Annotated in this window: 158 protein-coding genes, 4 tRNA genes, 2 pseudogenes and 2 CRISPR repeat arrays; of the genes and pseudogenes, 98 read left to right on the plus strand and 66 right to left on the minus strand. The window is 69.6% G+C overall.

The genetic code is table 11. The features are described 5' to 3' along the window. Positions 1-54: 54 nt before the first annotated feature. From AB0I89_RS25905 to AB0I89_RS25915, 3 genes are all read right to left on the minus strand, one after another. Complete coding sequence (locus AB0I89_RS25905; RefSeq protein ID WP_357131840.1) at positions 55-993, minus strand: replication-relaxation family protein; 939 nt, start codon at positions 991-993, stop codon at positions 55-57. Between the two features lie 627 nt (positions 994-1620). Next, a complete protein-coding gene (locus AB0I89_RS25910; protein WP_357131843.1) occupies positions 1621-2592 on the minus strand; it encodes a replication-relaxation family protein in 972 nt (323 codons plus the stop codon). A gap of 400 nt (positions 2593-2992) precedes the next feature. Next, the gene (locus AB0I89_RS25915) at positions 2993-3859 is read right to left on the minus strand and encodes a hypothetical protein (RefSeq protein WP_357131846.1); all 867 of its coding nucleotides are present in this window, start codon (positions 3857-3859) and stop codon (positions 2993-2995) included. Between the two features lie 1973 nt (positions 3860-5832). Here AB0I89_RS25915 and AB0I89_RS25920 point away from each other — a divergent pair. The 4 genes from AB0I89_RS25920 to AB0I89_RS25935 all read left to right on the plus strand — a co-directional run bounded on the left by AB0I89_RS25920 (position 5833) and on the right by AB0I89_RS25935 (position 9240). After that, complete coding sequence (locus tag AB0I89_RS25920) at positions 5833-6141, plus strand: helix-turn-helix domain-containing protein (protein ID WP_357131849.1); 309 nt, start codon at positions 5833-5835, stop codon at positions 6139-6141. A gap of 88 nt (positions 6142-6229) precedes the next feature. Beyond that, positions 6230-7708: a tyrosine-type recombinase/integrase gene (locus tag AB0I89_RS25925; RefSeq protein WP_357131852.1), complete on the plus strand. Its 1479-nt coding sequence runs from the start codon at positions 6230-6232 to the stop codon at positions 7706-7708. Between the two features lie 174 nt (positions 7709-7882). Then, positions 7883-8248 carry a helix-turn-helix transcriptional regulator gene (locus AB0I89_RS25930; protein WP_357131855.1) on the plus strand — a complete coding sequence of 122 codons (366 nt, stop codon included), beginning with the start codon at positions 7883-7885 and terminating at the stop codon, positions 8246-8248. After that, positions 8245-9240, plus strand: a complete 996-nt coding sequence (locus AB0I89_RS25935; protein ID WP_357131859.1) for a hypothetical protein — start codon at positions 8245-8247, stop codon at positions 9238-9240. The genes AB0I89_RS25930 and AB0I89_RS25935 overlap by 4 nt, the downstream gene beginning before the upstream one ends. Positions 9241-9387: 147 nt before the next feature. Here the strand turns inward: AB0I89_RS25935 and AB0I89_RS25940 are convergent. From AB0I89_RS25940 to AB0I89_RS25965, 6 genes are all read right to left on the minus strand, one after another. Beyond that, positions 9388-9462, minus strand: a tRNA-Lys gene (locus AB0I89_RS25940). 74 nt (positions 9463-9536) lie between these two features. Next, positions 9537-10166 (minus strand): GNAT family N-acetyltransferase, encoded by a 630-nt coding sequence (locus AB0I89_RS25945; protein ID WP_357131862.1) that lies wholly within the window; start codon positions 10164-10166, stop codon positions 9537-9539. A gap of 36 nt (positions 10167-10202) precedes the next feature. Beyond that, the gene (locus AB0I89_RS25950; protein WP_357131865.1) at positions 10203-11171 is read right to left on the minus strand and encodes a hypothetical protein; all 969 of its coding nucleotides are present in this window, start codon (positions 11169-11171) and stop codon (positions 10203-10205) included. Between the two features lie 32 nt (positions 11172-11203). Further along, entirely contained in the window at positions 11204-11881 is a 678-nt protein-coding gene (locus AB0I89_RS25955; RefSeq protein ID WP_357131868.1) for a GPP34 family phosphoprotein, read from the minus strand. 10 nt (positions 11882-11891) lie between these two features. Then, positions 11892-12905, minus strand: coding sequence for an acetamidase/formamidase family protein (locus AB0I89_RS25960; RefSeq protein ID WP_357131871.1), 1014 nt, complete (start codon positions 12903-12905; stop codon positions 11892-11894). Continuing rightward, a complete protein-coding gene (locus AB0I89_RS25965; protein ID WP_357131874.1) occupies positions 12902-14308 on the minus strand; it encodes an APC family permease in 1407 nt (468 codons plus the stop codon). The genes AB0I89_RS25960 and AB0I89_RS25965 overlap by 4 nt, the downstream gene beginning before the upstream one ends. Positions 14309-14587: 279 nt before the next feature. Between AB0I89_RS25965 and AB0I89_RS25970 the strand changes: the two genes are divergently transcribed. From AB0I89_RS25970 to AB0I89_RS26010, 9 genes are all read left to right on the plus strand, one after another. Further along, positions 14588-15820: a helix-turn-helix transcriptional regulator gene (locus tag AB0I89_RS25970; protein WP_357131877.1), complete on the plus strand. Its 1233-nt coding sequence runs from the start codon at positions 14588-14590 to the stop codon at positions 15818-15820. Positions 15821-15823: 3 nt separating this feature from the next. Continuing rightward, on the plus strand, positions 15824-16540 hold the full coding sequence (locus tag AB0I89_RS25975; protein ID WP_357131880.1) for a creatininase family protein: 717 nt from the start codon (positions 15824-15826) through the stop codon (positions 16538-16540). 275 nt (positions 16541-16815) lie between these two features. Continuing rightward, positions 16816-17250: an NUDIX domain-containing protein gene (locus AB0I89_RS25980; protein ID WP_357131883.1), complete on the plus strand. Its 435-nt coding sequence runs from the start codon at positions 16816-16818 to the stop codon at positions 17248-17250. A 280-nt stretch (positions 17251-17530) separates the two neighbouring features. Further along, entirely contained in the window at positions 17531-18694 is a 1164-nt protein-coding gene (locus tag AB0I89_RS25985) for a cytochrome P450 (RefSeq protein ID WP_357131885.1), read from the plus strand. Between the two features lie 91 nt (positions 18695-18785). Next, the gene (locus tag AB0I89_RS25990; RefSeq protein ID WP_357131888.1) at positions 18786-20129 is read left to right on the plus strand and encodes a hypothetical protein; all 1344 of its coding nucleotides are present in this window, start codon (positions 18786-18788) and stop codon (positions 20127-20129) included. A gap of 76 nt (positions 20130-20205) precedes the next feature. Further along, positions 20206-21168: an aspartyl/asparaginyl beta-hydroxylase domain-containing protein gene (locus AB0I89_RS25995; protein WP_357131891.1), complete on the plus strand. Its 963-nt coding sequence runs from the start codon at positions 20206-20208 to the stop codon at positions 21166-21168. A gap of 55 nt (positions 21169-21223) precedes the next feature. After that, positions 21224-22369, plus strand: a complete 1146-nt coding sequence (locus AB0I89_RS26000; protein WP_357131894.1) for a glycine amidinotransferase — start codon at positions 21224-21226, stop codon at positions 22367-22369. Beyond that, the gene (locus AB0I89_RS26005) at positions 22366-23673 is read left to right on the plus strand and encodes an ATP-grasp domain-containing protein (protein ID WP_357131897.1); all 1308 of its coding nucleotides are present in this window, start codon (positions 22366-22368) and stop codon (positions 23671-23673) included. Before AB0I89_RS26000 ends, AB0I89_RS26005 begins: the two co-directional genes overlap by 4 nt. Continuing rightward, complete coding sequence (locus tag AB0I89_RS26010) at positions 23670-24500, plus strand: methyltransferase domain-containing protein (protein ID WP_357131900.1); 831 nt, start codon at positions 23670-23672, stop codon at positions 24498-24500. The genes AB0I89_RS26005 and AB0I89_RS26010 overlap by 4 nt, the downstream gene beginning before the upstream one ends. On the opposite strand, the gene AB0I89_RS26015 is transcribed toward AB0I89_RS26010, so the two are convergent. Then, positions 24493-25482: an aminoglycoside phosphotransferase family protein gene (locus AB0I89_RS26015; protein ID WP_357131903.1), complete on the minus strand. Its 990-nt coding sequence runs from the start codon at positions 25480-25482 to the stop codon at positions 24493-24495. The two genes, AB0I89_RS26010 and AB0I89_RS26015, sit on opposite strands and share 8 nt — an antisense overlap. Positions 25483-25600: 118 nt before the next feature. Between AB0I89_RS26015 and AB0I89_RS26020 the strand changes: the two genes are divergently transcribed. From AB0I89_RS26020 to AB0I89_RS26080, 13 genes are all read left to right on the plus strand, one after another. Beyond that, positions 25601-26431 carry a class I SAM-dependent methyltransferase gene (locus tag AB0I89_RS26020; protein ID WP_357131906.1) on the plus strand — a complete coding sequence of 277 codons (831 nt, stop codon included), beginning with the start codon at positions 25601-25603 and terminating at the stop codon, positions 26429-26431. Between the two features lie 214 nt (positions 26432-26645). Continuing rightward, positions 26646-27173, plus strand: coding sequence for a DUF6244 family protein (locus tag AB0I89_RS26025; protein ID WP_357131909.1), 528 nt, complete (start codon positions 26646-26648; stop codon positions 27171-27173). 194 nt (positions 27174-27367) lie between these two features. Continuing rightward, complete coding sequence (locus AB0I89_RS26030; protein WP_357131912.1) at positions 27368-27766, plus strand: hypothetical protein; 399 nt, start codon at positions 27368-27370, stop codon at positions 27764-27766. A gap of 15 nt (positions 27767-27781) precedes the next feature. Further along, a complete protein-coding gene (locus AB0I89_RS26035) occupies positions 27782-28231 on the plus strand; it encodes a SitI3 family protein (protein WP_357131915.1) in 450 nt (149 codons plus the stop codon). Between the two features lie 144 nt (positions 28232-28375). Beyond that, the gene (locus AB0I89_RS26040) at positions 28376-29617 is read left to right on the plus strand and encodes an NUDIX domain-containing protein (protein WP_357131918.1); all 1242 of its coding nucleotides are present in this window, start codon (positions 28376-28378) and stop codon (positions 29615-29617) included. 29 nt (positions 29618-29646) lie between these two features. After that, positions 29647-30390 carry a serine/threonine protein kinase gene (locus AB0I89_RS26045; RefSeq protein WP_357131921.1) on the plus strand — a complete coding sequence of 248 codons (744 nt, stop codon included), beginning with the start codon at positions 29647-29649 and terminating at the stop codon, positions 30388-30390. A 238-nt stretch (positions 30391-30628) separates the two neighbouring features. Beyond that, entirely contained in the window at positions 30629-32173 is a 1545-nt protein-coding gene (locus AB0I89_RS26050; protein WP_357131924.1) for a hypothetical protein, read from the plus strand. A gap of 299 nt (positions 32174-32472) precedes the next feature. Next, positions 32473-33588, plus strand: a complete 1116-nt coding sequence (locus AB0I89_RS26055) for a hypothetical protein (protein WP_357131927.1) — start codon at positions 32473-32475, stop codon at positions 33586-33588. Between the two features lie 85 nt (positions 33589-33673). Then, positions 33674-34612 carry a hypothetical protein gene (locus tag AB0I89_RS26060; RefSeq protein WP_357131930.1) on the plus strand — a complete coding sequence of 313 codons (939 nt, stop codon included), beginning with the start codon at positions 33674-33676 and terminating at the stop codon, positions 34610-34612. Positions 34613-34896: 284 nt separating this feature from the next. Then, on the plus strand, positions 34897-35508 hold the full coding sequence (locus AB0I89_RS26065; protein WP_357131933.1) for an RNA polymerase sigma factor: 612 nt from the start codon (positions 34897-34899) through the stop codon (positions 35506-35508). Further along, positions 35505-36293 (plus strand): hypothetical protein, encoded by a 789-nt coding sequence (locus tag AB0I89_RS26070; RefSeq protein WP_357131936.1) that lies wholly within the window; start codon positions 35505-35507, stop codon positions 36291-36293. The genes AB0I89_RS26065 and AB0I89_RS26070 overlap by 4 nt, the downstream gene beginning before the upstream one ends. Positions 36294-36682: 389 nt before the next feature. Continuing rightward, a complete protein-coding gene (locus tag AB0I89_RS26075; protein ID WP_357131939.1) occupies positions 36683-39919 on the plus strand; it encodes a DEAD/DEAH box helicase family protein in 3237 nt (1078 codons plus the stop codon). A gap of 606 nt (positions 39920-40525) precedes the next feature. Beyond that, positions 40526-40993: a hypothetical protein gene (locus AB0I89_RS26080; RefSeq protein ID WP_357131942.1), complete on the plus strand. Its 468-nt coding sequence runs from the start codon at positions 40526-40528 to the stop codon at positions 40991-40993. Positions 40994-41180: 187 nt separating this feature from the next. On the opposite strand, the gene AB0I89_RS26085 is transcribed toward AB0I89_RS26080, so the two are convergent. Continuing rightward, positions 41181-41687: a DUF4760 domain-containing protein gene (locus AB0I89_RS26085; RefSeq protein ID WP_357131945.1), complete on the minus strand. Its 507-nt coding sequence runs from the start codon at positions 41685-41687 to the stop codon at positions 41181-41183. 222 nt (positions 41688-41909) lie between these two features. Here AB0I89_RS26085 and AB0I89_RS26090 point away from each other — a divergent pair, with 222 nt between their 5' ends. Further along, positions 41910-42074 carry a hypothetical protein gene (locus AB0I89_RS26090; RefSeq protein WP_357131948.1) on the plus strand — a complete coding sequence of 55 codons (165 nt, stop codon included), beginning with the start codon at positions 41910-41912 and terminating at the stop codon, positions 42072-42074. 39 nt (positions 42075-42113) lie between these two features. Here AB0I89_RS26090 and AB0I89_RS26095 read toward each other — a convergent pair whose 3' ends face one another. From AB0I89_RS26095 to AB0I89_RS26120, 6 genes are read right to left on the minus strand one after another with little or no spacing between them, the layout of a single operon-like run. Next, the gene (locus AB0I89_RS26095) at positions 42114-42683 is read right to left on the minus strand and encodes a hypothetical protein (RefSeq protein ID WP_357131951.1); all 570 of its coding nucleotides are present in this window, start codon (positions 42681-42683) and stop codon (positions 42114-42116) included. Next, positions 42683-44005 carry a hypothetical protein gene (locus AB0I89_RS26100; protein WP_357131954.1) on the minus strand — a complete coding sequence of 441 codons (1323 nt, stop codon included), beginning with the start codon at positions 44003-44005 and terminating at the stop codon, positions 42683-42685. The genes AB0I89_RS26095 and AB0I89_RS26100 overlap by 1 nt, the downstream gene beginning before the upstream one ends. Next, entirely contained in the window at positions 44002-44799 is a 798-nt protein-coding gene (locus tag AB0I89_RS26105) for an ATP-binding cassette domain-containing protein (protein WP_357131957.1), read from the minus strand. The genes AB0I89_RS26100 and AB0I89_RS26105 overlap by 4 nt, the downstream gene beginning before the upstream one ends. 11 nt (positions 44800-44810) lie before the next feature. Then, on the minus strand, positions 44811-45617 hold the full coding sequence (locus AB0I89_RS26110) for a zf-HC2 domain-containing protein (protein WP_357131960.1): 807 nt from the start codon (positions 45615-45617) through the stop codon (positions 44811-44813). Further along, positions 45614-46165, minus strand: a complete 552-nt coding sequence (locus AB0I89_RS26115; RefSeq protein ID WP_357131963.1) for a sigma-70 family RNA polymerase sigma factor — start codon at positions 46163-46165, stop codon at positions 45614-45616. Before AB0I89_RS26115 ends, AB0I89_RS26110 begins: the two co-directional genes overlap by 4 nt. 55 nt (positions 46166-46220) lie before the next feature. Continuing rightward, positions 46221-47045 carry a helix-turn-helix transcriptional regulator gene (locus AB0I89_RS26120; RefSeq protein ID WP_357131966.1) on the minus strand — a complete coding sequence of 275 codons (825 nt, stop codon included), beginning with the start codon at positions 47043-47045 and terminating at the stop codon, positions 46221-46223. Positions 47046-47285: 240 nt separating this feature from the next. Here AB0I89_RS26120 and AB0I89_RS26125 point away from each other — a divergent pair, with 240 nt between their 5' ends. The 5 genes from AB0I89_RS26125 to AB0I89_RS26145 all read left to right on the plus strand — a co-directional run bounded on the left by AB0I89_RS26125 (position 47286) and on the right by AB0I89_RS26145 (position 53187). Further along, positions 47286-48023, plus strand: coding sequence for an SDR family oxidoreductase (locus AB0I89_RS26125; protein ID WP_357131969.1), 738 nt, complete (start codon positions 47286-47288; stop codon positions 48021-48023). Between the two features lie 24 nt (positions 48024-48047). After that, positions 48048-48350 carry a hypothetical protein gene (locus AB0I89_RS26130; RefSeq protein WP_357131972.1) on the plus strand — a complete coding sequence of 101 codons (303 nt, stop codon included), beginning with the start codon at positions 48048-48050 and terminating at the stop codon, positions 48348-48350. 176 nt (positions 48351-48526) lie between these two features. Continuing rightward, complete coding sequence (locus AB0I89_RS26135) at positions 48527-49297, plus strand: IclR family transcriptional regulator (protein ID WP_357131975.1); 771 nt, start codon at positions 48527-48529, stop codon at positions 49295-49297. Positions 49298-49738: 441 nt separating this feature from the next. Continuing rightward, positions 49739-51169 (plus strand): extracellular solute-binding protein, encoded by a 1431-nt coding sequence (locus AB0I89_RS26140; RefSeq protein WP_357131978.1) that lies wholly within the window; start codon positions 49739-49741, stop codon positions 51167-51169. 101 nt (positions 51170-51270) lie between these two features. Further along, a complete protein-coding gene (locus tag AB0I89_RS26145) occupies positions 51271-53187 on the plus strand; it encodes an ABC transporter permease subunit (protein WP_357131981.1) in 1917 nt (638 codons plus the stop codon). A gap of 10 nt (positions 53188-53197) precedes the next feature. On the opposite strand, the gene AB0I89_RS26150 is transcribed toward AB0I89_RS26145, so the two are convergent. Together AB0I89_RS26150 and AB0I89_RS26155 are read right to left on the minus strand one after the other, a co-directional pair. Continuing rightward, positions 53198-54097 (minus strand): CDP-diacylglycerol diphosphatase, encoded by a 900-nt coding sequence (locus AB0I89_RS26150; protein WP_357131984.1) that lies wholly within the window; start codon positions 54095-54097, stop codon positions 53198-53200. A 191-nt stretch (positions 54098-54288) separates the two neighbouring features. Next, positions 54289-55086 (minus strand): SAM-dependent methyltransferase, encoded by a 798-nt coding sequence (locus AB0I89_RS26155; RefSeq protein WP_357131987.1) that lies wholly within the window; start codon positions 55084-55086, stop codon positions 54289-54291. Between the two features lie 143 nt (positions 55087-55229). On the opposite strand from AB0I89_RS26155, the gene AB0I89_RS26160 reads away from it, so the two are divergent. Together AB0I89_RS26160 and AB0I89_RS26165 are read left to right on the plus strand one after the other, a co-directional pair. Further along, positions 55230-55724, plus strand: coding sequence for a hypothetical protein (locus tag AB0I89_RS26160; protein ID WP_357131990.1), 495 nt, complete (start codon positions 55230-55232; stop codon positions 55722-55724). Positions 55725-55825: 101 nt separating this feature from the next. Continuing rightward, positions 55826-56452: a phosphatase PAP2 family protein gene (locus AB0I89_RS26165; protein ID WP_357131993.1), complete on the plus strand. Its 627-nt coding sequence runs from the start codon at positions 55826-55828 to the stop codon at positions 56450-56452. 3 nt (positions 56453-56455) lie between these two features. Here AB0I89_RS26165 and AB0I89_RS26170 read toward each other — a convergent pair whose 3' ends face one another. Further along, positions 56456-57205 (minus strand): A24 family peptidase, encoded by a 750-nt coding sequence (locus tag AB0I89_RS26170; RefSeq protein ID WP_357132249.1) that lies wholly within the window; start codon positions 57203-57205, stop codon positions 56456-56458. A gap of 722 nt (positions 57206-57927) precedes the next feature. Between AB0I89_RS26170 and AB0I89_RS26175 the strand changes: the two genes are divergently transcribed. The 12 genes and pseudogenes from AB0I89_RS26175 to AB0I89_RS26230 form a co-directional block, all read left to right on the plus strand. Continuing rightward, the gene (locus AB0I89_RS26175) at positions 57928-58404 is read left to right on the plus strand and encodes a hypothetical protein (RefSeq protein ID WP_357132252.1); all 477 of its coding nucleotides are present in this window, start codon (positions 57928-57930) and stop codon (positions 58402-58404) included. Positions 58405-58436: 32 nt separating this feature from the next. Continuing rightward, a complete protein-coding gene (locus AB0I89_RS26180) occupies positions 58437-59315 on the plus strand; it encodes a hypothetical protein (RefSeq protein ID WP_357132255.1) in 879 nt (292 codons plus the stop codon). Positions 59316-59361: 46 nt separating this feature from the next. Continuing rightward, positions 59362-60021 (plus strand): SAF domain-containing protein, encoded by a 660-nt coding sequence (locus AB0I89_RS26185; RefSeq protein WP_355048367.1) that lies wholly within the window; start codon positions 59362-59364, stop codon positions 60019-60021. Between the two features lie 2 nt (positions 60022-60023). Then, positions 60024-60824, plus strand: a complete 801-nt coding sequence (locus tag AB0I89_RS26190; protein ID WP_357131996.1) for a ParA family protein — start codon at positions 60024-60026, stop codon at positions 60822-60824. Beyond that, a complete protein-coding gene (locus tag AB0I89_RS26195) occupies positions 60814-62349 on the plus strand; it encodes a CpaF/VirB11 family protein (RefSeq protein ID WP_357131999.1) in 1536 nt (511 codons plus the stop codon). Before AB0I89_RS26190 ends, AB0I89_RS26195 begins: the two co-directional genes overlap by 11 nt. A gap of 4 nt (positions 62350-62353) precedes the next feature. Then, positions 62354-63256, plus strand: a complete 903-nt coding sequence (locus AB0I89_RS26200; RefSeq protein WP_357132002.1) for a type II secretion system F family protein — start codon at positions 62354-62356, stop codon at positions 63254-63256. A gap of 37 nt (positions 63257-63293) precedes the next feature. Next, positions 63294-64163: a type II secretion system F family protein gene (locus tag AB0I89_RS26205; protein WP_357132258.1), complete on the plus strand. Its 870-nt coding sequence runs from the start codon at positions 63294-63296 to the stop codon at positions 64161-64163. A gap of 24 nt (positions 64164-64187) precedes the next feature. Further along, the gene (locus AB0I89_RS26210) at positions 64188-64391 is read left to right on the plus strand and encodes a hypothetical protein (protein WP_357132005.1); all 204 of its coding nucleotides are present in this window, start codon (positions 64188-64190) and stop codon (positions 64389-64391) included. 5 nt (positions 64392-64396) lie between these two features. After that, complete coding sequence (locus tag AB0I89_RS26215) at positions 64397-64843, plus strand: TadE family protein (protein ID WP_357132008.1); 447 nt, start codon at positions 64397-64399, stop codon at positions 64841-64843. Next, a complete protein-coding gene (locus tag AB0I89_RS26220; RefSeq protein WP_357132011.1) occupies positions 64840-65307 on the plus strand; it encodes a TadE/TadG family type IV pilus assembly protein in 468 nt (155 codons plus the stop codon). The genes AB0I89_RS26215 and AB0I89_RS26220 overlap by 4 nt, the downstream gene beginning before the upstream one ends. After that, positions 65304-65750, plus strand: coding sequence for a pilus assembly protein TadG-related protein (locus AB0I89_RS26225; RefSeq protein ID WP_357132014.1), 447 nt, complete (start codon positions 65304-65306; stop codon positions 65748-65750). Before AB0I89_RS26220 ends, AB0I89_RS26225 begins: the two co-directional genes overlap by 4 nt. Positions 65751-65764: 14 nt before the next feature. Continuing rightward, positions 65765-66799, plus strand: a pseudogene (locus tag AB0I89_RS26230) (LysM domain-containing protein); the annotation flags it as partial. Between the two features lie 619 nt (positions 66800-67418). Here AB0I89_RS26230 and AB0I89_RS26235 read toward each other — a convergent pair. After that, entirely contained in the window at positions 67419-68273 is an 855-nt protein-coding gene (locus AB0I89_RS26235; RefSeq protein WP_357132017.1) for a DUF2231 domain-containing protein, read from the minus strand. A 78-nt stretch (positions 68274-68351) separates the two neighbouring features. Here AB0I89_RS26235 and AB0I89_RS26240 point away from each other — a divergent pair, with 78 nt between their 5' ends. Continuing rightward, positions 68352-69152 carry a crotonase/enoyl-CoA hydratase family protein gene (locus AB0I89_RS26240; RefSeq protein ID WP_357132020.1) on the plus strand — a complete coding sequence of 267 codons (801 nt, stop codon included), beginning with the start codon at positions 68352-68354 and terminating at the stop codon, positions 69150-69152. A gap of 1 nt (position 69153) precedes the next feature. On the opposite strand, the gene AB0I89_RS26245 is transcribed toward AB0I89_RS26240, so the two are convergent. The 8 genes from AB0I89_RS26245 to AB0I89_RS26280 form a co-directional block, all read right to left on the minus strand. Then, complete coding sequence (locus tag AB0I89_RS26245) at positions 69154-72858, minus strand: discoidin domain-containing protein (RefSeq protein WP_357132023.1); 3705 nt, start codon at positions 72856-72858, stop codon at positions 69154-69156. A gap of 133 nt (positions 72859-72991) precedes the next feature. Continuing rightward, the gene (locus tag AB0I89_RS26250; RefSeq protein WP_357132026.1) at positions 72992-75898 is read right to left on the minus strand and encodes a discoidin domain-containing protein; all 2907 of its coding nucleotides are present in this window, start codon (positions 75896-75898) and stop codon (positions 72992-72994) included. Positions 75899-76040: 142 nt separating this feature from the next. Continuing rightward, positions 76041-77702, minus strand: a complete 1662-nt coding sequence (locus tag AB0I89_RS26255; RefSeq protein WP_357132029.1) for a glycoside hydrolase family 13 protein — start codon at positions 77700-77702, stop codon at positions 76041-76043. A 98-nt stretch (positions 77703-77800) separates the two neighbouring features. Continuing rightward, positions 77801-78688, minus strand: coding sequence for a carbohydrate ABC transporter permease (locus tag AB0I89_RS26260; protein WP_357132032.1), 888 nt, complete (start codon positions 78686-78688; stop codon positions 77801-77803). A gap of 11 nt (positions 78689-78699) precedes the next feature. Next, a complete protein-coding gene (locus AB0I89_RS26265; protein WP_357132035.1) occupies positions 78700-79659 on the minus strand; it encodes a sugar ABC transporter permease in 960 nt (319 codons plus the stop codon). A gap of 83 nt (positions 79660-79742) precedes the next feature. Beyond that, positions 79743-81122, minus strand: a complete 1380-nt coding sequence (locus AB0I89_RS26270) for an extracellular solute-binding protein (RefSeq protein WP_357132038.1) — start codon at positions 81120-81122, stop codon at positions 79743-79745. 293 nt (positions 81123-81415) lie between these two features. Continuing rightward, a complete protein-coding gene (locus tag AB0I89_RS26275) occupies positions 81416-82420 on the minus strand; it encodes a LacI family DNA-binding transcriptional regulator (protein WP_357132041.1) in 1005 nt (334 codons plus the stop codon). A 101-nt stretch (positions 82421-82521) separates the two neighbouring features. Continuing rightward, positions 82522-83997 carry an FAD-dependent oxidoreductase gene (locus AB0I89_RS26280; protein WP_357132045.1) on the minus strand — a complete coding sequence of 492 codons (1476 nt, stop codon included), beginning with the start codon at positions 83995-83997 and terminating at the stop codon, positions 82522-82524. Between the two features lie 89 nt (positions 83998-84086). Here AB0I89_RS26280 and AB0I89_RS26285 point away from each other — a divergent pair, with 89 nt between their 5' ends. Then, entirely contained in the window at positions 84087-85163 is a 1077-nt protein-coding gene (locus tag AB0I89_RS26285) for a serine hydrolase domain-containing protein (RefSeq protein WP_357132048.1), read from the plus strand. Here AB0I89_RS26285 and AB0I89_RS26290 read toward each other — a convergent pair whose 3' ends face one another. Continuing rightward, positions 85164-86489 carry a deoxyribodipyrimidine photo-lyase gene (locus AB0I89_RS26290; RefSeq protein WP_357132051.1) on the minus strand — a complete coding sequence of 442 codons (1326 nt, stop codon included), beginning with the start codon at positions 86487-86489 and terminating at the stop codon, positions 85164-85166. Then, positions 86486-87409, minus strand: a complete 924-nt coding sequence (locus AB0I89_RS26295; protein ID WP_357132054.1) for a phytoene/squalene synthase family protein — start codon at positions 87407-87409, stop codon at positions 86486-86488. The genes AB0I89_RS26290 and AB0I89_RS26295 overlap by 4 nt, the downstream gene beginning before the upstream one ends. A gap of 64 nt (positions 87410-87473) precedes the next feature. Here AB0I89_RS26295 and AB0I89_RS26300 point away from each other — a divergent pair, with 64 nt between their 5' ends. From AB0I89_RS26300 to AB0I89_RS26340, 9 genes are all read left to right on the plus strand, one after another. Continuing rightward, the gene (locus AB0I89_RS26300) at positions 87474-88616 is read left to right on the plus strand and encodes a polyprenyl synthetase family protein (RefSeq protein ID WP_357132057.1); all 1143 of its coding nucleotides are present in this window, start codon (positions 87474-87476) and stop codon (positions 88614-88616) included. Positions 88617-88644: 28 nt separating this feature from the next. Continuing rightward, the gene (crtI, locus tag AB0I89_RS26305) at positions 88645-90126 is read left to right on the plus strand and encodes a phytoene desaturase family protein (RefSeq protein ID WP_357132060.1); all 1482 of its coding nucleotides are present in this window, start codon (positions 88645-88647) and stop codon (positions 90124-90126) included. After that, positions 90123-90746 carry an isopentenyl-diphosphate Delta-isomerase gene (gene idi / locus AB0I89_RS26310; protein WP_357132063.1) on the plus strand — a complete coding sequence of 208 codons (624 nt, stop codon included), beginning with the start codon at positions 90123-90125 and terminating at the stop codon, positions 90744-90746. Before crtI ends, idi begins: the two co-directional genes overlap by 4 nt. Next, entirely contained in the window at positions 90736-91680 is a 945-nt protein-coding gene (locus tag AB0I89_RS26315; protein ID WP_357132066.1) for a MerR family transcriptional regulator, read from the plus strand. Before idi ends, AB0I89_RS26315 begins: the two co-directional genes overlap by 11 nt. A 76-nt stretch (positions 91681-91756) precedes the next feature. Further along, the gene (locus AB0I89_RS26320; RefSeq protein ID WP_357132069.1) at positions 91757-92557 is read left to right on the plus strand and encodes a polysaccharide deacetylase family protein; all 801 of its coding nucleotides are present in this window, start codon (positions 91757-91759) and stop codon (positions 92555-92557) included. Between the two features lie 143 nt (positions 92558-92700). Then, positions 92701-92773 (plus strand) — tRNA-Glu (locus AB0I89_RS26325). A gap of 31 nt (positions 92774-92804) precedes the next feature. Beyond that, positions 92805-92878, plus strand: a tRNA-Asp gene (locus AB0I89_RS26330). A 99-nt stretch (positions 92879-92977) separates the two neighbouring features. Continuing rightward, positions 92978-93051 (plus strand) — tRNA-Phe (locus tag AB0I89_RS26335). Positions 93052-93326: 275 nt separating this feature from the next. After that, a complete protein-coding gene (locus tag AB0I89_RS26340) occupies positions 93327-93479 on the plus strand; it encodes a hypothetical protein (protein WP_357132072.1) in 153 nt (50 codons plus the stop codon). A gap of 1225 nt (positions 93480-94704) precedes the next feature. Here the strand turns inward: AB0I89_RS26340 and AB0I89_RS26345 are convergent. After that, a complete protein-coding gene (locus tag AB0I89_RS26345) occupies positions 94705-95397 on the minus strand; it encodes a DUF6218 family protein (RefSeq protein ID WP_357132075.1) in 693 nt (230 codons plus the stop codon). Positions 95398-95608: 211 nt separating this feature from the next. Here AB0I89_RS26345 and AB0I89_RS26350 point away from each other — a divergent pair, with 211 nt between their 5' ends. Continuing rightward, positions 95609-96571: an exonuclease domain-containing protein gene (locus AB0I89_RS26350; RefSeq protein ID WP_357132078.1), complete on the plus strand. Its 963-nt coding sequence runs from the start codon at positions 95609-95611 to the stop codon at positions 96569-96571. Between the two features lie 168 nt (positions 96572-96739). After that, a complete protein-coding gene (locus AB0I89_RS26355) occupies positions 96740-97330 on the plus strand; it encodes a GIY-YIG nuclease family protein (RefSeq protein WP_357132081.1) in 591 nt (196 codons plus the stop codon). 97 nt (positions 97331-97427) lie between these two features. On the opposite strand, the gene AB0I89_RS26360 is transcribed toward AB0I89_RS26355, so the two are convergent. After that, positions 97428-98330: a DMT family transporter gene (locus AB0I89_RS26360; protein ID WP_357132084.1), complete on the minus strand. Its 903-nt coding sequence runs from the start codon at positions 98328-98330 to the stop codon at positions 97428-97430. Next, positions 98320-99093 carry a GntR family transcriptional regulator gene (locus AB0I89_RS26365; protein WP_357132087.1) on the minus strand — a complete coding sequence of 258 codons (774 nt, stop codon included), beginning with the start codon at positions 99091-99093 and terminating at the stop codon, positions 98320-98322. The genes AB0I89_RS26360 and AB0I89_RS26365 overlap by 11 nt, the downstream gene beginning before the upstream one ends. Positions 99094-99333: 240 nt before the next feature. Between AB0I89_RS26365 and AB0I89_RS26370 the strand changes: the two genes are divergently transcribed. Both AB0I89_RS26370 and AB0I89_RS26375 read left to right on the plus strand, forming a co-directional pair. Next, on the plus strand, positions 99334-99528 hold the full coding sequence (locus tag AB0I89_RS26370; protein ID WP_357132090.1) for a hypothetical protein: 195 nt from the start codon (positions 99334-99336) through the stop codon (positions 99526-99528). Further along, positions 99528-99839, plus strand: a complete 312-nt coding sequence (locus AB0I89_RS26375; protein ID WP_357132093.1) for a hypothetical protein — start codon at positions 99528-99530, stop codon at positions 99837-99839. Before AB0I89_RS26370 ends, AB0I89_RS26375 begins: the two co-directional genes overlap by 1 nt. 77 nt (positions 99840-99916) lie before the next feature. Here the strand turns inward: AB0I89_RS26375 and AB0I89_RS26380 are convergent, their stop codons facing one another. Beyond that, the gene (locus tag AB0I89_RS26380) at positions 99917-100948 is read right to left on the minus strand and encodes a hypothetical protein (protein ID WP_357132096.1); all 1032 of its coding nucleotides are present in this window, start codon (positions 100946-100948) and stop codon (positions 99917-99919) included. Between the two features lie 166 nt (positions 100949-101114). Between AB0I89_RS26380 and AB0I89_RS26385 the strand changes: the two genes are divergently transcribed. Further along, complete coding sequence (locus tag AB0I89_RS26385; RefSeq protein ID WP_355048395.1) at positions 101115-101639, plus strand: SRPBCC family protein; 525 nt, start codon at positions 101115-101117, stop codon at positions 101637-101639. Positions 101640-101716: 77 nt separating this feature from the next. Here the strand turns inward: AB0I89_RS26385 and AB0I89_RS26390 are convergent, their stop codons facing one another. Next, positions 101717-102421, minus strand: a complete 705-nt coding sequence (locus AB0I89_RS26390; RefSeq protein ID WP_357132100.1) for a DUF2786 domain-containing protein — start codon at positions 102419-102421, stop codon at positions 101717-101719. A gap of 128 nt (positions 102422-102549) precedes the next feature. Here AB0I89_RS26390 and AB0I89_RS26395 point away from each other — a divergent pair, with 128 nt between their 5' ends. Then, the gene (locus tag AB0I89_RS26395) at positions 102550-102999 is read left to right on the plus strand and encodes a hypothetical protein (protein ID WP_357132102.1); all 450 of its coding nucleotides are present in this window, start codon (positions 102550-102552) and stop codon (positions 102997-102999) included. A 40-nt stretch (positions 103000-103039) separates the two neighbouring features. Here the strand turns inward: AB0I89_RS26395 and AB0I89_RS26400 are convergent, their stop codons facing one another. Further along, positions 103040-103429, minus strand: coding sequence for a hypothetical protein (locus tag AB0I89_RS26400; protein WP_357132105.1), 390 nt, complete (start codon positions 103427-103429; stop codon positions 103040-103042). A 155-nt stretch (positions 103430-103584) separates the two neighbouring features. Between AB0I89_RS26400 and AB0I89_RS26405 the strand changes: the two genes are divergently transcribed. Beyond that, a complete protein-coding gene (locus AB0I89_RS26405) occupies positions 103585-104928 on the plus strand; it encodes an ABC transporter substrate-binding protein (protein ID WP_357132108.1) in 1344 nt (447 codons plus the stop codon). A 68-nt stretch (positions 104929-104996) separates the two neighbouring features. On the opposite strand, the gene AB0I89_RS26410 is transcribed toward AB0I89_RS26405, so the two are convergent. After that, positions 104997-105740 carry an enoyl-CoA hydratase/isomerase family protein gene (locus AB0I89_RS26410; RefSeq protein WP_357132111.1) on the minus strand — a complete coding sequence of 248 codons (744 nt, stop codon included), beginning with the start codon at positions 105738-105740 and terminating at the stop codon, positions 104997-104999. Continuing rightward, positions 105737-106594: a 3-hydroxyacyl-CoA dehydrogenase family protein gene (locus tag AB0I89_RS26415; RefSeq protein ID WP_357132261.1), complete on the minus strand. Its 858-nt coding sequence runs from the start codon at positions 106592-106594 to the stop codon at positions 105737-105739. Before AB0I89_RS26415 ends, AB0I89_RS26410 begins: the two co-directional genes overlap by 4 nt. A 178-nt stretch (positions 106595-106772) precedes the next feature. Here AB0I89_RS26415 and AB0I89_RS26420 point away from each other — a divergent pair, with 178 nt between their 5' ends. Then, complete coding sequence (locus tag AB0I89_RS26420; RefSeq protein ID WP_357132114.1) at positions 106773-107063, plus strand: hypothetical protein; 291 nt, start codon at positions 106773-106775, stop codon at positions 107061-107063. A 45-nt stretch (positions 107064-107108) separates the two neighbouring features. Here AB0I89_RS26420 and AB0I89_RS26425 read toward each other — a convergent pair whose 3' ends face one another. Further along, positions 107109-107888 (minus strand): class I SAM-dependent methyltransferase, encoded by a 780-nt coding sequence (locus AB0I89_RS26425; protein WP_357132117.1) that lies wholly within the window; start codon positions 107886-107888, stop codon positions 107109-107111. 53 nt (positions 107889-107941) lie between these two features. Between AB0I89_RS26425 and AB0I89_RS26430 the strand changes: the two genes are divergently transcribed. After that, a complete protein-coding gene (locus AB0I89_RS26430; RefSeq protein WP_357132120.1) occupies positions 107942-108334 on the plus strand; it encodes a PPOX class F420-dependent oxidoreductase in 393 nt (130 codons plus the stop codon). An 82-nt stretch (positions 108335-108416) separates the two neighbouring features. On the opposite strand, the gene AB0I89_RS26435 is transcribed toward AB0I89_RS26430, so the two are convergent. Further along, the gene (locus AB0I89_RS26435; protein WP_007073996.1) at positions 108417-108626 is read right to left on the minus strand and encodes a BldC family transcriptional regulator; all 210 of its coding nucleotides are present in this window, start codon (positions 108624-108626) and stop codon (positions 108417-108419) included. Between the two features lie 251 nt (positions 108627-108877). After that, positions 108878-109717, minus strand: coding sequence for a hypothetical protein (locus AB0I89_RS26440; RefSeq protein ID WP_357132123.1), 840 nt, complete (start codon positions 109715-109717; stop codon positions 108878-108880). A 195-nt stretch (positions 109718-109912) separates the two neighbouring features. Here AB0I89_RS26440 and AB0I89_RS26445 point away from each other — a divergent pair, with 195 nt between their 5' ends. Beyond that, positions 109913-110995, plus strand: coding sequence for a Glu/Leu/Phe/Val dehydrogenase (locus AB0I89_RS26445; RefSeq protein WP_357132126.1), 1083 nt, complete (start codon positions 109913-109915; stop codon positions 110993-110995). A gap of 302 nt (positions 110996-111297) precedes the next feature. Continuing rightward, positions 111298-111513 carry a DUF3073 domain-containing protein gene (locus AB0I89_RS26450; protein ID WP_007454329.1) on the plus strand — a complete coding sequence of 72 codons (216 nt, stop codon included), beginning with the start codon at positions 111298-111300 and terminating at the stop codon, positions 111511-111513. Positions 111514-111655: 142 nt separating this feature from the next. Here AB0I89_RS26450 and amcA read toward each other — a convergent pair whose 3' ends face one another. The 5 genes from amcA to AB0I89_RS26475 form a co-directional block, all read right to left on the minus strand. After that, positions 111656-111892 (minus strand): multiple cyclophane-containing RiPP AmcA, encoded by a 237-nt coding sequence (amcA, locus tag AB0I89_RS26455; protein WP_357132129.1) that lies wholly within the window; start codon positions 111890-111892, stop codon positions 111656-111658. Further along, a complete protein-coding gene (amcB, locus tag AB0I89_RS26460; RefSeq protein WP_357132264.1) occupies positions 111861-112964 on the minus strand; it encodes a cyclophane-forming radical SAM peptide maturase AmcB in 1104 nt (367 codons plus the stop codon). The genes amcA and amcB overlap by 32 nt, the downstream gene beginning before the upstream one ends. Before the next feature lie 126 nt (positions 112965-113090). Then, positions 113091-114245 carry a phosphoribosylformylglycinamidine cyclo-ligase gene (gene purM / locus AB0I89_RS26465; protein ID WP_355048408.1) on the minus strand — a complete coding sequence of 385 codons (1155 nt, stop codon included), beginning with the start codon at positions 114243-114245 and terminating at the stop codon, positions 113091-113093. Between the two features lie 62 nt (positions 114246-114307). After that, complete coding sequence (purF, locus tag AB0I89_RS26470) at positions 114308-115846, minus strand: amidophosphoribosyltransferase (protein WP_355048409.1); 1539 nt, start codon at positions 115844-115846, stop codon at positions 114308-114310. Between the two features lie 168 nt (positions 115847-116014). Beyond that, positions 116015-116368: a sterol carrier family protein gene (locus AB0I89_RS26475; RefSeq protein WP_357132134.1), complete on the minus strand. Its 354-nt coding sequence runs from the start codon at positions 116366-116368 to the stop codon at positions 116015-116017. 160 nt (positions 116369-116528) lie between these two features. On the opposite strand from AB0I89_RS26475, the gene AB0I89_RS26480 reads away from it, so the two are divergent. Further along, a complete protein-coding gene (locus AB0I89_RS26480) occupies positions 116529-118523 on the plus strand; it encodes a carboxypeptidase-like regulatory domain-containing protein (RefSeq protein ID WP_357132137.1) in 1995 nt (664 codons plus the stop codon). Positions 118524-118778: 255 nt separating this feature from the next. Here AB0I89_RS26480 and AB0I89_RS26485 read toward each other — a convergent pair whose 3' ends face one another. From AB0I89_RS26485 to purS, 4 genes are read right to left on the minus strand one after another with little or no spacing between them, the layout of a single operon-like run. Further along, positions 118779-119534 carry a 2-phosphosulfolactate phosphatase gene (locus AB0I89_RS26485; RefSeq protein ID WP_357132267.1) on the minus strand — a complete coding sequence of 252 codons (756 nt, stop codon included), beginning with the start codon at positions 119532-119534 and terminating at the stop codon, positions 118779-118781. A 4-nt stretch (positions 119535-119538) separates the two neighbouring features. After that, the gene (gene purL / locus AB0I89_RS26490; RefSeq protein WP_357132140.1) at positions 119539-122235 is read right to left on the minus strand and encodes a phosphoribosylformylglycinamidine synthase subunit PurL; all 2697 of its coding nucleotides are present in this window, start codon (positions 122233-122235) and stop codon (positions 119539-119541) included. 55 nt (positions 122236-122290) lie between these two features. Beyond that, positions 122291-122974: a phosphoribosylformylglycinamidine synthase subunit PurQ gene (gene purQ / locus AB0I89_RS26495; protein ID WP_355048413.1), complete on the minus strand. Its 684-nt coding sequence runs from the start codon at positions 122972-122974 to the stop codon at positions 122291-122293. Then, on the minus strand, positions 122971-123234 hold the full coding sequence (gene purS, locus AB0I89_RS26500) for a phosphoribosylformylglycinamidine synthase subunit PurS (protein WP_007454310.1): 264 nt from the start codon (positions 123232-123234) through the stop codon (positions 122971-122973). Before purS ends, purQ begins: the two co-directional genes overlap by 4 nt. Positions 123235-123590: 356 nt before the next feature. Between purS and AB0I89_RS26505 the strand changes: the two genes are divergently transcribed. Then, complete coding sequence (locus AB0I89_RS26505) at positions 123591-124274, plus strand: trypsin-like serine protease (protein WP_357132145.1); 684 nt, start codon at positions 123591-123593, stop codon at positions 124272-124274. A gap of 23 nt (positions 124275-124297) precedes the next feature. After that, positions 124298-124861: a YbjQ family protein gene (locus tag AB0I89_RS26510; protein WP_357132148.1), complete on the plus strand. Its 564-nt coding sequence runs from the start codon at positions 124298-124300 to the stop codon at positions 124859-124861. A gap of 158 nt (positions 124862-125019) precedes the next feature. On the opposite strand, the gene purB is transcribed toward AB0I89_RS26510, so the two are convergent. The 4 genes from purB to AB0I89_RS26530 form a co-directional block, all read right to left on the minus strand. After that, positions 125020-126444, minus strand: a complete 1425-nt coding sequence (gene purB / locus AB0I89_RS26515; protein ID WP_357132151.1) for an adenylosuccinate lyase — start codon at positions 126442-126444, stop codon at positions 125020-125022. 60 nt (positions 126445-126504) lie between these two features. After that, positions 126505-128940: a hypothetical protein gene (locus tag AB0I89_RS26520; protein WP_357132154.1), complete on the minus strand. Its 2436-nt coding sequence runs from the start codon at positions 128938-128940 to the stop codon at positions 126505-126507. Continuing rightward, positions 128894-129907: a glycosyltransferase family 2 protein gene (locus tag AB0I89_RS26525; protein WP_357132157.1), complete on the minus strand. Its 1014-nt coding sequence runs from the start codon at positions 129905-129907 to the stop codon at positions 128894-128896. Before AB0I89_RS26525 ends, AB0I89_RS26520 begins: the two co-directional genes overlap by 47 nt. A 158-nt stretch (positions 129908-130065) precedes the next feature. Beyond that, positions 130066-131358 (minus strand): acetyl-CoA C-acetyltransferase, encoded by a 1293-nt coding sequence (locus AB0I89_RS26530; RefSeq protein ID WP_357132160.1) that lies wholly within the window; start codon positions 131356-131358, stop codon positions 130066-130068. Between the two features lie 54 nt (positions 131359-131412). Here AB0I89_RS26530 and AB0I89_RS26535 point away from each other — a divergent pair, with 54 nt between their 5' ends. From AB0I89_RS26535 to AB0I89_RS26565, 7 genes are all read left to right on the plus strand, one after another. Next, positions 131413-132759 carry a 3-oxoacyl-ACP reductase gene (locus tag AB0I89_RS26535; protein ID WP_357132163.1) on the plus strand — a complete coding sequence of 449 codons (1347 nt, stop codon included), beginning with the start codon at positions 131413-131415 and terminating at the stop codon, positions 132757-132759. Further along, entirely contained in the window at positions 132759-133841 is a 1083-nt protein-coding gene (locus tag AB0I89_RS26540; protein ID WP_357132270.1) for a MaoC/PaaZ C-terminal domain-containing protein, read from the plus strand. The genes AB0I89_RS26535 and AB0I89_RS26540 overlap by 1 nt, the downstream gene beginning before the upstream one ends. A 93-nt stretch (positions 133842-133934) precedes the next feature. Next, positions 133935-134690, plus strand: coding sequence for an NUDIX hydrolase (locus tag AB0I89_RS26545; RefSeq protein WP_357132166.1), 756 nt, complete (start codon positions 133935-133937; stop codon positions 134688-134690). After that, on the plus strand, positions 134687-135007 hold the full coding sequence (locus tag AB0I89_RS26550; RefSeq protein ID WP_357132169.1) for a hypothetical protein: 321 nt from the start codon (positions 134687-134689) through the stop codon (positions 135005-135007). The genes AB0I89_RS26545 and AB0I89_RS26550 overlap by 4 nt, the downstream gene beginning before the upstream one ends. Then, positions 135007-135651 (plus strand): serine/threonine protein kinase, encoded by a 645-nt coding sequence (locus AB0I89_RS26555; protein ID WP_357132172.1) that lies wholly within the window; start codon positions 135007-135009, stop codon positions 135649-135651. The genes AB0I89_RS26550 and AB0I89_RS26555 overlap by 1 nt, the downstream gene beginning before the upstream one ends. Positions 135652-135661: 10 nt before the next feature. Beyond that, complete coding sequence (locus tag AB0I89_RS26560) at positions 135662-136621, plus strand: hypothetical protein (protein ID WP_357132175.1); 960 nt, start codon at positions 135662-135664, stop codon at positions 136619-136621. Continuing rightward, positions 136618-137886 (plus strand): adenylosuccinate synthetase, encoded by a 1269-nt coding sequence (locus AB0I89_RS26565; RefSeq protein WP_357132178.1) that lies wholly within the window; start codon positions 136618-136620, stop codon positions 137884-137886. Before AB0I89_RS26560 ends, AB0I89_RS26565 begins: the two co-directional genes overlap by 4 nt. Here the strand turns inward: AB0I89_RS26565 and AB0I89_RS26570 are convergent. Further along, complete coding sequence (locus AB0I89_RS26570) at positions 137878-138372, minus strand: Lrp/AsnC family transcriptional regulator (RefSeq protein ID WP_357132273.1); 495 nt, start codon at positions 138370-138372, stop codon at positions 137878-137880. The genes AB0I89_RS26565 and AB0I89_RS26570 overlap by 9 nt on opposite strands. A gap of 110 nt (positions 138373-138482) precedes the next feature. Between AB0I89_RS26570 and AB0I89_RS26575 the strand changes: the two genes are divergently transcribed. Both AB0I89_RS26575 and AB0I89_RS26580 read left to right on the plus strand, forming a co-directional pair. Continuing rightward, entirely contained in the window at positions 138483-139412 is a 930-nt protein-coding gene (locus AB0I89_RS26575) for an SMP-30/gluconolactonase/LRE family protein (RefSeq protein WP_357132276.1), read from the plus strand. Between the two features lie 122 nt (positions 139413-139534). Next, positions 139535-140155 (plus strand): DedA family protein, encoded by a 621-nt coding sequence (locus tag AB0I89_RS26580; protein ID WP_355048429.1) that lies wholly within the window; start codon positions 139535-139537, stop codon positions 140153-140155. 24 nt (positions 140156-140179) lie between these two features. Here AB0I89_RS26580 and AB0I89_RS26585 read toward each other — a convergent pair whose 3' ends face one another. Both AB0I89_RS26585 and AB0I89_RS26590 read right to left on the minus strand, forming a co-directional pair. Then, positions 140180-140821 (minus strand): response regulator transcription factor, encoded by a 642-nt coding sequence (locus tag AB0I89_RS26585; protein WP_357132182.1) that lies wholly within the window; start codon positions 140819-140821, stop codon positions 140180-140182. Then, the gene (locus AB0I89_RS26590) at positions 140818-141969 is read right to left on the minus strand and encodes a histidine kinase (RefSeq protein ID WP_357132185.1); all 1152 of its coding nucleotides are present in this window, start codon (positions 141967-141969) and stop codon (positions 140818-140820) included. The genes AB0I89_RS26585 and AB0I89_RS26590 overlap by 4 nt, the downstream gene beginning before the upstream one ends. A gap of 167 nt (positions 141970-142136) precedes the next feature. On the opposite strand from AB0I89_RS26590, the gene AB0I89_RS26595 reads away from it, so the two are divergent. After that, positions 142137-142793, plus strand: coding sequence for a VTT domain-containing protein (locus tag AB0I89_RS26595; RefSeq protein ID WP_357132279.1), 657 nt, complete (start codon positions 142137-142139; stop codon positions 142791-142793). Here the strand turns inward: AB0I89_RS26595 and AB0I89_RS26600 are convergent. Beyond that, positions 142768-143406 (minus strand): TetR/AcrR family transcriptional regulator, encoded by a 639-nt coding sequence (locus AB0I89_RS26600; RefSeq protein ID WP_355048432.1) that lies wholly within the window; start codon positions 143404-143406, stop codon positions 142768-142770. The two genes, AB0I89_RS26595 and AB0I89_RS26600, sit on opposite strands and share 26 nt — an antisense overlap. Before the next feature lie 68 nt (positions 143407-143474). Here AB0I89_RS26600 and AB0I89_RS26605 point away from each other — a divergent pair, with 68 nt between their 5' ends. Beyond that, on the plus strand, positions 143475-143927 hold the full coding sequence (locus AB0I89_RS26605; protein ID WP_355048433.1) for an SCP2 sterol-binding domain-containing protein: 453 nt from the start codon (positions 143475-143477) through the stop codon (positions 143925-143927). Between the two features lies 1 nt (position 143928). Then, complete coding sequence (locus AB0I89_RS26610) at positions 143929-145140, plus strand: acyl-CoA dehydrogenase family protein (protein WP_357132190.1); 1212 nt, start codon at positions 143929-143931, stop codon at positions 145138-145140. Positions 145141-145804: 664 nt separating this feature from the next. Then, positions 145805-147836: a CRISPR direct-repeat array (repeat unit 19 nt; unit sequence GGCCGGTCTCCGTTGCAGC). Between the two features lie 381 nt (positions 147837-148217). Next, a CRISPR array of direct repeats spans positions 148218-148820; the repeat unit is 19 nt; unit sequence GGCCGGTCTCCGTTGCAGC. Between the two features lie 649 nt (positions 148821-149469). On the opposite strand, the gene AB0I89_RS26615 is transcribed toward AB0I89_RS26610, so the two are convergent. Both AB0I89_RS26615 and AB0I89_RS26620 read right to left on the minus strand, forming a co-directional pair. Further along, complete coding sequence (locus tag AB0I89_RS26615) at positions 149470-150168, minus strand: DUF3800 domain-containing protein (protein ID WP_357132193.1); 699 nt, start codon at positions 150166-150168, stop codon at positions 149470-149472. Between the two features lie 47 nt (positions 150169-150215). Continuing rightward, positions 150216-150404, minus strand: a complete 189-nt coding sequence (locus AB0I89_RS26620; RefSeq protein WP_357132196.1) for a helix-turn-helix domain-containing protein — start codon at positions 150402-150404, stop codon at positions 150216-150218. A 111-nt stretch (positions 150405-150515) separates the two neighbouring features. Between AB0I89_RS26620 and AB0I89_RS26625 the strand changes: the two genes are divergently transcribed. Together AB0I89_RS26625 and AB0I89_RS26630 are read left to right on the plus strand one after the other, a co-directional pair. Beyond that, the gene (locus AB0I89_RS26625) at positions 150516-151118 is read left to right on the plus strand and encodes a helix-turn-helix transcriptional regulator (protein ID WP_357132199.1); all 603 of its coding nucleotides are present in this window, start codon (positions 150516-150518) and stop codon (positions 151116-151118) included. A 257-nt stretch (positions 151119-151375) separates the two neighbouring features. After that, positions 151376-152632: a site-specific integrase gene (locus AB0I89_RS26630; protein WP_357132202.1), complete on the plus strand. Its 1257-nt coding sequence runs from the start codon at positions 151376-151378 to the stop codon at positions 152630-152632. A gap of 113 nt (positions 152633-152745) precedes the next feature. Here the strand turns inward: AB0I89_RS26630 and AB0I89_RS26635 are convergent, their stop codons facing one another. Further along, positions 152746-153936 carry a hypothetical protein gene (locus AB0I89_RS26635; RefSeq protein WP_357132205.1) on the minus strand — a complete coding sequence of 397 codons (1191 nt, stop codon included), beginning with the start codon at positions 153934-153936 and terminating at the stop codon, positions 152746-152748. 350 nt (positions 153937-154286) lie between these two features. Then, positions 154287-154633: pseudogene (locus AB0I89_RS26640) on the minus strand (transposase family protein); the annotation flags it as partial. Positions 154634-154701: 68 nt separating this feature from the next. Here AB0I89_RS26640 and AB0I89_RS26645 point away from each other — a divergent pair. The 8 genes from AB0I89_RS26645 (at position 154702) to AB0I89_RS26680 (ending at position 165766) form a co-directional block, all read left to right on the plus strand. Then, on the plus strand, positions 154702-156750 hold the full coding sequence (locus AB0I89_RS26645; RefSeq protein ID WP_357132208.1) for a DUF87 domain-containing protein: 2049 nt from the start codon (positions 154702-154704) through the stop codon (positions 156748-156750). After that, the gene (locus tag AB0I89_RS26650; protein WP_357132211.1) at positions 156750-158135 is read left to right on the plus strand and encodes a hypothetical protein; all 1386 of its coding nucleotides are present in this window, start codon (positions 156750-156752) and stop codon (positions 158133-158135) included. Before AB0I89_RS26645 ends, AB0I89_RS26650 begins: the two co-directional genes overlap by 1 nt. Continuing rightward, on the plus strand, positions 158132-159319 hold the full coding sequence (locus AB0I89_RS26655) for a DNA adenine methylase (RefSeq protein WP_357132214.1): 1188 nt from the start codon (positions 158132-158134) through the stop codon (positions 159317-159319). The genes AB0I89_RS26650 and AB0I89_RS26655 overlap by 4 nt, the downstream gene beginning before the upstream one ends. A 761-nt stretch (positions 159320-160080) precedes the next feature. Next, entirely contained in the window at positions 160081-161748 is a 1668-nt protein-coding gene (locus tag AB0I89_RS26660) for a ParB/RepB/Spo0J family partition protein (protein WP_357132217.1), read from the plus strand. A gap of 166 nt (positions 161749-161914) precedes the next feature. Then, positions 161915-162331 (plus strand): hypothetical protein, encoded by a 417-nt coding sequence (locus AB0I89_RS26665; RefSeq protein ID WP_357132220.1) that lies wholly within the window; start codon positions 161915-161917, stop codon positions 162329-162331. Between the two features lie 62 nt (positions 162332-162393). Beyond that, positions 162394-163527, plus strand: a complete 1134-nt coding sequence (locus tag AB0I89_RS26670) for a DUF932 domain-containing protein (protein WP_357132223.1) — start codon at positions 162394-162396, stop codon at positions 163525-163527. A 159-nt stretch (positions 163528-163686) separates the two neighbouring features. After that, positions 163687-164031, plus strand: coding sequence for a hypothetical protein (locus AB0I89_RS26675; protein ID WP_357132226.1), 345 nt, complete (start codon positions 163687-163689; stop codon positions 164029-164031). Between the two features lie 49 nt (positions 164032-164080). Then, on the plus strand, positions 164081-165766 hold the full coding sequence (locus tag AB0I89_RS26680; protein ID WP_357132229.1) for a DUF2637 domain-containing protein: 1686 nt from the start codon (positions 164081-164083) through the stop codon (positions 165764-165766). 39 nt (positions 165767-165805) lie between these two features. Here AB0I89_RS26680 and AB0I89_RS26685 read toward each other — a convergent pair whose 3' ends face one another. Next, the gene (locus AB0I89_RS26685) at positions 165806-166309 is read right to left on the minus strand and encodes a hypothetical protein (RefSeq protein WP_357132232.1); all 504 of its coding nucleotides are present in this window, start codon (positions 166307-166309) and stop codon (positions 165806-165808) included. Positions 166310-166716: 407 nt separating this feature from the next. Between AB0I89_RS26685 and AB0I89_RS26690 the strand changes: the two genes are divergently transcribed. From AB0I89_RS26690 to AB0I89_RS26705, 4 genes are all read left to right on the plus strand, one after another. Continuing rightward, on the plus strand, positions 166717-166857 hold the full coding sequence (locus AB0I89_RS26690) for a hypothetical protein (RefSeq protein ID WP_357132235.1): 141 nt from the start codon (positions 166717-166719) through the stop codon (positions 166855-166857). A 771-nt stretch (positions 166858-167628) separates the two neighbouring features. Then, complete coding sequence (locus tag AB0I89_RS26695; protein ID WP_357103859.1) at positions 167629-168744, plus strand: tyrosine-type recombinase/integrase; 1116 nt, start codon at positions 167629-167631, stop codon at positions 168742-168744. A 5-nt stretch (positions 168745-168749) separates the two neighbouring features. Then, on the plus strand, positions 168750-169061 hold the full coding sequence (locus tag AB0I89_RS26700) for a helix-turn-helix transcriptional regulator (protein WP_357104827.1): 312 nt from the start codon (positions 168750-168752) through the stop codon (positions 169059-169061). Next, entirely contained in the window at positions 169058-171346 is a 2289-nt protein-coding gene (locus AB0I89_RS26705) for a hypothetical protein (protein WP_357132239.1), read from the plus strand. Before AB0I89_RS26700 ends, AB0I89_RS26705 begins: the two co-directional genes overlap by 4 nt. 2 nt (positions 171347-171348) lie before the next feature. Here the strand turns inward: AB0I89_RS26705 and AB0I89_RS26710 are convergent, their stop codons facing one another. Then, positions 171349-171516, minus strand: coding sequence for a hypothetical protein (locus AB0I89_RS26710; protein ID WP_357132242.1), 168 nt, complete (start codon positions 171514-171516; stop codon positions 171349-171351). Continuing rightward, positions 171513-171875: a LacI family DNA-binding transcriptional regulator gene (locus AB0I89_RS26715; RefSeq protein WP_357103867.1), complete on the minus strand. Its 363-nt coding sequence runs from the start codon at positions 171873-171875 to the stop codon at positions 171513-171515. The genes AB0I89_RS26710 and AB0I89_RS26715 overlap by 4 nt, the downstream gene beginning before the upstream one ends. A gap of 156 nt (positions 171876-172031) precedes the next feature. Between AB0I89_RS26715 and AB0I89_RS26720 the strand changes: the two genes are divergently transcribed. Further along, a complete protein-coding gene (locus AB0I89_RS26720; protein WP_357132246.1) occupies positions 172032-173504 on the plus strand; it encodes an arabinofuranosidase catalytic domain-containing protein in 1473 nt (490 codons plus the stop codon). Positions 173505-173708: the final 204 nt, after the last annotated feature.

The raw sequence follows: 173708 nt of genomic DNA on the forward strand, positions 1-173708 counted from the left end.
GCGGCTTGTGGCGGCCTGCAGGCCGCCACATGCCGCCGTGTGTTGCGCTCCCCCTCATTGGGCGGCCGGCTCGTCGGGGGTGGGCTGATGGTGGGTGGGGTATTGGTCGTCGTGGTGGGTGTCGGTGTAGGGCAGGTCGATGAGGCGGTGCCGGCCGCTATGGCCGGGTAGTTGCCAGATCTGGTGGGCGGGGCTGGCTGCGAGGGCGGTGCGTAGTTCGGCGGTGGTGGTGGCGATGGCCGCCTTCGGGTCGGTGCCGGCGAGGCGGTGGTGCAGGTTCGCCTCGCGGCGGGCTGAGGGGAGGTGAAACAGCACCGGCCACGCCCAGGTGCTCAGGAGGTAGAGCCGCTCGTATTTGATGATTTTGTCGATGAGGACCTGCAGGTTCTCACCGCTGGTGTCGTACTCGAGGAAGAACGGCACGGACCGTTCGTGCTCTGTCCATATCCCGGCGCCGTCCGGGCGGGGGAGGCCCGTCGCTCCGGCGAGGATGAGGTGCGGGTTGGCGCCTTTGCGGTAGAGGGTGCCGGGTTCGTGGTAGGCCGACGCGGGCTGCCAGCGGACGAGGTCGCTGTCGGGGTGGGTGCGGGCGTGGGCGGCGAGGTCGATGAAGACCTGGTTGCCGCCGAGCAGGTGTGGCAGGTCCGGCCGGCGGGTGAGGGAGTGTTTGCGGCGGCGGGCTTGGTCCCGGCGGCCTCGTGGGAGTCCGCGTTGGGCGTGGACGTGGTCGTAGCCGAGTTGGTCCAGGACGTAGTGGTAGGGGTGCGAGCCTCCGTCGGCTTTGTTGGGTCGGAACCGGTCGACTGCCCGCAGGGCGGTGAGGCGGCGGAGCCGGCGTTGGGTGAAGTCCAGGGATGGGAACAGGGCGGCGGCGATCTGGTTGGTGGTGAGCACGCCGTGGTCGTAGAGCCAGCCCAGGAGCCGGTCGTCGCGGGCGGTGATGCTGGCCTGCAGGCGCAGCAGTGGGTCCGCGGTCGGTAGGTGTTTACCCATGGGCACAAGCCCTGGGGGAGAGACCCGAGACTGGAGGGTCTGTCTGGAGCGGTCCCGGACTGCTGACAGCGGGGTTGACCTGGGCTGTGAGCGGCCGTGCGGGGTCAGGTTGGGGGTCAGGATCAAGACGGACGGTAGAACGGAGACCAGCACTGACCGCTGAAGCGCCGGGCACAGCGGGTTCGGCGTGACGATGCGTTGAGGGTGGGTGTGAGCCGGGCCGGTGACGCTGGTGAGGTTCGCGTTGCGGGGTGATCATCGTTGTTGCTCCAAGGTCACAGGTGCGAGTGGGTGTGAGGTTGGTGCGCCCCGGGGCTGCAGCGGGCGAAAAGCAACCGGAGGCCCGTAGTCGCTGTCCGCAAGCCTGGTTGGACATGCCAACCTGCCCGGTCTGGCGCGTGTGACGAACGTCCGGTGATACGGGCAGTCAGCCAGCCGTCGATCGAAGTTGGTCACAGCGTCTGTGACCTGCGGTGTGAGAGCCGCACGCGTTGCCGTTCGGGTTCGAAGCGAACAGCAACCTCCGGTAGTCCTCCTGACAGTGACCGGGTGATCGCTTCGTTGGGCCGCCCCGGTCTGCTCCTCGACCGGCCCGGGTGGGCCGGTCGAGGAGCAGTGGTCGGTTGGTCAGGGGCGCGGCGGGTAGCGGTACTCGCCGTTGGCAACGGATTCTTCGTAGGGGCGCTCGGGGTCGTAGATGGGGTGTGGGGCTCGGGGCCGTACCTCCTTGAAGGTCACGGTGTCGGGCGGCCACTGATCGGGGGTGTGGGGAAGGTCGGTCAGGGCGAGGCGGTGTGTCTCGCCGATCGGCTGCCAGACCGCATCGGCCGGGTGGCCGTGCTCGGGGTTGCTGGTGACGACGGTGAGGTTCCGCGTGTTGCGGCGCTCGAGGTAGCGGCGCAGTTCCTGCTCGCGTTGCGGGTCGGCGGCGTGGAACAGAAGGGTCGCCAGGCCGGTTTGTTCGGCCAAGTGCCGGTAGGCGTGGATGCGGTCGGCGAGGTCGGCGGGACGGATCTCGCCAGGGTCGGGCTGGTACCAGAACGCGTGGCGGTCGCGGTGGTGGATGTACTCGCCGTGCCAGGCGGTATGCCGTGCTGCGGTGACGTATCGGCAGGTGCGCGGTGACCACCAGGTGCGTAGGTCACTACCGGGTTCGCTGAGCGCGCGGGTCGCGAGGTTGACGAAGAAGGTGTTGGCCTGCAGCAGGCCGGGCAGCTCCGCATGTTCGCGGAGCCGGTCGCGGGCCCGGTACACCTGCGCCGGGGTGACATCGCGGTCTTCGCCGAGTGGGGTGAGTTGGGCGCCGATCGGGCCGAGGCACCACCACGAGGTGTCGACGGTGGCAGCGGTGCCGGTGTTCCAGAGGCGGTCGATCCAGCCGCGGCGGGCGAGGATCGCCAGACGTCGGGTGGCAGACGCCGTGGTGGTGGCGAAGCCGAGTGCGGTGAGCTGCGCGGTGGTCAGGACGCGGTGCTCGGCGAGCATCTCGACGGCCCACCAGTCGGGCAGGCGCATGCGGCCGCTCTCGGCCAGGAGCAACTCCGCCGGGATCGGTCGGGTGGACGGGACAGTGAACTGGGGATGGTAGGTGGTCGACATGACCGGTACCTCCAAGATGGCGCCACCCCGGCAGGGGTGACAGGGGTGAATGAATGCCTGGGCGACCGCGTCGGTGCGGCGCACCTCGGGCGGATCACGCCACCGCGGTCGTGCGTCGCGGCGGGTGACAGGGCAACGGCTCGCCGGTTTCGTGCCCGGACGGCAGCCCGGGCACGGAGCCGGCTGGTCCGCGCGGCCGGATCACCGGCCGGTCGTGCGGTACGGCGAGAATCCGAGCGCGGCTTGTGGCGCCGTCATTAAGGAACCGCCGTTTGTGTGCTCTGGCGAACGCCTGCCCCACTCACAGCCACTCACAACGAGGGGTCTTCTCAGGTGAGGTGATCCGTCCCAGGAGCTCTCACCGGGGGAAGTGACGGCGCCGCGAGAAGAGGGAGCCGGCCTAGGCGACTGCCGTTGACGTGGAGGCAGTGGTGGCGAGGCGGCGGCGGCTGGCGGCGCGCAGACTGGCCCGGCGTTCGGCTTGCGCCGCCAACGCCTCGGCGGCCTGCGGGGACGCCGCGCCGGTCAGCATGCCGCTGGCCAGGGCGTCGGCGAGGCGGGTGTCGATGCGACCCAACCGCATGCGCAGGGCGTCGGTGCTGATGCCCATCCGGGCCGCGATCGGATCCATGGCCCGCAGTCCCAGTCGCACGTCGATGTAGGGCTGCTCGTCGTCGGCGTCGAGGATCCCCAGGCGCACCGCGCGGCGTACCAGCACGTCCGGATGCCCGTAGGGCACCTGCGGAGTCCGAGGTCCCGTGACGCGCTCCACGTCCTCAACCAGAACGAACTCACTGGCCTGCTGGCGCAGCGCGTGCCCGGCGCGCCACCCGGCCCGGCACAACGACGCGTACGGTGCCCGGCGGGCCACGTCCACGTGGTCCCGCAGCGCCGCCAGGAATCCCGCGAGGATCTCCGCGCTGATGTCGTCGGGGTCACCGCGGTAGCCGTCAGACAAGCGCCTGGCGTAGCGGCGTAGCGCCGGCATCGCCATGCCGACCGCGGCGATGACCCACTGCGGCCCGTCCAGGCGGGCGCGACGGATCAGCTCCCGCCACACCGCGTCGCGAGCGGTGTAGGCGCGCGGGTTGGCCAGTAGCCAGTCCCGCAGCGTCGGCAGCGCCACGACGCCTCTTGGCAGGCCGTCATCCGGACCGAACATGTCGAGGTCGAGGGACAGGGGCGCCGGGTCGCTGGTCAGCGCGGCGAACGCGACGTCGACGGCGTCCAGGGGTGCGGCAGGGAAGATCGTGTCGGACACACTCATGATCAGTACTCCTAGGCCAGTGAGGCCATCGGGCGTCGCCGTCGTGTTCTGGCGACGCTGGAATGCCGATTACGCCACGACTGACTCACAGGCACTCACAGCGCAGGTCAAGCCGGCTTTCGCGCCCAGCGGGCCGCTGCGGCGCCTCGCCCGAAACTCCGGACCCGAGGCCGGCACCAGGCGGGTGATTCGGACGGGCCGCGGTACGGCTGAGCAGGGCTGTGAGCCACCGACGCACGCCAGGCGCCGCACCCCGACGGCTCCGCGACGAGGCCGCGATCGTCGGGGGCGCCCACCGCTCACAGTCACTCACAGCGGCTCACAGACGCTCACACGGCCGTCTGGTCTGGCACTGATGACGTTCGCGCCGGCGGTTGGCGCACAGCGGGAGCCGTTGATGGCGGGCGGCGCGACGGCCGCAACCATGATCAGGGTCAGATTCGGTGGCACGAACCGCGAGCCCACCGGTCACGCCTCAGCACTCGAACCGATCTTCGTGCCATCGAAGGTGAACCGCCCCTTGTGTGCTCTGGCGAACGCCTGCCGAACTCACAACCGCTCACAGCGCCTCGCCACGCCGACCGGACGGCAGCAGTCAGCTCGCTGCCTAGGGGTCCCGACCAGCGCCGTGAGGGGCAAGCACCGCCGGTGTCAGAGGCGCATGACGGCCAATGTCCACGGTCCCTAAACCCTGTCACTCACAGAGACTCACAGCCGCTCACAAGGGCTCACAGCGGCTCACGGGCCGACGCAGGGCAGGTGGCCAACCTCGTCGGCACGGCAGGTCGACGGACGACCGTTGTCACGCGAACAATGTCATCGAAAACAGTCGATGACATTGTCCGCGTGAGGATGGCCACGGCCACGTGACAGGACTGGCGACAGGGCACCGGTCACGTGTCCGGACACGGCCGTGACACCAACGCCAACTCAACGACGACCGGCGTTGCCATCGCGTAGGCAACATGATTCGTAGGTAGTCAGAACTTCTGCCACTACGGCCTGGCCAGCGTCCGAGATGACGCGAACGTCATCGACGTTCATCGTTGACAAAGTGTCCGGCAGGGTCGCTGAGCAGGCCCGGGACAGTTCGTGAACACGTGACACGGGACATCCGCGCGCCAGCGTTGGCCATCCCGGCGCGCCGCCACCACGCCACTCGGACAGGCCCGCAGGCAGCCCGCCATGACCGTCGCGCCCCTGCCGCATATACCCTCCGACAACAGTGTCCATCTATGAACATGAGTGCCGGTTCGCCTGTCGCGATCGCGTTCATGTCATGTCTGCGCCACCGGCACGTGTCACGTTGGCACGGCGTCAGATGTCCGCAAGTCGTCACACCATCTGCCGTGACATCGACAGGACTCACTGCCAGATCGGCCGGTGTGACACGTCGGCACGCGAACGCGGCACGGGCGGACCCAGAAGAGCGGTGGGCCCGCGACGGCGTGAGGTCCTCGACCCACGCCCAGCCCGCCACACCGCGCCAGCGGCTCACGGCACCACACCGGCCCCGACGACGAGCTCGGTCAGGAACTCCTCCGAGTTGACGACGTCGACAGCGGTGACGGAATCTCTGGCAGCGGTCACGAACAGAGAGCAGGGTCAGCTGCGAAAGACCGATGGTCCACGGGTGGCTTTGTGAGTCGTTGTGAGCGGTTGTGAGTTCGGCAGGCGTTCGCCAGAGCACACAAACAGGGGTTTAAGGGTGTCAGAGCCCGACCCGGCCGGCGCAGAGTCGGTTTCGACTTGAGCGAGCTCCACGTCGCACCACCACGACCCCTGCCCGCCTCGTACCGGCTCGGTCCGTTCCCTGACCGGCCACCGGCGTCCGGACGCTACCTGACGCCACCAGCGCCGCAGGCCGATCGTCGCCATCGGATCGACGCCACGTCGCCTGCCGCCTCACCCCCACCCTCCCGAAACCATCCCGGCGACGCCGTCGCCTTCTCCCACTGCGAAGGACCACCGCGATGAGCACCCCTGAACCTCACGTCGAGCACACACAGCCCGTCCGCACCGTCGAGGACCTCCCACCTGGCACATGGACTACCGAGCGGATCCGCGCCCTGGGCATGGTCACCGACCTGAGCACCGCGGCCCGGATCTTCGGGCTGTCCCGTTCCGTCGCCTACGACCTGGCCAAGCGCGGCGAGTTCCCGGTCGCCGTGCTGCGCTTCGGCAGCCGCTACCGGGTGCCGGTCGCCGCCATCCTCCACGCCCTGCACCTACCCGACGGCGACGACAGCCATCAGCCACCTAATCGCCGGGGGACGACTTGATCGTCGGCGGAAGGCACGCGTGGATCACCCCGTACGAAATCCGCAGCCACCGGCTGCCGAACACCCCACCCGAGGGAGACAACTGATCATGGCGGAAGGATCCGTCTTCAAACGCTGCGCGTGCCGCGACGGCAACCGGCGCAAACTCGGCAACCACTGCCCGCAGCTGCGCCGGCCCAGCGGAGCGTGGAACCCCAACCACGGCCGGTGGGCCTACCAACTCGAACTGCCCACCCACCCCGGCCAGCCGCGCCGGCAACTACGCCGCAGCACCTTCGACACCCGCGACGCCGCCACCGGCGACCGCGACCACGCCAAAGCCCTACTCGCCCTCGCCGCTGACGACCCGGCAGTCGTCGCCGAGATCGCCGACATGCTCCTCGCCGTCACCGCCGGCGCACCACTGCCGGACCGCGACACCATCGCCCGACGGGTACGCGCCGGACTGCCCGCCACCGTCACAACCACCGTCGGCGAGTACCTGCAGTCGTGGCTGGCATCCCGCCGCAGCCTCAGCAGCGTCCAACCCAACACCCTGCTGGCCTACGAGTCGCACATCCGCGTCCACCTGGTCCCACACCTCGGCACCATCGCCCTGGTGAAACTACGGGTGGAGCACGTCGAAGCCATGTTCGCCGCCATCGCCGACCGGAGCACCGCCATCGAGATCGCCCGCCAGAGCGACGACCCCGCCATCCGCGCCAGCGTCCGCGGCCTGCGCACCACCAAACCGGCCAGCATGCACCGCATCCGCGCCACTCTGCGCAAGGCACTCAACGACGCCATCCGCCGCGGCAACAACCGGCTCATCGACTTCAACCCCGCCGCCCACATCGAACTGCCCTCCGGGGTACGCCCCAAAGCCCGGGTGTGGACCGCCAAAGCTGTTCAGCGGTGGCGCGACACCGGTGAGCGGCCCAGCCCGGTCATGGTGTGGACCCCGCAGCAGGCCGGCGCGTTCCTCGACCACGCTGAAGAGCACGACGTCGCCCTCTACCCGCTGTTCGCGCTCATCCTGCATCGCGGGTTGCGCCGTGGCGAGGCCGTCGGACTCACCGACGCCGCCGTCGACCTCGACAACTCGATGATCAGCGTCACCCAACAGATCGCCACTCACGGCTACACGCCCGTGATCAAGAAGGTCAAGTCCGAGTCCGGCAACCGGATCATGGCGATGGCCAGCATCACCCGCGTCGTCCTGCGGGCCCACCACGCCCGCCGCACCCAGTGGAAACTTGCCGCCGGCCACGCCTGGCCCGACACCGGGCTGTTCTTCGTTCAACCTGACGGGCAGCCCTGGCACCCCTACGCCGTCACCGACCGCTTCGAGGTCCTGGTCCGCGACGCCGACCAACCCCCGATCCGGCTGCACGACCTGCGGCACTGCGCGGCCACCTACCTCAAAGCCGCCGGCGCCGACCTCAAGGACATCCAGGAACTCCTCGGCCACTCCTCGGCCGCCATGACCGACGTATACACCTCGGTCATCGCCGAACTCGACGTCGAACGCGCCAAAGCCGAAGCCGCCGCTGAACTACTCCCCCGCCGACGCAAGCGCGCAGCGTAGACAGACAGCCCTCGCCAGGCGGGGGCGGCAGCCCTCGGGTTGCCGCCCCCGCCGACGAGTTCGACGCCATCCGTTGCGACGTAGACCTTCGCCGCGAGCAGCAGGACAGAGCTCAACTCAAGACGTTGCGTCGTTTTGCCCTTGCCATACCTTTGTGCCCGATATATTGCGAAGGTGAATGCACCTCTGCGGGAACCGACCTTCTGGATCCTGACCGCACTCGCCGGCCCGCCTATGCATGGTTACGGGATCATCAGAGCTGTGGCGGCCCTGTCCGAGGGCCGGCTCTCCATGCGGCCTGGCACCCTGTACGGCGCGCTTGACCGACTGGTGGACGCCGGCCTCATCGAGGCCGACCGAGAGGAGATCGTTGACGGCCGCCAGCGCCGCTACTACCGCCTCTCCGTAACCGGTAATGCCACCCTCGCCACCGAGACCGAGCGCATGCGGCGCAATGTGGAGGCGGCGAGCGCCCGCCTGGGCACCTTGGCCCCCGCCGCCAGACCCATTGCCCCACGCGCCTTGGGGGGTCTGGCATGAGGGACCTGGAACGCCGTTACCGGCAGCTGCTGCGGTTCTACCCCGCTGGCTACCGCCAGGCACGGGGCGGCGAGATCGTCGGTACCTATCTCGACTTGGCGGACCCCGATCGCCACTGGCCGTCGATGTTCGACGTCACGGATGTGCTGGCTGGAGGTGTCCGTGAGCGCCTACGCGCTGCCGGCGCCGCTGACCTCATACCTGGCGTACGCCTCGCCGCTGTTCTCAGCTTCATCGCCGCGACCGCTCTCGCGGGTTTCTGGGGAGCCGCCGAGGTGGTCACCAGCTCGGCCAGCTGGGGCGCGCCAGCCTTCGGGCCATTCGCTACCACCGGCGTCGTCCTGTGGAGCTTTTGGCTGCTGGCGGCCGTCGTTTATGTCATCGCTCCGGCCCGGTGGGCACGCGTCGCCATCGGACTGGCACTGTTCCTCACCGTCGCGGTGGTGCCCGTTGCCGCCCTGTTTGAGTTGCCCCGCCCGTACTTGTTCGTTCTAGTGCCCCAGGTGACGCTAGGCCTGTTGGCGCTGACAATCCCCTCCGACACGGCGCGACGCCAACAACTCACGCCCTTGGCGGTCGCATCGGTGGCAGCCCTCATCGCAGTTGGGGTCCTGTCCGGGAGGAGCTCATGGTTCTACCGGTTCAGTTTCGGGGCCGCGTTCCTTCCGGAAACCGGCGCGGCTCTCCTACTGACCGCCATGCTGGCCGCGATCGTACTGTCGCTGCGCGGTGATGCCCGAGGGCTTTGGGCTCTTCTTGTCCTGCTCACGCCGATCGGACTGCTGGGTCTGTACCCCCTGACCGAAAACATCGCCCCGGTCGTGGGTGCTAGTTACGCCGACTTCCGCGTCGTCACCGGGACGACTGCTGCCATATTCCTCGTGGGCGGAACCACCCTGGCCGCGGCGCTCGCAATCCGCGCACGGTACAGCGCGATGGCCAACACTCGGGCGCTACCCGTACACGATCGGTGCCCGAACTGCGGCAAATAGCGGGCTACGGACGTGCCAGCACTGGTCGAACTGATTCCCGTGTCGAGCGGTAGTAGACCTTGCAGGAAGACAAGGACTGACCGCGTGGGCCGAACTCTCGATGTGGTCGCCCTGGTCGCCGGCCGGGTCGGCTGAGCAAGCGCTTGATGGTGGGCCGCCTGGGACTCGAACCCAGAACCTAAGGATTAAAAGTCCTCAGCTCTGCCATTGAGCTAACGGCCCTCTGCGCTATCAGGCTACCCGACCACCTGTGCCCGGGTTGATGTCCGCCCCCGGTCCAGACGAGCGATGCTGATCTACGCCCGCCGCGACTCCTGAGCGGTGATGGCCAACAGCCGATCGCCGTCTGACTCGGGGTTGCGGCGCATCGGGTGAAGGGTTGGACCGTCCGGCAGGATGATCGGCGGACGGAGCGTGTAGCCGTGCCGGCGGTAGAGGTCACTGTGCGAGGTGGTGCTGGTCCAGGACGGCAGGCCTACGTGGTCGAGGCGGCTGCGGTGGTGGGCGAGCATGACGGTGCCGTAGCCGGCACCTGTGCTGCTGGGCCGCACCGCGAGAAACGCCAGCTCGTAGTGGGGCTCGGTGGGCCGCGCCTTGGCGAGCAACCGATCGAGAATGTCGAAGCGGCCGGTGTGCGGGCCTGCCGCGTCGGCCAGCCGCATCTGGTAGTGCGCCGGTGGCGGAATGCTGCGGTATCGGTGGAAGCCGACGGTGGCGGCGGCGTCCTCAGTGAGGTGGATGTCGCCGTAGAACATGGCGTGTTCGATCCAGATGCCGAGGACGTCAGTGAGGATCCGGCGGCGTGGTCCTGCGTCGGGGATCAGCCATGTTGCGAGAGGGCTGGGATGCAGTGCGTCGGCGATGAGCGCGGCGACGTGGTCTCTGTCCGCCCAGCGGGCGGCGCGGATGCGCGTTACAGCGTCCATGGCGAGATTTCCCTTCGAGATTGCCGGTTGCGCAGGTCAGGAGTTGCCGCTGCTGCTGGCACGAGCGTGAACGAGGAACAGGTGGTAGTCGTCGACCAGGGGGGCGGTCCGGTCGCTGCCAGGTGGCGGTGTGAGCGCGGCTCTTTCGTAGGCGAGTAGTTCGCCCGTGCTCGGGTTGAGGATCAGCAGGAAGCGGATGTCGTCGGCGGTGGCGCTGACGCCGACGCCGGTTCGGCCCGCCCGGTCGGTCACCGAGCCGTGGTACGCGATGCCGGGGGTGTCGCGCAGGACGGTGAGGACCGCGGTGCGGGCTGCTTGGTTGGGAGTACGCCAGCCGAGCAGGCTGACGAGGCCGCGAATGACCGCGGTGGGTCCGAGGAATCGGGGCTGGGTGGCGTTGATGTGCGCACTGAGCGCCGCCGGGTCGGCAGCGATCGGCCCGATGGGTCCATCCAGCTCACCGGGCTTGTAGGTGCTGTCGTCGGTGGGCCGCTTACCGGTGGGGTAACGGCTACGGATGACGCGTCCGGAGGCATCGTCGGCACGCCAGCGCTGCTCTTCGAACAGCACGATCCGCGTGGTGGTGCTGTTGCCGGCGATCGTGGTGTCCGTGGCCCATTGCAGCAGGTGGACGTAGGCGAACCGGCCCGGGACGGCGTCGCAGCCGGACCACCCAACCGTGACCGCTTCCAAAGCCTGCCGCGCAGGGGCCGACTCCGGCAGATACGTCGGCGATGGGTCGAGTTTCTGCTGTGCGCGTGCCTTGAGCTGCGCCGCGGTCAGGGCGGCGGGTGACGGACAGGGCGACGCGGCCGACCGGACCGGGTCAGTGGTGGAAGGTGAGGGCGGGGATTGGGCTGGCCCGGCGGCACCCGTCCAGTTCGGGATAGCTGTGGCGGTGGCGAGGAGGCCGAGCGCGCAGACGGCGGCAGTGACCTTTACGGCTCGCCGGCCCAGCGGGTGGGGCGTCTCGGTCGCGGGTCGCACATGGGGCAGGTTGTTCACGGTCAGCTTTCTCGAGGTGAGGTGAATTGGGGCTAGCGGTAGGTGGCCGTGGCGAGGTCTCCCACGGCGGCGTCTACAGCGGCGGTGATGTCGCGTACCGGCTCGTAGTGCTGCCCGGCGATGGCCTTCAAGCGAGCCGTCAGGGTGGTGATGTCGTCGTCGAGGTAGAGGTGGCTGGTAAGGCCGAGATCGGCGACGAGGCCGGCGAGAGCGGCGGTGTGGTTGTCGGGTTGTTCGCGGCCAGCCGCGAGGTAGCGCAGTCGGGAACGGGCCACGACGGCCCATTTGCTGTCGGTGGCGAGGTAGGTGTCGGCGCGTATGAGGCCGCCGAGGCGCCGTCGGGTGTGCTGTCGCAGGATCCCGCCGGCGACGAGGCCGGCGCGGGTGCGGTCGTAGAGGTCGTCGGAGTACCCGCGCAGCCACCCCCGCAGCGGTGGGTGGGCGTGGCGGATGGCGGCGGTCACGCCGTCGGCGATCAGGTCCCCGACCGGCCTGTCGATGTGCGGGTGGATCCGTTGGTGGCTGGCCGGGCGGGTGTCGTCGTTCGGGTCGAGGGTCACCCGCCCGGCCAGGTACAGGTCGATCAGGACCGCGCCCGCGAGGCCGAGGGCGAGGGTTTGCCGGTGCACGTGGGGGTGTCCGGTGTCGTCGTCGTGGCCGAGGAGGAACAGCTCGTCGCGCAGCGGCAGGCGCGGGATCGACGCAGTCATTCGAAGGCTCCTACCGCAGCCCAGCGGTTAGCCGCCGCAGCCGCTCGTGCGCCCCGCCATACGCGGGGCCGGGGGCGGGGAGCAGGGTTTTGTCGATGGCGGCGAGGACGGTGTAGTTGGCGTCGCACACATTGCCGATCGGCGCCCGCCCCGCCTGCGACACGAGCTGGTAGGCGTCCAGGGTTTCCAGGCCGGTCAGGGCACTGGCCCAGCCGACGAGGTCGTGCTGGGCGATGCGGTAGGCGTCCTCCAGGGGCCTCGCGCAACCGATCGTCAGGATATCCCGGTCGGTCTCCAACCGCGGCCACTGTGTGCTCACGCCCTTGATGACGTCGATGGCGAGGGTGGTGCTCGTGGCGATCTCCACGCCGACGCCGCAAGCCTCACCCTCGCCCTGGCGGGCGTGCCCGTCGCCGAGGGCCAGCATCGCCCCATGAACGTTCACACCGAGGTAGAGGGTGGTGCCGACGCGCAGGTGCGGAGTGTCGAGGTTCCCGCCGTGGGTGTCGGCCACGAGGGTGGATCGGGCCTCGAACCCGCCGGGGGCGACACCGATCGTGCCGATCATCGGGTCCAGCGGCAGGTCCACGCTGTGATCGCTGCGCGTGGCCTCGAACCGTACGGTCCCGGCCTGCCGGTCGATGCCGTACACCCACACCCGCTCCTCCAACGGAGGCTGCAGGGTTGCAGTGTGGGCGGTCGAGGTCAGCGCGCCGAAGTGCGGGAACGTCGACGACACACCCCAGTCCCGCGTCGGGGTGATGGCGGCGAGGTGAACGGCGAGTGTGTCGCCCGGCTCGGCGTCCTCGACGAAGAACGGCCCGGACACCGGATTGAGGTACGGCATGCGGCACACCTGCGACGGCAGGTCCGCCGGCCCCCTCACGAGACCACCGAAGCAGTCCTCCGTCACGACGGTGAACGCGTCGCCGCCGCGCACGTGCGCCACCGGCATCCGACCGCCAAAGGTGTACGCCAACTCGTCTCGGGCGGGCCGGTAGGTGAACCTGTCCATGCCGGTCACACCCGCTCCACGTGACGTGCCTGCGGCTGCGCGGGCGCCAACCCCGACAGGGCAGGTCGGCGGCCGGACAGGTACAAGCCAGCCAGGACGATGATGCCGAGGGCGAGCCACGCCAAGCCGAGACGCTGCGCGGCGATATTGGCGTTGACCACCACGTAGGCGAGGATCGCGAACCCGATCCCGGGCATGACCAGGTGCGCCCACCAGTTGCCGCTGCGCTGGCGGATGAGGTGGTGCACGACCACGGATACGTGCAGCACGAGGAAGGCGACCATCGCCCCGAAGTTGATCAGCGACGACAGCAGGGTGATCCCATCCGCACGGGTCGCCATGTACAGGCCCAATGCCAAGGACACCGCGCCGGTGAGCAGCGTCGCATTGATCGGCACGTTGCGCCGGATCGACACCTTCGCCAGAAACGCCGGCAACTGCCGGTCCCGAGCCATCGCGTACAGCAACCGAGACGTCGCGACCTGCGCGACCATCGAGTTCGGCAACCCCCACGCAATCGCCGTCGCCACCGCGCACACCGTCGCCAACCACCCCCCGCCGGCGACGGCGGCGGCGTCGTAGAAGGCAGTGCCGTTTGGATCACCCTCCGCAAGAAGGCTGTCGGGGTCGGGGACGAGCATCGCGGCCAGCCACGTCTGCGCGATGAACAGCACCCCGGCCAGGATCAAGACGGCCGCCATCGCGCGGCCGATCTGACGGGAGCCGCCCTTGGTCTCCTCCGCCAGCATGGAGATCCCGTCGAAGCCGAGGAAGGACAGCACCGCGAGCGACACCGCCCCCGCCACCACCGACCAGGTGAACGTGTCGGAGTTGTAGAAGGCGTCCCAGCTGAACCGGCCCCTGCCCGAGGCGAGGGCCCAGCCGGCGACAGCCAAGAAGACCGCCAGGACGATCAACTCGCCGACGAGCATCACCCGGGTGACGGCCGCCGTCATGCGGATCCCCACCGAGTTAACGATCGTGTTCACTGCGACGAACCCGAGCAGCCACAGCCACACCGGCACCGCCGGGACCGTGGCGTGAATCGCCACCGACGCCACCAGATACAACAAGCCTGGTACGAGGACGTAGTCCAGGAGGATCACCCAGCCGGCGAGGAACCCGACCGGCGGGCTGATGCCGCGTCCTGCGTAGTTGTAGACGCTGCCCGACATCGGGAACGCCTTCACCATCTGCGCGTACGAGAACGCCGTGAACACCAACGCCACCACACCGACCGCGTACGCCAGGGCCACCATCCCGCCCGAGCCGGCGTACACACTGCCGAAGATCGCCATCGGCGCGATCGGCACCATGTACACCAAGCCGTAGGCAAGTAGATCCCGGAACCGCAGTTGGCGGCTCAACTCCTGCCGATACCCATATCGGGACAGCTCATTCTGGAGACTCATTAGACTCCTCAAATAGTCGACGCCTGGCTGCTCTCACGACTTTGCAGCTGGCCCGTCAGGAAGGGCATCTGCCCGTCGACCCGAATCGCCGCCAACAATTCGCCTGGCGCCCAGACGGGTATCTCAACAACGAGAATTGCGCACCGGGCCAGACGAGTCGATAGCGGTGATGCGGACATAGGGCGTTGTCCGCATGCAACTGTCCGCGTAACGTTCGATCACGTATGGTCAGGCCCGTCTGACTGCGGCAGCGATGGGCAACGGCATCCAGGAGTACCGGTGGCTCAGGTTCCACGACGGCTGACCCCGCATCGATCAGTGCTGCATGGGTTCGGTGCCGCGCTGCGACGGTGGCGCGAGTGCCGCGGGCTGTCTCAGCGCGCTCTAGGCAGGCTGGTGCACGTCAGTGGGGACCTCGTCGGCAAGGTGGAGAAGGCCGAACGTTGGCCGTCCGCCCGCCTCGTCGAGTCGTGTGAGGCCGCGCTGCAGACGGGTGGCGAGCTGCTCCGCTTCCTGCCGGACCTCGAACGCGAGCGTCGACTGACTGGCCTCGACCACCGCTCGGCCGACGGTGGGGGTGGCCTGCTCGGGGGCGTCATGGATCATCCCGAGGATTTTGACCTGCTCCCACCCTGGCACGAGCAACTCGTCCGCCTTGCCACTGCCGGAAATCGCATCGGTTATGCGGGGATGGCGTCCACCGCCCATGCGCAGATCAGCGCCGCTGCCACCATCGGGCGGCGGAGCAGCGCAACCGACCGTCGAGACGTACTCATCGCCCAGGCACTGTGGGCCGAGTTCCTCAGCTGGATCGACGAGCAGAGCGATGCCGCCGAGGCGGACGCATGGCTGCGACGCGCCCAGCAACACGCCGTCGAGGCCAACGCGCCGGTACTGGCAAGCTACGTCCTGATGAGGCAGAGCCAACGCGCCCTCGAACGATTCGATCCGCGTAGGGCCGCTGTCCTGGCGCGGCAGGCGCTGGACGAGGTCCGGCTACCAGGCCGCATTCGCGCTCTTCTGCTCGTCCGTCAAGCCCAGGCCTATGCGATGGGAGGTGACCAGAGCGCCTGTGTAGCCAGCATCGACAAGGCGCATAGGGTCGCCGGCAGCGCCGACGGGGACTTAGAGCTGCCGGTCGATGTTGGCGCCCACTGCAACCCGGTGTACGTGGCTGCCCACGAGGCGCAGTGCCGTCTGCTGCTCGGCCAGCCGGCGGCGGCAGTCAATCTCTACGAGCAACTCCTTCAGCACTGGCCAACTCAGTGGCGCGTCGACGAGGCTCTGTGGCGATCGGTCCTGTCTACCGCCTACGTCAACAGCGGCGACGTCGAACGCGCTGCGACCGAGGCCACCAAGGCCCTGACCCTGGCCGCTGGTACCTCCTCCGCACGGGCTCTGCGCTGGTTGCACCCCACGGCGGTGGCCCTTCGACAGCAGCCAGCCGTTCCCGAGGCGGCGGCCTTCGTGCTCGCATATCGGCAGGCGACTCTCGAAGCGTGTAACCATTAGCCCGTGGACCTGATCACCACAGCAACGAGCACCGACGAGTCCGTGCGAGCAGCGTCCGTCGCGGTCCTCCCAGTCGGGAGCTTCGAACAGCACGGCGCCCACCTGCCGCTGCTGACGGACACCATCGTGGCATGCGCGATTGCGAAGGCAGTCGCTGAGCGCTACGACCTCTTCCTACTTCCGCCCGTGACGATCTCCTGCTCACACGAGCACGCCTCGTGGCGTGGAACAGTCAGTATCAGCGCCACCACCCTCACCGCCGTGGTCGTTGACATCGCCGCCTCCCTGCATGAATCGGGCATCGATCAGCTCGCCGTGATCAACGGACACGGCGGGAACTACGCGCTTGCCAACGTCGTTCAGGAAGCCAACGTCGCCGGACCTCGGATGACTCTGTTCCCCGCTCGGGCCGACTGGGACGACGCTCGACTGGCCGCCGGCCTGCACAGCACCGCCCACCAGGACATGCACGCTGGCGAACTCGAGGTTTCGCTGCTCCTGCACGTTGCGCCGGAGGTGGTGCGTGATGGCTTCCAGCATGCAGACCACGTAGCGGACGACCGACGTCACCTCCTCACGCGGGGCATGGGTGGATACACCACCAGCGGCGTCATCGGCTTGCCGTCCCACGGCACTGAAGCCAAGGGCAAGGCGGCACTCGAAGACCTTGTCCGCTCTTTCGCCGATCATTACGGCCTCCTGCCGGGGCCCAAGGCATGAGCAGGAATTGATGCTGACGGTTCGGGCACCGCGTTTCCGCATCGACTGACCGGGCGTCGTCTGCCATCGTCGCCTCGGTCGAGGCCGCCCCATGCGGACAAGTGCTGTTGTCCGCATCCGGTCCGCATCGATCATGGCGCTAGTGGATGTCTAATGGTTGACCTGAGGCGCTGACGACAGCTCCATCGTCGTTCGAGCGGGCAGATGATGCCTCGCTTCAGCGCTGTAGGGGCGCGGCCTGGTATCGAGCCCCCGACGTCGAGTGGAGGGTCGCCATGCCCGAAAAGGTCGTCACACACAAGGCGCTCTGCTACATCGTGCGGAACAGGCGGTTGCTCGTTTTCCGGCATACCGACTACAGCTACGAAGAGGTGGGCATCCAGGTGCCGGGTGGCAGCATCCGCCCTGGTGAGACTCCGGAGGATGCGGCGTTGCGCGAAGCCCGCGAGGAGACCGGGCTCACGGACTTCAAGGTCGTCCGCAAGCTGGGTGAGTCCGAGTACGACATCAGCCCTCTGCGGTTTGAGGTCCAGCAGCGACACATCTTCCACCTGGAGCTCACCGAGCCCACTCCACCGCGGTGGTCGAGCCAGGAAAACCACGACGGCACCCAGCAGCCCACCCAGTTTGAATGCTTCTGGGTGCCGTTGGCGGCGGGGCACATCCTGCAATCCGGCCATGGTGCGCTCCTGGACCGACTCTACGACTGACAGATCTGCCTCGGCGCTCGAAGCCGCGCGATCAAGACCTGCGCACTGATCTGCCTCACGAAGTCCGCGGCGCGGCCCCACGCCGAGTGCACCTGATCCCGAGCGAGGCCTCGGCCCAGGTGTCCTGCGGTGAGTCGGTTGTGCCGGCCACCCCAGAAGGCTTGCGAGAGGAGGTCGACCATGTCCTACGACCACTGATCTGGATAGGCGAGGCCGGGGCCGGCCTGCGCCAGCCCCGGCCCGATCTCCAGCCGATCCGGACTGTCAGGAGGGTTGCCCAGTGTCCCTGACCACCTACGACCCGTTGGATCCGTCGACGCTGACCGATCCGTATCCGGTTTTCGCCACTCTGCGACGGTCCACTCCGGTCTTCTGGCACGAGGGCATGCGCTCCTGGGCGCTGACCCGGTACGACGACTGCGTGACCGTGCTGCGCGACCATGAACTCTTCGCCCGCGACCCACGCCGCGCCGGGGGTACCGTGCCGCAGCCAAGCCTGAGCGTGCAGTCCTTGGATCCGCCGGAGCAGTCGCAGGTACGCAGCCTGTTCATGAACGCGCTGCATGCCCAGGACCTGGTCGCTGTCGAGCGGCGAGCCGGACGGGTCATGGCCGCTTGTCTCGACGAGATCAACGGTCGCGTGAAGTTCGACGTGATGACCGAAATCGCTGCACCGATGGCGGTAGCAGTCATCTCGGACCTTCTCGGCGTCGACCAACCCGACGTGCACTCCTTCGCCCAGACGTCGGACGCGATCATGCGGAGCATGGACGCCGACCTGGATCCAACGACTGCCGAACCAGGCAGGATCGCCCGCCAGCAGTTGAGTGCGATGGTCGAGACCTGGTTTGCCGCCTCTGGTCGGCCCGGCGTTCTGTCCCACGTCCGGGGGCATGCTAGTCCATTGTCCGACGCTGATCTCGCTCAATATGTGCGCAACACCGCCCGGGTGATGTTCCAGGGCGGATACAGCACGATGGTCGCCGCTGTCGGCAACGCCGCGCACACCTTGATGCGGTATCCGCAAGTACTGGATCAGATGCGCGATCCGGCCGTCCTACGTACCGGTGTGGACGAGCTAGTCCGCTACGACGGGCCGGTGCAGGGCACGAGCCGAATCACGACCTCGACCACCAAGATCGGCGATGTCACCGTACGCGCGGGCGCAAAAGTCCTGCTCCTCTTCGCCGCCGCCAACCATGACCCGGCGCAGTTTCCGGAGCCGGAACGTCTCCTGCTCGACCGCAGGCAGGGACGACATCTCGGCTACGGATGGGGCGCCCACGCGTGCATCGGCACGGTGCCCGCCCAGATGGCTCTGCGCGTACTGGTCAACGGACTGCTGCAGCACCCGATGCGGCTCCGGCTCGCTGGAGAACCGCTTCGTCGTCGCACCGCGACCATGCGCGTCTTCGAGTCGCTGCCGGCCACCTCCCACCTCTGACGATCCACCCCTGACGGCCCGCACTCGCCGACAACGGCCCACTCGCCGGACGGAGCGACCACCTACAGCGCCGCGCTACCTGGGAGCGAGCATGAGGATTCTCATCGGCAACCACATCGACCCCGCCATCCGAGACCGCAAGGACCTGCGCGCATGGACGCAGCGCGTCCTATGGTTCGCCCGCGACGGCGACCTGATCGTGCTCAGCGACGATCCCGATCCGCAGTTTCTGCACTACGCGACCTCCTTCACTGGTGTGGACCCGCAGGCACTGCGCATCCTGATCCCGCCAGCCGGTAGCCACGCCGGACTGCTACTCGACCCCGAGACCCTGATCAGAGACGACTTCCTCCAGACCGTCCGCGGCGCGCTCGGTGACGACGGCCCAGAGCGTGTCGACGAGATCTTCGCGCTGTGGCCTTCGGCGTCCGTGGCACGCTTCGCCGCCGCCCTGGGCGTCCGCGCCCGCTTCGCTGGCAGCGACTTCTTCGCTCAGGGAGGCGGAGAACTGGTCAACAACAAAGCGACCTTCCGAGCTCTCGCTGCCGGCGCCGGAGTGCCGACTCCCGCGGGCGCGGTCTGTCGTAGCGGCGGCGAAGCGGTCGACGCGACCGTATCCCTGTTGGGTGGGGCGGGCGCCCTCGTGGTGAAACAAGCGCACAACGGCGCTGGTGTCGGCAACCAGCTCCTGCTTTGTGATCCACGACTCGCCTCCGACCACGTCGGTGCCCGTCACCTCTACCACCTTGCCGACGGTGGCAGGGAGACGGTCGAGGCGTACTGGCGTCAACGCTGGGACTGGGCCTCGGCGCGTGAGCGCTTCCCCGTCGTCATTGAGGAGTTCGTCCCGGAGGCCAGGTCCATCTACTCCGAGCACTGCGCCGACAGTGAGGGGACACGGCCCACCGAGTCCGGGGAGCTGCTGTACGTCGGGCGGCGCCTGAGCCACCAGATCGTGCCGCTGCGCGGCGTGGACGACGGCGTCCGTTCACAGCTCTTGCGGGGCGGGGGACGGCTGGCCGACACCTACCGCGCGTTGGGCTACCGCGGCCACCTGAGCGCGGACGCGATCGTCACCGTCGATGGGCGAGTGCTGTTCACCGAGGTCAACGCACAGGTGTCCGGCTCACTGCACATCTATCAGGTCATCGCTCATCGCATCGTCAACACTGCGGCGGCCCCACGGCGGTCGGTGGTGGAATACCACACCGCCCCGACCTGGGCCGTTCCCGACGCCGACACCTTCTTGAAGGCAGTCGACGAGCTCGGGTACGGCTATGACCCTGTCACCCGCACCGGTGTCATCGTCTCGATGCCGATCATCCCGGTCGGGGCCGAGGGTGCCCACTTCCTCTTCTGCGTCGCCTACGGCGAGGAAGCCGAGCACCAAGCGATCTGGGACGGGCTCGATTCCCGCTTTCGCGGACACGCCTGAGGCTAACCGCGGCCGTGACAGCTTCGATGCTTCCCGCCGGTACCTCGCCTGACATTCGAATTCGAGGAGGTCATCAATGCTCCCATCCGAGCGCCCCGCGCTTGCCGATGCTGCGAGGCTCACTCCGTCCTTCGACGCCGACCGGCTCGCCTGTGAACTGGGCGATGTCACCGGCCACCGATGGCAGCACCAACGCATCCACGCGACCGGCGGCGACATCGGCGCGGCCGCCACGATCGATTGGCGAGTCCTGCCGCTCCGAAGCCCCGGTGGCGACGCAGAACGCACCGATCCCGGCGGCCCCGGTCCGGTCGACTTCGCTCCCACCATGTGGCTACGGCGTCTGCCCTATCTACGCGAGATCCTCGCTGCGATCCCAGCCCCACTCAACGCCGTACGGTTGATGGCACTTGGCCCTGGCGCCACTTCGCGGCCACACCGAGATCCGAAGTACGCCCTTCCCCGGGGCCTCGTACGGCTGCACATCCCGCTGGTGACCCACGAGGATGCGGTGCTCGTCCTCGACGGCGTCGAGCACTGCTGGCAGCCCGGGCAGTTCTGGTACGGGGACTTCTCTCGGCAGCACCTGGTGCGCAACACCGGCCCAGTCACCCGGATACATGCAGTGATCGACGCCCTGTTCACCGCCGAGTTGGCCGCACTGTTCCCCACGACCTGGCAGGCCGCCTTCGCCGACACAGACATTCTGTTCAACCGACCGACGCCGCCGCCGGTCCCCTGCCGGGTCACGCTGCCGCACACAGCGCATGTTCCCCGTGGCTTCACTGACTTCGAAAACGACCAGCCGCTGGACGGTCCACCACAGCTCGCACGGGTCGATGAGCTCGACGGACGGCTGACGCTCACCGCCGCCGGTCGCGTCTTCGCCCTGACGCCGGTCGGCCCGGACGAGTACCGCTTCGCCGGTTGGAGCGAACAGCGCAGCCTGCAACTCACCGCCGGCGAGACGGTGCTCTACGCGCGCCGTGGTCGGTCGCGAGAGCAGCACCGCCTGCCCAGGGCAGCCAACCTCCGATGACGGGCACGGCGGCTTCCCGACCAGCGCCCGATCCACGCACACAAGGTGGTTCATCATGAAACTGAACAGCCACGACGACTTCACACCGCTGCGCGAGATCATCGTGGGATCCGCAGCCAACTACCTCAGTCACGACCGCGACGTCACCTTTGAGCTCTTCCACCACGACAATCTGGGGGGTTTCAGATCGGACTGGGCCTATCCCCGCCTGGCCCCGGCTGGCAATGGAGACCCTGGGCACAGGTGGGAGATCAGCCGCCGTTACACCGCGGAACTCCATGAGGACGTCGAGGGCCTGGCCGCTACCCTCGCCGGTCTCGGCGTCACGGTGCACCGGCCGCTATCGCTGCCACCCGACAGTGAACCCATTGCCGGTCTGGGATGGCAGGCCGCGCCCACACCGGCCCTGAACATCCGCGACAACACCCTCATCCTCGGTGACGAGATCATCGAAACGCCACCCGCTATCCGCTCCCGCTACCTGGAGACCCGTCTACTGGCCCCTGTCTTCCGCCACTACTACGAGGCTGGAGCCAGGTGGACGACGATGCCGCGACCCACTCTCACCGATAAGTCCTTCGACCTCTCTTACGCCCGGGACAGCTCCACCACCCTGGGCGGCCCAACCGAACCGATCGCCGACGCCCGACCAAGCCCGTACGACGTGGGGCTCGAGATGATGTTGGACGGCGCCCAGGTTCTACGTCTCGGCCTTGACCTGGTAGTCAACATCGCCCACGACAACCACCGGATCGCAGTCGACTGGCTCGATCGGCACCTCGACGACCGCTACCGGCTTCACCGGGTCTACCGGATGGCCGACAACCACATCGACAGCATGCTCCTGGCTCTGAAGCCCGGTGTGTTCCTCGCCCGCCACGACGGAATCCGTGACCAACTGCCCGCACCACTGAGGTCATGGGAGTTCATCGTTCCACCGCAACCCGACCCCGGCGCATTCCCCGCCTACGACGACGCCGACCTGGTCCTCACCAGCCCCTACATCGATCTCAACGTCCTGTCCGTCGACCCGGACACCGTTCTGGTGAACGAGGACTGCCCTGGCCTGCTCAAGACCCTCGACGCCAACGGCTTCACCGCCATCCCAGTACGGCACCGACACCGACGGCTGTTTGGCGGCGGGTTCCACTGCTTCACCCTCGACACCCACCGCAGCGGTCAGCTCGAGGACTACCTGTGAGCCGCACCCCGCGCATTCTGCTGCTTGAGCCGGGCGGGCCCGAGGCAGGTGCCCTTGCCGATGCTGCGGCCACCCGTGGCTACGAGACTCATGCCGCCGTCATGCCTGATCAGCACGCCGCCTACGGTCCCGCCCTTTGCCGACGCTGGTCCGGCATTCTGCAGACAGACTTCTCCCACGCCGAGCAAGCCCTCAGCGACGTCATCGAATACGCGAGCCGAATTGGCGCGAACGCGGTACTGACGACCAATGAATACCTGACCCCGCTGCTCGCTCAGGCGAGCGCCGCACTCGGTCTGCCCGGCAACGATCCGACCCGAGCCAACGCCGCCCGTAACAAGATCGCGATGAGTCAGGCCTTCGCCCGCCACGGCGTCAGCGCCCCGCACACCCTCGTCGTCGACGACGAGGAGAATCTCCGCCACCGATGCACCACGGGTCAGGTCAACTTCCCCTGCGTCATCAAGCCCAGCGACGCCGCCGGTTCCGCCGGCGTGACGGTCGTCCGCGAGGCGGCTGCTGCCACCGGTGCCTGGCGGGCCGCCCGCACCCTTAGCGGCATGTACGGCATGCCACTCGACCCGCGCGTCCTCGTCCAGGAATACGTCGAGGGCGCCGAGTACAGTGTCGAGTCGCTGACGCAGGCCGGAACGACGACACACCTTTGCGTCACCCGTAAGAACGTCACGGCCGGAGCGCGCCGAGTGGAGGTGGGCCACAGCCTGCCGGCAACCCTTCCACCTGCGGTAAAGCAGGCCGTCTACCAGCAGGTGGAGCGCGCCATCGACGCCGTCGGCATCCGCAACGGCGCCTCGCACACCGAGATGATCCTCGGCTCGGACGGCAGGTGCGCCGTGATCGAAATCGGTGCCCGCGTCGGGGCCGGCCAGATCGGTTTCCTCATCCACCATGCCCTTGGCGTGGATCCGTGGTCGGCGCTGCTGGACGTCGCGCTCGGCCGCCCAGTCGAGCTCACCGCCACCCGTCGCCGCCATGCCGCCGTACGGTTCCTGACCAGTCCGACAGCCGGGCGTCTTCGTTCGGTCGCCGGCCTCCCCGAACCCGGCACCGGGATTCCGGACGTACGGCTGCGCGTCGCGGTCGGCGATGTCGTAGGACCGGCTCAGGCAAATCGTGGACGTCTCGGCTACTTCCTCGTCACGGGCGCAGACCGGAAGAGCGTCGATGATCGCGCGGAGCAAATAGTTGGCGGAATCACCATCACGATCGACCCGGAGGACGCCCACGGCGGGTCACCACATCACCAACTCTCTCGTCACTTGGCGGGTCGGAAGGCGCGATGACCATGCCCAGTGGACCTGCACTCGAGCGGGGGCACTCCGCATCGCCCCTGGCGGATGAGTTCGATGAACTGTTCCGGAGCGAGGCCCGTAACGGCAAGGGCTTCGCCAGAGTGGTACGGATGGTCGACCCGGCACTGCCGTCGGAGATCGAACCGTTCTCCTTCCTCTCCGCCAACCTCCTCCACCACATCCGACAGCAACTCGCGATCGATGAGGGCGCGATCCTCGCCGATCTAGGATGTGGGCGCGGCGGCCCTGGCCTGTGGCTGGCCCGCACCACAGGTGCCACCCTGGTCGGCGTCGACTTCTCCCCGGTCGCGACAACCCTGGCACGGCAACGTGCCACAACCTTCGGAATGCAGGCGAACGCCCACTTCGTGGTGGCCGACCTGAGCGCCACGGGACTTGCCGACCACGCCGTAACCTCGGCGATCTCCGTTGATGCTTTGCAGTATGCCCGCGATCGGGCCGCAGCCGCTGTCGAAGCGCGGCGGATCCTCCGTCCCGAAGGACGTCTCGTCCTCACCGGCTGGCATCCACGGCAATCGGGTGACAGTCGTTTACCCGAGCGGCACCGCTTCAGCGACTGGCCCCGAGTTCTTGCTCACGCCGGATTCGTCGATGTGGAGTGCACCGAACGGCCCGACTGGACCGAGGCCTACCTGCGGATCTACCGAACAGCGCTGGATCTGGGCGACCCGGACGGGGATCGCGCGCTGGCGGGTCTCCAGGCGGAGGCCCGAAGCCGCCTTCCGACCGCTCACTTGCTGTACCGGGTGCTTGTCACAGCAACCGCCGGTTGGCCTCCTCGGGGCACTCTCAGGTGAGCTCGGCCAACACGGCGGCCATGGCTTCGAAGGTGCCTTGGACACCGTCGGCCTTGCCGAGTCGATGACGCTCCAGGCGGATGGCACCGATGTGCCGCGCCTCGTAGATCAGCGAGCGCAACACGGCAGCCGCGGAGCGATCCGGGTGCCCGTAGCTGTCCCAGAACGCGTCACGTTCGGTGCCTGGCTTCGCCGCGGCCATGCGGATCGTCCAGTCCGCAGCCGGGTCACCCCACCATGTGCGGTCCAGGTCAAGCACTCCGGTAATGGTCAGCTCGTCGGCGACGGGGTCGAGCATCACATTGACAGTCCACAGGTCGCCCGCAAGCATTCGCGGCTCGGTAATCTCGTCGAGGACGCCGCAGTGCTGACCTGCCACCGCAGCAACCCTACGCACGTCGGCAGCGTCCAAGCCCACGTCGTCGAGGTCGGCGGCAATGTCGTACAACGAGGCCGCCACTGCCTGGCTCCACGTCGCAAACGCCGGACCTGCGACGGGACCGAAGGATGGTCCCCGCACCCCATGAACTCGGGAAGCGATCGTGCCCAACTGTCGGAAGAAACCAGGCCAGGACGATCGGGGGTAGGCGCCGAGACGATCCGGAGCGGGAACGCCATCAAGGAACGTTTGCACCAGATAGTCTCGGGCGATCACCTCGTGGGACCAGTCCGCGGCGATGACCTGCGGCATCAGCGGCGCGAGCACGGTCAGCCAAGGCACACTGGCGAACTCGTTTCGCATCAGCTGCCGCTCGCTACGGAACTGCTTGTCCGGCTCCGGGGCGACCCGCAGCACTACCGGCCGCTCCCGCCCCGCTACGACGACCCGATAGGTGTTGTTGTACATCCCCGAGCCCAACTCGATGGCCGACACGACGTGCGCGTCGGCACCGAAAACCCGCCGGCAGACCGCCTCGATCTCGTCGGCGGTCACCGACTGCTGAAATGACTCGAAGTCGCGCTCGATCGGTCGGAATTCCATCACGGCATCCTTGCGCTCATGGTGAGCATGGACAGACAGCCATCAGTCTGACAGGCCGAAATCGGGCCCCTCCGGGCCTCTCCGCTCAACACCCACGACCAGCCTCTTAAAGCCCAGCATGCGGACCGACAAGGAGAACGTGCCCATGCCGAAGCAGCCCAACCAACTGTTCATCTCCACTGCCCCGTACTACGCCAAATATCGGCCCGGCTACGACCCCGCCATGTACGAGCAACTTCGCCTGCGCTTCAGCCTCGCCGGTACTCAGCGCGTCTTGGACCTGGGGACCGGCACGGGCACGATCGCGCTGCCGCTCGCGGCGCTTGTCGGCGAGGTCATTGCCGTCGACCCGGAGGCCGGCATGCTGGAGGAGGGCCGTGCACTCGCCGAGGCGCAGCGCATTGATAACGTCACCCGGCTGCTCGGCGACTCCACAACCCTGCCCGCGATGAACATCGGCCCAGTCCTGCTCACCGTCATGGGTGCGTCGTTTCACTGGACCGACCGGCACCAGACCCTGCGCGACCTCGAGAAGATCGTTGAGCCTGCTGGAGCCGTTGTCCTCGCCTCCGGTGGCGCACCGGGTGACATCGAACCGGCCCCCTGGACCGATGTCATCACCGAGGTACGGACCCGCTACCTCGGTCCCGGCCGGCGTGCCGGTAGCGGTACTTACCAGCACCCCACAGAACGCCACCAGGATGTCCTCGCCCGGTCAACGTTCCGGCATCTCGAGATCCACACCTGGGATCGCACCGTTACGCGGACCCTAGACGAGGTCATTGGGCTCCAGTTCTCCTACTCCTACAGCAGCCCAGCCCAACTAGGACCAGACAAGGCGGCATTCGAAGCCGACCTTCGAGACGCCCTCATCAAGTACAGCCCCACCGGCTTGTTCGATGAACTCGTCCGCACCGAGGTCATCATCGGCACCAGGACCCAGGGGTAGCCCGAGGCTACGGAGCGAGGGTCGACCGCTTGTTGCGCCAGAGCCTCGAAGGAGATCCACTTTCACCCGCCAGCTATGTCGAGGTTCCACCGCCGACCCACGTCATGACTGGGGCCGAGTTTCTTCGACTGCCGATGTCTGGTGGGCCTCCCGGATACCCCGGTAGTTTCGGCTGCCGGACACCATCACAGTCTTCGATTGGGGAGTCGGCCACGTGTCGCACATCGAGAAGGTCACCGCTGAACTCCGGGCCCTGGCGGCAGGCACCGAGCGCGCGCAGGGGTTGGCAGCCGCAGCCAACAGCCAGGCACAGGAGGTGGCCCTGCGAGCCGCGGGCGCTGGCTTCGCCGCGGTGGCGGTGGGCGTGACGCGAGTGCGCAGTGCGATCACCGATATTCAAAGCGGCCTGGGCAGCCTCGGCGGTTCAATCGGCGAGGCGACGAAGGCAACCGCGGCCGTTCCGCATGGGGCGACTCCGCAGGAGACGATCGCCGGGCTGACACCCGTCCAGGCGGCGGTGGACAGCGCCCGGGACGCGACGGCAGCGACTATCGCTCAGGTTGGCGAGGCACAGCGGCTCGTCACCATGATCCTTCAGGGCGGGCAGCCCGGACCCCTGCTACAGGCGCTGGAAAGCATCAAGCAGGTCCTGGTACTGGTAGTCCAGCGCACCAGCACCACTCGGCAACTCATCGAAGCCGCGATCACTGAAGCACGGCAGATCGGGTCCTCGGGAAACTGATCGGGGCTGGCAGTCCCAGACCGGCCAGCCCGCCTCCTCTTGCCACCACCAATCCGAACCCGCCGCCTCCCGCCTCCGGCGGCGATGCCTCCGGTGACCGCAACCCCGCGCCGTGGAGCCGGCACCCGACCGGCGTCCTCGGCGGATCACCCACCGGGCCCCGAACCAAAATTCCGCCACGGGCGGATCAGAGGGTGCAGCGGGCGTTGGAGTTGGAGAACGCATGTGCCGACACGGTCGCCGGCAAGGGTTACCGCTTGCACCAGAACCCGACCAGGCAGGAGATCGCCGAGGCGCGGCGGAACACGGGCGACGGCGGGAAGCCGGACAAGGACCCGGACTACCTGATCGAAGGCCATGTCTTCGACTGCTACTCACCGACCCCTGCGAAAGCCGCGCGTGGGGTCTGGACGGAAGTGTCGGGGAAGGTGGCCAGCCAGCAGACCCAACGGATCATGCTCAACCTGCAGGACTGGCGTGGCGACCTCGGCACCCTGCAGAAGCAGTTCGACGACTGGCCCATCCACCACCTCAAAGAACTCGCAGCGCTGACCCGCAGCGGTGAGATCATTCAGATCGTCCGACGAGACTGAGAAGGCAGGCAGCACGTGGGTATCGAGTACCGACTGACGCTGGCGGGTGACATCCCGCTGGAACATGTGGCCGAGATCGCGGCTCCTGGGCACGTCGAGGAGTCAACTCTGCCCGGATACCCCCGACTACTCGGCGCTGACCTCGGTGACGAGTCCGGCTACACCGTCAGCGTCTATGCGGGCAGGAACGGTTATTACGACGCCGAGGACGACGACGGCTCCCAATGGGAATGGGAACCCGACACGTACGTCAACATCGTCTTCCACATGCTCAAGGACGACACGTCCGGCAGGGCGGTCCCCGACATGGTCGCGGCCGTCGACCGGCTGCTCGCCAGCAGGCCGGAGGACGCGGCACTGACACTGAACGGTAACTGGCTGCTACTGACCCGAGTCGCAGGAGCCCTTCGAAGGCACCGACCGTCGTGGTGGAACACCTATGGCCTCGACCATCGTCCCGCCTGAGTAGAAGCCCGCGAGTTGGGATGCCCGCCCCAGGGCGTAATGGGATGCCAGGCACCAATAAACGGTCCTGCCCCGCAGGACCGTTCAGCTCGTCTCCGCGACGCGCTTGAATCCACCCAGGCAGCCACCCGGAGGAACCCGGCCATGATTCGTCGATACGCCTCCGCCGGCGCCGTCGTCACGACGAACGATCTGGGCGCTCCTTCGATCCTGCTTCTGGATCAGGTCCGGGGGAACGGCGAACGACAGACCGTAGCCCCGAAGGGTCGCCTCGAGCCGAGCGAGGCACCCCTGCAGGCAGCCGTGCGGGAGGTGGCCGAAGAGGCCGGTCTGACCGGTACTCAGTACGGCGCGTATCTCGGACAGGAGAAGTACGTCTTCACCGACAACGACGGCTCGCCTGCGGCAAAGACCGTCGACTGGTTCCTCTTCACCACCGCGACCACCACCACAACGCCAGCCCGAGACGAGGGCTTCGTCCAAGCTCGTTGGCTTGACGCCCCCGCCGCCCGACGAGCGGCCACTCACCTTGAGTTCCAGCAGATCCTGGACCGCGCCCTCGCCATCATCGCCTGGCGTTCGGCAGGGCCACTCCCATTCAGCCGAAGCCTCAGCAAACTCGTGACTGCGGTGGCAACGGAGGCTCAGGCCGCCATCGCCGGGCATCCTGAAGCGGGCGTAGGACTATGCGGATCAGCCGCCCGCGGCGACTTCATCGACGGCTGGAGCGACGTCAACTTCGTCGCCTGGAACCTCCCTGCGACCTCACGAACAGCAGTCAAGATCAACGGAATTGTGGTCGAAGCCTCCAAGCTTCACGGCATACGGGCCTCGCTGCATCTCACCGGCGGACACGCTGGCGCCGGCCGCAGCCTCGGTGCTCTGCACGACATGACGATGCGGGTAGCGCTGGACCGCGTTGGCCTCGACACCGCCGTGATCGCAGGCGCGGGCCTGACGCACACCACAACTCCAGCAGCAACCAATCTTGCTGACGACATCGCTGCGCTTCACCACATCGCCGAGAACGGCCTCAGCGTCAGACACGACAGCAGTACCCAGCGCGAGGACGCCGCCCGCCACGTTCTGTCCGTGCTCTCATGCGCAGCTCGGCTTCTAGTCGTTCGGCGGCAGCCGCAGGCGCCCCTGCGGCTGCCCGAGGTGGCGGAAGCTCTACGTCATTGGCCGGGCAAGCAGCTCACGGATCTGCTGTACGACTACGACGCATTCCGCCGGACCGGGACGCGCACCCTCAACCAGGCGGAACAACTCGCTGCACGTGTACCGGCAGCACTCATCGAAGCCGCCACCAACCACCGCGAACCCGCCTGGTCCGCGGGAGCAGACGGGCATCTGCCGGCGGACCGGCACAAGCGAAGGACCTGACGGCCACGTGGGGGCGTAGGTTCGCCAAGATGTCCGACCTGCCGCTCGCGTCCGCGTTCGCGGTCTTCAACGACCAAGACTCGGGATGCCTGTCCTACGGCGTCGAGAATGCCGGGCGCCGCTGGTTTGTCAAGAAGGCCACCACCGCGCCGGCCCGCGTCTCACTGTTCCGGGCCAGGCGATTCCACGCCGCGGTTCAGCACCCAGCGATCGTCCGCCCCGAGCAGATCCTCAACAGCCCTGACGGGCCAGTGCTGGTCTACCCCTGGCACGACGGGTCAGTACTCAACCACGCCACCACACACGGCTCGGACCGAGCCGCACTTACCCGGTTCCAACAGCTGCCCCTCCCCGACGTCAAGGCGGCGATCACCACGATCCTCGACGCGCACGAGGCCGTCGCAGCGGCCAGCCACGTCGCGGTCGACCTGTACGACGGCTGTTTCCTCTACGACTTCAACGCTCGCAAGATGTGGCTGATCGACTTGGACGAGTATCGCCCCGGCCCCTTCGTCCTCGACGCCGACCGCCTGCCCGGATCCCGCCGCTACATGGCCCCAGAAGAGTTCGTCCGCGGCGCCGTCATCGACCAACGGACCACCGTTTACACCCTCGGCCGCACCATCTGGCACCTGCTCGACTCCCCACACGGCTGGAGAGGCACCCCGACCCAAGCCCGACTTGCCACCCACGCCACCCGCGCGGCAGCCGAAGATCGATACCCCGAGGTAGCGCGACTGGTCACCGAGTGGCGAGCCACCCTGGCGGATTGAGAAAGGCCTCTGCCCGCCGACGCCCCGTTAGTTGTCCGTCCTCGTACGCACCGAGGCACCCCTTGCCCACCGCCGATTCACGCAGATCAGCGGGGCACTCACCGAGCCTGCCCTCGACCGGACCGCTGCAGCCCTTTAAGCGCGGCACTTTAGCTAACTCGTACGCGGATGACCAGACATCCTGCCGCCCCTGGTACATATCGTTGCGCTGACTGTCGCCACCAGGCACGGTTGTCTGATGCAGCGCTGGGACCGGCTTAACGAGCGCCAGGTGAACCTCTTGCGTCGGATTGCCGACGGGGATGACCTCAGCACCCCGGAGGGTGCCGCACATCGAACGTCCGCGCGTGCTCTACAGAACCGCCACTTGCTGAACGTCACGCGTAAGGACGGAACGTGGCGGGCGACCGTCACGGAGGCAGGCCGTTTCTACCTTCAGCACGGGTACCACCCCGAGGACCCCGCTCACAATGTCAGCCCGTCAACGACCCGGCGGAAAAGCAAGGCGGCACCCGTCCCCCGACAGCAGCCCGCAGCAGCAAGCACCGATGGCACGACCTCGGCGACCATGGTCCTGGCGCAGCAACTGGTCGACCAACTGGCACACGGTGACGGGGTCGTACGCGTCAATGAGCCGAACGAGCAGACCCGGGCGCGATACCGGCGTGCCATCCACGCAGCGAAGCAGCACAAGCTTGTTCCGGACGGACACGAGCTCCGACACACCGGTCGGAGCCGCGGGGACATCGTCGTCAGGCTCTACGACACGGCCAACGGCGCCAGCACCGGATGGGACGCCTTCCGGATCGCCTCACAACACCAGCTCACGGTCGACGACGAGATCGTCGCCGCCCTGCGGAAGAACCCGGCCGCGCTCGCCGTATCGGCCGACCTGCTGCCTCGGGCGTTGGAGTTCGTACGCCTGTTCACCGCGGCGGCCCGCAGCCGCGGGCACCGGCTGGTCGTCAACACCAAGGGCGCGCGGCCCACCCTGTCGCTGCGGTTGGAGAAGTCCCAGCGCGCGGTGAGGATCAGCGAGGAGTACGACAAGGTGCCGCACGTCCTCACTGATGACGAGCAGCGGCGCAAGAGGCGGCAACCATGGACACCGCTGCCCGAGTTTGATCGTGTTCCCAGCGGCCGTCTTGTCCTTGAGGTCAATCGTTCCGGACACGGCAACTCGGACACCTGGACCGACGACAAGCGCAGCCTGCTTGAGACTCGTGTCCAGAAGATCCTGAAGGACGTGGAGGCCGGGTATCTGGCCGACCAGCGCGAGCACGAGGAGTGGGAGCGTAGTCGCAGGGAAGAGGAGGAGCGTTGGGAGCGGCAGAAGGCCGAAGAACGTGCCCAGTGGGAGCAGACCAAGACAGCTGCCACGGTCCGGGCGACTGAGAAGCTTCGCACGGACCGCTTCCGTGCCGCGTTCGACAACTGGGTAGCTGCGGACGCCATCCGGAGCTTCTGCGCCGCGCTCGAAGCCTCCGCCCCAGAAGGCGCTGGCGGTGGCCAGAATCTCGGTCGCTGGGCGAGTTGGGCGAGGAAGGAAGCTGACCGGCTCGACCCCACGATCAACCCGGCTGCGCTCGCCGAGGTGGACTTCGACATGGAACCGCGTCCCAGAGACCTGGCGCCCTTCATGGGCGAGTGGAGCGCGACCAAGCCGGAGAAGGCGTACCGCTCGGAGGAGACCCGCAACCAGTACGCCGACATCCTCGCCTACGAGAAGACGTGGCACCACGGCATGCGCGGCAATCCACAAGCCTGGCGGTGGCGCGGCTGACCGAACCAGGCACACCGCCAGGTTGATCTCGAAGGACGGCGACACACTCAGAGCGTCGTGAGCCCGAGGCCGCAGGGCCCACGCATGATCCTGCGCACCTGCGGCGCCTCCAGCAGCCGAAATGGGCGCGCGAGCCTCCAACCGAGGCACCACCTGTTCAGCTCTGCCGATTCCGGCTTCTAATCGTGCGGACATTCAGTCCGTCGCGACTGGGCTCGACCCTGATAGCACCGACGTTGGTCGACGTTTCGATAGACAAGCCCACGACTGGCTCGTGACCGATGCCTTGGATGGTGAGCATGACCGACGGCCGGCGTGCCGACTCCGACGCGGTGCAGGTGATAGCTCCCAACGGAGTCACCTGGACCCGCATCGCGGACGGCCGGAGCAGCCCAGCCGATCTGCTCCGTGAACTGGCCCAGCTCACGATGGGCCACGTGGAGCGTGAGTGGGACTGGTGGCAGGAGGGCCGAGCACAGCAGGAGCATGACCGGCGGTGGGCGATCCTCGGCGAATGGGACAACGGTGTGCCGCAGCGGGAGGCGCACCAAGATCCGGAGACCAGCGCGGAGGAGTTCCTCGCTGAGTGCGATCGCCGCCACGAAGCGAAGAAGCAACAGCGGGCTGCGCGTGCAGCCGAGTTGTACAGCAAGGAACGCGAGAACCTCCGCCTTGAGTTGATGCGAACGGAGGCCGATGCCGCCTTCTTCGCTCACATCCTCGCCGCACCAGCCAGCCGCGAGCAGCAAAATGCGGCAGAGCGCCGCGTGGCCGAGCGGCAGACGGCCGCCCGGGACCTGCGCAGCAAGATCGGCGACCCCGAGGACGTCGTTGACCACGCCGGCTACTACCCAGCGGAACGGCGTTCGTCATCTTTGAGCTCCCACACGACCTTCTGGCGACATCCGACGCTGCGCGAACTGCACAAGGCAAGGCAGCGGAAGCGGTTCACAACGCTACTGGCGATGCGGCCACCAGCGCCCGCCAGCATGTGCTCCGAGTGTCAGGCCCCCTCCCAGTGGCACGAATACGCCCTCTCACTGTGCCTCTTCCGGCCCGACCCTCCCGCCGGCTCGACCGCCGAAACGCTCGCGCGGCTGATGCCTGGCTGGTGGCAACGGTGTTCGGCATGCACCGCCTACCAACTGGAGCATCGGTGGGGCGGATCGTTGGCCCTGCCGGACTTCACCGGGGAGCAGTGGCGGGCCATGCTGCCACCGATGCTGAGAGAGATCTTCGCCCCGGACCCACCCAAGGCGAAGAAGGCTGTCACCCGACCCAAGCCACTGGCAGTGGTGCCGGCCGGAAAGATCGATGACGTTCTCGTCCGCCTCAACGAGGCCAAGGCCCGGTTTCCCGATGCCGAGGTGCGCAGCGGCCCACGCGGCACCTGGGAACTGTGGCCCAGCACCTAACACGCGAGGCGGCACGACGTCTGCTGCCGCGACTGACCGATCCGCTACCGCTCGGCACAGTCCGGCCTTCCCGGGAGGACACCAGATGGGCTTCGATGCCTCTCGCTTCGTCGTGGGAGACGAATGGGTCTATCGGACGCGTGATGACGCCGCGTCGCAACGCGTACGAATCTTGACGGTGACGCCCAAGAAGAACAGCGCCCGCCTCGATATTGAGTTCGTTGACGACCCAGCCTCACGCGTCGAGAACGTGACGGGGAATCGGTTGCGGGTCCCGTGGGCCGAGGTCGCCGCCTACGACGAGTTGATGGCCCACTGGCATCGCATTGATGATCGGCAGCTCGATGACACCGAGGAGGCATGCGTCGAGCAGGCCTACCGGTTGTTGATTCCTGAGGATGTCGCGGAGATCGAGTGGTCGCCCGTGTCGTGCGCCACCGCTGTCCATGACGCTGCGAGACTCGCCGAGATCGTTGACTGCCCGATCGACGAGGTTCTCGTCGGCGTGGAGTGGTTCGACCTCGACCTCACGAAGATGGTCTCCCCGGCCGGGACGCTGCTCATCGCTGAACGGGCCTGCCGGGCCAATCCGACGCCGGTCCTGACGACCGTCATCGAGGAGGAGGCCGTCTGTCGGCGCAAATGCAAGCACGGGTCCGACAAGCTCAATGTATTGACGCGTGAGAAGGAGTGGTCGCCGCCCGAGTGGGAGTACGAGAAGTATCGACGCTGGGAGCGACCCCGCCACGAGCTATTGCGTCAGTGGTGCGGACATGGCGCGGTCACCACGCATGAACGGCTCCTGGCGGCAGAGGCGGAGAGCAACCGCCTCGACGTGCTGATCACGGAGGTGATCGCGGCTCTCGACGGTGCTGGCGAGAACGGGCAGGCCACCCGCTTTACCGAAGAACACGAGCGGGATCGGATATCGCCTTGGACCGTCCGGCCGATCGTCGACCGCCCGCTTCACCCCTCAGAGATCCCGGTACGGGAGGTTCCCGCCCGCCGGCGCTGGCCGCGCTGAGGCCCCGCCTCCCCGGGGGTGCCGACAGCTCAGGATCTTCCTCAGCGCTGAATTGCCGCACGATGGCGGCGAGTTCCCGGTCGGGGCTGACGTGGCGCTGGAGAGAGGGCTGCAGGGAGTGGCGACCAGCCGAACCGCGAGATCAACAAGGTTCGGCCGCAGTGGCGCGCCAGGCGCCGGCGAGAAGGCGAACTCGTGATCTTGGTGATGACCGCCTTGTCGGGTATTCCTATGGAACTCGACGGGCGTAGCGGCCATAAGAGGGTGTGAGGGAAAGGGCGGACATGACCCGGGCCGATGACGGCGAGTTGTGGCAGCGCGCACGCCAGGGCGAGCCCGAGTGCTTCGGTGTGCTCTTCGACCGGCACGGGGAAGCCGTTCGGGCTTTCTGTGCCCGCCGAACCGGCTCGAGCGACGCCGCCGATGATGTCGTCTCCATCGTGTTCCTCGAGGCCTGGCGCCGGCGGGGCGAGGTTGAGCTGGTTGATGGCAACGCCTTGCCGTGGCTGTACGGCATCGCACGTCGAACCATGCAGCATCGCTGGCGGACCTCGCTGCGGCATCGGCGGGCGCTGGAGCGGCTGACACCCGCGCCGGCCACTCCCGACCATGCCGACGAGGTCGCCGGCCGGCTCGATGACGAGCGGCACCTGGCCCAGTTGCGGGCGGCCCTCGATCGACTGAGGCCGCCCGACCGGGACGTGCTGTTGCTCTGCGTCTGGCAGGGCCTCTCCTACGCCGAGGCGGCGGTAGCGCTCGGCGTACCAGTCGGCACCGTCCGATCGCGGCTGTCCCGGGCACGGTCCCGGCTCGGGGCCGAGACAGAGGCCCTGAATACACCTCATCCCGCGGCCTGCCCAAGGACCGCGTCAGCACAGCGACGGGAGATGTCATGAGCGATCTGCGAACCCGCCTGGACCCACAGCGCCAGGCCGATATCCGGCGACTGCTAGTTGAGCAGGCATCGCAGACAACTGTGGTGACTCGCAGCCGCCGCATCGCCCTCGCCGGTGCCTTCGCCGCAGTAGTCGTCACTACCGGCGTCGTTGCGTTCGCCGTCTATCCCGACCCGCCGCCGCCGACCTATGCCGCCTGGACAGCCGTTCCACAGGCCGCTCCACCCCTGACCGCTCCGAATGAGGACATCGAGAATTGGGCCTCGAAGTGCAGCGACCTCGGCGTCGGCGGGGTGGGCGTCGGAGGCGTCCCGGCGCGCCCGAAAGCCGCGGCTCGCCGGGAGGTGCTGGTCGATCGGCGCGGCGGTTTCACCTACTGCGTCGATGTTGCGCTGGGCAGCGGCACCTCCTCGGATCCGCTGATCGCCCTGTCCGGTCTAAAAGCCAAGGGATTCAATGGCCTCAACCTCATGCAGGCCACCGTCTCCGACAAACCGTTCGCCAAGCCGCAAGGCAATGCTGTGTTGGTGCTCGGCGGCATCTCGGAGACATCGCCCGGCGGCATCCAAGCCTTCCAGATGTACGGCCTGAGCGGCCCCGCTGTGACCGGCGTCGACGTCGTACTGACGAATGGCCTGCGAGTGACCGCGACGGCGAGGAAAGGTCTCTGGGGTGTGTGGTGGCCCAGCGATCGGGGCGATCCCACCGGCTGCAAGCTGCACGTGCGCACTGCCGCCGGCGTAACGCTCGTCGACCCAGATACCGTCCGGCTACGGATCCAATGAATTAAAGGGGTTCGAGACCCCTGGAGCTTTCTGACGTAACGTCATCTGCCGCCATCTCGCCATCGCCGGTTGACCCATCGAGCTGACCCCCGAACAAGATCGGAAATCCGGATTTGCCGCCGACCGTGCGCGCGGCAGGCTGAGGGGCCGAACTTTCGTCGGTCACTGCCGGGTGGACCTCAGCGTCAGGTCATGCGCACGTCAGCACGCGTTCGCCGCACTCGATGATGGTGGCCTTTCCCACCACGGGCCGGCTCTCGCGCATAGTGATCGTCATACCCGGCTGCAGGTGCTCGCCGTCAGATTGGCGACAGTCTCAGGTCACACAAGGGAAAGGATTACGTATATCGATTAAAGCATGAGCACCCACCCACGGGAGAATCGTGCTCATGAATGGCCCCCATGTTGACGACCGGCACGCGCCCAGCGGGTGGCGTACGCCCAATGTCTGGGCGCGCACGGAGACGTTCGATGGCAACCCGATCAAGCAGCTCCTTGTTCCAGCGAGTGCCTTTCACGCCGTCTCAGGTAGCGACGGGGCACTTGAAGTCGTCAACAACTACGGTGTCTGGCCAGCCGCGAGCGGCGAGACGCCTCTCGATCAGGACATCCTGTGGCTAAGGCTCCCACCCGGAACTGGCCCAGGGGCCTCACTAACCCGAGCGGGTTGGCACCTGCCGAGCATCCTCCTCCGTTCTGCGCCATCTGAGGTTCTCAAGTCTTATCGAGACGCGATCACCTTCAACGAAGGCGCCAAGGAAAGTCGCGGCCTTCGATCGCCGCAACTCGGAGCGATGCATGCCGTGCTCGGCTACTGGACCACCAAGCGGACCACTCCAGCCACGGTGGTCATGCCGACAGGCACTGGCAAGACGGAGACAATGCTCGCGCTTTTGGTGGCCGCCCGCATCAATCGATTGCTGGTGCTGGTCCCCTCCGATGCCCTACGTGAGCAGATCGCGGCGAAATTCGAGACCCTCGGCGTGCTGCAGGAGCTGGGCATCGTCACCGCTTCGGCGATCCGCCCGGCGGTGGGGCGCGTCCAGCAGGGCTTCACCACCGCCGACGCGGCGGAGTCATTCGCGCAAGCGTGCAACGTCATCGTCGCGACGCCCCAGGCGCTGACTGCCTGCCAGCCCGAGGCACTGGAAGCCCTCGCCAGCGCCTGCTCTCATTTGTTCATCGACGAGGCCCACCACGTAGCCGCGCGCACATGGTCTGCCGTACGTGACTTCTTCGTCGAGAAGAACGTGCTCCAGTTCACCGCGACGCCGTTCCGCGAGGATGGCAAGCACCTTCAAGGCCGCATCCTCTACTCCTTCCCGCTACGAGAAGCTCAGGCGCAAGGATTCTTCTCGCAGATCAACTACACCGCAGTGACCGACTTCGAGGACCTGGACCTAGCCGTGGCGGTGCAGAGCGTCGCCAAGCTGCGCGCGGACCTAGAGGCTGGTTTCGACCACGTTCTGATGGCTCGCGTCAGCGGCATCCCCCGAGCGAAAGAACTCAAGCCGCTCTACGACAAGCTGGCCGCCGATCTCCAGCCGGTAATCATCAACAGCCAAATGCCCGCGAGACAACAACGCGAGGCAGTCAAGGAGCTGCGAGAAGGTCGCTCCCGCATCGTCATCTGCGTCAACATGCTCGGAGAAGGCTTCGACCTGCCGTCTCTGAAGGTCGCAGCGGTGCATGATCCGCAGAAGAGCCTCGGCGTCACCCTGCAGTTCATCGGCCGCTTCGCACGGACGTCATCGGAGGGCAGGTACGGCGACGCGTCGGTATTCGTCGCCCGTTCCGAGATCGATGTGGACAGGCGTTTGCGGACGCTGTACGCGGAGGATTCCGACTGGAACCTGATCCTGCGCAACCTCACCGAGACCGCCGTTCAGGGCCAGCAAGATGTCAGCGACTTCGAGGAAGGCTTCACCAGCTTGCCCGAGGACGTCACGTTGCGGAGCCTGTTGCCGAAGCTGAGTACGGTCGTCTACCGAGCGCCTACTGAGCGATGGGAGCCGGAGAACCTGGTCGACTTCTTCGGCGAGGACCGCATGTACACCCAGCCCCTCGGCCTGAACACAGCCGCCGGGATTGCCTGGTGTGTCGTGGAAAACCGTGACAACGTCCGCTGGGCCGACCTCAAGACTCTCGAAGAGGTCAGCTACGAGCTGTACGTCCTCTACTTCGACCGGGACAAGCGCCTGCTGTACATCAACAACTCCGCCAACGATGGGGTCTTCGAGGACCTCGCGACGGCCGTGCTGGGTGCTGGCGTAAGGCGCTTCACGGGCTCGACGGTCTACCGCGTGATGGCCGACATTGACCGGCTAGTGCCAACGAACGTCGGCGTCCTTGATGCCCATGACCAGTTCCGCCGGTTCTCCATGCACGTGGGCTCCGACGTCACGGCCAGCTTTACCCAGGCCGAGGCCGGCACGAAGTCGCAGACGAACATCTCCGGCGGCGGGTACCGCGACGGCGAGCGGGTCAACATCAGCGCCTCCCTCAAAGGCCGCATTTGGTCCGCCGCTACCGCCCGCGATCTCAAACACTGGCGGGACTGGTGCGACTCCGTTGGCGAGAAGTTGGTCGATGACACCATCAGCATCGACAAGGTGATCGGGCAGTTCATCCTGCCCGAACGCCTACAAGGCCGGCCCGCGGGCGTTGTCCTGGCAGTCGAGTGGCCATGGCAGATCCACACGATGCAGGCGGACAACCTGAGGTTGTCATTCCAGGACCTCACATACGAAGCCGTCTACACCGATCTCGTTCCAGACACCGCCGCGACCGAGGGCCCATTCCGCTTCGACGTGCGCACCAAGGGGTGGACGGTCACGTACGAGGCCACCGTCGAGAACAGCCGCCTCTTCTACCGGTGCGCCAGCGATGAAGAGATCAAGATCGTCCGCGCACGCTCCGAGCTCAACCTGAGTGATTGGCTCAACCAGATCGGTCTCACCTTCATCCTTGACGACGACCGGATCATCGAGGGTGACCTGCTCTACAAGCCAACCTGGGACAAGGAGCCGTTCGACCGCGCCAACCTCACGCCCTTCGACTGGACCGGCACCACCATCACCGTCGAATCCCAGACCAAGGACCGGCTGATCCATTCCGTTCAGTACCGTGCCATCGCCGAACTCAAGGCGGAGAGCGATCCGTGGGACGTCATCCTCGACGACGACGGCAGCGGCGAGATCGCCGACCTCGTGGCCATCCGGATCGACAGCGAAGGGCTGCTGATCCGGCTCGTTCATTGCAAGTACTCGCACGGCGAGACCGTCGGCACACGCGTCAACGACCTGTACGAGGTCTGTGGGCAGACCCAAAAGTCGATCATGTGGCGGCGCGGCGATCTACGCCCGTTTTTCCGCACCCTCGACGACCGGGCCCGCAAAAAGCAGCGGCGTGACGGTGTCAGCCCCTTCGAGGTCGGAGATATCAACGCGCTCTACAAGATTCAGGAACAGGCAACCGTCCTGCGGCGGCGCATGGAGATGGTGATCGTCCAGCCGGGTCTCTCCGCAGCGAGGGCGACGACCCAGCAACTTAACCTGCTCGCCTCGACACAGGCGTACCTGAAAACGACGATCAACGCACCGCTCGCGGTGTGGTGCAGTCGATAGAGCCGGCTCGGGATCGGACGTATCAGCTACGGTGCCGCCGCCCTGGCCACCACCAACGGGCCGGGCGCGCCTACTCGCGGGGCGCTCCAGGGGTGCTCGGATGTTCCGGAGCGGGACCGGATTCGCGGCACGATTCCTGGATTCGCGCCTTCGCGGGCAAACAACGCGATGTCACATTATGCGAGCGCGGCGCGGACCACCGCGAACGCGGCCGGACGAGGTTGCCCGGATCGCGGAGAGCGGAAGTCGAGTGAGCACGGACAGTAGTTTGTCCTTGTCTGCGCACTTTTAATCCATAGGTTCAGGGTTCGAGTCCCTGGCGGCCCACTCTCGCGCAGGTCAGCGACACTTAGAGGCCGCTGTTGCCGTGCGTCGGGCCGGTACGGCAGATGCCAACCGTGCCGACTTCGATGGCGGTCCTGGCCGCGAGCTGCCGTGTCGCTTCACCCTTGGTCATGCGGTCCGCCCAACCGCTCTTTCAACGGCCCGATGTGCGCCAGGCCGTCGGGCGCCGAACAGCAGCGACCAGGGACGACCCTTGGCGACGACGTTTGTCGAGGTCACGCTTGATCGACAGCCCACGAGGGTCGGTGCCATGATGGGGCCATGCCGAGCGACGTCTGGGTGTCGTTGACCTCGCTGGGCGGGGTGGCACTGGGCGGGGGCTTGTCGTTCTGGGTCCAACGCATGACTCAACGGTCGGCTGAGCGAGCAGAGGAACGACGGCAGGCCATGGCTCTTGGCGAGAGCCGCCGAACGGAGCGGCTGGCCCAGTTGCAGAGTTTCATCGAGGTCACGGCCGAGGCTGAGCGATGCGCATTCACGCGTCCATTCAGCTGGCAGGACGGCGATGAGTGGCAAGTCCAAACGCAAGCGATCATGAACCGTGTATGGGTGGCTGAGCGGATGATCCGCCTGACGTTTCCACTTCCGGTTCATACCGCGGCTCGGGCCTACTTCCTTGACCTCAACCGGGCTGTATGGGAAGTGCTACCCGACGGGCAAAGCGTAAGGGACTATTTGGAAGATCATCGGCTAGCCTTCCTCGACGCCGCTCGGACGGCCGTGGACTAAGCGGTTAGGCCACGACGAACCTCGGGCTCCTCATCGGGGACGTACCCGGCTGCCGACGCCTCGGGACAGCCATCCACGGAATCGAGCCGCCGCCGACGACGACTGTCGACAGCAAGGGTGACAGCCACATCCGTGGATGACAGGTCCGGCTGGCCGAAATGATGCTCGCTAAAACTCGAAAGGAAGATCAAGCTGCATCGGCGGCGGCCGGCTCACGCGTTGACCGTACTGCCCGCCGGGACTCCCAACGACCTGCCAGCCACACCAGGTTCCCCCAGTAGCTTTCGACCCGGTATCTGTGCCGCAGCTCGGCGATAAGCGGGCTCGCTATCTCGCGGATCTCCAGGATGGACGCTCCCCAGTTGTCGACGATGAAGTTCTCGTCGGCCATATTGGCACGAACGAACATGCCCGCCACATCGAAGCCGTTACAACGGACCATGACTGCCGTCTTCTGCTCCTCGGTCCACTGACTGTAAGGAACTTCGAGGACCGACGGCAGCACCCGGGCGGCGGACCGCATTTCGGGCGAGGTGATCAATTTGACCACTTCCATCGTGCCTTGAACCTCTTGTGAACGGTATGCCGCCTCGACCTGCCGCCCAGCGTGCCGGGCCTGGCGAGCTCCGACCAGCAACGCCAGGGCGACGATCAAAGTGGAGACGACCTGGGAGATGGCGATGACAGTGTTCACGCCGCCGATCATTGCTCATACCCGGCAATAGATCGAGTGCGCTCAACTCGGCATGCAGGCCGCTGAGCCGCCGCCCGAGCCGCCGCCCGAGCCGCCACCCGAGCGCCGAACCCCGTCACGCATAACCTGACGGATCAACGAGCCCGGTTTCTCCGGCGATCCGGCGCGGTGTTGACGCTCGATCAGGACGCCGACTGCCCCTGCTGTGACCCGCGTCAGGCGATGGACACCCTGCACACGATCGCCAGGGCGGTCCCTCCGACCGGCAGGCGCGAGATCCAGGCGATCGTGGATCCCCTTGCTGAGCGGTACCGCGCCCGCACCCTGCACGATCCGAACTGGCCACAAGACGGCCAGTGGTGGTGGCGACGCATCGCCGATCGCTGAGTGACCGCGAGACCACTGCGGCGCGGGTCGGCGCTTCCGTCACTCGCGTCGGGCGGCTCCGCGCAGCGCGTACGCCACCACGCCCGCGACCGCCAGGACGGCCGCGACCACGGCCGCCGGCCGGCTGTCATGGGGTTGACCCGGCCAGGTGGCGAGCGTGCCCCACGTGCCCGGTTGGGGGAACATGGCGGCGGCGATCGCCCAGCCCACGGGGAGGAACCAGGCGCGGGCCGCGCCCGCGACCGTCGCGCAGAGCGCGGTCAGGCCCAGCAGGCCGGCGGAGTCGCGGACCAGCAGCGCGGTGGGGCCGAAACGGGCGCCGGTGGGTTGGGTGGCGAGCAGCACGACGAGTACGAGCGCCAGCGCGGCCAGCAGGTGCACGGCTCGCCGCCACGGCCAGCGCAGTGCGGCGGTGCGTTCCAGGTCCTCGTCGGGGGCGGCCAGGGTGGTCGACAGGGTCGCCACCATCAGCGTGACCGTCAGGACGACGAGCAGGAGGATGACGTCGCGCTCGGTGGACAGCGTCAGCCACAGCGCCCAGATCAGGACGGCGGCGCCGACGGACGCGGCCAGTGCCACGGGTACGCGTCGTGCGCGTAGGTGCAGCATCATCGCGACAGCAGTCCGGTGGGGTCCTGGCAGGCCAGGATGGCGTCGCGTACCGCCGTCACGCGGGAGAGCGCCTCCGGTGCGGGCAGTTTCTGAAGATCCCGCCACAGGGTGACCGCCTCGGCGTTGAGCTGCGGATCCTCCTCGATCATTTCGGGGATGACACCGACGTCGGAGACCGGCTCGCGGCCGAGCAGGTGGTATGCGGCGGCTCGTTCGACCGCGCCGTTGCGCTCGCAGTCCGGGCCGCCGTATCCGGTGCCCAGGCCGAACACCATCTCGGGGACCACGGCGTCGGGATGAGCCAGGCCGCCGTGGTCGTCGATCCGAACGTCGATCGTGACGGTGTCGGCGTCGCGGAGGGGCACGTCCCCGATGAGGTAGGCCCGCGTGTCCTCGTGGGCCTGGGTGGGGGCGTCCGGCATCTTGGCGAGGGCGGCCAGGCCCTGGCGGGCGAGCGGGGTCAGCGTGTCCAGCACGTTGGCGTTGACCCGGGTGACGCAGACCTTCGGGGCGTCGTCGGTGCAGACGAGTTCGCGGGCCACGGGATCGATCGGCGCGACGAGGGTTGCCTCGTCACGGGGGACGAGCGCCGCCGCGACACCGAAGCCGAGCAACACCGGCAGCACGGCGGCCACCGACGTACGGGGACCTTGCGCGACCAGCAGGAGTACGCCGGTCAGCGCCAGCCCGCCCAGGAAGATGGCGAGCACGGCGGTGACCCGAGGGTCGATGGTCTGGAACGGGTAGAACGTGCTGCTGCCGTACGCAGGAGACAGGATCGCGCCCATCCAGTCCGGCCGCATGATCGCGGTGAAGAAGACCAGCAGCACACCGGCCACGGCGAGCACGGGCGCGGTCACCAGGGCGGGTAGCAGCCGCCCGATGCCCAGGCCGAGCCAGGCCGCCGCGACCAGGGAGAACGCGCCGACCAGCGTGATGGCGACGACGTCCGGCGGGAAGTACGCGGCGGTGGACGCGATCCGCATGCCGCCCGCGCCGACCACCAGCAGGAAGGCGAGCCCGAGCGCGGCCCCCATCGCGACGAGGACCGGAAGCATCCGGCGGGCGCGGGATCGGGGTGTGGTGGCGAACAGTTCCCCGACCTTGGCCCGGTGTTCGCGGCGGCCCTGCCACGCTCCGGCGGCGAGGGCGATCGGCCAGAGCAGGAGCAGGTACTCCTTGACGGCGAGCGTGAGGGACATCCACCCCTCCGACCAGCGGCCCGGGGCGAGGTAGAGGGCGGCGACGCCGACCGCCACCACGAGGAGCGCGGCGCCGGCTGCGGCGGAGCGCCGGAGTTCGATCCGCAGGACGCTCATCGGCTGGCCGCCTCGTGGCGACGGAGCAGCGCCGAGTAGCCGCGCTCGGCGGGGCTGTCGCCCGGGTGGCGCTCGTCGCCCTCGGCGGCCAGCCCGGCGGGCGTGCCCTGCCACACCAACCGACCCTCGTTGATCAGCACCACCTCGGTACAGGCGGCGACCACGTCCTCGACGAGGTGGGTGGAGACCAGCACGCAGGCGTCCGTACCCAGGTCGCGCAGCAGCTCGCGCAGGTCGAGGCGCTGCTCGGGGTCGAGGCCGACGGTCGGCTCGTCCAGCAGCAGCACCCGCGGATCGTTGACGATGGCCTGGGCGACGCCGGCCCGGCGGAGCATCCCGCCGGAGAGTGTGCGGAGCCGGGCGTCGGCTTTGGCGCTGAGCCCGACGCGGTCGATCGCGCGCTGCGTGGCCGCTGGGATGTCGGACTTCGGCATCTCCTTCAACCAGGCCAGGTACGACACGAACTCGCGCACCGTGAAGCGCGGGTAGTAGCCGAAGTGCTGCGGCAGGTAACCCAGCGAACGCCGGGCCTGGCGCAGGTCGGCGCGGCCGTCCACCGAACTGCCGAGCAGGGTGAGCCGGCCGCCGGACGGCTTGAGCACGGTGGCCAGGGCACGCATCAACGTCGTCTTGCCCGCGCCGTTGCGCCCCAGCAGGCCGTGGACGCCGGTGCCGAGGCTCAGGTCGAGCCCGTCGACGGCCAGGTGTCGGCCGGCCCGCACCTTCAGCGCCTCGGCGTGGATGGCCCAGGGGTGGATGGTGGTGGCCGTCTCGGCCAGGCTCACCGCTCGCATGGTGGTTCCCTTCAGAACGAGGTGAGGCGCCGGAAGCTGTTGGCGCGCAGGAGGGTCAGGGCGGCCAGCACGACCGTGACGACGGCCCACCCACCGATGGCCGCCGGTTCCAGGAGCACCGGCAACTCGGCGGTGGCGAGGCTGGGTGCGATCACGGCGGCGGCCCAGGCGGCCATCAGCCCGACTGCGGCGCGGCGGACCCCGACGAGGGAGCCGAGCAGCAGCGTGGCGGCGGTGAAGGCGAGGCACGGCAGCAGCATCAGCGCGGGGTTCACCCGGCTGGCCCCGTAGGCGGCGAGCACGGCGAGCACCGGGATGACGAGGACGAGCACCCCGGCGGTACGGCGCAGGAGCATCGTCAGACCGGCCGAGGGGGTGCCGACGACGAGTTCCCAGGCCGGGTCGCCGCGTCTGCTCCAGGCCGCGGCGACCCCGGGCAGCGGCGCGAGGGGCGCGAGCAGCAGCACGATCGACGGCAGCTCGGACAGGAAGTACGTGAGCACGGCCGCGGTGCCGAGCACGCCGGCGGTCATGGCGACCCAGGGCAGCAGCGCCGCCACGAACCAGCGCTGCCGCAGCGGCGTACGGAGGAAGGCCCTTGATCGTGGGGTGGGGCCGGCGGCGATCGCGCGGTCGACGGCTGCCGCGACCTCGGCGACCAGGGCGCGCGACTCGATGGTGGTGCTGCCGGCGAGGCGGGCGCGGCAGTCGGCGCAGCTCTCCAGGTGCACTTCGATCGACCAGACGGTCGCCTCGTCGAGACCGGGATCGCCGTCGGCGTAGCGGTCGATGTCGTTCAGGGTGGGATGCGTGGTCACGACAGGGCCTCCCGCAGGACGATCCGGGCGCGGCGGATCCGGGACTTGACGGTGTTCTCGGGTACGCCCAGCAGCACGGACGTTTCGCGGACGGTGAAGCCGTCCAGGACAGTGGCGCGGAGCACCGCGCGGACCTCGGGCGGCAGCACGGCGAGGGCCTGTTCGAGTTCCTGCCCGACCCGGCCGGCGAGCGCCTCGTCCTCGGCGGCGGGCACGACCGTCTCGACCGGATGCACCTGCGGCACCCGGGCCTGCCGCGAACGACGCCGGAACGCGTCCACCAGGCGGTGCGCGGCGATGGTCCACAGCCAACCGACGGCGCTGCCGCTGACCTGGTCGCCGGCGAAGCTGCCGGCTGACCGCCACACCGTCAGGTAGGTCTCCTGGAGGACGTCGGCGACCACGTCCGGGTCCGCGCACCGGCGGCGCAGGCGCACCTCCAACCAGGGCGCGGTACGCCGGTACAGCTCGTCGAAGGCCCGCCGGTCACCGCGGGCCACGCGACGGACGAGCTCCTGCTCGTCCGTCGTGTCCAGGCTTCGTCTCACGTGAGGTAAGACGACCGTCCCCGCGCGATCGGGTCCCCCACTCCTGTGACCGTCGTCACTCTGCTCGGCTATCTGATGCCGGCAGTGTGGCCAGCGCCTTGGCGCTGCGGCTGCCCGGTTCGGGCGTGCCGACCAGCAGTTGCTGACCGGGAGCGTCCCGGACGTCGAAGGTCTGGTAGGTCAGCTCGATCCGCCCCACCTCGGGGTGTTGGATGACCTTGAACATGCGGGTCAGGCCCTGCGCTGTCTGGTCCGCCCAGAGGGCGCGAAACTCTGGCGAGTCCCGTCGCAGGTCGCTGACGAGCGCCTCGATCCGGGGGTCGCCCGGGAAGAGACCGGCGTTGAGTCGCAGGGCGTGTACGACGTTCTCGGTCAGGGTCGGCCAGTCGGGAAAGACGGTACGGGCCTGCGGATGCCGGAACAGCACCCGGACCATGTTGGTCGGGCCGGTGAACGGGGACAGCAGGGCCGCCGCCACGCCGTTGGTGGCCAGCACGTCGAACGCGGGACTGAGCACGTACGCGGCGGAGATGGGGAAGGCGTCCAACAGCCGCAGTAGGGCGGGGTGGACGGACGCCCGAGCATTTTCCGGGCCGGGGCGCGGATGGAGCCCGGCGAGCCGGAAGAGGTGACCGCGCGCCTCCTGGTCGAGGCGTAGGGCCCGGCCGATCGCGTCGAGCACCTGTGCGGAGGGATTGCGCTCCCGGCCCTGCTCCAGGCGGGCGTAGTAGTCGGCGCTCACCCCGGCCAGGACCGCGATCTCCTCGCGGCGCAGTCCCGGTACCCGGCGGTCGCTACTCCCGAGCAGCCCGACCCCTTTCGGGTCCACTCGGGCGCGGTTGGCCCGAAGGAATTCCCCAAGCCGGTTTGAATCGGACATGTCGACCAGCCTAGAACCCGGCGACACCGGGCCAGCCGCCGGCTTCGCGGGGCCGGTCGCCGCGCCGTACAGCTTCCGGCCGAGGGCGTACGGGACCGAGCGGACCGAAGTTGGACGAGGACGTATGCGCCGCCGAGGTGTCGCGCACCCAGGAAGCCACACCCTTCCGGGGGTCGTGCACGGGCCGCATCGTTGAGCAGCGGCGCTCGGCCGCAGGTCCGAAGCACGACGGGGGAAGCAATGGCAGACAGCACCGACTCGAAGATCATCCTCATCACCGGGGCCAGCAGCGGCATCGGCGCGGCGACGGCTCGCCGACTGGCCGCCGACGGCCATCACGTCGTGCTGGGCGCCCGGCGGGTGGACCGGCTCGCCGCGCTCGTCGACGAGCTGCGCGCTGCCGGTGGCGCAGCCGACCACCACGAGCTGGACGTGACGAGCCGGGACAGCATGCTCTCCTTCGTCAAGGCCGCTCACGATCGGCACGGCCGCGTCGACGTACTGATCAACAACGCCGGCGTGATGGCCCTCTCCACCCTCGACGCGCTGCGGGTGCACGAGTGGGAGCAGATGGTCGAGGTGAACCTGCTCGGCACCCTCTACGGCATCGCCGCCGCGTTGCCACTGATGCGGGCGCGCGGTACGGGACACATCATCAACATCGGTTCGACAGCGGCGTACCGCGTCGACGCGACGGCGGCCGTCTACTGCGCCACCAAGTACGCGGTCCGGGCCCTCACCGAGGGGCTACGCCAGGAGAGCCGGGACGTCCGGGTGACGCTGGTGAGCCCCGGCTACACCCACTCGGAGCTCACCGAGCACGGCGGCTCCCCCGAGGTGCGCGCCGCCGTCCACGCGGCGGCCCAGGAACTGGGGATGCCGGCCTCGGCGGTCGCCGACGCCATCGCCTACGCGATCGCCCAGCCGGACAGCGTCGACGTCAACGACATCACCATGCGATCCACCGTGCAGGGCTGAGCGCACACCACGAGGAGGGCACCCATGAGCGAAGCGCTCGAGATGACCACGTTCCGGCTCGTCGCCGGCCTCACCGGCGCCGACTTCGTCGACGCCAACGAGGACATCAACGAGTACCTGCGACGGCAGCCCGGCTTCCGGTGGCGTCGGATCATGCAGGCCGACGACGGCACCATCACCGACATCGTCGCGTGGGACTCGGCCGCCGACGGCCGGCGCAGCGCCTCGGGGATCATGACCGAGATGGCCGGCTCCCCGGTGCACGCCACCATCGACCAGGCCACGGTCGACTTCCGGATCGTCCCGGTGCTGCAACACACCAGCTGACATCGACACCTGACGCCACCTTCCGGAAGTGCGCCGCGGCGCGCCCGGAAGGTGGCGCCTGCCGTCCCCGCCTGGTCCGGAGCCTGGCGCGGACGGCTCACGTGGCTATCCTCTTCAGGTGCTGGTCCGTGTGGAGATCGTTGACGCGGGTCCGGCATTTCGAAGGGACTAGCGACATGGCCCGTGTGGTACCGGCAGTTATCCGCGCACTCGACGTCCTCGAACTGTTCCTGGACTGCCCCCAACTGTCGGCCCGCCAGGTGATGGAGCGGCTCGACCTGCCGCGCACGACCGTCCACGAGCTGCTCGTGACGCTCGAGGCTCGCTCGTACCTGATCTCCGTGCCGGGTCAACCGGTGCAGTATCGGCTCGGGATGCCGCTGTTCCAGCTGGGCGCGGCGTTCGCGGGTCGGCTCGATCTGGTACGCGAGGCGCAGGGTGTCGCGCGGGACGTGGCCGCCGCCTGTGACGAGGCGGTTCACGTGGCGGTGCTGGACGGCGCGGATGTCGTCTACCTCGTCAAGTTCGACAGCATCCACCCCGTTCGGATGGTGTCCGGAGTCGGGTTGCGGCTGCCCGCCCACTGCACGGCGGTCGGCAAGGTGCTGCTGTCGGCCCTCGATCCGGAGGACTTGGACGCGGTCCTGTTGAAGGATCCCCTGCCGGGCATGACGTCGGACAGCATCACCGACCCGGACCTCCTGCGGGCGCATCTCGACCAGGTCCGGGCGGAGGGCGTCGCGGTCGACGTCGGCGAGTCGGACAGCGCGATGCGCTGCGTCGCGGCGGCGATCCGGGATCACTCCGGGGCCGTCATCGCCGCGATGAGCCTGTCCGCGCCGATCATCCGGTGGACGCCGCAGGTGCAGGTGGAGTGGACCGGGTTGGTTCGCGAGGGCGCGGCAGCGCTGTCGACGCGCATGGGCTATCGGGCCCAGTCCCGGTAGCAAACCTCCCGCTTTCGGTTCGAAACAGCATCGAAACATTGACATCGGTGACCGGGCTGCTCTAGCGTCGCACCACTCGATGCGGTATATCGAACCTAGTTCGAAATCTCGAACGGCGGTGGTCTCGTGACACGACCGAACCGGAACGTCAGCGCCCCTGTCTCGACCCTGTCGCCGACCGCCTCGACCACGTCGCGCCATCCGAGGTGCGGCACCCGACAGATCTCGGGTGGCTCGGACGGAGCACGCGTGAGCGGACGTCCCGCGGCGGCCGGCTGGCCCGCTCGCCGTGACGGCGACCGACGAGCGAACTGATCTCGACAGGCGACCCTCCGTGGTCGCCACCACAGAAGCCCAACTGGAAACACGACGATCGCGGCGTTCGCCGGGTACGCCTTCGGCGTGCGGCCGTGCGCGGCGAGATGAAGGAGGCGGGTGTCCATGGAGGACAAATCGGGTTGGTCTCGACGCGGCGTGCTGGGGATGGGGGTGGGAGTGCTCGGCGCGGCGGGTCTGGCCGCGTGTGGGGGCACCTCCGAATCGCCGACCAAGGTGCAGGCCGAGGTTCCGCAGGAGCTGATCGACGCCGCCGCGTCGATGAAGGGCTCCGCGATGGGGATGTTGTCGCAGAAGCTGTACTCGACGGCGGCGAACGACGCCCTCGACAGCTCGATCAAGAAGTTCGCCGACACCACCGGCACCAAGATCGAGAACAGCCTTGTGCAGGCCGACGCGGGCGACGTGGTCGCCAAGATCGATGCCGAGGTCAAGGGCGGGGTGGCTCGTGACCTGGCGTTCATGACCGACTCCCGGTTCGTCGCGCAGTTCCAGGCGCTGGGCGACCTGGAGGACGTCACGGACGTCGTCCAGGCGCTGACCGCCAAGTACGGCGAGCCGTGCGCGGAGGCCAAGAACTACTGCGTCTTCGACGGCAAGTGGTTCGCGATCCCGTACCACTTCATTGGGATCGGGTCGTTCCTGCGCAAGGACTGGATGCAGGACAAGGGCATCACGCCCAAGGACATCTACAGCTGGGAGGAGCTGCGGGACGTCTGCCTGGAGATCTCCGATCCCGGCAAGCGCCGGTTCGGCTGGGGCATGACGATCAACCGGTCCGGCGACGCCAACGGCATGATCGAGGCGCTGATCAACGCGTACGGCGGGTCGATCGCCTCCAACGACGGCCGCAAGGTCACATTCGAGTCGCCGGAGACGGTGCAGGCGGTGACCTTCCTCGGCGACATCTACACGAACTCCAAGTACAAGCCGATGCTGCCGCCGGGAATCGCGAGCTGGACCGACACCAGCAACAACGAGAACTGGCTCGCCGGCATCCTCGGCTACACCCGCAACCAGTTCAGCGTCTACGCGGACTCGCGGACCAAGAAGAACCCGGTGCACGCCAACACCCACGTGTTCTCCGACTGCATCGGACCGGCCACCAACAACCCCCTGCTGCTCGGCCAGTCACAGGGCTTCGTCATCTTCAAGGGCGCCAAGAACCCCGCGCTCGCCAAGCTCCTGGCGCAGTACCTGGTCAGCGCGCCCGCGCTGCTCGGAGTGGCGAAGGAGGCACCCGGTCTGGTGATGCCCGCCTGGGAGAAGGTCTGGGACGCGGACCCGTTCTTCACCAGCGGCGACCCGGCGTTCCCCATGCTGCGCAAGATCACCCAGTTGCAGCTGCCGTTGAACACGAAGAACGGCCTGACCTTCCCGCAGAAGGCCAGCGCCGGCCAGCAGGCCGTCGGCTCGGCCTACGTCCTCACCGACATGATGCAGCAGGTCGTGCAGGGCACCGCGCCCGCGCAGGCCGTCAAGGCGGCCCACACGAAGATGGTGCAGATCTTCAACCAGCAGGGGCTGCCGCAGTGAGGACGCTCCGTCCCGCGCGGGTCCCGGCGGCGAGGGCTTCCTCGCCGCCGGGATCCGGCTCCCTCACGCCGACCCAGCGCCGGCTGGGTCGTGACTGGCGAATGGCGGCGCTATTCCTGACGCCGATGGCCGTGCTGGTCGGCGGCCTTGTGCTCGTACCGATCGCCCGATCGATCGTCACCAGCACCACCGAACGGCACGGGCAGGAGTCCGTGTTCGTCGGCCTGGACAACTATCTGCACCTCGTCGGCGACGACCAGTTCCACACGGGCGTGGTGAACTCGTTCGTCTTCACCGCGTACGCCGAGATCTTCAAGGTCGTGCTCGGGCTGGCCGCGGCCCTGCTGCTGCACCACCGACGCCGCGGGCGGGCGGTGCTGGCGGGGTTGCTCCTGGTGCCGTGGGTGGTGCCGACCGTGGTGACCGCGTTCAGCTGGCGCGCGCTGCTCGACCCGATCTTCGGCAGCGTCAACAACCTGCTCACCGCCACCGGAATCGGGCCGCTGCTGGTCGACCTGCACCTGGTGGACAGCTGGCCGGCGGGCTGGCTGTCCGACCCGTCGCTGGCGATGCCGTCGGTCATCATGGTGAACGTCTGGAAGGGGGTGCCCTTCTTCACCGTGTGCTTCCTCGCCGGCCTGAAGGCCATCCCGGCCGACCTGTACGAGGCGGCGACCATCGACGGCGCGTCGGCGTGGCAGCGGTTCGCCAACGTGACGCTGCCCGGCCTGCGCCACGTGATCACCGTGACGGTGACCCTGTCGTCGATCTGGACGTTCAACAACTTCGACCTGGTCTGGCTGCTCACCCAAGGTGGTCCGGGTGACGTGACCGCGCCGTACGTGCTCGTCGCGTACTCGAAGGCGATCCTGCAGTTGCAGTACGGCGCGGGCGCGGCGGTCACGCTCGTCATGCTGCCGGTCATCGGCGGGCTGGTGTTCTTCCTGGTCCGGCTGCTGCGCCAGGATTCGGGGGCGAAACTGCCCCGGGCACGACGCGCGACGCTGCGGGTCGGTACGCGGGCGCGGAAGGCCCTGCCGTGGGTGATCACCGCGGTGGTCACCGGGCTGCTGATCTGGGCGTCGCCGGAGATCTTCTGGAAGGCGGCGGTGATCCTCGGGGTGATCCTGCTGATCGCGGCGGCGGTGGGCCGGGTGGTGTCGACCCTCCAGTCGCGCGGCGGTCGCCGGGCATCCTCGGCGGTGTCGGGCTTCGGCTCCTGGGTCGCGCTCGCCGGGCTGCTCTTCTTCGTGCTCGGTCCGCTGTACTGGATCGGCGTCACGGCCTTCAAGTCCGAGGGCCAGGTCGTCATGCGTACGGACGACCTGTGGCCGACGCCGTGGACCACGGAGCAGTTCACCGGGCTCTTCGCCAACCAGCCGTTCGGTCGCTGGTACCTCAACACCCTGCTGGTGTCCGCGGCGTCCACGGCGGTGGCGCTGGTCTGCGCCGCTCTCGCGGGTTACGCGCTGGCCCGGCTGCGGTTCCGTGGCGCGCAGGGGTTCACCGTCACCGTGCTGCTCACCTACGTGATGCCGGGCGCGCTGCTGTTCATCCCGCTCTACCAGATGCTCATCGGCGTGCGACTCACCGACTCGTTGTGGTCGCTGGTCGTGACGTACCCGACGTTCACACTTCCGTTCGCCACGTGGCTGCTGGTCGGCTACTTCTCCTCGATCCCCGTGGAGCTGGAGGAGGCCGCGCTCGTCGACGGCTGCACCCGCCTACAGGCGTTCGGCCGGGTGGTGTTGCCGCTGGCCAAGCCCGGACTGCTGGCGGTCGCCCTCTTCACCCTGACCAACGCCTGGAACGAGTTCCTCTTCGCCTTCGTGTTCATCACGAAGGACGAGTACAAGACGTTGCCGGTGGGGATGCAGTCGATGATCGCTGGAGATGTCGTACCGCAGGGACAGCTCGCCGCGGCCTCGCTGCTCGTCAGCATCCCCGTGGTGATCATGTACGCGCTCGGGCAGCGCTTCCTGACCGAAGGGCTCACCGCCGGGGCGGTGAAGGGCTGACCGGCGGAAATCAGGTGTACGCGAGCAGGAAGTCGACGGTGCCCGTACCGCCGGGCTGGCCCTGCGGGGTCTGGAGTGCGGGCTCGCTGTTGATGACGTAGAACCCGCCGTTGCCGACCAGGCGAGGGGTGACCGCCATCGCCTGGTTGGCCATGTTCGCCCCGGTCGGGCGTACGACGAAGTCGCGCAGCAGCGTGAACAGGTTGTCGTTCAGATTCGACACGTGCAGCACGCGGTAGGAGCGGGGGGCCGGGGCGCCCCCGCTCGTCAGGCCCCAGATCGGGACGATCTGGTTCCGCCAGTTCGCCGGGTTGTTGCTGATCACGTTGTCGTACGAGTTGAGCTGAGTTTGAATTCCACTGTGGATGCCGGCCAGGTGGATGTGCAGTTGGTCCTGCTGGCGGGCGTCGGCCGAGTTGATCCCGAGCCCGATGTGCGGGTACACCACGTGCGAGGGCTGCCCGGGCTGCGCGTTGATCCAGGCGTCCAACCAGTAGTTCGGCGCGGCGGCGGTGGCGATGAACGGGCACTCGATGCCCTTCACCCGGCAGGTCGGCACGAGCAGATAGTTGTGGGTGTTCGGCGGCGCGCCGTTGAGCACCACGTAGGTGGACGTGGTGCGCAGGCAGTTGGTCGGCGGTGAGGTCCGTGTACCCAGGCAGACCTGGACCCGGTCCCAGAGGTCGAACCGGCCGCCGGTGTCGGTGGGATAGCCGCACAGCGCCGACGGCGTCGGGCAGGCCGTGCCACCCGGGTTCGGCGGTGGCGGGGGTTGGGGTGAGCCGTCACCACCGTCGGCCATTCCGCCGTCCGCCCCGGCCAGGGTGAGAAGCCCGCCCGCGCTGGCGGCCCCGGACAACTTGACGAACTGCCGTCGGGCCATCTGATCGATCCGTCTGCTGCCGCTCATCGCCACTCTCCACCCAGGCCGGTCCGAGGACGCTGCCCGACCCGAAGTCCCTGGTCAGGGTTCGGACGAGAAGGTCGGAACGTGCCGAGATTAGGACAAACATTCACACCTCAGAGGGTCGCCGACGGCGGAGTCCCCTGATCGTGTCCTGACCACTCCCCCCGGGGCCGGCCGCCGAAGGCGAGAGCGGGTCAGCGGCGGACGCCGACCCCGGCGTACCCGTGCGATTCCACGACCTCGGACTCCCCGTCCGGCCGCCATCGGGTGGTCTCCACCAGACCGGGCTCCACCAGGTCGTACCCGGCGAAGAAGCGCAGCGTCTCGGCGTGCGTGCGGGGCACCAGCGGCGCGCTGCTGTTGCGGTAAACGGCCTGACCGCGCTCGGCCAACTCTGCCGGGATGCCGTCCAGCGTCAGGTGCGACAACGCCAGGTGGCTGCCGGGCACGGTCGCGTCGCGCAGCCGGGCGACGGCCCCCCACGGGTCGTCCCCGTCCGGAACGAAGTGCAGCACCGCGAGCAGCAGCACGGCCACCGGGCGGTCCAGGTCGAGCGTGCCCCGCACGCCCGGGTCGGCCAGCAGGTCGTCGGGCCGTCGCAGGTCACCCTGCACGACGGCGGTGCCGGGCACGTCCGTCAACAACCGCCTGGCGTACGCGACGGCCACCTCGTCGTAGTCCACGTAGACCACCCGGGCGTCCGGCGTCACCGCACGCACCACCTCGTGCACCGTGCCCTGGGTGGGGAGCCCCGCGCCGATGTCCAGGAACTGGTGTACGCCCTGCCCGACGGCGTACCGGACGGCCCGGCGCAGGAACTGCCTGTTCATCTGGGCGGCCGCCGCGGTGTCCGGGAAGATCTCCAGCACCCGCTGGGCGGCGGCCCGATCGGCGGCGAAGTTGTTGCTGCCACCCAGGAAGTAGTCGTACATCCGGGCGACGTTGGGGCGGGCGGTGACGTCGGTGGTGTCGGGTGTCGGCTGCTCGGTCACGAGGGATCCCTTCGACGCACGGTCGGATCTCGATGTGTAGCAGTTGAGCCGACGACCCGCCGCCCCCTCGTGTCGTTGATCCGGCTGCACCCCTGGTCAGCGCCGACCACGGTGGGGGCACCCACTCACGAGGAGGGACGCCGATGACCAGTCAACGGGAGACCGTACGGGTCGAGAAAGACCTGTTCCGCGCCGTGTACGACTCGCCCGCGTCACTGCCCGGCCGACACCGGTGGACCACGCCGGAGTCGGATGTCCGGCGTCTGGAGAAGCTGCTGGGTATGCCGACGCGCACCATCGGCGCCCCGCTCTGGGTCAGCGGCGACGAGCCGGACTGCCCGAAGTGCGGCCGGCGGATCACCTGGTACGACATCGTCTCCTCGGCGGTCACCGGACTGCACGACAAGGGCATGATCGCCGAGGTCATCCTCGGCGACCACAAGTACGTCAACACCGAGGTCCCGGACGCCATCGCGGGGGTGCACTGCGCCGACTGCCACACCGCCATTGAGGGCCTGCGCAGCTTCAAGTGCCACAACTGGGCGTACGCCTTCGAGGCGCTGGAGGCCGTCCGGGAGCGCATGGCCGGCGGCCCCGGCCCGACCCAGCGCGTGGCCGAGGGACCCGCGTCGACCTGAGCCCCGGTCAGCCGATCGAGCGCTGGACCCACCTGCCCCACGTTCGCGTTTCCAAGATGTCTCCAAGGTGAACGCGGTATGAACGTGTGGAGAGGTGATTCATGGCCGACAACGGCAGTACGGACGTCCCAGAGATCAGCGCCGAGTGGTACCGCGACATCGTCGATGCCGCCGCCGGCACCCCGCACCCGGTGCAGTGGTTCGTCGGGCACGCCACCGAGGGGGTGATCCTGCTCCTCGGCGCGCTCCTGGTGGTGGCCGCGCTGCGCCGCCTGGCCGGTGGCCCGCACGACCGGGCACTCGCCCTCGTCGCGCCGCTGCCGACTCTCCTGGCGTACGCGGGCAGCGAATTGCTCAAGACCGTGGTGGACGAGGACCGGCCGTGCCGGACGGTGGGCCGGGCCATCATCGCCGGCACCTGCCCACCGCCGGGTGACTACTCGTTCCCGAGCAACCACGCCACCCTCGCCGGCGCGCTGGCGGTCACCACGCTGCTGCTCTCCCGGCGGCTCGGGCTGCTCGCCCTGCCACTGGCCCTGCTGGCCGCGTTCTCCCGGGTCTTCGTGGGCGTGCACTACCCGCACGACGTGGCCGCGGGCCTGCTGCTCGGCGCCCTGGTCGCCCTCGTCGCGACCCCGCTGCTGGCCCGCCCGGCCGCCGAGGCGCTACGTCGCCGCACCGACGCCCGCCGTCGAATACCCGACCTGGCCGGCCGACCCCGCCCGTAACCCTCAGGTCGCCAGGAGGGCGCCCGCCGTGCCGAGGAGCAGGAACGGGCCGAACGGCAGGTGGGTGGTCCAGCGGACCCGTCGGGCCACCAGCAGCCCCAGGCTCACCAGCGCGGACAGCCCGAACGTGAGCAGCAGCCCGAGCACGAGGACGGGCCACCCGTACCAGCCGAGCAGCGCGCCCACGCCGAGCGCCAACTTGGCGTCGCCCAGCCCGAAGCCGCGGCGACCGAGCAGCAACGTGCTGGCGGCGAAGAACAGGGCCAGACCCGTACCGGCGGCGACGGCCCGCACCCACGGACCCGCCCCGGCGTCGGCCAGCGCCGCCACGCCGAGCAGCAGCCAGGTTCCGCCAGCGGCGGGCAGGGTGAGCCGGTCGGGTAGCCGGTGCACGGCCAGGTCGACGAAGACCGCCGGTAGCGTCCAGCCCAGCCACCAGGCCACGGCCGGCAACGCGCCCAGCGGCGGGCCGACGAGCACGAGCAGCGCCACGGCGGCCAGGGCCGCCACCTCGATCGTGCCGGGCGGCGGCCCGACCCGGGCGCGGCACCGACCACACCGGGCCGCCGGACCGAGCGCGGGCCACGGCCCGGTCAGGCTGATCGCGGCCCCGCAGGCGTCGCACCCGGTCCGGCTGGCGGCGTCCGAGGGTACGGCGTGACGCACGACGGCCAACCGCGCCAGCGGGGTGACGAGCAGGGCTGCCAGCACGGGTGCGAGCCGGAGACGACGGGTACCCGGCACCGGCCCCACCTCGGTGACCGTAGGACCGCCGGAGGCGGACGGTTGGTCGGTCGGTTCGGCCGTCAGCGCCACGTCGACCCCGCCGAACGTCGCGCGACCGCCCCGAAAGGTGAACACGGATCGTGACTGAACGTTCGCTCGGGTGTAGCGGATGGCGCGGAAAGCGACGTCCCCCACCGACTCCGTCCGCCCCGGATCGGCCCGCACGATGTGCGGTCGCCGCCGAGCCGCGACGCTGGCCACATGCCGGCTTCCGGTTGCGATGTCCCATTCTCGTAAGGGGCGTAGGGGTCAGGACGGATCGGCCCGCGCCAACGAGGCCGGGCCATTGGCGACCCCTCGACCGACAGCCATCCGAAGCGCCGCACGGACACCTGCCACCACCACCCATCATCACTCAGAGTGTTCGCATGAATTGCCTCTGTTGCATCGGCGAGCGTGAGCTTATGCTCGCCCCTTGAGTGTGACGCAAGCCTCACATCGATGATCGGACAACACAGGACCTCGCATTTGTAGAAGATCCGCAACGGTGAATGCAGAAGCGCCAATGAACGGCCGGATGAAGTGATCCGGGCGCGCTTTCGCATGCTCGACACCGGCGCTTCGTCGCCACGTCGGGCTGTCACGAGGAGGGTTCGGCGGTGGTCGGACGGCAGTTCAGGCGAGCAACAACCTGCCTGCTGGCGATCGTGGCGACGGTGGCGGCCACCGCCTGCGGCAGCGGGCCGGAGGTGGTCGACCGCCCGACGTCGGAGCGTGCCGACGGGGTACGGGCAGATTCGGATGTCGAACGCGGGGCCGCCGAAAAGGCGGCGCTCGAGGCGTACTCCGGATATCTCGCGGCCTCGCGCACGGCGAGTGGGCGCGGCGATCCGCACGCGCCGGAACTGTCCAGATTTCTCGCTGATCCACTGCTGACCCGGGTGCAATTGTCCATTCGCGACGCTAAGGAGCACGGCGCGATGCGTACCGGGACCTTGCGATCCGATCCCACCGTGATCGCCGTCGACCTCGACTCGGACCCGGCCACCGTGGAGATCCAGGACTGCCTGGACGCGACCGGCTACCGGCTCGTCTACACGAAGGACCAACGGGTGGTGCCGGGCAGCGGCGGCGGCAAGCACCTGGCGACCGCCACCGCCACCCGCTATCCGGACGGCCGCTGGCTGATCAGCTCCGGCGTCGCGCACCAGGACCAGCCGTGCTGAGCCGCCGGCTCCTCGCCGGGGTCGGTGTGGCGATGCTGCTGGTGGTCGGCACGACCCTGCCGGCCTCCGCCGCCCGCCGTGCGGGCCCGGGGGTGGAGTGCCCGCCCGGCCAACCGGACTGCAACGTCTGGGACGACGAGCCGGGCCACCCCGGCGACCCGGGGGGCGGCGGGGACAACGGCGGCGGAGACTCCGGCGGCGGCGGGGGTGGCGGCGTCTGCCAGTGGGGCGGCCGGACGATCCCCTGCTACGACGACCTGCTGGGTTGGTTCAACAACGGCGACGGCTGCTACTACAAGCTCGCCGTGCCGCAACCGTCGGCACCCGAGGGCCAGCAGTGGTACGTCCAGACCTGCAACGGCGGCGACCTCGGCGCGCAGCGAACCTTGCCGCTCGACGGGCCGCCGGCCGGCTTCGGCGCTCCGCCGGACCCGGAGGAGCTGGCCCGCCGGGCGCTCGCGTCGATCAAGCTGCTGCCGGCGCGGCTCAAGGTCGCCCCCCGCAAGGACATCGGCCCCGGCCTGGTCGGCCTGCCGGTCTGGATGTGGGCCACCCCGAGCGCCAGCTACTTCGGGCCGCTGAACGCCTCCGCGACCGACCGTGGGCTGACCGTCTCGATCGAGGCGAAGGTCAACCGGATCGTCTGGAACATGGGCAACGGCGACACGGTCACCTGCACCAAGCCGGGCACCCCGTACGACCCGAAGGGCAAGCGCGCCGGCCGCACCTCGCCGGACTGCGGCTACGACCACGGCTACCCGAAGGCGGGCACCTACCGGGTGGGTGCCACCACGTACTGGACGGTCCGCTGGTGGACCGACAACGGCGTGGAGGGCGACCCGATCGCGCAGACCCGGACCAGCGGCACCGTGCCGGTACAGATCAGGGAGCTCCAGGTGGTGACCAGGTGAGTGACCCGGTTCTGCGAGCACCCCAGCCACGAATGGAGATCGAACGGTGAGTGTGGCGACGCGTAACGCGACCGGACCGGTGGACGCGCCGGTCAGCCCGCCCAAGGTGGTCCGGCAGCGCCGCGTCCGTCCAGGCTTGCTGGGTCTCGCCGTACTCCTGATCGCCCTCGGTGGGCTGGGGGCCGCGTTCGCGGTCACCTCGGTCCGGGCCACCGGCAGCTACCTCGCGGTGGCCCGACCGGTGGAGGTGGGCCGGGAGGTCACCGCCGCCGACCTGATCACCGTGCAGGTCGCCGGCGGCCAGGGGCTACGCCCCGTGCCGGCGGGCCGGCTGGACGAGGTGGTCGGCAAGCGGGCCGCCGTGGCGCTGGTGCCGGGCACCCTGCTCACCCTCGGGCAGGTGACCGACGACCCGCTGCTCGGCCCGGGGCAGCAGCAGATCGCGCTCGGCCTGAAGACCGCCCAGGTGCCCGCCCGCGCGCTGCACCCCGGCGACAAGGTGCTGCTGGTCAGCACCCCGGACGACGACGCCACCGGGGCGGCCGCCACGGCGGGCACCCGGTTCACGGCCACCGTCATCGACATGGTCAGCCCGACGGACGACGAGAAGGTGCTGTACCTGGCGCTCCTCATCCGGGACGTACCCGCCGTGGTGGCGCTCGCCGCCCAGGAGCGGGTCGCCGTCGTGCTGATCGAGGCGGCCTGACCATGGCGATCATCGCGTTGGTGTCCGCGAAGGGTTCGCCCGGCGTGACCACCTCGGCGTTGGCCTGCGCCCTGACCTGGCACCGCCGGCTGGTCCTCGCCGAGTGCGACCCGGCGGGCGGGTCGATCCTCGCCGGCTATCTGGGCGGCCAGTTGGACGGTCCGCGCGGCATCGGGGAGCTGGCCGTCGGCGAGCTGCGCGACGGCAACCTGGAGACCGCGTTCTGGTCCCAGTTGGTCGACCTGGACGCGCCGCGCCGGGAACGGCTGCTGCTGCCCGGTCTGGTCGACCCGACGCAGGCCGGCAGCGTCACCCCGCTCTGGCAGCGCTTCGCCGACTACTTCAACGCCCTGGACCGGGGCACACCCGGCTACGACGTGCTCGTCGACTGCGGCCGACTGCACGTGAACGGCCCACCGTGGCCACTGCTGCGGGCCGCCTCGGTGGTGCTGCTGGTGACCCGGGCGAACCTGCCCGACCTGTCCGGGACGCGGGCGGTGGTCACCACGATCGAGCGGGACTTCGCCGAGCACCGGGTACCGCCGGGCACCCTGCGGCTGCTGCTGGTCGGCGACGGGCACGGGCGCGCCGAGATCAGTCGCGGGCTGAGGCTGCCGGTGATCGCCCGGCTGCCGCACGACCCGCGTACCGCGGGGGTGCTCGGCCTCGGTGGGACCGTGCGGGCCGGACGGCCGCTGCTGCGCGCGGCGACCGCGCTGGAGGTGCCGGTCGGGGCGTTGCTGGAACGGCGACGCGCCCGGCTGGCCTGGCCGGTACAGCAGGGGGTGCCGGATGCGGTTTGAACCCGTCTCGGCCGACCCCCGCCAGCAGCCGCCGGGCGCGACGTCCACCGCGCCACCGCTGACCCCCGCGAACGGCCGGCACCACCACGTGCCGCCGATGCCGCAGCCGACGCCCACGCCGCCGCCCGAGACGGCCCCTCGACCCCGGATGGACTTCCAGGTGGTCCGGGAGTTGCGCCGGGAACTCACCGAACGACTCACCCTGTGGCAGCGCGGGCGGGAGTTCACCGTCGACGAGGAGGACACCGAGCGGGCGCGGCTGGCCGTCCAGGTGGTCGCCGAGTACGCCGACGCGGTCCGCCGGGCCGGCACGCCGATGGCCGCCGGCGAGGAGCGTCTGCTGCTCGACCAGGTGACCGCCGAGCTGGTCGGACTCGGCCGGCTACAGACCCTGCTGGTCGACGACACCATCGAGGAGGTGCACATCCTCGGCTGCGACCAGGTGCGCATCACCCGACACGGCGGCGGGGTGGACTGGGGCGAGCCGATCGCCGACAGCGACGCCGAACTGGTCGAGATCCTCCAGGCGGCGGCGCGGCGGGCCGGCGCGACCGAGCGGTCCCTGTCCACCGTGAAGCCCACCCTCGACCTGCAACTGCCCGACGGCAGCCGGTTGGCGGCGGTGTTCCTGGTCAGCCACCGCCCGTACGCGGTGATCCGCAAGCACAACACCCTGGACGTGAGCCTCGACGACGTCGCCGGTAGCCGGGGCGACCTGGACGAGATGATCGACCCGCTGCTGCGTGACTTCCTGCGCGCGGCGATGCGCGCCGGGTTGAACATCATGGTCGCCGGGCTGGCCGGCGCCGGAAAGACCACAATCATCCGGGCCTTGATGAACGAGATCCCGCCCGACGAGCCGTACGTGCTGCTGGAGGAGAGCCGGGAACTGCTGCCGGCGCGCCGCCGCGAACGGCACCGGGCGGTGATGAGCTTCGAGGCGCGGGAAGGGCACGGCGAGCGCGGCTTCGACGGCCGTCCGGCGGGCGAGGTGACGATCGCCGACCTGATCCCGCTGTCGCTGCGGATGGGCGTCCTGCGGATCATCGTGGGCGAGGTGCGGTCCCGCGAGATCGTGCCGATGCTCCAGGCGATGACCACCAGCCGGGGCTCGATGTGCACGATCCACGCCCGTACGGCCGCCGGTGTCGGCGAGCGGATCGTCGAGTTGGCGTTGGCGCACGGCCGCGAGATGACCGTCGACCAGGCACGTCGGATGGCCGGCAACGCCCTCGACCTGATCGTCTACGTCACCGTCGAGGACGAGAGCGCGATCGGCGGACGTAAGCACCGGTTCGTCTCGCACGTGGAAGAGGTGATCGGGGCCGGCGAGGCCGGACGGATCACCACCACCACCGTCTTCGGTCCCGGTCCGGACGGCCGCGCGGTCCCCCGGCACCTGCCGGAACGCGTCCGCGACCAGTTGCTCCGCGTGGGGTACGACTCCCGACTGCTGACCCGGTGGATCGAGGCCGGTACGGGCGCGTGGCGGCGGCCCCGACAGACCCGACTGGCCCGGCGGTGACCTGATGGGGAACAGCCTGGAGTTGATCGCGGTGGTCTCCGGGGCCGCCTGCGTGGCGGGGCTCCTGCTGGCGGTGGTCGCGCTGGTCGGCACCCGTCGACCCCCGGGCCCCGGCCCGGGAGCGGGGCCCGGCCTGAGTCGCCTCTGGCGGGGCTCCGGCGCCACGCCCGCCGAGCGGCGGTCCTACCAGGCGCTGTTGCTCGCCGCGGTGGTCGCCGGGGCGTTGGCGTTCCTGCTGACCGGGCTACCGGTGGTGGGGCTGCTCGTGGCGGTGGCGGTACCCGGTACGCCGTGGCTGTTCGCGGTGGGCAAGGCCGAGCAGCGGGCGATCGCCCGGATCGAGGCCGTCGGCGAGTGGACCCGCCGGCTCAAGGACGTCTCCGGTACGGGCCAGGGCCTCCAACAGGCGATCATCAGCACGATCGGCAGCGTGCCACCCGGCATCGAGGACGAGGTACGACTGCTCGCCGCCCGGTTGCAGGCCGGCTGGCTGGCCCGCTCCGCGCTGCTGGCGTTCGCCGACGAGATCGGCGACCCGGTCTGCGACCAGGTGGTGGCGGCCCTGATCCTGCACCTCACCGACCGGGGCGAGCGGTTGGGCGACGTACTCGGCTCGATCGCCGGCGCGGCGTCCGCCGAGGTGGCGACCCGCCGGGAGATCGAGGCCAAGCGCACCCAGCCCCGGTTCGCGGTCCGGTTCCTGACCGGGATGACGCTGGCGACGCTGGCGTACGGGCTGATCAACACCGAGTACATCGAGCCGTACGGCACCCCGACCGGTCAGGTGGTGATGGCCGCGCTCGGCATCGCCTTCATCGGCCTGCTGGCCTGGGTCCGCTCGATGAGTCAGCCGCAGCGACCGGCCCGGTTCCTGCCGGCGCCCGACCCACAGGAGGTCGTCGCGTGAGCGCGAGCGCCACGGTGCCGGCAAGAGGCTCGCGATGATCGTCAACTGGCTCCTCGGCGTCGCCGTCACCGGCGGGGCGGCGATCGGGTTGGGCCTGTTCCTGGTGATCCGCGAGCTGGTGCCGGCCACTCCCGCGCTCGGCCCGGCGCTGCGCCGCCTGCACCAGCCGCCGGGTACCGGCCGGGTGGCCACTCCCGCCTCCCGGCGGTTGGACTGGCTCAGCGGGCTGTCCCGCTGGCTACGACCGCCGCACCGGCAGCTCGCCCTGATCGGCCAGACCCCCGAGCAGTACGCGCTGTCGGTGCTGCTGTCCGCGCTGATCGGACTGGCCACGCCGACCCTGCTCGGGGTGGCGCTGTTCGTCCTCGGCATCTCGCTGCCGCTGGTCGTACCGGTGCTCGGGGGCCTCGGCATGGCGTTCGTCGCCGGTCTGCTGGCGCACCGGTCGGTCCTGACCAAGGCGGACGCCGCCCGCGACGAGTTCCGCCAGGCCGTCTGCACGTACCTGGATCTGGTGGCGTTGCAGCTCTCCGCCGCGCACGGGCCCGTGCAGTCGTTGGAGCGGGCCGCGGCGGTCTGCGACGGCTGGGTGTTCGACCGCCTTCAGGAGGCGCTGCGGATCGCCCAGATGCAGATGCACGCCCCCTGGGACGAGCTGCGCGACCTCGCCGACAAGATCGGTATCCCGGAGTTGGGCGACGTCGGCGCGATCATGCGCTCCTCCGGCAGCGAGGGCGCGCAGGTGCACGAGACCCTGCGCAGCCGGGCCGACTCGCTACGCGACCAGATCCGCACCGACAACCTGGCCCGCGCCGAGGGCGTGACCAGCAAGCTCGACATTCCGGGCGCGCTCCTCGTCTTCGTGCTGCTCGGTTTCGTCGTCTACCCGTTCATCGCCCGTGTCTGATCCGACCCCGAGAAGGAGTACGCCATGTCCATCCTCACCTACCTGCACGTCGTGGTGACGACGCGCTTCGCCGAGCTACGCCGGGACGGCGAGCGGGGCGACAGCCCGGTACCGACCGCGGTGATCATCTTCGGCCTGGTCTTCGTGGCCACCATCGTCACCGGCCTGGCCCTCGGCAAGGCCAACGACTGGATGAAGGCCATCCCGGGCCACACGAACCCGAAGTAGCCGGCATGCGCCGAGTCACGTACCCGAGGTGGCGCCGGGCGGTTTCCGCTGCCCGGCGTCGTCTCGTGACCGGCGACCGGGAGGGGGGCGCGAATCCGGTGGAGCTGGCCGTGGTGATGCCGCTGATCCTGGTGCTGCTGTTCGCGTCGCTCCAGGTGGCGGCCGTCTTCCTGGCTCGTGCCACGGCGTTGAACGCCGCCCAGAGCGGGGTCAACGCCGAACGGCGGTACAACGCGTCCGACGGCGCCGGAGTAGCCAGCGCCAAGCAGTTCCTGTCCACCAGCGGCAGCTGGCTGCTGGGCTGGGACAAGGCCGGCGGCCCGAGCTGTGTGACCAGCGAGGTCGACGTGACCTGCACGGTGACCGGCCGGTCCCTGTCGGTCGTACCCGGCGTGGACTTCGAGATCGGGCAGACCGCGCACGGGCCGGTGGAGCGGGTGACAGCGCCGTGAGCCGGACCACCGAGCGCGGCTCGGTCTCCATCGAGGTCGCGGTGCTCGCGCCCGCGTTCATCGCGCTGATGGTGCTGGCGGGCGTTGCCGGACGCAGCGCGGTGGCGGCAGAGGCCCTCGACGCCGCCGCGCACGACGCGGCCCGCGCCGCGTCGATCTCCCGCGACCCGACCGACGCCAAGGAACAGGCCCGCAAGGCAGCCCAGGAGCAGTTGGACTGGCACGGGCTGGACTGCGGAGCCGCTCCGACCCTGACGTTCGGCGGCAGGGTCGGCAACAGCGACACCGGATTCGACGACGCCTACCGCAGCGCGCTCGGCCAGAACGCGACGGTCACCGTCACGGTCGAGTGCCGGGTGTCGTTCCGCGACCTACGGCTCAACGCCCTACCGGGCATGCCCACCGAGAACAAGATCGAGGCCAGTTTCACCTCGCCCCTGGACCGCTACCGGAGCCGACGATGAACCTCCGTACGCTCTCCGGCGACCACGGCCGGGTCAGCATCTTCCTGGCCGTGGCGATGATCGGCGTACTGGCCATCGTGGGGCTCTCGTTCGACGGCGCGGGCCAGCTCCGCACGCTGCAACGCGCCGACAACCTGGCCGCTGAGGCGGCCCGCGCGGGCGGGCAGGCCATCGACCGGGCCACCGCGATCGAGGGTGGGCCGACGCGGATCGACCAGCCGCAGGCCCGCGTGGCGGTCGCCGAATACCTCACCGCCGTCGGCTCCACCACCAGCCACACCGTGAGCTTCCCGCAGATCGCCGGGGAGGTCGTCGTCCGGGTACGCCTCACGATCACCTACCGCCGCTCGATGCTCGGCCTGTTCGGCTTCGCTGACCAGGTCACCATCACCGGCGAGGCGACCGCACGGGCCATCACCACAGCCCCACCCCCGGTCCCATAGGAAGGAAGGCAGCCATGTCCGCATCGGGTCGGTCCGTCGTACGGCGGACGGGACGCGTCCTCACCGGCCTCGGCGCGCTCGTCGTGCTCTGCGCCCTGGTGGCGGGCGCGCCGGTCGCGCTGCTCGCTTTCGCCGGCAATCCCCTGCCCGACCATCTGCCCACCCTCGCCGAGGTGGGCACCACCCTGACCAGCCGGGACGACGGGCAACTCTTCCTTCGGGCCCTGGCATTGGCCGGTTGGTTCGGCTGGGCCACGTTCACCTTCTCCGTCCTCGTCGAGTTGGGCGCGCAGACCCTGCGCCGGCCGGCGCCGAAGCTGCCCGGAATGAGCCGCCAGCAGAAGGCCGCCGCCGCGCTGGTCGGTTCGGTCGCCCTGATCCTCGCGGCCAGCCCGGCCGCCGCCAGCGCCGCCGCGGTCTACGCCGGTCCGGCGTACGCCCAGCCGAGCGCGTCGGCCACCACCACGCGGCTCACCGAGAGCACCCCGCTGGGCCTGGCCGCGAGCGGGCCCCGCGACGCCCTGGGGAGCGGGCCGCTCGGACTTGTCGCGCCGGGCGGGCCGAGCCCCGGCGACCAGGCTGCGCCGGTGTACCGCGTTGCCCGGGGCGACTACCTCGGCGAGGTGGCCGAGCGGTACCTCGACGAGTTCGACGACTACCGGCAACTCGCCAAGCTGAACCGGCTGGACGACCCGGACCGGATTCGTCCCGGGCAACTGCTCCGGCTCCCGGCGGAGGCCACCGACCAGGGCGCACGCTCGCACGCGACCGGCAAACTCGTCGGTCGACCCGCCGCGCCCACACCGCCCGCGCGACCGGCCCCGGAGCGGTCGGCGCCGGAGCGGTCGGCGCCGGAGCGCACACAGCAGGCACCACCCAGCGGTACGGAGTCGACGGGTGAGGCACCCACGATGACCGTCGGCGCGGCCCGGGCCGGAACCACCGACCGGGTGAACCGACCGCTGGCCGTCTCCGCCGTCCTGGCCGTGGCGAGCATCGTCGGCGCCCAGATCGGCGCGGTCCTCGGTCTCCGCCGTCGGCCGGCCACGGCCGGCGCCGCACCCCGGCTGACTGCGGCCGCCCGTACCCCGCGACGCCGGTCAACCCGGGTCGGCGGCAGCTCCACCACCGAGAGCCGCGCCTCCCGGAGCGGCAGCACTGGTCGGAGCGGCAACCCCGGTCGGAGCGGCAGCACTGCTCGGAGCGGTGACGCGGGTCGGAGCGGCAGCCCTGGTCGGAGCGGCGAGGCGGGTTGGAGCGGTGACGCGGGTCGAGCGGGCAGTGGCGCCGCCTGGGCCGCCCGTCGTGCGGCGGCGGCCACCGAGACGCCCGCCCCGCCCACTGGCCCTCCGACCGGCAGGCCGCTGGCCCTGCCCGGTCGTAGCGCCGGAGCGGTCGGCGAATGGGACGACGACGGCGTCCAGGGCGGTCGGCACCGGCGGGGTTGAGCCGGCACCCGCACGCGTAGGTCGCAGCCCCGCTCGCCGAGTTCCGCTCGAACGACGCCCGGGAGCTGCGGCCCACGCGCGGCCAACGCCCGAGCGCCGTGCCCCACACGCGCCCGGGAGCGGACACCCCGGACAGACTGATGCCACATAGTCATCAAGATGACTATGTGGCATCAGTGCGTCGAGGGCGGCCGGTCATCGTCGACCCCGCAGCACGCTGTCAGGGGAGACGGGTCTGGAGCACGCCGTCCTGGATGCGGGTGGGCAGGATCTGCTGGTCATTGCCGGAGGGACCTTGCATGACCTCGCCGCCGTTGAGACGGAACGCGCTGCCGTGCCACGGGCAGACCACGCACGCGTGGCCGTCGATCTCCTGGACCTCGCCCTCGCCCAGCGGCCCGCTCTGGTGCGGGCACCGCTCCAGCATCACCGTGACCTCGTCACCGTGGCGGTAGAGGATCACCGAGATGTCGTCGTCTACCTCTCGGGTGATCAGCGTGCGCTGCGGCAGGGTGGCCATGTCGGCCAGCGAGTGCCAGCCGTCGCTCATCCGGTGCAGCTCGGACACGCTCTGGTTGACCTGGGCGCCCTGCTTGTACGCCAGATGCCCGCCGATGTACGCGCCGAGGCTGACGGCGGAGAGGCCGAGGAACCCGAGCGCCCTGCCGACGCCGCTCCGCCCGGAGAGCCGCGCCGCCAGTGAGCCGGCGTAGAGGCCGACACCGACGGTGTTCGCGGCCGCGTGCACGAGGCCGACCCGGCGCTGGTCCCGGGAGAGCGCCGCCCAGTCGTTCAACCCGGCGACCGCCGCCGGCAGGGCGCTGACCGTCCCCAAGCCGACCAGCACGGTCGCCGGTCGGCGCTGCCCTGGCATCAGGTCCAGCACGGCGGCACTGATCCACGCCCCGACCGGCACCTGCACCATGGCCGGGTGCAGCGGGTGCCCCAGCGTCACGCCGTGCAGCAGGTCCCGCAGTCGCCGCGGTCGCAGCGTCCCCAGGACAGCCTTCTGCAACCGGTCACCCGCGCGGTCCAGCCGGGAGTCCTGCTCAACTTTCGTCAATAGCGCTCGCACGAGTACCGACTTCCCGGCGATCCCCCTCCCAAACCGGTCGCTGACGACAAACCTGCCGGGGGCGGGCATGCTGGCGGGATGGGTGTGCGGGTGGAGCGCAACGGGGCTGTCACTACGGTGATTCTGGATCGGCCGGAGGCGCGGAACGCTGTCGACGGGGCTACCGCTCGGGCGTTGGCGGATGCCTTCCGCGCCTTCGAGGCTGATCCGGACGCGGCGGTCGCCGTGCTGTGGGGGGCGGGCGGCACGTTCTGCGCCGGAGCCGACCTGAAGGCCATCGGCACGCCGAGAGGCAACCGGGTGGAGCCGGAGGGGGACGGCCCGATGGGTCCCACCCGGATGGTGCTCAGCAAGCCGGTGATCGCGGCCATCTCGGGGTACGCGGTGGCCGGCGGTCTGGAACTGGCGCTCTGGTGTGACCTGCGGGTCGCCGAATCCGACGCCACGCTCGGAGTGTTCTGCCGCCGCTGGGGCGTACCGCTGATCGACGGCGGCACGGTCCGGCTGCCTCGACTGGTCGGGGAGAGCCGCGCGATGGACCTGATCCTCACCGGGCGGGCGGTGCCGGCCGACGAGGCGTACGCCATGGGGTTGGCCAACCGGGTGGTGCCGACGGGCCAGGCGCGGGCGGCGGCCGAGGAACTGGCGACGGCGATCGCGCGGCACCCGCAGACCTGCCTGCGCAACGACCGGGCGGCCCTGCTGGCCGGCGTCGGACGGCCCGAGGCGGAGGCGCTGGCGACCGAACTGGCGTACGGGATGGATTCGCTGGACACCGACGCGCTGGCCGGCGCGGCCCGGTTCGCCGCGGGCGAGGGCCGGCACGGCACAACGCCGCCGGGAGGGTGGGACCTCCCGGCGGCGTCGGCTACCGGGTGAATCAGTTGCGGTTGATGGTGAAGGTCGTCGTGGGGTTCTGGATGTCCACCGCGTTGTTGCTCAGCCGCAGGTTGGTGAAGGTGACCGACCCGACGGCGGGACCCTGCCCGGACTCCGGCATGGGGTTGGCCCAGATGCCGAAGCCGGACTTGGCGTCGTAGGCGTCACCGCTCTTGCGGGCGCCGCTGATGGAGATGTTGGTGAAGACCGTGTCGGTGATCGGGTTCTGCGGCTGCCCACCGACGTAGTTGGTCTGGAACATGATGCCGCTGTAGGTCGGATCGACGATGTCCACGTCGCTGACGCGGATGCCCTGGAACACCTTCGAGGCGGAGAACACCCAGATCGCCGGGAAGGTCTGCCCGCCCCAGAAGTGCCCACCGGCTCGCACGATCGAGATGTTCTCGAACTTCGTCGGCGGGCTCGCGCCGAAGCCGTTCATCGGGTAGCCGAAGTCGAGCGAGCTGATGGTGATGCCGGAGTAGACGAGCGTGTCCGCGATGTAGATGTTGCGGAACGTGTTGCCGTAGCCGCCGTAGACGGCCACGCCGGCGGCCCGCCAGGTCAGCGTCGACGTCAGGTTCTCGTAGACGTTGTCCTTCATGTCGGCGCCGCCCGCGTCGATCGCCGAGAACAGCGCGAAGCTGTCGTCGCCGGTGGCCCGTGCGTCGTTGTTGCTGACCAGGTTGTTGGTGCTGCCGTTGGTCATGTTGACGCCGTCGGCGAACAGGTTGCGGATCCGTGAGTTCCGGATCGTCATGTAGTCGGTGTTGGCGCCCCAGTAGAGGCAGACCTGGTGCTCGGCCCAGATGTTGTCGATCACGATGTTCGACACGTTGGAGAAGTCGAACACCTTGCCCGGACCGTCGATGCGAGAGGTGTAGTTGCCGAAGTACGCGAAGTTCTTGAACGACGAGCCGGCCGCCGAGTTCTCGGCCCGGAAGCCGATGTCGGTGTTCTCCTGGCCGGACGGCGCGTTGAACCGGGTGTACCAGGGGCCCGCGCCGGTCACCTGGACCGCCTTGCCGTACACCTGGAACTTGGACGAGGTGGAGTAGTTGCCGGCGGGCAGGTACACCCCGATCAGGTTGCCGGTGGTGTCCATCCGGACCCGGTCCAGGGCGTTCTGCACGTCCTGGTGGGTGAAGCCGGTCGGCGTGGCGTACCGCGCCGAGTCCGGGTTGGCGATCGGCGACACCTGCTCGGTGTTGATGAAGTCGATCGCGTACGTGGTGGTGTTGGCCGCGTCCTTCTGCAGGCGGATCTTGCTGCCGGCCGGCACGGTCGAGTTGAGCATGACGTTGGCTTCGTCGTAGATGTGGCGCGGTCCGCCCGCGCTCGGAGTGTTCCCCGGGCTGGTCTCGTTGCCGTACAGCCAGGCGTAGCGGGACGTCAGGTCGATGGCCTTGTGGAACGTGCCGTTGACGTAGACGTTGAGCGTCGAGTTGATGCCCCCGCCGCCCGCCGCGTCCGGGATGGAGAAGCGGGTGACAAGCGTGTTGGTGCTGGCCCGGGTGGTGAACTCGACGTAGGCGCCGGTCGAGTTCAGGGTCACCGCACGCCGGCCGGACGCCTCACCGGCGACGTCGCCGACGGTCCGGTTCGGGCCCACGACGTTCGCGCCGCCGCCGACCACGCCGTCCTCGGCCTCGTACATGTCGTACGGCATGTTGGCGCCACGCCCGACGAAGAGCGGCTGGTCGGAGGTGTTGTTGGTCTGCTTGACCGGCAGCTCGTTGGCGTCGGCGGCGAGCACGACCCGGACGGTGTACTTGCCGTTCGCCGCCGTCCAGGTGCCCAGGTTGACCGGGCCGACGGTGGCCCCGGCGTTGATCACACCGGAGTACGAGCCGGTCAGGGTACGGACCACGGTGCCGGAGTCGTTGAGGACGGTGAGCGTGATGCCGTGCGAACCGGACGCCGACGCCACACTGCCGGCGTTGCGGATCGACACCGAGAACGTGACGGTGTTGCCGGCCGACGGGTTCCCCGGCGACCAGGCGACCGAGGAGGCGACCAGGTCACTGGTGGCGACCGGGCTGACGACCAGCGGGCTGGGGTTGGAGTAGCTGTTGTTGGTGTCGTCCTGCTCGACGACGGTGTTCGACTCGTCGACCTTCGCGCTGAGCGGGTAGCTGCCCGCGTCGCGGGTGCCGATGCTGGCGCTGACCGTGGTCGACGCGCCGGCCGCGAGGGCACCGACCGACGCGGTGCCGACCCGGGTGGAGCCCAGGTAGAAGTTGACGTTGGTCGCGGCGGAGGCCGCCGATCCGGCGTTCCGCACGGTCGCCGAGAGCGTGACGGTGCTGGTCTCGACGGGTGCGGACGGGCTAAACAACATGCCGGTGACGGTGAGGTCCGGGTTCGGCGCGGGGGTGCCGAAGACCTGGAACTCGGCCACCTGACCGGCCGGGGCGCCGGTGTTCGAGGCGATCGAGAGGCGTACGTCGGCCGCCGCGCCGGAGACCGGGATGGTCACCGTGTTGCCGCTGCCCGGGTTGAACGTGTAGTTCGTCGCGCCGACCAGCGTGGTGAAGCTCGACGAGCCCTGGTCCCGGCCGAGCACGGTGATGTTCTGGGTACGCGTACCCCACGCCGAGTCCGGGTTGAGCTTCAGCACGATCTGGCTGAGGCTGGCGTTCGCGCCGAGCTGCACGGTCAGCGTGCTCGGGTTGCCGTTGCCCTCCCAGTAGGTGGCCACGTTGTTGTCGTTGGCGTTGGTCGCCACGAACGTGTGCACGTACCCGGAGGCGGTGATCGGCTTACCGACCGCCAGGTTGCTCCCGGTGGGCGGGTTGCCGGTGCCGGTACGGGTCACCGTGTTGCTGTTCGATGACTGGTTGCCGGCCGCGTCCCTGGCCCGCACGTAGTACGAGACCGTGGCGCTGTCCGCCTGGCTGTCGGTGTACGTCAGCGTCGAGCCGCTGACGCTGCCGCGCAGCGCGCCGTTGGCGTAGACGTCGTACCCGGTCACCCCGACGTTGTCGCTCGACGCCGACCAGGTGAGCCGGATCTGCCCGCTGGCCGGTTGGGTGTACGCCAGGTTGCCGGGGGCGCTGGGGGCCTGGGTGTCGGTGCTGCCGCTGGATCCGTACACCTCCACCTCGGAGAGCTGCGCGGCCGGCCAGCCGGTGTTGCCGGTGACCTGCACCCGGACGTAGCGGGTGCTGGCGGCGGTGAAGCTGACGGTCGCGGTGTTGCCGCTGCTCGGGTTGAAGGTGTAGTCGGCCGACGACTTCAGGGTGCTGAAGGTCGAGCCGTTGGTGGAGCCGAGCACCGACAGGGTCTGGGTACGCGTCTGCCAGTCCGACGACGGCGGCAGCTTCAGCACCACCCGGTCCACGCCGACCGTGGCGCCCAGGTCGGCCTGGATCCACTGGGGGAACGCGTTGTTGGCGCTCTCCCAGTAGGTCGAGGCGTTGCCGTCGTTCGCGTTGCTCGCCACGTAGTTCTGGTTGTAGCTGCTGGCGCTCATGGTGGCCGAGAGCCCGGCGAGCAGGGCCGCGCGGGCGGAACCCGCGGGTGCGGAGGCGGGCGTCGCCGCCGGTGCCGCGGTCGCGGGGGTGACGGCGGGAGCGGCGGCGAGGAGCAGTCCGGCGAGCGTGCCGGCGAGCAGTCGGCGGCGGGCCGGCGATCGGTCGGCTCGGACGGTCGAACCGGGCGAGCCGGTTCGCGGGGTGCCTCGGGTGGGGCCGTTTCTGGACATCGGTCGCTACACCTCTTTCGGGGGTGGTGTGGGGTGCGTTGCCCGGTGACGGGCGCAGGGGTACGCCCGTCGTGCCGCGACAGGTGGGGGACGGTGCGGTGGCCCCCGCCCTGGTCGGGCGGGGGCCGTCGGCCTAGCTGGAGTAGACCTCGAACTCGCTGAGCTGACCGGCGGGCCAGCCCGTGTTGCCGGTGACGGTCAGGCGCAGGTACCGCTGGCTGGTCGCCGTGAAGGTCACGGTGACCGTGTTGCCGCTGGACGGGTTGAAGGTGTAGCCGGCGGATGTCTTGAGGGTGTTGAACGACGAGCCGTCGGTGGAGCCGAGCACCGCCAGGTTCTGCGTGCGCGTCTGCCAGGCCGACGACGGCGGCAGCTTCAGTACGACCCGGGACACCGTTCGGGCCGCGCCCAGGTCGACGGTCAGCGACTGCGGGAAGGCGTTGTTGGCGCTCTCCCAGTAGGTGTTCGCGTTGCCGTCCACCGCGTTGGGCGCGGCGTAGACGTCGGAGTGGCTGGTCTCGGTGATCGACCGCCCCGCCGCCAGGTTGCCGGTGGGGGCCGGCGTGGTCGGGGGCGGGGTGGTCGTCGGGGGCGCGGTGGTGGGCGGGGCCGTGGTCTGCGTGCCGCCGTACACCTCGACCTCGCTGAGCTGCGCGGCCGGCCAGCCGGTGTTGCCGGTCACGGTGACCCGGATGTAGCGGCGGTCACCGGAGGGCAGCCCGATCGACACGGTGTTGCCCGAGCCGGGTGCGAAGACCCGACCGGCGGACGACGCCAGCGTGCCGTACGACGAGCCGTCCGTGGAGCCGAGCACCGACAGTGTCTCGGTGCGCTGCTCCCAGCCGGCGGGCAGCTTGAGCACCACCCGGTCGACCGAGCGGACCGCGCCCAGGTCGACGGTGACCGACTGCGGGAAGGCGTTGTTGGCGCTCTCCCAGTAGGTCGAGGCGTTGCCGTCCACCACGTTGCCCGCCGTGTAGCTCTGGTTGGTGCTGGTCGCGACCGTCGACCGGTTCAGCGCCAGGTTCCCACCGGTGGGCGGCGGGGTCGTCGGGGGCGCGGTGGTCGGCGGCGCGGTGGTCGGCGGCGCGGTCGTGGGCGGCGCGGTGGTCGGGCCGGTGGTCGGCGGGGTGCTGGGCCCACCACCCCACTGCGGTTCCGGCCACGGGCCGCAGTACGGGGTCGAGGTGTACCAGCCCGAGTTGCCCGAGCCCTGGGTGATCTGGAAGCCGCCACCCACGCAGTTGTGCATCGGGTTGCTCTGGGCGATGTTGGTGGCCCGCACGTTGGTGAACGACACCTGGCTGGGTGCCTGCACCTGGAGCGCGTACGTGCCGGCGCCGTCGATCCGGACGTTGGTGAGGTTGATGCCGCTGGTCTGACCCTCGATCCAGTGCAGCGCCGCGTACGAGCTGTCCAGGATGTCGGTGTCGGTGATGTTGATGGTGGCCTGCTGGAACGCCTCGTTCAGGGCGGAGAACCAGATCGCCCCGACGCCGAAGTTCCAGTTGTAGTCCGAGTTGCCGTTGCGGATCAGCGTGTTCCGGGCGATCGTCCAGGTGCCCCGGACGGCGGTGTCGCCCTGCACACCCGGGTAGCGGTTGGCGACGTGGATGCCGCCGCCGTTGGTCAGCGAGTCGGCCGTCACGTTGTCAGTGATCTTGATGTCCCGGCCGCCGTAGCTGACCAGGTGGTTCGCCAGCAGCGTCACACCGATGGTGTTGTGCGTGAACGAGTTGTTGACGTTCGGCACGCTCTGCGCCCACATGGCGAGCGCGTCGTCGCCGGTGTTGCGGACGAACGTGTTGGTCACCGTCGAGTTGGTGACGCCGGTGTGGAAGTTCACCCCGTCCGCGGTCTGGTCGAGGATCCGGCTGTTGCGGATGGTGAAGTTGTCCATCGGCCCGTCCATCCACGCGCCGACCTTGGTGTTCTCCAACCAGAGGTTGTCCACCACCGAGTTGGTCATCGCCCCGCCCAGCGCGTTGACCTGGTCGTCGTCCACCCGCTCGCGGATGTCGCCGATGATGGCGAAGTCCCGCAGGGTGACGTTGCGGCTCGGCCCGTTCGCCTCGTGCGACCGGATCTCACCGGTGTAGCCGCCGCCGGGGACGTACTTGCCGTAGATGCCGGCAGCCCGCTTGCGGTCGGTGGGGTGCCGGCCGCCGAGCACCGAGTACCAGGGGCCGGCGCCGCGCAGGGTCACCCCGTCGACCACCACGTGGTCCCAGAGGGTGAACGTGCCGGTCGGGATCCAGACCGCCCGGCCCTGGGCCTTGCCGGCGTCGACCGCCGCCTGGAACTTAGCGGTCGAGTCGGTCGCGCCGGTCGGGTCCGCGCCGAAGTCGGTGACCACATCGATGACACCGGAGGGCTTCGCGATCGGCGCGACCACCTCGAAGTCGGCCAGGTCGATCGTGAAGGTGGGTGACTGGGCGGTCGAGGAGACCTGCAACCGGATCTTCGTGCCGGCCGGCTGGGTGCTGCCGAACAACGCCCGGGTCTCGTCGTAGAAGTGGTGCGGGTTGGTGTCGCCCGGGTTGTTGTTGAACGGGTAGCCGCCGTAGTACCAGCCGTACTTCGACGTGACCGGGACCGACTTCAGCAGGTTGCCGTTGGCCCGCAGGTCGATGGTGGCGTCCCGGCCCGTGCCCGAGGAGTTGTCCGGCAGGCTGTACCGGAAGGTGACCGCGTTGGCCGGAGCGGTGAGCGTGAACTCGACGTACTCACCGACGGCGTCGAGGGTGACCGCCTCCCGGCCGGACGCCTCCGACGGCAGCGTGCCGTAGCGCCGGTCCGGGCCGATCTTCGTGCCGTTGTGCGCGGCCTTCTCCGCCTCCTGCTCAAGAAAGGGGACGGTGGCGCCCCGGCCGGAGATGTCGAAGGGGGACAACCCGGCCGCCGAGGCCGGGGTGGCACTGCCGGTGACCGCGAGGGTGGTCAGGGTGGTGGCCGCGAGCAGGGTGGCGGCGATGGCGGCCAACCCTGCCCGGGCCGGGTGTCGAAGGTGGGGCGGAGTGCCGGTGGTGTGGTTGGCCATGAGCTGCGCTCTCCCTTTCGTCAGGCAGGCCAGGTCCCCCGTGTCGGTGCGGTGTGGCGGTCCCTCGTACTCCCTTCGTGGGCGCGGTGGGCGGGTGGTGTGGTGCCGGCGGTCGGGACGGGACCGCCGGCACCACGTCGGGTCAGGTCAGGGCGGCGGCGTCCGCGCGCGGTCCGTCGGCCTCGTCGGGGGTACGCAGCCAGACGGCGGTGTCCGACGGCAGCAGCCCGTCGTCGAGGGGGCCGCTGGCCAGCAGCACCTCCCCGTCGACGGGCATCGGCACCGCCGCGTCGGTGAGGTTGACGAGGCAGTGGAAGCCGCCGCCGCGGCTGAAGGCCAGCACGCCGTCCGGGGCGGGCAGCCAGGTCAACTCGCCGTCGCCGAGCGCCGCCTCGGCGCGCCGGACGTGGATGGCCTCCCGGTACAGCTCCAACATCGAGGCCGCGTCGCCGGTCTGCGCCAGCGCCGTCCGGTCCTTCCAGTCGGCCGGCTGGGGCAACCAGGGCGCCGCCGAGCCTTCGGGGCTGAACTCGAAGGGCGGCTCGTCACCGGCCCAGGGCAGCGGCACCCGGCAGCCGTCCCGCCCGGGGTCGACCCGTCCGGAGCGTTCCCACATCGGGTCCTGCCGCATCGCGTACGGGATGTCCTCGACCTCCCAGAGCCCCAGCTCCTCGCCCTGGTAGACGTAGGCGGCGCCGGGCAGCGACAGTGACAGCAGCGCGGCGGCCCGCGCCCGCCGGGTGCCCAGCTCCAGGTCGGTGGGGATCCCCTCGCGCTTCGCGGCGAAGCTGAACGTGGTGTCCGCCCGGCCGTAGCGGGTGACGTGCCGGGTCACGTCGTGGTTGGAGAGCACCCAGGTGGCGGGCGCGCCGACCGGCGCGTGCGCGCTCAGCGTGCCGTCGATGCTCTCCCGCAGCGCGGAGGCGTCCCAGGCGCAGCCGAGGAAGTCGAAGTTGAACGCGGCGTGCAGTTCGTCGGGGCGCAGGTAGTTGGCGAACCGTTGCCGGTCCGGCAACCACACCTCACCGATCAGCGCGCGGTCGGCGTACGAGTCGGCGACCCGCCGCCAGCCCCGGTAGATGTCGTGCACCCCGTCGAGGTCGTGGAACGGGTGCGGCCGGTCCGGCTCGACCTCGGGCAGCGTCCCGTCCTTCACGAGCAGGCCGGCGGAGTCGATCCGGATGCCGTCGACGCCCCGGTCGAACCAGAACCGCAGGATGTCCTCGAACTCGGCCCGTACCCGGGGGTGGTCCCAGTTGAAGTCCGGCTGCTGGGGGGCGAAGAGGTGCAGGTACCAGTCGCCGGGCGTGCCGTCCGGGTTGGTGGTGCGGGTCCACGTCTCGCCGCCGAACTCACCCACCCAGTCGGTGGGCCGCTGGTCGCCGTTCGGGCCCCGCCCGGGGCGGAACCAGAACAGGTCCCGCTCGGGCGCCCCCGGACCGCCGGCCAGCGCGGCCTGGAACCACGGGTGCGCGTCGGAGCAGTGGTTGGGCACCACGTCGACGATCGTCCGGATGCCCAGCTCGTGCGCCTCCGCGATCAGCGCCTCGACCTCGGCGAGCGTGCCGAAGACCGGATCGATGTCGCGGTAGTCGGACACGTCGTACCCGGCGTCGGCCATCGGCGACGGATACCAGGGACTGAACCAGATCGCGTCGATGCCAAGCGCGGACAGGTGGTTCAGGCGGGAGCGGATACCTGCGATGTCACCGATGCCGTCACCATTGCCGTCGGCGAAGCTGCGTGGGTACACCTGATAGATAACGGCTCCACGCCACCACGGACTGCTGTCTGCTGTGGACACGAGCACCTGCTTTCTGCGTCAGTACGTCGCCGGGTACGCCGGTGGCGATTGTGTGTCGGACGAACGGCCGTTGTTCGCTCCGCTGTCTTCGGTGGTGGCTATCCCTTGATGCTGCCGGCGGTCAGGCCAGACATGATGTTCCGCTGGAAGATCAGGAAGACGATAACGGTCGGGATGGCGGCGATGACCGACGCGGCGATCACGATGTTCATGGGCGTACCGCCCGCGAAGGAGTAGATGCCGACACTGACCGTCCGGGTCTCCGGTGAGGGCATGACCAGCTTCGGCCAGAGGAAGTCCTTCCAGACCGCCGTCATGGCCAGGATCGCGACGACGCCGAGGATCGGGCGGGACATCGGCAGGATGATCGACCAGAGCGTCCGCAGCGACGTCGCCCCGTCGACCAGGGCCGCCGCCATCAATTCTTCGGGAATCGAATCGAAGAATCGCTTCAGCAGAAAGATGTTGAATGCGTTCGCCACCAGCGGCAGCCAGATGGCGAACGGCGAGTCGAGCAGGTTGATGTGCAGGATCGGCAGGTCGATCACGGTCACGTACTGGGGGACGATGAGCACCATTGCCGGAATCATCAGCGTGGCGAGCATCAGCCCGAGAATCACGTTGCCGAAGATCGGTCGCAGTTTCGACAACGAGTACGCGGCGGCCGCGTCGAGGACAAGCTGGAACAGCACCGCGCCGATCGCGTAGTAGAACGTGTTGAACAGCAGCTTGGCGAGTTCCAGGTTGTTCCAGGCGTCGATGTAGTTCTGCGGCTGCGGGTCCTTCGGGAACAGCGTGGGTGGGGTCTGCGCGATCTCCTGGCCGGACTTGAGCGCGCCGGTGACCATCCAGTAGAGCGGCCCGATAAAGACGAGCGTGAACGCCGTCACGACGACGACCAGCAGCGTCCAGTAGATGACCCGCCCGCGCCCTCGGCTGATCTGGGCATGCGAGATGAGGGTCCGGGTTCCGGAGTCCTGTGCCATTGCGCGCCGTCCTAGTCCTGTTTCGCAGTCAGCCGCACGTACACGGCGGAGAAGCCGGCCAGCACCACGAGCATGAGCACGCCGAGTGCGGCCGCGCCGTTGAGGTCGTTCTGGAAGAACCCGTGCTGGTAGATGAGGTACGCCACGGTGGTCGCGGAATCCTCCGCGCCCGCGCCGTTGGCGAGGATCAGTGGCTCGATGAAGAGCTGCATCGTGGCGACGATCTGGATCATCGCCAGGAGCGCGAGGATGAGCCGGGTCTGCGGGATCGTCACGTGGCGGATCCGCTTGAAGATCCCGGCCCCGTCGAGCTCGGCGGCCTCGTACAGCTCGCCGGGGATGTTCTGCAGTGACGCCAGGTAGATCAGCACAGCGCCGCCCATGTTCATCCAGGTGGACGCGATCACCATGGCCGGCATTGTCATCTCCGGCGACTGCATCCACTGCGACGTCGGCAGGTGCAGCGCCTTGAGGATCGCGTTGAACAGCCCGGCCTCGCTGGGGTCGTACGCGTAGAACTTGAAGAGGTACAGGGCCGAGGCCGGCGGCAGCATCACCGGCAGGTAGACCAGGATCCGCAGGTAGCCCTTGGCGTGCCGGAACTCGTTGAGCAGGATCGCCACGAAGAACGGCACCGCGTACCCGAGCACGAGCGCGAGCAGCGTGAAGTAGAAGGTGTTCTTCCATGCCGGCCAGAAGCTGGGGTCGGCGAGGAGGCGGGTGTAGTTGTCCCAGCCCACCCAGGTCGTCTCGCCGCGCCTGGTCCGCTGGAAGCTCATGACGACGCCACGGACCATCGGGTACCAGGAGAAGACCAGGAAGCAGAGCACGGCGCCGATCAGGAAGGCGTGCCCGGTGAGGTTGTCCCGTACCTTGCGGCCGAGGCTCGTACGCTGCTTCGGCCCTGCCGCGTACGACGGCATCGGGCGGCCCGGTTTCCCGGGGGCCTGGGGGGCGGCGGTGATCGCCACGGCACACTCCTGCGGAGATCGGTGGGGCGGACGGTTCGGCGCCGGGGTGTGGGGGCCGGTGCGACGGCCCCCACACCTGCGGATCAGCTCTCCGCGGCGAGGAGCTGGTTGACCTTTTCTTCGGCCGTCTTGAGCAGCGCGTCGATGTTCGCGTTCGGGTTCGTCAGCACCCCGGACATCGCGGCGTCGAGCACCGCGTAGATCGCCTGGGCGTTACGCGGCTCGCCCTTGATCGGCACCGGGGTCGCCTCGAAGAGGGCGAAGTTCGTGGTGTCGACGTTGGCGTTGGCCTTGCGCAGCTCGAGTTCCTGCTTCTGCACCTCACTGCCGTTGGCGAACAGCAGCGGCTGCGGCAGACCCACCGGGTAGTTCTGCGGCTTGGCGCGCACGTAGTCGAACTGGCCCTTACCGGGGGTCAGCTTCTGGTACGCGATCCACTTCAGACCGGCCTTGACCTGCTCGGGAGAGAGGTCCTTCTTGAAGAAGTAGCCCTCGCCGCCACCGAGCGTGCCCTTCGCCGGACCGTCCTGGCCGGGCAGCGGGCTCATCGCCCAGTCCTGGAACTTGCCCTGGAACTGGCTGACGATCGCCTGGGTGGCGTCCGGCGCGCCGATGAACATGCCGACCTTGCCCGCGCCGGCGTTGGTGAGCAGGTCACCCCACTGGAGCAGCTGACGGGAGCCCATGCTGTTGTCGCCGTACCGCATGTCCTTGATGTTCTGCAGGACCTGCTTACCCATCGGGTTGTTGAAGTCGGCCTTCTTGCCGTCGGCCGTGAGCACCTGGCCGCCCTGCGAGTAGAGCAGCGAGGTGAAGTGCCAGCCGCCGGTGTTGCCGGCGCTGTACTCCGAATAGCCGGCGATGCCGTTGCCGAGCGCCGAGATCTTCTTGGCGGCGGCCCGGACCTCGCCCCACGTCTTGGGCGGGTTGTTGACGTCCAACCCGGCCTGCTGGAACAGGACCTTGTTGTAGACCAGGCCCATCGAGTAGTTCTTCACCGGTACGGCGTAGAGCTTGCCGCCGTCGGTGAAGACCTCCTTGAGCGCCGGGTCGACGCTGTCCCAGGTGGAGATCGTGTCCTTGTTGACGTACTGGGAGATGTCCATCGCCTGACCGGAGTCGAGCACCTGCTGAAGATCCGTCATGTACCCGTAGAACACGTCGGTCACGGTGCCGCCGGCCAGGCGGGCGGTGAAGTCCGGCGGGTTGTTGCACTGCTCGCCGACGCTCACGCTCTTGATGACGATGTCCGGGTTCTGCTTCTGGAACTCGGCAACGTCGTCGTTCCAGTTCTTCAACAGCTCTTTCTGCGCGCCGACCGGCTGGCAGTCGACGGTGATGGTGACCTTGCCGCCGGCGGTCGAGTCCTTGTCGTCACTCTTCGTGGAGCATGCCGTGAGGCTGAACCCCAGGCCGGCCACGAGCGCCAGCGTCGCAGCCCTTCGGTATTGCGGTACGGACATCTGTCCATCCCTTCGGGAACGGGTGTCTCCATGAGATGCGCTGATCTGCGGTGATACGACCTGACGCCCTGTAGCTGCGCCGAAGCCAGGTGTGAGTGGAGTCACTGTAACGAGCACGACTCATTTCAGCAAGGTGTCGACGAGGTTTTGAAAGGACTCGACATCGGGCCGACAGACGACGACAGGATGCGGGATTGCACCCGTTATGCGGCTACTTGCGCACCAAAAAGGCCGTCGACCGCGAGAGCGGTCGACGGCCTTCGGGAAGGTCGGTCAGTGGGCCAGGAGCGCGATCACCGGCGGGGTGCGGGCGCGGTCGAGCCGCGGACCACCAGCTCCGGCTCGAACAGCAGCTCGTCCTGCAGGACGCCGACACCCTCGATCTGGGTCACCAGCAGGTCCACCGCCGCCTGTCCCATCGTCTCGATCGGCTGCCGGACAGTGGTCAGCGGCGGATCGGTGCAGGTCATGAACGCGGAGTCGTCGAAGCCCACCACCGAGATGTCCGTCGGCACCGCACGACCCAGCCGCCGGGCGGCCCGGATCGTGCCCAGAGCCAGGACGTCGCTGGCGCAGATGATGCCGGTCACGCCCCGCTCGACCAGCTTCGTCGCGGCGACCCGCGCGCCCTCCATCGAGAAGCTGGAACGCTCGACGCACTCCCGTTCGGCGTCACTCCAGTCGGCGGCCTGCACCATCGCGTCCAGCTTGCGGCGGGACGGCACGTGCCCCTCCGGGCCGAGCACCATCCCGATCCGCTCGTGGCCGAGCGAGCGCAGATGCCCGTACGCCTGCTCCACCGCCACCGCGTCGTCGGTCGAGACCCGGGGAAAGCCCAGCTCGTCCACACCGGCGTTGACCAGCACCACCGGGAGGCCCCGGTCGGTCAGCCGTCGGTAGTGGTCGTGCCGGGCGTCGGCGAGCGCGTACGAGCCGCCGGCGAAGATCACGCCGGACACCTGGTGGTCGAGGAGCATCTCGACGTAGTCCATCTCGGACACGCCGCCGATGGTGCGGGCGCACAGGGCCGGCGTGTAGCCGCGCTGGGCGAGCGTCCCCGTCACCACCTCGGCGAGTGCCGGGAAGATCGGGTTCTGCAACTCGGGCAGCACCAGCCCGACCAGCCGGGCACGCTCACCGCGCAGCTTGGTCGGCCGCTCGTAGCCGAGCACGTCGAGCGCGGTCAGCACCGCCGTCCGGGTCGCCTCCGAGACACCGTCCCGACCGTTGAGCACCCGGCTGACGGTGGCCTCGCTGACGCCCGCCTTCTTGGCAACTTCAGTCAACCGCTTGGTCACGGCCGCAATCGTACGTCACAGAAATGAAAGAATTGAACCGTGAAACGGTCAGATTTTGCGGTGCAACTGTCGCAGCTTGCCAGGCTTCAACCGGTTCGTCGTCAGGACAGATCGCGCAGCGCGTCCTCGATGGCCCGGTGGAACGTGGGGTACGCGTAGATCATGTGCCGTAGTTGGCTCAGCGGCACGGCCGCGTGCACCGCCACCACGAGCGCCGACAGCACCTCGCCACCGGCCGGGCCGACCGACGTCGCGCCGATCAGCACGCCCTGGTCGGCGTCCGCGACGAGCTTGATGAAGCCCTCGTCGCCGACCCGGTGGATCCAGCCCCGGGTCGAGCTGCTGAGCTTGGTGAACCCGACCTGCACGTTGATCCCGCGTTCGCGGGCCTGCCGCTCGGTCAGCCCCACGGCGCCGACCTCGGGATCGGTGAAGGTCACCCGGGGCAGCGCGCGGTAGTCGGCGCGCGGGACGGTACCGGCCGAGCCGCTCGATCCGCTGGCGGCCAGCGAACTGGAGGAACCCATCGCACCGCCGACCACGCTGGCCGTCCCGCTCGCGTCCGGGCCGGCGGTCGCCTGCCGGTAGTGGGCGAGGACGTCGGACACCACGATGGCCGCCTGGTACATGGCGATGTGCGTGAACGCCCCCTCGCCGGTCAGGTCCCCCACCGCCCAGATGCCCTCGGTGACGTGCATCCGGTCGTCCACCGGCAGGTAACGCTGCTCGGCGTCGACGCCGACGGTGTCCAGCCCCAACTCCTCCAGGTGCGCCCGACGCCCGGTGACGACGAGCAGGCGCTCGGCGGTGAACTCCGCCCCACCACCGCCGTGCAGCGTGAAACGGTCACCGTCATGGTCGACCCGTTCGGCGCGTACCCCGGTGTGGATCTCGACGCCGTCGGCGCGCAGCGCGGCGGCGGCAACGTCGGAAGCCTCCGGCTCCTCCACGGCCAGCACCCGGTCCAACGCCTCCACCACGGTGACGCGGACGCCGAAGCGCGCGAAGACCTGGGCCAGTTCCAGCCCGATCGCGCCACCACCGAGCACCAGCAGCGACTCCGGCAGCTCCTCGACCTCGATCGCCTGGTGGTTGGTCCAGTACGGCGTGTCGGCCAGGCCGTCGATCGGCGGCACCGAGGGCCGGGTGCCGGTGCCCAGGACGATGCCGTGCCGGGCCTGGAACACCTGGTCGCCGACGCGGACGCGCCCCGGGCCGTCGAGCCGGCCACTACCCCGGACGAACCGGCCACCCTTGCCGGTGAACCGGTCGACCGCGACCTTGTCGTCCCAGGTGTCGGTGGCCTCCTCGCGGATCCGCTTCGCCACCGGCGCCCAGTCCGGCTGGACCTGCGCCGTGCCCGCCAGCCCGTCGACCCGACGCGCCTCGGCGAGCGCGTTGGCGGCCCTGATCATCATCTTGCTCGGGATGCAGCCCCAGTACGGGCACTCGCCGCCGACGAGGTCCCGCTCGACACCGACGACGCTCAGGCCGGCCTCGGCGAGTCGCTCGGCCACCTCCTCGCCGCCCACCCCGAGGCCCACCACGACAACATCCACCAGCTCCGGCTCCGCCACCGGAACAGCATCCCCCAACGGCACCGTCCCGACCACCGGGGTCCGGAAAGTCGGCGGGCGTACCGCTCCGGAGCGCCTACGGTGATCCGATGCACGCACGCTTCGCCCCCGTCCGGGACTGCTTCCACGACCTGCTGACCGCCGGCCGGGAGACCGGTGCCAGCCTCACCATCTGGTACGACGGCCAGCCGGTGGTCGACCTGGTGGGCGGGTTCCGCGCCGGTGACGGGCCGTCCGGCCAACCGTGGCGACCGGACACGCTGGTCAACGTCTACTCGGTCGGTAAGCCGGTGGCCGCGCTGTGCCTGCTGCTACTCGTCGACCGGGGCCGGGTCGACCTGGACTCGCCCGTGCAGCGGTACTGGCCGGAGTTCCGTACCCCGGCCACCGTGCGGCACGTGTTGTCGCACACCGCCGGGCTGCCGGCGTTCCCGGTGCCCCGGCCGGCCAGCGCGGTCGCGGACTGGGCGCTGCTCGCCGGCGACCTGGCCGCCGCCGACCCCGAATGGCCGCCCGGAACGCTGGCCGGCGAGCACGCCTGGACGTACGGCCACCTGGTGGGCGAGCTGGTCCGCCGGGTGGACGGCCGCAGCGTGGGCCGCTTCCTCGCCGACGAGATCGCCGGCCCGTGGCAGCTCGACCTCGGGTTCGGGCTGGCCGAGACGGACCAACGGCGCTGCGCGGACCTGCGCTACGGCGACCCGGAGTGGCCGATCCGCAAGCTGGGCGAGCCGGAGACCCTGCGGGCGAGGGCGTTGGGCAACCCGTCCGGTGGGCTGGACCTCGCCGTGCTGAACAGTCCGCTGTGGCGGGGTGCCGAGATGCCGGCGGTCAACCTGCACGCCACCTCCGTCGGCCTGGGCCGGCTCTACGCGGGTCTGCTGGCCGGCGGCGTCCTGGACGGCGTACGGCTGTTCAGCCCCGCCCTTCTCGACGAGGCGACCCGGGTCCAGTACGACGGCCCGGACGTGGTGCTGGACCGCCGGGTCCGGTGGACGCTGGGCATGCAGTGGGAACCCGACCTCAGTTGGGGCATGGGCGGGCTCGGCGGCAGCAGCGCCTGGGCCGACCCGGTACGCGGCTACACGCTCGCGTACGTCACGGCACAGCTCGCCGAACACGACCGGGTCGACGAGCTGGCCGAGGTGCTGCACTCCTGCCTCTGATCAGCGCAGCCAGACCGGATCGGTGCCGGGCACGGTGAGCGGCGGCGGATAGTCAAGCGTGCGGCGAAGGTCGTCGGGCAGCTTCCACGGCTGGTGGATGGCCTTGCCCGACACCTGCGCCAACTCCGGCACCCACCGGCGTACGTAGTCGCCGGCCGGGTCGTACCGCTCGGCCTGCCGGACCGGGTTGAACCCCCGGTACGGCTTGGTGTCGTTACCGGTGCCGGCGACCCACTGCCAGTTGCCGGAGTTGTTGGCCACGTCGCCGTCGAGGAGCCAGCGGAAGAAGACCTGTACGCCGGCCCGCCAGTCCTGCCCCAGGTGCTTGGTGAGGTAACCGGCGGTGATCAGCCGGGCCCGGTTGTGCTGCCAACCCTGGGCCCGCATCTGCCGCATCCCGGCGTCCACGATCGGCATGCCCGTCCGGCCCTCGGCCCAGGCCGTGCGGGCGTCATCGTCGTAGCGCCACTCTTCGGTGGCGCCCCGCCGGTACGCGGCCGTCGAGATCTGCGGGAACGCGGCGGTGACCTGGTAGTAGAAGTCGCGCCAGCAGATCTGCCGCACGAACGGACCGGACCGGTCGCCGGCCCGGTTGGCCACCGACATCGGCGACACGCAACCGAAGCGCAGGTACGGGCTGAGGCGGGAGGTGTCGTCGCCGGCCATGTCGTCGTGCTGGTCGTCGTACCGGCCCAGCTCGGGCAGCCAGTCGGCGAGCCGCTGCCGGGCGACGCGTTCGCCGCCGACGGCCGCGTCCGGTGACTCCCCCGCCGGCAGCGCCGGCAACCCGCCCACGCTCACCCCGTCGGGCAGCACGATGCGGCGCGGCGCGGCCAACTCCTCGCGCCACCGGGCGGCGGCCCACGCCCGGTGGTAGGGGCTGAACACCCGGTAGTGGTCGCCTCCGCCGCCGGGCCGCAGGGCGCCCGGCTCGACGACCGTCAGCCCCGGAAAGAGCCGCAGGTGCAGCCGGTGCCGCTCGCACTCGGCCCGCAGTCGGCGCTCCCGCCGGCGGGCGTAGTGGCTGACGTCGGCGGAGAGCGCCACGGCGGTGGCACCGACCTTGCCGGCCAGCCCGATCGTCTCGGCCACCGGGTCGCCGCGCCGCACCACCAGGTCGCCGCCGCGCTCGCGCAGCGCGTCCCGCAGGTCGGCGAGCGCCTGGTGCAGGAACCGGGTGCGGTTGGCCGACAACCCGGCCAGGGTCGGGTCGAGCACGTACAACGGCACCACCCGGTCGAACGCCGCGCAGGTCGTCGCCAGCGCCGGGTGGTCGTGTACCCGCAGGTCGCGGGTGAAGAGCACGACCGCGGTGCCCCCGCTCACGGGGCCGCCGGCTGGACCGTCGGGCCCGGGATCGTGACCGGGGTACCCGTCGACGTCAGCAGAGCACGCGCGGCCACCGCCATCCGTCGCCGCTGCGGCACCAGGGCGCGACGGGCGAACACGTCGTAGTCCTGCGCGGCCACCTCGTCGAGGATGCCGCCGTAGAGCGCGTACGCCGTGCGCATGCACGCCTGCGAGGCGGGAGCGAGCATGGTGATGCCGGGCGCGGCGGCGGCGTAGTGCGCCTGGGCCCGGGTCACCTCGTACTCGATCAACTCGCGGGTGCGGGGCGTGCCCTGCCCTCGGTCGCGGGCCTCGATCAGCTCCTCGCGGGTGACGCCGAACTTCGCCAGGTCCTCGTCGGGGAGGTAGGTGCGGCCCCGGTCGAGGTCCTCGGCGACGTCCCGGATGAAGTTGGTGAGCTGGAAGGCGAAGCCGAGCTGCCGGGCCGGCTCGCGGGCCGCCGCCGGGTCGGAGCTGCCCAGGATCGGCAACATCATCGTGCCGATCACCGCCGCCGAACCCTCCATGTAGTCGAGCAGGTGGTCGTATGTCGGGTACGAGGTGACCGTCAGGTCCATCGCCATGCTCTTGAGAAACGACGCGAAGTCGTCCCGGTCCAGATCGAAGATGGCGATCGTGTGCAGCACGGCCGGCAGCAGCGGGTCGTCAACCGACGCGCCGTGCAGGCCAGCCACGAACCGGCTGGCCCAGTCGTCGAGCAGGGCGGCCCGCTCGGCAGGTGGGAGGGCCTCGGTGCTGTCGACGATCTCGTCGGCGTACCGCGTGAATCCGTAGAGAGCGTGCACGTGTCGCCGTTTCCACGCGGGGAGCAGCCGGGTGGCGAGATAGTAGGTGCGGCCGTGACGTTTGTGCAGCTCACGGCACCGGTCATAGGCAGCGGTGAGATCGGTGTCCACGGGCCCTCCTCAAATATCGACGCACCAATCGACGCAACTCGTACCCTAGGGTACGCTCGTCCACATGGCCAACGACGCAGTTGCGGGCAACGCGGTACGTGTGGCGCCGACGGAGCCAGGCGAGCGGGACGACCCGGTCCGCGCTGTCCTGGCCGCTTACACCCAGGACCTGATCACCGCGGTCGACGAGACCCTCTCCACCTTCCTCACCGCCGAGGTCGACACACTCACCGAGATCGACGCAGCCATGGGCGGATTCGCGTCCGCCGCACGCGCGGCCGTGCTATCGGGCGGAAAGCGGATCCGGTCCACGTTCGGCTACTGGGGCTGGCGCGGGGCCGTCGGTGGCGACGAACCGCTCCCCGCAGTCCTGCCCGCGCTGGCCGCGCTCGAACTGCTGCACACCTTCGCGCTGGTCCACGACGACGTGATGGACGCCTCCACCACCCGTCGCGGCCGGCCCACGGCACACGTCGCGCTCGCCGCCCAGCACGTCGCCGCCGGTCACCGGGGCGACCCGGACCGGTTCGGCGAGGCCGCCGCCGTGCTGATCGGCGACCTCTGCATGGTCTGGGCCGACAAGCTGCTCGCCCGCACCGCCATCACCCCGGCGAGGCTGTTCGAGGTCCGCCGCTGCTACGACCAGATGCGGGTCGAGACGGTCGCGGGGCAGTACCTGGACGTGCTCGGCGAGAACGACCCGGAAAGCTGGTCGGTCGATCGGGCGCTGCGCGTAGCGCGCTACAAGACCGCCAGCTACACCGTGCAGCGACCGCTGCTGTTCGGCGCCCGCCTGGCCGGGGTGACGGTCGACGACGCGCTGGTCACCGCGTACACCCGCTACGGCCTGGCCGTCGGCGAGGCGTTCCAGCTCCGCGACGACCTGCTCGGCGTCTACGGCGACCCGGAGTCGACAGGTAAACCGGCCGGCGACGACCTGCGCGTCGGCAAGCCCACCACGCTGCTCATGCTGGCCCGCCAACTGGCCACGCCGAGCCAGCTCCGGGCGCTGGAGCAGACCGACGGCGAACCCGTCGAACGGCTCGCCGACGTGGTCGCCGCGACCGGTGCGGTGGCCCGGGTGGAGCGGATGATCGCCGAGCGGGTCGGCGATGCCCTGGCCGCGCTCGACAGCGCGCCCGTGGACCGGACGGCGCGTACCGCGCTGACCGGGTTGGCCACCGCTGCCACCAGTCGGCGGGCCTGATGACCGAGGATCTCGAGGAGGTGGTCACGTGCGGACGGTGACGGGACGGACGGACCGGGTGGTGGTCGTGGGCGCCGGGCTGGGTGGGCTCGCCTGTGCGCTGCACCTCGCCGGCAGCGGCCGGCAGGTGACGGTGCTGGAGCGCGAGCCGGTCCCCGGCGGGCGCGCGGGCCGACTCTCCGTGGACGGGTACGAGTTCGACACCGGCCCGACCGTGCTCACCATGCCCGACCTCATCGCCGAGGCGCTCGGGGCCGTCGGCGAGGAGCTGCGCGACTGGCTCGACCTGACCCCGCTGGACCCGGCGTACCGGGCGTACTACCCGGACGGGTCGACCCTCGACGTACGCACCGACACCACCCGGATGGCCGCCGAGATCTCCCGGGTCTGCGGTCCCCGGGAGGCCGACGGCTACCTGCGCTTCGTCGACTACTCGCGCGAGCTGTGGCGGCTGGAGCGGGCCGACTTCATCGAGCGCAACCTGGACGCGCCGACCGACCTGCTCACCGGCAACCTGCTCAAGCTGCTCACCGGTGGGGCCTTCCGCCGCCTCCAGACCAAGATCAACCAGTTCTTCCGGGACCCGCGCACCCAGCGGATCTTCTCCTTCCAGGCGATGTACGCCGGGCTCGCCCCACACGACGCGCTGGCCATCTACGCGGTCATCGCGTACCTCGACTCGGTTGCCGGGGTCTACTTCCCCCGGGGCGGCATCCACGCGGTCTCCCGCGCGATGGCCGGCGCGGCCGAGAAGCACGGCGTGCAGATCCGGTACGACACCACGGTGACCCGGGTGGAGACCGCGAACGGCCGGGCCACCGGCGTACTGACCGCCGACGGCGAGCTGGTGCCGGCGGACGTGGTGGTGCTCAACCCGGACCTGCCGGTCGCCTACCGGGACCTGCTGCCCGCCGCGCCCGCGCGACGCCTCACCTACTCGCCGTCCTGCGTCGTCCTGCACGTCGGCTCGCGGCAGGGCTATGCGAAGATCGCCCACCACAACATCCACTTCGGACGCGCGTGGAAGGGCACCTTCGATGAGGTCATCCGCAGGGGTGAGCTGATGACCGATCCGTCGCTGCTCGTCACCAATCCCAGCCGGACCGACCCGTCGGTGGCACCAGCGGATCGGCACACCTACTACGTGCTCGCGCCCGTGCCGAACCTCGATCGGGCGCCCTTCGAGTGGCGTGGCGACCTGACCCAGCGGTACGGCGACCAGCTCATCGCGACGCTGGAGGAGCGCGGCTACGTCGGGTTCGGCGACGGCGTCGAGGTGCTGCGGGCGATCACCCCCGCCGAGTGGGCCGAGCAGGGCATGGCCGCCGGCACACCGTTCGCCGCCGCGCACACCCTCTTCCAGACCGGGCCGTTCCGCCCGTCGAACCTGCACCGACACCTGTCGAACGTCGTCTTCGTCGGCTCCGGCACCCAACCCGGCGTGGGCGTACCGATGGTGTTGATCTCTGGCAAGCTGGCCGCCGGCCGGATCACGGGGGAGGGACGATGAGCAGTCGCGAGGACCACCTCGTCGAGCTGGTCGACGACAACGGGCGAGCCCACGGCGACACCACCGTCGCCGCCGCACACCAACCACCGGGGCAACTGCACCGGGCATTCTCGGTGATGCTCGTCGACCCGGACGGCCAGGTGCTGTTGCAACGACGGGCCGCGGTCAAGACCCGCTTTCCGCTGCGGTGGGCGAACTCCTGCTGCGGCCACCCCCGGCCGGGCGAGTCGCTCACCGAGGCGGCCAACCGGCGGCTGCGTGAGGAGTTGGGCACCGGTCCGGTCGAGCTGACCCAGGTGGGCGTCTACGTCTACTACGCCGAGGACCCCACCACCGGTCGGGTCGAGTTCGAGTACGACCACGTGCTGCGCGGCGAGTTCCGGCCCGTCGCACCACTGCGCCCCGACCCGGACGAGGTGGCCGAGCTGCGCTGGGCCGACCCGGCCGCCCTGGAAGCCGACCTCGACCGGGACCCTCGTTCGTACGCGCCCTGGCTGGGCGGGGTGGTGAACCGTCTGTTGCGCCCCTCGGGGTCCTCGTCGGACACCCCCGGCTCCACCACCACGACCCCGCCCGGATCGCCGGCGGACGACGCGGTGGAGCGGTCGGGTGGCCGATGAGGCGTTGAGCGCGGGCGCCGTGGCGCGCCGGCTGGGGGTCGCGGTCACCACGCTGCGTACCTGGCACCAGCGCTACGGGCTCGGGCCCAGCGAGCACGTGCCCGGCCATCACCGCCGGTACACGCCGGCCGACCTGGCCCGCCTCGAAACCATGCGGCGGCTGACCGCCGAGGGCGTCAGCCCGGCCGAGGCGGCTCAATGGGCCCGGCAGGGACCGGACCGCACGCACCTGGACACCGTCCCCCGGGGTCGGATCCGTCCGGCGAGCCGCGACGGCGGCGGCGCCGTCGGGGTGGGCCGCGCCGGCCCGGCGGCCCGGGGCCTGGCCCGCGCTGCCATGCGCCTGGACGCGGCGGTGATCAACGAGACGATCGCGCACACGATCGCCGCCAGCGGGGTCGTCGCCACCTGGGAGACCCTGCTGCGGCCGGTGCTCGCCGGCATCGGCGAACGGCATGTCGCCACCTCCGGCCTCATCGAGGTGGAGCACCTGGTCTCCCGGTGCGTGTCGGAGGCGTTCGCCGCGGCCAGCCGGGCCAACCCGCCCGCCGGGCCCGCCCGGATCCTGCTCTCCTGCGCCGACGAGGAGCAGCACACCCTGCCCCTGGAGGCACTGGCCGCCGCGCTCGCCGAGGCCGGGGTGGGCTACCGGATGCTGGGCGCCCGGGTGCCGGTGGCCGCCCTCGTCGAGGCGGTCAACCGGACCGGACCGGCCGCCGTGGTCCTCTGGTCACACACCCGGGCCACCGCCGACCCGGACCAACTCAGCGCGCTGCTCGCCGCACCCCGCCGCCCGCTGCTGATCCTCGCCGCCGGGCCGGGCTGGCGGGCCGATGGCCTGCCCGCCGGAGTGGTCCGGCCGGTCGACCTGGCCGAGGCGGTCTCACTGGCGGTGGCGGTCCGCGATTCGCTGGACCAGTCGCGAGAGGCCTGACCGACCTGTCGGCTCCCCGGCCGCTTCCACTACCGTCGGAGTGGTCCGCCCACCCCGACCCTCCGGGAGCGAACAGATGCAAGCCCGCGCCGCCCTGGCGTCCGTCCTCGCCGTGGTGCTGGTCTTGTCCGGTTGCGCCCAGCCAGACACTGCCATCCACGTCGCCGGGCCGCCGCTGCCCGTCGAGTCGACCACCAGCCCCACGCCGACGCCCACCCCGAGCGCCACCCGCACCAAGCCGCCGAAACCGCCGCTGCGACCGCTGCCGGCGAAGCTCCCGGCCGGGCTCCGGCGCAACACCGGCGTACGGCCCGTGGCGCTGACCTTCGACGACGGGCCCAGCCCCGCCTGGACGCCCAAGGTGCTCGACCAACTGAAGGCGGCCCACGTGACGGCCACCTTCTGCGTCGTGGGCCTCGAGGCCCAGCGGCACCCCGAGCTGATCCGGCGGATCGTCCGGGAGGGCCACCAACTGTGCAACCACAGCTGGCGGCACGACCTCGACCTCGCCCGTCGACCGGTCGCCGACATCAAGGCCGACCTGGCCCGCACCAACAAGGCCATCCAGAAGGCCGCCCCGGGCACGCCGGTGCCCTTCTACCGCCAACCCGGTGGCCGGTGGACGCCAGAGGTCCTCGCGGTGGCCAAGGAGCTCGGCATGCACCCCCTGCACTGGGCCGTCGACCCACAGGACTGGGACAAGCCGACCGCCACCACGATCGCCAACCGGGTCCACAACTCGGCACGTCCCGGCTCCATCGTGCTGCTGCACGACGGGGGCGGAAACCGGGCCGCGACGCTCGCCGCCTGCCCGCACCTGATCGCCGACCTGAAGCACCGCTACGGCATCACCCGGCTCAAGGCAGATGGACCCTGACCTGCGGTTATGCGCTCCCCGACGGCCCCGGCCATACCGGTTTTGTCGACCGGCCAGGCATCACGTATGCTTTCCAAGCCTCCGGCGGGGCCGGATGGGAGCAAGTCCGCTTGAAGTTGCGAATGTGCAATGATGGCGGGGCCGCCCTCATCGTCTAGCGGCCCAGGACGCCGCCCTTTCAAGGCGGTAGCACGGGTTCGAATCCCGTTGGGGGCACGACCGGCGCAAGCCGGAGCAACACAAGCTAGGTCCTGTGGAGCAGTTGGAGTGCTCGCCGCCCTGTCAAGGCGGAGGTCGCGGGTTCAAGTCCCGTCAGGACCGCAGCGCTGACGCCGCGCCTCGCGCGGCGTTCTGCGTATCGGAGCGTGTGATCCTGTCAGCAGCTCGATCTGCTGGCGGGTAGCATGAGCCGAGCAACACGGCCAGGTAGCTCAGTTGGTACGAGCGTCCGACTGAAAATCGGAAGGTCGGCGGTTCGACCCCGCCCCTGGCCACATAGCCTTTCGCCGGGCTACAGAGATCCCCACCAGCGGATTCGCAGGTGGGGATCTTGCTATGGGTAGTCCTACCGCACCCATGACCGTGGCCCGCGGTTGACCGCTCCTCACCGGTGATCGCCACCACAAGTTGCACACTCGCCGCACGCCGCCGGCTCGGCTGGGAGGCTGTTGGGACCGGGTACGATGCCCCTGAAGAGCTGCCTTGTACTCGATTCCCGAGCCCTCTGGGGCGGCTGGTGCCTGCCGGTCGCGGGAAGCTCACTAAGATCATGAAGGCCACGCTGCCCGCCGTCTTTTTTGTGCTGCTGCTGATGGTCTCGGCTCTTGTGGGAGGGGTGGATGTGATGGTCTGCAACCTGCTGGTCAACGTCGCTTCGACTCTCGTGACCGGGAGTCGGGTAGAGGGCAGCTCTTCGCTGTAACGCTAGCCACGGGTCGGCCCGCTCGTCGTGCCCGCGAGGCTCCGCAGGACGCCTTCTAATCCGTAGCTCCGGGCGGTTCAGTCCGCTCCGGCTGCCCTCGAGATCGGCTGGCTCGTGGGGGCCGCGTGGTAGCGGTTGCAGCTCGATCGGTTGCTGTACTTCCCTGCTGTATCTCCGCTGCCTCGGCAGGCACGTTCAGCCGCCACTGGACTGGGCACGGACCGCAGAGCGGGCCCGCATCGGCCACGGCGCTTTCCAGAGAACCTTGCGGCGTCCTTGCCTGGCTTCGGCCTGCAAGTTCACGTGCCCCCCGGCGCAGCTCTGGCCTCTCGTTGGGGTCGGGCCGGGGTCAGCTCCCAGAACGAGCAGAAGCCTGCGCTGGGATCTCCTGCTTCGGAAGTGGAGTAACGAGGACCTCGGCAGGGACTGTCCATGGCTCGAAACCGTCGCGGGTGCACCGCAGAAGTAGGCGGACGGACTTGCCGGCGTAGTCGCGCCGCCAGGAAGCTTCCGTGCCACTTGTGTTCCAGAGGGGCGGGAGCTGCCGATCCATGGCGAAGTCGGTGCCCTCGCCAAGCGGGAGGCTGAACGGCGCGACATCGCGGCCGTTCTCCGACCCTCCGTCGATGCCGTGCCTGAATCGGTACGGCCCCCAGACATGGTTCGCAACCTGATCCGCGCTAGGGCCACCTGCGATTTGTGACGCCCCACGAGCGTGGTAGTCATCTCGGACCGAGAGCTGGATCTGGTCGAGGCGGTCGAGGCTGGGAGGGCCTACCAGCTCAACATGAAGCATGGCGTACGTGTCCGACTGAGCCTCGGCCGTGATCTTGAATTGCGGAAGTGTCTCGGCCCAGATGCGTCTCGCCTCAATCCTTGTCAGCGCCGCAGTTGAGCTAGCGGCAGTTTGCGTTGTCCTATAGGCCAGGTAGGCAACGACGAGAGCGGCGAGTGCCGCGAGGGCGCTGGTGACGGTACCAACGGCGCTCCAAAGCGTGGCTGTGTCCACGCTCGCGGTCGGTACAGCCTCAAGCCCCTGGTTCAGTCTCATGGCGACCTCTTGGTGTGATGTAGATCTTGATTCGCGTTGAGCTCCAACGGATGCGTCTGATGCCGTTGTATGCCCTGCCTACCACTGTCGGATCTTGCTTGGCATTGGGTCTCGCTGAACGGTTGCTGACTTACGGCTGACGCAGTGCCGCCAGCGCCAGCGCTCCTAGTCTGCTTATTCAGACGTGCCAGCAGCTGCCTGCAATATCGACAGCCAACGAGGCGGAAGCAGCCGCGGCTCGCTCAAGGATCGGAGATATCGCCGGCGACAGCGCACCTGCTCGGTGTCCTGCCACAGCTGCGCGACCCGGGCCAAGCCGGCGCTAAGGGCAAGCGCACTAGCCGCCACCGGCGATGCTGCCGCCCGCCGGGCCCCGGCAGTGAGCTCCCTCAGTTCCGCCACACTTGGAACCTCGCTGGGCCAGACCAGCGGCGCTACCTTCGACTTCGCAGTTCGCCGGTAGTCGTCCGCCACCAAGACGATGGCCGCACGTTGCTCGGTCACCTCCTGTAGCAGGTCCGGTATGGCCACAACGTTCCGCTTGAGGGCGGCAGACAGCTGTGCCGGCACGTTGGCAGCGAGGCGATCGATCACGCTAACTGGAGTACCGGTGTCCCAGTCGACCAAGCATCTATCCCGCAGCAGGCCCATCAACCGCTGAAAGTACTCGTTATCCTGCTGCAGCTGCTTCAACGGCAGAACCCAGGCACCCACAGCACGACCGGTCGCGCCAAGTCGCCACACCGCCAGCGACTCCGAACCAGCTTCGTCGTGTCCGATCGCCAGAACGGCGTGACCGCGTGCACCTGGCACGTAGTCCAACGGTATGGAGAGCTCGTTCTCGGGGGCATCGACGGCAGAAGTCATATCGGGAGTCCTTGATCATTGACGACGGGGTGACCACCGTAGCGACAACCTCCGACGACTCCAGTCAGCTGGACGGTCGATTAACCAGCGACAGCCGCTCAGACGATCGCGGCCTCGCACGACCGCCTGACTATGGAGCAGGTGGATGAACCCGAGGTCAGACCGAAAGGTGGAACGAGCAGCACTTCGAGCGACACTATGGTCGTTGATCATGACATCATGGGTGGCGATCGATTTTGAGACGGCAAACGAGTACCGCGGCAGCCCATGCGCCGTTGCCATGGTTGCAGTGCAAGACGGCATGCTTGGCGAGCGGTACACCACATACATCCAGCCTCCGCCCTCGGCCGCCTACTTCTCCCCCTTCAACATGGCGCTGCATGGCATCACCCCACGGCATGTCCAGAACGCACCCAACTGGCCTCAAGCGCTCAAGGAGATCATTGACTTTGTCGATGACCGGCCAGTAGTGGCTCACAATGCCGCCTTCGACTTGGGCGTCATCAGGAACGCATGCGATCTGACGGACTCGCCCTGGCCTAACTTGACCTACGCCTGCACCCTCGTGGTCGCCCGTCGAACCTGGCAGCTCATCTCGTACTCGCTCCCCTGGGTCGCCGAAGCCGCTGGCCATCAGTTTCTCGACCACCACGATCCCGCGGCCGACGCACAGGCGGCGGCAACTATCGCCCTCGCAGCGCAGCGCGCCCACGGCGTGGACACGCTGCCGGAGCTTCTACAAGCTACGAGGACTAGGTTCGGCGCTCTTTTCGGCGGCGAGTGGAAGGGCTGCCGCTACCAACCTCCATCGACCTCTAGGGCCCGATCTGCTCTCCCTGGCGCCAACCCAGATGCCGACCCAGATGGTCCCTTCTACGGGCTTACGGTCTGCTTCACAGGCACGCTGCTCACCATGAGCCGCGATGAGGCACGGCACCTGGTAGCCGAGGTGGGAGGCCAGCCGGTTGCTGGAGTCTCGAAAAAGACGAACGTGCTGGTGATCGGCGAACAGGACCCCAGCCGCCTGAGGCCAGGTGCCGAGACCAGCAGCAAGCACCAAAAGGCTGCCACGCTCCTTGAGGCCGGCCACTCGATCGAGGTCATCTCAGAACTTGACTTCCTGCAGCGCCTCGCATCGACCGAAGGTGTCTCACTACGGCTTAACGGAACGTGACACCGTGACCGACTGTCGCTCCTGTGCCCTAGAGTGCCGCATGGCCGACCGCACCTACGGTGACATCCCTGGTTTTCCTGTGGGCACTGAGTTGTCAACCGGACAGCCCTAGCGGCACGCCTTCAGCCTGCCAACCCGCGTCCGCGCATCCCGTGCCGAGGAGTATTAGTGGTCCCGGAGGAGGCATTACTCCGTCCCTCCCGTCTTTACCGGGCTGAGGATGTCCAGGGACGAAACTGTCCGATACCGGCGGCACCTGGCGTCTACGCCTGGTATTTCGCATCGCCGCCACCCCTGGTCCCGGTCCCTGGCTGCCATCAGCGGGACGGGGCAACGCTGCTTTACGTGGGCATCTCACCGAAGGCACCGCCGAGCAATGGCCGCCCCCCGAGCAGGCAGACCATCCGCAGTCGCATCCGCTATCACTACAGAGGCAACGCTGCCGGGTCGACGCTACGCCTGACCCTCGGCTCGCTCCTCGCCGACGAGCTTGAGATCGGGCTACGCCGAGTCGGTAGCGGCAACCGGCTGACCTTTGGCCGAGACGGCGAGAAACGGCTCACCGACTGGATGGCCGAGCACGCCCAGGTCGTGTGGAGCGCCACGGATCAGCCGTGGAAGCTTGAGGAGGAACTCATTCAGTCGTGCGTGCTTCCGCTCAACCTCGACCAGAATCGCCACAGTTCGTTCCACAGCCAACTCTCCGCCCTCCGCGCCGCGCAGAGGACGCACGCTCGCGCGCTACCGGTGGAGGCATGACTGCCGCGCCGAGGATGACCTGGACGCCATGGCCTTCATGCTCGACTCCCAACAGGCATTGTCGATGTGGTGAGACTAGACATCCACAGGCAGGCTGCTACCGCTTCTCGGCTGACCGCTTCCGGGTGAGGGTGACCCCAGCGAGGACCAGGGCGATGCCGGCCACGATCGCGACGGTGACGGCTTCGTGCAGGAAGATCCCACCGAGGATCACGGCGACAATGGGCAAGAGGTAGGTGACCACCGATGCGGCGGTCGGGCCTTCGTCATCGATGATGCGGTAGTTCAGGACGTACGCGGCTCCGGTCCCGAGTGCGCCGAGGACGAGCAGGCTTGCGACGGCGTCGAGTCGCCATGTCGGTGTGTCCAATCCTGCGAACGGGAAGGCTAGGGCGAGCAGGACGGTGGCTGCGCCGAGCTGGGCCGCCGACAGCATGAGCGGAGGGATTCCGCGGCCGGCCAGGAACCTGCCCATGTAGACGTAGCCGAGTCCGTAGCTGGCGGCGGCGGCGAGGCAGGCAAGGCCCCCCCAACTGGCGATCTCACCCGCGGACTCCCACGGCGAGAAGATGACCACTACGCCAAGGAACCCGAGGGCAAACCCCGCGGTCTTCCTCACGGTGACGGCGCGGTCGACGCCGACGAGGAAGGCTAGGAGCAGCGTCCACAGCGGCGTGGTCGCGTTCAGCACGCCTGCCACGTTCGATCCGACCGTCTCCTCCCCGCTACCGAACAGCACATACGGCACGGCGTTGGAGATCAGGGCCGCGACGAACAGGTGCCCCCAGACACGTCGCTCGCTCGGGAAGCGCAACCCCCGGGACAGGACGATGGGCACCAGGATCACGAAACCGAGAAAGAGCCGGGCGAACACGATCTGCACCGGGTTGAAGCCCCGCAGTGCGAGCTTGATCCATAGGAAGCTGGAACCCCACAGCAGCGCCAGAGCAGCCACCCGAGCGATGCCCGTCCGGGTGACGCCTTGGTGGTCAGTCTTCAACGGGCATCTCGTAGTCCAATCCGTTCACGTCGGCTCGCATGACGAACCGCGTCACCTCGAACGCTCGTCCCTCGCCGTCGGTGCTGGTGTGCAGAACCTCGATCACGGGCACGCCCGGCGGCATCGCCAGGCCCTTCACTTCTTCGGGCGTCGGCATGCGGGAGCTCACCTCTTCGCGAATACGCACGATCGGGTAGCCGAGATCCTCGAACCGCTGGTAGATGCTGCCTCGACCGAGCTTCTTCTCACTCGCCAGCGGCGACCCCTCGACCACCGCCGTGGGGATGTAGGTGATCGCGACTTGCACCGGTTCGTCGTCAGCGAAGTACCAGTTCTCGCGCCGGACGACCTCTTGACCGGCGTCCAGTCCGAGTCGCTCGGCAACCTCAGGCGGTGGCTGCACGGTCGTGACTGACCGGCACTCCGTGTGCGGGACTCGCCCTTGTCGCTCGACCTCGATTCGGAACGGCGAAAGGCCGGTCTCGTTCCGTGCTCGTCGGGAGTACCGGTCCCGGCCCATCCGCACCAGCGGCCGTCGCTGACGTACGAAGACGCCTCGGCCGTGCTGAGCCTGCGCAAGCCCTTCGGCTTGCAGGATGCCCAACGCCTCGCGCGCCGTGTTGCGGGCAGTGGCGTACCTGGACGCCAATTCGCGCTCGGAAGGAAGCTGGTCGCCGTCTACGAGATCGCCGCGAATGATCGCGGCCCGTAGCTCCTCGGCGATGCGGCGGCTCGGCGGCTGCCGTTCTTCCTGATTACTCATCGGATCACCCGTTCCTCGAGGTGATCCCAGGCTACCGCTACTGGCTCAAGCCAGCTATTGACAGATGCTCGCCTCTTCACCAAGCTGGCTTAAGCCACTACTGGCTCAAGCCAGTTAGTCGACGGGCACGTCGCCCGCCAACGCCGGGAAGCCGGCGCGACCAAGGAAGGACGGGGGCGGCCGCGCCGAGAGAGGCCGGCCGGCCACCTCAGTCCTGATGAGGAGAGAGGGCAACCCGCGATGAGGATCCGCAATCCGTTCCGCCGGCACGGACGCCGGCTCGCGCAGCTCGACCAGACCGGCCCGGCCACCTGCTACCCGCACGGCTTCGGCGCGTACCCCGCTCCGCCCACGTGGGCCGGCCCCACCCTCATGACGACCGCGTCCCCGCTGCTCACCCCTGGACAGCTTCACCGTGCCGGCGGCATCTGGTGATGGGCGAGGAGCCGACCACCGTACGCGCGGTCCGTATCGAGCTCGGCCAGCGTTCGGTCCGGGCGCTCGCGAACCACCTGCAAGATGAGCACCTGCCGCGGCGGCCGGACTGGGACTGCCTGACGTGTGACCCTTCCACGCCCTGGCCGTGCGACTCGGCGCGGATGCGCCTCGCCGAGACGTACGAGGAGCACGACAACCGGATCGGCCTGTCGATGTACATGGGTTCGCTGCTGCACGCCGCGCTCGAGGAGATGCCGGACACCCCGGCGAACGAGTTGCACGAGAGGTTCGTCGCCTGGACGCGATGAGCGCCACATCGCCCGCAGTCGAGTCGATCAACTCTCGCCCGAGGCCCCGTCGGACGGGCCGGCGCACGGCAGCCCGGTCACTGGTCGTCGCGGCCCTGTTGGCGGTGCTGGGCGATCCCACCCTGGATCGCCTCCCACACGCTGCGGCCCGCCTGCCGGAGGCTCTCGCCGGCCTGCTCGGCGAGCTGCGCCGCGCTCTGGGCCGCCGCCTGCGCCCCACCCGCGACACCACCGCCAGCCTGCCCGCCGCCTCCGCCGCCCTGCTGCCCACCGGCTTGCCGTCCGCCGCCGTACTGGCCGGCACCCTGCTGTCCACCGCCGTGCTGGCCACCACCACCACCTTGCTGGCCGCCGCCCTGGGCACCACCACCGGTCGGCCCGCCACCAGAGGGTCCGCCGCCGGCTTGGCCGCCCCCAGCCCGACCACCCTGGCCGCTTTCGCCGCGCCCCGCCGGGCCGCCACCAGCCCGACCAGCCCCAGCCGGACCGCCGCCGGACGGTCCACCACCGCTCGGAGCGCCCTCGGGCTGCTCCCGGTCACCTCGGCCACCGGTAGGAGCGCCGGACGGGCCCGGAGCGGGGGTCGAGACGGGCGGACCGGCCGACGGACTCACCGGGCGGGCGGGTCGTACTCGTGGCTGGTCGCCGCCGGACGCATCCGTTCGTCGGGCCAGATCGTCGCGTACGCGGGCGTGCTGTGCCAGTGCGCTGACCTCGGTGGCGCCGGCAGCGACCTGCTGGGCGCTCCGGTTGACGTCGTCGAGCGCACCGCCGCCCGCCTGGGCGAGGGATTCGATGACCTGCGGGTTGTTGTCGATGGTGTCGAGCGCGCGGCCGAGGAGTGTCACCAACTGCTCCAGTCGTACCCGTAGCTGCGCCTCGGCGTGTACCCCGTCGATGTCCAGTTCGACGCCGTGCAGGTGGACCCGTACGCCCGCGTCGAGTTGGAGCAGGTTGGCCAGCCGGGCACGCAGCGAGATGTCGGCGTCCAGCCCGTCCACGGCCAGCCGGATCGAGTCGACCGAGACCTTCGGGATGTCGAGGAGGACGTCCGGCTCTCCGGCGTCGGCGTCCCGCTCCGGCCGTCGCTGCTGCGCGTTCTCGCTCATGCTCTCCCGCTCCGCCCGTGCGCCGAACCCGGTGGTCCGGGCCGTCCGGCGCGGTTACCCGCTTTCCGGCGGGCCATCCCGTGCGTGACGACTCGGCAACCCACTGTCTGGAAAAGGGCACTGCGGAAGCTGCACACCCGGGCATCAGCCGGTATGGTCCGGGCCTATGGGACAGGGGATGGCTGATCCGGCCGACATTCGGCAGGACCTGGAGCGCTTCTCCTTACGGTGCAGTCTCCTCGTCCCCGGGTCCGCCGAGCGGGCGTTCGCCGTGTTCACCGACGAGCTGACCGAGTGGTGGGTCACCGAGTACACCTGGTCCGGTCCGGAAGCTCTCGCCGAGCTGGGCATGGAGCCCCGGGCCGGCGGAATGCTCTACGAGATCGGCCCGTACGGCTTCCGGGCCGACTGGGGTCGGGTGCTCACGTGGGATCCGCCTCGACGGCTGGTCTTCGCCTGGCAGCTCGGGCCGGACCGGGTGCCGGTGCCGGATCCGGCGAAGGCGAGCGAGGTCGAGGTGCTGTTCCTGCCGGACGGCCCCGAACGGACCCGGGTCGAGCTGGAGCACCGGCACTTCGACCGGCACGGCGAGGCGGCCGAGGGCTATCGCAAGGCGCTCACGGCGGGCTGGCACGAGTTGCTGACCCGCTATCTCGCCACGGTGTCGCGCGGCGGCCCGCACACCGCCTGAGCCGCGCCGGGCCGGGCTGATCCAGGCCGGGCCGCGCCGGGCCCGGCCGCGCCAAGCCGCGCTGCGCCGGGCCGGGGTCAGTGGCCGAGTTGTCGACCGACCCGGCTGGTGTCGAGATTATGGCCGCCCAGGTGAGCGCGGCTGCCCGCCTCGGCGCCGGAGCCGAAGCCCGTGCCGCCGAGGCGACGAGCCGGGGCGGTACGCAGTCGCGGGTACTCCTCGGTGAGCCGTCGCTGCACCCGGTCGGAGCGGTCGGCGAGCACCAACGCCATCGACGGGGCGCCTGACTCGCTGGCCGCCGCGGACTCGGCCGCCCAGAGCCGCCCCCCGATCACCTCCGCGAAGCCCGCGAGCCAGGAGCGCCGGAAGGCGGCCGGATGGTCGTCCGCCGGCACCGCCGTGGCCGCCAGGCCGTGTGCGGCCTGTACGAGCAGCGACGTGAAGAGCAGGTCCACGCGTTCGAGGTCGCTGGCGAAGCCGAACAGGTGGGCGACGAAGCCGTTGCCCTGCTTACGCCGGACGCAGCGGCAGCGCAGCGGTTCGGCGACCGCCGCGAGCAGGCCGACCTTGTCCCGCGCGTACGGGGCGACGATGTCGAGCACGCGGTCGCCGACCGGGTCGCTGGTCGGGTCGCGGACCGCGAGCAGCGCCCTGTCGACGCCGTAGCGGGCGATCAGCTCGGTCGCCTTGGCGGTGAACGCCGCCGACTCGGCGGGAGTGCAGGCCGGATCCTCGGCCTGGGCGAGCAGCTTGCGCACCTTGCTGAGCATGGCCTCGGACATGCCCCAGAGCTATCACACCCGACCGACGATCCCGGACCACGCCGCGATTAATCGATCAGTATCATCGTCACGGTCAGCTCGTCCGTCCAATACGGACAGTCAGTTAACTGTTTTCGGAGGCCGCCTGCATGTCATCCCCGACCGCTCGCCTGCTCGCCGTCGCCACGGCCGCCGCGCTGCTCGCCACCGGCGCACCCGCCCAGGCCGCCACGGCCACCCCGAGCGCCGACGCCACCGATTTCACCTCGGGGCCGAACCTCTTCGCGCCGCTCGCCACCTGCTACGGCGGCGCGGTCCGCTCGTTCTTCCAGACCGGCGGCTACGGCGGCCAGGCCGGCCCGTACCGCACCACAACCCGCTGCCGCGACATCAACGTCCGCAACACCAGCGCGTACGCCACCGAAGCCTGCGTGATCTTCATCGACAAGACCAGCAACTGCAACTACTGGACCTACCTGCCGGCCAACTCCGGCTGGACCGTCGTCGCGACGAACGTCCGGGACGGGGTCAACTTCCGGGTCCGCTTCGACAACCTGCGCTACGAGTACGAGCCGCTGGTCGCGTACCACGCTTTCTGAACGGCCCGCGCGGACGCGGCACCCGAAGCGGGTGCCGCGTTCACTCGGCGCGGCTGCGCAGGGTGGCGATCGTCGAGCCGGCGAGCGTGAGCAGGCAGTCGGAGAGCAGCCCGTCGGCCGCCGCCGCGCCGAACAGGGCCTCGCCGGTCGATACGTCCCGGTTGGCGTAGGCGCTCACGAAGCGGGCCACCCAGCGGGTGTCGTAGTCCGCCTGCTCGATGCCCGGGAACTCCAGCGCGCATCCGGTGCTCGTCGGCGCGTCACCGACCATCGTCGCGGCCAGGCACCAGGCGACCCCGTACGCCCCGGACAGGCCGGCCCGGTCGACGACGGCGTCGAACGTACCCGTCACGGCGTCCCCGTCCCCGGCCAGCGCCGATCGGAGCACGGCGGTCGCGTCGTCGAACGTCTGCTGTGGTAGGTCCGTCACGCAGCGCACAGTAGGACGGGGGGTCAAGCCACGGCACTTCCGTCACTGTGTGTATTCACAGTGAGCTACCTACGCATTGCGCCGCCTCCACGGTCCCGCGACCGGCCCGGGCACGCTAATGTGCGCAGCGGACCTTCGCCGGAGGAAGGACGACCATGCTCGTATCACGCCGCTCGCGGGTGGCCACACTGGCTGCCTGCGCGACGATCCTGCTCGCCACAAGCGCTTGCGGGGATGACAAGGCCCAGGAGGGGAGCGCCCAACAGGTGCGCCTCTACGGCACGGACGGCAACATGCTCAACTCCTACCCAGCGGAGTTGAAGGAACGCGCCGACCTCGTCGACGGAATGAAGGGGACCACGCCACTCACCCCACTGCCCGAAGACTTCAAGGGCCGGCTACGGTCCGTCAATCCGGCGCTGACGGACTACCTCTACTCCGCCGAGACGTACGACGCGGTGGTCATCGGTGTGCTCGCCGCCCAACTGGCCGGCAGCACCGACCCGGCGGCCATCGCCAAGCAGATCGTCGGCGTGACCAACAACGGACAGCGCTGCGAGACCCCGGCCGCCTGCCTCACGCTGGCCCGGGCCGGGCAGGACATCGAGTACCGCAGCGTCTCGCTGACCCGCGCCGGCTTCACCGACAAGGGTGAGCCGGCCACCGCGAGCTACGCCACGCTGACCTTCGACGGCCAGCAGCTCAACGACGGCAAGACCGAGTTCGTCGGCGCGGGCTCCGAGTCGGCGGCGAGCACCAAGACGCCGCCGAAGGGCAAGAAGCCGCGCCCCGGTGACGCCGACGACCAGAAGCCGCTGATCGTGGGCGGTCTGCTGCCGAAGACCGGCGACCTGGCGATCGCGTACCCGCCGATGGCGGCCGGCGCGGCGCTGGCCATCCGGGAGATCAACGCCGCGGGCGGCGCGCTGGGCAAGCCGGTGACGTGGAAGGACGGCGACGACGGCACCAACCCGGCGGTAGCCAAGGCGACCGTCGCCAAACACGTGGCGGACGGGGTCAGCATCATCATCGGCGCGGGCGCGTCGGGCATCTCCCGCGAGGTGCTGCCGGACGTGGTCAAGGCCGGGAAGATCCTCTTCTCGTCGTCGAACACCGACGCCGGCCTGACCGACGTCGAGGACAAGGGCCTCTACTTCCGTACCGCCCCACCGGACAGCCTCCAGGGCCGGGCGCTGGCCGACGTGGTCCTCCGCGACGGGTCGCAGAAGATCGTCATCGTCGCCCGTAAGGACTCCTACGGTGAGGGCCTGCAGGCCACCGTCCGTGACGAGTTGGAGAAGGCCGGCATTCCCGGTGACCGACTCAAGCTGCTCACGTACGACCCGCCGGCAGACGCCAAGGCCGCGCCGGTGGACTTCTCCGGCGGCGCGAAGGAGATCAAGCAGTTCGGTGCGGACGCCGTCCTGATCATCGGCTTCGGTGAGTCGGCCCAGGTGATCCGGGCGCTCGCCGACAGCGGGGTGCAGATCCGGCACTGAGCAGTACCTGCGGACCGCGTACGGCCGCACCGGCTCGACAGCCGGTGCGGCCGTTCCCGTTTGCCGCGTCAGCGGGCCCGGCGGCGTTCCAGGAACTCGGTCATGCGGCGGTGCTTCTCCTCGTCCTCGAAGAGCACCGCCTGACTCACCAGGTCGAGCTGCGGGTGCGCGGCGGCGGGCGCGTCGACGGCCAGTTTCGTGAGCCGCAACGCCAGGGGCGAGGCCTGGGCCATCTCGTCCAGCAGCCCGTGCGCCGTCGTCAGCAGCTCGCCGGGTTCGTCCACCACCCGGTTCACCAGACCGATCCGCAGGGCCTCCGCCGCGTCCACCCGACGGCCGGTGAACAGCAGTTCCTTGGCCCGACCTTCGCCGATGAGGGCGGGCAGTCGGTGGGTCGCGCCAGCGCCGGCCAGGATGCCCAACCGCACCTCCGGCTGGCCGAACACCGCCCGGGCCGTACACACCCGAAGATCGCAGGCGTACGCCAGTTCCGCGCCGCCGCCCAGCGCCGGCCCGTCCACGGCGGCCACGCTCGGCATGGGTAGTGCCCTGATCCGCGCGAAGGCCGCCGAGTTGATCGCGGCCAGGGCGTCCGTGCGGCCCCGCTCGCGGAGCTGGCCGATGTCGGCGCCACCGGCGAAGATGCCCTCCGCGCCGCCGGTCAGGAGCAGCAGCCGGGGACGGGCCTCCAACTCGGCGCAGACCTCGTGCAGCTCGGCGATCAGGTCGGCGTCGATGGCGTTGCGCTTCTCCGGTCGGGCCAGCGTCACCACGAGCCGGTCCGACCGCTCCTCGATCCGCAGACCACTCATTGCTTGACGCCACCTTCCCAGCGGTAGAAGCCGTGCCCGGACTTCTTGCCCAGCCGTCCGGCGGCCACCATCTCCACCAGCAGCTCCGGTGGCGCGAAGCGGTCCCCGTACGCGGCCTGGAGGGTACGGGCGATGTCGAGGCGCACGTCCAGGCCGACGAGGTCGGTGAGTTCCAGCGGCCCGATCGGGTGCCGGTAGCCGAGCACCATCGCCTTGTCGATGTCGGCGGGGCTGGCCACCTGGTCGGCGACCATCCGGATCGCCTCCAGCCCGAGGGTGACCCCGAGGCGGGAGGTCGCGAAGCCGGGCATGTCGCGTACCACGACGGGGTCCTTGCCCAGCCGGCCGGCGAGCGCGACGGCCGCGGTGGTGGTCTCCTCGGCGGTGGCCGGGCCGACCACGATCTCCAGCAGCGCCATCGCCCAGACGGGGTTGAAGAAGTGCAGGCCGAGGAAGCGCTCGGGCGCGTCCAGAGCCGCGGCCAGCTCGCCGATGGCGATGCTGGACGTGTTGCTGCCGAGCAGGGCCGGGTTCAGGGCGGCGGCGTCGCGCAGCACCGCCCGCTTCAGCTCCAGCCGCTCCGGGACCGCCTCCACGACCACTCCCGGGGCGGGGGCGACGTCGGCGAGGCTCGGCCGCAGGATCACCCGCTGCCGGTACGCGGCGGCCTCGTCGGCGGTCAGCCTGCCGCGCTGCACCGCGCGCTCCCACAGGTCGGCGAGCCGGGTCAGCGCGGTCGCGCCCCGGTCCGCGTCCACCTCGACCAGCTCGACGGCGTGACCGGCGCCGGCCGCCACGTACGCGATGCCGAGCCCCATCGTGCCCGCACCGACGACCACGAAACGATCGTTCATCACGCCTCCCTGTCCGTCCCGGTGGGCGCGCGGGGTCTCCGCCACGCCGGCCCGGGTGCTCGGCCCGCTGCGCTCGCTCATGGTGCGACCCTAGACAGCCCGGTACCCCGCCGATGCGTGGGGGAGCGCGGGATCGGGTACGTACGGCCCGTCAACTCAAGGGAAGGACCGCATCGAGATGAGCCAGGCACCGGAGAGCGTCACGACCGACTCCGAAACCGTGGAGACCCGGGGCGACGAACGGGTCGACCTGCTGCGCGCCGACACCAACAACGACGGCAAGACCGACGTGTGGGTGGTGGACACCGACGGCGACGGCAAGGCCGACCTGTTCCAGTTCGACACCGACGGTGACGGCAAGGTGGACATCACCATGGTCGACCTCGACGAGGACGGCACCCCCGACGAGGTCGTCGACGGCGACGGCGGCCTCCCGCCCGAGCCGCTGCCCCCGACCGTTCAGGTCTGAGTCGTACGACGGCTCCCGCGTCCGTCGCGGCGCGGGAGCCGTCGCTCAGCCTGCGAGGCGCAGGGTGGCCAGGTAGTAGGGGGCGTCGCGGTCGTCCACATCGATCAACCGCCAGCCGCTGCCGTGCACCAGCTCGGCGAACTCGTCCGGCGAGCAGACCAGGTAGTCGAACCATTCGGTGCCGAGTTCCCGGTAGCGCAGCCGGAGCCGGAGCTGGCCGCCGAGCCGCCCCCGGCGTCGGTTGCGCTCGTGGTAGCCGGTGTGCACGGGGTCGCGGGTGCCGTACGGGTTGGTGCCGTGCGCGATGATCTGTGCTCCCGGTCGGGCGAGCGCGGCGAGCGCGGCGAGGAACGCCGGGGCCCGCTCGCGCCCCTCGAACAGCCCGAGGTTGTTGCCGAGCAGCAGGAACGTGTCGTAGCGCCGGCCGTCGGCGACGTGCGTGTCCACCGTTGCGTGCACCAGCCGCCGTACGCCACGCCGTCGGCTCACGTCGAGGGCGCCCGCCGACGTGTCGAGGCCGGTGACGGGTACGCCGCGCTCCTGGAGCAGCAGCGCGATCCGGCCGGCCCCGGTGCCGACGTCAAGCGTCTCGCCCCGGGCCCGGTCGACGGCCCGGTGGTCGTACGGCTGCCAGTCGGCCGGCCCGTCGAGGTAGTGCGCCGCCGGAGCGCCGTTGATCAGGCCGTCGTCCCGCTCGATGATCTCGATGACCGGCCGGGGCAGCCGACCGCCGACCATCGGCCGGGGCCCGACCCCGGTCGCCACGGCGAGCGTGTCCCGCAGCAGTTCACCGACCACGTCACCAATTCCAGGCTCCCCCGTCACGCCGTTCACGCTATCTGGCCGCTCAGTGGCCCGCAGCGGCCTATCCTGGCGGCGTGACCACCCTGGACCGACTGTCGGCCGAGAAGTACATCCTGCTCACGACCTTCCGCAAGGACGGCCGGGCGGTGCCGACCCCGGTCTGGGCGGTCCGCGACGGCGACGCGTTGGCGGTGTGGACCCGCGCCGACTCGGGGAAGGTCAAGCGGATCCGCCACAACGGCGAGGTGACTGTTGCGCCGTGCGACGTGCGGGGCCGGCCGCACGGCGCGGAGGTGCCCGCCCACGCGAGCCTCTACGGTGGCCGCGACACGGGCCGGGTTCGCGACCTGCTCAAGCACAAGTACCGCCTGATCGGTCGGCTGAGCCTGCTGGGCAGCCGGTTCCGTCGCGGTGAGGGCGGCACGGTCGGCATCCGGGTGACGTTGACCGGCCCCGACACGGACTGACGCGCCACCGTCGGAGCCGAGCGGACATGAAAAGGGGCGGTGGATCGAAATCCACCGCCCCTTTCCGGAAACCTCTATCGGGTCAGTCGCCCTGCCGCTGCTGCGGGATCTGGCCCTGTAGCAGCGCCCTGACCTCCGACTCGCGGTATCGACGGTGGCCACCCAGGGTGCGGATGGCGCTGAGCTTGCCCGCCTTCGCCCACCGGGTCACCGTCTTCGGGTCGACACGGAACATCGACGCCACCTCGGCCGGTGTGAGCAGCGGCTCTGGTTCGTGCGTTCGCGATGCCATCGGTCACTCCTCCACATGTATAGACATCGGCCGGGGTCCCGCCGGCCGACGCGTCTCCCATGGTCCGGCTAGTCCCCGATGTCCGACATGGGCCGAACGGATGAAGGTCCCTAGACGGACGGATGAACCATGCCCGATTTTTACGACTTTTACACGGCAGAAAGTACCTTATTCGGACTCATGATCACGGTTCGTGATGCGTCAACTACGAGACACCCTCGCTTTGGGAGCGCTCCTAGGGGCGATTTGCCCTAGTTGCACCGCTCCAGGAGCTGCACCGCGCGCCAGCGGGCCACCAACTTGTCGTACGCGGCCGACGCCTCGTCCGCCTCCCCCCGCGACAGGCCCGCGAGGCCACCGGCGACCAGCTCCGGCGAGTCGTCGGCGGCGAGAGTCTCATCGGAGAGCAGGTCGACGAGGCCGCCGTAGTCCAGCTCCACCACCGAGCCCGGGTGGAACTCCTCGAGCCAGCGCGCCGCCTCCTGGACCGCCTCGGTGATCGGCGCCTCGCCCACCGACTTACGCAGCACCGACAACGCCCGGGACGAACGACGACGAGCCTTGGAGATCTCCGTCCGGTAGCGCAGCGCCCGCCGGCCCGGCTGGGTGACGAGGTCCCGCTCCGTCGGGTCGAAGAGCACGAACCACCGCAGGGGTACGCCCCAGGTGGCGATCTGCTCGTGCACCCGGGGCACCCCGTGCTCCAGAACCCGGGCGCCGCTGCGCCAGTCGTCGACGACCGCTCGGGCCTGCCCGGCGAGCACCGGCGGCACGAAGGCGTCGGCAAGCACCGGGGGCACCCCGTCCCGGGCGTTGAGCGCCGCCTCAGCGACCCGGATGCGCAGGTTCCAGGGGCAGACCAGCAGGCTGTCGTCCGTCTCCAGGACGTACGCCTCCTCGGGCAGGTCGGGTAGGCGGGTCCAGCCCGCGCCCAGCGCCTCGATCACCGCCGTCCGCTGCCGGCCGGGTCCCTCGACCGGGGCGATCGCCCGTCCCTCCGAGACATAGCGACGCCAGTAACTCTGCCGGTCCCGGTCGAAGGCGGTCAGCGGCTCGTACACGCGCAGGTAAGAAGCGAAGAGCGACGGCACCGCGCGATCCTCCCATGAACCGCACCCCGGCGCGGCCAGCGGTGCGGACCGCGCGCCCCGCACCGTGGGACGGCGGCGGCACGTCGGGCGGTCGCACGGCGGCCGATACTAGGCTCGATCACACCGGCAGCATCCCCGCCGGGGTCCACCAGGTCCGCGTCCCACAAGGAACGCACACCATCGTAGGAGCCAGTCATGGGCGTATTCGCGAGCACCGACGACCCGGTATCGACCGGTCACGAACAGGTCGTCTTCTGCCAGGACAAGCAGAGCGGCCTCAAGGCGATCATCGGGATCTACTCCACCGCGCTGGGGCCCGCGCTCGGCGGCACCCGCTTCTACCCGTACGCCAGCGAGGACGACGCCCTCGCCGACGTGCTCGACCTGTCCCGTGGGATGGCGTACAAGAACGCGCTCGCCGGCCTGGACCTGGGCGGCGGCAAGGCCGTCATCTGGGGCGACCCGGAGCAGATCAAGAGCGAGGCGCTGCTGCGCGCGTACGGCCGCTTCGTGGAGTCGCTGGCGGGCCGCTACTACACCGCCTGCGACGTCGGCACCTACGTGCCCGACATGGACATCATCGCCCGCGAGACCCGCTACGTGACCGGCCGCAGCGTGGAGCACGGTGGCGCCGGCGACTCGTCGATCCTCACCGCCTGGGGCGTGTTCCAGGGGATGCGGGCGGCCGCCGAGCACGTCTGGGGCACGCCGAGCCTGAACGGTCGCCGGGTCGGCGTGGCGGGCCTGGGCAAGGTCGGTAAATACCTGACCGGGCACCTGCTGGACGACGGCGCCGAGGTGGTCGCCACGGACGTCAACCCGAAGGCCCTGGCCTGGGTACGCGCCAACCACCCGCAGGTCACCCTGGTGGACGACGCCAGCGCGCTGGTCGCCGCGGACATCGATGTGTACGCCCCCTGCGCGCTGGGCGGCGCGCTGAACGACGACACCGTTGCGGCGCTGCGCGCCAAGGTGGTGACCGGCGCGGCGAACAACCAGCTCGCGCACCCGGGGATCGAGAAGCTGCTGGCCGACCGCGGCATCCTCTACACGCCGGACTACGTGGTCAACGCCGGCGGCGTGATCCAGGTGGCCGACGAGATCGAGGGCTTCAACTTCGACCGGGCGAAGCTGCGGGCCACCCGGATCTACGACACCACCCGGGAGATCCTGCGCCTGGCGGACGACGAGGGCGTGCCGCCCGCGGTCGCCGCGGACCGGCTGGCCGAGCGGCGGATGGCCGAGGTCGGTCGGCTGCGCACGATCCACCTGCGTTGAGGCATCCCGGAGGCGGATCGACCGGGATCCGCCTCCGGGCCTCCTGTACCGGCCCGACTCGGTAGGCTGAGGCCCGGGTCAAGTTTGGCGTGTTTTGCCCGGTGTCACGGGTGCTCTCCGTTCCGCTCCTTACCAGGTACACTGGGTGACGGCCGGATCGCCGCGACGCGCAGAGCCGGCTGACGGTAACCCGAGGTGCCGAACGATGGCATCCCCATGTACCGTAAGAGCCACGAGAGATGCCTGACGTCATCGGGGCCCGCCTTCGGGCTGCCCCGCATTCTGTGCGAGGGGGTCGAGCCATGGGGCGCGGCCGTGCTAAGGCCAAGCAGACGAAGGTGGCCCGGGAGTTGAAGTACCACTCCCCGAACACCGACCTCACCGCCTTGCAGCGCGAACTGGCGGGTGCTGGTAAGTCTGAGCACCACTTCGACGACGACTCAAAAGAGTTCGTCGACGACGATGATGAGAATCACGCGGACGACGACCCCGATCCCTGGGTCCGTCCGACCCGCTGACCTCTCGACGTAGTTGAGCACGCGGTAACCCCCGCGTGCTCACGCATGTGTCCTTCGGGAGCGAGATCGGTGCCGATCATCAGGGGCCTGCCCTGGCCGGGGACTACCCCGTCTGGCCGACAGGCCCCTGATCACGGCCGCCCTAGCGCGGCCGGTTGTTCCAGTTGTAGAACGTCGGGATGTTCTCGAAGTGGTTCCACGCGCAGACCGCGCTGACGCCGTCTCCGCCCGCCACCTCGGCCCGTAGCCGCCGTGCGTCCGCGGCCTCCTGCAACAGCGCGACAAGCCCGGGGGCGGCCTCCCGCACGCGCTCGGTGACGTCGTCCGGGGCATCGTCCGCTTCGCGTTCAGGCCGCCGGTGACTGGTGATCTCGGGCATGCTCCAACACTCCCTCCAATAGGCGGATCTTGCTGTTGCGGCAGTGCTCGGTCTCCGTACCGTCAAAACGCCCCAGCTCGAAGTAACGGTTGGCAGCGTGACCGCCACCACAGAAGCCGAAATACGGGCACGACACCCGACACGCTTCCACCCCCGTCAGGAACTCGCCGACCCACGAGGTCGACGCGGCACCGGCCAGGATCCGGGCCAGCGGAGTGGTCAGCACGTTCCCACTGCTGAAGTCGCCGTAGCGCGGGTCGGTGAAGCCGGCCAACTCCGGGGAGAGCACCGTCACCGAGCCGTCGTGCCCGATGGTGGGTATCGGATCCAGCCGGCGGGGCAGCACACCGTCCGCCGTGCCGTCGAGGACCGCCGCCGCGTACCGCAGCGACCACTCGACCTCGCGCAGGTGGATCCGGGGCGCCCGCCGCCAGGCCGCCACCAGTTCGGCCCAGAACGTGGTCACCGCCGCCGGGTCGTGGCTGTTGTCGCGGGTGTTGACCCCTTCGGTCTCCTCGATGTTGATGCCCAGCACGTCGCAGCCCAGATCGAGGAAGTAGTCGTACAGCTCCGCGGCGAGGCCCGGCGACGGCCGGGACACCACGGCCAGCGCCGAGAAGGGCAGGTCGTGCCGGCGCAGCGCGGCCACACCACGCAGGATCCGGTCGTACGCCGGCTGACCGCCACGGTTGACCCGGTCGCCGTTGCGCTCACGCGGCCCGTCCACGCTCACGCTGACCCGCATCTCGTGCCGGGCGAAGAACTCGCACCACTCGTCGTCGATCAACGTGGCGTTCGTCTGCACGTGGTGTTCGACCTCGGGCCCGAAGGGCGCGATCAGGGCGGCCAGGTGCTCCCGACCGGCGGCCAGCGGCTCGCCGCCGTGCCACACGACGGAGAAGCGCCCGGAGGCCGCCCACGGGTTGACCGCCGCCGCCACCGCCTCGGCCACCGGCACCGACATCCGCCGGTCGGCGGACCGGAACGGCAGGTAGCAGTACGCGCAGTCGAGGTTGCACAGCGTGGTGGGCTGCATGACGACGTACGACGGGACGGCGGCCAGCCCGCGCATCCCGCTGAACGTCGGTTCCCCAGCAGCCATCACCCTCCTCCGCCCAGCCCGAGCCTTTCAGGCTAGGCGGCGCCGGCCACTCGGGTGAAGCCCTGATCAGGTGCCCGTACGGTCACCGGAGCGTGATCAGCCGCGGGTGTGCTGACCCACCATCTGCACGTTGCCGGTGCCCTCGATGATCTCGCCCGCCTGCCAGGCCTCGACCCCACGACCGGTCAGCGTGGCCAGGGCGCGATCGGCGTCCTCGGCCGAGACAATCGCGAACATGCCGACGCCCATGTTGAACGTCGACTCCATGTCCTGGTCGTCGATCCGGCCCTTCGACTGGATCAGGTCGAAGATGGGCTGCGGCTTCCAGGTGGACCGGTTGACCACCGCGTCGACGTGCTCGGGAAGCACCCGCACCAGGTTGCCCGGGATGCCACCGCCGGTGATGTGCGACAGCGCCCGCACCTCGGCCTCCTCGATCAGCTTGAGGCAGTCCTTGGCGTAGATCTTGGTGGGGGTCAGCAGCTCCTCACCGAGGGTCCGCTGCCGGCCGAAGTCGTCGATCACGATGTCCAGTCGCATCCGGGCGGCGCCGAGCAGCACGTGCCGGACCAGCGAGTAGCCGTTGGAGTGCAGGCCGGAGGAGCGCATGGCGATGACGACGTCACCCACCTCGACGCGCTCCGGGCTGAGGATGTCGGCCTCCTCGACCACACCGACGCCGGTCGCGGAGATGTCGTACTCGTCCGGGCGCAGCACACCGGGGTGCTCGGCGGTCTCGCCGCCCAGCAGCGCGCAGCCCGCGTACCGGCAGCCGTCGGCGATGCCCGCGCCGATCTCGGCCACCTTGTCCGGAACGACCTCGCCGGTGGCGATGTAGTCGAGCAGGAACAGCGGCTCCGCGCCGCAGGCCACCAGGTCGTCGACGACCATCGCGACCAGGTCGATGCCGACCGTGTCGTGGATGTCCATCTGCTGGGCGATGACCAGCTTGGTGCCCACACCGTCGGTCGAGGACGCCAGGATGGGGTTCTTGTACTTCTTCGTGTCCAGGCGGAACAGGCCGGCGAAGCCGCCGAGGTCACCCAGCACCTCGGGGCGCCGGGTCTCGCGCACCTTCGACTTCAGCAGCTCGACCGCGCGGTCGCCCGCGTCGATGGAGACCCCGGCGTCGGCGTACGAGACGGAACGCTTGCCCCGCTGGCGGCCGGCACCGCCCGTCCACGGCTGGTGGTCGCTGCCAGCGCCGTTCGGGCTGCTTCCTGCGCCGCTGCGCTCGGACACGTGCGTCACGGTTCTCCCCTTTTGTGGTTCTCGGTGCCGCGCCGGCGGTGGCCGGGCCGCGCCGGTTGGTGCTACGGGCGGTTTGCGGTCACGCCACCCGGAGTGGCGACGAGCGAGCCGAAGCTCTCCGGGGCCTCCGGCGTCGCGTTGGCGACCCGGCGGCCCATCCCTTCGAGCACATGCTTGCCGATCAGGTTGCCGGCCGGCAGCTCGATCGGGTACTCCCCATCGAAACACGCCCGACACAGCCGGGTCTTCGGCTGCTCGGTCGCGGCGATCAGGCCGGGAAGCGATACGTAACCCAGCGTGTCGGCGCCGATGGAACGCCGGATGCCGTCGTTGTCCAACCCGTTGGCCAACAGCTCCGCCCGGGTGGCGAAGTCGATGCCGTAGAAACACGGCCAACTCACCGGCGGGGAGGAGATCCGGACGTGCACCTCGAGCGCCCCCGCCTCGCGCAACATCCGGACGATGGCCCGCTGCGTGTTGCCGCGCACGATCGAGTCGTCCACGACCACCAGCCGCTTGCCACGCACGTTCTGCCGCAGGGGGTTGAGCTTGAGTCGGATGCCGAGCTGACGCAGGGTCTGCGACGGCTGGATGAAGGTCCGCCCCACGTACGGGTTCTTCATGAGGCCCGCGCCGTAGGTGATACCGGACGCCTCCGCGTACCCGATCGCGGCCGGGGTGCCGGACTCGGGCACCGGGATGACCAGGTCGGCCTCGACCGGATGCTCCTTGGCCAACTGGCGGCCGATCTGCACCCGCGCCGCGTGCACGTTCCGCCCGGCAATGGTCGCGTCGGGGCGGGCGATGTAGACGTACTCGAAGAGACAGCCCTTCGGCTCGGGCGCGGCGAAGCGGGTGGACCGCAGCCCCTCCTCGTCGATCGCGATCAGTTCGCCGGGCTCGATCTCGCGCACCACGCTCGCGCCGACGATGTCCAGCGCGGCGGTCTCGCTCGCGACCACCCAGCCACGCTCCAGCCGGCCGAGCACCAGCGGGCGTACGCCGTGCGGGTCGCGGGCCGCGTACAGCGTCGACTCGTCCATGAAGACGAAGCTGAACGCCCCGCGTAGCTGCGGCAGCACCTCGAGCGCGGCGGCCTCGACCGACAGGTCGGGGCGGCTGGCCAGCAGCATGGTCACCAGCGAGGTGTCGTTGGTCGAGCCGTCCGCGACCAGGCCGCGCTCGGCGACCTCCTTCTCCAACTCGGCGGTGTTGACCAGGTTGCCGTTGTGGGCCAGCGCGATGGTCGTGCCGGAATCGGTCGACCGGATGGTCGGCTGGGCGTTCTCCCAGTTGGACGCGCCGGTCGTGGAGTATCGGGCGTGCCCGATCGCCAGGTGGCCGCGCAGGCTGGCCAGGGTGGGCTCGTCGAAGACCTGGGCCACCAGGCCGAGATCCTTGTAGACCACCACGCCCGAGCCGTCGCTGACCGCGATGCCCGCTGCCTCCTGGCCGCGGTGCTGCAGGGCGTAGAGGCCGAAGTAGGTCAGATTCGCGACCTCTTCGCCGGGGGCCCACACGCCGAAGACGCCGCAGGCATCCTGGGGGCCAGGTCGTTGGGGGTCAAGGTCGTGGCTCAGCCGGCCGTCGCCTCGGGGCACTACCGCTCCCTCATGCTGGTCTGGACCGGCCTGGCGGGGATCACGGGTCGGATCCACACTTCTCGGCCGGGACCACTCTCGTCGCCTGACAGTGTACGCGAGTCAGCGTCAATACAGATAGTCACGATTTCCCTGCCGAGAGTCACGATCACTCGGACATCGGCGCAGCTAGAGGGGCAGATAGGCCGAGATGTCCGCCCGAATGCCGCTCACCTGAACACGTCCATCGGTGACCGCGTCGGCCCACCCGAGCCGACCGGTGGCGAGCTCCAACCAGGTCTGCGGCGACATCTCGACCACGTTCGGCGGGTTTCCTCTGGTGTGTCGAGGACCGGGGACGCACTGGATCGCACCGTATGGTGGAACGCGCACCTCCACCGATCGGCCGGGGGCGCGCTCCGTGAGGACGGCCAACAAGGACCGGACCGCCTCCCGGAGTACCGGCCGTTCGGGCGTACGCCCCTCGTCAAGCGCCGACAGAGCCGCCACGACGGCGGCGGACTTACTGTGCGGAGAGGACACGACGGGACGATACGACCCACAGGTGGAGCACCTGACGTTGGCCCTGGGTCGCGCCGATCCAGTGAGACAAGGCATAGTGGCCGACGGCGTATTCGTACCGTGATGATCCCCGGCCCGGCGCCCCGCCGGTCGAGGGACGTCAGCCCGGAAGGCGGTGGACGTGTCAACACACCGACGTGCCTGGAAGCAGCGGGCCGGTGTGGTCGCAGCGCTGGTTGCCGGCGCTCTGCTCGCCGTCCCCGCCACACCAGCAATGGCCGCAGACGTTGAGGTCTCCCCCGGCTCGGTCACCGTGAACGCCGGCAGCGACGCCACGATCACCGTGCGCATCACTGGCGGTGACAATGACGAATCCGCGAAGGTCAGCCTCTCCGGGCTGCCCTCCGGCGTCAGCTGCGCCAGTGGTTGTGGCGACGTCAAACTCTCCGGCGGCGGCCTGGGCGGCCCGAAGGGGTCGGTGCTGGTCCGGATCGCGGCCAACGACAACGCCGGCGATGCGACCACGAACATCACGGTCGCGGTGGAGGCCGCATCGGGCCCGGACACCGCCAACGTCTCCCTGACCGTTAAGGGCAAGGCCGCATCGCCGCCCCCGCCGCAGCAGAACCAGACGGTGAAGTCGGTCTCCGGCAAGGTGGTCAAGAAGGCCGACGGCGAGCCGGTGCCGAACGCGTTCGTCCTCCTCCAGGACACCGCCGGTCACCGCTACGACGCCGTCGCCGATGGCAGTGGCAACTTCAAGTTCACGGGCAGCAGTCAGAGCCCGATCACTCCCGGTCGGATCGACCTGGGTGCGTCCTCCGAAAACATCAAGGCGTTCAAGAGCTTCACCGCGAACGCCGGGCAGACCATCACCGGCCAGCGGATCACCTTGGAGATCAAGGTCGAGGTGACGCCGAGCGCCACCCCGTCGCCCACCGCCGACGCCACCCCCACCGACGAGGCGACCGAGGAGGGTGCCGAGGACCAACCCTCCGAGGAGGCCAGCCCGGGCGCCCCGGCGAACGCCAGCAAGGAGGACGACGGCGGCGGCTTCGGCTCGTACCTGATCATCCTGCTCGGCGGCCTGCTCGTCGCGGCCGGCGTCGGCACGATCGTCCTGCTGTGGATGAAGCGCCGCGAGAGCGGCGACGACGATGACGAGCCGGCGGCGGCCGGCGCTGCCGGTGCCGGCGGCGCGGTGCCGGCGGCCCGTGGGGCCTTCCGCGGGGCCGACGACCAGACCCGGGTGGTCAACCGCCCCGGTGGCGCGCCCGACCCGACCATGGTCGGCGGCGCGGCGCTGAGCGAGGCGCCGACCATGATGCACCGCCCGGTCGTCGACGACGTCCCGCCAGACCCGTACGGCGCGCCAGCGCAGCCCTACGGCGCGGCGGGCCAGCAGGGCTGGGGCGGGACCGGCTACGACGACGAGCCCGGCCAGGGCGGCTACGGCGGCTACGGCAACGCCCCCGCCTCGGGTGGCGGCTACGGCACCGGGGCAACGCCGGACGGCGGCTACGGCGGTGGCGCGGACGGCTACGGCGCCGCACCCGGCTCCGGCGCGGGCTACGGCGGCGCTACGGCCCCGGATGGTGGCTACGGCGGCGCGCCCTCCTCGGGTAGCGGCTACGGCAGCCGTGACTACACCGCGCCGGCCGGCGCGGGCGGCTACCCGCCGGCTCCCGCCGGTGGGGCAGCCGGCGGCTACGGCGAGCGCTTCGACGAGCCGACCGGCCGGTACACCGGCGACAGCACCCAGTACCCGGCGCCGGCCGACCCGTACGCCACCGGCGTGTACCAGCCGGAGCAGGGCCAGGGCTACGGCCAGCCCGACCCGACCGCCCCGTACGGCGGCGGTCGTGGGGCGGAGCCGACGGGCGGCTACGGCCAGCAGACCAACGCGTACGACCAGGGCGGCTACGGCCAGGAGCCCCCGCAGCAACGCGGCGGCTACGACGACCGGGGCTACGACCAGGGCGGCTACGGCCAGACTGGCGGCGGGTACGACCAGGGCGGCTACGGCCAGGAGCCCCCGCAGCAACGCGGCAGCTACGACGACCGGGGCTACGACCAGGGCGGCTACGGCCAGCAGCAGCAGGGTGGCCGGGCCCGTCCGGACAGTCCCCCGCCCACCGAGCGCGGCGGCCGCCGGCTCGACTGGCTGGACGACTAACACCAGCACTACCCACAGCGCACCGCGAACGGCCGCCCGGAAGACCGGGCGGCCGTTCGCCGTAACCCCCACCCACCCCCACCCGGTCCCACCTCGTCGATCACGAAGTTATTGCCCACGCGCACGGCGTGTCGGGGCAATAACTTCATGATCATCGCCGTGGGCGCCACCGGGGCGGGCGCCGCCGGGATGGGTGCCACCGGGGCGGGCGTCCGGGGACGGGAGCTGCGGGGGGCGGGTGCTGTGCGGGGTGGGTCAGGCGGCGGAGAAGACGCCCTGGCGGAGGACCGGCACGACCTCGGACACGCCGACCTGGACGGCGACGTCGACGTCGGCTTCGAAGCCGCCCTCGGTCAACTCCCGGCCGGAGACGCTGCCGCGTACCGCGGCGGGTACGTCCGGAGTGCTGGCCAGCGCGGCGAGCGCCATGGCCGCCTCCACGGAGAGACCGCCCGGCACCCCGGACAGAGCGTCCAGCACGCTCGCCGCACCGAGTTGGTCTTCGACGCAGGGGCGCAGCGACCCGTCCGGCCAGCGCTCCCCGGAGGCGATGACGCCGATCGGGGCGTCCGTCGTGCCGTACCCCTGGCGGCGCAGCCAACGCCCGACGGCGCGCGCGTTACGCAGGCACGCCGCGACCACCGGTAGCCCGGTGGCGCTGGCGGCGGCGCTGATGGCCGAGCCGTTCGGCGAGGGCAGCACCAGGTCCGCGACGGTCGGCGCGGCGCTCAGCGCGGCGGGTGAGAGTGACCACGGGTGGTCGGCTGTCACCCGGCGACGGCCGACCGCCGCCACCGCGCCGACCCGCAGCGCGTACTCGGCGGCCTGCTCACCCCACGGGAAGGGGTGCACCCGCGTACCCCGGGCGACCGCCACCTCCACGGCGGTGGTGAACGAGAGCACGTCCACCACCACCAGCGCCGCGCAGACCCGGCCGAGTTCGGCCGCCCCGGTCAGGCCCCAGTCGAACCTGGCGCCTGACCCGGGCTGGCCGTAGACGGCCGCCGTCAACGCCTCAGCGCTCGTCAGGCGACGGCTCGGTGGCACCGGAACCAGACTCGGACGGCTGCTGCGACCCGATCGGGTCGACAGCCCCGGTCTGTGGCGACGGGCCGGCCGAGGCGATCGGCTCGGAGAGCACCTCCGACGCGTCCACCGGCTCGGCCGGGGCGGCCGGCAGCGGCACGGCCTCGACCGCGCCCGCCACGCCGGCGGCCGGGGCGGGCACCTCGGCGACGGCGGGCTCGGTGACAGCCGACGGCACAGCCTCGACGGCGGCGGTGCCACCGAAGAGGCGCGGGAGCGTCTCGGTGTGCGCGGCGCGCAGCTCGTCCAGGCCGATCCGGAACTGCCCGTGCACCTCGAGCGCCCCGCCGGACGGGTCGGTGACACCGATCAGCTCGAACGGCACGCCCCGCTCGGCGCAGAGCGCCGCGAACGCCTTGTCGTGGCCACGCGGCACCGACACCAGCGCCCGCGTCGCGGACTCGCTGAACAGGTAGACGAAGGGCATCGAGCCCTCGGCGAACTGCTCCGGCACGGCGATCCGGGCGCCGACGCCACGCCGCAGGCAGGACTCGACCAGGCTCTGGGCGAGACCACCGTCGGACAGGTCGTGCGCCGAGCTGAGGTGGCCCACCCGGGCGGCCTCGGCCAGCAGGTCGGCCAGCGCCTTCTCGCGGAGCAGGTCGACCTGCGGCGGGATGCCGCCGAGGTGCTCGTGCGTCACCCAGGCCCACTCCGAGCCGGACAGCTCCACGTTCGTCTCACCGAGCAGGTAGAGCTGGTCGTGGTCGCCGCTGGGACGCGGGACGAAGCCCATCGGCACCCGGTCGGCCACGTTGTCCAGCACGCCCAGCACACCGACCACCGGGGTCGGGTGGATGGCCGCGGCGCCGGTCTGGTTGTAGAAGCTGACGTTGCCGCCGGTGACCGGGATGCCCAGCTCCAGGCAGCCGTCCGCCAGGCCGCGCACGGCCTCGGCGAACTGCCACATCACGCCCGGGTCCTCCGGCGAGCCGAAGTTGAGGCAGTTGGTGACGGCGATCGGCTTCGCGCCGGTCACCGCCACGTTCCGGTACGCCTCGGCGAGGGCCAGCTTGGTGCCCTGGTACGGGTCGAGCCGGGCGTACCGGCCGTTGCCGTCCACCGACAGCGCCACGCCGAGCCCGGTCTGCTCGTCGATCCGGATCACGCCGCCGTCCTCCGGCTGGGCGAGCACGGTGTTGCCCAGCACGTAACGGTCGTACTGCTCGGTGACCCAGGTCTTGTCGGCCAGGTTCGGCGACGCGATCATGCGCAGCACGGTCTCCCGCAGCGCGTCCGGGTCGGCCGGGCGGGGCAGCGTCTCGGCACGGTCTGCCTGGAGCAGGATCAGGTCGGCCGGTTCACGCATCGGACGGGCGTACACCGGACCGTCGTCCACCAGCGAACCCGGCGGCACGTCGACGACCAGGTGGTCCCGCCAGGTGATCAGCAGGCGACCGGGGCGGCCGTCCGGCTCCGGGGCGGTGACCTCACCGATCGCGGTGCCGAGGACGCCCCACTTCTCGCAGGTCTTGAGCACCGCGTCGAGCTTGTCCGGCTCGACGACCAGCAGCATCCGCTCCTGGGACTCGCTGGCCAGGATCTCGTGCGGGTCCATCGAGGGCTCCCGCAGCGGCACCCGCTCCAGCCAGACCCGCATGCCGGTGCCGGCTGCGGCGGCGGTCTCGGTGAGCGCGCAGGTCAGGCCGGCACCACCAAGGTCCTGGATGCCGACGACCAGCTGGCCGTCGTACAGCTCCAGGCACGCCTCGATCAACAGCTTCTCGGTGAAGGGGTCGCCGACCTGCACGGCCGGGCGACGGGCCTCGCTGCCCTCGTCGAAGGTGGCGCTGGCCAGCACCGAGACGCCGCCGATGCCGTCCCGGCCGGTCTTCGCGCCCATCAGCACGACCACGTTGCCGGGGCCGGCGGCGGCCTTGTTCTGCAGCCGGTCGACCGGCAGCACGCCCAGGCAGAGCGCGTTGAGCAGCGGGTTGCCCTGGTAGGACGGGTCGAAGACCAGCTCGCCGCCGATGTTGGGCAGGCCGAGACAGTTGCCGTAGCCGCCGACACCGGCGACCACACCGGTGAGCACCCGGGCGGTGTCCGGGTGGTCCGCCGCGCCGAAGCGCAGCGGGTCCATGACCGCGATCGGGCGGGCGCCCATGGCGAGGATGTCCCGGACGATGCCGCCGACACCCGTCGCCGCGCCCTGGTACGGCTCGACGAAGCTCGGGTGGTTGTGCGACTCGACCTTGAAGGTCACCGCCAGCTTGTCGGAGACCTGCACGACACCGGCGTTCTCGCCGATACCGGCGAGCAGGCGATCGCTCTGCGGGGCCTTCTCACCGAACTGACGCAGGTGCACCTTGCTCGACTTGTAGGAGCAGTGCTCGCTCCACATGATCGAGTACATGGCCAGCTCGGACTGGGTGGGCCGGCGGCCGAGGATCTGCCGGATCCGGTCGTACTCGTCGTCGCGCAGGCCCAGCTCGGTGTACGGCTGAAGCTCGCCCGGGGTGCCACCGGCACGGGGCACGGTGTCCACGCCGTCGGTCCAGTCGGCGCTCGCCGGCTGCGCGGGAGCGACCGCCGGGGCGGTGGGCTGCGCCGGCGGCTCGGTCGGCTGCGCCGGGGCGGAGTACGCCTCCGGAGTGTCCCGTACCGGGTCCGGATGGGTGGTCATGACCTCTCCTCGCTGCGCTCGTGCCCGCCAGAGCGGCGGTTGAGCTGACCGATGCTCACGCTGGGGTCCCCACCAGGTGCTTGAGGACCGAGGTGAAGAACCCGAGACCGTCCAGCGAGGGGCCGGTGAGCGCCTCCACCGCGTGCTCCGGGTGCGGCATGATGCCGACCACGTTGCCGGCGGCGTTGGTGATCGCGGCGATGTCGCGCTGCGACCCGTTCGGGTTACCGCCGACGTAGCGGGCGACGACCCGGCCCTCGGCTTCGAGCTGGTCCAGCGTCGCGGTGTCGGCGACGTAGCAGCCCTCGCCGTTCTTGACCGGGATCAGCACCTCCTGGCCGGCCTGGAACGCGTTGGTCCACGCGGTGCCGGCCGACTCGATGCGCAGCACCTGGTCCCGGTTGCGGAAGTGCAGGTGCTGGTTGCGGGTGAGCGCGCCCGGCAGCAGGTGCGCCTCGCAGAGGATCTGGAAGCCGTTGCAGATGCCGAGCACCGGCAGACCGCCCTGGGCGGCGTCGACGATCGTCTCCATCACCGGGGCGAACCGGGCGATGGCCCCGCAGCGCAGGTAGTCGCCGTAGGAGAACCCGCCGGGCAGGACGACGGCGTCCACCCCGTGCAGGTTCTCGTCGCCGTGCCAGAGCCGGACCGGCTCGGCGCCGGCGATCCGGACGGCGCGGGCCGCGTCCCCGTCATCGAGCGAGCCGGGGAACGTGACCACACCGACCCGGGCGGTCACGAGCGGGCGTCCGCGGTCTCGTCGGTCTCGACCAGGCGGACGGTGAAGTCCTCGATGACCGGGTTGGCGAGCAGCTTGTCGGCGATTTCCCGGGCCCGGTCCAGGTCCGGTTCACCGGTGAAGTCGATCTCGATCCGCCTGCCGATCCGGACTGAGGCGACGTCGCTGACGCCGAGCCGGGGCAGCGCGTTTGCGACGGCCTGGCCCTGCGGATCGAGGATCTCGGGCTTGAGCATGACGTCGACGACGACGCGAGGCACTGGGCACTCCTGACTGTGTACGCAGTTGGGTGCCTACCCACAACGGGCGAGCGCAGCCAGCGTACCTGGCAGATTCCGTCGCGGACGCACCGGCCGGGCGCAGTTCAGGCAGTGATCCACATAACCGGCGGCGAGCGCGCGCGGCAACCCGGCACAGGCCGCCTCAGCAGGGCATATACGGCGCAGCGGGTAGCCGAATCGTTACATTGACTGAACTCGATCAGCTTCTTGAAAACGATGTCCGCCAGCCCTACAGTGCATCGACATGGCTCGATGCCAGCGGCGATGGGGACCTCCCGTCGTCGCCCCCGGGCACCCGGCGACCCCGGGCCCCACCCGCCCCAAGGAGTCCACCGATGCGCGTTCGTCCCCTGCTCGCCCTGATCAGCACGGCGCTGGTCGGCGCCCTCGCCGCCGCGTCCGGCGCGTCCGCTGCCCCGGCCGGCCCCCAGCCCATCATCGGCGGCGGCACCGTCTCGTCCGCCCTCTGGGCCGCCGCCGTGCTGAGCAACGGCTCGTTCACCTGCTCGGGCAGCGTGATCGCCGCGCAGTGGGTGCTCACCGCCCGGCACTGCATCAGCGGCACGATGTCCGTCCGGGTCGGCAGCGTCTACCGCGCCTCCGGTGGGGTCACCCGCACCGTCAGCGCCACCTACACCCGTAACGACCTGGCCCTCATGCGCCTGTCCAGCACCGTCAGCACCTCGACGGTCTCCCTGGCGAGCAGCAACCCGCCGGTCGGCTCGACCAACTCGATCTACGGGTGGGGCATGACCTGCTACAGCGGCTGCTCCGCGTCCAGCCAGCTCAAGACCGCCACCGTCCAGGTGACCAGCACCAACGTCACCGACGCGTACGGCGGCCAGGCCATCCGCAGCACCCGGATCAACGGCAACGCCTGGCGGGGCGACTCGGGCGGCCCGCAGTTCTACAACGGCCAGCAGGTCGGCGTGGCCTCCACGGCCGACGGCTACAACATCCAGAACTACGGCAGCGTCGCGTACAACCGGGCCTGGATCACCTCGGTGGCCGGTGTCTGACGGTTAGCGCCCGTGCGGCGCGGATGGTCGGCCCCGCGCCGGCCGTCCGCGCCGCGCCGTTTTGCAGCATCCGATCAGGTGAACACGGCACCCGATCGGGTCGCGCAACTCCTGACAGCATCGGAAACGTGCTGGTCGTGACGACAGAGCAACTGCCCGGCTACGAGATCCGCCAGATTCTCGGTGAGGTGGTGTCATCGATGGCCAGGACGCGCAACCCGTACCGCGAGGGGGTCAAGAACCTGCGCGGTGGCGCGTACGACCCGATGGCGCCCGACAACCTGACCCGGTGGCGCACCGACTCGGTGACCCGCCTCGGCGAGGAGGCCCTGCGGCTCGGCGCGAACGCCGTGATCGGTATGCGCTTCGACAGCCGGGACTGCGGCGAGATGTGGATGGAGATCTGCGCGTACGGCACGGCGGTCGTCGCCGTACCGACGATGCCCGCGGTCATGCCGCCCGACCAGCCGGCGGTGGCAGCGGACACCGCCACCGACCCCGCCTTCGCCGAGTCCCTGGGCGGCATCGCCGAACCAGCAAGCGCCCCCACCCTACGAACAGCCGCCGAAACCCCCACCGGCGACTGACCGCCCAAACCCCACCCCTCCCTTCCACCCCCACTCCACCTCGGGTGATCAAGAGGTTTGCGTCACCAGGGAGATCAAAGTTGACGCGAACCTCTTGATCACCGGGCCAGAAGGGGGCGCGGGGCGCAAGAGGGGGGCCGGGGGGGACCGGGGGGGGGTTAGAGGATGGGGGGTGGGGTGTAGGTGGCGGCGTTGGGGTGGGTTTCCACGACCTTGGTGATTCTGCGGGTTACCTGCTCCACCTGGGACTTGGCCGCTCCTACGAAGGCTGTGCGGTCGGCTACCAGGGTGTCGATGTCGGCGCGGGACAGGCCGAGGCGGCCGTCGGCGGCCAGGCGGTCGAAGAGGTCGTTCTCCGGGGCGCCCTTCTCGCGCATGGCCAGCGCCACCGCGACCGCGTGCTCCTTGATCACCTCGTGGGCGACCTCCCGGCCGACGCCCCGCCGGACCGCCGCCACCAGGATCTTGGTGGTGGCCAGGAAGGGCAGGAAGCGCTCCAACTCCCGGTTGATCACCGCCGGGTACGCGCCGAACTCGTCGAGCACGGTGAGGAACGTCTGGAACAGCCCGTCGGCGGCGAAGAACGCGTCCGGCAGAGCGACCCGACGGACCACCGAGCAGGAGACGTCCCCCTCGTTCCACTGGTCGCCGGCCAGTTCGCCGACCATCGACAGGTAACCCCGGATGATGACCGCGAAGCCGTTCACCCGCTCGGACGAACGGGTGTTCATCTTGTGCGGCATCGCGCTGGAACCGACCTGACCCGGCTTGAATCCCTCGGTGACCAGCTCCTGGCCGACCATCAGCCGGATCGTGGTGGCCAGCGACGACGGCGCGGCGGCGGTCTGCGCCAACGCGGCCAGCACGTCGAAGTCCAGCGAGCGCGGGTAGACCTGCCCGACGCTGTCCAGCACCCGCGAGAAGCCCAGGTGCTCGGCGACCCGTCGCTCCAGCTCGGCCACCTTGTCGGCGTCGCCGTCGAAGAGGTCGAGCTGGTCGGCGGCCGTGCCCACCGGGCCCTTGATGCCGCGCAGCGGGTAGCGGGCGATCAGCTCCTCCAGCCGGTCGTACGCGATGAGCAGCTCCTCGGCCGCCGACGCGAAGCGCTTGCCCAGCGTGGTGGCCTGCGCGGCGACGTTGTGCGAGCGGCCGGTCATGACCAGCTCGGAGTGCTCGTACGCGAGCCACGCCAACCGGGCCAGGGTCGCCACCACCCGGTCCCGGATCAGCTCCAGCGAGGCACGCACCTGAAGCTGCTCGACGTTCTCGGTGAGGTCCCGCGAGGTCATCCCCTTGTGCACGTGCTCGTGCCCGGCCAGCGCGCTGAACTCCTCGATGCGGGCCTTCACGTCGTGCCGGGTGACCCGCTCCCGCTCGGCGATCGACGCGAGGTCGACCTGGTCGAGCACCCGCTCGTACGCCTCGACCACGCCGTCCGGGACCGCCACGCCCAGGTCACGCTGTGCGCGGAGCACGGCGAGCCACAGCCGCCGTTCCATCCGGACCTTCTCCTCGGGCGACCAGAGGGCGACCAACTCGGGCGAGGCGTAGCGGTTGGCGAGCACGTTCGGGATCGTCGTCACGTACCTCATTGTCCCGCACCCGCTGACCGGCGCCTGGACCGGGCCGGACCCCGGAGGCGGTCAGGATCGGGTGAGCTCGTAGACGGTCACCGGGCCGGCGACCAGCCGGATCTGGGCCAGTCGGGCCAGCTCCGGCGACACCGCACCGGCCCTGCTGTCGGCGAAGAGCCAACGGACCCCGTACTCCGTCCGGAGCCGATCCAGGTCGGCCAGGGTCGGCGCACTGAACACCCCGTCGTTGAGCGCGAGCAACTCCTGATCGGGAAAGTTCTGCCGGGCGTACCCCAGGTTGTCGACGCCGTGCGCGGCCACCACCGCGTCGGTGTAGCCCCAGCTCTCCACCACCGTGCGGTGCCCGCCCAGCCCGGTCACCCAGAACGCCCGGGCGTCGCAGTGCGGGGTGGTCCGCACCGGCCGGCAGTGGACGTTGGTGGCGACCACGTCATCGTCGGCGGCGTTGTCGTCAAGCCACAGCGCCGCGCGCATCTCGGCGGCGGTCAGCGCGTACGGCTGCGGTCCGGTGGCCGGCGGCCCCGGCTCGGTCAGCACCGAGCGAACCGTCCCGCCCAGCACGACGGCGGCGCTGGCACCGAGCAGCGCCGCGGTGACCCCGGCCACGGCGATCGTCACCGTTCGCCGACGACCTGCTCCCGCATTTGCCGGCGCCGAAACGTGACGCCCCCACAGGGCCGACACTGCGACGGCGAGCGCGGCGGCAACCGCCACGAACAGCACGTACCGTGCGGCCGAGAGACCCAGGACCCGCAGCCACCCCTCGATCGTCGAGGTGGTGGGGGTGCCGGGCCGGCTGATCCTCGGCACGGCGAAACCCACCACCGTGCCGGCGGTGGCGAGCCCCGCCAACGCGCCGGCCACGGCGGGCACCACCAGCACCGGCCAGGGCGCCCGAGCCGCAGCGAGAGACCAGGTGGTCAGCACGACGCCGATCGGGATGACGCCCATCCAGAAGTAGATCTGACTGATCGACGGGTGCTGGAACACCCAGGTGGTGGCGGCCCCGGCGAGGACCGTGCCGGCGAGCAGCCAGACCGCCGGATCGGCCCGGTGCCCACGCTCGCGGAGCAGGCCCATGCCCACCCACCGTGGCGACTGACCCAGCACCCACCAGCCCACCACCGCGAACGCCAGCAGCCATCCGAGGACACCACCGTCGTTGATGCCCGGTGGCAGCGGTGCGCTCGGCCAGATCCCGTCACCCGGCCCGAGCGTCTCGGCGTACGGGGCGACGAAGTGCAGCAACGCCAACGCCTGCACGCGCAGGGTGGAGGCCCCGCCACCGGCGAACAGCCGGAAACCGAGCGCCATCGCCGCCACCAGGCAGGCCAACGCCACCAGGGCGGGTCGGGGGATCTGCCGCTTGCGCCACCAGAACACCACGGCGGTGAGACCCAGGCCGGCGATCAGCGGCGGCAACGCGCTGGACTTCGCCCCCGCACAGACCAGCCCGAGCGCCGGGACCAGCGGCCAGGCCGGGCCGAGGGAACGCCCCCTGGCCGCGTCGACAACGAGCCCGGCCAGCAGCAACAACGGCACCAGCACGTACGTCTGGGAGGGGCTGGCGTAGGAGAGCGGCATCTCGCCGGACGCACCCACGGGCGAGCCGAGCGTGACCGCCGCACCGGTGAAAGCGGTGAGGGCGGCCACCGGACCGGCCCAGACCGCTCCACTCAGGTCGCGGGCGAGCCCGGCCGCGAGCACCACCGCCACGCCGACCACCGGTACCAACCAGAGTCGCAGCAGCACCGTCGTCGGCGCGATGCCAGTGATCATGCTGCCGCTGGCGATGTGGGCGTCGGAGAGGTAGTGGTAGCGCAGCGCCTCCCCCGCGACGTGCGGCAACTCGAACGGCATCGCCCGGGTCAACTCCTGCACCAGACCCAGGTGGTAGAGCACGTCCTGGTAGTAGCCGCCGGACACCGGAGGCAGCGGGACCATCCGCCACTGGACGTACCCCCAGGCCAGCACCACCAGCAGCGCCGCGCCCATGCCGTAGTGCCAACCGACCGGCAGCGGACGGCGTTCGCCGACCCGCCAGTGCCGGCGCAGCCCGGGCACGGCGGCGAACGCGACGAGTACGGGTAGCGGCCACCACCGCAGCAGGGTCTGTTGACCGGCCGCCGCTGCCAACGCCCAGGCGACGATCTCCAACAGCAGGCCGGTGGCCGCGCCGAAGCCGAGGTCCTCGGGGAGGTTGCCGCGACCGCCGCGCAGCGCGCGGTGCACCAGGGTCCCGGGCAGCACCAGCGCGAACGCCCAGTACGCGGAGAACCCCGCGAGGTCCGGCACCGGCACGCTGCCCCGTGACCACACCACGAGCAGCGCGCCGATCACGAGCACCCACGGAAGCGTGCTGAGAATCGGCACGAGAGCGTTCCGGTGCGGGGCCGAGGCTGGGGCCGGAGTGTCGACCCGCTCGGCCAGCAGGGCGTCAGCCACGGAGGCGGACAACGTCGTCACCGACACGACCACGTGCATCTGCCTCCGCGCCCGGAACCCCGTCCCGGGAGTCGAACCCGACGTGGAAGGCGGGCCGGTTCTGCACTGTCGCGTAGATCCGGCCGACGTACTCGCCGAGCAGGCCGAGACAGACCAACTGCACCCCACTGAGCAACAGCACCGCGACGAACATCGAGGTCCAGCCGGGGATGGTGGCACCGGAGACGTGCACGACCATGCCGAAGACGATCAGGGCCAGGCAGAGCAGGAAGCTCGACATCCCCATCCAGGTGGCCAGGCGCAAGGGCGCGGCCGAGAAGTTCGCCGTGCTCTCCCAGGCCAGCGCGACCATCCGACGCAGCGGGTACTTGGTCTCCCCGGCGGCCCGCGCCGCGCGGGTGTAGCGCACCTCGGCGCTGGGGAAGCCGAGCGACGGCACCAGCAGCCGGTAGACCGGCGCGCGTTCCGGCAGCCGCCGCAGCACCTCGACGACGTCCCGGCTGAGCAGCCGGAAGTCACCCGCCTGGGCGGGCAGGTCGGCGCCCACGATCCGCCGCATCACCCAGTAGTAGGCGCGGGCGGTGTTGCGCTTGAAGATGGTGTCGGTGCTGCGGTCCGCCCGGACGCCGTAGACCACGTCCACGGCGTCCGTCCGGGCCACCCGCAGCATCTCGGCGATGGCCTCGGGCGGGTCCTGCAGGTCGGCGTCGAGACTGACGATCCACCGGCCGACGGCCCGGTGCAGGCCCGCCGTCAACGCAGCCTGGTGACCGCTGTTGCGCCGGAGCCGGAGCACCCGCAACTGCGGCCAGTTCCGGCCGTGGTCGAAGAGCACCGACACGGTGTTGTCGGTGCTGCCGTCGTCGACGGCGACCACCTCGTAGTCGACGCCGAGCGCGTCGAGCACCGGCCGCAGTCGGGCCACCAGGGCCGGGATGACAGCGGTCTCGTTGAACATCGGGATGACCACCGACAGGGTGGTCGTCCCGGGGACGACGGACTCCATGGAGATACGGCCCCGTTCCGCACGCAGGAGTGATCAGCGCTGCGTCGAAGACGCGGCGCTGATCACCGTCGCGTGGTAAACCCACCGCCTGCGGACGGCCCGCTGAACAGTCCGTTAACGCCTGCTGGCGGTCACCCCGGTAAGGGACGATCGAGCGCTCAACGCTCCAAAATGGCGGTCACGCCTTGGCCGCCGGCCGCGCAGATGGAGATCAGCCCGCGTCCGCTGCCCTTCTCGGCGAGCAGTTTGGCCAGCGTGGCGACGATCCGCCCACCCGTCGCGGCGAACGGGTGCCCGGCGGCCAGCGACGAACCGTTGACGTTGAGCCGGTCGCTGTCGATCGCGCCCAGCGGGGCGTCCAGGCCGAGCCGGTCCTTGCAGAACTCCGGCGACTCCCAGGCGGCGAGGGTCGCCAGCACCTGCGAGGCGAACGCCTCGTGGATCTCGTAGTAGTCGAAGTCCTGCAACGTGAGCCCGGCGCGGGCCAGCATCCGGGGCACCGCGTACGCGGGGGCCATCAGCAGCCCTTCGTCGCCGTGTACGAAGTCGACGGCCGCCGTCTCCGACCAGCTGAACCAGGCCAGCACCGGCAGGTTGTGCGCGGCAGCCCACTCCTCGCTGGCCAGCAGCACGGTGGACGCGCCGTCGGTGAGCGGCGAGGAGTTGCCGGCGGTCATGGTGGCCTGCTCGGCGTCCGGGCCGCGGGTGCCGAAGACCGGCTTGAGGGCGCCGAGCTTCTCCACGCTCGTGTCCGGGCGGAGATTCTGGTCGCGGGTCAGGCCCAGGTACGGCGTCATCAGGTCGTCGAAGAAGCCCTTGTCGTACGCGGCGGCGAGCCGCTGGTGCGAGCGCAGTGCCAGCTCGTCCTGGGAGCGCCGGTCGATCTGCCAGCGCAGCGCGGTCTGGGCGGCGTGGTCACCCATGGACAGGCCGGTGCGCGGTTCGGCGTTGCGGGGGATGTCCGGCTTGAACGGCTGGAGCGGGCGCAGCTTCGCGGCGATCTTCAGCCGCTGGCCGACCGTGCGGGCGGAGTTGAGTTTGAGCAGCGTACGACGCATGTCCTCGTTGACCGCGAGCGGCGCGTCGGAGGTGGTGTCGACACCGCCGGCGATGCCCACGTCGAGCTGACCGAGGGCGATCTTGTTGGCGACGAGGATCGCGGCCTCCAGGCCGGTGCCGCAGGCCTGCTGGATGTCGTACGCCGGGGTGTGCGGGTCGAGCCGGGATCCGAGGACGACCTCGCGGGTGAGGTTGAAGTCGCGGGAGTGCTTGAGCACCGCCCCGGTGACCACCTCGCCGACCCGCTGCCCGGCCAGCCCGTACCGGGCGATCAGACCGTCGAGCGCCGCGCCGAGCAGGTCGGCGTTGGACGCGTCGGCGTAGCGGGAGTTGGAACGGGCGAAGGGGATGCGGTTGCCCCCGATGACCGCGACCCTCCGGATGCTCTGCACGATCCGCCTCCTCGCGAGTGTTGCTCGAACCTTACTCGCCAGTAGGCTACGCCCATGACCGACAGGTACGCGAGCTTCGTCCAATCGGCCGCCGGCCGCACGCTGGTGAAGCGTCTCGGGCTGCCCGATCCGCCGCGACTGCGCCGGCACCAGCCCGGCGACCCGCTGCTGCCCGGCCCGGCGCTGCTCGGCGCGGCCGACGGCGGCCGACTCGCCGAGCCGGTCCGGACGATCCTGACCGCCGCCGGGGTCGAGCTGCGCGACGGCGGCACGGCCGAGGGGCAGGACCGCTTCGGCGCTCTCGGGTACGACGCGACCGGCATCACCGACTCGACGCAACTGCGCCAGCTCTACGACTTCTTCCACCCGCACGCCCGCACCCTGCTGCCCAGCGGCCGGGTGATCGTGCTCGGCACCCCGCCCGGTGAGTGCCCGACCCCGCGCGAGGCGACCGCCCAGCGGGCCCTGGAAGGGCTGGTCCGCAGCATCGGCAAGGAGTTCGGCCGGGGCACCACGGCCCAGCTCGTCCAGGTGGCTCGGGACGGTGATGCCACCAGCCTCGAAGCGACCCTCCGGTTCCTGCTGTCCGGCCGGTCCGCGTACGTCTCGGGGCAGGTCGTCCGGGTCGGCACCGGCACGGCGACCGCCCCGGACGACTGGAACCGTCCGCTGGACGGGCAGGTCGTGCTGGTCACCGGGGCCGCCCGGGGAATCGGCGCGGCCCTGGCCGGGGTCCTCGCCCGCGACGGCGCCCAGGTGGTCGCGCTGGACATCCCGGCGGCCGGGGACGCCCTCGCGGCGGTCGCGAACGACATCGGCGGTACGGCGGTCCAGCTCGACCTGACCGCCCCGGACGCGCCGACCCGGCTCGCCGACCACCTGGCCACCCGGCACGGGCGCGTCGACGCGGTGGTGCACAACGCGGGCATCACCCGCGACAAGACGCTCGGTCGGATGAACGCCGACCGGTGGGACCAGGTCATCGACGTCAACCTGTCCAGTCAGGAGCGCATCAACGACGTACTGCTGGAACGGGAGTTGATCCCGGCGGGCGGGCGGATCATCGGGGTGTCCTCGATCGCCGGGATCGCCGGCAACCGGGGGCAGACCAACTACGCCACCAGCAAGGCTGGCGTGATCGGGCTGGTCGACTCGCTCGCGCCGACCCTGCGCGACCGGGGGATCAGCGTCAACGCGGTGGCGCCCGGCTTCATCGAGACCCGGCTGACCGCCCGCATCCCGCTGGTCGTCCGCGAGGCGGGCCGACGGATGAACAGCCTGGCCCAGGGCGGGCTGCCGGTCGACGTGGCCGAGACGATCGGTTGGTTGGCCTGGCCGGCGAGCGGCGCGATCAGCGGCAACGTGGTCCGAGTCTGCGGCCAGAGTCTGCTGGGGGCGTGATGGGCCGCAAGAGGGAGCCGGATGACCTGTCGGTCCACGAGCTGATCGAGGGCCCGACCGAGATCCTGTCGCGGGAGACCCTGAACGCGATCCGCCGGCCGGAGTCCGCCGATGCCGACCCGAGCGTCGAGCGGACGCACGACCTGAGCGCGTCGGCGGCAGAGGTGACCAGCGACCTGAGCGCGTCAGCGGCCGAGGTGACAAGCGATCTCAGCGCTGACCGGTCGACCGGCACGGGTGGCCGCGAGCGCGTCGAGCTGGCCCGGATGCCCGCGCCCGGCGCGCTGTACCGGCGGGCCGCGCTCTGCGCGCTGCCGGGCCTGGGCCGGGGGCGGAAAAGCAACGACCTGCCGGCGGTCGAGCTCGCCGTACGCGGCGTGCGGGTCGACCGGGCCCACCTGGCCGACTACGACCGGGTGTGCGGGTTCCGGCTCACCGACCGGCTGCCCGGGACGTACCCGCACATCCTGGGCTTTCCGCTGGCCCTGCGGCTGATGACCATGCCCGGCTTTCCCATCGCGCTGACCGGCGTGGTGCACGTCGGCAACCGGATCACCATCCACCGCCCGATCACCGCCGACGAGACGCTCGACTTCACCACGTACGCCCAGGACCTGCGCCCGCACGACCGGGGGCGGCAGGTGGACGTCGTGCTGGTCGGCTCGGTCGACGGGGAGGAGGTCTGGCGCGGCGTCTCGACGTACCTGGGTCGCGAGCGCACACCCGGCGGCCGCGAGCGGGGCGAACGTCCGACACCGCCCGCGGCCACCGCCCGGTGGCGGGTCGGGCGCCGGGTGGGCACCGAGTACGCACGCGTCTCCGGGGACCACAACCCGATCCACACCTCCCGGCTCGGCGCGCGACTGTTCGGCTTCCGCCAACCGATCGCGCACGGCATGTGGAGCAAGGCGCGGTGTCTCGCCGCGCTCGAGACGCGGCTGCCGGACGAATACACCGTCGAGGTGACCTTCAAGCTGCCCGTACCGCTGCCGAGCACGGTGAACTTCGCCCTCCTGCCGGACGACGGCTTCGCCCTGCACGATTCGGGCGGCCGGCCGCACCTGGTGGGTCTCGTGCGCTGACGCGCCCCTGCCGATCCGATCCAAGGGGTTGGCAGGGGCGCACGTCTACGCTAGGTTGTTCTCACAGCGAGATGTTCTCAGATTGAGAGAGACATGGTTGACGAGCAGCAATTCCTGGCCGCGTACGACCCGCGGGACTACCCGGCGGTCGCCGTGACCGTCGACGTGGTGGCGCTGACCATCCGGGACGGCCAACTGCACCTGCTGCTCATCCGGCGTGGCCAGGCACCCTTCGCGGGGCACTGGGCGCTGCCCGGCGGCTTCGTCCGCCCCGAGGAGGACCTGACCGCCGGCGCGCGACGGGAGCTGGCCGAGGAGACCGGGCTCGGCGGTGAAGGGCTCCGGCGCGTACACCTGGAGCAGTTGGGCAGTTACGGCGCTCCCGACCGTGACCCGCGGATGCGCGTCGTCTCGATCGCGCACCTCGCGTTCGCTCCCGACCTGCCGGACGCCGCCGCCGGCTCGGACGCCGACGAGGCGAGCTGGCTGCCGGTCACGGCGCTGACCAGCCGGCAGCTCGCCTTCGACCACGGCCGGATCATCGACGACGCGCTGGAGCGGGCCCGGTCCAAGCTGGAGTACACCTCGCTGGCCACGCGTTTTCTCGCCGCCGAGTTCACCATCAGCGAGCTGCGGGCCGTCTACGAGACGGTCTGGGGTCACCCGCTGCACGCCGGCAACTTCCACCGCAAGGTGCTCTCGGTGCCGGGCTTCGTGGAGAGCACCGGCGCGAGCACCGAGCGCGGCGGCACCCGAGGCGGCCCCCGCGCCCGGCTCTACCGGGCCGGTGACGCCCGGCTGCTGCACCCGGCGCTGCTACGACCGGCCCGCGAGGAGACGGTGCGATGAGGACCGCCGAGGCCATCGACCTGGTCACGGCCGCCCGCACCGACGCCGAGCTGTTCGGCGCCGACCAGCCGGCCCGCCGCTACCGCGAGCTGGTCGCGGCCCTGCACCCCGACCGGCTGCCGACAGACCCGGGGTACGCGCCCACGCCCTCGACGCGTTCGTCCACGTCACGACCCGGTGGCAGGCCCGGCGGACCACCGTCCTCGGCGACTACCGGCTCGGCACGCCGGCGCACTCGGGCGACCTGGCCGACCTGTACGACGTCGGCGACGACCGGCTGCTCAAGCTCCCCCGACGCCCCACCGACAACGACCTGATGGCGCGGGAGGCACACGCGCTGCACACCATCGCCGAGCGCGGCGACCCGCGCTACCTGCCGTACGTACCCCGGCTCGTCGACGAATTCGCGCACCGCGACCCCGCGACCGGCGCGGAACGGCGGATCACCGTGCTCGCCACCGCGCCCGGCCTGCACGACCTCGACGCGGTGCGGCGCGCGTACCCCGACGGGTTGGACGCCCGGGACGTGGCCTGGATGTGGCGGCGACTGCTGGTGGTGCTCGGCCTGGCCCACCGGGCGGGCGTGGTGCACGGCGCGGTGCTGCCGCGACACGTGCTGATCGAGCCGGACGCCCACGGCGTGGTGCTCGTCGACTGGTGCTTCTCGGCCCCGACCGGTGCCAGGGTCCCGGCGCTCGTGCCGGACCACGAGGACTGGTACCCGCAGGAGGTGCCGCGCAGGCAGCCCTGCGGTCCGGGCACCGACCTCGCGATGGCCAGCGCGTGCATGAGCTGGCTGATGGGGCCGCGCGCACCCCGTGAGCTGGACGCCTTCGCGCAGGGCTGCCGGCAGACCTCCCTGAGCGGCCGGCCCGACGACGCCTGGGGCCTGCTGCGCGAACTCGACCAGGTGCTGGACCGGCTCTACGGGCCACGCACCTTCCGACCCTTCACCCTCTAAAGGAGCTGTCATGGGCAGTGGAACCTGGTCCACCGACGTGTACGACGCCGCCGACCGCTACCGGCGCTCCACCGGCCGCAGCGCGTTCTCCTACAGCGACAGCGGGGCACGGACCGTGCACCCCGCGCTCGACCCCCGCGACGCGACCCGGGAGAGCCGCGACTCCGCCGAACACCCCCACTCGACGCCCGTCGCGGTGCTCTTCGACGTGACCGGCTCGATGCGCATGGTGCCGCGGGTCCTGCAGACCAAGCTGCCGCAACTGCTCGGGCTGCTGCAACGGCAGGGCTACGCCAGCGACCCGCAGATCATGTTCGGGGCGATCGGCGACGCCACCTGCGACCGGGTGCCCCTGCAGGTGGGCCAGTTCGAGTCGGACAACCGGATGGACGACGACCTCGGCCGGATCGTCCTCGAAGGTGGTGGCGGCGGGCAGATGAGCGAGTCGTACGAGCTGGCCCTGTACTTCATGGCCCGGCACACCGCCACCGACAACTGGGAGAAGCGCGGCCGGCGCGGCTACCTGTTCGTCATCGGCGACGAACTGGCGTACCAGCGGGTCAAGGCGCGGGAGGTGGCCGGCCTGATCGGTGACAACCTGGGCGAGGACGTGGCGCTGCGCCAGATCGTCGACGAGGTGACCCGGCGGTGGGACACCTACTACCTGCTCCCCGCCGGCAGCAGCCACGCCGGCAACACGAAGGTGCTCGACTTCTGGCGGGACCTGCTCGGGCAGAACGCCGTCGTGCTCGACGACCTGGACGCGGTCTGCGAGACCATCGCGGTCACCATCGGCCTCGGCGAGCAGGCCATCGACCTGGACGAGGGCCTGCGCCACCTGGACCGCGCCGGCTCCGGCGCCACCGGCACGGTGTCCAAGGCGCTGGCCCGCCTCGGCCGGGGTCGGCGGGCCGAGGTGTCGACGCTGCCGGCGTTCCACGACACCACCGGCGGGGTGACCCGGCTGTGAATCACGTGGCGGTGGTCGACCTCGGCTTCGGCGACGCCGGCAAGGGCACGGTCGTGGACTGGCTCTGCGCCACCCGCCCGGTGCACACGGTGGTCCGCTTCAACGGGGGCGCGCAGGCGGCGCACAACGTCGTCCTGCGCGACGGGCGGCACCACACGTTCGCGCAGTTCGGCGCGGGCACGTTCCACCCCGGCGTCGGGACACACCTGTCCCGGCACGTGGTGGTGGATCCGCTGGCCCTGGCCGCCGAGGCCGACCATCTCGCCACGGTCGGGGTGCCCGACGCGCTGGACCGGCTGACCGTCGACTCCGAGGCGCTGCTCGCCACCCCGTACCACCAGGCCGCCAACCGGGCCCGGGAGATCGCCCGGGGCGCCGCCCGGCACGGCTCCTGCGGGCTGGGGGTGGGCGAGACCGTCGCGTACGGCCTCGCCCACCCCGAGGACGCGCCCCGGGTCGGCGACTGCCGGCGTCCTGCCCTGCTGCGCCGCCGGTTGACGGTTCTGCGGGACCGGCTGACCGTCGAACTCGGCCCGCTGGACGCGCCGCCGGTGCAGGACTGCCTGCCCGCGTACACCGGGTTCGCCGGCCGGGTCGCCATCGTCGACCGGACCTGGCTCGCCGGGGCGCTGCGCTCGGGGACCTGCGTCTTCGAGGGCGCGCAGGGGGTGCTGCTCGACGAGTGGCACGGCTTCCACCCGTACACGACGTGGAGCACCACCACGTTCACCAACGTCGACCGGCTGCTCGCCGAGGCGGGACAGGCCGGCGAGCTGACCCGGATCGGCGTGCTGCGGACCGTCACCACCCGGCACGGTCCCGGCCCGCTGGTGACCGAGGACCCGACGCTGCCCTTCGTCGACGGGCACAACCCGACGAACCCGTGGCAGGGCCGGTTCCGGTTCGGCCACTTCGACGCCGTCGCCCACCGGTACGCCCTCGCGGCGGCCGGCGGGGTCGACGGCCTGGCGCTGACCCATCTCGACCTCGCCGGTCCCGACCTGCGGATCTGCCGTCGTTACGACACCGGCGACCGGCTCATCCCCGGCCCGCCCGGCGACCTGGACCGGCAGGCCGCGCTCACCGACCGCCTGCTGCGCTCCCGCCCGGTGTACGACGACGCTCCGGCCGACTGGGCCGAGGCGGTGGGCGCGGAGTTGGCCACACCGGTGGTGCTGACCTCGCACGGGCCCACCGCCGACGACAAGATCCCGTGCGGTCCGCTGCTCGCCCCACCGGCCCTGGTCGGCTCGGTCTCAACGTAGCGGCGCGTCGGCGTCCGGCGGGTGCGGGTCGCTGGGCTGGTCGAGCACGCTCACCGAACGCTCGAAGAACGTCTCCAGCACGACCATGGCCTGGGTGCCGGTGACGCCGTCGACCCCGAAGATGCGGCGCAGCGCCGCTTGCAGGTCTTCGGTCGTCGCGGTACGGATCTTCACCAGCAGTGATGCCGCGCCGGCGATGATGTGCGCTTCCTGGATCTCGGGAATAGCCGCAAGCGCGTCGCTGGTCCGGGCGTCGCCCATCCAGGAGTCGGCATTGACCATCACGAACGCCGACACGCCACGGCCGACGAGCGCCGGGGAGACGTCGACGGTGGTCCGGCGGATCACGCCGCGTTCGCGCAGTTTGCGTACGCGGTCATGGGCGGAGCCGGCGGACAGTCCCACCGCCTTGGCCAGTGCCGCATAGGACTGGGTGGCGTCGCGCTGCAGCTGCGCCAGCAGCGCGCGGTCGATGTCATCTACCACCGAGGCATCTCCGTTGAACGAAATTCGGTTGACCGGCGCGCCTACCATACCAGGCATGGTTTCCACGTGCCTTTGCCGAATGGTGCTCCGGCGCAAGGGGAGGGATGGCGATGACCGACACTGTTCCCACTGAATTCCGCCTGCTGGATGAGCGGTTCCGTGGCTGCGACGGCGACTTTGTCGTCGAACTGCTACACAGCGGCGCACGCAAGACTGAGGGGCCGGCGTATTTTCCGGCAGGCCGCTACCTGGTGTGGAGCGACATCCCCAACGACCGGATGCTGCGCTGGGATGAGACCACCGGCGCTGTCGGCGTCTTCCGCCACGGCTCGGGCTACGCCAACGGCAACACCGTGGACCGCCAGGGTCGGCTTGTCACGTGCGAGCAGGGCAATCGGCGGGTCACCCGCACCGAGCACGACGGCACGATCACCGTGCTGGCCGACGGCTTCCAGGGCAAGCGGCTCAACAGCCCCAACGACGTGGTCGTCCGCGCCGACGGCACGATCTGGTTCACCGACCCGAGTTACGGCATCCACAACGACTATGAGGGCAACAGAGGCGACAACGAGTTCGACGGCGCCTGTTATGTGTTCCGCCTGGACCCTGCGACGGGCGACATGCGCGTCGTCGCGAATGACTTCAGCCGCCCCAACGGCCTGGCGTTCTCGGCCGACGAACAGCAGCTCTACGTGGTGGACACCCGACAGGACCCGAGTCACATCCGCGTCTTCGACGTCACCGCCGATGGCAGCCTCAGCGGTGGGAAGATCTTCGCTGAGTGCGACTTCGGCCGTTTCGACGGCATTCGTCTCGACGACGCTGGGCGGGTGTGGGCGGGGGCCTGGGACGGTGTGCACTGCTTCGATCCCGACGGAACCCTGATCGGCAAGCTGCTGCTACCCGAACCGGTAGCCAACCTCGCCTTCGGTGGGCCGAAACGCAACCACCTGTTCATCACCGCCGGAACCTCGGTGTACTCGCTGCGAGTCACCTTCAACGGCGCCCACTACCCTCCGCCCAGCAGCGAGAAGCAGTGAGCGACGCCATGCCCCCGAGGTGCGGGAGTTCGTCGCCCGCGCCAAGGGGGTGATCGGATGACCATTCGGCGCAATGTCGGCGAAGCGCCACCGACCGCCGCCGAGCCATCAAACATGGGGGCATGGACGCCCTGCTCGACCTCCTCCGTGGGACGGTCACCTCGCCATGGGTGTACCTGGTGATCTTCGGCCTCACCGCGGTCGACGCGTTCTTCCCTGCGGTGCCCGGCGAGGCCGCCGTGATCACCGCCGGGGTGCTGTCCGCCAGCGGCGGTCACCCCAGCCTCACCCTCGTGATCGTCAGCGCCGGCGTGGGCGCGCTGGTCGGCGACCACATCTCGTACGCCATCGGGCGCGGCGGTGGCGCGAGCCGGCTGGCCCGGCTGCCCGACGGCAGCCGCCGGCGAGCCAGCTCCGACTGGGCCCGCCGCGCGGTGGACCGCCGGGGCGGGATGATCCTGACCACCAGCCGGTACGTCCCGGGTGGCCGGACCGCCGTCACCCTCACCATGGGCGCGGTGGGCTACTCCCGCCGCGCGTTCCTGCTCTACGACAGCATCGGGGCGTTCACCTGGGCCGTGTACTGCGGCCTGCTGGGATACTTCGGCGGGCTGGCCTTCGAACGCGACCCGGTGAAGGGCGTACTGGTCGGGGTGGGAGTCTCCCTCGTCATCACCTTCGGCCTGGAGGGGATCCGGTGGCTACGCCGCCAGGCACACCGGCGCGCGGCCTCCCGCCGGTGATCGCCGCCCGGCCACCGGGGCACGTCACAGCAGGTCGGCGTCGTGCACCAGGATCGCCAACCGCACCCGATTGCCCACGTGCAGTTTCGCCAGCGCCCGGCTGACATGCGCCTTCACGGTGGCCTCGCTCATCGTCAGCCGCCTGGCGATCTCGGCGTTGCCGTGCCCGCGTGCCACCTCCCGCACGATCTCCAGCTCCCGTCCGGTGAGCGCGGCGAGCCGTTCGCGAGCCGCGTCCCGACGGGCCGGACCTCGCTCGGCGAACGAGCTGATCAGCCGCCGGGTCACCGTCGGGGCCAGCATCGCGTGGCCGGCGGCCACCGTACGGACGGCGGCGGCCAACTCGTGGGGCGGAGTGTCCTTGAGCAGGAAGCCGACCGCACCGGCACGCAGCGCCCCGTGCACGTACTCGTCGAGGTCGAAGGTGGTCAGCATGATCACCCTCGGGCCGGCGGCGACCAACTCCGGCGCGACGGTCAGCCCGTCGACGCCCGGCATCCGCACGTCGAGCAGCACCACGTCGGGGCGCAACCGGTGGGCCTGCTCCAGCGCGCCGGCGCCGTTCGCCGCCTCGCCGACCACGGTGATGTCCTTCGCCGCCTCGAGGATGAGCCGTAGCCCGGCGCGGACGAGCTGCTCGTCGTCGACGACCAGCACCCGGATCACGCCACACCCGCCAGCGGGAGCAGGGCCCGGACCAGGAAACCGCCGTCGACGGACGTCGCGTCCAGCCGGCCGCCGAGCAGTTCCACCCGCTCCCGCAGCCCGAGCAGCCCTTGCCCGGCACCGGGCAGCTCCGGCCCGGCCACGGACGGACCGTTGCGCACGACGACCTCCAGCCCGTCGGGGAGGAAGCGCAGGCGAACGACCGTTTCGGCGTCGGCCGCGTGCTTGCGCACGTTGGTCAACGCCTCGCGGACGACCCGGTACGCGGTGCGCCCCAACGTCGCGGGCAGTGCGGTCGGCGCGCCCTCGTCCTCCCGGGACACCCGCAGACCGGCGGCACGGGACTCCCCGATCAGCTCGTCCAGCGCGTCGAGCCCCCGCTCCGGCAACACCGCCGCCTCGGCCTGGCGGAGCACACCCAGCACCTCACGCAGGTCGGTGAGCGCCGCCCGGCCGGTCGTCCTGATGAGCGCGGCGGTCTCGACGGTCGCCGGGTTCGCGGCGGTCACCTCCAGGGCCCCGGCGTGCACGACCATGAGCGAGACCCGGTGCGCCACCACGTCGTGCATCTCCCGCGCGATCCGGGTCCGCTCCTCGGCGCGGACCCGGTCGGCGTGGGCCTCCCGCTCGCGCTCCAGCCGTTCGGCCCGGTCCCGCAGCGCGGCGAGAGTGTCCCGACGCGCGCGGATCCAGAGGCCGAAGAGCAACGGAAGCCCGACCAGGCAGACGGCGAGCAGCAGCACGTTGCCGGTGGTCGCGGTGGTGATCCGGCGTACGCCACCCACCTGCTGCCCGACCACGACCCCACCGCCGAGCACCACGGCGACGCCGACGAGGTAGCCGGCAAGTTGGCGGCCCCGCAGCCGCACCCCCGCCTGGTACGAGGCGACCACCCCGGCCGCCGCGGCGGCGAGCACCAGCCAACCAACCGCCGCGACCAGGAACAACGGCCAGCGACGGGTACCCACGGCAGCGCTGGCCCAGCCGGAGGCGACGGCGAGGACCAGCGTGACGACGCCCGGCAGCGGCGAGCGGACCCCGAGGTCACCGGCCGCGCTGGCCCACACCGCTGCCCCGACCACGACCGCGAGCAGCAGCGAGGCGTACCGCTGGAAGGCTCGCCGGACGGCGACGGTGGTGGATGCCACGCAGCGAGCGTAGGGCTTGGTGGACGGGCCGGCCCGCCTCGCGGCACAGGACGGGGGTGTGGTGGGGGAACACCCTGAGCCGTCGTCCGGGCCGACAGCTACCTAAGTAGTGTCGCCCGCCTGACCACTGGCCGATGGCGGGGGCCGCCCCGGACAGCAGCATCAGGATCATGGATCTGCTCGACCTGCTGCACGACACGATGTCCTCGCCCTGGGTGTACCTGGCCCTCTTCGCCATCGCCGTGCTCGACGGCTTCTTTCCGGTGGTGCCGAGCGAGACGGCGGTGATCACGGCCGGGGTGTTCGCCGCCTCGGGAACGCCGTACCTGCCCGCGGTCATCGTGGTGGCCGCCGCCGGGGCGCTCGTCGGCGACCACGTCTCGTACGCCATCGGGCGGGGCGGCGGAGCGCGACTGCTGGGCCGGCTGCCGGCCGACGGCCGACGCTCAAGGGCCATCGACCGGGCCCGTCGGGGAATCGCGACGCGCGGTGGTCTGATCCTCACCGTGGCCCGCTACGTGCCGGGCGGCCGGACCGCGGTCACCCTCACCATGGGTGCGGTGCGGTTCCCCCGGCGACGTTTTCTGGCCTTCGACGCGCTCGCCGCCGGCTCGTGGGGGCTCTACTCGGCGCTGGTCGGCTACGTCGGCGGGCTGGCGTTCGAGCAGGATCCTCTTCGCGGTCTCCTGCTCGGTCTGGGCCTCGCCCTGACGGTGACGGTGGTCGTCGAGGTGGCCCGCTGGCTGCGCAACCACCGCCGTGCGACGCCGGACACCGAGGCTTTCTCCGCCGAGGCCGTCAGTCGACCGGCGGACGCCAGGTGACGCCGTGCAGAAGCTGGGCGGCGCCGAGCCAGGCCACGTTCATCATCCGGGTGGCAGTCTTCTCCGGGTCGGCCTCCGGGTGGTCGGCGAGCCAGTCGGCCAGCGACTCGGTCGCGCCGACCAGGGCGTACGCGACGACCTCCAGGTCGGTGGGCGCGATCTCGCGACCCTCCTCGCGCAGCGCGTGGTCGAGCATCCCGGCGACCACCTCGACCAGCCGGGCGCGCATGGTGGCCAGTTCACCGGCGAACGGCTGCTCGCCGCGGGCCTGCCGGTAGAGCACCGCCCAGCCGTCGCGGTGCGCGCCCACGAAGCCGAAGAACGCCTTGAGTCCACGCCACAGCCGCTCGTCGGCCGGCAGGTCGGGGGCGGCGGCACCGGCGATGGCCTGCATCATCCGGGTCCCTTCCCGGTGCAGGCAGGCGACGAAGAGCTCCTCCTTGGTGCCGAGGTACGCGTACACCATGGGTTTGGAGATGCCGGCGTCCTCCGCGATCTCGTCCATGCTGGCGGCGTGGAAGCCGCGCCGGGAGAAGACCTTCACGGCCGCGTCGAGCATCTGTTGCTCGCGTACGGCGCGCGGGAGGCGCTTGAACGCGGGAGGCGTGGACACCTTGCGAGCATACCTACTCGTGCGTAGGGTTACGCACGAGTAGCCAAATCTTCCGGAAGGCGCGTCTCATGACTGACTTCGACCCGGCCAACTTCGCCAACGTCGGGCCCAAGGAGTTCGCCCAGCTGGTCAAGTCCACCCCGGACGACAAGATCGCCCAGGTGATGGCCGGCGAGCTGCGCGGCAAGGTCCTCGGTGAGGTGTTCGGCCGGATGCCGTCGCTGTTCCGCGCGGACCGGGCCGGCTCCACCAACGCGGTCATCCACTGGATCATCACCGGTCGCCCCGACGGCGGCAGCGACACCTACGAGGTGGCCATCGCCGACGGCAAGTGCGAGGTGAACGAGACCCCGCAGCACGACCCGAAGCTGAGCCTCACCATGGGCCCGGTCGAGTTCCTGAAGATCGTCTCCGGCGGCGCCAACCCGGTCATGATGTTCATGACCGGCAAGCTGAAGGCGAAGGGCGACCTCGGCCTCGCCGCCAACATCGCCAACCTGTTCGACATCCCCAAGGCCTGACATGGCCGAGTTCTCGCTCGACCTGAACGAGGAACAGCGGGATCTACGCGACTGGGTGCACGGCTTCGCCGCCGAGGTCGTGCGCCCGGCCGCCGCCGAGTGGGACGAACGCGAGGACACCCCGTGGCCGGTGATCCAGGAGGCCGCGAAGGTCGGCCTCTACGGCTTCGAGTTCCTCGCCACCTGCTGGGCCGACCCGACCGGGCTGTCCCTGCCCATCGCCAGCGAGGAACTCTTCTGGGGTGACGCCGGCATCGGCCTGAGCATCTTCGGCACCTCCCTCGCCGTCGCCGCCATCTACGGCACCGGCACCCCGGACCAGATGGTCGAGTGGGTGCCGCAGTGCTTCGGCGACGTCGACTCGCCCGCCGTCGCCGCGTTCTGCAGCAGCGAACCCGAGGCCGGTTCCGACGTCAGCGCGATGCGCACCCGCGCCGTCTACGACGAGGCCACCGACGAGTGGGTGCTCACCGGCCAGAAGGCGTACGCCACCAACGGCGGCATCGCCGGAGTGCACGTGGTCACCGCCTCCGTGGATCCCACGCTCGGCTCGCGCGGTCAGGCGGCGTTCGTCGTACCGCCGGGCACCCCCGGCCTGGCCGCGACCCGCAAGCTGCGCAAGCTCGGCCTGCGCGCGTCGCACACCGCCGACGTCTTCCTCGACGAGGTACGCGTGCCCGGCCGCTGCCTGCTCGGCGGCAAGGACGCCCTGGACGAACGCCTGGCACGAGCCCGGTCCGGGCAACGCGCCAGCGGGCAGGCCGCGATGCGTACCTTCGAACTGTCCCGACCCACCGTGGGCGCGCAGGCACTCGGCGTGGCGCGGGCCGCCTACGAGTACGCCCTGGACTACGCCAAGGACCGGGTCCAGTTCGGACGGCCGATCATCGAGAACCAGGCGGTCGCGTTCACGCTGGCCGACATGCGCATGGAGATCGACGCCGCGCGACTGCTGGTCTGGCGGGCCTCCTGGATGGGCCGCAACAACCGCCCGTTCACCGCGGGCGAGGGCTCGATGTCCAAGCTCAAGGCCGGCGAGGTCGCGGTGTCCGTCACCGAGAAGGCGGTACAACTGCTCGGCGGCGCCGGATTCCTGCGCGACCACCCGGTCGAGCGCTGGTACCGCGACGCCAAGATCTACACCATCTTCGAGGGCACCTCCGAAATCCAGCGGCTGGTCATCTCCCGGGCGATTTCCGGACACCGCATCTGAGCTGGAGAAACTCTCTTACAGCCAGCCTTGCCAGGGCTCCCTTCGAGGGGAAAAGCTCCCCCTCCAAGGGGCCTCCCCAGGATTTCCCCAGAACTCGCGCAGGTCCATCGCGTCCAACGTGGCTCACTTCTGGTCGCCCGGCCTCCCAGCAATGACCAGCAACGTTCAACGCCGTCCGACGCCAGGCGGAGATCTTCCGCCGTGCGACCCCGCGTCCACAGGTCGACGATGCCCAACTTGCTACGCAGCGTCATGGAGCTTGGGCCTCATCGCGTCACTCAACCGGCGGCGGTACCCAGCTGACACATCGTGTCGATGCGGCTTCAGCTCTCCCGGCGAAGACCCCGAGCTATTCTGGCGCCGGTCCGAAACGGCGACGGCACCAAGAAGTGTGATCGCTCGCTAAGCCTGGCGGCTCCCACGCAGATGCCGCCGCCAGAGAAACTGCACCACCTACGGATGTTTAGGTTTTCTTCAACCACGGACCTTGACAACTGAAGCAGGCCGCCTCCGGCGATGACGCGACGCCTCCACAGCTCGGAACCATAAGCGATCACGACACAAGCGCGAGGTTCCGAACCAAGAGACCAGGGCAGAAACGACATAACAAACAAAGATCACCTCCGAAGGCATCCATGTCGGCCTATTCTTGCAGGCCGCAAAGGGTTTCACCGGCCGGGTGCGGCCGGTCTCCGTTGCAGCGAGGCGTTCGTCGAGGCGTCCCAGCTCGTAGATGTCGGTGTTTCACCGGCCGGGTGCGGCCGGTGTCCGTTGCAGCTTCCGCAACGCCGCAACCCCCAACCTGATCATCAAATGTTTCACCGGCCGGGTGCGGCCGGTCTCCGTTGCAGCTTCCGCAACGCCGCAACCCCCAACCTGATCATCAAATGTTTCACCGGCCGGGTGCGGCCGGTCTCCGTTGCAGCCCGAACTGCATGTCGCCCAGGGCCACGACGAACCCGGTTTCACCGGCCGGGTACGGCCGGTCTCCGTTGCAGCCGGCAGCCCCGCGACGCCGACTACGACAAGGCGGCGGGTTTCGCCGGCCGGGTACGGCCGGCGTCCGTTGCAGCTGCTTGGCGTTGGTCATCCCGGCGGCCGCCCCGTTGGCGTGTTTCACCGGCCGGGTGCGGCCGGTCTCCGTTGCAGCCGGATGCCGCAGCAGGGCCGCAACATGGTCATCGCGTAGTTTCACCGGCCGGGTACGGCCCGGTCTCCGTTGCAGCACCGCGTAGCGGCGGCCCGCGAGCACCATGCACCGCGAGTTTCACCGGCCGGGTACGGCCGGTCTCCGTTGCAGTGACCTCGACGACTACATGCGCGCCGACCCCGCGACCCGTTTCACTGGCCGGGCACGGCCGGTCTCCGTTGCAGCTGGCGGTTCCTGCTCGCGACCCGCTACGACGCAAGTTTCACCGGCCGGGCACGGCCGGTCTCCGTTGCAGCGAGATCGCCCGGTTCGCCGACGGCTCCCCCGGCAACGTTTCACCGGCCGGGTACGGCCGGTGTCCGTTGCAGCTACGCGGTTAAGAACCGAGGCTCCGGCCCGTCGGTGGTTTCACCGGCCGGGTACGGCCGGTCTCCGTTGCAGCACCGCGGTCTTGGGGATGACCGCCCCGTAGAGGTCCCAGTTTCACCGGCCGGGTGCGGCCGGTCTCCGTTGCAGCGTTCGCAGCGCCGTCACGTCCGCGCGCAACGCGTCGGTTTCACCGGCCGGGTGCGGCCGGTCTCCGTTGCAGCACGTCTTCGGTGTCCTCGTTGTCCGGCTTGGGCAGGTTTCACCGGCCGGGTGCGGCCGGTCTCCGTTGCAGCCACGCGTCGCGCCACCTGGCGGTCAGCAGTGCGGATGGTTCCACCGGGCGGGCGCGGCCGGTCTCCGTTGCAGCACGCTCATGGGCGACAGGTCGGGGGCCCACGACTCCGTTTCACCGGCCGGGTGCGGCCGGTCTCCGTTGCAGCCGGATGACGCCGGTCTCCTACTGGGAGCCGACCGCCCAGTTTCACCGGCCGGGTGCGGCCGGTCTCCGTTGCAGCACCAAGCCCACGCTCGACATCATCGGCGCGGCCCCGTTTCACCGGCCGGGTGCGGCCGGTCTCCGTTGCAGCTCCACGAGGTTGCCGTGGGTGTCTGAGATGACGATGCCGTTTCACCGGCCGGGTGCGGCTGGTCTCCGTTGCAGCTCTGCCCTGGAGGGCGCGCGGAAAATCACCTCCACGCGGGTTTCACCGGCCGGGTACGGCCGGTCTCCGTTGCAGCGTGACCGCCTGGGTGATGCCGGCCACGGCCGCCTGCGTTTCACCGGCCGGGGGGGCCGGTCTCCGTTGCAGCCCGAACTGCATGTCGCCTAGGGCCACGACGAACCCGGTTTCACCGGCCGGGTACGGCCGGTCTCCGTTGCAGCAAGGAGCTGGGCTGGGTCACTGAGGATGGCGTCAGTGTGTTTCACCGGCCGGTGCGGCCGGTCTCCGTTGCAGCAGGAAGTAGCGGCGGGAGTCCGCGACCGCCTTGCGAGGGTTTCACCGAACGGGTGGGCCGGCCTCCGTTGCAGCCTGTGGGGTGCCACCCGCGAAGGCCACGAGTTCAACGTTCCACCGGCCGATTAAGGCCGGTCTCCGTTGCAGCGCCGCCGACCACCCGACCTACTGGCCAACGCCCTGCGTTTCACCGGCTGGGTACGGCCGGTCTCCGTTGCAGCTTCCACCGGGCGGTTTCGCGAGTGTCGTGCAGCCCAGGTTCCACCGGCCGGGTACGGCTGGGGCGCCGCCAGGTGGTGGAGTGCAATGCAGTCCGGCGCATTGGACGCTGCGGCGCCTCCGCCGCGGTAGGGGATCCCAGGCAGATGCCGCCGCCAGAACACTGCACCGCCCATGGATGTTTAGGTTTTCTTCAACCACGGACCTTGACAACTGAAGCAGGCCGCCTCCGGCGATGGCGCGACGCCTCCACAGCTCGGAACCATAAGCGATCACGCCACAAGCGCGAGGTTCCGAACCAAAAACCGAGGCAGAAACGACATAACAAATAAAGATCACCTCTGAAGGCATCCATGTCGGCCTATTTTTGCAGGCCGCGGAGGGTTTCACCGGCCGGGTGCGGCCGGTCTCCGTTGCAGCGAGCTGGACGACATCAGGCCGTGCGGTGATCACGAAGTTTCACCGGCCGGGTGCGGCCGGTCTCCGTTGCAGCGAGCTGGACGAAGACCAGCACACTCGGGGCCGTGGGGTGTTTCACCGGCCGGGTACGGCCGGTATCCGTTGCAGCGCCCGCCAGTTCGACACAGACCGGCGAATCGCCGCAGTTGCACCGGCCGGGTACGGCCGGTCTCCGTTGCAGCTTCCACGTCCGCGATCCTCCGTCACCATGAGATTGCCCGTTTCACCGGCCGGTCTCCGTTGCAGCACTTTGGTCTCGACTGGCGCGGCCGGGGTGCTGTTGTTTCACCGGCCGGGTACGGCCGGTCTCCGTTGCAGCCTCGAAGAGTTGGCGGGCATCACCACGAACGTCACGGTTTCACCGGCCAGGTAGGGCCGGTCTCCGTTGCAGCCTGTGGGGTGCCACCCGCGAAGGCCACGAGTTCAACGTTCCACCGGCCGATTAAGGCCGGTCTCCGTTGCAGCTTCCACCGGGCGGTTTCGCGAGTGTCGTGCAGCCCAGGTTCCACCGGCCGGGTACGGCTGGGGCGCCGCCAGGTGGTGGAGTGCAATGCAGTCCGGCGCATTGGACGCTGCGGCGCCTCCGCCGCGGTAGGGCCCCGTCGATCTCGAGCTTCTCCGCGAGCGCTAACGCGCCCAGCGTCTGCATCGAAGCGCGCACCGGGAAACGACCGGCCGTCGGAAATCGCGGAGCACGGAGCGCGTGTCGGCGACGGCCACGCGCAGGCGTATACGGGCAGAGTGGAGGCGATGGCTGAGCTGTCACGTCTAGCTGACTCAACGCCCCAGTGGGCTTGTGGGGCCAAGAGAGGCTGAAATCGCGCGAGCGAGGTCAGAAAGAGTTGGTGCGCTGGTACCGGAACGACCTGCTCGAATCGTGCAGCCCGTTTCACGCTGGGCGAGGAGCGACGCTCCTCCCCCGTCTACCGGTGTCAAGCCCCCGAGCCGGCCAAGGCGAGAAGGAGTGCCTCAACGTTGCGCTCCCATCGAGGTTGCCGGGAGTGGGGGCTATGACACCGCTTGCGCCGGGGGCGGGTGCTGCTCCTGCGCCCATGCTGCTACGGGCCGCTCATGATCGACACCGACGCCTGCCTCGATCCGCGAGTCCTCGCGGTGGTCAATCGAATCAAGAGCGCAGCAGCCACTCGGGGATCGCCGCGGTAGGTTGCCGAGCGTTCAAAGCTCAACTGGCCCTCCGTCCCTGTCAAGGTGCCGCAGGATTTGGCCGTACCACGTGGCGCTCTTGTCTCTCCGTCCGGTAGGACGTAAAGACCGATATCCGGACCATGCCGCCAGATCGGCGATTTGGACCCACTGGCTCGTACTGGCGTGCCGAAAGAAGGGGTCCTCAATCAGGGCACGACCGTTGTCGAGGCTGCGGTGCCCGCGGTTGTAGCCAACGTTCGTGCCGTCGCCGTCCACTACGACGACGCCGAAGGCACCAGCCTCCCGTAGTTCAGCGTCGAGCCTCGCGATCATGCAGCGGTAGAGGTCTTGCTTGTCGCGTTCGAAGTCGCGTCCGTGAGCGTTGGTGCGGCGGTAGACGCTGCCCAGCGTGATGCCCGGCAGGGCGGCCATTGCGTTCAGTCCGTCCTGAATGACGCTGAGGCCTTCGCGCCTGGCCCTGGTCCTGGTCTTGACGGCAGAAGCTTGCGCCCAGGTTCCTCGGCCACCAGCGAGGTCTGTGGCGTGGAGCCTGGTGTCGGCGGCTATGCCATGACGGCGGTAGACCCCGGCACGGAATCGGAGCCAACGCTGGGTGGCGCCAGCCCAGTGCGCTGGGTCGATCCGGATCCAGCTAAACGTGGTCAGGCCGTGGGCTTCGCTGCCGGAGTCGTCGACGTAGAACAGGGCAAAGTTGGTGCCGGTGGTCATGCTGGCTCGCTCCGAACAGGGGTGGCGGGACGGTGGTTGAGGGGTGGTCAGCGTTCGGAGCTGTGCGCCTCGAGCCACGCGTCGATGTCGCGCCTGCGGTAGCGGCGGTACTTGCCTACCTTGTACGACTTGGGCCCGCTGCCCTTGTAGTTCATGAAGTACAAGGTCTGGGGCTGGATGCCCAGGTATCGAGCTGCTTCCTCGTGGGTCCACATGCCGGTCAGGTCTTCTCGCATCATCAGATAACTTGCCTAATCAGTAAGTTTTGGGCGGCTACTTGCTGTATAGGGAAGTAATATGACGGGCAGGCTTGCAACTTGTCAACAGGGCGAGTAAAACTTACGAACATGACAAGTGAGCGGCTCGGGGGTGAGGCAACGCCGGGCGAGGTGGTGCGCCTGCGCCTCAAGGAAATTCGGAAGAAGCGGCGCCTGAACCCGGACAAGGCCGCTGAGCTGTACGACGACCCAGCGATGTCGGCGACGGTGTTGATGAACATCGAGGCGGGCCGACGCCGGACCCCGGTCACGGTGGACGAGCTGATGCGCTTCGCCTACGCGCTGGACGTTCCACCGGAGGCTCTGCTAATTCCCGGTGCCGACCTGCAGGTGCAGGTCGCGCCCGGCGTGGTGGTCGACTCGAGTCGGTTGCTGCGGTGGATGCGCGGCGACGAAGCGCTCAACGGCAACGACGCGGCGCACTACGAGGCGACCGCGGCCGAATCACTCGAACCATCCGGCCGCGGCGTGCCGCAACAGCTGCGCGACGAGTTCCTGGCTAGGGCACAGGCCGCATTCGACGGCTTCTTCGCCGACAGCGACGAGATCCGCCGCAAGACCCGCCAGCAGGTCCGCGAGGTACTGGGTGAGGTTCGCACCGCCGCCGCCGACGGCGCACCCGCCGACAAACTCATCACGATGATCGACGCTTTTCTCGACCGGCTCGAGTAAACACCCTCACCACCGCTCATCGTTCTAACAGACCACTCGTGACCTGCGGCTTGGTCACGAAGCGATAACTCGTACCCGAGGGTCCGCAGCGCCCCTCACTCGCCAGCGGCCGCTTCCGCACACCCCTCTCAACCCGCAGCCACGTCTGGCCACCGGGGCGATACCTCCTGTCCTCAATCCGCTCGCCGTGCGCGATCCGGGGCGATGACGTGCGCCCTGACCCCGGCAAGCCTGCACCGCCCCAAGGAGTCCCCCTCATGGCACGAGCATGGATAAGCCCCAGCACCGATGGCCCCGGCTACACCTGTTTCTGGCTGGACCCCGACCGTCGGCAACGGCAGAAGACGTTCCGCCGCAAGGTCGATGCGCAGAACTTTCGGACCCGCAAGGAGCGTGAACTCGACACGGGCACGTACCTGGAGGCCGAGCGGGGCACCGAAACCGTCGCAGCACTGTTCGAGCGGTGGGGCACTTCCCGGGGCCTGGAGAGCTCCAGCATCCGGCAGTACCGGTACGTGCTCAACCAGGCGATCAAGCCCTACTTCAAGGCGAAGACGACCGGCGCGCTCAAGCTCGCCGACATCCAGGCGTGGATCTTGTGGATGCGCGACACCAAGAAGTATCAACCGCAGACCATTCAGATACGTTTCGGTTATCTAAGCTCTGCGCTGCAATGGGCGGTCGACAACGACGAACTCGGCCGCAACCCGGCCAAGCGGGCCAAGCTTCCCGGCCGACGCGCGAACGTACGCCGCGTGGTGAAAGAGAAGATCGTCGTCCCGACGCTGGCCGAGATCGAAGCGCTCATCGCTGCCTTCGATCCCCGATACGCCGCGATGCTTTGGCTGATGGCCGGCTGCGGACTGCGCGTCGCCGAGGCGACGGGTCTATGCCGAGACCAGATCGACTTCCGCCGAGGACTGCTGCACATCAACCGGCAGATCACCGAGGACGGCGAGAGCGACAGCGGCAAGAACGCCGGCCTACAGCTGAAGATGTACACCAAACACCGCGACGCCGAGTCTCCCGGCCGCACCGTGCCGCTGCCCAAGATCGTCGCCGTGGTCCTGCGCGCGCATCTGAAGAAGTACGGCACCGTCGCATGGCAGAGCAGCCAGGGCGAGGTCCAGCTCCTCTTTCCTAACCACAGCCGCACCGGCCTGCTGTACCAGTACTACTTCCGTTACCAGGTCTGGCGCCCGGCACTCACGCGGTCGAAGATCTCGTTCTCCAAGACCCACGCGCTGCGGCACTTCTTCGCCTCCTCCATGCTCGCCAACGGCGTACCGATCACCGATGTCGCGGTCTGGCTGGGCCACAGCAGCCCCGACATCACCTTCGAGTACTACGGCCACCTCATGCCCGACGCGCCCGACCGCGGCAGGACCGCCATCGACAGCGTCATGACCGGCCAGTCCGGCAAGAAGGTCATCACCACCCGGACCCACCCAACGACCATCACACCGGACCCCGACGCCACGGGGGACGGCGACGGGTCAGAGACAGCAGCATAAAGAAGCAGGACCTGCCAATCCACAAACGTGGGGCAGGTCCGCACACCGACCGTAACACCAAGCAGACCCAGCCCTGCGACGCCCGGCAGCACCAGCGCGACTTCAAGGAGTCGTCAGACCACCTTCGATGGGCGCAAGCTAACAGGCAGGTTCGCAGCGACGAGTTCGTCTAGGTGCTGCAGGAACGGCGGCAGGAGCTGCGGCATCAAGTCAAACCTGCTATCGGGCAGCATGACCCGCAAGCGGCTCATTCCGGTGGCCATGTTCAGCAACATCATCGCGGTGGCCGCTCGGGCCTTCGTGGTCGGTTCCGGCTCGATCAGGGCAAGGCGCAGCAGCATCCGGTTGAGGCCGAACGTGATGCCAATGAACCAGCCGTGAAGACCTGGGTACGCCGGCAAGGGTTGCTTGGCGGCCAGCCCGTCGAGCTCAGCCTCGACGGCGTCACACAACGACACCGCCCACCGCTGCATCTCGTCAACGGCCTGCCAGGCGGCTCGCAACTGTGCGAGTGACGCCTCAGCGATGACCCGCTTCAACTCCTCGCGCGCGTCGCCAGCCGGCAGGAGGGTCAGGCCATGCCCATCATTGATGTCTGCCAGCCGAGGGGCGTCGTCGGGGTACTCGAGCATGGATGCAATTGGGACGGCCGCGCCGGGCGGGGCCATTGCCCGCGAAATCGCGGCGAGATCCCCTTCGGCCAACTCGCTGGTGCCTCCTAAGACAGCAGCGACGGCCGTGGTGAGAAGGTCTCGACTGGTGTAGGGCTCCGTGTCGTAGGTGCCCTTGTCGAAGGGAGCCAGTTCGGGCAGCGCAAAGGGGATGCCCGCACCGGCGATGCGAGCGTCAATGTCGCGAATCCGGCGCGGCAGCAGCACGCTCCTTCCGCCATGCTCGGCGGCGTACTCCTGTGCAACCTCGGCGATCCAGTCGCTGCGACCGACCATCGCTCCTGTGTCTGGCTCTGGCGGGACATCCAGACGAAAGTCGGTGGACGCCGCAACCAAGGCCGCACGGACGGTTGGCTCAGGGACCGGCAGGCCGGCTGCGAACGCTTCCAGCGCGAGGTCGTCGGGACGGCGGCCCGGGCGGGCGTGAGCAGTCAGCCAGATCGCCAGCTCGACGGCCCCGGGCGGGACGGTGGAGACGCTTCCGCGACCCTGGCCAGCGCCGTGCTGCACGTTACGCGGCAGCAGACCCCCCGCACGCCACCGTTCGAGCTGAGTGGGAGTAGGTGCCGCTCCGCACTCGCCCGTGGCGGCGATCAAGGCGGCATCGGCGGCGCTGGCTTGTTTACGGGCCATGGCTTGTGACCGTACCGACCGGCGCGAGCTTTGGAGCCCCGCGAGTTTGTCGAGAACGGAGCTGTCGCGAACTGGTCTGCTGGTGGCACCTAAGGCGCTGAGCCTCACTGCAAACAAGGAGCGAACAGTTCATGACCTGCACACCCGGGTCACCGACACCTACTCAGAGTGGGCCGCAGCGATGGGCCATGATAGTAACGGCTGCAAGTGCCACGATTGCCGGAGTCGTGGCCGCGCACGACGCAGCGTGGGCGGTCGGCATTGCCACCGCTGCGAGCCTGTTTGCCTCGATCAACGAGATCCTGCGGCGGTGAGACGCTGGCACGCAGCGGTTACGGTTGTCGGCGGGCGTCGACGATGGCGATCTGGTCGACCCGGCGCCGGCGTACCGGGGCCAAAGCGAGTAGAAGTCAAGTGTCTCTCTGACCCTACGCGCGGCGGAGTGCGACACCCCCTCCGAACAGCGGGCCGATCTGGCGCATAGTCAGGTTCGTGTGCCAGTGAGCGGCGACCACCAGCACCCGATCGGCGACGTCGAGAGACTACTGCCGTACCGGCCGGCCATCATCGACTGCGTCCCCGTCACGTTCAATGACCAGCCGGACCAGCGTGCGGGACTGAGTGGGCTGCAGCCCGGTGAACGGAAAGCCCACGCCGGGCGGGCCGTCGTGATCACCCAGAAGCCGATACGATCCATCATGGACCAGCTACCGCGTTACGAGACGTCCATCAGGCTAGGAATTTCGATCGCGCAGAGGAGCCCGCGTGACCAATCTCATACCCGGTGTCGGCGCAGGCTCGTTGCTGAACTCGCAGTTGTTAGCTGATGATCGATCTACTCGGATTGGCGCGGTCTACCGGATCGGCTACACCGAGGCGATCGTGCTCACGCATGACAGTTGGAAGTTCGATGCGGGCGGTATTCCCCAGCACTCGTTCCTGCTCGCCACGGCCCAGGACATCAACACCCCGCAGGTCGATGACGACGAAGTCCTGCTGCTGCGTGTCGAGGGGACGTCGCCGTTGTCGATGGAGAGTGACCTTCACGCCGTGCGCGAGGAGTCTCTCCGCGCCGCCCTCTCAAACAGCCAGAACCCATCGCCGTCCGTTGTGCTAGACGTGGAGATGGACCCGTTCACGAAGAACCGCGTCTCCTTCACCGGGCTACGCTGCAGAATCCTCGGCACCTTCTACGAGGATGACGTCGAAGGCCAGAAGGTGCTCGAGTTCGGCGCCGATGTCGACAACTTCTACGCCACATCCACCTACCGGGTACTGAAGCCGGTCGGCGAGGGCCTCTCGGCGATCGCGTCGTACCTGAAACCGACGGATCGCCCCGTGGAACGCGTCCGCATCGGCGCTGTTCGGTACTCGGCGACTCGTCGCCGGGCGAAGGCATCGAAGCAGGCCACGGCCGCTGTCGAGGTCAACATCCGTGATTTCATCGGTCACAAGACCGCCCTCTTGGGCATGACCCGGATGGGCAAGTCAAACACCGCGAAGATCATCATTGCTCGTACGTTCGCCATCTCGGAGCGTCAGCGCTCAGTGGGCAAGCCTCCCGTGGGACAGTTGATCTTCGACCCGCAGGGTGAGTACGCGAACCCGAACACCCAGGACGGCACCGAGATCGCCGCGATCGGCGCGAACCATGTCCGAATCTTTAAGTTCGGAGCGGACGGGTCGCAGCCGCACGTCAAGCCCCTCTCAATCAACTTTTTCTCCGAGAACCAGATCGACGCGGTTCAGAGCCTCATCTCCGGCGAGCTCAGCACCGACGACGCGGGCTATGTGAAGGACTTCGCGGGAGCGTCCTACGCGGACGTTCGTAACGATCGGTCCGCTACCACGCATGCGCAGCGTGCGAGACTCGTCCTCTACGGAGCGCTCATGCGCGCAGGCTTCGAAGTGCCGCCTGAGTTTCGAGCTCGCATCAACATGAAGGCCGAGTTTCAGCAGGCCATTACGGACAAGCTTCGCCGTAATCCGTTCACCCAGGCAGGATCGACGGCCAACATGGTGACCGTGGGTGCCTCGGACGTGGAAGCCGTCGTGGATGCAATCGTGGCGCTTCGCGAGGCGGGTGACGCCAACGCCGTGGACTTCACGAAGAACGTCCGGTGGACAAGCGTGGAGCCGATCTTCACGACGAAGAGCCAAAACCGCAACGTCCGCGGCTGGAAGAACCTCAACCCGCTTCGCCCATTCCACAGCCCTCTGACGCTGAATGACCCCGCAATCGAGATCTATGACGAACTCGTTCGAGGACGCATCGTCATCGTCGACCTTCACGTCGGAGCGAGCGCGATCACCAAGGCGCTGAGCGAATCGATCACCGCCCGGCTGCTTGAGCGCCAGACCTCCGTCTTCACGGCCGGGCAGGAGCCTCCGCCCATTCAGGTGATGCTCGAAGAGGCCCACAACCTTTTCTCGTCGGACCGCTATAAGGATGATCGAGACATCTGGGTCAAGCTCGCCAAGGAGGCGAGCAAGTTGAACCTCGGTATGACGTACGCGACCCAAGAGGTTTCGGGCGTCGCGCACCAGGTGAAGGCCAACACCGCCAACTGGGTGGTCGCGCACCTGAACAACACAAAAGAAGTTCGTGAGCTCGCCCAGTTTTACGACTTCGGCTCGTTCTCCGACGCCATCATCGCCTCCGAGGACCGCGGCTACGTAAGGCTCAAGACCCTGTCGTCGCCGTACATCGTTCCGGTGCAAATCGATCGCTACGACCTGGAACTCGTCAACGAAGCCCGCGCGGCCGCAGGTGATCCTCCGTTGACTCCGAACGATGAGGGGTCAGCTGCCTGATGTCATACGAGACCGTCGCAGGGACGCACGAACTCGCCTCACGCCTCGGGCACTCGACCGCTGCGGTCCGCGCCATCGCTGATCAACGCACGTTTCACGTCCCGGCCGAGGTGCTGCGCGATGTCGAGGAGATCCGCAAGCAAGTCCGGCACCGCAGCGACTTCAACTCCTCCGCACCGTCGCTGTCGTCTGCGCTCGCCGTTGACGGGTCGTACGTTGTCGAGCGGGTGCGGGACGGGCTGCCGTCGGTACTGTACGGGTTCGCGCAAGCTGCGGCTGCGTATCTCGACCTCAGCATCCTTGAGACGCAAAAGGCACAGCGGTTTGTCGACCCGTACGAGATCGCGAGAGCCGTTAACACGGCGCTCGTGACGCTCGACCTCCCGGTCGCCGGCGCCTACACCCGCGAGGGTGTAGACATCGCGACCTCGTGGCGAGAGGCGATCGACCAGCTCTTCCGTACGAAGAAGGTCGAAGTCAACCGTCTGAATCAGACCTTGCTGGAGCTGCTCTTCCTGTTACACGGCAAGCCGGGCGTGCCTGCGTCAACGGTGCCCGTGAACTGCCCGACCGAAAATTGCAGCAAGGACGTCCGCGTCCCGCCGGCCGGAGTCGCCTGCGACGCGTGCGGCAGTTGGCTATTGCCCACCGATGTCCTACGCATCCACGAGGAAGTGGGCGAGGAGGGAAGCAACCAGTCCGCCCTCGGCCGGCTCATGTCGGTTGTCGAACTCCTTGTGCTCGTCGGGCTGGCCACCCTTCTGTGGGAGCAGTCCCGTCAGGACCTACTGCCTAGCACGCTCTTTATCGTCGATGGGCCGCTTGCTGTGTACGGTCCTCCAGCCAAGCTGCGTGGCCGCGCCCTCGACTTTTTCCAAGCGATGGCTGCAACCACACCGGGCGTGGGTCCATTCGTCTGTGGTATCGAAAAGACCGGTGCCATGGTCGACTATGCGCGTCAGTTGGCTCGCCATGAGGTATTGACCCCTGGCGACCTGCTTGTTTGCGACGAGCAGATCATCGCTCGCGTCACCAACGCGACCAATGCTCGTGCATACGGCAAGGAGACCTACTGGGGACGCAAATTCGTCTATCGGGCGCTCGACGGGCGGGTAGTGGTTCCGACGGTCATGCCACCGTCCGGTGCGCCCTACGACGTGAACGGGGGACAGCCAGACCCAAAGGACTACCCGACGCTCCCAGCAATCCTCGACGTTATCGATCGGACAGGCTCCTCCATGTACATCGACGGGGTCATCCCGGTGGCGGCCGCACATGGGAAGGCAGCGTTTCCCATCGGCGTCGGCACCGACGTACTGCGCCTGGTGGCCACCAAACGGCTTGGTCTCGACGGAACGGCCCACAGCACCAACCTGATACCATGATCACCGTGATAGCTGCCGTACGCGATCAAGGTTCGGCGCGTGCGGAAATTCTGGTTCCGGTTGGAACGACACCACGCAAGATCGACCATGCTCCGGCCGAGGTCACGCACTCTCTAGCCGCGGGCCGGTACCAAAGTCCGCTGCGCTACCCGGGCGCCAAAAGTGGACTATCGAACGTGATCGGCGAACTCATCGCAGCCGCTCAGCGGTCCGCTCAAGTCAGGCGAGTCGACCTCCTGGTAGAGCCCTTCGCTGGCGGTGCGTCGACCACTCTCAGACTGGTCGGCGCAGGCATCGTCGAGCGGGCGCTACTTGCGGACGCAGATCCGATGGTGGCGGCCTTCTGGCAGGTGGCTGCCTCACGCACGCAGGAGCTTGTCGAGCGCATCACTGACGAGCACACGACTCACGTCGCCGCTGGCGGGGCGACAGCACTGGCACGCTGGGACTATTGGCGCGCCTGGTCAGCGGCTCCTGGCACCAGTCGTTCAACTGAGGACCTCGAACTCGCCACGAAGTGCATGTTCCTAAACCGAACCACCTTCTCAGGGATCCTCCACGGTCAGGCCGGCCCTATCGGCGGTCGCGCACAGACCTCGGAGTACGGCATTGGTTGCCGATTCAACCTCAAGAGCTTAGTCGAGCGGCTCGAATACATCGGTCACCTCTACGACACGAGAAGGATCGCGGACGTCTGGCGATCGGACTGGAAGACCACGCTCCACGGCGTCGCCTCGCACTATAAGACGCTGCTCCCCGACCGCGTTGTCGCATACCTCGACCCGCCTTACCTTTCGAAATCGGGCAAGCTTTACCGGGGGTCGGTTGATGGTCAGGCAGCGCAGGCGGGCAAAGATCTCGATTGGATGGGCACGCTCCAACATCATCACCTGGCGGAGTACCTCCGGCAAGAGATGCAGTACCGCTGGATTCTGTCGTACGACTACGACGAGCGACTGCTCACGGAGAACGCGTTGTATGCAGCGAAGGCGATGCACCCATCGAGGGCCAGTCGCGACCTGAACGGTGTCAAGTCCTGGCGGATCAGCAAACGCATCGTGACACTGAACTACACCGCCTCCTCGCGGACCGGACGCGGCCCGGCACAGGAACTCCTCCTCACCACGCTGCCACCGGCAACAGTGCCAACTAACGAGAGGCTGCTAGCCGCATCGCCCGACTGATCGCGGGCGGGTCTACGCGCGACTGATCATCGCGCTGGCCAGAATCCGCATGTCAGCCATGGCCTGACGCCTTTGGGCCACGTGGGCAGCACTCGCGGCAGCAGGATCCGACCTCAGTAGGTCCGCTGGGATCCTGACGTACGAATCCGCAAGGTAGGTCTAACACAACAGCCGTCGATGGAAATTGACGGCGAAATTCGAGCCTGAAGCTCGACAGACCATCGTGTCGCATAACCTCGCTTAAGCGGCGCGTCGCTCCATCGAAATACGCGCGGAACGCTGCAAGGGTTAGCGGAATGCGGCACGCTCATGGCACCCTGCGCGCGGCGGTTGAGGCGGTGAGGTAGCCATCCTCACTATCAACGAAGTCGCTCGAATCAGGCAGCGGTAGTCGTCGAAGTTTATAACCGGCTCGGCGGCGGGCAGCCGGGCCTCCAATATCAGGTCGCTGGGCGTCCTCTCGGCGTCTAGCAGGCCTTCTGCTCAACGTCGGCAACCGGTTGCAGCTTGATCGTCGATGCCCGACTTGCCCTCATGCGGCAGACCGGGCTGCGGTTGCTGGCCCTCGATCCTGGCCGGCCGCGGCTGGCTCCGCAAGGCCCACCGTCGCAGCCGCGTCTGCGCGTCGTAAGGAGCGTGGGGTGGGCCTGTGCGGGGCTGCGCCGATCGGCCGGCCGGGCGGATCGGGCCAGCACCGCCCACCCGGTCGTTCCCGCGCCGGGTAGGGCGTCCTTGTGGTCTTGGAAAGGACGTTCTTTGTTATGACGACCACTCTGTTGTCCCGACCCGTACCGGACGAGCTCAGCGTCGCCGAGGTCACCGCCCTCGCGGACCCTGCGAGCCTGCTGGTCCGGGCCCAGTACCTTGACCCCCGTGAGCTGGTCGATAACCCACGCAACCTGCGTACGGACGTCGGGGACCTGAGCGATCTGGCCGCCTCGATGGCGGTCGTGGGAGTTCTCTGCCCGTTGATCGTCATTCCGGTGCCGGAGCAGCCGGATGCGTATCAGTTGATCATCGGGCATCGCCGGAAGTACGCGGCGATCGAGCTCGGCATGGAGCAGGTGCCGGTGTGGGTCGCCTCCGACGAAGGTGCTGCGGCGCAGATCGTCGCGCAGCTTGCCGAGAACGGCCACCGGGTGGGACTGACTCCTACGGAGGAGGCTGAGGCGTTTCACCAGCTGACGTTGCTGGACTGGTCGCCCGAGCAGATCGCCACCGTGCGGGCGATCCCAATGGCCAAGGTGAAGCAGACCTTGAAGCTGCGGGAGTTGCCGCAGGCGGCGCGCGGCGCGGCCGACGCCGGCACCCTGACGCTGGAGGATGCCTCTGCGCTCACCGAGTTCACCGAGGACCCGGCAGCCCTGGATCGAATCCTGAAGGGCACCGGGTCGAGTTGGGGATTCCGGCACGCCATCGCCGCCGAGCGGTCGAAGCGGACCTTCGCGGCGGCGAAGGAGCGGGCGAAGGCGGAGTTGGTGCTCGCCGGGGTGAAGGTGACGTCCAAGCCGAAGGGCTACCCCTACAGCGGTACGGCCGTGGCCGCCACGCAACTCGCCGACGCCAACGGCAACCCGCTCGACCCAGAGATGTTTCCCACGTTGGCGGGGATCGCAGCGTTCGTTGAGAAGATCGGCGACCATGCCCAAACGACTTTCTACTGCGCGGAGCCGGACCGGCATGGCTACCAGCGCCTGAGCTACGGCAGCCGTCGGGGGGTCACGGAAGAGGAGCGCGCCCGCCGGGAGGCAGCCGAGCAGGCCCGCGCCGAGTACCTCGCTGGTCTGACAGTCGCGGCAGAGGTACGGCGGGAGTTCTACCGCACCGCATACGGGTCCACGCGGGCAGTGAAGCGGCTCTTCCTGGAGGCACTTCGGGCCACCATCGTGGACGGGCTGCGGTTCCACGACGTCGACGGCCTGTACGCAACTCTTGGTGGCGTAGACGGCGCCGCAGCCGCGATGGCTCGCGAGGACAAGCTGCGCCGCTGCCTGGTGGCGCAGTGGATCTGCGTCCAGGAACGCAACCTCGGCTACGCGGCCCGCGACGAGACGTGGGCATTGGATGACGAGGCGGCAGTGGCGTGGCTCGACCAGCTCATCGCCGACGGCTACACCCTCTCCGAGGCGGAGACGACGCTGCGGGATTCGCTCGGCCGTGACCCGCAGGACGAGCTGCCCAACGACGAAGACACCGACGAGTCCACGACCGCAGACGCCGAGGATCCCGACTTCGCCGATGTCGATGCGGAGACCGAGCAGGCCGACGGCGTCGCTGCGGACGACGACGTGCTCGCCGCACCGCACACCGCGCAGGAGCCCGAGCCCGAGGCGACGGAGCCGGAGGCAGCGGGCCCCGAGGCCGATGACCTCTCGGACGCCGATGAACTGGCCGACGTCGAGAGGCAGACCCTGACGACGAGCCTGTGAGCAACGAGTCCTGATCTGAAGATCCGCTATCGGCGGGGGTCCACGCACTGCGCGTAGGCCCCCGCCGACTCGCGTGCCGACCCGACTCCGCAGCGGAAAGAGGTCACTCACCGCGCCAGCTCTCGACATTCCCGATTGGAGCCCCGTGTCCACTGACGCCGACTTGGTGTCCGAGGTCGATGACCCTGAGCGCCGTCTGGCGCTGATCCGCCAGCGGGAGATCCTGCTGGCGTTCGAGGAGTACGGGCCCGGCTATCACCGGGTCACCGGCGACGGCTGCCGGTACGTCGCCGAGATCGTCAACGCCACCCCCGCCGAGTGGGAGTGGATCTACGCCCATGCCCGGACCCATCCCGAGGTGCTGATCCAGGCTGGGCCGGCCCGCAACCCCTTGCAGTGGCGACAGCTGCGCCGCGAGCAGGGCGAAGCGGCGTTCCGCGCCGCCGACGCCGCGTTCACCGCCGGCGACACCGCCGCCGCCCTTGACCTCCTCGACGAGGCCCACGCGCTCGGCACCCTCGGCCCCGAGCAGTGGGAGCGACTACGCCTGGCCGTCATAACCGCCGCCGACGCCGGCCGCTGACCCCCTCAACGAACTCCCCATCTCCAGACTCTTCTCGAAGGGATCCATCCCTCATGTCTTCGATGATCACTGTTCCGGCGCACCGTAACGTCGAACTCGACGAGCTGCGCCGAATGCTCACCGACCAGTCCACCCGCGCCCTGGACGTCAAGGCCGGCGCCGGACGGATGCGCGCCGTCGCCGGCAACCTCGTCCTGGACGGCACCGAGCCGCAACTCGGCCCGGAGGGGGTGACGATGACCTCCGGCACGTACACAGTCAACGACGTCGCCACCGCCGGCCTCGCCGACAAGCTCGGCATCCCCGTCGCGTACCTACGGCGCCTCGCCGCCGAACACCCCGACCTGTTCGACCACAACGTCAACGGCTGGCTTGCCCGCGACCCCCGCAGCTTCCTCATCCGCTGCCTGCGCAATGACACCGGCGGTGGCATTGTGCGGGCGGTTCTGTCCGACCGGTACCACCGCATCGACAACCTCGATGTCCTTTTCGCCGCTCTCGACGGGATCCGGCGCGCGAACGTGCGGGTCCAGTTCGCCGGCTGCGACTTGACCGACCGGCGGATGTACCTGCGGGTCTACTCCCCTCAGGCGCAGGTCGCCGCGCCCCGCCTGCTGGCCCGCTACCGGTCCCCGTTCGACGGGCGGGCCGGCTCCGAACTGCCGATCGTCTCAGCCGGGTTCCTGATCTCGAACTCGGAGACCGGGGCGGGTGCGTTCAGCATCGCTCCGTGGGTGCGCTTCGAGGTGTGCCGCAACGGCATGGTCATCCGCCGCAACGCCCTGCGTCGTACCCACATCGGCTCCCGCATGACCGGCGGAGACGGGGTCGTCACCGCCTCCGAGGAGACCACCCGCCGCACCCTCGACCTGATCACCTCCCGCACCACCGACGCGGTCACCGCCTTCCTCGACGCCGACTACATCGCCGAGGTTCTGCGCGAACTCGACAACGCCGCCGGCACCCCCATCACCGACCCCAGCACCACCCTCAAGATCGTCGGGCAACGCTTGAAGTACTCCGAGGACCAGCAACGCGACATCCTCACCCACTTCATCGCTGGCGCCGACCCCACCGCCGGTGGGGTCATGCACGCCGTCACCTCCGTCGCCCAGACCCTTTCCGACGCTGACGCCGCCCACGGTCTCGAGGCCACGGCCATCCAGGCCCTGCACCTCGCCGCCACCACCGCCTGAAACCACCTCTCTCGCACATTCGCGCGCCCGGACCCATCCGCAGGTCCGGGCGCGCCGTGTATTCGCCCAGGAGCCATCCTCATGAACCACACATCTACTCGCCCCCGATCCGACGACGCCCGACAGCAGGACACGGAGCCGTTCGTGATCATGGATTGGATGCAGTTCCGTCTCGCCGTCGGCGCGGCCCTGGCGCACGGTCCTGCCCGCGTCGACCGAATCCTGTTCACCACGGACGGACCTGCGCTGCTCACCGTGGTCGGCGACGACGGGGCCGTATATCAGCTGACCTACGACAACGACCGGGCGCGTACGTGGGTCATCGCTGTCCAGGCACCCGGCGAGGTCCGGCGGCCGGTTCGCGGCGCGGCCTGCGATGAGGTCGGGTTCCGTCTCGCCGGCGGCCACCCGCACCTGGTCTACGAACTCCTCGCCCGCGCCCACCACCCGACGACCATCGTCCGCGGCACCCTGGCGGACTTCCCCGCGCAGGGGCCGCGGTGACTCCCCTCGACAGCTACCGCGATGCCGTTGGCGAGAGAGGGCGGGGCCGGTGAGCGTCGACCTGGAGGCCGTCGCGCACCTGGCGAGCCGCGACCGGCGACTGGCCCGCCAGGTCCTCTCCGCCCAGCAGGCCCAGGCCGCCGAGGAAGCGAGGATCGCCGCCGCTGACGCCGCGATGCAGCGTCAACTCCAGGCAGCAGAGCGGCAGCAGCACCTCGCCGCCCAGACCCGCGCCACCCAGCGCCGCGAGTCCGAGGAGAGAGCCGCCGATCAGCGGGCCCGCCGCGAGGCCCGCGCCCGCGCCGCCCGGCAGCGGGCAGCGCGTTGGCGGCACCGAGCCGCTTCGCTCGTCGGGTACGTGCGGGGGCACGCCGATGACGTCTACGCCGCCACCATGTACCTGCTGGCCGTCGGTGGCGCCGTCTACGGACAGATCACCGCAGCCCAAGCCCGCGGCTGGCCGATGCTCGTTGGGATCGTCGTCGCCGTCGCGATCGAGGGTCTGGCACTGGTTATGGCGCTGACCGCGCAGAAGATGCGCCTCGCTGGGGAAGCCGCCCGCACCCCACGCGCCCTGACCTGGCTCTGCGCCGCTACCGCCGCCGGCATCAACTACCTCGGCCACCAACATGCCAGCCGCGTCGGCGCCGGGCTCCTTGCCGTCCTGTCCCTCGCTGGGATCGTGGTCTGGGAGATCCGCAGCGGTGCCCGACACCGCGTCGAACTGCGCCGCCGCAGGCTCCTACCCGATCCGCCGGCCGCGTTCGGCTGGCGCCGCTGGCTCCGATACCTGCCCAGTACCGCCGCAGCCTGGTCCGTCGATGTCCGCGACCGTGTCAGCCCTCGCGCCGCTTACCTGCTGCGGAGGGCCGCAGCCGAACGACAGGCCCGGCGGACCGCCGCGAGGCGCAACCAGGTCCGCCGGCTGGCACGCCGCACGGTCCGCGCCGCCGCACGGCGGGGCGACACCGGCGCCGTCCTCGCGCAACTGACTTGGCTCGCCGAACACGGGACCAGCCGCCCGGTCCCCGCCCTGCCCCACCCGAAGGTCCACCACGAGACGGGACAGGTCCCGGACCAGTCCTCATCACCACAGGACCGCGCCTGCACCGAGCCGGACCCCACGTTCGATTCAGGGCAAGCATTCCCGGCGCAGGTCCGCGCCCGACCAGCGCCGGACGCTGCGCTATCCGCAGGGTCGGACCCGACAGCGCGGACGGCCCCGGCGCAGGACCGGACCGCGGTCGACAGGGACAGCAGTGAACAGGACCAAGGCCACGATCTCCCGGACCAGGTCAACGCCGAGTGGTCCTCGCAGCGGACGTCGATTCCGCCCTCCGGCTCAGGGGGCACTCCTGGGTCGTCGGCCGTCGAGACGAACGACCGGGTCGAGGTCCGGAGCGTCGGCGACAGCGGACCGGGACCGCGAGAGACTCCCTCGACGGTTTCCGGCCCGCAGCCCACGGAATCAGCCGGGCGCTCGACACGCCGGGACGGTGCCGGCCAGCTGCAGCCACGGTCGGTCCCCGACGTTACGGACCTGATGGACCCCGGACGTCGAGTCGCGGACCGCCTAAGCGCTCAAGGCGTGACGCTGTCCCGGTCGGTCCTGATCAAAGGGCTGCGCACCGATGGGGTCCGCGTTTCCACCGACCGTGCCACGGCTCTCCTCGCCGCGCTCCGGGCTGACGAACCGGCTGAAGAGGCGGCAGTCATCCCGTCACCGCAGGACTAGGCAAGCCTCAGCGCACCGCAGCACGGCACTGTGTCCGTACTACCGGCGCAGCAGTGAGCCGTTCTGAAGTGCCGTTTTGCCGCCGGCGGCGAGGGTCGTCAGGATGACGGCTGCGGCGAGGAGCCCTAACGTCCTCTTGCTGTCCCATCGGTCCAGATACGTCTTGTTCCTAGCGTCGGCCTCGGCTTGCCGATCACCGATCAGGATGAGCCGGTCGGCCAAGGCAACGCGCCCGTCCGTGTCGAGGTCGTCGCGGTCGAGTTGAGCGCTGATCGTCGCCCTGATCTCGTCCCATGTCTGCTGAACGCGGGCCTGGCTTCCCTCGTTGGCTGCGAGGGTCGCGTCGTGCACCTTGGTCATACCGGCCACGACTTCAGCGGCGAATCGCATGACTTCGGGAAGCTGCTCGATCAGTTTGATCCGCGTTTCCTTGTCCATGTCCGGCATCATCGCGACGAACTGGCGGAACTTCTCCTTGGAAAGTCCGCGCCAGTCGGTAATGCCCAGCAGTCGCTTGACCTCGTCCTCGCCGCCAACGTCCATAGAACGCCTCGCCCGTCCAGTAGGGATCTCTGCGGCAGGCAGCTTATCCGGGGCATGCTCGTCACGCCCCCGCGGCAGAATTCAGCCGAAGAATCCCCCCCCGTCTCAAGTGGCGGCGTCGGCTGACCGTGCTGGTGCATGCTGTGCCCCTCGGCGCGGAACTCGCCGGATCAGAACGTCGTTGCGGGTTGGCGGGGCGGCTGCTGGCGCAGCATTGTCCGTCGCCCGGTTCGCGACCGTACGCCAGACCTATGGGCCGGGGTGCGTTCCAAGATCACGACATCGCCAGACCCCGCCTCAAACACTGGGTGCACCAGCAGATCCTGATCCCGCATCACACATCAGATTCACGGCGATACCAGCGAAGAGCTGGCTGCGGCGGACCCGATCGCGGAAGCGCTGCAGCAGTGGTCACTGCTACCGCTGCTCCCGACGCCGCCAGCATGCGCCTGCGCAGGCGAGCTTCCCTGCGTCTCCCGGACATCTACGTCACGGCTGACGACGAGGGCGACTGGCTGACCTGCCCGACCTGCGACCAGAAGCCGTGATGGTCACGCCCGGGATGGGCGCGGGGGCACTGCTCGGTGACCACGTCGCGCACATCTGCCGCCCTGACCTGCCCTGATAGCTGTGCCACCGGCCGGATCAGCCCCAAGCCGGCAGCGGCTCCACATGGCTGTCGACCCACGCCGATCCGTCAAGGTCGTCACCCCCGCCGGCCCGCGCCCGATGACGACGAGCCGGTCCACCCCGACCGGAGGATCCCTCAACCGATGTCTCACTCCATCCCTTCCCATGACGATCCATCCCCGGCGTACAGGCCGAATGCCGCCATTGGTACATCGATCGGCCTACGGCGGGAGATGGCGTGCCGCGTCTGCCGCCGGATCCTGAACACCTACTTCGACGCGACCGGCCGGCTCCGGCACCTACACCCCGCCGCCCGCACCTCCTACGACCACGATCCGGACCCTGTGCCGAGCGCAGAGGTGGCCGGGGTAGCGCGGTCCTGCGATTTCTGCAGCGACCGATATCCCGTCTTCCGACTCGACAGCGGCCCCGTACAGGCCCTCGCTCTCGGCAAGGACGACAGCAGCGTCCACGACTTCGGCACCACCTGGTCGGCGTGTATCACCTGCACTTTGCTCGCCCAGGCCAGCAAGGAATGGGCCGAGTTGCATTGGATGCAACCATTCGACCTTTCGGTCTCAGCACGGTGGCGGGAGCATTCTGGCAGGTTGCGTGCTCGTCAAGGGTATGCCGCGCGGGCTGCGTAACCGGCGCATCGATGTTGCGTTGAGTGCAACGTGGAGCGAGCAGTGGATCTGGCTGGAGCGGTGCACCTGACGTTGGCATCAGGGGTGGCGTATCTCGATCCGGCCACCGCGGTCTTCGACGCGATGTTGGAGGGCTGGCAGCGTCAGCAGCGCACGCGGTTTTTGAAGGCGTCGACGATCGCGGGCCGGGTGTTGACGGTGCGTCGGTTTCACCGTTACACCAACCAGTATCCGTGGGAGTGGGAGCCGGCCGAGGTCGAGGCGTTCTTCGATTACCTGCGTTCGGCCGGTCCGCGGCCCATCACCGTGTCGACGGCTAGGAGCTACCAGACCACGCTGCGGATGTTCTGCGACTTCGTCACCGACACTCGCTACGGCTGGGCGGGCGAGTGCTTGCGGCGATTCGGCCGCGCGCCGGCGCAGATCCTGCACGAGTGGAACTCGATCGTGCACGTGACGGAGTCTGATGGTCAGCCGGGTCGGCGGCCCCTCACCTACGACGAGGTGCAGACGCTGTTCGACGCAGCCGACGGCCGTGTCGAACAGATTCGTACGCATCAGCGCAAGGGCGTCCTGGCGGCGTTGCGCGACGCGGCGGTGCTCAAGACGGTTTACGCCTTCGGCCTGCGCCGGGCTGAGGCGTGCGGGCTGGACGAGTCGGACTTCCGCCACAACCCGAAGGCCAAGAGGATGGGGCAGTTCGGTGCGGTGTTCGTGCGGTGGGGCAAGTCGTCGCGGGGTAGTCCACCCAAGCGGCGCACCGTACTCACCGTCCCGGAGATGGACTGGATCGTGCCGGTGCTGGACCAGTATCTCAGCGATGTCCGGCCGCGGATCGTCGGCGAGGCTCATCCAGCGCTGTGGGTAACCGAGCGAGGCGGCCGGATGTCGTTGCGCCGATTGAACTTCGCCTTCGCCGAGGTGCGCGACCTTGCCTGCTTGCCGTCGGAGCTGGACCTGCACTGCCTCAGGCACAGCTACGTCACGCACTTGATCGAGTTCGGCTATCCGGAGAAGTTCGTGCAGGACCAGGCCGGGCACGCCTACGCCTCGACCACCGCCATCTACAGCGGCGTCTCCGACGAGTACCGGACCCGCTTGATCAACCGCAAGTTGGAGCAGCACAAGGATGATCTCTGGGGCGGGAAGCTCACGTGAAGACGATGGGGATCCGTTGGCAGCTGCGGCTGCGCATGGCCGAACGGGGCTTGTTCGCGACTACCGAGTTGGTGCCACTGCTGGCCGAGCGAGGCGTCCATCTGTCACGTGAGCAGGTGTTCCGGCTGGTGACCCAGCCGCCACAACGGTTGAGCATGGAGACGCTCGCCGCGTTGTGCGACATCCTGGGCTGCCAGCCCAACGACCTCATCGAGGTCGAGGCGACCGAGGAACGCACCCGCAAGACAGCGACGGCCGGCGGGCCGGCGCCCACCGCGCGGCGCAGCACCATCCGCCGCCCAGAGCCGGCGCCATGACCCGCGTCCGCCAACGCCGCGAGCCCGACCCTTTCCTCGCCGACCGGGTCGTCGCCCGGCTGACCGCCCTGGTCCCCGGGCTGACCGCGAGCACGGCTCGCGCGGCAATGGAGGCCGCGAGAGTCACGGCCCCGGTGTCGCTCTGGGCCCTGGAGGATCACCTCAGCGCGCACGGGATCACTCCTGCCAGCAACGGGCCGCTGCAGCTGCTGAAGCTGTTCGCGATCCTCGACGTCGAGGGCTACGACGCTCCGCCGACCGTCTGCGCCGCGTGCGGCCGGCGAACGCGCGTGTTGTCGCATCGGCAGGACGACGGACGGATCTGCACTTCGTGCGCGCACCGGCGTTACGTTCGCCGGTGCGAGATCTGCAAGGAGATCAAGCGGATCACACACGCCGGCACGCAGACCGGGATCTGCGGCAATTGCCGGCGTCGCAATCCTGACCCGGAACGCGTCGGCCCGTGCACGCAGTGCGGCCGGGTCCAGCGTCTGATCCTATGCAAAGACGACGGTTCGCTGCGCTGTCAACGCTGCCAGGCTCAGGGTAGGCCTTTGCGCGCCTGCGCCGACTGCGGCGCGCTCGCACGGACCCAGAAGATCACCGATGCCGGACCGGTATGTCCAGCCTGCTACCGCGAAAGGCATCGACCACGACGTGTCTGCGGCCGATGCGGGCGCTCACGCCTCATCGACCGGCGCGCGACCACGGACCAGCCAGATCTGTGCAACGGCTGCTACCGCGGCGCGGAAGGCACCTGCAGCAGATGCGGACGATTCCGCCCCGGCCGCAAGACGCCTCATAGCGGGTTCCGTTGCGAGGGCTGCCTTCCACGTCCACAGCGTCAGTGCGCCGGCTGCCAGCAGCGCCGCACCGTTCAAGCCGTCTGGCCGATCGGCCCGGTCTGCTCGTCCTGCTACAACACCATCCGCAAACACCCAGCGCGCTGCCCGAACTGCGCCGAGACCCGCGTGCTGACCGGCACCGACGCCGGCGGCGCTCGGATCTGCGGCCCGTGCGCCGGAGCACGCGACTACACCTGCACCGGATGCGGACGAGCCGGCCACACCTTCGCCGATCAGCGCTGCGCCTGGTGCGTGCTCGACGAACGAGTCAGCGACCTCCTCACCGATGATCACGGCACGATCGCGGCCCAGTTGCGACCGGTGCGCGCCGCACTCACCAACACCGACCGCCCCGAATCCGTCCTCACCTGGATCCGACGGCCCCGCACCTGCTCGCTCTTCGCCTTCCTCGCCGCCCACCCCGACGACCTCAGCCACGAACTCCTCGACGAGCTCCCCGGCGTCCAGCACCTGCACTACCTCCGCAAACTGCTCGTCCTCGCCGACGTGCTCCCGACCCGCGACGAGCATCTCGAGCGCACCCGGACCTGGCTCAAGCAGACCCTCACCGAGCTACCCCCCGAGCACCGTCAGCTCGTTCAGCCGTTCGGCCTCTGGCACGTGCTGCACCGCGCCCGGCGCCGCTCACACCAATTCGGCTCGCGCACCGCCCAAGCCGCAGCCAAAGACCGCCGCTACATCCACATCGCCGCCGCGTTCCTCGCCTGGCTCGACACGCACAGCCTCACCCTGGCAACGATCAACCAGCAGCACATCGACCGATGGATCGATACCGGACCAGCTGCCCGGCACCTGCGACCATTCATCAAATGGACCAACCAACGTCGCCTGACCACCGCGCTCGACGTTCCGAACCGGCCCTCCAGCCTGCCCAGCCGCTTCCTCACCGACGAGCAGCGCTGGACGCAGCTGCGCCGATGCCTCGACGACACCACGATGCCCACCAAAGCCCGCGTCGCCGGCGCCCTGGTCCTACTCTTCGGCATCACACTCACACGCGTGCTCAACCTGACCACGACCGACATCACCTTCGGCAAGGACGCTCCAACCGCCATCACGTTCGGCAAGCAACCAATCCCGCTGCCACCGAAGGTCGCGGCGATCGTCGCCAAGCTCATCAACGACCGCAGCCGGCCAGCCTCGATCCCAGCCCTCCCCAACCACGAGCCGCACCTGCTCTTCCCCGGCCGGCCAGCCACCACACCGATCACCCTGCAAGCACTCAGCCGAACTCTCACCCGCAACGGGATCACAGCCCACCTCGGCCGCAACGCCGCCATGCTCGACCTCGCCGCTGACATCCCCGCCGCCGTGCTCGCCGACCTCCTCGGTATGAGCGCCGGCACCACCGAAAAGTGGAACCGCCTCACCAGCCGCGACTGGACCCACTACCTCGAAGCCCGAACCGACACGACATAGCCCTACTGGCCGGCGTACGGCTCCGGTGCAGATCCGCTCGAACGACCGGTCGTGGTCGCCCCCGGACGGGACAGCAGCACGTCGAGGTCGTGGCGCGCGGCCGCCTCGACGACGCTGGCGACGAAGCCCAGCTGCATGTCGGTCAACCGCTGGCTGGCCGGGGGGATCACCAGCCCGAGGGTGCGGGTGCGTCCCTCCTTGAGCGCGCGGGCGCTGGCGTTCGGTCGGTAGTCCAGCTCGTCGATGACCGCCTGGATCCGCTGCCGGGTCCCCTCCGAGACGTCCGTTTCCCGCTCAGGACGTAGGAGACGGTGCTGCGGGACACCCCCGCCCGGCGGGCGATCTCCCCGATGTTCATGCCGCGCCCTCGAATCGATTCTTGCCCCGAAACGGGCACGCACCCTCTTCCCTGCCGAGCATATCCGTCCGGAAACCCAAGCCCCGAGTCAGCAAGTTCCCCGGCCAGCGGGGCGTCGACCGGGTCGGATGCGACGGCCCGCGAACGGTGGCGCGACGAATGGACGGGCATTAATGTCAACAGGTATGACGTGTGACGTCGGTCTGGGTCGGTAGCGCGGCTCGAACCACCGCCGCCCACGGCACCAACCGTATCGAACTGGATCGGTCCGGCAACACAGGCTCAACCCGCCACCACCACGCTCCACCACACCGCCGAGAGGATCCGATGAATGTGAAGAGACGACTGAGTCGTCTGCTCGCCGCGACGGGAACCCTGCTGGTCCTCGCCGTCGGCGCCAGCATCTACGTGGTCTCGGACGCGCCGGGTGTCGCCCGCGCCGCCGGCACGGGACCGTGCGACATCTACGCATCGGGTGGCACCCCCTGCGTCGCCGCGCACAGCACCACCCGGGCGCTGTACGGCGCGTACAACGGCCCGCTCTACCAGGTCCAACGCTCGTCGGACAACGCCACCCAGGACATCGGTGTGCTGGGCGCGGGCGGTGTCGTCAACGCCGCCGCGCAGGACTCGTTCTGCGCCAACACGAACTGCGTTATCACGATCATCTACGACCAGTCCGGCCGGAACAACCGCCTCACCCGGGCGCTCGGCGGCGGCGTGCCCGGCCCACGTCCCGACGGATCGGACAACCTTGCCGACGCGAAGGCGGCGCCGATCACGATCGGTGGCCAGAAGGCGTACGGCGTCTACATCCCTCCGGGCACCGGCTACCGCAACAACAACACCAACGGCATCGCGACCGGCGACCAGCCCGAGGGCATGTACGCCGTCCTCGACGGCACGCACTACAACAACGGGTGCTGCTTCGACTACGGCAACGCGCAGACGAACGCCATGGCCGACGACATCGGCATCATGGAGACCATCTACTTCGGCAACAACAAAGTGTGGGGCTACGGCGACGGCAACGGCCCCTGGATCATGATGGACATGGAATGGGGACTCTTCTCCGGAGTGAACCCGCGATACAACCCCATGGCGCCCATCAACCACCGCTTCGTGACCGCCATCGTCAAGGGCGAACCGAACCACTGGGCGATCCGCGGCGGCAACGCGCAGTCCGGCGGCCTGACCAACTACTTCGACGGACGACGCCCCAACGGCTACCACCCGATGAAGAAGGAAGGCGCCATCCTGCTCGGCATCGGCGGCGACAACAGCAACACCGCCCGCGGCACCTTCTACGAGGGCGTGATGACCTCCGGCTACCCGACCGCGGCGACCGAGGACGCGGTGCAGGCGAACATCGCCGCTGCCGGGTACGCCCCGACCGGTGGCAATCCGCAGCAGAACGTCCAGGTCGTCGGCGCCCAGTCCAACCGGTGCGTGGACGTGCCGAACGGCAGCACCACCAACGGCACCCAGGTCCAACTCTGGGACTGCGTCGGCAACACCGCCCAACGCTGGACCCACACCGCCGGCAAACAACTGCAGGTGTTGGGCAACAAGTGCCTCGACGCCAGCGGCCAGGGCACTACCAACGGCACCCAGGCCATCATCTGGGACTGCCACGGCGGCACCAACCAGCAATGGAACATCAACTCCAACGGCACCATCACCGGCGTCCAGTCCGGGCTCTGCCTCGACGCCAGCGGCGCCGGCACCGCGAACGGCACCAAGCTCCTCCTCTGGGCCTGCAACGGGCAACAGAACCAGCGCTGGTCCACCCGCAGCTGATCCGTACCACCACCCGATCGACGGTGCCGCCTCCGCGAGACTCACGGAGGCGGCACCGCCGTCGGGGCGGGGCCCGGGCCGCGGGCCCCGCAAGCCCGGGAGCCCCCCCGGCCGGATGGTGGCGATGTGCGAGGCGTAGGGGTGGCTCTCGAGCAGCTGTTCCACGCACGCCACCCCCGAGGCCCTGACGACGCCGCAGCAAAC

The sequence above is a fragment of the Micromonospora sp. NPDC049801 genome, from assembly GCF_040656575.1.
Classification (GTDB): domain Bacteria; phylum Actinomycetota; class Actinomycetes; order Mycobacteriales; family Micromonosporaceae; genus Micromonospora.

Coding starts and splice junctions, on each gene's coding strand:
- AB0I89_RS26130 (WP_357131972.1), top strand. CDS start 48,048: ATGAGCGAAGCGCTCGAGATGACCACGTTCCGGCTCGTCGCCGGCCTC.
- AB0I89_RS26720 (WP_357132246.1), top strand. CDS start 172,032: ATGAATGTGAAGAGACGACTGAGTCGTCTGCTCGCCGCGACGGGAACC.
- AB0I89_RS26140 (WP_357131978.1), top strand. CDS start 49,739: ATGGAGGACAAATCGGGTTGGTCTCGACGCGGCGTGCTGGGGATGGGG.
- AB0I89_RS26190 (WP_357131996.1), top strand. CDS start 60,024: ATGGCGATCATCGCGTTGGTGTCCGCGAAGGGTTCGCCCGGCGTGACC.
- AB0I89_RS26610 (WP_357132190.1), top strand. CDS start 143,929: ATGGCCGAGTTCTCGCTCGACCTGAACGAGGAACAGCGGGATCTACGC.
- AB0I89_RS26505 (WP_357132145.1), top strand. CDS start 123,591: ATGCGCGTTCGTCCCCTGCTCGCCCTGATCAGCACGGCGCTGGTCGGC.
- AB0I89_RS26655 (WP_357132214.1), top strand. CDS start 158,132: ATGATCACCGTGATAGCTGCCGTACGCGATCAAGGTTCGGCGCGTGCG.
- AB0I89_RS26020 (WP_357131906.1), top strand. CDS start 25,601: ATGCGGACCGACAAGGAGAACGTGCCCATGCCGAAGCAGCCCAACCAA.
- AB0I89_RS26225 (WP_357132014.1), top strand. CDS start 65,304: ATGAACCTCCGTACGCTCTCCGGCGACCACGGCCGGGTCAGCATCTTC.
- AB0I89_RS26320 (WP_357132069.1), top strand. CDS start 91,757: ATGCAAGCCCGCGCCGCCCTGGCGTCCGTCCTCGCCGTGGTGCTGGTC.
- AB0I89_RS26260 (WP_357132032.1), bottom strand. CDS start 78,688: ATGGCACAGGACTCCGGAACCCGGACCCTCATCTCGCATGCCCAGATC.
- AB0I89_RS25915 (WP_357131846.1), bottom strand. CDS start 3,859: ATGAGTGTGTCCGACACGATCTTCCCTGCCGCACCCCTGGACGCCGTC.
- AB0I89_RS26715 (WP_357103867.1), bottom strand. CDS start 171,875: ATGCCCGTCCATTCGTCGCGCCACCGTTCGCGGGCCGTCGCATCCGAC.
- purL (WP_357132140.1), bottom strand. CDS start 122,235: ATGACCACCCATCCGGACCCGGTACGGGACACTCCGGAGGCGTACTCC.
- AB0I89_RS26165 (WP_357131993.1), top strand. CDS start 55,826: ATGGCCGACAACGGCAGTACGGACGTCCCAGAGATCAGCGCCGAGTGG.
- AB0I89_RS26405 (WP_357132108.1), top strand. CDS start 103,585: ATGCTCGTATCACGCCGCTCGCGGGTGGCCACACTGGCTGCCTGCGCG.
- AB0I89_RS26660 (WP_357132217.1), top strand. CDS start 160,081: ATGACGACCACTCTGTTGTCCCGACCCGTACCGGACGAGCTCAGCGTC.
- AB0I89_RS26410 (WP_357132111.1), bottom strand. CDS start 105,740: ATGAGTGGTCTGCGGATCGAGGAGCGGTCGGACCGGCTCGTGGTGACG.
- AB0I89_RS26080 (WP_357131942.1), top strand. CDS start 40,526: ATGCCGAGCGACGTCTGGGTGTCGTTGACCTCGCTGGGCGGGGTGGCA.
- AB0I89_RS26095 (WP_357131951.1), bottom strand. CDS start 42,683: ATGCTGCACCTACGCGCACGACGCGTACCCGTGGCACTGGCCGCGTCC.
- AB0I89_RS26550 (WP_357132169.1), top strand. CDS start 134,687: ATGAGGACCGCCGAGGCCATCGACCTGGTCACGGCCGCCCGCACCGAC.
- AB0I89_RS25990 (WP_357131888.1), top strand. CDS start 18,786: ATGAGGATTCTCATCGGCAACCACATCGACCCCGCCATCCGAGACCGC.
- AB0I89_RS26380 (WP_357132096.1), bottom strand. CDS start 100,948: ATGAGCGAGAACGCGCAGCAGCGACGGCCGGAGCGGGACGCCGACGCC.
- AB0I89_RS26625 (WP_357132199.1), top strand. CDS start 150,516: ATGACAAGTGAGCGGCTCGGGGGTGAGGCAACGCCGGGCGAGGTGGTG.
- AB0I89_RS26685 (WP_357132232.1), bottom strand. CDS start 166,309: ATGGACGTTGGCGGCGAGGACGAGGTCAAGCGACTGCTGGGCATTACC.
- AB0I89_RS26100 (WP_357131954.1), bottom strand. CDS start 44,005: ATGAGCGTCCTGCGGATCGAACTCCGGCGCTCCGCCGCAGCCGGCGCC.
- AB0I89_RS26575 (WP_357132276.1), top strand. CDS start 138,483: ATGACCGACACTGTTCCCACTGAATTCCGCCTGCTGGATGAGCGGTTC.
- AB0I89_RS26000 (WP_357131894.1), top strand. CDS start 21,224: ATGAAACTGAACAGCCACGACGACTTCACACCGCTGCGCGAGATCATC.
- AB0I89_RS25920 (WP_357131849.1), top strand. CDS start 5,833: ATGAGCACCCCTGAACCTCACGTCGAGCACACACAGCCCGTCCGCACC.
- amcA (WP_357132129.1), bottom strand. CDS start 111,892: ATGCCCGAGATCACCAGTCACCGGCGGCCTGAACGCGAAGCGGACGAT.
- AB0I89_RS26150 (WP_357131984.1), bottom strand. CDS start 54,097: ATGAGCGGCAGCAGACGGATCGATCAGATGGCCCGACGGCAGTTCGTC.
- AB0I89_RS26050 (WP_357131924.1), top strand. CDS start 30,629: ATGCAGCGCTGGGACCGGCTTAACGAGCGCCAGGTGAACCTCTTGCGT.
- AB0I89_RS26120 (WP_357131966.1), bottom strand. CDS start 47,045: ATGTCCGATTCAAACCGGCTTGGGGAATTCCTTCGGGCCAACCGCGCC.
- AB0I89_RS26200 (WP_357132002.1), top strand. CDS start 62,354: ATGGGGAACAGCCTGGAGTTGATCGCGGTGGTCTCCGGGGCCGCCTGC.
- AB0I89_RS25935 (WP_357131859.1), top strand. CDS start 8,245: ATGAGGGACCTGGAACGCCGTTACCGGCAGCTGCTGCGGTTCTACCCC.
- AB0I89_RS26065 (WP_357131933.1), top strand. CDS start 34,897: ATGACCCGGGCCGATGACGGCGAGTTGTGGCAGCGCGCACGCCAGGGC.
- AB0I89_RS26215 (WP_357132008.1), top strand. CDS start 64,397: ATGCGCCGAGTCACGTACCCGAGGTGGCGCCGGGCGGTTTCCGCTGCC.
- AB0I89_RS26105 (WP_357131957.1), bottom strand. CDS start 44,799: ATGCGAGCGGTGAGCCTGGCCGAGACGGCCACCACCATCCACCCCTGG.
- AB0I89_RS26010 (WP_357131900.1), top strand. CDS start 23,670: ATGACCATGCCCAGTGGACCTGCACTCGAGCGGGGGCACTCCGCATCG.
- AB0I89_RS26015 (WP_357131903.1), bottom strand. CDS start 25,482: ATGGAATTCCGACCGATCGAGCGCGACTTCGAGTCATTTCAGCAGTCG.
- AB0I89_RS26435 (WP_007073996.1), bottom strand. CDS start 108,626: ATGGCATCGCGAACGCACGAACCAGAGCCGCTGCTCACACCGGCCGAG.
- AB0I89_RS26090 (WP_357131948.1), top strand. CDS start 41,910: ATGGACACCCTGCACACGATCGCCAGGGCGGTCCCTCCGACCGGCAGG.
- AB0I89_RS26545 (WP_357132166.1), top strand. CDS start 133,935: ATGGTTGACGAGCAGCAATTCCTGGCCGCGTACGACCCGCGGGACTAC.
- idi (WP_357132063.1), top strand. CDS start 90,123: ATGAGCAGTCGCGAGGACCACCTCGTCGAGCTGGTCGACGACAACGGG.
- AB0I89_RS25925 (WP_357131852.1), top strand. CDS start 6,230: ATGGCGGAAGGATCCGTCTTCAAACGCTGCGCGTGCCGCGACGGCAAC.
- AB0I89_RS26385 (WP_355048395.1), top strand. CDS start 101,115: ATGGGACAGGGGATGGCTGATCCGGCCGACATTCGGCAGGACCTGGAG.
- AB0I89_RS26270 (WP_357132038.1), bottom strand. CDS start 81,122: ATGTCCGTACCGCAATACCGAAGGGCTGCGACGCTGGCGCTCGTGGCC.
- AB0I89_RS26345 (WP_357132075.1), bottom strand. CDS start 95,397: ATGACTTCTGCCGTCGATGCCCCCGAGAACGAGCTCTCCATACCGTTG.
- AB0I89_RS26580 (WP_355048429.1), top strand. CDS start 139,535: ATGGACGCCCTGCTCGACCTCCTCCGTGGGACGGTCACCTCGCCATGG.
- AB0I89_RS25905 (WP_357131840.1), bottom strand. CDS start 993: ATGGGTAAACACCTACCGACCGCGGACCCACTGCTGCGCCTGCAGGCC.
- AB0I89_RS26700 (WP_357104827.1), top strand. CDS start 168,750: ATGGGGATCCGTTGGCAGCTGCGGCTGCGCATGGCCGAACGGGGCTTG.
- AB0I89_RS26340 (WP_357132072.1), top strand. CDS start 93,327: ATGAAGGCCACGCTGCCCGCCGTCTTTTTTGTGCTGCTGCTGATGGTC.
- AB0I89_RS26060 (WP_357131930.1), top strand. CDS start 33,674: ATGGGCTTCGATGCCTCTCGCTTCGTCGTGGGAGACGAATGGGTCTAT.
- AB0I89_RS25965 (WP_357131874.1), bottom strand. CDS start 14,308: ATGAGTCTCCAGAATGAGCTGTCCCGATATGGGTATCGGCAGGAGTTG.
- AB0I89_RS26075 (WP_357131939.1), top strand. CDS start 36,683: ATGAATGGCCCCCATGTTGACGACCGGCACGCGCCCAGCGGGTGGCGT.
- AB0I89_RS26240 (WP_357132020.1), top strand. CDS start 68,352: ATGGGTGTGCGGGTGGAGCGCAACGGGGCTGTCACTACGGTGATTCTG.
- AB0I89_RS26135 (WP_357131975.1), top strand. CDS start 48,527: ATGGCCCGTGTGGTACCGGCAGTTATCCGCGCACTCGACGTCCTCGAA.
- AB0I89_RS25995 (WP_357131891.1), top strand. CDS start 20,206: ATGCTCCCATCCGAGCGCCCCGCGCTTGCCGATGCTGCGAGGCTCACT.
- AB0I89_RS25945 (WP_357131862.1), bottom strand. CDS start 10,166: ATGGACGCTGTAACGCGCATCCGCGCCGCCCGCTGGGCGGACAGAGAC.
- AB0I89_RS26070 (WP_357131936.1), top strand. CDS start 35,505: ATGAGCGATCTGCGAACCCGCCTGGACCCACAGCGCCAGGCCGATATC.
- AB0I89_RS26520 (WP_357132154.1), bottom strand. CDS start 128,940: ATGCACGTGGTCGTGTCGGTGACGACGTTGTCCGCCTCCGTGGCTGAC.
- AB0I89_RS26615 (WP_357132193.1), bottom strand. CDS start 150,168: ATGACCACCGGCACCAACTTTGCCCTGTTCTACGTCGACGACTCCGGC.
- AB0I89_RS26630 (WP_357132202.1), top strand. CDS start 151,376: ATGGCACGAGCATGGATAAGCCCCAGCACCGATGGCCCCGGCTACACC.
- AB0I89_RS26445 (WP_357132126.1), top strand. CDS start 109,913: ATGGGCGTATTCGCGAGCACCGACGACCCGGTATCGACCGGTCACGAA.
- AB0I89_RS26390 (WP_357132100.1), bottom strand. CDS start 102,421: ATGTCCGAGGCCATGCTCAGCAAGGTGCGCAAGCTGCTCGCCCAGGCC.
- AB0I89_RS26605 (WP_355048433.1), top strand. CDS start 143,475: ATGACTGACTTCGACCCGGCCAACTTCGCCAACGTCGGGCCCAAGGAG.
- AB0I89_RS26675 (WP_357132226.1), top strand. CDS start 163,687: ATGCAGTTCCGTCTCGCCGTCGGCGCGGCCCTGGCGCACGGTCCTGCC.
- AB0I89_RS26160 (WP_357131990.1), top strand. CDS start 55,230: ATGACCAGTCAACGGGAGACCGTACGGGTCGAGAAAGACCTGTTCCGC.
- AB0I89_RS26650 (WP_357132211.1), top strand. CDS start 156,750: ATGTCATACGAGACCGTCGCAGGGACGCACGAACTCGCCTCACGCCTC.
- AB0I89_RS26540 (WP_357132270.1), top strand. CDS start 132,759: ATGGGCCGCAAGAGGGAGCCGGATGACCTGTCGGTCCACGAGCTGATC.
- AB0I89_RS26285 (WP_357132048.1), top strand. CDS start 84,087: ATGCACGCACGCTTCGCCCCCGTCCGGGACTGCTTCCACGACCTGCTG.
- AB0I89_RS26555 (WP_357132172.1), top strand. CDS start 135,007: ATGGCGCGGGAGGCACACGCGCTGCACACCATCGCCGAGCGCGGCGAC.
- AB0I89_RS25955 (WP_357131868.1), bottom strand. CDS start 11,881: ATGACTGCGTCGATCCCGCGCCTGCCGCTGCGCGACGAGCTGTTCCTC.
- AB0I89_RS26525 (WP_357132157.1), bottom strand. CDS start 129,907: ATGGAGTCCGTCGTCCCCGGGACGACCACCCTGTCGGTGGTCATCCCG.
- AB0I89_RS26250 (WP_357132026.1), bottom strand. CDS start 75,898: ATGGCCAACCACACCACCGGCACTCCGCCCCACCTTCGACACCCGGCC.
- amcB (WP_357132264.1), bottom strand. CDS start 112,964: ATGCGCGGGCTGGCCGCCGTCCCGTCGTACGTCGTCATGCAGCCCACC.
- AB0I89_RS26195 (WP_357131999.1), top strand. CDS start 60,814: ATGCGGTTTGAACCCGTCTCGGCCGACCCCCGCCAGCAGCCGCCGGGC.
- AB0I89_RS26635 (WP_357132205.1), bottom strand. CDS start 153,936: ATGGCCCGTAAACAAGCCAGCGCCGCCGATGCCGCCTTGATCGCCGCC.
- AB0I89_RS26420 (WP_357132114.1), top strand. CDS start 106,773: ATGAGCCAGGCACCGGAGAGCGTCACGACCGACTCCGAAACCGTGGAG.
- AB0I89_RS26040 (WP_357131918.1), top strand. CDS start 28,376: ATGATTCGTCGATACGCCTCCGCCGGCGCCGTCGTCACGACGAACGAT.
- AB0I89_RS26045 (WP_357131921.1), top strand. CDS start 29,647: ATGTCCGACCTGCCGCTCGCGTCCGCGTTCGCGGTCTTCAACGACCAA.
- AB0I89_RS26535 (WP_357132163.1), top strand. CDS start 131,413: ATGACCGACAGGTACGCGAGCTTCGTCCAATCGGCCGCCGGCCGCACG.
- AB0I89_RS26510 (WP_357132148.1), top strand. CDS start 124,298: ATGGTCGGCCCCGCGCCGGCCGTCCGCGCCGCGCCGTTTTGCAGCATC.
- AB0I89_RS26375 (WP_357132093.1), top strand. CDS start 99,528: ATGGGCGAGGAGCCGACCACCGTACGCGCGGTCCGTATCGAGCTCGGC.
- AB0I89_RS26395 (WP_357132102.1), top strand. CDS start 102,550: ATGTCATCCCCGACCGCTCGCCTGCTCGCCGTCGCCACGGCCGCCGCG.
- AB0I89_RS26245 (WP_357132023.1), bottom strand. CDS start 72,858: ATGTCCAGAAACGGCCCCACCCGAGGCACCCCGCGAACCGGCTCGCCC.
- AB0I89_RS26620 (WP_357132196.1), bottom strand. CDS start 150,404: ATGCGAGAAGACCTGACCGGCATGTGGACCCACGAGGAAGCAGCTCGA.
- AB0I89_RS26300 (WP_357132057.1), top strand. CDS start 87,474: ATGGCCAACGACGCAGTTGCGGGCAACGCGGTACGTGTGGCGCCGACG.
- AB0I89_RS26350 (WP_357132078.1), top strand. CDS start 95,609: ATGACATCATGGGTGGCGATCGATTTTGAGACGGCAAACGAGTACCGC.
- AB0I89_RS26560 (WP_357132175.1), top strand. CDS start 135,662: ATGGGCAGTGGAACCTGGTCCACCGACGTGTACGACGCCGCCGACCGC.
- AB0I89_RS26180 (WP_357132255.1), top strand. CDS start 58,437: ATGCTGCTGGTGGTCGGCACGACCCTGCCGGCCTCCGCCGCCCGCCGT.
- AB0I89_RS26370 (WP_357132090.1), top strand. CDS start 99,334: ATGAGGATCCGCAATCCGTTCCGCCGGCACGGACGCCGGCTCGCGCAG.
- AB0I89_RS25910 (WP_357131843.1), bottom strand. CDS start 2,592: ATGTCGACCACCTACCATCCCCAGTTCACTGTCCCGTCCACCCGACCG.
- AB0I89_RS26705 (WP_357132239.1), top strand. CDS start 169,058: ATGACCCGCGTCCGCCAACGCCGCGAGCCCGACCCTTTCCTCGCCGAC.
- AB0I89_RS26125 (WP_357131969.1), top strand. CDS start 47,286: ATGGCAGACAGCACCGACTCGAAGATCATCCTCATCACCGGGGCCAGC.
- AB0I89_RS26415 (WP_357132261.1), bottom strand. CDS start 106,594: ATGAACGATCGTTTCGTGGTCGTCGGTGCGGGCACGATGGGGCTCGGC.
- AB0I89_RS26670 (WP_357132223.1), top strand. CDS start 162,394: ATGATCACTGTTCCGGCGCACCGTAACGTCGAACTCGACGAGCTGCGC.
- AB0I89_RS26145 (WP_357131981.1), top strand. CDS start 51,271: ATGGCGGCGCTATTCCTGACGCCGATGGCCGTGCTGGTCGGCGGCCTT.
- AB0I89_RS25980 (WP_357131883.1), top strand. CDS start 16,816: ATGCCCGAAAAGGTCGTCACACACAAGGCGCTCTGCTACATCGTGCGG.
- AB0I89_RS26210 (WP_357132005.1), top strand. CDS start 64,188: ATGTCCATCCTCACCTACCTGCACGTCGTGGTGACGACGCGCTTCGCC.
- AB0I89_RS26365 (WP_357132087.1), bottom strand. CDS start 99,093: ATGAGTAATCAGGAAGAACGGCAGCCGCCGAGCCGCCGCATCGCCGAG.
- AB0I89_RS26450 (WP_007454329.1), top strand. CDS start 111,298: ATGGGGCGCGGCCGTGCTAAGGCCAAGCAGACGAAGGTGGCCCGGGAG.
- AB0I89_RS26055 (WP_357131927.1), top strand. CDS start 32,473: ATGACCGACGGCCGGCGTGCCGACTCCGACGCGGTGCAGGTGATAGCT.